Annotated in this window: 205 protein-coding genes, 6 tRNA genes, 4 other RNA genes, 12 pseudogenes and 1 riboswitch (1 of these 228 only partly in view); of the genes and pseudogenes, 119 read left to right on the top strand and 108 right to left on the bottom strand. The window is 60.4% G+C overall.

The window, feature by feature from the left end:
• On the top strand, nucleotides 1-524 hold the final stretch of the coding sequence (locus tag D7I37_RS01145; protein WP_129543178.1) for a cytochrome c. 658 nt of this gene lie to the left of the window's left edge; only the last 524 of its 1182 coding nucleotides appear in the window; the start codon falls outside the window, past its left edge; its stop codon occupies nucleotides 522-524.
• A gap of 48 nt (nucleotides 525-572) precedes the next feature.
• Here the strand turns inward: D7I37_RS01145 and hmpA are convergent, their stop codons facing one another.
• Complete coding sequence (gene hmpA, locus D7I37_RS01140) at nucleotides 573-1763, bottom strand: NO-inducible flavohemoprotein (protein WP_061796457.1); 1191 nt, start codon at nucleotides 1761-1763, stop codon at nucleotides 573-575.
• A gap of 358 nt (nucleotides 1764-2121) precedes the next feature.
• On the opposite strand from hmpA, the gene glyA reads away from it, so the two are divergent.
• Nucleotides 2122-3375: a serine hydroxymethyltransferase gene (glyA, locus tag D7I37_RS01135; RefSeq protein ID WP_061796459.1), complete on the top strand. Its 1254-nt coding sequence runs from the start codon at nucleotides 2122-2124 to the stop codon at nucleotides 3373-3375.
• A gap of 155 nt (nucleotides 3376-3530) precedes the next feature.
• A complete protein-coding gene (locus D7I37_RS01130; protein ID WP_061796460.1) occupies nucleotides 3531-4676 on the top strand; it encodes a 3-phenylpropionate MFS transporter in 1146 nt (381 codons plus the stop codon).
• Here the strand turns inward: D7I37_RS01130 and csiE are convergent.
• Nucleotides 4677-5941: pseudogene (gene csiE, locus D7I37_RS01125) on the bottom strand (stationary phase inducible protein CsiE).
• Between the two features lie 181 nt (nucleotides 5942-6122).
• Between csiE and D7I37_RS01120 the strand changes: the two are divergent.
• The gene (locus tag D7I37_RS01120) at nucleotides 6123-6758 is read left to right on the top strand and encodes a DUF1007 family protein (protein WP_370671111.1); all 636 of its coding nucleotides are present in this window, start codon (nucleotides 6123-6125) and stop codon (nucleotides 6756-6758) included.
• Nucleotides 6749-7770, top strand: a pseudogene (locus tag D7I37_RS01115) (nickel/cobalt transporter). Before D7I37_RS01120 ends, D7I37_RS01115 begins: the two are co-directional and overlap by 10 nt.
• 70 nt (nucleotides 7771-7840) lie before the next feature.
• On the opposite strand, the gene suhB reads toward D7I37_RS01115, so the two are convergent.
• Nucleotides 7841-8644 (bottom strand): inositol-1-monophosphatase, encoded by an 804-nt coding sequence (suhB, locus tag D7I37_RS01110; protein WP_061796468.1) that lies wholly within the window; start codon nucleotides 8642-8644, stop codon nucleotides 7841-7843.
• A 119-nt stretch (nucleotides 8645-8763) separates the two neighbouring features.
• On the opposite strand from suhB, the gene trmJ reads away from it, so the two are divergent.
• The 22 genes from trmJ to D7I37_RS01000 all read left to right on the top strand — a co-directional run bounded on the left by trmJ (nucleotide 8764) and on the right by D7I37_RS01000 (nucleotide 28918).
• The gene (gene trmJ, locus D7I37_RS01105; protein ID WP_061796470.1) at nucleotides 8764-9498 is read left to right on the top strand and encodes a tRNA (cytosine(32)/uridine(32)-2'-O)-methyltransferase TrmJ; all 735 of its coding nucleotides are present in this window, start codon (nucleotides 8764-8766) and stop codon (nucleotides 9496-9498) included.
• Nucleotides 9499-9691: 193 nt separating this feature from the next.
• Entirely contained in the window at nucleotides 9692-10186 is a 495-nt protein-coding gene (gene iscR / locus D7I37_RS01100) for a Fe-S cluster assembly transcriptional regulator IscR (RefSeq protein ID WP_020828166.1), read from the top strand.
• 55 nt (nucleotides 10187-10241) lie between these two features.
• A complete protein-coding gene (iscS, locus tag D7I37_RS01095; protein WP_061796472.1) occupies nucleotides 10242-11456 on the top strand; it encodes a cysteine desulfurase in 1215 nt (404 codons plus the stop codon).
• Between the two features lie 24 nt (nucleotides 11457-11480).
• Nucleotides 11481-11867: a Fe-S cluster assembly scaffold IscU gene (gene iscU / locus D7I37_RS01090; protein ID WP_061796473.1), complete on the top strand. Its 387-nt coding sequence runs from the start codon at nucleotides 11481-11483 to the stop codon at nucleotides 11865-11867.
• Between the two features lie 62 nt (nucleotides 11868-11929).
• A complete protein-coding gene (gene iscA / locus D7I37_RS01085; protein ID WP_061796474.1) occupies nucleotides 11930-12253 on the top strand; it encodes an iron-sulfur cluster assembly protein IscA in 324 nt (107 codons plus the stop codon).
• A gap of 62 nt (nucleotides 12254-12315) precedes the next feature.
• On the top strand, nucleotides 12316-12837 hold the full coding sequence (hscB, locus tag D7I37_RS01080; protein ID WP_061796475.1) for a co-chaperone HscB: 522 nt from the start codon (nucleotides 12316-12318) through the stop codon (nucleotides 12835-12837).
• A gap of 26 nt (nucleotides 12838-12863) precedes the next feature.
• Nucleotides 12864-14714, top strand: coding sequence for a Fe-S protein assembly chaperone HscA (hscA, locus tag D7I37_RS01075; RefSeq protein ID WP_129543177.1), 1851 nt, complete (start codon nucleotides 12864-12866; stop codon nucleotides 14712-14714).
• 2 nt (nucleotides 14715-14716) lie between these two features.
• On the top strand, nucleotides 14717-15052 hold the full coding sequence (gene fdx, locus D7I37_RS01070) for an ISC system 2Fe-2S type ferredoxin (RefSeq protein ID WP_004952086.1): 336 nt from the start codon (nucleotides 14717-14719) through the stop codon (nucleotides 15050-15052).
• Nucleotides 15053-15084: 32 nt separating this feature from the next.
• A complete protein-coding gene (iscX, locus tag D7I37_RS01065) occupies nucleotides 15085-15285 on the top strand; it encodes a Fe-S cluster assembly protein IscX (RefSeq protein ID WP_061796479.1) in 201 nt (66 codons plus the stop codon).
• An 83-nt stretch (nucleotides 15286-15368) separates the two neighbouring features.
• Nucleotides 15369-16664: an aminopeptidase PepB gene (gene pepB, locus D7I37_RS01060; RefSeq protein ID WP_061796480.1), complete on the top strand. Its 1296-nt coding sequence runs from the start codon at nucleotides 15369-15371 to the stop codon at nucleotides 16662-16664.
• Between the two features lie 89 nt (nucleotides 16665-16753).
• On the top strand, nucleotides 16754-17584 hold the full coding sequence (sseB, locus tag D7I37_RS01055; protein WP_061796481.1) for an enhanced serine sensitivity protein SseB: 831 nt from the start codon (nucleotides 16754-16756) through the stop codon (nucleotides 17582-17584).
• Nucleotides 17585-17748: 164 nt separating this feature from the next.
• Nucleotides 17749-18174, top strand: a complete 426-nt coding sequence (ndk, locus tag D7I37_RS01050) for a nucleoside-diphosphate kinase (protein ID WP_004952077.1) — start codon at nucleotides 17749-17751, stop codon at nucleotides 18172-18174.
• 236 nt (nucleotides 18175-18410) lie between these two features.
• The gene (locus D7I37_RS01045) at nucleotides 18411-19607 is read left to right on the top strand and encodes a bifunctional tRNA (adenosine(37)-C2)-methyltransferase TrmG/ribosomal RNA large subunit methyltransferase RlmN (RefSeq protein WP_061796483.1); all 1197 of its coding nucleotides are present in this window, start codon (nucleotides 18411-18413) and stop codon (nucleotides 19605-19607) included.
• Nucleotides 19608-19704: 97 nt separating this feature from the next.
• A complete protein-coding gene (pilW, locus tag D7I37_RS01040; RefSeq protein WP_061796522.1) occupies nucleotides 19705-20454 on the top strand; it encodes a type IV pilus biogenesis/stability protein PilW in 750 nt (249 codons plus the stop codon).
• Nucleotides 20444-21427, top strand: a complete 984-nt coding sequence (rodZ, locus tag D7I37_RS01035) for a cytoskeleton protein RodZ (protein WP_095098834.1) — start codon at nucleotides 20444-20446, stop codon at nucleotides 21425-21427. The genes pilW and rodZ overlap by 11 nt, the downstream gene beginning before the upstream one ends.
• Before the next feature lie 47 nt (nucleotides 21428-21474).
• The gene (ispG, locus tag D7I37_RS01030) at nucleotides 21475-22596 is read left to right on the top strand and encodes a flavodoxin-dependent (E)-4-hydroxy-3-methylbut-2-enyl-diphosphate synthase (RefSeq protein ID WP_061796486.1); all 1122 of its coding nucleotides are present in this window, start codon (nucleotides 21475-21477) and stop codon (nucleotides 22594-22596) included.
• Between the two features lie 139 nt (nucleotides 22597-22735).
• On the top strand, nucleotides 22736-24010 hold the full coding sequence (gene hisS, locus D7I37_RS01025) for a histidine--tRNA ligase (protein ID WP_061796487.1): 1275 nt from the start codon (nucleotides 22736-22738) through the stop codon (nucleotides 24008-24010).
• A gap of 13 nt (nucleotides 24011-24023) precedes the next feature.
• Entirely contained in the window at nucleotides 24024-24644 is a 621-nt protein-coding gene (locus D7I37_RS01020; protein ID WP_095098831.1) for a YfgM family protein, read from the top strand.
• A gap of 11 nt (nucleotides 24645-24655) precedes the next feature.
• A complete protein-coding gene (bamB, locus tag D7I37_RS01015; RefSeq protein WP_061796489.1) occupies nucleotides 24656-25837 on the top strand; it encodes an outer membrane protein assembly factor BamB in 1182 nt (393 codons plus the stop codon).
• 177 nt (nucleotides 25838-26014) lie between these two features.
• Nucleotides 26015-27499, top strand: coding sequence for a ribosome biogenesis GTPase Der (gene der, locus D7I37_RS01010; RefSeq protein ID WP_129543176.1), 1485 nt, complete (start codon nucleotides 26015-26017; stop codon nucleotides 27497-27499).
• Between the two features lie 88 nt (nucleotides 27500-27587).
• Entirely contained in the window at nucleotides 27588-28544 is a 957-nt protein-coding gene (locus D7I37_RS01005) for an AEC family transporter (RefSeq protein WP_061796492.1), read from the top strand.
• A 152-nt stretch (nucleotides 28545-28696) separates the two neighbouring features.
• A complete protein-coding gene (locus tag D7I37_RS01000) occupies nucleotides 28697-28918 on the top strand; it encodes a zinc ribbon domain-containing protein (RefSeq protein ID WP_095098825.1) in 222 nt (73 codons plus the stop codon).
• A gap of 4 nt (nucleotides 28919-28922) precedes the next feature.
• Here D7I37_RS01000 and D7I37_RS00995 read toward each other — a convergent pair whose 3' ends face one another.
• The 3 genes and pseudogenes from D7I37_RS00995 to D7I37_RS00985 all read right to left on the bottom strand — a co-directional run bounded on the left by D7I37_RS00995 (nucleotide 28923) and on the right by D7I37_RS00985 (nucleotide 31434).
• Nucleotides 28923-29264, bottom strand: coding sequence for a protealysin inhibitor emfourin (locus D7I37_RS00995; protein WP_061796523.1), 342 nt, complete (start codon nucleotides 29262-29264; stop codon nucleotides 28923-28925).
• Nucleotides 29264-30288 (bottom strand): annotated as a pseudogene (locus tag D7I37_RS00990) (M4 family metallopeptidase). Before D7I37_RS00990 ends, D7I37_RS00995 begins: the two are co-directional and overlap by 1 nt.
• Before the next feature lie 63 nt (nucleotides 30289-30351).
• Complete coding sequence (locus D7I37_RS00985; protein ID WP_129543175.1) at nucleotides 30352-31434, bottom strand: LacI family DNA-binding transcriptional regulator; 1083 nt, start codon at nucleotides 31432-31434, stop codon at nucleotides 30352-30354.
• 362 nt (nucleotides 31435-31796) lie between these two features.
• Between D7I37_RS00985 and D7I37_RS00980 the strand changes: the two genes are divergently transcribed.
• Nucleotides 31797-33104, top strand: a complete 1308-nt coding sequence (locus D7I37_RS00980) for an MFS transporter (protein ID WP_061796499.1) — start codon at nucleotides 31797-31799, stop codon at nucleotides 33102-33104.
• A gap of 11 nt (nucleotides 33105-33115) precedes the next feature.
• The gene (locus D7I37_RS00975; RefSeq protein WP_129543174.1) at nucleotides 33116-35482 is read left to right on the top strand and encodes a glycoside hydrolase family 31 protein; all 2367 of its coding nucleotides are present in this window, start codon (nucleotides 33116-33118) and stop codon (nucleotides 35480-35482) included.
• Nucleotides 35483-35487: 5 nt separating this feature from the next.
• Here D7I37_RS00975 and xseA read toward each other — a convergent pair whose 3' ends face one another.
• On the bottom strand, nucleotides 35488-36864 hold the full coding sequence (xseA, locus tag D7I37_RS00970; RefSeq protein WP_061796501.1) for an exodeoxyribonuclease VII large subunit: 1377 nt from the start codon (nucleotides 36862-36864) through the stop codon (nucleotides 35488-35490).
• Between the two features lie 170 nt (nucleotides 36865-37034).
• On the opposite strand from xseA, the gene guaB reads away from it, so the two are divergent.
• The 8 genes and pseudogenes from guaB (at nucleotide 37035) to D7I37_RS00925 (ending at nucleotide 50209) form a co-directional block, all read left to right on the top strand.
• Entirely contained in the window at nucleotides 37035-38498 is a 1464-nt protein-coding gene (gene guaB / locus D7I37_RS00960; RefSeq protein WP_061796503.1) for an IMP dehydrogenase, read from the top strand.
• 124 nt (nucleotides 38499-38622) lie between these two features.
• Complete coding sequence (gene guaA, locus D7I37_RS00955) at nucleotides 38623-40200, top strand: glutamine-hydrolyzing GMP synthase (protein WP_129543173.1); 1578 nt, start codon at nucleotides 38623-38625, stop codon at nucleotides 40198-40200.
• 379 nt (nucleotides 40201-40579) lie between these two features.
• The gene (locus D7I37_RS00950; RefSeq protein ID WP_129543172.1) at nucleotides 40580-42658 is read left to right on the top strand and encodes an ATP-dependent endonuclease; all 2079 of its coding nucleotides are present in this window, start codon (nucleotides 40580-40582) and stop codon (nucleotides 42656-42658) included.
• On the top strand, nucleotides 42651-44405 hold the full coding sequence (locus D7I37_RS00945; protein WP_129543171.1) for a UvrD-helicase domain-containing protein: 1755 nt from the start codon (nucleotides 42651-42653) through the stop codon (nucleotides 44403-44405). Before D7I37_RS00950 ends, D7I37_RS00945 begins: the two co-directional genes overlap by 8 nt.
• A gap of 395 nt (nucleotides 44406-44800) precedes the next feature.
• Nucleotides 44801-44878, top strand: a pseudogene (locus D7I37_RS00940) (DUF4102 domain-containing protein); the annotation flags it as partial.
• A 449-nt stretch (nucleotides 44879-45327) separates the two neighbouring features.
• Complete coding sequence (locus tag D7I37_RS00935) at nucleotides 45328-46767, top strand: MFS transporter (protein ID WP_165283128.1); 1440 nt, start codon at nucleotides 45328-45330, stop codon at nucleotides 46765-46767.
• A gap of 66 nt (nucleotides 46768-46833) precedes the next feature.
• Nucleotides 46834-48512, top strand: a pseudogene (locus tag D7I37_RS00930) (glycoside hydrolase family 43 protein).
• A 317-nt stretch (nucleotides 48513-48829) separates the two neighbouring features.
• Nucleotides 48830-50209, top strand: a complete 1380-nt coding sequence (locus D7I37_RS00925; protein WP_129543169.1) for a carbohydrate porin — start codon at nucleotides 48830-48832, stop codon at nucleotides 50207-50209.
• Nucleotides 50210-50504: 295 nt separating this feature from the next.
• Here the strand turns inward: D7I37_RS00925 and D7I37_RS00920 are convergent, their stop codons facing one another.
• Complete coding sequence (locus D7I37_RS00920; protein ID WP_129543168.1) at nucleotides 50505-51404, bottom strand: LysR family transcriptional regulator; 900 nt, start codon at nucleotides 51402-51404, stop codon at nucleotides 50505-50507.
• 126 nt (nucleotides 51405-51530) lie between these two features.
• Here D7I37_RS00920 and D7I37_RS00915 point away from each other — a divergent pair, with 126 nt between their 5' ends.
• Together D7I37_RS00915 and D7I37_RS00910 are read left to right on the top strand one after the other, a co-directional pair.
• A complete protein-coding gene (locus D7I37_RS00915; protein ID WP_129543167.1) occupies nucleotides 51531-52415 on the top strand; it encodes an MBL fold metallo-hydrolase in 885 nt (294 codons plus the stop codon).
• A 13-nt stretch (nucleotides 52416-52428) separates the two neighbouring features.
• On the top strand, nucleotides 52429-53400 hold the full coding sequence (locus D7I37_RS00910) for an alpha/beta hydrolase (protein WP_129543166.1): 972 nt from the start codon (nucleotides 52429-52431) through the stop codon (nucleotides 53398-53400).
• 239 nt (nucleotides 53401-53639) lie between these two features.
• On the opposite strand, the pseudogene D7I37_RS27215 reads toward D7I37_RS00910, so the two are convergent.
• The 4 genes and pseudogenes from D7I37_RS27215 to D7I37_RS00890 form a co-directional block, all read right to left on the bottom strand.
• Nucleotides 53640-53738: pseudogene (locus tag D7I37_RS27215) on the bottom strand (GlxA family transcriptional regulator); the annotation flags it as partial.
• A gap of 115 nt (nucleotides 53739-53853) precedes the next feature.
• Nucleotides 53854-54633, bottom strand: a complete 780-nt coding sequence (locus D7I37_RS00900; RefSeq protein ID WP_129543165.1) for an MBL fold metallo-hydrolase — start codon at nucleotides 54631-54633, stop codon at nucleotides 53854-53856.
• 291 nt (nucleotides 54634-54924) lie between these two features.
• Nucleotides 54925-56706 carry a hybrid sensor histidine kinase/response regulator gene (locus tag D7I37_RS00895; protein ID WP_129543164.1) on the bottom strand — a complete coding sequence of 594 codons (1782 nt, stop codon included), beginning with the start codon at nucleotides 56704-56706 and terminating at the stop codon, nucleotides 54925-54927.
• The gene (locus D7I37_RS00890; protein ID WP_129543163.1) at nucleotides 56703-57335 is read right to left on the bottom strand and encodes a response regulator transcription factor; all 633 of its coding nucleotides are present in this window, start codon (nucleotides 57333-57335) and stop codon (nucleotides 56703-56705) included. The genes D7I37_RS00895 and D7I37_RS00890 overlap by 4 nt, the downstream gene beginning before the upstream one ends.
• Before the next feature lie 178 nt (nucleotides 57336-57513).
• On the opposite strand from D7I37_RS00890, the gene D7I37_RS00885 reads away from it, so the two are divergent.
• Both D7I37_RS00885 and D7I37_RS00880 read left to right on the top strand, forming a co-directional pair.
• Nucleotides 57514-57828: a lipoprotein gene (locus D7I37_RS00885; RefSeq protein WP_061796517.1), complete on the top strand. Its 315-nt coding sequence runs from the start codon at nucleotides 57514-57516 to the stop codon at nucleotides 57826-57828.
• Nucleotides 57829-58044: 216 nt separating this feature from the next.
• Nucleotides 58045-61040 (top strand): annotated as a pseudogene (locus D7I37_RS00880) (autotransporter domain-containing protein).
• 15 nt (nucleotides 61041-61055) lie between these two features.
• On the opposite strand, the gene rluF reads toward D7I37_RS00880, so the two are convergent.
• Nucleotides 61056-61835 carry a 23S rRNA pseudouridine(2604) synthase RluF gene (gene rluF, locus D7I37_RS00875; protein ID WP_129543162.1) on the bottom strand — a complete coding sequence of 260 codons (780 nt, stop codon included), beginning with the start codon at nucleotides 61833-61835 and terminating at the stop codon, nucleotides 61056-61058.
• Between the two features lie 291 nt (nucleotides 61836-62126).
• On the opposite strand from rluF, the gene D7I37_RS00870 reads away from it, so the two are divergent.
• Nucleotides 62127-62570 (top strand): DUF2778 domain-containing protein, encoded by a 444-nt coding sequence (locus D7I37_RS00870; protein WP_231922086.1) that lies wholly within the window; start codon nucleotides 62127-62129, stop codon nucleotides 62568-62570.
• A complete protein-coding gene (locus D7I37_RS27645; protein ID WP_095098782.1) occupies nucleotides 62518-62826 on the top strand; it encodes a DUF1158 family protein in 309 nt (102 codons plus the stop codon). Before D7I37_RS00870 ends, D7I37_RS27645 begins: the two co-directional genes overlap by 53 nt.
• Nucleotides 62827-62872: 46 nt before the next feature.
• Here the strand turns inward: D7I37_RS27645 and D7I37_RS00860 are convergent.
• The 3 genes and pseudogenes from D7I37_RS00860 to D7I37_RS00850 all read right to left on the bottom strand — a co-directional run.
• Nucleotides 62873-62962: pseudogene (locus D7I37_RS00860) on the bottom strand (23S rRNA pseudouridine synthase F); the annotation flags it as partial.
• Nucleotides 62963-63120: 158 nt separating this feature from the next.
• Nucleotides 63121-63435: a CcdB family protein gene (locus tag D7I37_RS00855; RefSeq protein WP_129543161.1), complete on the bottom strand. Its 315-nt coding sequence runs from the start codon at nucleotides 63433-63435 to the stop codon at nucleotides 63121-63123.
• Entirely contained in the window at nucleotides 63435-63680 is a 246-nt protein-coding gene (locus D7I37_RS00850; protein ID WP_061800779.1) for a type II toxin-antitoxin system CcdA family antitoxin, read from the bottom strand. Before D7I37_RS00850 ends, D7I37_RS00855 begins: the two co-directional genes overlap by 1 nt.
• 432 nt (nucleotides 63681-64112) lie before the next feature.
• Between D7I37_RS00850 and D7I37_RS00840 the strand changes: the two genes are divergently transcribed.
• Nucleotides 64113-64646, top strand: a complete 534-nt coding sequence (locus tag D7I37_RS00840; protein WP_129543160.1) for a type IV secretion protein Rhs — start codon at nucleotides 64113-64115, stop codon at nucleotides 64644-64646.
• A gap of 8 nt (nucleotides 64647-64654) precedes the next feature.
• Nucleotides 64655-65041 (top strand): putative T6SS immunity periplasmic lipoprotein, encoded by a 387-nt coding sequence (locus D7I37_RS00835; RefSeq protein ID WP_061796677.1) that lies wholly within the window; start codon nucleotides 64655-64657, stop codon nucleotides 65039-65041.
• A 33-nt stretch (nucleotides 65042-65074) separates the two neighbouring features.
• Here D7I37_RS00835 and D7I37_RS00830 read toward each other — a convergent pair whose 3' ends face one another.
• Nucleotides 65075-65524: a helix-turn-helix domain-containing protein gene (locus D7I37_RS00830; protein WP_061796528.1), complete on the bottom strand. Its 450-nt coding sequence runs from the start codon at nucleotides 65522-65524 to the stop codon at nucleotides 65075-65077.
• 95 nt (nucleotides 65525-65619) lie between these two features.
• On the opposite strand from D7I37_RS00830, the gene D7I37_RS00825 reads away from it, so the two are divergent.
• Nucleotides 65620-66834, top strand: coding sequence for an MFS transporter (locus D7I37_RS00825; protein WP_095098764.1), 1215 nt, complete (start codon nucleotides 65620-65622; stop codon nucleotides 66832-66834).
• A gap of 11 nt (nucleotides 66835-66845) precedes the next feature.
• On the opposite strand, the gene D7I37_RS00820 is transcribed toward D7I37_RS00825, so the two are convergent.
• A complete protein-coding gene (locus D7I37_RS00820; RefSeq protein ID WP_129543159.1) occupies nucleotides 66846-67271 on the bottom strand; it encodes a GNAT family N-acetyltransferase in 426 nt (141 codons plus the stop codon).
• 72 nt (nucleotides 67272-67343) lie between these two features.
• Nucleotides 67344-67435: riboswitch (TPP riboswitch) on the top strand.
• Between the two features lie 35 nt (nucleotides 67436-67470).
• On the opposite strand from D7I37_RS00820, the gene thiM reads away from it, so the two are divergent.
• From thiM to D7I37_RS00805, 3 genes are all read left to right on the top strand, one after another.
• Nucleotides 67471-68265 (top strand): hydroxyethylthiazole kinase, encoded by a 795-nt coding sequence (thiM, locus tag D7I37_RS00815; protein ID WP_095098754.1) that lies wholly within the window; start codon nucleotides 67471-67473, stop codon nucleotides 68263-68265.
• Nucleotides 68262-69062, top strand: a complete 801-nt coding sequence (thiD, locus tag D7I37_RS00810; protein WP_095098751.1) for a bifunctional hydroxymethylpyrimidine kinase/phosphomethylpyrimidine kinase — start codon at nucleotides 68262-68264, stop codon at nucleotides 69060-69062. Before thiM ends, thiD begins: the two co-directional genes overlap by 4 nt.
• Nucleotides 69063-69148: 86 nt before the next feature.
• A complete protein-coding gene (locus D7I37_RS00805) occupies nucleotides 69149-69607 on the top strand; it encodes an inhibitor of vertebrate lysozyme family protein (RefSeq protein WP_061796538.1) in 459 nt (152 codons plus the stop codon).
• Nucleotides 69608-69647: 40 nt separating this feature from the next.
• On the opposite strand, the gene gutQ is transcribed toward D7I37_RS00805, so the two are convergent.
• The 15 genes from gutQ to yegS all read right to left on the bottom strand — a co-directional run bounded on the left by gutQ (nucleotide 69648) and on the right by yegS (nucleotide 84430).
• The gene (gene gutQ, locus D7I37_RS00800; RefSeq protein ID WP_095098745.1) at nucleotides 69648-70619 is read right to left on the bottom strand and encodes an arabinose-5-phosphate isomerase GutQ; all 972 of its coding nucleotides are present in this window, start codon (nucleotides 70617-70619) and stop codon (nucleotides 69648-69650) included.
• The gene (locus tag D7I37_RS00795; protein ID WP_061796540.1) at nucleotides 70612-71385 is read right to left on the bottom strand and encodes a DNA-binding transcriptional repressor; all 774 of its coding nucleotides are present in this window, start codon (nucleotides 71383-71385) and stop codon (nucleotides 70612-70614) included. Before D7I37_RS00795 ends, gutQ begins: the two co-directional genes overlap by 8 nt.
• 83 nt (nucleotides 71386-71468) lie before the next feature.
• Nucleotides 71469-71825 carry a transcriptional regulator GutM gene (gutM, locus tag D7I37_RS00790; RefSeq protein ID WP_129543158.1) on the bottom strand — a complete coding sequence of 119 codons (357 nt, stop codon included), beginning with the start codon at nucleotides 71823-71825 and terminating at the stop codon, nucleotides 71469-71471.
• 46 nt (nucleotides 71826-71871) lie between these two features.
• On the bottom strand, nucleotides 71872-72651 hold the full coding sequence (srlD, locus tag D7I37_RS00785; RefSeq protein ID WP_095098739.1) for a sorbitol-6-phosphate dehydrogenase: 780 nt from the start codon (nucleotides 72649-72651) through the stop codon (nucleotides 71872-71874).
• A 10-nt stretch (nucleotides 72652-72661) separates the two neighbouring features.
• The gene (srlB, locus tag D7I37_RS00780; protein WP_061796544.1) at nucleotides 72662-73024 is read right to left on the bottom strand and encodes a PTS glucitol/sorbitol transporter subunit IIA; all 363 of its coding nucleotides are present in this window, start codon (nucleotides 73022-73024) and stop codon (nucleotides 72662-72664) included.
• A 22-nt stretch (nucleotides 73025-73046) separates the two neighbouring features.
• Nucleotides 73047-74018 (bottom strand): PTS glucitol/sorbitol transporter subunit IIB, encoded by a 972-nt coding sequence (locus tag D7I37_RS00775; RefSeq protein WP_095098736.1) that lies wholly within the window; start codon nucleotides 74016-74018, stop codon nucleotides 73047-73049.
• Between the two features lie 14 nt (nucleotides 74019-74032).
• On the bottom strand, nucleotides 74033-74581 hold the full coding sequence (locus tag D7I37_RS00770; protein ID WP_020828107.1) for a PTS glucitol/sorbitol transporter subunit IIC: 549 nt from the start codon (nucleotides 74579-74581) through the stop codon (nucleotides 74033-74035).
• Between the two features lie 234 nt (nucleotides 74582-74815).
• Nucleotides 74816-75865, bottom strand: coding sequence for a class I fructose-bisphosphate aldolase (gene fbaB, locus D7I37_RS00765; RefSeq protein WP_061796546.1), 1050 nt, complete (start codon nucleotides 75863-75865; stop codon nucleotides 74816-74818).
• Nucleotides 75866-76068: 203 nt separating this feature from the next.
• Nucleotides 76069-76755: a GntR family transcriptional regulator gene (locus D7I37_RS00760; protein WP_061796547.1), complete on the bottom strand. Its 687-nt coding sequence runs from the start codon at nucleotides 76753-76755 to the stop codon at nucleotides 76069-76071.
• A 98-nt stretch (nucleotides 76756-76853) separates the two neighbouring features.
• Complete coding sequence (locus tag D7I37_RS00755; RefSeq protein WP_129543157.1) at nucleotides 76854-78185, bottom strand: MFS transporter; 1332 nt, start codon at nucleotides 78183-78185, stop codon at nucleotides 76854-76856.
• Nucleotides 78186-78199: 14 nt separating this feature from the next.
• Nucleotides 78200-79678, bottom strand: coding sequence for a mannitol dehydrogenase family protein (locus D7I37_RS00750; protein WP_129543156.1), 1479 nt, complete (start codon nucleotides 79676-79678; stop codon nucleotides 78200-78202).
• 54 nt (nucleotides 79679-79732) lie between these two features.
• Nucleotides 79733-81022, bottom strand: a complete 1290-nt coding sequence (locus D7I37_RS00745) for an MFS transporter (protein WP_095098724.1) — start codon at nucleotides 81020-81022, stop codon at nucleotides 79733-79735.
• An 89-nt stretch (nucleotides 81023-81111) separates the two neighbouring features.
• Entirely contained in the window at nucleotides 81112-82128 is a 1017-nt protein-coding gene (locus tag D7I37_RS00740; protein WP_129544731.1) for a Zn-dependent oxidoreductase, read from the bottom strand.
• Nucleotides 82129-82142: 14 nt separating this feature from the next.
• Nucleotides 82143-83357 carry a D-mannonate dehydratase ManD gene (manD, locus tag D7I37_RS00735; protein ID WP_061796552.1) on the bottom strand — a complete coding sequence of 405 codons (1215 nt, stop codon included), beginning with the start codon at nucleotides 83355-83357 and terminating at the stop codon, nucleotides 82143-82145.
• Between the two features lie 173 nt (nucleotides 83358-83530).
• The gene (yegS, locus tag D7I37_RS00730; RefSeq protein WP_061796553.1) at nucleotides 83531-84430 is read right to left on the bottom strand and encodes a lipid kinase YegS; all 900 of its coding nucleotides are present in this window, start codon (nucleotides 84428-84430) and stop codon (nucleotides 83531-83533) included.
• 25 nt (nucleotides 84431-84455) lie between these two features.
• Between yegS and D7I37_RS00725 the strand changes: the two genes are divergently transcribed.
• Complete coding sequence (locus D7I37_RS00725) at nucleotides 84456-84671, top strand: hypothetical protein (protein ID WP_129543155.1); 216 nt, start codon at nucleotides 84456-84458, stop codon at nucleotides 84669-84671.
• Nucleotides 84672-84913: 242 nt separating this feature from the next.
• Here D7I37_RS00725 and yegQ read toward each other — a convergent pair whose 3' ends face one another.
• The 8 genes from yegQ to D7I37_RS00685 all read right to left on the bottom strand — a co-directional run bounded on the left by yegQ (nucleotide 84914) and on the right by D7I37_RS00685 (nucleotide 98001).
• Nucleotides 84914-86266 carry a tRNA 5-hydroxyuridine modification protein YegQ gene (yegQ, locus tag D7I37_RS00720; protein WP_061796554.1) on the bottom strand — a complete coding sequence of 451 codons (1353 nt, stop codon included), beginning with the start codon at nucleotides 86264-86266 and terminating at the stop codon, nucleotides 84914-84916.
• Nucleotides 86267-86444: 178 nt separating this feature from the next.
• The gene (locus D7I37_RS00715) at nucleotides 86445-86783 is read right to left on the bottom strand and encodes a YegP family protein (RefSeq protein WP_061796556.1); all 339 of its coding nucleotides are present in this window, start codon (nucleotides 86781-86783) and stop codon (nucleotides 86445-86447) included.
• Between the two features lie 232 nt (nucleotides 86784-87015).
• Complete coding sequence (baeR, locus tag D7I37_RS00710) at nucleotides 87016-87732, bottom strand: two-component system response regulator BaeR (RefSeq protein ID WP_129544730.1); 717 nt, start codon at nucleotides 87730-87732, stop codon at nucleotides 87016-87018.
• A complete protein-coding gene (baeS, locus tag D7I37_RS00705; protein ID WP_061796593.1) occupies nucleotides 87732-89114 on the bottom strand; it encodes a two-component system sensor histidine kinase BaeS in 1383 nt (460 codons plus the stop codon). Before baeS ends, baeR begins: the two co-directional genes overlap by 1 nt.
• On the bottom strand, nucleotides 89111-90541 hold the full coding sequence (locus tag D7I37_RS00700; RefSeq protein WP_095098718.1) for an MFS transporter: 1431 nt from the start codon (nucleotides 90539-90541) through the stop codon (nucleotides 89111-89113). The genes baeS and D7I37_RS00700 overlap by 4 nt, the downstream gene beginning before the upstream one ends.
• Nucleotides 90542-90551: 10 nt before the next feature.
• Nucleotides 90552-93632 (bottom strand): multidrug efflux RND transporter permease subunit MdtC, encoded by a 3081-nt coding sequence (mdtC, locus tag D7I37_RS00695; protein ID WP_095098715.1) that lies wholly within the window; start codon nucleotides 93630-93632, stop codon nucleotides 90552-90554.
• Nucleotides 93629-96748 carry an MdtB/MuxB family multidrug efflux RND transporter permease subunit gene (locus D7I37_RS00690; protein WP_129543154.1) on the bottom strand — a complete coding sequence of 1040 codons (3120 nt, stop codon included), beginning with the start codon at nucleotides 96746-96748 and terminating at the stop codon, nucleotides 93629-93631. The genes mdtC and D7I37_RS00690 overlap by 4 nt, the downstream gene beginning before the upstream one ends.
• On the bottom strand, nucleotides 96748-98001 hold the full coding sequence (locus D7I37_RS00685) for an MdtA/MuxA family multidrug efflux RND transporter periplasmic adaptor subunit (RefSeq protein WP_129543153.1): 1254 nt from the start codon (nucleotides 97999-98001) through the stop codon (nucleotides 96748-96750). The genes D7I37_RS00690 and D7I37_RS00685 overlap by 1 nt, the downstream gene beginning before the upstream one ends.
• A 268-nt stretch (nucleotides 98002-98269) precedes the next feature.
• Between D7I37_RS00685 and D7I37_RS00680 the strand changes: the two genes are divergently transcribed.
• Complete coding sequence (locus tag D7I37_RS00680) at nucleotides 98270-99223, top strand: aldo/keto reductase (RefSeq protein WP_061796604.1); 954 nt, start codon at nucleotides 98270-98272, stop codon at nucleotides 99221-99223.
• 67 nt (nucleotides 99224-99290) lie between these two features.
• Nucleotides 99291-99908: a pyridoxamine 5'-phosphate oxidase family protein gene (locus D7I37_RS00675; RefSeq protein ID WP_129543152.1), complete on the top strand. Its 618-nt coding sequence runs from the start codon at nucleotides 99291-99293 to the stop codon at nucleotides 99906-99908.
• Nucleotides 99909-99939: 31 nt separating this feature from the next.
• Here the strand turns inward: D7I37_RS00675 and yegD are convergent, their stop codons facing one another.
• Nucleotides 99940-101292: a molecular chaperone gene (gene yegD, locus D7I37_RS00670; RefSeq protein WP_129543151.1), complete on the bottom strand. Its 1353-nt coding sequence runs from the start codon at nucleotides 101290-101292 to the stop codon at nucleotides 99940-99942.
• 210 nt (nucleotides 101293-101502) lie between these two features.
• On the opposite strand from yegD, the gene alkA reads away from it, so the two are divergent.
• Nucleotides 101503-102954 carry a DNA-3-methyladenine glycosylase 2 gene (gene alkA, locus D7I37_RS00665; RefSeq protein WP_129543150.1) on the top strand — a complete coding sequence of 484 codons (1452 nt, stop codon included), beginning with the start codon at nucleotides 101503-101505 and terminating at the stop codon, nucleotides 102952-102954.
• Between the two features lie 4 nt (nucleotides 102955-102958).
• Here the strand turns inward: alkA and mgtE are convergent, their stop codons facing one another.
• The 4 genes from mgtE to ppk1 all read right to left on the bottom strand — a co-directional run bounded on the left by mgtE (nucleotide 102959) and on the right by ppk1 (nucleotide 108484).
• Nucleotides 102959-104392 carry a magnesium transporter gene (gene mgtE / locus D7I37_RS00660; protein ID WP_129543149.1) on the bottom strand — a complete coding sequence of 478 codons (1434 nt, stop codon included), beginning with the start codon at nucleotides 104390-104392 and terminating at the stop codon, nucleotides 102959-102961.
• Nucleotides 104393-104498: 106 nt separating this feature from the next.
• Nucleotides 104499-104678 carry a YfgG family protein gene (locus D7I37_RS00655; RefSeq protein ID WP_061796615.1) on the bottom strand — a complete coding sequence of 60 codons (180 nt, stop codon included), beginning with the start codon at nucleotides 104676-104678 and terminating at the stop codon, nucleotides 104499-104501.
• 181 nt (nucleotides 104679-104859) lie between these two features.
• On the bottom strand, nucleotides 104860-106410 hold the full coding sequence (ppx, locus tag D7I37_RS00650; RefSeq protein WP_061796616.1) for an exopolyphosphatase: 1551 nt from the start codon (nucleotides 106408-106410) through the stop codon (nucleotides 104860-104862).
• A gap of 10 nt (nucleotides 106411-106420) precedes the next feature.
• Nucleotides 106421-108484 (bottom strand): polyphosphate kinase 1, encoded by a 2064-nt coding sequence (ppk1, locus tag D7I37_RS00645; RefSeq protein WP_061796618.1) that lies wholly within the window; start codon nucleotides 108482-108484, stop codon nucleotides 106421-106423.
• Nucleotides 108485-108879: 395 nt separating this feature from the next.
• Between ppk1 and D7I37_RS00640 the strand changes: the two genes are divergently transcribed.
• The 4 genes from D7I37_RS00640 (at nucleotide 108880) to D7I37_RS00625 (ending at nucleotide 114615) form a co-directional block, all read left to right on the top strand.
• The gene (locus D7I37_RS00640; RefSeq protein WP_129543148.1) at nucleotides 108880-111048 is read left to right on the top strand and encodes an ABC transporter permease subunit; all 2169 of its coding nucleotides are present in this window, start codon (nucleotides 108880-108882) and stop codon (nucleotides 111046-111048) included.
• On the top strand, nucleotides 111045-112694 hold the full coding sequence (gene pstA / locus D7I37_RS00635) for a phosphate ABC transporter permease PstA (protein ID WP_061796622.1): 1650 nt from the start codon (nucleotides 111045-111047) through the stop codon (nucleotides 112692-112694). The genes D7I37_RS00640 and pstA overlap by 4 nt, the downstream gene beginning before the upstream one ends.
• 28 nt (nucleotides 112695-112722) lie before the next feature.
• Nucleotides 112723-113535, top strand: a complete 813-nt coding sequence (gene pstB / locus D7I37_RS00630) for a phosphate ABC transporter ATP-binding protein PstB (RefSeq protein ID WP_061796624.1) — start codon at nucleotides 112723-112725, stop codon at nucleotides 113533-113535.
• A 276-nt stretch (nucleotides 113536-113811) separates the two neighbouring features.
• A complete protein-coding gene (locus D7I37_RS00625) occupies nucleotides 113812-114615 on the top strand; it encodes a hypothetical protein (RefSeq protein ID WP_129543147.1) in 804 nt (267 codons plus the stop codon).
• Nucleotides 114616-114645: 30 nt separating this feature from the next.
• Here D7I37_RS00625 and D7I37_RS00620 read toward each other — a convergent pair whose 3' ends face one another.
• From D7I37_RS00620 to purM, 4 genes are all read right to left on the bottom strand, one after another.
• Complete coding sequence (locus D7I37_RS00620) at nucleotides 114646-114861, bottom strand: hypothetical protein (RefSeq protein WP_095098697.1); 216 nt, start codon at nucleotides 114859-114861, stop codon at nucleotides 114646-114648.
• Nucleotides 114862-115060: 199 nt separating this feature from the next.
• Nucleotides 115061-115615, bottom strand: a complete 555-nt coding sequence (speG, locus tag D7I37_RS00615) for a spermidine N1-acetyltransferase (RefSeq protein WP_129543146.1) — start codon at nucleotides 115613-115615, stop codon at nucleotides 115061-115063.
• Between the two features lie 113 nt (nucleotides 115616-115728).
• Nucleotides 115729-116367 carry a phosphoribosylglycinamide formyltransferase gene (gene purN / locus D7I37_RS00610; RefSeq protein ID WP_061796630.1) on the bottom strand — a complete coding sequence of 213 codons (639 nt, stop codon included), beginning with the start codon at nucleotides 116365-116367 and terminating at the stop codon, nucleotides 115729-115731.
• On the bottom strand, nucleotides 116367-117404 hold the full coding sequence (purM, locus tag D7I37_RS00605) for a phosphoribosylformylglycinamidine cyclo-ligase (protein WP_061796631.1): 1038 nt from the start codon (nucleotides 117402-117404) through the stop codon (nucleotides 116367-116369). The genes purN and purM overlap by 1 nt, the downstream gene beginning before the upstream one ends.
• 255 nt (nucleotides 117405-117659) lie before the next feature.
• Here purM and upp point away from each other — a divergent pair, with 255 nt between their 5' ends.
• Both upp and uraA read left to right on the top strand, forming a co-directional pair.
• Nucleotides 117660-118286: a uracil phosphoribosyltransferase gene (gene upp / locus D7I37_RS00600; RefSeq protein WP_006316899.1), complete on the top strand. Its 627-nt coding sequence runs from the start codon at nucleotides 117660-117662 to the stop codon at nucleotides 118284-118286.
• Nucleotides 118287-118417: 131 nt separating this feature from the next.
• Nucleotides 118418-119707, top strand: a complete 1290-nt coding sequence (uraA, locus tag D7I37_RS00595) for a uracil permease (RefSeq protein WP_061796632.1) — start codon at nucleotides 118418-118420, stop codon at nucleotides 119705-119707.
• Nucleotides 119708-119756: 49 nt separating this feature from the next.
• Here uraA and D7I37_RS00590 read toward each other — a convergent pair whose 3' ends face one another.
• The 3 genes from D7I37_RS00590 to D7I37_RS26925 all read right to left on the bottom strand — a co-directional run bounded on the left by D7I37_RS00590 (nucleotide 119757) and on the right by D7I37_RS26925 (nucleotide 120907).
• Nucleotides 119757-120005: a GlsB/YeaQ/YmgE family stress response membrane protein gene (locus D7I37_RS00590; protein ID WP_004951888.1), complete on the bottom strand. Its 249-nt coding sequence runs from the start codon at nucleotides 120003-120005 to the stop codon at nucleotides 119757-119759.
• A 39-nt stretch (nucleotides 120006-120044) separates the two neighbouring features.
• Nucleotides 120045-120560, bottom strand: coding sequence for a hypothetical protein (locus D7I37_RS00585; RefSeq protein ID WP_061796633.1), 516 nt, complete (start codon nucleotides 120558-120560; stop codon nucleotides 120045-120047).
• 155 nt (nucleotides 120561-120715) lie between these two features.
• Nucleotides 120716-120907: a hypothetical protein gene (locus tag D7I37_RS26925; protein ID WP_165283074.1), complete on the bottom strand. Its 192-nt coding sequence runs from the start codon at nucleotides 120905-120907 to the stop codon at nucleotides 120716-120718.
• Here D7I37_RS26925 and hda point away from each other — a divergent pair.
• Nucleotides 120823-121524 carry a DnaA inactivator Hda gene (gene hda / locus D7I37_RS00580; RefSeq protein ID WP_061796634.1) on the top strand — a complete coding sequence of 234 codons (702 nt, stop codon included), beginning with the start codon at nucleotides 120823-120825 and terminating at the stop codon, nucleotides 121522-121524. The genes D7I37_RS26925 and hda overlap by 85 nt on opposite strands.
• Nucleotides 121525-121567: 43 nt before the next feature.
• Here hda and arsC read toward each other — a convergent pair whose 3' ends face one another.
• Both arsC and D7I37_RS00570 read right to left on the bottom strand, forming a co-directional pair.
• Entirely contained in the window at nucleotides 121568-121921 is a 354-nt protein-coding gene (gene arsC / locus D7I37_RS00575) for an arsenate reductase (glutaredoxin) (protein WP_061796684.1), read from the bottom strand.
• 20 nt (nucleotides 121922-121941) lie between these two features.
• Entirely contained in the window at nucleotides 121942-123411 is a 1470-nt protein-coding gene (locus tag D7I37_RS00570) for a M48 family metallopeptidase (RefSeq protein WP_061796636.1), read from the bottom strand.
• Between the two features lie 362 nt (nucleotides 123412-123773).
• Here D7I37_RS00570 and D7I37_RS00560 point away from each other — a divergent pair, with 362 nt between their 5' ends.
• The 3 genes and pseudogenes from D7I37_RS00560 to D7I37_RS00550 all read left to right on the top strand — a co-directional run.
• Nucleotides 123774-124313: an Rrf2 family transcriptional regulator gene (locus tag D7I37_RS00560; protein WP_061796637.1), complete on the top strand. Its 540-nt coding sequence runs from the start codon at nucleotides 123774-123776 to the stop codon at nucleotides 124311-124313.
• Between the two features lie 157 nt (nucleotides 124314-124470).
• The gene (locus D7I37_RS00555) at nucleotides 124471-125679 is read left to right on the top strand and encodes an NAD(P)/FAD-dependent oxidoreductase (protein ID WP_095098685.1); all 1209 of its coding nucleotides are present in this window, start codon (nucleotides 124471-124473) and stop codon (nucleotides 125677-125679) included.
• 23 nt (nucleotides 125680-125702) lie between these two features.
• A pseudogene (locus D7I37_RS00550) lies at nucleotides 125703-125894 on the top strand (LysE family translocator); the annotation flags it as partial.
• A 57-nt stretch (nucleotides 125895-125951) separates the two neighbouring features.
• On the opposite strand, the pseudogene D7I37_RS00545 reads toward D7I37_RS00550, so the two are convergent.
• Together D7I37_RS00545 and D7I37_RS00540 are read right to left on the bottom strand one after the other, a co-directional pair.
• Nucleotides 125952-126104: pseudogene (locus D7I37_RS00545) on the bottom strand (N-acetyltransferase); the annotation flags it as partial.
• 26 nt (nucleotides 126105-126130) lie between these two features.
• Nucleotides 126131-126733: an XRE family transcriptional regulator gene (locus tag D7I37_RS00540; RefSeq protein ID WP_061796639.1), complete on the bottom strand. Its 603-nt coding sequence runs from the start codon at nucleotides 126731-126733 to the stop codon at nucleotides 126131-126133.
• A gap of 43 nt (nucleotides 126734-126776) precedes the next feature.
• Here D7I37_RS00540 and D7I37_RS00535 point away from each other — a divergent pair, with 43 nt between their 5' ends.
• From D7I37_RS00535 to D7I37_RS00525, 3 genes are all read left to right on the top strand, one after another.
• A complete protein-coding gene (locus D7I37_RS00535; RefSeq protein ID WP_095098682.1) occupies nucleotides 126777-127472 on the top strand; it encodes a B3/4 domain-containing protein in 696 nt (231 codons plus the stop codon).
• 215 nt (nucleotides 127473-127687) lie between these two features.
• Nucleotides 127688-128767: a YncE family protein gene (locus D7I37_RS00530; RefSeq protein WP_061796643.1), complete on the top strand. Its 1080-nt coding sequence runs from the start codon at nucleotides 127688-127690 to the stop codon at nucleotides 128765-128767.
• Nucleotides 128768-128827: 60 nt separating this feature from the next.
• Complete coding sequence (locus tag D7I37_RS00525) at nucleotides 128828-131029, top strand: TonB-dependent siderophore receptor (RefSeq protein ID WP_061796645.1); 2202 nt, start codon at nucleotides 128828-128830, stop codon at nucleotides 131027-131029.
• A 279-nt stretch (nucleotides 131030-131308) separates the two neighbouring features.
• Here the strand turns inward: D7I37_RS00525 and D7I37_RS00520 are convergent, their stop codons facing one another.
• Together D7I37_RS00520 and D7I37_RS00515 are read right to left on the bottom strand one after the other, a co-directional pair.
• The gene (locus D7I37_RS00520) at nucleotides 131309-131644 is read right to left on the bottom strand and encodes a DUF1493 family protein (RefSeq protein WP_129543145.1); all 336 of its coding nucleotides are present in this window, start codon (nucleotides 131642-131644) and stop codon (nucleotides 131309-131311) included.
• Entirely contained in the window at nucleotides 131638-132093 is a 456-nt protein-coding gene (locus D7I37_RS00515) for an STM2901 family protein (RefSeq protein WP_129543144.1), read from the bottom strand. The genes D7I37_RS00520 and D7I37_RS00515 overlap by 7 nt, the downstream gene beginning before the upstream one ends.
• A gap of 378 nt (nucleotides 132094-132471) precedes the next feature.
• On the opposite strand from D7I37_RS00515, the gene D7I37_RS00510 reads away from it, so the two are divergent.
• Nucleotides 132472-133545 (top strand): AI-2E family transporter, encoded by a 1074-nt coding sequence (locus tag D7I37_RS00510; RefSeq protein ID WP_061796652.1) that lies wholly within the window; start codon nucleotides 132472-132474, stop codon nucleotides 133543-133545.
• Between the two features lie 46 nt (nucleotides 133546-133591).
• Here the strand turns inward: D7I37_RS00510 and bcp are convergent, their stop codons facing one another.
• Together bcp and D7I37_RS00500 are read right to left on the bottom strand one after the other, a co-directional pair.
• Nucleotides 133592-134056 (bottom strand): thioredoxin-dependent thiol peroxidase, encoded by a 465-nt coding sequence (gene bcp / locus D7I37_RS00505; RefSeq protein ID WP_129543143.1) that lies wholly within the window; start codon nucleotides 134054-134056, stop codon nucleotides 133592-133594.
• Nucleotides 134057-134058: 2 nt separating this feature from the next.
• Complete coding sequence (locus tag D7I37_RS00500) at nucleotides 134059-134664, bottom strand: glycine cleavage system transcriptional repressor (RefSeq protein ID WP_197701101.1); 606 nt, start codon at nucleotides 134662-134664, stop codon at nucleotides 134059-134061.
• A 110-nt stretch (nucleotides 134665-134774) separates the two neighbouring features.
• Between D7I37_RS00500 and dapA the strand changes: the two genes are divergently transcribed.
• From dapA to ypfH, 6 genes are all read left to right on the top strand, one after another.
• Nucleotides 134775-135656: a 4-hydroxy-tetrahydrodipicolinate synthase gene (gene dapA / locus D7I37_RS00495; protein WP_061796655.1), complete on the top strand. Its 882-nt coding sequence runs from the start codon at nucleotides 134775-134777 to the stop codon at nucleotides 135654-135656.
• Nucleotides 135657-135673: 17 nt separating this feature from the next.
• A complete protein-coding gene (gene bamC / locus D7I37_RS00490) occupies nucleotides 135674-136726 on the top strand; it encodes an outer membrane protein assembly factor BamC (RefSeq protein ID WP_061796657.1) in 1053 nt (350 codons plus the stop codon).
• A 189-nt stretch (nucleotides 136727-136915) separates the two neighbouring features.
• Nucleotides 136916-137629 carry a phosphoribosylaminoimidazolesuccinocarboxamide synthase gene (gene purC / locus D7I37_RS00485; protein ID WP_061796658.1) on the top strand — a complete coding sequence of 238 codons (714 nt, stop codon included), beginning with the start codon at nucleotides 136916-136918 and terminating at the stop codon, nucleotides 137627-137629.
• Nucleotides 137630-137789: 160 nt separating this feature from the next.
• Nucleotides 137790-138656, top strand: coding sequence for a neutral zinc metallopeptidase (locus D7I37_RS00480; protein WP_129543142.1), 867 nt, complete (start codon nucleotides 137790-137792; stop codon nucleotides 138654-138656).
• Between the two features lie 52 nt (nucleotides 138657-138708).
• Nucleotides 138709-140721, top strand: coding sequence for a tRNA(Met) cytidine acetyltransferase TmcA (locus D7I37_RS00475; protein WP_061796660.1), 2013 nt, complete (start codon nucleotides 138709-138711; stop codon nucleotides 140719-140721).
• Nucleotides 140722-140839: 118 nt separating this feature from the next.
• Nucleotides 140840-141529 (top strand): esterase, encoded by a 690-nt coding sequence (gene ypfH / locus D7I37_RS00470; protein ID WP_061796662.1) that lies wholly within the window; start codon nucleotides 140840-140842, stop codon nucleotides 141527-141529.
• Nucleotides 141530-141557: 28 nt separating this feature from the next.
• Here ypfH and D7I37_RS00465 read toward each other — a convergent pair whose 3' ends face one another.
• From D7I37_RS00465 to D7I37_RS00450, 4 genes are read right to left on the bottom strand one after another with little or no spacing between them, the layout of a single operon-like run.
• Entirely contained in the window at nucleotides 141558-141743 is a 186-nt protein-coding gene (locus tag D7I37_RS00465) for a YpfN family protein (protein WP_061796664.1), read from the bottom strand.
• Nucleotides 141744-141745: 2 nt separating this feature from the next.
• Nucleotides 141746-142420: a M15 family metallopeptidase gene (locus D7I37_RS00460; protein ID WP_061796666.1), complete on the bottom strand. Its 675-nt coding sequence runs from the start codon at nucleotides 142418-142420 to the stop codon at nucleotides 141746-141748.
• Nucleotides 142417-143544 (bottom strand): succinyl-diaminopimelate desuccinylase, encoded by a 1128-nt coding sequence (dapE, locus tag D7I37_RS00455; protein WP_061796668.1) that lies wholly within the window; start codon nucleotides 143542-143544, stop codon nucleotides 142417-142419. The genes D7I37_RS00460 and dapE overlap by 4 nt, the downstream gene beginning before the upstream one ends.
• Nucleotides 143541-143906 (bottom strand): ArsC family reductase, encoded by a 366-nt coding sequence (locus D7I37_RS00450; RefSeq protein ID WP_061796686.1) that lies wholly within the window; start codon nucleotides 143904-143906, stop codon nucleotides 143541-143543. The genes dapE and D7I37_RS00450 overlap by 4 nt, the downstream gene beginning before the upstream one ends.
• Nucleotides 143907-144129: 223 nt before the next feature.
• Between D7I37_RS00450 and D7I37_RS00445 the strand changes: the two genes are divergently transcribed.
• Complete coding sequence (locus D7I37_RS00445) at nucleotides 144130-144555, top strand: GNAT family N-acetyltransferase (RefSeq protein WP_129543141.1); 426 nt, start codon at nucleotides 144130-144132, stop codon at nucleotides 144553-144555.
• 15 nt (nucleotides 144556-144570) lie between these two features.
• On the opposite strand, the gene D7I37_RS00440 is transcribed toward D7I37_RS00445, so the two are convergent.
• The 3 genes from D7I37_RS00440 to D7I37_RS00430 are packed head-to-tail and all read right to left on the bottom strand — an operon-like array spanning nucleotide 144571 to nucleotide 146145.
• A complete protein-coding gene (locus D7I37_RS00440) occupies nucleotides 144571-145176 on the bottom strand; it encodes a GNAT family N-acetyltransferase (RefSeq protein WP_129543140.1) in 606 nt (201 codons plus the stop codon).
• 48 nt (nucleotides 145177-145224) lie between these two features.
• On the bottom strand, nucleotides 145225-145656 hold the full coding sequence (locus tag D7I37_RS00435) for a GNAT family N-acetyltransferase (RefSeq protein ID WP_061796669.1): 432 nt from the start codon (nucleotides 145654-145656) through the stop codon (nucleotides 145225-145227).
• A gap of 9 nt (nucleotides 145657-145665) precedes the next feature.
• Entirely contained in the window at nucleotides 145666-146145 is a 480-nt protein-coding gene (locus tag D7I37_RS00430; protein WP_095098675.1) for a tetratricopeptide repeat protein, read from the bottom strand.
• Between the two features lie 216 nt (nucleotides 146146-146361).
• Between D7I37_RS00430 and ypfM the strand changes: the two genes are divergently transcribed.
• Nucleotides 146362-146421, top strand: a complete 60-nt coding sequence (ypfM, locus tag D7I37_RS27540; RefSeq protein WP_100396732.1) for a protein YpfM — start codon at nucleotides 146362-146364, stop codon at nucleotides 146419-146421.
• Between the two features lie 121 nt (nucleotides 146422-146542).
• Here the strand turns inward: ypfM and acrD are convergent, their stop codons facing one another.
• Nucleotides 146543-149680: a multidrug efflux RND transporter permease AcrD gene (gene acrD / locus D7I37_RS00420; protein WP_061796673.1), complete on the bottom strand. Its 3138-nt coding sequence runs from the start codon at nucleotides 149678-149680 to the stop codon at nucleotides 146543-146545.
• 289 nt (nucleotides 149681-149969) lie between these two features.
• Between acrD and D7I37_RS00415 the strand changes: the two genes are divergently transcribed.
• On the top strand, nucleotides 149970-150248 hold the full coding sequence (locus D7I37_RS00415) for a helix-turn-helix domain-containing protein (RefSeq protein WP_061796675.1): 279 nt from the start codon (nucleotides 149970-149972) through the stop codon (nucleotides 150246-150248).
• A gap of 26 nt (nucleotides 150249-150274) precedes the next feature.
• On the opposite strand, the gene D7I37_RS00410 is transcribed toward D7I37_RS00415, so the two are convergent.
• Nucleotides 150275-150907, bottom strand: coding sequence for a response regulator (locus D7I37_RS00410; RefSeq protein ID WP_061796676.1), 633 nt, complete (start codon nucleotides 150905-150907; stop codon nucleotides 150275-150277).
• Between the two features lie 163 nt (nucleotides 150908-151070).
• Complete coding sequence (gene narQ, locus D7I37_RS00405; RefSeq protein WP_129543139.1) at nucleotides 151071-152753, bottom strand: nitrate/nitrite two-component system sensor histidine kinase NarQ; 1683 nt, start codon at nucleotides 152751-152753, stop codon at nucleotides 151071-151073.
• 287 nt (nucleotides 152754-153040) lie between these two features.
• Here narQ and nudK point away from each other — a divergent pair, with 287 nt between their 5' ends.
• A complete protein-coding gene (gene nudK, locus D7I37_RS00400; protein ID WP_061796688.1) occupies nucleotides 153041-153616 on the top strand; it encodes a GDP-mannose pyrophosphatase NudK in 576 nt (191 codons plus the stop codon).
• A gap of 320 nt (nucleotides 153617-153936) precedes the next feature.
• Here the strand turns inward: nudK and tkt are convergent, their stop codons facing one another.
• The 3 genes from tkt to rpiB all read right to left on the bottom strand — a co-directional run bounded on the left by tkt (nucleotide 153937) and on the right by rpiB (nucleotide 157552).
• Nucleotides 153937-155931, bottom strand: coding sequence for a transketolase (gene tkt / locus D7I37_RS00395; protein WP_129543138.1), 1995 nt, complete (start codon nucleotides 155929-155931; stop codon nucleotides 153937-153939).
• Nucleotides 155932-155948: 17 nt separating this feature from the next.
• A complete protein-coding gene (tal, locus tag D7I37_RS00390) occupies nucleotides 155949-156899 on the bottom strand; it encodes a transaldolase (protein WP_129543137.1) in 951 nt (316 codons plus the stop codon).
• Nucleotides 156900-157093: 194 nt separating this feature from the next.
• Entirely contained in the window at nucleotides 157094-157552 is a 459-nt protein-coding gene (rpiB, locus tag D7I37_RS00385) for a ribose 5-phosphate isomerase B (RefSeq protein WP_129543136.1), read from the bottom strand.
• Nucleotides 157553-157859: 307 nt separating this feature from the next.
• Between rpiB and D7I37_RS00380 the strand changes: the two genes are divergently transcribed.
• The 7 genes from D7I37_RS00380 to D7I37_RS00350 all read left to right on the top strand — a co-directional run bounded on the left by D7I37_RS00380 (nucleotide 157860) and on the right by D7I37_RS00350 (nucleotide 165298).
• A complete protein-coding gene (locus D7I37_RS00380) occupies nucleotides 157860-158972 on the top strand; it encodes an alcohol dehydrogenase catalytic domain-containing protein (RefSeq protein ID WP_129543135.1) in 1113 nt (370 codons plus the stop codon).
• A gap of 65 nt (nucleotides 158973-159037) precedes the next feature.
• On the top strand, nucleotides 159038-160303 hold the full coding sequence (locus D7I37_RS00375) for an MFS transporter (RefSeq protein WP_061799403.1): 1266 nt from the start codon (nucleotides 159038-159040) through the stop codon (nucleotides 160301-160303).
• A 35-nt stretch (nucleotides 160304-160338) separates the two neighbouring features.
• On the top strand, nucleotides 160339-161109 hold the full coding sequence (locus D7I37_RS00370; protein WP_061799401.1) for an SDR family oxidoreductase: 771 nt from the start codon (nucleotides 160339-160341) through the stop codon (nucleotides 161107-161109).
• A 29-nt stretch (nucleotides 161110-161138) separates the two neighbouring features.
• The gene (locus tag D7I37_RS00365) at nucleotides 161139-162140 is read left to right on the top strand and encodes a dihydroxyacetone kinase subunit DhaK (protein WP_061799399.1); all 1002 of its coding nucleotides are present in this window, start codon (nucleotides 161139-161141) and stop codon (nucleotides 162138-162140) included.
• 3 nt (nucleotides 162141-162143) lie between these two features.
• The gene (gene dhaL / locus D7I37_RS00360) at nucleotides 162144-162800 is read left to right on the top strand and encodes a dihydroxyacetone kinase subunit DhaL (RefSeq protein ID WP_061799397.1); all 657 of its coding nucleotides are present in this window, start codon (nucleotides 162144-162146) and stop codon (nucleotides 162798-162800) included.
• A 100-nt stretch (nucleotides 162801-162900) separates the two neighbouring features.
• Complete coding sequence (locus D7I37_RS00355; protein WP_061799396.1) at nucleotides 162901-163863, top strand: sugar-binding transcriptional regulator; 963 nt, start codon at nucleotides 162901-162903, stop codon at nucleotides 163861-163863.
• Nucleotides 163864-163940: 77 nt separating this feature from the next.
• A protein-coding gene (locus tag D7I37_RS00350) for an IS3 family transposase (protein ID WP_129543134.1) occupies nucleotides 163941-165298 on the top strand; the annotation gives its coding sequence in 2 pieces (ribosomal slippage) (nucleotides 163941-164418 and nucleotides 164418-165298; 1359 coding nt in all).
• Nucleotides 165299-165364: 66 nt separating this feature from the next.
• On the opposite strand, the gene D7I37_RS00345 is transcribed toward D7I37_RS00350, so the two are convergent.
• Nucleotides 165365-165958 carry a lytic polysaccharide monooxygenase gene (locus tag D7I37_RS00345; RefSeq protein WP_061799395.1) on the bottom strand — a complete coding sequence of 198 codons (594 nt, stop codon included), beginning with the start codon at nucleotides 165956-165958 and terminating at the stop codon, nucleotides 165365-165367.
• Between the two features lie 407 nt (nucleotides 165959-166365).
• On the opposite strand from D7I37_RS00345, the gene D7I37_RS00340 reads away from it, so the two are divergent.
• On the top strand, nucleotides 166366-167307 hold the full coding sequence (locus D7I37_RS00340) for a LysR family transcriptional regulator (RefSeq protein WP_061799394.1): 942 nt from the start codon (nucleotides 166366-166368) through the stop codon (nucleotides 167305-167307).
• A gap of 82 nt (nucleotides 167308-167389) precedes the next feature.
• Here the strand turns inward: D7I37_RS00340 and D7I37_RS00335 are convergent, their stop codons facing one another.
• Entirely contained in the window at nucleotides 167390-168889 is a 1500-nt protein-coding gene (locus D7I37_RS00335; protein ID WP_095098654.1) for a glycosyl hydrolase family 18 protein, read from the bottom strand.
• Between the two features lie 292 nt (nucleotides 168890-169181).
• Between D7I37_RS00335 and D7I37_RS00330 the strand changes: the two genes are divergently transcribed.
• The 7 genes from D7I37_RS00330 to D7I37_RS00300 all read left to right on the top strand — a co-directional run bounded on the left by D7I37_RS00330 (nucleotide 169182) and on the right by D7I37_RS00300 (nucleotide 173555).
• Nucleotides 169182-169508: a phage holin, lambda family gene (locus D7I37_RS00330; RefSeq protein ID WP_061799391.1), complete on the top strand. Its 327-nt coding sequence runs from the start codon at nucleotides 169182-169184 to the stop codon at nucleotides 169506-169508.
• Entirely contained in the window at nucleotides 169498-169899 is a 402-nt protein-coding gene (locus tag D7I37_RS00325; RefSeq protein WP_129543133.1) for a M15 family metallopeptidase, read from the top strand. Before D7I37_RS00330 ends, D7I37_RS00325 begins: the two co-directional genes overlap by 11 nt.
• The gene (locus D7I37_RS00320; protein WP_061799384.1) at nucleotides 169896-170276 is read left to right on the top strand and encodes a DUF2570 family protein; all 381 of its coding nucleotides are present in this window, start codon (nucleotides 169896-169898) and stop codon (nucleotides 170274-170276) included. Before D7I37_RS00325 ends, D7I37_RS00320 begins: the two co-directional genes overlap by 4 nt.
• Entirely contained in the window at nucleotides 170257-170430 is a 174-nt protein-coding gene (locus D7I37_RS00315) for a hypothetical protein (protein ID WP_165283073.1), read from the top strand. Before D7I37_RS00320 ends, D7I37_RS00315 begins: the two co-directional genes overlap by 20 nt.
• Nucleotides 170431-170615: 185 nt before the next feature.
• On the top strand, nucleotides 170616-172895 hold the full coding sequence (maeB, locus tag D7I37_RS00310; protein WP_061799382.1) for an NADP-dependent oxaloacetate-decarboxylating malate dehydrogenase: 2280 nt from the start codon (nucleotides 170616-170618) through the stop codon (nucleotides 172893-172895).
• 97 nt (nucleotides 172896-172992) lie between these two features.
• On the top strand, nucleotides 172993-173202 hold the full coding sequence (locus D7I37_RS00305; protein WP_061799380.1) for a type II toxin-antitoxin system Phd/YefM family antitoxin: 210 nt from the start codon (nucleotides 172993-172995) through the stop codon (nucleotides 173200-173202).
• Nucleotides 173199-173555, top strand: a complete 357-nt coding sequence (locus D7I37_RS00300; protein ID WP_061799378.1) for a type II toxin-antitoxin system death-on-curing family toxin — start codon at nucleotides 173199-173201, stop codon at nucleotides 173553-173555. Before D7I37_RS00305 ends, D7I37_RS00300 begins: the two co-directional genes overlap by 4 nt.
• Nucleotides 173556-173560: 5 nt before the next feature.
• Here D7I37_RS00300 and mmuM read toward each other — a convergent pair whose 3' ends face one another.
• Together mmuM and mmuP are read right to left on the bottom strand one after the other, a co-directional pair.
• Nucleotides 173561-174499 carry a homocysteine S-methyltransferase gene (gene mmuM, locus D7I37_RS00295; protein WP_061799377.1) on the bottom strand — a complete coding sequence of 313 codons (939 nt, stop codon included), beginning with the start codon at nucleotides 174497-174499 and terminating at the stop codon, nucleotides 173561-173563.
• The gene (mmuP, locus tag D7I37_RS00290) at nucleotides 174489-175898 is read right to left on the bottom strand and encodes an S-methylmethionine permease (protein WP_095098639.1); all 1410 of its coding nucleotides are present in this window, start codon (nucleotides 175896-175898) and stop codon (nucleotides 174489-174491) included. The genes mmuM and mmuP overlap by 11 nt, the downstream gene beginning before the upstream one ends.
• A gap of 193 nt (nucleotides 175899-176091) precedes the next feature.
• On the opposite strand from mmuP, the gene D7I37_RS00285 reads away from it, so the two are divergent.
• Nucleotides 176092-176931: a ChaN family lipoprotein gene (locus tag D7I37_RS00285; RefSeq protein ID WP_129543131.1), complete on the top strand. Its 840-nt coding sequence runs from the start codon at nucleotides 176092-176094 to the stop codon at nucleotides 176929-176931.
• Nucleotides 176932-176949: 18 nt separating this feature from the next.
• On the opposite strand, the gene D7I37_RS00280 is transcribed toward D7I37_RS00285, so the two are convergent.
• From D7I37_RS00280 to amiA, 3 genes are all read right to left on the bottom strand, one after another.
• Entirely contained in the window at nucleotides 176950-177405 is a 456-nt protein-coding gene (locus tag D7I37_RS00280; RefSeq protein WP_061799412.1) for a YaiI/YqxD family protein, read from the bottom strand.
• Nucleotides 177405-178325 carry an oxygen-dependent coproporphyrinogen oxidase gene (gene hemF / locus D7I37_RS00275; protein WP_129543130.1) on the bottom strand — a complete coding sequence of 307 codons (921 nt, stop codon included), beginning with the start codon at nucleotides 178323-178325 and terminating at the stop codon, nucleotides 177405-177407. The genes D7I37_RS00280 and hemF overlap by 1 nt, the downstream gene beginning before the upstream one ends.
• 69 nt (nucleotides 178326-178394) lie before the next feature.
• Complete coding sequence (gene amiA, locus D7I37_RS00270) at nucleotides 178395-179285, bottom strand: N-acetylmuramoyl-L-alanine amidase AmiA (protein ID WP_061799367.1); 891 nt, start codon at nucleotides 179283-179285, stop codon at nucleotides 178395-178397.
• Between the two features lie 204 nt (nucleotides 179286-179489).
• Between amiA and D7I37_RS00265 the strand changes: the two genes are divergently transcribed.
• Nucleotides 179490-179915 (top strand): GNAT family acetyltransferase, encoded by a 426-nt coding sequence (locus D7I37_RS00265; protein WP_061799365.1) that lies wholly within the window; start codon nucleotides 179490-179492, stop codon nucleotides 179913-179915.
• Between the two features lie 42 nt (nucleotides 179916-179957).
• On the opposite strand, the gene D7I37_RS00260 is transcribed toward D7I37_RS00265, so the two are convergent.
• Nucleotides 179958-180356, bottom strand: coding sequence for a YgiW/YdeI family stress tolerance OB fold protein (locus D7I37_RS00260; RefSeq protein ID WP_061799363.1), 399 nt, complete (start codon nucleotides 180354-180356; stop codon nucleotides 179958-179960).
• Nucleotides 180357-180527: 171 nt separating this feature from the next.
• On the opposite strand from D7I37_RS00260, the gene D7I37_RS00255 reads away from it, so the two are divergent.
• From D7I37_RS00255 to cysM, 8 genes are all read left to right on the top strand, one after another.
• Entirely contained in the window at nucleotides 180528-180992 is a 465-nt protein-coding gene (locus D7I37_RS00255) for a DUF2919 domain-containing protein (RefSeq protein ID WP_061799361.1), read from the top strand.
• Between the two features lie 156 nt (nucleotides 180993-181148).
• Entirely contained in the window at nucleotides 181149-181733 is a 585-nt protein-coding gene (locus D7I37_RS00250; RefSeq protein WP_061799359.1) for an RpoE-regulated lipoprotein, read from the top strand.
• 168 nt (nucleotides 181734-181901) lie between these two features.
• Nucleotides 181902-182801, top strand: coding sequence for a Dyp-type peroxidase (locus D7I37_RS00245; RefSeq protein WP_129543129.1), 900 nt, complete (start codon nucleotides 181902-181904; stop codon nucleotides 182799-182801).
• A 204-nt stretch (nucleotides 182802-183005) separates the two neighbouring features.
• Entirely contained in the window at nucleotides 183006-184028 is a 1023-nt protein-coding gene (locus tag D7I37_RS00240) for a sulfate ABC transporter substrate-binding protein (protein ID WP_061799355.1), read from the top strand.
• Complete coding sequence (gene cysT / locus D7I37_RS00235) at nucleotides 184029-184862, top strand: sulfate/thiosulfate ABC transporter permease CysT (RefSeq protein ID WP_061799354.1); 834 nt, start codon at nucleotides 184029-184031, stop codon at nucleotides 184860-184862.
• A complete protein-coding gene (cysW, locus tag D7I37_RS00230) occupies nucleotides 184862-185737 on the top strand; it encodes a sulfate/thiosulfate ABC transporter permease CysW (RefSeq protein WP_061799353.1) in 876 nt (291 codons plus the stop codon). The genes cysT and cysW overlap by 1 nt, the downstream gene beginning before the upstream one ends.
• Nucleotides 185727-186815, top strand: a complete 1089-nt coding sequence (cysA, locus tag D7I37_RS00225; RefSeq protein ID WP_061799350.1) for a sulfate/thiosulfate ABC transporter ATP-binding protein CysA — start codon at nucleotides 185727-185729, stop codon at nucleotides 186813-186815. Before cysW ends, cysA begins: the two co-directional genes overlap by 11 nt.
• An 84-nt stretch (nucleotides 186816-186899) precedes the next feature.
• On the top strand, nucleotides 186900-187781 hold the full coding sequence (cysM, locus tag D7I37_RS00220; protein WP_095100246.1) for a cysteine synthase CysM: 882 nt from the start codon (nucleotides 186900-186902) through the stop codon (nucleotides 187779-187781).
• Between the two features lie 2 nt (nucleotides 187782-187783).
• Here the strand turns inward: cysM and D7I37_RS00215 are convergent, their stop codons facing one another.
• Both D7I37_RS00215 and D7I37_RS00210 read right to left on the bottom strand, forming a co-directional pair.
• Nucleotides 187784-189733 carry a MacB family efflux pump subunit gene (locus D7I37_RS00215; RefSeq protein ID WP_165283072.1) on the bottom strand — a complete coding sequence of 650 codons (1950 nt, stop codon included), beginning with the start codon at nucleotides 189731-189733 and terminating at the stop codon, nucleotides 187784-187786.
• 2 nt (nucleotides 189734-189735) lie between these two features.
• Complete coding sequence (locus D7I37_RS00210) at nucleotides 189736-190935, bottom strand: efflux RND transporter periplasmic adaptor subunit (protein WP_129543128.1); 1200 nt, start codon at nucleotides 190933-190935, stop codon at nucleotides 189736-189738.
• A gap of 174 nt (nucleotides 190936-191109) precedes the next feature.
• Between D7I37_RS00210 and D7I37_RS00205 the strand changes: the two genes are divergently transcribed.
• Both D7I37_RS00205 and D7I37_RS00200 read left to right on the top strand, forming a co-directional pair.
• Nucleotides 191110-191790 carry a response regulator transcription factor gene (locus D7I37_RS00205; RefSeq protein ID WP_061799345.1) on the top strand — a complete coding sequence of 227 codons (681 nt, stop codon included), beginning with the start codon at nucleotides 191110-191112 and terminating at the stop codon, nucleotides 191788-191790.
• A gap of 5 nt (nucleotides 191791-191795) precedes the next feature.
• Nucleotides 191796-193118 carry an ATP-binding protein gene (locus D7I37_RS00200; RefSeq protein ID WP_061799410.1) on the top strand — a complete coding sequence of 441 codons (1323 nt, stop codon included), beginning with the start codon at nucleotides 191796-191798 and terminating at the stop codon, nucleotides 193116-193118.
• A gap of 298 nt (nucleotides 193119-193416) precedes the next feature.
• Here D7I37_RS00200 and crr read toward each other — a convergent pair whose 3' ends face one another.
• From crr to cysZ, 5 genes are all read right to left on the bottom strand, one after another.
• Nucleotides 193417-193926: a PTS glucose transporter subunit IIA gene (gene crr / locus D7I37_RS00195; protein ID WP_004936467.1), complete on the bottom strand. Its 510-nt coding sequence runs from the start codon at nucleotides 193924-193926 to the stop codon at nucleotides 193417-193419.
• Nucleotides 193927-193975: 49 nt separating this feature from the next.
• Complete coding sequence (ptsI, locus tag D7I37_RS00190; RefSeq protein WP_061799344.1) at nucleotides 193976-195703, bottom strand: phosphoenolpyruvate-protein phosphotransferase PtsI; 1728 nt, start codon at nucleotides 195701-195703, stop codon at nucleotides 193976-193978.
• A 46-nt stretch (nucleotides 195704-195749) separates the two neighbouring features.
• Nucleotides 195750-196007, bottom strand: coding sequence for a phosphocarrier protein Hpr (gene ptsH / locus D7I37_RS00185; protein WP_004936458.1), 258 nt, complete (start codon nucleotides 196005-196007; stop codon nucleotides 195750-195752).
• Between the two features lie 398 nt (nucleotides 196008-196405).
• Nucleotides 196406-197374 (bottom strand): cysteine synthase A, encoded by a 969-nt coding sequence (gene cysK / locus D7I37_RS00180; RefSeq protein WP_061799342.1) that lies wholly within the window; start codon nucleotides 197372-197374, stop codon nucleotides 196406-196408.
• Nucleotides 197375-197557: 183 nt separating this feature from the next.
• Nucleotides 197558-198319 (bottom strand): sulfate transporter CysZ, encoded by a 762-nt coding sequence (cysZ, locus tag D7I37_RS00175; protein WP_061799341.1) that lies wholly within the window; start codon nucleotides 198317-198319, stop codon nucleotides 197558-197560.
• 221 nt (nucleotides 198320-198540) lie between these two features.
• On the opposite strand from cysZ, the gene zipA reads away from it, so the two are divergent.
• The 3 genes from zipA (at nucleotide 198541) to D7I37_RS00160 (ending at nucleotide 201863) form a co-directional block, all read left to right on the top strand.
• Nucleotides 198541-199548, top strand: a complete 1008-nt coding sequence (zipA, locus tag D7I37_RS00170; RefSeq protein ID WP_061799338.1) for a cell division protein ZipA — start codon at nucleotides 198541-198543, stop codon at nucleotides 199546-199548.
• A gap of 78 nt (nucleotides 199549-199626) precedes the next feature.
• The gene (gene ligA / locus D7I37_RS00165; protein WP_061799337.1) at nucleotides 199627-201648 is read left to right on the top strand and encodes an NAD-dependent DNA ligase LigA; all 2022 of its coding nucleotides are present in this window, start codon (nucleotides 199627-199629) and stop codon (nucleotides 201646-201648) included.
• Nucleotides 201648-201863 carry a DUF3820 family protein gene (locus D7I37_RS00160; RefSeq protein ID WP_061799336.1) on the top strand — a complete coding sequence of 72 codons (216 nt, stop codon included), beginning with the start codon at nucleotides 201648-201650 and terminating at the stop codon, nucleotides 201861-201863. The genes ligA and D7I37_RS00160 overlap by 1 nt, the downstream gene beginning before the upstream one ends.
• A gap of 26 nt (nucleotides 201864-201889) precedes the next feature.
• Here the strand turns inward: D7I37_RS00160 and D7I37_RS00155 are convergent, their stop codons facing one another.
• Nucleotides 201890-202882 (bottom strand): bile acid:sodium symporter family protein, encoded by a 993-nt coding sequence (locus tag D7I37_RS00155; RefSeq protein WP_129543127.1) that lies wholly within the window; start codon nucleotides 202880-202882, stop codon nucleotides 201890-201892.
• A 97-nt stretch (nucleotides 202883-202979) separates the two neighbouring features.
• On the opposite strand from D7I37_RS00155, the gene D7I37_RS00150 reads away from it, so the two are divergent.
• Nucleotides 202980-203900, top strand: coding sequence for a LysR family transcriptional regulator (locus D7I37_RS00150; RefSeq protein ID WP_061799331.1), 921 nt, complete (start codon nucleotides 202980-202982; stop codon nucleotides 203898-203900).
• A gap of 94 nt (nucleotides 203901-203994) precedes the next feature.
• On the opposite strand, the gene D7I37_RS00145 is transcribed toward D7I37_RS00150, so the two are convergent.
• Nucleotides 203995-204543, bottom strand: a complete 549-nt coding sequence (locus tag D7I37_RS00145; protein WP_129543126.1) for a nucleotidyltransferase family protein — start codon at nucleotides 204541-204543, stop codon at nucleotides 203995-203997.
• 198 nt (nucleotides 204544-204741) lie between these two features.
• Between D7I37_RS00145 and D7I37_RS00140 the strand changes: the two genes are divergently transcribed.
• Together D7I37_RS00140 and eutC are read left to right on the top strand one after the other, a co-directional pair.
• Entirely contained in the window at nucleotides 204742-206127 is a 1386-nt protein-coding gene (locus tag D7I37_RS00140; RefSeq protein ID WP_061799327.1) for an ethanolamine ammonia-lyase subunit EutB, read from the top strand.
• A complete protein-coding gene (gene eutC, locus D7I37_RS00135) occupies nucleotides 206124-206915 on the top strand; it encodes an ethanolamine ammonia-lyase subunit EutC (protein WP_061799325.1) in 792 nt (263 codons plus the stop codon). The genes D7I37_RS00140 and eutC overlap by 4 nt, the downstream gene beginning before the upstream one ends.
• On the opposite strand, the gene D7I37_RS00130 is transcribed toward eutC, so the two are convergent.
• A complete protein-coding gene (locus D7I37_RS00130) occupies nucleotides 206894-207796 on the bottom strand; it encodes a LysR family transcriptional regulator (RefSeq protein WP_061799324.1) in 903 nt (300 codons plus the stop codon). The genes eutC and D7I37_RS00130 overlap by 22 nt on opposite strands.
• A 452-nt stretch (nucleotides 207797-208248) precedes the next feature.
• On the opposite strand from D7I37_RS00130, the gene budA reads away from it, so the two are divergent.
• The 3 genes from budA (at nucleotide 208249) to D7I37_RS00115 (ending at nucleotide 212480) form a co-directional block, all read left to right on the top strand.
• Entirely contained in the window at nucleotides 208249-209028 is a 780-nt protein-coding gene (gene budA / locus D7I37_RS00125) for an acetolactate decarboxylase (RefSeq protein ID WP_061799322.1), read from the top strand.
• A gap of 33 nt (nucleotides 209029-209061) precedes the next feature.
• Entirely contained in the window at nucleotides 209062-210747 is a 1686-nt protein-coding gene (gene alsS / locus D7I37_RS00120; protein WP_061799321.1) for an acetolactate synthase AlsS, read from the top strand.
• 143 nt (nucleotides 210748-210890) lie between these two features.
• Nucleotides 210891-212480: an ABC transporter substrate-binding protein gene (locus D7I37_RS00115; protein WP_061799320.1), complete on the top strand. Its 1590-nt coding sequence runs from the start codon at nucleotides 210891-210893 to the stop codon at nucleotides 212478-212480.
• A 28-nt stretch (nucleotides 212481-212508) separates the two neighbouring features.
• On the opposite strand, the gene D7I37_RS00110 is transcribed toward D7I37_RS00115, so the two are convergent.
• The 12 genes and pseudogenes from D7I37_RS00110 to D7I37_RS00055 all read right to left on the bottom strand — a co-directional run bounded on the left by D7I37_RS00110 (nucleotide 212509) and on the right by D7I37_RS00055 (nucleotide 218008).
• The gene (locus tag D7I37_RS00110; protein ID WP_129544728.1) at nucleotides 212509-213312 is read right to left on the bottom strand and encodes an ABC transporter ATP-binding protein; all 804 of its coding nucleotides are present in this window, start codon (nucleotides 213310-213312) and stop codon (nucleotides 212509-212511) included.
• A 17-nt stretch (nucleotides 213313-213329) separates the two neighbouring features.
• Nucleotides 213330-214366 (bottom strand): annotated as a pseudogene (fepG, locus tag D7I37_RS00105) (iron-enterobactin ABC transporter permease).
• Nucleotides 214366-215421, bottom strand: a complete 1056-nt coding sequence (fepD, locus tag D7I37_RS00100; RefSeq protein WP_061799316.1) for a Fe(3+)-siderophore ABC transporter permease — start codon at nucleotides 215419-215421, stop codon at nucleotides 214366-214368. Before fepD ends, fepG begins: the two are co-directional and overlap by 1 nt.
• Before the next feature lie 206 nt (nucleotides 215422-215627).
• Nucleotides 215628-216635 (bottom strand): Fe2+-enterobactin ABC transporter substrate-binding protein, encoded by a 1008-nt coding sequence (gene fepB / locus D7I37_RS00095; protein WP_061799315.1) that lies wholly within the window; start codon nucleotides 216633-216635, stop codon nucleotides 215628-215630.
• A gap of 186 nt (nucleotides 216636-216821) precedes the next feature.
• A non-coding RNA gene (locus D7I37_RS00090) (RtT sRNA) lies at nucleotides 216822-216947 on the bottom strand.
• Nucleotides 216948-217020: 73 nt separating this feature from the next.
• A non-coding RNA gene (locus D7I37_RS00085) (RtT sRNA) lies at nucleotides 217021-217146 on the bottom strand.
• A 73-nt stretch (nucleotides 217147-217219) separates the two neighbouring features.
• A non-coding RNA gene (locus D7I37_RS00080) (RtT sRNA) lies at nucleotides 217220-217345 on the bottom strand.
• A gap of 73 nt (nucleotides 217346-217418) precedes the next feature.
• Nucleotides 217419-217544: non-coding RNA, RtT sRNA (locus D7I37_RS00075), on the bottom strand.
• Nucleotides 217545-217617: 73 nt separating this feature from the next.
• Nucleotides 217618-217693, bottom strand: a tRNA-Lys gene (locus D7I37_RS00070).
• A gap of 7 nt (nucleotides 217694-217700) precedes the next feature.
• A tRNA-Val gene (locus tag D7I37_RS00065) sits at nucleotides 217701-217776 on the bottom strand.
• 40 nt (nucleotides 217777-217816) lie between these two features.
• Nucleotides 217817-217892, bottom strand: a tRNA-Val gene (locus tag D7I37_RS00060).
• A 40-nt stretch (nucleotides 217893-217932) separates the two neighbouring features.
• Nucleotides 217933-218008, bottom strand: a tRNA-Val gene (locus D7I37_RS00055).
• Nucleotides 218009-218064: 56 nt separating this feature from the next.
• Between D7I37_RS00055 and D7I37_RS00050 the strand changes: the two genes are divergently transcribed.
• Together D7I37_RS00050 and gltX are read left to right on the top strand one after the other, a co-directional pair.
• Nucleotides 218065-218295 carry a hypothetical protein gene (locus D7I37_RS00050; RefSeq protein WP_129543125.1) on the top strand — a complete coding sequence of 77 codons (231 nt, stop codon included), beginning with the start codon at nucleotides 218065-218067 and terminating at the stop codon, nucleotides 218293-218295.
• A gap of 5 nt (nucleotides 218296-218300) precedes the next feature.
• Nucleotides 218301-219716, top strand: coding sequence for a glutamate--tRNA ligase (gene gltX, locus D7I37_RS00045; protein ID WP_129543124.1), 1416 nt, complete (start codon nucleotides 218301-218303; stop codon nucleotides 219714-219716).
• A gap of 75 nt (nucleotides 219717-219791) precedes the next feature.
• Here gltX and D7I37_RS00040 read toward each other — a convergent pair whose 3' ends face one another.
• The gene (locus D7I37_RS00040; protein WP_061795691.1) at nucleotides 219792-220577 is read right to left on the bottom strand and encodes a formate/nitrite transporter family protein; all 786 of its coding nucleotides are present in this window, start codon (nucleotides 220575-220577) and stop codon (nucleotides 219792-219794) included.
• A 318-nt stretch (nucleotides 220578-220895) separates the two neighbouring features.
• Between D7I37_RS00040 and D7I37_RS00035 the strand changes: the two genes are divergently transcribed.
• Both D7I37_RS00035 and D7I37_RS00030 read left to right on the top strand, forming a co-directional pair.
• A tRNA-Ala gene (locus D7I37_RS00035) sits at nucleotides 220896-220971 on the top strand.
• A gap of 60 nt (nucleotides 220972-221031) precedes the next feature.
• Nucleotides 221032-221107: transfer RNA gene (locus D7I37_RS00030), tRNA-Ala, on the top strand.
• 117 nt (nucleotides 221108-221224) lie between these two features.
• On the opposite strand, the gene D7I37_RS00025 is transcribed toward D7I37_RS00030, so the two are convergent.
• Nucleotides 221225-222412: a NupC/NupG family nucleoside CNT transporter gene (locus D7I37_RS00025; RefSeq protein ID WP_061795692.1), complete on the bottom strand. Its 1188-nt coding sequence runs from the start codon at nucleotides 222410-222412 to the stop codon at nucleotides 221225-221227.
• A gap of 378 nt (nucleotides 222413-222790) precedes the next feature.
• Between D7I37_RS00025 and D7I37_RS00020 the strand changes: the two genes are divergently transcribed.
• A complete protein-coding gene (locus tag D7I37_RS00020; RefSeq protein WP_095098612.1) occupies nucleotides 222791-224026 on the top strand; it encodes an Nramp family divalent metal transporter in 1236 nt (411 codons plus the stop codon).
• A 42-nt stretch (nucleotides 224027-224068) separates the two neighbouring features.
• Here D7I37_RS00020 and D7I37_RS00015 read toward each other — a convergent pair whose 3' ends face one another.
• Both D7I37_RS00015 and mgrA read right to left on the bottom strand, forming a co-directional pair.
• Nucleotides 224069-224491: a DUF2502 domain-containing protein gene (locus tag D7I37_RS00015; protein ID WP_129543123.1), complete on the bottom strand. Its 423-nt coding sequence runs from the start codon at nucleotides 224489-224491 to the stop codon at nucleotides 224069-224071.
• 223 nt (nucleotides 224492-224714) lie between these two features.
• Entirely contained in the window at nucleotides 224715-225704 is a 990-nt protein-coding gene (gene mgrA / locus D7I37_RS00010) for an L-glyceraldehyde 3-phosphate reductase (RefSeq protein ID WP_129543122.1), read from the bottom strand.
• A 224-nt stretch (nucleotides 225705-225928) separates the two neighbouring features.
• Between mgrA and D7I37_RS00005 the strand changes: the two are divergent.
• A pseudogene (locus tag D7I37_RS00005) lies at nucleotides 225929-226318 on the top strand (thiamine pyrophosphate-binding protein); the annotation flags it as partial.
• Nucleotides 226319-226320: the final 2 nt, after the last annotated feature.

Genomic DNA, 226320 nt, shown 5'->3' with positions numbered 1-226320 from the left:
TGCCGCCGAACGAGGTCATGGCGCTGCTGAAAACCGGCCGCAGCCAACACGCGGCGGTGGCCGGGCCGATGGGCGAGGTGGTGACCCACAGCACCCAGTACCTGAGCGATGCGGATCTGCAGGCCATCGGCAATTATCTGCACAGCCTGGCGGCGGAACCGGCTTCGGCGGCGGCCGTCTCGGCGCAGGCCGACAATCAGCGCGGGCGGGCCAGCTACGCGATGTACTGCTCGACCTGTCACGGCAATCAGGGGGAGGGGAGCGACAATACCATTCCGGCGCTGGCGGGCAACGCGACGGTGACGGCGGACAACCCATTGACCGCGCTGCGGGTGGTGCTGGAAGGGGCGCAAACGCCGACCACGCGACACGCCGCGGCGATCGCCATGCCGGGATACGCCTGGACGCTGAACGACCGGCAGGCCGCCGATCTGATGAGCTATTTGCGGGGAAGTTGGGGCAACCGGGCGGCGCCGGTCAGCGAACAGCAGGTGCAGGAGGCGCGCAAGCTGCGGGCTAAATAACGGCGGGGCGCGGCTTTTCCACGCAGGAAAGGAGCGCGCCCCGATCGATTACAGCACCTTATGCGGGCCGAAACATTCGTAGTGGATGCGCTCGGCCTCCACCCCCATCGCCAGCAGCTGTTTACCCACGTGCTGCATGAACGGCACCGGGCCGCAGAAGTAATAGTGCATCTGCGGGTCGCTCAACGCCGCGCTCAGCGCGCCAAGATCCATCAGCCCGCGGCTTTGGTAGTCGCGGCCTGCCACATCCCCGGCGCCCGGCTCGCGGTACCAGACGTGGCGGTTCAGGTTCGGCATGCGCCCGGCGATGTCCGCCACTTCGTCGGCAAAGGCGTGAACGGCGCCGTTTTCCGCCGCGTGCAGCCAGTGAATTTCCGCCTGATGTTGACTGTCGTGCAGGCTGTTCAACATACCGAGCATCGGCGTTTGGCCAACGCCGGCGGAGATCAGCGCCACCGGGGTGTTCGGCTCCGCCTCGAGGAAGAAGTCGCCGTGCGGCGGGGCGATATAAATCACGTCGCCTTCCTGCGCCTGCTGATGCAGATAGTTGGACACTTTGCCCTGATCTTCCCGCTTGACCGCGATGCGGTAGAACTCGCCGTTCGGCGCGGCAGTCAGTGAATATTGGCGAATTTCCTGATGCTCCAGGCTGTCGTGCCTGATGTAGACCGCCAGATACTGCCCCGGCTTGAAGTCGGCCACCCGGCCGCCGTCGACCGGCGCCAGCACGAAGCTGCAGATCACCTCACTCTGCGGCTGCTTTTTGAGGATGCGGAAAGCGCGCAGGTCGCGCCAGCCGCCGTCGTCGGTTTCGCTTTGTTGATAAATCTGCTCTTCACGCTGGATAAACACGTTGGCCAGCACGCCATAGGCTTTGCCCCAGGCGTCCAGCACTGCCTGGCCCGGGCTGAACATTTCGTCCAGCGTCGCCAGCAGGTGGCCGCCGACAATCTGATACTGATCGGGCCGAATGTTGAAGCTGGTGTGTTTCTGCGCAATGCGCTCTACCGCCGGCAACAGCGCCGCCAGGTTCTCGATGTTGGCGGCATAGGCGCAGATGGCGTCGAACAGCGCCTGACGCTGATCGCCGTTGCGCTGGTTGCTCATATTGAAAATATCTTTCAATTCAGGGTTGTGCGCGAACATCCGATCGTAGAAGTGGGCGGTCAACTTCGGCCCGGTAGCGGCCAGCAGCGGGATGGTGGATTTGACGGTGGCGATGGTTTGGCTGTCCAGCATGGAAGCGCTCCTTAGTGGGTTGTTCTTGAGACGATTTCTAATGATGCATTTTAAATGCATCTTATTGGCTTCCGTCGCGCTTGTAAATACCCTTGTTTTTGCTGCGGTGTTGTTGAGCGGACGATCGCGCTCACAGAACATGAAAAAACCGCATCGCCGGCATGAGGAAAAGTCCGTTGCCGAACGGGATGAATTATCGGATCAAAGCCTTGTGGAATCTTATGCCAATCGTTTGCGTAAAAACCTCTGTCAAGACCTATCCTCGGTGGGGGAAAACAGTTTACACTGTGGCCCAGAACCCAAACGGGTAGTTATTTGGTGATTTTTTAGTTAGCCGATTTAAGTCAGGAGATGCCGGATGTTAAAGCGTGAAATGAACATTGCCGATTACGATGCCGAACTGTGGCGTGCAATGGAGCAAGAAGTGGTGCGTCAGGAAGAGCACATCGAGCTGATTGCGTCTGAGAACTACACCAGCCCGCGCGTCATGCAGGCTCAGGGTTCCCAGCTGACCAACAAATACGCTGAAGGCTATCCGGGCAAGCGTTACTACGGCGGCTGCGAATACGTGGATATCGTTGAGCAGCTGGCCATCGACCGCGCCAAAGCGCTGTTCGGCGCAGACTACGCCAACGTGCAGCCGCACTCCGGCTCCCAGGCTAACTTCGCCGTTTACACCGCGCTGCTGCAGCCGGGCGACACCATTCTGGGCATGAACCTGGCGCACGGCGGCCACCTGACCCACGGTTCCCCGGTTAACCTGTCCGGCAAACTCTACAACGTGGTGCCTTACGGCATCGACGAAAAAGGCCAAATCGACTATGACGATCTGGCCAAACAGGCGCAGACCCACAAGCCGAAAATGATCATCGGCGGCTTCTCCGCCTTCTCCGGCATCGTAGACTGGGCAAAAATGCGTGAAATCGCCGACAGCATCGGCGCTTACCTGTTCGTCGACATGGCGCACGTCGCCGGCCTGATCGCCGCAGGCGTTTACCCGAACCCGGTGCCGCACGCGCACATCGTCACCACCACCACCCACAAAACCCTGGCGGGTCCGCGCGGCGGCCTGATCCTGGCGAAGGGCGGCGACGAAGATCTGTACAAGAAGCTGAACTCCGCGGTATTCCCGGGCGGCCAGGGCGGCCCGCTGATGCACGTGATCGCCGGCAAGGCGGTAGCGCTGAAAGAAGCGATGGAGCCAGAGTTCAAGATTTACCAGCAGCAAGTGGCCGACAACGCCAAAGCGATGGTGGAAGTGTTCCTGCAGCGCGGTTATAAAGTGGTCTCCGGCGGCACCCACAACCACCTGTTCCTGCTGGATCTGGTGGACAAGAACCTGACCGGTAAAGAAGCCGACGCCGCCCTGGGCCGCGCCAACATCACCGTGAACAAAAACAGCGTGCCTAACGATCCCAAGAGCCCGTTCGTCACCTCCGGCGTGCGTATCGGCACCCCGGCGGTCACCCGCCGCGGCTTCAAGCAAGCCGAAGTGCGCGAACTGGCCGGCTGGATCTGCGACGTGCTGGACAACATCAACGATGAAGCCACCATCGAACGCACCAAGAAGAAAGTGCTGGATATCTGCGCCCGCCTGCCGGTTTACGCATAATTCCGCTTTCGCTTTGAAAAACCCGCTGCGGCGGGTTTTTTTATCGCTGTTGCAAACAAACTGTGAACTGTCTGGCAGTCTAACCCTTTGAACATGAATGAAGATTGCTAGCCGGTGTGAGCTCTGTCAAAGTATCGCCTCACACCGGAGGGATCATGGTTCTGCAATCAACGCGTTGGCTCGCTCTCAGCTATTTCACCTACTTCTTTTCGTATGGCATTTTCTTACCCTTCTGGGGCGTTTGGTTAAAAGGCGAGGGCATCGCGCCCGAAACCATCGGCATGCTGCTCGGCGCCGGCCTGATTGCCCGTTTTCTCGGTAGCTTGCTGATTGCTCCCCGCGTGAAAGACCCCTCTCATCTGGTGAGTGCCCTGCGCCTGTTGGCGCTGCTGGCGCTGGCCTTCGCCGTCGGTTTTTGCTTCGGCAACGGCTGGGGCTGGCTGATGCTGGTGATCGCCGGCTTCAACCTGTTCTTCTCGCCGCTGGTGCCGCTGACCGATGCGCTGGCCGCCACCTGGCAAAAACAAATCACCATGGATTACGGCCGGGTGCGGCTGTGGGGCTCGCTGGCGTTCGTTATCGGCTCGGCGCTGACCGGGCAACTGGTGGCGGTCTGGGGCCATAACGCCATCCTCTACAGCCTGATCGCCAGCGTGCTGGCGATGCTGCTGGGCATGATGCTGAAGCCGAGCGTGATGCCGCAGGGCGAGGCCCGCGCCCACCGCGAACCCGAGCGTTCGCTGTTTGAGCTGTTGAAAGAGGGGCCGGTGTGGCGCTTTCTGCTGTGCGTCACCCTGTTGCAGGGGGCGCACGCCGGTTATTACAGCTTTGGCTCCATCTATTGGCAGGAGGCCGGTTATTCGGCCTCGACCATCGGCTATCTGTGGTCGCTGGGGGTGGTGGCGGAAGTGATCATCTTCGCCGGCAGCAATGTCCTGTTCCGCCGCTGGAATGCGCGTAGCCTGTTGCTGCTCTCGGCCTGCTGCGGGGTGCTGCGCTGGAGCCTGATGGCCTACAGCACCGAGCTGGGCTGGCTGCTGCTGATCCAGATCCTGCACTGCGGCACCTTTACCGTCTGCCACCTGGCGGCGATGCGTTTTATCGCGGCGCGCAAAGGGCCGGAGGTGATCCGCCTGCAGGCGGTCTATTCGGCGCTGGCGATGGGCGGCGGCATTGCGATCATGACGGTGATCGCCGGCTTCCTGTTCGAGCACCTGCAGGGCGGGGTGTTCTGGGTCATGGCGGCGGTGGCGGTGCCGGCGCTGTTTATTCGCCCGCCGGCGGCTAGCGCAGCCCGCTGATCAAGGCGACTCCAGCAGCGCGCGAATGGCTTTGCGCTGCTGGCGTTCCAGCGGCAGTTCGGTATAAACCAGCGGCGGCTGCGGCGCGCTATGCACCGCGGCGTAGGGGCTGATCACCAGCGTGACGCCCTGCGGCGCGCCGGCGCGCAGATAGTCGCGCAGCGGCAGATACTTGATGTTCAGCGGCAGCAGCGTCAATTCCCGGATCTGATACTCCACTTCTTCCTCCAGCTGCGGGTTGTCCAGCGTCAGCAGCAGCACCTGCTTTTCCTGCAGGGCGTTGTCCTGCATCAGCCAGGCGCCGAAGCTGATGGCCACCAGTCCCGCTTCTTCGCTGGAAAAATGAATGCCGTACTCCTGCTCCAGCGGCGCCAGCGCTTCCTGAGTGGTGCGCATCAGGCGCGGATACTTTCGCACCACCTCCTCCAACAGCATGTTGTCGATGCCGATGGCAAAGCGGCAGCGTTCGACCGCGGGCGCCAGATGGGCAAACAGCTGGCTGACCAGATCGTCCTTGCTGCTGAAGGCCATGCCGGAAATCTGCTGGAAGCGCTCGACCATGCGGTCGATCGCCGCCATCAGCCGTCGTTCTTCCGCGGAATCATTGCTGTGATAGCTGTGGTTTTTCAGCATGGTGAACATCAACGCCAAAAAGTCGCGTTCGTCCGCATGGGGCAACTGATTGAACCACTGGCCGAGGGCGTGATGCAGCAGGGCGGCCGCCCGCTGCTCAGGCTTTTGCCGCAGCCAGTCGCGCTGAACGGCGTCGAATTGCGGATGCCGCAGCCGCCGGCTTTCCCAAACGCAGTAGCGCAGGTAGTGCTGCAGGAACCGGCGATCACGGGCGTCGAAGCTGCGGTTAAGCAGCGTTTCACAGGCGCCGATCTGCTGCTCCAGCTGCGGCGTCAGGCCGGCGTCGGCGCCCAGTGCCTGCAGCAGCAGGGGGGCGTAATAACCTTCGACAAACTGCGGGCTGCAGCGCAACGCCCGCCGCAGCCAGTGGAGCAGGCAGAGGCGTTGATTGAGCGCGCTTCCCCGAATGTGGTAACCGCGGCCAGGATCGACGGCGATCTCCAACTGGTGGAAACGCTGGATTTCGTTGGCGACCTCGGCTATATCTTGCCGGGTAATCGGGGGGCGACGCCGTTGATTTGGCTGATGGTCTCCAGTTGTACTTCGGGCACCGGCGCATACAGCATCAGTAACAGATGACAGCGCCGTTGTTGACCGGAGAGCTCAGGCACGGGAGCGGTGTCCAGGCTCATATCACCTTCTGGCAGGTAGATGTTCAATTATTATGACTAAGCATAGCAAAAGGCATTGTGACGGTGCGGTTAGCGCCGCGGCTTTTACTCCGGCTTACAACTTTCGTCACAAATATCGGCGGCCGGCGCGACGGTTTAGGCGTGGTTTATGTTACTTTATAACAACAACGAGTATCATTCGATGATGAAGTTACGTCGTATTCTGGCCGGCGCCTGTGCCTTGTTCAGCGCCGGCGCTGGCGCTCACCCGCACAGCTTTATTGATATGAACACCACCTTTGTGGCTAAGGATCAACGGCTGGTCGGCATGAAAATGGTTTGGGTAATGGATGAAATCACCTCGGCGGACCTGCTGTACGATGCCGGCAACGCCAAAAGCGATTCGGTGGTGTGGAAAAAGCTGGCGGCAGAAGTGATGGCCAACGTGCTCGGCCAGCACTACTTCACCGACGTTTATCGCGACGGCAAACCGGTGAAATACCTTAATCTGCCGAGCGAGTATCGCCTGTCGCGGCAGGGCAATCAGGCGGTGCTGGAGTTTGTGCTGCCGCTGGCCGAGCCGCAGCCGCTGGCGGGCAAGCCCTTCGAGATAGCCACCTACGATCCCACCTATTTTGTCGACATGACCTATAAAGACCAGGCGGCGCTGCATCTGCCGCCGGAAATGGCGCAGCAGTGCCAGCTCAGCCTGAAGACGCCGAAGCCCGATGCTTCGCTGCAGGCCTATGCGCTGTCGCTCGATAAGAACGACTCGCCCGGCGAAGATATGGCGTTGGGGCAACAGTTCGCGCAACGGGTGACCCTGCAATGTCAATAAATCTCAGCCAACCGGCCGGCCGCAAACGCCACTGGGCTTTCAGCCTGTGGCCGCTGCTGCTGTTCGCGCTGCTGCTGGCGCTGGCGGCTCAGCTGGCCTGGCATTTTTGGCCGCAGCTGCTGATGCAGAGCGTGGTGTGGCAAAAGGGGCTGCACCAGCAGATGGCGGGGCTGCTGCAGCAGGTAAAGGCCGCGCCGCAGCAGGCCGGCCTGGCATTGATGCTGTTCAGCCTGAGCTACGGCGTGTTGCATGCGCTGGGCCCCGGCCACGGCAAGGTGGTGATCGCCACCTATCTGGCTACCCATCCGGCGCGGCTGAAAAGCAGCCTGAAGCTGACCTTCGCCGCGTCGCTGGTGCAGGGGGAGTGGCGATCGCGCTGGTGACGCTGATGCTGGGGGTGTTGCAGCTGTCTTCCCGGCAGCTGCATCAGAGCAGCTTCTGGCTGGAGAAGGGCAGTTTTATCCTGGTGATATTGCTCGGGGCGTTGCTGAGCTGGCGCGCAGTGAAACGCCTGCATGCGGCGGTGAAGGCGATGCGCCCGGCGCCGGCGTTGCGCATCAACAGCCTCAAACCGTTGGCGGCGGATCACGTTCACAGCGCGCACTGCGGCTGCGGGCATCGCCATCTGCCCAACGACAGCGAGCTGCAGGCCGGCGGCGACTGGCGCACCCAGACCGCCATCGTGCTGGCGATGGGCATGCGGCCCTGTTCCGGGGCGATTCTGGTGCTGCTGTTCTCCAAGGTGATCGGCGTATTCGCCTGGGGCGTGATTTCCGCGCTGGCGATGGCGCTCGGCACCTCGCTGACCATTTCCCTGCTGGCGCTGCTGGTGCATTACAGCCGCCGGTTGGCGGTGCGTCTCAGCCGTTCGCGCGCGCCCGCCGCCTGGAGCGCGGTGGCCTGGGGTTCGCTGGCGCTGGCCGGCGGCCTGATACTGCTGTTCGCCGGGCTGTTGTTGTACCTGAGCGCACAGCCGGAATTCGGCGGCGGCATCCGGCCGTTCTCCCGCTAACGGGCATAAAAAAAGCGCTGCAAACGCAGCGCTTCAATAAGCAAAACAGCTTCGGACGTCATAGCCTGAATTAACGCTTCAGCGCTTCGCTCAGTTCTTCACGCATGGTGGACAGCATGGCTTTCACGACGCGCGGGTTGCCGGCGACGATGTTGCCGGAGCTGAAGTGGTTGTGGCCGCCAACGAAGTCGGTCACCAGGCCGCCGGATTCGCGCACCAGCAGTTCGCCCGCGGCGAAGTCCCATGGCTTCAGGCCAATCTCGAAGAAACCGTCCACGCGGCCGGCGGCGACGTAGGCCAGATCCAGCGCGGCGGAGCCGGTGCGGCGGAAGTCCGCGCACTGGGTGAACAGTTTACCGACGACGTTGATGTAAGGGGTAGCGTGCTGTTTGAGCTTGAACGGGAAACCGGTCGCCAGGATGGTGCCATCCAGATCTTTGGCGTTGGTGCCGCGCAGGCGGTAGCCGTTCAGCTGTGCGCCCTGGCCGCGAGTGGCGGTGAACAGTTCGTTGCGCATTGGATCGTAAACCACGGCCACTTCAGTACGGCCTTTGATGCGTACCGCGATGGAAACGGAGAAGTGTGGGAAACGTTTGATAAAGTTTGAGGTGCCATCCAGTGGATCGATCACCCATTGTACATCCTGATCTTCGCCGACCAGCTCACCGCGTTCTTCGGTAATGATAGTGTGTTGCGGATAAGACTTGCGGATCACGTCGATGATCAGATGCTCTGCATCGCGATCGACGTTAGTGACAAAGTCATTGGTCCCTTTCTGGCTCGCTTCGACAGCGTCCGGGGTTTCGTAGTTTTTGGCAATCAGGTTACCGGCCTTGCGCGCAGCGCGCACGGCGATCGTCAGCATCGGATGCATGGGTATCTTCCAACTAGGATGTTAAAGAACAGGAAACGGCGCGGAGTATAGCAGGTGTTCGGCAAATTGCCTACGGCTGTGTTAAGATGCTGTGATTTTCCGCCACGCTCAGAGTTTGTATGCTGCACAATATCCGCATTGTTCTGGTAGAGACCTCCCATACCGGCAACATGGGCTCGACCGCCAGAGCCATGAAAACCATGGGGTTAACCAACCTTTATCTGGTTAACCCGTTGATCAAACCCGATTCTCAGGCGATTGCCCTGGCCGCCGGCGCCAGCGACGTGATCGGCAACGCCACCATCGTCGATACCCTGGATGACGCCATCGCCGGCTGCAGCCTGGTGGTCGGCACCAGCGCGCGTTCGCGCACGCTGCCCTGGCCGATGCTGGAGCCGCGCGAGTGCGGCGTGCGTGCGGTGCACGAAGGCGAGCACGCGCCGGTGGCGCTGGTGTTCGGCCGCGAACGCGTCGGCCTGACCAACGACGAGCTGCAGAAGTGCCACTATCACGTCGCCATTCCGGCCAACCCGGATTACAGCTCGCTGAACCTGGCGATGGCGGTGCAGATCCTGGCGTACGAAGTGCGCGTGGCTTATCTCGATCGCCAGCAGGCGGGCGCGCCGCAGCTGGAAGAAACCCCTTATCCGCTGGTGGACGACCTCGAGCGCTTTTATCAGCACCTGGAGCAGACGCTGCAGCGCACCGGTTTTATTCGCCCGGCGCATCCGGGGCAGGTAATGAGCCGGCTGCGCCGCTTGTTCACCCGCGCGCGGCCGGAAGGGCAGGAGCTGAATATCCTGCGCGGCATGCTGACGTCGATCGAGAAACAGGATAAACATCAAGGTAATTAATTGCCGTGGCGTAACGGCCAACAATAATAGTATTAGTTATCTAAAGGTTATAACATGCATTTTATATGCATTTGCTATGGCTAAGTACAAAACGTGCTAATACTTGAGTAAATTACTAGGTTAAATAGTTGACTGATTTACTCAGGAATGTCAGACTTTCGGCCATGTTTGACCAACAGGTAACCATTGAGCTATGAGACTGACATCCAAAGGCCGTTATGCCGTAACCGCTATGCTTGACGTAGCATTGCACTCCCAGGAAGGGCCCGTACCTCTGGCGGATATTTCCGAACGTCAGGGTATTTCTCTCTCTTATCTGGAACAATTATTCTCCCGTCTGCGCAAGAATGGCCTGGTGGCCAGCGTGCGCGGTCCGGGCGGTGGTTATCTGCTGGGTAAAGACGCGGGTGAGATCGCCGTTGGCGCTGTCATCACTGCCGTCGACGAATCGGTAGATGCAACCCGTTGCCAGGGTAAAGAAGGCTGTCAGGGCGGCGATCGCTGTCTGACCCATACCCTGTGGCGCGATCTGAGCGAGCGCATCAGCGGGTTCCTGAACAACATTACGCTGGCAGAACTGGTCAACAACCAGGAAGTGCTGGTGGTGGCGGATCGTCAAAACAACGATACGCGCCGCACGGCCAACGGCCGTCCGCAAGAAACTATCAACGTTAATCTGCGCGCATAAGCAGCTGGCGGTATTTTTTTTAGTTTTTGGAAGTGATGTACGGAGCATAAGAGCAATGAAATTACCGATTTATCTGGACTACTCAGCGACGACGCCGGTTGACCCGCGCGTTGCTGAGAAGATGATGCAGTGTTTGACCCTGGACGGCACTTTCGGCAACCCGGCTTCCCGTTCCCACCGTTTCGGTTGGCAGGCGGAAGAAGCGGTCGACATCGCCCGTAACCAAATCGCCGAGCTGGTGGGCGCGGATCCGCGCGAAATCGTGTTCACCTCAGGCGCGACCGAATCCGACAACCTGGCGATCAAAGGCGCTGCCAATTTCTATCAGAAAAAAGGCAAGCACGTCATCACCAGCAAAACCGAACACAAAGCCGTGCTGGACACCTGTCGCCAGCTCGAGCGCGAAGGTTTTGAAGTGACCTACCTGGCGCCGCAGAGCAATGGCATCATTGACCTGCAGGCCCTCGAAGCCGCGATGCGCGACGACACCATTCTGGTTTCGATCATGCACGTGAACAACGAAATCGGCGTGGTGCAGGATATCGAAGCGATCGGCGAAATGTGCCGCGCGCGCGGTATCATTTACCACGTTGACGCCACCCAGAGCGTGGGCAAGCTGCCTATCGATCTGAGCAAGCTGAAAGTCGACCTGATGTCGTTCTCCGGCCACAAGATTTACGGCCCGAAAGGCATCGGCGCGCTGTACGTGCGCCGCAAGCCGCGCATCCGCATCGAAGCCCAGATCCACGGCGGCGGCCACGAGCGCGGCATGCGTTCCGGCACCCTGCCGGTGCACCAGATCGTCGGCATGGGCGAAGCCTACCGCATCGCCAAAGAAGAGATGGCGTCGGAAATGGCGCGCCTGCGCACCCTGCGCGATCGTCTGTGGAACGGCGTGAAAGATATGGAAGAAGTGTATCTGAACGGCTCCCTGGAGCATGGCGCTCCGAACATTCTTAACGTCAGCTTCAACTATGTTGAAGGTGAATCGCTGATCATGGCGCTGAAAGACCTGGCCGTGTCCTCCGGCTCCGCCTGTACCTCCGCCAGCCTCGAGCCGTCCTACGTGCTGCGCGCGCTGGGCATGAGTGATGAATTGGCGCACAGCTCGATCCGTTTCTCCCTGGGGCGTTTCACCACGGAAGAAGAGATCGACTACACCATTCAACTGGTGCGCAAGTCCATCGGCCGCCTGCGCGACCTTTCTCCGCTGTGGGAAATGTTCAAGCAGGGCGTGGATATCAACAGCATCGAATGGGCACATCATTAATTCTCAGGATTCAGGAGCAAGGTCATGGCTTACAGCGAAAAAGTAATCGATCATTATGAAAACCCGCGCAACGTGGGTTCTTTCGACAACGAAGATCCCACCGTCGGCAGCGGCATGGTGGGAGCACCGGCCTGTGGCGACGTGATGAAGTTGCAGATCAAGGTCAACAATGAAGGTATCATTGAAGACGCCCGCTTCAAGACTTACGGCTGCGGTTCCGCCATCGCCTCCAGCTCGCTGGTGACCGAATGGATGAAAGGCAAGTCTCTTGATCAGGCCGAAGCGATCAAAAACACCCAGATCGCCGAAGAGCTGGAATTACCGCCGGTTAAAATTCACTGCTCTATCCTGGCCGAAGACGCCATTAAAGCAGCGATCGCCGACTACAAGAGCAAGCATGGCGCCAAGTAGTTTTTCTGAGTCAGTGAACCCGGCCGGCCAGGCTGGGCTTTGATTTGAAGTGTGAGGTTGTGATGTCAATTACCATGAGCGACAGCGCTGCGCAGCGTGTTCAGGCCTTTATGAACAACCGCGGAAAAGGTCTCGGCCTGCGTCTGGGGGTCAGAACCTCCGGCTGCTCCGGGATGGCGTACGTGCTGGAATTTGTTGACGAAATGAACGATGACGACATCGTTTTTGAAGACAAAGGCGTCAGGGTGATCATCGACGGCAAGAGCCTGGTCTACCTTGACGGCACCGAGCTTGATTTCGTTAAGGAAGGCCTGAACGAAGGCTTCAAGTTCAACAACCCGAACGTCTCAAGCGAGTGCGGCTGCGGCGAAAGTTTTAACGTCTGACAGTCCATCGTGCTCCCCCGCGTGCAGCGGGGGAACTTCATCCGCTAACGCCAGAGCACGCTATGGATTACTTTACTTTATTCGGGCTGCCCGTTCGCTATACGCTGGACGGCAGCTTGCTCACATCCCGCTTTCAGGATCTGCAGCGTCAATTCCATCCCGATCGTTTCGCCAATCAGCCGGAGCGCGAACGCCTGATGGCGTTGCAGCAGGCCGCGACCATCAATGAAGCCTACCAGTCGCTGAAGCACCCATTAAAACGCGCGGAGTATATGCTATCTTTGCACGGCTTTGATTTGGGCAACGAGCAGCACACCCTGCGCGATACCGCTTTTCTGATGGAACAGCTGGAGCTGCGCGAGGAGCTCGACGCCATTGAACGTCAGGCGGATGCGGAAAGCCTGCTGGCCGATTTCGGCGCGCGGCTGAGCGGCTCGATCAAACGGCGCAGCGCCCTGATGGTGCAGCAGTTGGACGGCGAACAATGGCCGGACGCCGCCGACACCGTGCGCAAGCTGCGCTTTTTGGACAAACTCCAGCAACAGGTTGAACAACTCGAAGAAAAACTGCTGGGTTTTGAGTAACACATTTCTATTGTGGAAGCTTCAATATGGCCTTATTACAAATTAGTGAGCCTGGCCTCAGCGCCGCGCCGCACCAGCGCCGTTTGGCGGCGGGCATCGATTTAGGCACCACCAATTCGCTGGTCGCCACGGTGCGCAGCGGGCAGGCGGAAACGCTGGCCGACGCACAGGGCCGCCCTCTGCTGCCTTCGGTGGTGCACTATCAGGCCGACGCACAGACGGTCGGCTGGGAGGCGCGCCAACAGGCGGCGCAGGATCCGGCCAACACCGTCAGCTCGGTCAAACGCATGATGGGCCGTTCCCTGGCGGACGTGCAGCAGCGTTACCCGAACCTGCCGTACCAGTTCCAGGCCAGCGACAACGGCTTGCCGATGATCGTCACCGCCGCCGGCCCGGTTAACCCGGTAGGCGTATCCGCCGATATTCTCCGGACCTTGTCCGCCCGCGCTCAGGCGGCGCTGGAAGGGGAGCTGGACGGCGTGGTGATCACCGTTCCCGCTTATTTTGACGACGCGCAGCGCCAGGGCACCAAGGACGCCGCGCGTCTGGCCGGCCTGCACGTGCTGCGTCTGCTGAACGAACCGACCGCCGCGGCGATCGCCTACGGCCTGGACTCCGGTCAGGAAGGGGTGATCGCGGTCTATGATCTGGGCGGCGGCACCTTCGATATTTCCATTCTGCGCCTCAGCCGCGGGGTGTTTGAAGTCTTGGCCACCGGCGGGGATTCCGCGCTGGGCGGCGACGATTTCGACCACCTGTTGGCCGATTGGCTGCGCGAGCAGGCCGGCGTGGCCGACCGCAGCGATCACGGCGTGCAGCGCCAACTGCTGGACGCCGCCATCGCCGCCAAAATCGCGCTGAGCGATACCGACAGCGTGCGCGTCGAGATTGCCGGTTGGCAGGGCGAAGTGACCCGTGCCCAGTTCGACGCGTTGATCGCCCCGCTGGTGAAACGCACGCTGATGGCCTGCCGCCGCGCGCTGAAAGACGCCGGCGTCGGCGCCGAAGAGGTGCTGGAAGCGGTGATGGTCGGCGGTTCCACCCGTGTGCCGCTGGTGCGTGAGCAGGTGGGCGCCTTCTTTGGCCGCACCCCGCTGACCTCTATAGATCCGGATAAAGTCGTCGCCATCGGCGCGGCGATCCAGGCCGACATTCTGGTGGGCAACAAGCCGGACAGCGACATGCTGCTGCTGGACGTGATCCCGCTGTCGCTGGGGCTGGAAACCATGGGCGGCCTGGTCGAGAAGGTGATCCCGCGCAACACCACCATCCCGGTGGCGCGCGCGCAGGAGTTCACCACCTTCAAAGACGGTCAGAGCGCGATGATGATCCACGTGCTGCAGGGTGAACGCGAACTGGTGCAGGACTGCCGCTCGCTGGCGCGCTTCACGCTGCGCGGGCTGCCGCCGCTGCCGGCCGGAGGGGCGCATATCCGCGTCACCTTCCAGGTGGACGCCGACGGCTTGCTGAGCGTCACGGCGATGGAGAAATCCACCGGCGTCGAAGCCTCGATTCAGGTCAAGCCGTCGTACGGCCTGTCCGACAACGAGATTGCCGGCATGATCAAGGATTCGATGGCCAACGCCCAGAGCGACGTCGGCGCGCGCAAGTTGGCGGAACAACGGGTGGAAGCCTCGCGGGTGCTGGAAAGCCTGCAGGGCGCGCTGGCCGGCGACGCCGCGCTGCTGAGCGAAGCGGAAAGCCAGGCGATCGCCGCCGCGTCGCAGGCGCTGCAGCAGGCGGTGCAGGGCGACTCCCCCGCCGCCATCGAAGACGCAATCAAAACATTAGATGCACAAACGCAAGATTTTGCCGCGCGCCGCATGGATGCTTCCATCCGCCGCGCGCTGGCTGGCCATTCTGTGGATGAGGTTTAACCATGCCTAAAATTGTTTTCCTGCCCCATCAAGATTTATGCCCGGAGGGGGCGGTACTGGAAGCCGAACAAGGGGAATCTATCCTCAACGTTGCGCTGCGCAACGGCATTGAAATCGAGCACGCCTGCGAGAAATCCTGCGCCTGCACCACCTGTCACTGCATCGTGCGTGAAGGCTTCGATTCTCTGGAAGAGAGCAGCGAGCTGGAAGACGACATGCTGGACAAGGCCTGGGGCCTGGAGCCGGAAAGCCGCCTGAGCTGTCAGGCGCTGGTCGCCGACGAAGATTTGGTGGTTGAAATGCCGCGTTATACCGTCAACCACGCGCGTGAGCATTAATTGTTAGCCGCGGCGCCAATCAGGAGATCATAATGGGACTGAAGTGGACCGACAGCCGTGAAATCGGCGAAGCCCTGTACGACCAATACCCGGACACCGATCCGAAAACCGTGCGTTTTACCGACATGCACCGGTGGATTTGCGATCTCGAAGAGTTCGACGACGATCCTCAGGCTTCCAACGAAAAAATACTGGAAGCGATCCTGCTGGTCTGGTTAGATGAAGCGGAGTAAATAGCGTAACGGGCTGCCATCGGCGGCCCGTTTATTTTGTATCCGACAAGATTAATAAAAGAATAATCCGGAGTAAGAAGGCTATGACAACAGAATTCATGCAGGTCAGGCTGTCGCAACAGCCTGCCGACGCTCGCTGGGGCGAGAAAGCGCTGCTGAGCACCGACGCGGAAGGGATGACTATTCATCTGATCGGCAACGACAAGCTGGGCGCGGTTCAGCGCGCCGGGCGCAAAATCGACGGTCAGGGCATCAAAAACGTGCAGCTGACCGGCGAAGGTTGGGATCTGGAAAACAGCTGGGCGTTCTGGCAGGGTTACCGCGGGCCGAAGGGCCAACGCAAGGTCGAATGGGCGGAGCTGCCGGCAGCCGAGCGCAAAGAGCTGGATCAGCGCCTGAAGATTATTGACTGGGTGCGCGACACCATCAATATGCCGGCGGAAGAGCTGGGCCCGGAACAGCTGGCGACCCGCGCCGTCGACCTGATGTGCGACGTCGGCTGCGATGCCGTCAGCTATCGCATCACCAAGGGCGAAGATCTGCGCGAGCAGAACTATGCCGGCATCCACACCGTCGGCCGCGGCTCAGACCGTTCGCCGGTGCTGCTGGCGCTGGATTTCAACCCGACCGGCAATCCGGATGCCCCGGTCTTCGCCTGCCTGGTGGGCAAGGGCATCACCTTCGACACCGGCGGCTACAGCCTGAAACAGAGCGCCTTTATGGACTCGATGAAGGCCGACATGGGCGGCGCGGCCACCATCACCGGCGCGCTGGCGCTGGCGGCGGCGCGCGGCCTGCAGCAGCGGGTGAAGCTGTACCTGTGCTGCGCTGACAACATGGTCAGCGGCAACGCCTTCAAGCTGGGCGATATCATTCGCTACCGCAACGGCAAAACCGTCGAGGTGATGAACACCGATGCGGAAGGGCGCCTGGTATTGGCCGACGGCCTGATCGACGCATCCGAGCAGAATCCGCAGCTGATTATCGACTGCGCCACCCTGACCGGCGCGGCGAAGACTGCGGTAGGCAACGACTATCACGCGCTGTTCAGCTTCGACGACGCGCTGGCGCAGGCGCTGCTGAGCAGTGCGGCGGCGGAGCAGGAGCCGTTCTGGCGCCTGCCGCTGGCCGAGTTCCACCGCAGCCAGCTGCCGTCCAACTTCGCCGAGCTGAACAACGTGGCAGGCCCGGCTTACACCGCCGGCGCCAGCACCGCGGCCGCCTTCCTGTCGCACTTTGTGAAGAACTACCAAAAAGGCTGGCTGCACATCGACTGTTCCGCCACCTACCGCAAAGGCGCGGTGGATCAGTGGTCCGCCGGGGCGACCGGCCTGGGCGTGCGCGCCCTGGCGAATCTGCTGCTGAGCAAGGCCAAATAATTGAACGCCCGTTATCGCGGGCGCTAGAATAGGCGTTATCGTCGGGGCCCAGCATGCTGGGCCCCGTTATTTGATCCCTGGAGTTTGCCATGAGTTCCCATCATCAGGATGCCGCCCCCGGCGAGAACGAACTTGAACGCCTGCTGAAGCTGGCGGTAACGGAGCCGGCCCACCGCCCGGCGTTCTTCCGCGAGCTGCTGGAGGCCACGGTATTGATCCTCGGCGACAGCGAACAGGTGCCGCAGGACGGAGACGTCATCCTGAACGCCGATACCCCCATCAATATCCAGCACTGGGAAAAGCAGGACGGCGGCAGCATCATTCCGTTCTTCTCCTCGCTGGAAGCGCTGCAGAAAGCCGTTGAGGACGAACAGCCGTTCATCGCGCTGCCGGCGCGGGTGCTGTTTGAAATCACCCAGGGCGCCGATCTGTTCCTCAACCCGAAGGCGGAGTACGGCAAGGAGTTTTACCCGGAAGAGGTGGCGATGCTGTTGGCCACCGGCGGCGTCGCCAAGCCGGTGGAGCACTATGTCGACAAGGACACGCAGATCCTGCTCGGCCAGCCCGAAGAATACCCTGCGGCGATGGTGGACGCGCTGACCACGCTGTTCAGCCAGCGCAAGCCGGTGCGCCGCGCCTTTCTGGCGCTGATGCACGATCGGGCGGTGGACGAGAAGCCCAATCTGCTGGTCGGCCTGGAGGTGGATGGCGAGCCGGCGGAGATCGACGCCTTGATCAACGAAGCCGGCGGCGTGGCCAGCGAAACGGCGCCCAACGACGAACCGGTGGATTTCTGCCTGGTGTCGGAAAAAGAGCGCGGGGTCAGCCACTATCTGATCACCCATACCCAGCCGTTCTATCAGCGCCGCTGGGGCAGCTGGCTGCGCAACATCATTCCGTCGACCGACAAAACCCAGTAACCCTTGCCGGCGGCGTCGATGATGCCCCATGAAGATCATATTTTTTTAATGAAATGTTGATTTTCCCGTAGGCAAGCGTTAACGGCGCACATATAATCTGCGCCACTTGAGAAGGCCGGCTTTGTTGCAGACCGGCCTGTTTTGGAAGCTATACAGAGGCCATCATGACCGTAGAACGTACCTTTTCCATCATTAAACCAAACGCCGTAGCCAACAACGACATCGGCGCAATCTATGCGCGTTTCGAGCGTGCAGGCTTCAAAATCATCGCATCCAAAATGCTGCGTCTGACCCGCGAACAGGCTGAAGGCTTCTACGCCGAGCACAAAGGTCGCCCATTCTTCGACGGCCTGGTTGAGTTCATGACCTCCGGCCCGATCGTGGTACAGGTTCTGGAAGCGGAAAACGCGGTACAGCGCAACCGTGACATCATGGGCGCAACCAACCCTGACAACGCACTGGCCGGCACCCTGCGCGCCGACTACGCGGACAGCTTCACCGCTAACGCCGTTCACGGTTCCGACGCGGTAGAATCCGCACAGCGCGAAATCGCATACTTCTTCAACGAAAGCGAAATCTGCCCACGTTGATGCTCGGCGTTTCCTGGCAGGAAGCGCGCATTCACCGGCTGAAACAATAAAAATGCCCTGAATGCCTTTCAGACATGGAAACCCGCTACTAAAATTTGTACAATGCCGCGCCCCTGATGAGACGACTCGTCAGGGGCGCGTTTTTAGTGCCGTCCCCGGGGTACCCGGTTTGCACCGCACAACTTACTTTCCATTCTTTAGCGCCATAACGTGTAACAACGAGGCCAGAGATCATTATGTTAGAACCCATCACGTCCGAGCACACCGTGTCTGAAAATAATTCGCTGTCTACTCAATCCGTTAACGCGGAACAACCGGCCGCCGCCAAAATTAACCTGCTGGATCTGAACCGGCAGCAAATGCGCGAATTCTTCGCCAAAATGGGCGAGAAGCCGTTCCGCGCTGATCAGGTGATGAAGTGGATGTACCACTACTGCTGCGACGATTTCGAGCAGATGACCGATATCAACAAGGTCCTGCGTCAAAAATTGCAGCGCGTCGCCGAGATCCGCGCACCGGAAGTGGCCGAAGAACAGCGTTCAGCCGATGGCACCATCAAATGGGCGATCAAAGTGGGCGATCAGCAGGTCGAAACCGTGTATATCCCGGACGGCGACCGCGCTACCCTGTGCGTTTCCTCGCAGGTAGGCTGCGCGCTGGAGTGCAAATTCTGTTCGACCGCGCAGCAGGGCTTTAACCGCAACCTGCGCGTGTCGGAGATCATCGGCCAGGTGTGGCGCGCGGCGAAAATCATCGGCGCGCTGAAAGTCGCCGGCGAACGCCCGATCACCAACGTGGTGATGATGGGCATGGGCGAGCCGCTGCTCAACCTGAACAACGTGGTGCCGGCGATGGAGATCATGCTGGACGACTTCGGCTTCGGCCTGTCCAAACGCCGCGTGACCCTGTCTACCTCCGGCGTGGTGCCGGCGCTGGACAAGCTGGGCGACATGATCGACGTGGCGCTGGCGATCTCGCTGCACGCGCCCAACGATCAGATCCGCGACGAGATCGTGCCGATCAACCGCAAGTACAACATCGAGACCTTCCTGGCCGCGGTGCGCCGCTACCTGGAGAAATCCAACGCCAACCAGGGGCGGGTCACCGTCGAGTACGTGATGCTGGATCACATCAACGACAGCACCGACGACGCGCATCAGCTGGCGGAAGTGCTGAAGGATACGCCGTGCAAGATCAACCTGATCCCATGGAACCCCTTCCCGGGCGCCCCTTACGGCCGCAGCTCCAACAGCCGGGTGGATCGTTTCTCCAAAGTGTTGATGGAATACGGCTTTACGACTATTGTTCGTAAAACCCGCGGTGACGACATCGACGCCGCCTGCGGGCAACTGGCGGGTGAGGTGATCGACCGTACCAAGCGTACCCTGAAAAAGAAAATGGCCGGGGAACCTATCAACGTGCGGGCGGTCTGAATCCTATAGCATTGTTTTTGTTATCTAACAGCCTGTTATGCGAAAAATCACCGCGGCAGGCGAACCGATAACCGCCGATAAGGAAATAAATGCGGGCATGAAGCTGAAACTGTGGGGAGTGTTGCTGGCGGCCGGTTTACTGGCAGGCTGTTCCGGTTCCTCGCCGGAAAAGGACGCGCAGTCTGGCGAAGCGGGCCAGACGCGGCTGCGGCTGGGTCTGGAATATCTGCAGCAGGGCGATATGAACGCCGCGCGGCAGAATCTGGAAAAGGCGCTGGACGCGGCCCCGCAGGATTACCGCAGCCAATTGGGCATGGCGCTCTACGAGCAGCGGATTGGCGAGAACGCCGCTGCCGAACAGCGCTATCGGCAGGCGCTCAAACTTGCGCCGGGCAATGGCACCGTATTGAATAATTACGGTGCGTTTCTTTGCAGTTTAGGGCAGTATGTACCGGCACAACAGCAGTTTAGCGCCGCGGCGCTGGCGCCCGATTACGGTCAGGTCGCCGATAGCCTGGAAAACGCAGGTTACTGTTTTCTCAAGGCCGGACAGAATGACGAAGCGCGCACCTTGTTGACCCGCGCGCTGAAGGTCGATCCGGACAAAGGCACTCCACTGTTGGTGGAGGCAGAAAAGCAATTTGGAGAAGGGAAGCGCATACAGTCGCAACTTTTATTGGATAGTTATCAACATGTTCTGCCGGCCAGCGCCAGCAGCTTATGGTTACAGATTCGTTTCGCCGCGTTAGCCGGGCGTCAGGATAGCGTTCAACGCTATGGCAAGCAGCTAGCGCGAAGTTTTCCACAATCCAAACAGTACCAGCAGTTCTTAGCTAATGAATACTGAAGCCTCCCAAGATAAAACCGAATCGATGACGACGGGCCAACGCCTGCGTCAGGCCCGTGAGCAACTCGGGCTGAGCCAACAGGCGGTAGCAGAGCGCCTGTGCCTCAAAATGTCTACCGTGCGCGACATCGAAGAAGACAGCATTTCCGCCGATCTCGCTTCGACGTTTGTGCGCGGTTATATCCGTTCTTACGCCAAGCTGGTGCATTTGCCGGAAGACGAACTGCTGCCGATCCTGGCCAAGCAGGCTCCGCTGAAAATGGCGAAGGTTGCGCCGATGCAGAGCTTCTCTCTGGGCAAACGCCGCAAAAAACGCGATGGCTGGCTGATGAGCTTCACCTGGCTGATCGTGTTCGTGGTGATCGGCCTGACCGGCGCCTGGTGGTGGCAAAACCACAAGGCGCAGCAGGATGAGATCGCCACCATGGCCGATCAGTCTTCCGCCCAGCTTTCACAAAACAACGAAGGTCAACAGGTTCCGTTGACCGACGGCAACGCCGACGGCGGCACCAGCGTGCCATTGACGGACAACGCCACCACGCCGGTTGATACCGGCGCTGCGCCACAGGCGCCGGCGGCGATCGCTCAGGCGCCTGCCGCCGAAGCGCAGCAGCCCGCCGTGGTGTCGCCAAGCCAGACGACGTTGCCGGAAACGGCGCCGGCGGCACCGTCCGCCCAGGCCCCGTTGCCGACCGCAGACGCGGGCGTGGCGGCGGCCGCAGCCGATCCTAACGCGCTGGTGATGGACTTCTCGGCCGATTGCTGGCTGCAGGTGACCGACGCCAACGGCAAAACCTTGTTCAGCGGCACCCAGAAAAGCGGCGGCAAGCTGAACCTGGCCGGCACCGCGCCGTATAAACTGACCATCGGCGCCCCGGCCGCAGTGCAGATTCAATATCAAGGTAAGCCGGTTGATTTAAGCCGGTTCGTTAAGTCAAACCGTGTTGCTCGCCTGACCGTTGCCGCGCAGTAATTGCGCGGCAGTGGCCGTGATGTCAGAGCAACAATGGAGAGTAAGTAATGCATAACCAAGCGCCCATCAACCGTCGAAAATCAACGCGAATTTACGTCGGCAAGGTGCCTATTGGTGATGGCGCGCCGATTGCCGTACAGTCGATGACCAACACCCGTACCACCGATGTTGAAGCAACGGTTAATCAGATCAAAGCGCTGGAGCGCGTCGGCGTCGATATCGTCCGCGTTTCGGTTCCCACCATGGATGCCGCCGAGGCGTTCAAGCTGATCAAGCAGCAGGTCAACGTGCCGCTGGTCGCCGATATTCATTTCGATTATCGCATCGCGCTGCAGGTCGCCGAATACGGCGTGGATTGCCTGCGCATCAACCCGGGCAACATCGGCAACGAATCGCGCATCCGCTCGGTGGTGGATTGCGCGCGCGACAAGAACATCCCGATCCGCATCGGCGTCAACGGCGGCTCGCTGGAGAAGGACCTGCAGGAAAAGTACGGCGAACCTACGCCGGAAGCGCTGCTCGAGTCCGCCATGCGCCACGTGGATATCCTGGATCGCCTCAACTTTGACCAGTTCAAGGTCAGCGTCAAGGCTTCCGACGTGTTCCTGGCGGTGCAGTCTTACCGCCTGCTGGCGTCGCGCATCGATCAGCCGCTGCACCTCGGCATTACCGAAGCCGGCGGCGCGCGCAGCGGCTCGGTGAAATCGGCTATCGGCCTGGGGCTGCTGCTGTCGGAAGGCATCGGCGATACCCTGCGCATCTCGTTGGCGGCCGATCCGGTGGAAGAAGTGAAGGTCGGTTTCGACATTCTGAAATCGCTGCGCATTCGCGCGCGCGGCATCAACTTCATCGCTTGCCCGACCTGTTCGCGCCAGGAGTTTGACGTGATCGGCACGGTGAACGCGCTGGAGCAGCGTCTGGAAGACATCATCACGCCGATGGACGTATCGATCATCGGCTGCGTGGTCAACGGGCCGGGCGAAGCGCTGGTGTCGACCATGGGCGTCACCGGCGGCCACAACAAGAGCGGCTTCTACGAAGACGGCGTGCGCCAGAAAGAACGTTTCGACAACGAGCAGATGATTGACCAGCTGGAGGCGAAGATCCGCGCCAAGGCTTCGATGATGGATGAAGCCAATCGCATCTCGGTCAACCTGCTGGAAAAATAAGCATCATATCGATATGGCGGGCTGTTTGGCCCGCTGGTTTATGAACCCGCGGGGCAGAAAACCGCATCCGCGTTGAATACGGGGCGGCAAAGTCCCTATAATCGGGTTCATTTTTATAGACAACGGACAGAGAACTCACGTGGCAAAGAACATTCAAGCCATTCGCGGCATGAACGACTACCTGCCGGAAGACACGGCATTATGGCAGCGTATTGAAGGCACCCTCAAGCAGGTGCTTGGCGGCTACGGTTACAGCGAAATCCGGTTGCCGATTGTAGAGCAGACCCCGTTATTCAAACGCGCGATCGGCGAAGTGACCGACGTCGTAGAAAAAGAGATGTATACCTTCGAAGACCGCAACGGCGAAAGCCTGACGCTGCGTCCGGAAGGCACGGCTGGCTGCGTTCGCGCCGGCATCGAACATGGTCTGCTGTACAATCAGGAACAGCGTCTGTGGTACATCGGCCCGATGTTCCGCTATGAGCGTCCGCAAAAAGGCCGCTACCGCCAGTTCAATCAGCTGGGTGTGGAAGTGTTCGGCCTGCAAGGCCCGGACATCGACGCCGAACTGATCCTGCTGACCGCCCGCTGGTGGCGCGCGCTGGGCATCGCCGAGCACGTCAGGCTGGAGCTGAATTCCATCGGCTCGCTGGAGGCCCGCGCCAACTACCGCGATGCGCTGGTGGCCTTCCTCGAGCAGCACGTCGAGGCGCTGGACGAAGACTGCAAACGCCGCATGTACAGCAACCCGCTGCGGGTGCTGGACTCGAAAAACCCGGAGGTGCAGACGCTGTTGAACGACGCGCCGCGCCTGTCCGAGTACCTGGATGAAGAATCCCGCGCTCACTTCGCCGGTCTGTGTGAACTTTTGGCGCAGGCAGGTATCCCATATACCATCAATGAACGCCTGGTGCGCGGTCTGGACTACTACAACCGCACGGTATTCGAGTGGGTGACCACCAGCCTGGGAGCGCAGGGCACGGTGTGCGCGGGCGGCCGTTACGACGGTTTGGTCGAGCAGCTGGGCGGGCGCGCGACGCCTGCCGTAGGCTTTGCGATGGGGTTGGAGCGTCTGGTACTGTTGGTTCAGGCGGTCAACCCGGCGTTCAAGGCGCCGTCCACCATTGATGTATACGTAATTTCTTCCGGCGCCGGCGCTCAGAGCGCGGCGATGCAGCTGGCGGAGCAGGTGCGTGACGCCGCGCCGCAGCTGAAACTGATGACCAACTACGGTGGCGGCAACTTCAAGAAGCAGATCACCCGGGCAGACAAATGGGGCGCGCGCGTCGCATTGATTCTGGGCGAAAACGAAGTTGCGGCACAACAGGTGGTGGTGAAAGACCTGCGCAGTGGTGAACAAGAAACGCTGGCGCAAAGCGAAGTCGCTGAGCGTCTGGCTATGATGTTAGGTTAAGGAGAAGGACACCGTGGAAGTCTATACCACTGAAAACGAACAAGTCGACGCCGTGCGTCGGTTCTTTGCCGAAAACGGCAAAGCGCTGGCGGTGGGCGTGGTGCTCGGAATTGGTGCCCTGGTCGGCTGGCGCTTTTGGCAGAGCAACCAAAACTCCAACATGATGGCAGCGTCGCAATCCTACCAGGAGGCCAGCGATCGCCTGGCGGCCGGTAAGCCGGACGACGTGGCCGCCGCCGAGAAATTCATCCAGGCCAACAGCAACAGCTACGGCGTATTGGCCGCATTGCAGCTGGCCAGGCATTTTGTCGAGCAGAACGATTTCGCCAAGGCGGAACAGCAGTTGGCGCTGGCGCAGGGCCAGACCAAAGACGATAACCTGTTGTCGATGATCAACCTGCGTCTGGCGCGCGTCCAGCTGCAGGAGAAAAAGCTGGATGAAGCGCTGAAAACGCTGGATGGCGTGAAAGGCGAAGGCTGGACGGCGATGACGCAGGATGTGCGCGGCGACGTGTTGCTGGCCAAGGGCGACGCCAAGGGCGCGCGCGAAGCTTACAGCAAAGGCATTGAATCCAACGCTTCTCAGGCGCTGCAGGTACTGCTGCGCATGAAATTGAATAACTTGTCCAGCTAAGGGGAATTCCCATGCAATTGCGTAAAACACTCTTGGTCGGACTGGTTTCCGTTGCCTTGCTGAGTGGTTGCTCGCTGTTTAACAGTGAAGAAGACGTGGTTACCATGTCGCCGCTGCCGAAAGTTGAAAATCAGTTTACGCCGAACAAGGCGTGGAGCACCTCGGTCGGCGACGGCATCGGTGAGTTCTATTCTCACCTGCGCCCGGCCTTCCAGGACAGCACCATTTACGCCGCGGACCGTCACGGCATCGTGAAGGCGCTGGACGCCGACAGCGGCAACGAGAAGTGGAAGGTCGATCTCTCCGAGAAGACCGGCTTCTTCTCCAGCAACCTGCCGGCGCTGCTGTCGGGCGGCATAACGGTTTCAGGCGATAAAGCCTATGTCGGCAGCGAGAAAGCGGTGGTTTACGCGCTGAATACCGCTGACGGCACCGTAGCCTGGCAGACCAAAGTGGCCGGCGAAGCGATTTCTCGCCCGGTGATCAGCGACGGCATGGTGCTGATCCACACCTCCAACGGCCTGCTGCAGGCATTGAACGAGTCTGACGGCGCGGTGAAGTGGACGGTTAACCTGGACATGCCATCGCTGTCGTTGCGCGGCGAGTCCGCGCCGTCCGTCGCCTTCGGCGCAGCCATCGTCGGCGGCGACAACGGCCGCGTCAGCGCCGTGCTGTTGCAGCAGGGCCAGCTGATTTGGCAGCAGCGCATTTCCCAGCCGAGCGGCGCGACCGAGATCGACCGCCTGAACGATGTGGACACCACGCCGGTAATCGTTGAAGGCATCGTCTACGCATTGGGTTACAATGGCAACCTGACGGCGCTGGATCTGCGTTCCGGCCAGATCATCTGGAAACGCGAACTGGGCTCGGTGAACGACTTTATCGTCGACGCGGGCCGCATTTACCTGATCGACCAGAATGACCGGGTGGTGGCGTTGAGCACCGAAGGCGGCGTGACCGTGTGGACGCAGAGCGATCTGCTGCACCGCAACCTGACGCCGCCGGTGATGTATAATGGTTATCTGGTGACCGGCGACGCCGAAGGCTACCTGCACTGGATCAACACCACGGACGGCCGTTTTGTCGCCCAGCAGGAAGTGGACAGCTCCGGCTTCCTGTCTGCGCCGATGGTGGCTGGCGATAAGCTGGTCATCCAGGCCCGCGGCGGGAAAGTTTACGCTTTCACCCGCTAACGCCGGTCGTCGCAACCTTTTCGCTACCCGACAGGCTGCGCGCCGCTGCGGCGCGAAAGATGAAGGGGAAAACGGCTCCTGAGGGTTCAGGGGCCGTTTCGTATTTTATAAGCTGCATTGCCGGTGTCTATCCGGATTGCAGTAACGCATTGATTATTAAGTAATGAGGCTTCAACAATGATACCTGTCGTCGCGCTGGTCGGGCGCCCGAATGTGGGTAAGTCCACCTTGTTTAACCGTTTGACACAGACGCGCGATGCGCTGGTGGCGGATTTCCCCGGGCTAACGCGAGACCGCAAGTATGGTCGTGCTGAAGTTGAGGGCAATGAATTTATCATCGTCGATACCGGCGGTATTGACGGCACCGAAGACGGCGTTGAAACGCGCATGGCCGGCCAATCGCTGTTGGCGATTGAAGAGGCCGATATCGTGCTGTTCATGGTCGACGCCCGCGCCGGCCTGATGCCGGCCGATCAGGGTATCGCCCAGCATCTGCGCAACCGCCAGAAGGCGACCTTCCTGGTGGCCAACAAGACCGACGGCATGGATCCGGACATGGCCACCGCCGATTTCTACTCGCTGGGCCTGGGCGACGTTTATGCCATCGCCGCTTCGCACGGCCGCGGCGTCACTCAGCTGATCGAGCACGTGCTGGTGCCGTTCGTTCCGGCTAAAGAGGAAGAAGCCGAGCTGACCGAAGAAGAGGCCAACGCCGCCTATTGGGCCGAGCAGGAAGGCGAAAACCTCGAAGAGTTTGCAGAGCCGGAAGACGACTTCAACCCGCAGGATCTGCCGATCAAGCTGGCGATCGTCGGCCGCCCGAACGTAGGCAAGTCTACCCTCACTAACCGCATCCTCGGCGAGGAGCGCGTAGTGGTGTACGACATGCCGGGCACCACGCGCGACAGCATTTATATTCCGATGGTGCGCGACGAGCGCGAATACGTGCTGATCGACACCGCCGGGGTGCGCAAACGCGGCAAGGTAACGGAAACCGTAGAGAAATTCTCGGTAATCAAAACCCTGCAGGCGATCGAAGACGCCAACGTGGTGCTGCTGGTGATCGACGCGCGCGAAGGCATTTCCGATCAGGACCTGTCGCTGCTCGGCTTTATCCTCAATAGCGGGCGCTCGCTGGTGATTGCGGTCAACAAGTGGGACGGCATGAGCGAAGAAGATCGCGAACACGTGAAAGAGATGCTCGATCTGCGCCTGGGCTTTGTCGATTTCGCCCGCGTGCACTTCATCTCCGCGCTGCACGGCAGCGGCGTCGGCAACCTGTTCGAATCGGTGCAGGAAGCCTACGAGTGCGCGACCCGCCGCGTGAACACCTCGATGCTGACCAAAATCATGCAGATGGCCACCGACGACCATCAGCCGCCGTTGGTGCGCGGCCGCCGCGTGAAGCTGAAATATGCCCACGCCGGCGGGTACAATCCGCCGATCGTGGTGATCCACGGCAACCAGGTGAGCGATCTGGCCGACTCGTACAAGCGTTACCTGATGAACTACTTCCGCCGCTCGCTGAAGGTGATGGGGACGCCGATCCGCATCCAGTTCAAAGAGGGCGACAACCCGTTCGCCGGCAAGCGCAACCTGCTGACGCCAAACCAGATGCGTAAGCGCAAGCGCTTGATGAGCCACCTGAAGAAAAGCAAATAAATCGATAAAAAGGGGTGTGGCAGTGATGCCGCACCCTTTTTTATTGTTTATTATCTGAAGATTACCGCCGCCAGCCTGAAGGAACCTCATGTCCTGGGAAACCTGGAGTTTTGCATTCAACGTCACCGTACCCAATCTGTTAATGATGTTGCTGGGCATCCTGCTGCGCCACTGGCGCCTGATGGACGATCGCTTTATCGACGGCGCCACCAAGCTGGTGTTCAATCTGGCGCTGCCCTGTCTGCTGTTTTTCAGCATCGCCACCAACCATCCGCAGCTGCTGGGCAACCTGTCGCTGGTGATCTTCGGGGCGATAGGCACCCTCGCGACCTTCCTGCTGCTGGAAGTGGCCGCTGTGTGGCTGGTTAAGGAACCGCGCGAGCGGGGCGTGTTCGTGCAGGGCGGCTTCCGCGCCAATACCGCCATCGTCGGCCTGGCCTACGCCATGACCGCCTACGGCAGCGAAGGGGTGGCGCTCGGCTCGCTGTACCTGACGGTGACGGTGATCTTGTTCAACGTACTGTCGGTGATCACCCTGACGCGCAGCCTGCAGGGTGGGAAGGGCAAACGAATCAGCCGCTTGTCGCTGTTGCGCAGCATCGTCACCAACCCGCTGATCATCGGCCTGCTGTGCGGGCTGGCCTATGCGCAGACCGGCCTGGGCATTCCTCAGGTGGTCCGGCAAACCGGCGGCTATATCTCCGCGCTGTCGCTGCCGCTGGCGCTGCTGTGCACCGGCGCCAGCCTGGATCTGCGCGCCATGTTCCGCTCCTCCAACGTGGCGGCGCTGTCGTCGTCGGCCAAGCTGTTTATCGTGCCGATATTGATGACGCTCGGCGGTTGGCTGTGCGGTTTTCACGGCGCGGCGCTGGGGATCATCTTTCTGTTTTCCGCCACGCCGACCGCCTCGGGCAGCTACGTGATGACGCGCGCCATGGGCGGCAACGCCACGCTGGCGGCCAATATTATCGCCATCACCACCGTCGGTTCGTTCTTTACCACCGCGCTGGGGATATATTTTTTGCGCTCGTGGGGCCTCATCTAAAGTCTGTACACCAGGCTATTTTACTTGCCACTTTGGGATTGGGCAGTGCTCGAACTCCTCACGTACTCTGTGTACGCTGCGGGTTCTGCGCGCTGTCCGCACCCAAATTGGCCGCGACAATAACGCCTGCTGAGCAGGCTTTGGGAGTCAGTATGGAAGCGCACTGTCCGCAATGCGAACAAACGATGGAGTGGGTGAATGGTCACTATCATTGCGCCGCGTGCAACGCAGATTATCAGCAGCTGGCCCACTGCCCGGACTGTGGGCAGCCGCTGCAGGAACTGAAGGCCTGCGGCGCGGTGGATTACCTGTGCCAGAGCGGCCACGGGCTGGTATCCAAAAAGCGCGTGCTATTCAGTTATCAGCCGTTGTAAGCGTTCACTCATCAACCTGACCGGTTTTCCACAGGTCCACCAGCGCCTGCGGCGCGCGGGTCTCCGGGATCAGCAGCACGATTTCGCTGCACAGGTTTTGGCTGGCGTAATTGATTTGCACGCGAAAATAGCGTTGGTCGCCACAGCCGGGGGAGTCTGGCTGGCCCGCTTCCCGCGCATAGGGCAGCGTTTGGTTCAGCAGCTGGTTCAGGCGCTGCCGCTGCGCCGGCGTAATATCGGCCAGCGCGATGCGCCGCAGGCCCGCCAGCTTGGGAATAAAGGCAAAGCCGCCCTCGCGCGCCAGTTCAATGACCGTATCCTGATTGAGCGGCGGCAGCGGTTGCATCATTCCACCCCCACCTGACGCCAGGCCTGCTGCACCTTATCGGCTATCGTCTTATCGAAACGCCGCTGCGCATGCTTCACCGTACTGCGGGCGAAGGTGGCGAAGTCGGCGTCCTGCGGCAGCGCCTTGTCGCACAGCGTGTCGTACCAAACGTAGCCGGCTTTTTCCCAGGCGAAGCCGCCCAGCGCGGTGGCCGCCAGATAAAAGGCGCGGTTGGGAATGCCGGAGTTGAGGTGCACGCCGCCGTTGTCTTCCTTGGTCTGCACGTAGCCCTGCATGTCGGCCGGCTGCGGGTCCTTGCCCAGCAGCGGGTCGTCGTAGGCGGTGCCGGGCGCCGACATCGAACGCAGCCCTTGCCCGTTGATGCCCTTGGCCAGCAGGCCGGCGCCGATCAGCCAGTCGGCCTGGCCGGCGGTTTGCCGCAGATGGAATTGCTTGACCAGCGAGCCGAACACGTCGGACAGCGATTCATTCAGCGCGCCGGCCTGCTGGTAGTAAATCAGCCCGGCTTCGCTTTCGGTCACGCCGTGCGCCAGCTCGTGGCCGACCACATCGATGGCGATGGTAAAGCGGTTGAAGATTTCACCGTCGCCGTCGCCGAACACCATCTGCTGGCCATTCCAGAAGGCGTTCTGGTATTCCTTGCCGTAGTGCACGCTGCCGGTCAGCGGCAGGCCCCGGTTATCCAGCGAATTGCGCTGGAATGCCTGCCAGAAGAAATCGTAGGTGACGCCGAGGTAGTCGTAGGCTTCGTCCACCGCCACGTCGCGGTTGCTGGGCTGGCCCTCTTTGCGCACCTGCTTGCCGGGCAGCTGGGTGCCGTTTTGCGCGTCGTAGATATCGCGGAGCGCCTCCCCGGCGCGGGCGGTCCCGGCGCCGGGGGTGCGCAGCGGCGGGTTGCCGAGCAGGCTCTGGACATGATTCAGGGTGTGCAGGGCGCAATCGCGCTGCGGTGCGCTGCCGTGCTCAACGATGCGTCGCAGCATGTAAGGGGAATGACGGAACGCGCGCTCAGGGTCGGCATAGTGGCTCTCCTTAGGCAAAAAATTTACCCTCATCGAATGAATGCACTGTGCCTAAGTGTAGCCTACTCGTCATACAGCCGATGATCGTGGGTGCTGACCGCCGGCGACGTGCGGTTGGCGCTGACGCGCCTGACCGACGCGCGCACCGCCAGCCGGCCATGCAGCAGCAGATTGCACGGCGGCGCATCGGCGCGCAGCATGCGCCGCTGCAGCAGCAGGATCGCCTCGTAGCCCAGTTCGTCGCGCGGCACCTGCACCGAGGTCAGCGGCACATCGTGAATCTCCGCCAGGTTGAAGCCGTCGGTGCTCATCACCGAAACGTCGCCCGGCACGCTCAGCCGCAGCTTATTGAGCGCCTTGACCGCCCCCACCGCCATGTAATCGCCGCCCGCCAGCACCGCCGTCGGCAGCGGCGCATGCGCGCCAATGGCGTTGATGTAGGTGGTCAGCGCCTGCTCGGCCTCTTCGCTGCCGAAGCCGGAGGTGGCTACCAGGTGGCGGCCGTCGTCGAAGGGAATATGATGCCGGGCGTAGGCCTGCCTGATGCCCGCCAGCCGCAGCTCCATGGTGTGCCGCCGCAGGCACTGCAGGTGGAGAATATGGCTGTGGCCCTGTTGGAATAAATAATTGGCCGAGTACTCGCCGATCAGCTGATGATCGGGCGACACGCTGTCGAGCCGCATCTGCCGGTCGCTGCAGTTAATCAGCACGCAGGGCTTGTGCAGATCGGCGGCCAGGGTGTGGATGTGCTCGTCGTCGATGCCGATAATCAGCGCCGCTTCGGTCTGCGGATCGCTCATTTTTTCCAGAAACAGCGCGCCGTCGCTGTGTTCCTCCTCCAGCCCGCAGTAGCGAATGCGCACCTCATGCTGCGCCAGCGCGGCGGTGATGCCCTGGATCACCTTGTAATAGAAAATATCGGTGCGCACGTCGAAGGCCCGCTGCGGCGCGAACACCATCACGTTGTTCAGCATCAGCCGGCCGCTGGAAATCCCCTGCAGAATGCCGTTTTGCTGCGCGCAGGCCAGCACCTTTTGCCGGGCTTCGGCGCTGGTGTTGGCTTTACCCGCCAGCACGCGGGAAACGGTGCTGATCGACAGCCCGGTTTGCCGGGCGATTTCCCGTATTTTCAGCTTTCCGTTCATTCTGTGATCTCCTTCAAAGTTGGCCGTGAGAATATTTTCATTGTGATTTCTCAGCATGCTGGCGGCATTTCTTGGGCATTATGACCAGCTTTTGACCACCCTGTGATAATTTTTGCAAAAAATGCCGTTTCGCTGGGCCGTTTCGCTGGTTAGTCTGCATTGGTACACCAATTTTATAGATTTATCAGTCCAATTTTTCGGCTGAATTATAAATAAAACGAAAATAATTCATGCGGTTGTGATTTATTGAGGGCTATTTTTGCGAGCGACATCTCAATTTTTCACCCCCCATACCTTCGATACCACAACGTGCCCTACCAAAAGGCGAGCTGTTTCACCGGGCAGCCGCATGGAGAAGACAGATGAGTGTTGAAATCAATCAGACGGTCGTACAGAGCGGGCGGCGCAAATTCAAATCGCTGCGCTGGTGGATGCTGGCGCTGTTCCTGCTGGGCGTCACGGTCAATTACATTACCCGCAACTCATTGGGCATTCTGGCGCCGGAGTTGAAAACCAGCCTGAACATGACCACCGAGCAATATTCCTGGGTGGTGGCGTCGTTCCAGCTGGCCTACACGGTGTTTCAACCGATCTGCGGCTGGCTGATCGACGTGATCGGCCTGAAGATGGGCTTCCTGATCTGCGCCAGCATCTGGGCGGTGGTGTGCATGCTGCACGCCGGGGCGGGCAGTTGGTTGCAGCTGGCGATCCTGCGCTTCTTTATGGGCGGAGCGGAAGCGGCGGCCACGCCGGCCAACGCCAAAGCGATCTCCGACTGGTTCCCGAAAAAGGAGCGGCCGATCGCCGCCGGCTGGGCGGGCGTCGGTTTCTCGATTGGCGCCATGCTGGCGCCGCCGATCATCGTCATCGCCCACGTTTCCTTCGGCTGGCAGGGCGCCTTCCTGTTCTCCGGCGCGCTGGCGCTGATCTGGGTGGCGCTGTGGTGGCGGTTCTACCACTCGCCGCAGCAGCACCCCAATCTCAGCCAGCAGGAGCTGGATCTGATCCGCGAAGACAATGAGCCGCTGCTGCCCAAGCTGCCGTTCTTCAAATCGCTGGCGATCCTGTGCAAAAACAAAAAGTTTTACGGCATCGCCATTCCGGCCTTCCTCGCCGAACCGGCCTGGGCGGTGTTCAGCTTCTGGGTGCCGCTGTATCTGGCCACCGAACGCGGCATGGATCTGAAACACATCGCCATGTTCGCCTGGCTGCCGTTCCTGGCGGCGGATATCGGCAGCGTCGCCAGCGGCTATCTCACCACGCTGTACCGCAAATGGTTCGGCTGCACCCGCGTCAACTCGGTGGTCGCCAGCTCGGTGACCGGCGCCTTCATGATGGTGTCGCTGGCGTTCGTGGCGATCGCTAAGGATCCCTACGTGGCGATCGCGCTGATCTCGATCGGCGGCTTCGGCCACCAGGTGATCTCCTGCATGCTCAGCGCGCTGGTGGTGGAGTCGTTCGATAAAAACCAGATGGCGACGGTCAACGGCATGCGCGGATCCAGCGCCTGGATCGCCAGCTTCCTGTTCACGCTATTGATCGGTGCGGTGTCCGACACCGTCGGCTTCAACCCGTTGTTTATCGCCATGGGCTTCTTCGATCTGATCGGCGCCCTGTTCCTGATTGCCCTGATCGCCGAGCGCGGCGGCAAAAAAACACTTAACAGCTAAGTTGGATGCTTATGAAAACCTTGAAAAACTGGACGCTGGCGGGCCAGCACGCCGATCGCATTGAGCTGCGGGTCGATGAAAGCCACCTGTTTTGCCTGTACGTGCTGGAAGACAATCTGTTCCGGGTGTTGATCAAACAGCGCGGCGAGCTGGCGCTGGATCGCACCTGGAGCATCGCGCCGCAGGCGGATGTGCCCTGGGAGGGGCGCGACCGGCTGAGCGTCGCCGGTTTCAGCCTGCCGGGCTACCGGCTGCAGCAGCAGGACGACCGGCTGGTGGTGAGCACCGCCGCGCTGCGGGTCACCGTTCACCAGCCGCTGTGGCTGGAGTGGGAACACTGCAACAGCGCCGGCGAATGGCGGCCGCTGGCGGCCGACCGGCCGACCGGCGCCTACCTGCTTAACCCGCACGGCGACGGGGTGGCGCATTATCAGCGGCGCTTCGCCGGCGAACGCTATTATGGCCTGGGCGAGAAGGCCGGCGATTTGGAACGCAGCGGCCGCCGCTTCGAGATGCGCAACCTGGACGCCATGGGCTATAACGCCGCCAGCACCGATCCGCTGTACAAGCACATTCCGTTCACCATCACCCGCGGCGCAGAGGCGAGCTTTGGGCTGTTCTACGACAACCTGAGCAGCTGCTGGCTGGATCTGGGCAACGAGATCGACAACTACCACCTGGCCTATCGCCGCTATCAGGCCGAGGCGGGGGATCTGGATTATTATCTGTTCCTCGGGCCGAAGGTGCTGGACGTCACCAAGGCGTTCGTGCGGCTGACCGGCAAAACCCATTTCGGCCCCAAATGGAGCCTGGGCTACAGCGGCTCGACCATGCATTACACCGACGCGCCGGACGCCCAGCGGCAGCTGCAGCAGTTCATCGCCTTATGCCAACGGCACGACATTCCCTGCGACTCTTTCCAGCTGTCGTCGGGTTATACCTCGATCGGCAACAAGCGTTACGTGTTCAACTGGAACTACGACAAGGTGCCGCAGCCTCAGCGGCTGAGCCAGGCGTTCCACGACGCCGGCCTGAAGCTGGCGGCCAACATCAAGCCCTGCCTGCTGCAGGACCATCCGCAGTATCGGCAGGCGGCGGAGCAGGGGTTGTTCATCCGCGATTCGCAGAGCGAGGCGCCGGAGCGCTCCAGCTTCTGGGACGACGAAGGCTCGCACCTCGATTTCACCAACCCGGCGGCGGTGCGCTGGTGGCAGCAGGGCGTTACGCGGCAGCTGCTGGAGATGGGCATCGATTCCACCTGGAACGACAACAACGAATACGAAGTGTGGGACGGCGAAGCGCGCTGCCACGGCTTTGGCCGGCCGCTCGCCATCAAGCATATCCGCCCGGTGATGCCGCTGCTGATGATGCGCGCCTCGATGGAGGCTCAGCAGCGCTTTGCGCCGCAGCTGCGGCCGTATTTGATTTCGCGCTCCGGCTGCGCCGGCATGCAGCGCTATGTGCAGACCTGGAGCGGCGACAACCGCACCAGCTGGCAGACCCTGCGCTACAACATCCGCATGGGGCTGGGCATGAGCCTGTCCGGGCTGTACAACCTGGGGCACGACGTCGGCGGCTTCTCCGGCGACAAACCGGACGCCGAACTGCTGGTGCGCTGGGTGCAAAACGGCGTGATGCACCCGCGCTTCACCATCCATTCGTGGAACGACGACGCCACGGTCAACGAACCCTGGATGTACCCGGCCGTCACCCCGGCGGTGCGCGAGGCGATCAACCTGCGCTACCGGCTGATGCCGTATTTCTACACCCTGCTGTGGCAGGCCAGCGCCGACGACGAGCCGATGCTGCGCCCGACCTTCCTCGATCATGAGCACGACGCGCGCACGCTGGGGGAAACCGACGATTTCCTGATCGGCCGCGATCTGCTGGTGGCCAGCGTGGTGGAGCAGGGGCAGCGCCGGCGCCCGGTATACCTGCCGGACAACGGTGACGGTTGGTACTGTTTCTACAGCGGCCAATGGTTCAGCGGCGGCCAGACGGTGGTGCTGGACGCGCCGCTGGAGCGCTTGCCGCTGCTGGTGCGCGCCGGGGCCGGGTTGCCGCTGTCGCAGCGGCTGGCGCATGTGGACGCTGCCGCCGACGATCGGCGCGAGCTGCGGCTGTACCCGATTAAAGGCTGTGGCAGCGCGTCAGGGCTGTTGTTCGAAGACGACGGGGAAAGTTATGGCTGGCGGCAGGGCAACGCGCTGTGGTTGCGCTGGGAGCTGCGCAGCGACAATCAGCGGCTCATGCTGACCCTCACCCCCGAAGGGCAGTTCCGCCCGGCGTGGCGTACGCTGCAGCTGAGCCTGCCGGCCGGCGAAACGCGCGCGCTGTGGGTTAACGGCGAGCCGGGCGAGAGTTTTACGTTGGAATAGGGCGGTTACTGGGCCGCGCGCTTCTTGCGCGGCTTCCTGGCGACGGTGATGGTTTTCACCTCGCTTTCCACCCAACCATCCTGCAGACGGGTTTTCAGCAGTTCGCCGACCTGCGCCTGTTGGGTGGTTTTCAGCAGCTCGCCGCGCGGGGTTTGCGTCACGCTGTAGCCGCGCGCCAGCGTCGCCAGCGGGCTGACCGCCTCGAGCTGGCTGCAGGCCACGCCAAAGCGTTGGCGGTAGGCGTTGAGCCGGCGCTCCAGCGCCTGCTGCAGGCGGTATTCCTGCTGCTGCACCCGTTGCTGATAGCGGTGGATGCGGCCCTGCGGCTGCATCTGCGCCAGCCGCTGCTGGGCGCGCTCGCTGCGGCGCGACGCCAGGCGCAGCTGGTTTTGCATGCCGTCTTCCAGGCGGCGCTGCAGCCTGAACAGCAGCGTTTGCTGGCGCGCCAGGCGCAGGTGCGGATGCTGCTGCTGCAAACGGTGGTTGATGCGGGTGAACTGCTGCTGCCGCTGGGCCAGATAGTAGTCCATCGCCATTTCCAACCGCTGCTGCTGCGACTGCAGCTGGCGCAGCAGCTCCAGCTGATTGCGGCTGACCAGCTCGGCGGCGGCGGAGGGGGTAGGGGCGCGCAGATCGGCGACAAAGTCGGCGATGGTCACGTCGGTCTCATGGCCGACGGCGCTGACGATCGGAATGCGGCTGGCGAAAATTGCCCGCGCCACCCGCTCGTCGTTGAAGCTCCACAGGTCTTCCAGCGAACCGCCGCCGCGGCCGACGATCAGCACGTCGCATTCGTCACGGCGGTTGGCGGTGTCGATGGCGCGCACGATCTGCAGCGGCGCTTCCGCGCCCTGCACCGAAGTGGGGTAGATGACGATCGGCAGCGAAGGATCGCGCCGCTGCAGCACCTGCAGGATATCGTGCAGCGCCGCGCCGCTGGCGGAGGTGATCACCCCGACGCGCTTGGCCGGGGCGGGCAGCGGCTGCTTGAACTGCTGATCGAACAGCCCTTCGGCGCTCAGACGCTGCTTCAACTGCTCGAACTGCTGCTGCAGCAGGCCGTCGCCGGCGGGCTGCATGCTCTCGGCGATCAGCTGGTAATCGCCGCGCGGTTCGTACAGCGTAATGCTGGCGCGCACCAGCACCTGCTGGCCGTTCTGCGGCCGGAAGGTGGTGCGGCGGTTGCTGTTGCGGAACATCGCACAGCGCACCTGCGCGCGATCGTCTTTCAGGGTGAAATACCAGTGGCCGGAGGCGGGCTGGGAGAAGTTGGAGATCTCGGCGGAGAGCCAAATCTGCCCCATTTCCATTTCCAGCAGCTGTCGAACCGTCTGATTCAGGCGGCTTACGGTAAAAATGGGCGGCGAGGTAGGTAGCGACATGTGACCCAGATCAAATTTCAAAACAATCACTTAATTGGTCGATACTACATGGCTGAAAAAGGTAATCAAGAGTTTTTGTAAGAAAGTGCTGGAGGCAACCGATTACGCTCTGTATAATGCCGCGGCAATATTTTATCTTTTTCACAGCCCACCCTGGTGAGATATTGCCCATGCTACGTATCGCAAAAGAAGCTCTGACGTTTGACGACGTTCTCCTGGTTCCAGCACACTCCACGGTTCTGCCTAACACTGCAGAGCTCGGCACTCAACTGACCAAAAATATCCGCCTGAATATCCCTATGCTGTCCGCAGCCATGGATACCGTGACCGAATCCGGCCTGGCCATCGCGCTGGCGCAGGAAGGCGGCCTGGGCTTCATTCACAAAAACATGTCCATCGAGCGCCAGGCTGAAGAAGTCAGCCGGGTGAAGAAACATGAAAGCGGCGTAGTCACCGACCCGCAGACCGTTACCCCCGCCACCACCCTGAAAGAAGTGAAAGAGCTGACCGCCCGCAACGGCTTCGCCGGCTACCCGGTCGTGACCGAAGAAAACGAACTGGTCGGCATCATCACCGGCCGCGACGTACGCTTCGTGACCGATCTGAACCAACCGGTCACCGCGGTGATGACGCCGAAAGGGCGTCTGGTCACGGTGAAAGAAGGCGAAGCGCGTGAAGTGGTGCTGCAGAGAATGCACGAAAAACGCGTTGAGAAAGCGCTGGTGGTGGACGACAGCTTCCACCTGCTGGGCATGATCACCGTTAAAGACTTCCAGAAAGCGGAACGCAAACCGAACGCCTGTAAAGACGAGCACGGCCGCCTGCGCGTAGGCGCGGCGGTAGGCGCGGGCGCCGGCAACGAAGAGCGCGTTGACGCGCTGGTCGCCGCCGGCGTTGACGTACTGCTGATCGACTCTTCCCACGGCCACTCCGAAGGCGTGTTGCAGCGCATTCGCGAAACCCGCGCCAAATACCCGGAGCTGGAAATCGTCGGCGGCAACGTCGCCACCGCGGCGGGCGCCAAGGCGCTGGCTGAAGCCGGCGTGAGCGCGGTTAAAGTGGGTATCGGCCCTGGCTCCATCTGCACCACCCGCATCGTGACCGGCGTGGGCGTACCGCAGATCACCGCCATCGCCGATGCGGTCGAAGCGCTGGAAGGCACCGGCATCCCGGTTATCGCCGACGGCGGCATCCGCTTCTCCGGCGACATCGCCAAGGCCATCGCGGCCGGCGCGTCCTGCGTAATGGTCGGCTCCATGCTGGCGGGCACCGAAGAATCCCCGGGCGAAATCGAGCTGTATCAGGGCCGTTCGTTCAAGTCTTACCGCGGCATGGGCTCTCTGGGCGCGATGTCCAAAGGCTCTTCCGACCGTTACTTCCAGACCGATAACGCCGCCGACAAGCTGGTGCCGGAAGGCATCGAAGGCCGCGTGGCTTACAAAGGCATGCTGAAAGCCATCGTGCACCAGCAGATGGGCGGCCTGCGCTCCTGCATGGGCCTGACCGGCTGCGCCACCATCGACGAGCTGCGCACCAAGGCGGAGTTCGTGCGCATCAGCGGCGCCGGCATTCAGGAAAGCCACGTGCACGACGTGACCATCACCAAAGAGTCGCCGAACTACCGCATGGGTTGATTTCAGGGGCTGCGGCCGGCGCATTTGTTCGCGCCGTCCGCTGCCCACTGCCTGGCCTCGCCGACTGAAATCGTCCTGACGATTTAGATTTTTCCTTTTTCTCTGTTGCTGGAATTCGCCTCACATGACAAAAAATATCCATAAGCATCGCATCCTTATTCTGGATTTCGGTTCGCAATACACCCAACTGGTCGCGCGCCGCGTGCGTGAGATCGGCGTTTACTGCGAGCTCTGGGCCTGGGACGTTAGCGAAGAGCAGATCCGCGAATTCAACCCGAGCGGCATCATCCTCTCCGGCGGCCCGGAAAGCACCACCGAAGCCAACAGCCCGCGCGCCCCCGAGTACGTGTTCACCGCCGGCGTGCCGGTGCTGGGCGTGTGCTACGGCATGCAGACCATGGCGATGCAGCTGGGTGGCCATGTGCAGGGTTCCAACGAGCGCGAGTTCGGCTACGCGCAGGTGGAAATCGTCAACGAGAGCGCGCTGCTGCGCGACATCGAAGACGCCATCAGCCCGGCGGGCAAACCGCTGCTGGACGTGTGGATGAGCCACGGCGACAAAGTGACCGCCATCCCGTCCGGCTTCGTGACCGTTGCCAGCACCGACACCTGCCCGTTCGCCATTATGGCCAACGAAGAAAAACGCTTCTACGGCGTGCAGTTCCACCCGGAAGTGACCCACACCCGCCAGGGCCAGCGCATGCTGGAGCGTTTCGTGCTGGATATCTGCCAGTGTGAAGCCCTGTGGACCCCGGCCACCATCATCGAAGACGCGGTTGAACGCATCCGCCAGCAGGTGGGCGAAGACCACGTGATCCTCGGCCTGTCCGGCGGCGTGGATTCCTCGGTGACCGCGATGCTGCTGCACCGCGCCATCGGCAAGCGCCTGACCTGCGTATTCGTCGACAACGGCCTGCTGCGCCTGAACGAAGCCGACCAGGTGCTGGAAATGTTCGGCGACCACTTCGGCCTGAACATCGTGCACGTGGCGGCGGAAAACCGCTTCCTGAGCGAGCTGGCCGGCGTTGACGAGCCGGAAGCCAAGCGCAAGATCATCGGCCGCGTGTTCGTTGAAGTGTTCGACGAAGAAGCCTGCAAGCAAGACGAAGTGAAGTGGCTGGCGCAGGGCACCATCTACCCGGACGTGATCGAATCCGCCGCTTCCGCCACCGGCAAGGCGCACGTGATCAAATCGCATCACAACGTGGGCGGCCTGCCGAAAGAGATGAAGCTGGGCCTGGTCGAGCCGCTGAAAGAGCTGTTCAAAGACGAAGTGCGCAAGATTGGCCTGGAGCTGGGCCTGCCGTACGACATGCTGTACCGCCACCCGTTCCCGGGCCCGGGTCTGGGCGTGCGCGTGCTGGGCGAAGTGAAGAAAGAGTACTGCGATCTGCTGCGCCGCGCCGACGCCATCTTCATCGAAGAGCTGCACAAAGCCGACCTGTACAACAAGGTCAGCCAGGCGTTCACCGTGTTCCTGCCGGTGCGTTCGGTCGGCGTGATGGGCGACGGCCGCAAATACGACTGGGTCGTTTCACTGCGCGCAGTGGAAACCATCGACTTTATGACCGCGCACTGGGCGCACCTGCCGTACGATTTCCTCGGCCGCGTCTCCAACCGCATCATCAACGAAGTGAACGGCATTTCCCGCGTGGTGTACGACATCAGCGGCAAGCCGCCCGCGACCATTGAGTGGGAGTGAGATTTTTTATTAATATTTTGATTTTTAAAGATAAAATATGATTCTAGGCTGATGCGCTCTGTATTGTTAATGGTCTTTCGCATGGCTCGAAAAGGCTAAGTCATAAGATCTATCTCGGTACCATGCTTGGTGGAGCGTTCTAGGCATGGTATCGGAGCCAGCTAAGTTCCAGGCAGGAGGTTGTGCTGGGGTTAGTGGCCGACTACTGCCTTTGGTAGCTGGCAGCTAACGGCCAATTCCTGCCATTAGTGAAGGGCCGCTCACCATCCAAACCTGCCGGTCGCATACAGCGGGTGCTTTTAGGGGAATTGTCCCTGTATTGACTACTTCAATTCAGCCATCTACAGTGATGGCCATACGATTTCACGGTAGGGACATCATGCGGATCGAGCGCGTTGAGATTCAAAATTTCAGACTGCTTCAGAACGTCAGTCTTAGCCTAGAAGACGGCACAACACTGATCGTCGGGCGCAACAATTGCGGCAAAACCTCCATAGCTGAGGTGTTCCGCAGGCTCCTTTCAGACCGGACTCCCTCTTTCAGGCTTGAGGATTTCTCCCTGGGGAGTCACGAAGAGTTTTGGACGGCATTCAATGCGTTTCACGGCGGAATAGCTCGCTCCGACGTTGCTGCCATGCTTCCCGTTGTCAGGGTCACATTGGACATCTCCTATGACGTGGATGCCCCAGACCTGGGGCAGCTAAGCGAATGCATAGTAGACCTAGATCCAGATTGCTCTTGCGCGCGCATCGTCCTGACGTATGGACCGCGGGCGACAGCCCTTGAGTCGCTTTTCGCAGAAACGAATGCCCCCGACACTGTGCAGGAGGATCAACGTCCTAGCTTCTTCAGCCTGATAAAGAAGCGTTTGGTAGGGGCCTACGAGCCCCGTTTGGAAGCGGTTGACCCCAATGATCCTACGAACCGCAAGGACCTCGACCTAAAATCACTCACCACGTTGATCCGCGGCGGATTCATCAATGCGCAACGGGGCTTGGATGACGATACACACCGAGAGCGCGATGTCCTTGGGAAGGTGGTGGAGGTGCTGTTCCAATCGGCATTGACTGACCCCGCAGATCCCGAGAAACGAACTACGGCGGAGCAGCTCCATGGAGCGGTGGAGAAAATTCAAAAGGAGCTGCATGACGGTTTCAACGCCGGACTGACTTCGCTGCTCCCTACGTTCGAGCTTTTCGGCTACCCAGGGCTAGAAGACCCCGGCCTCACCACTGTGACGACCTTCGATGTCGAGCGCCTGCTTAAAGACCACACGCAGGTCAGATACAGGGGGGTAAACGGCCTGACACTCCCGGAAAGCTACAACGGACTCGGCGTCCGTAACCTGGTGTACATCCTTCTGCAATTACTGAAATTCTTCAGAGAGTTCCAAGCTACGCCGGCAGCCGCAAGCGTACACCTCATCTTCATTGAAGAGCCTGAAGCCCATTTGCATCCGCAAATGCAGGAGGTCTTCATCCGACAATTGCACATGATCAAGGGTGCATTCGAGCAGCAGCTGAATGGCAGCCGTCCGTGGCCAGTGCAGTTTGTAATTTCCACCCACTCTCCACACATGGCCAACGAAGCGCGCTTCGAAACTATGCGTTACTTTCTCTCTGTGAGCGGTGAAAACGGGATCCGGCAGTCCAAGATCAAAGACCTGAGGCAGGGCATGGGCCAGGCTCCTGCACCGGACAGAGATTTTCTCTATCAGTACCTGACGCTCACTCGATGCGACCTGTTCTTTGCAGATAAAGCCATCTTGATCGAGGGGACTTCAGAGCGATTGCTGCTACCAACCATGATCGCCAAAACTGACGCGGCTGCGGTGGGTGAACCTCAGTTGGCTAGTCAGTACTTGACGGTTATGGAGGTTGGCGGCGCGTATGCACACCGGTTTCATGATCTACTCACCTTCTTGGAACTGCGCACGCTGATCGTTACCGACATCGACTCCGTCAAACCGAATGCAGAAAGAAAGCGGAAAGCTTGTCTCGTTTCAGAGGGGCTGTTTACGAGCAATGCGTGCCTCAAAGACTGGTTTGGGGCCGAAGTCACTCCTGCCCAACTGCTGGCGAAAACGCCAGCAGAGAAGACCATAGGGTTGAGGCGCATCGCTTACCAAATTCCGGAGGGGAACGAACCCGGACCTTCAGGCAGAAGCTTTGAGGACGCGTTCATCCTGGCGAACCGTGATCGATTTCAGCTGGGGCAGGGCGATGTCGCATCCCTAGCTTACGAGTATGCGGCGGACCAGAAAAAATCAGCTTTTGCGTTGAAATACGCGATCGATGATACGAACTGGAACGTGCCTAGATACATTGCTGAAGGATTGCGTTGGCTAGCAGTTGGGGCGCCGGTCGCTGATGCCCAAATGGCTGCTCGGGCCATGGCCGCAGTTGTAGAGGTTGTTGGTGAGGCAGCGACTGCTGAAGGAGAGCAAGGCGATGCCTGACAATCACGAAAGTCCCGCGGACAGAGCAGGGCAAGAAGCACTTGAACGCATGTTCGCTTGTTTGGATGAAGGTCTAAGCTTTCGCCTGGAAGCAGGTGCTGGGGCTGGTAAGACCTATTCGCTGGAGAAGGCGCTCAGTCGATTAATTGAACACCGAGGTCCTGCGTTGATCCGGGAGCGCCAGCAAGTCGCGTGTATCACTTACACCAATGTGGCGAAAGACGAGATCATCTCTCGCTTCCAAGCGCATTCTGCAATCCGAGCCGAGACCGTCCATGGCTTTTGCTGGTCGTTGCTCAGAGATTTTCAAACATCACTGAGAGGATTTCTTGGCGCTGAAGCTTTTTGGCGAGAGCGTTTTGAGCCGGTGGGTGGCGTAGGTAACAGGCGCATCCATTACGAAATGGGTATTCCACGCGTATCAGAGGACGAGGTCTCGATTCGGCACGAAGATGTCCTGACATTGATGGTTCAGGCGCTTACGTCTCCGAAGTTCAGGGCCGTATTGACTTCCCGATACCCGATCCTGTTTGTCGACGAATATCAGGACACGGATGAACATTTTGTCGGTGCACTGAAGTCGTGGTTTCTAGATCGCGGTGAGGGACCGATGATTGGCCTGTTTGGTGACCATTGGCAAAAAATCTACGACGAGGGCTGCGGCCTAGTCGTGCATGACGCCCTTCAGCCGATCGAAAAAAATGCGAATTTCCGTTCAGCATCGCGGATTGTCGATGTGCTGAATGAGATGCGGCCAGGCCTGCACCAGGAAGTGAGCGATCCTGACTTGATCGGTGAAGCCCGAGTATTCCACACCAACCTCTGGCCTGGAAAGCGACGGACAGGAAGCGGGGGAGGACACTGGACTGGCGACACCAGTCCTGAGGCTGCTAGTGCCTACTTCGAATACTTGAAAGCTCAGCTCAGCGTGGAAGGATGGGATTTCTCTCCGAAAACGACCAAAATTCTCATCCTGAATCACAAAGGTATTGCTCGTGAGCAGGGGTATTCCTCGATCCGTGAAATTTATGGGCAATACAATGATCCGTGGCTGAAGAAGGAAGATCCTCACATCAAGTATTTGGCAGATCAGCTTGAGCCAGCGTGTGTCGCATACCAACAGCGCCGATACGGTGCGATGTTCGGGCACCTGGCAAGCGATCGGCCAACGATTCGAAGGCACAGCGATAAAGTCGCTTGGGCTGAGGCAATGGATGCACTCCTCGAACTGAGATTGACCGGTACCATCGGCGAGGTGATTGACTACATCATAGCCGTGCCGCAGATGCAGCTCCCCAATGCTGTGCTACGGAATGAGCAAGGGTTACAGGCCGCCGGTGTTGAACCAGGTGAGGACGAGCCACGCAGGATTACCCAGCTTCGAAAGCTCAGGGCAGTATCTTACACAGAGCTGATCGCGCTAGACCAATTCATTGATGGGCATACGCCGTTTGCCACAAAACACGGGGTCAAGGGAGCCGAATTCGAAAACGTGATTGTTGTGTTGGGGCGCGGCTGGAACCAATATAATTTCGCTGAAATGCTCGAGTGGTTTCAGCCGGGGCCACCGGCGAACAGGTGTGAAAAATTCGAAAGCAATCGGAATCTCTTCTACGTTGCGTGCTCTCGACCCAAGGTCCGTTTGGCTCTGCTTTTCACTCAACTGCTGAGCCAGGCAGCGCTTGATCAGATCACCGCGTGGTTCGGCGCTGAGCATGTATTCGAGTTGCCTGCTAACCCTGGTTGAGAATTCTCGTGCAGCGCTCATTGTGTAGGTTAGTCGGCGCATGTCACATCCGACTAGCTGACTAGGCAGGTGGATAAACCGCGATGGTTGCTAAACGCCTCAGGACTAACACTGAATCGCCTTTGGTCTCCTAGACATTTTCCAAGCGGGACAGGTTCTCAAAGTTGATTTTGATCCTCTATGGTATTTCTCATGGTTTTAAAGTTTTTCGTGCCTTGTCGACTCCGGATTTACTGGTCTATGCGGGGCTATTGATAATTGAGTGGGAATGATCCCGCGTCTGGCAACAGCCTGCACGTAAAAGCAGTAAAACATCGCTAAGCCCGCATCACTGCGGGCTTTTTTGTTTTTGTGTCTGGCATTGCCGCCTTAAGCCGAAGAAACAACGTTATAAAATTAATGACCGCGGTGGTCTTTATGTTGCGGTGACTCCGGCTGGATCGATCCCATTTCGCGACAATTATTCAATAAACGCTTGCATAATGAACTCCATAATCCGCAATGCGTAAAATAAACCAGTGCGACATCATCTTTTATTTTCCCGGCCTGTTGCTCAATTACGTTATTTCATTCTGTGATTAAGAGAATACTCAAATGTGAAGCATATCTCAAAATACGATCATGTATTTAACGCGTTAATAGCCATGCAGGGCGTTCGTTTTTTCTGGGGGATGAGGCGAAATATTAAAAAACACCGGTTTTGCAGGGGATGTCAACCTGCAGCGGATATTGCCAATGAGTCGCCAATCAACAGGTTGGCTATGTGACCTATATGATACCTTTGTCACAAGGGTCACGGAAATAAAAAAACATAATTAATAAATATAAAAACATAATGGATTCCCGACGGGAATCTGTGTCAGAAAGTATTCCGCATTCACGAAAGAGGCCAGGAGATGTGATTAAAATGAGCGGAAACATAATGCAAAGTCGGCACGATGAGTATCATAAATTAACCCGAGGAGAACGTATCGGTTATGGAATGGGTGACTTTGCCCAAAACCTTGTTTTTGGTACAATAGGCGGCTTTCTTGCTCTTCACATGTTGACTGTAAATACAATCAGCACCGCTGCTGCGGGGTTTATATTTCTTTTTGTCAGAATCATCAATGTTTTTTGGGACCCCATGGTTGGGACTTTTGTCGACAAAAGGAGTTCAAAATCCGGGAAGTATCGGCCTTGGCTTTTAAGAGCAGGAATTCCACTCGTTATTCTTTCCGCTTTGCTTTTTGCACCAATTCCTGAAGTCAGAGGTTCAGTTCCCTTTGCCTTTATCGTTTATTTTGCACTGGATTTGGTTTATTCAGTTGTAAATATTCCTTATGGCTCTCTTAATGCTTCATTAACGAGAGATCCTGAATCTATTGATAAACTTACAAGTACGAGAATGATGCTGGCCAATAGCGCCAACCTTCTTGTCTATACCTTATTTCCAATGTTTGTACAAATGGCCGCACCAAAAGATCGAAGCATCAAGGATACCGGATTTTTCGGACTCGAACTCAATCTGGGCAACTATACCGATCCATCGGCTGGTTACGCTTGGTTTGGCGTTTACTCTGTTTATATGATAATAGGGGCTGTTGCACTTTTACTTTGTTATAAATTAACAAAAGAACGTGTTGTAGCTACAGTAGAACAATCTGCCAATGTAAAAGCGACAGATTTATTCCTTGAAATGAAAAATAATAGACCACTTGTTATTCTTGGGATTTTTTTTATGTTGGCATTTACATTCATGTTTTTCATGAACACTGTAAATGGTTTTTTCAATCAGTTTGTTGTCGGTCATTCAGAATGGATGGGGGCTGTTGGTCTTGTAGCCTCAATTCCAGGTATTGTATTGCCAATTTTTTGGTCAAGACTCAAGAAATTTTTTGGTAAAAAAGGTTTTTTCCACCTTTTTCTTGGCATGTTTATTGTCGGTGAATTTCTGACTTACATTTGGTCGCTCGATGGAATGCATGATGCACTCTGGCTTGCTTATATCGCAACATTCATTAAACAATGGGGGTTAACTTCAGCTACCGGCTTCATGTGGGCACTTGTCCCTGAAGTGATTGCTTATGGTGAATTAAGGTCTGGCAAGCGAAATGCCGCAATAATTAATGCTATTATGGGGCTTTTTTTCAAGATTGGTTTTACTATTGGCGGCGCTGTTCCACTTTGGCTGCTGGCCCTTTATGGCTTTAACGAAGCAGGTGTACATCAACATGCAAATGCTATCGCCGGAATAAATATGACAGCGATTTGGATCCCGATATTTTTAGCTTTTGTGTCGATGGTCGTCATTCAACTATATCCAATCTCAGATGAAAATATTGCTGATATCAACCGTCGGCTTGATGAGATACGTGTATAGTTATAAATCATTTTCTTGAAATCATTAATGAATACGTAAAACAGACGTTTAAAAAGGTGAAACACTATGTCACTTATCCAAAACCCTATACTGCCTGGATTCAATGCAGACCCAAGTATTATCCGCGTAGAGGACACTTACTATATCGCAAATTCGACGTTTGAGTGGTTCCCTGGTGTCCGTTTACATGAATCAAAAGACCTGGAACACTGGAATCTTCTTCCTAGTCCATTGTCAACAACGGCGCTTTTAGATATGAAAGGGAATCCTTCCTCAGGCGGGATTTGGGCTCCGGCTCTCTCTTATGCCGATGGCAAATTCTGGCTGGTTTATACGGATGTGAAAATTACAGAAGGTGCCTTTAAAGACATGACAAACTATCTGTCCACCGCAACCGATATTCATGGCCCATGGACGGATCCCATTAAACTTAATGGCGTCGGTTTTGATGCTTCACTTTTCCATGACGAAGATGGTCGTAAATATTTAGTTCAACAAACGTGGGACCATCGCGAATATCATCATCCTTTTAATGGTATCACGTTAACTGAGTTTGATACAAAAACACTGAAATTAAAACCAGAAACGGCGCGTACCATTTATCGAGGCACTGCAGTTGCACTTGTTGAAGGGCCACATCTCTATAAGCTGAACGGATATTATTATCTTTTTGCAGCTCAGGGGGAACAGTATTTACCCACCAGGAAGTTGTTGCTCGTTCAAACACCTTGGACGCCAACAGTTTTGAAACGGCGCCAGGGGAAGTTTTCTTAACTAACGTAGATACTCCAGACAGTTATATCCAAAAACAGGGACATGGCAGTTTGGTTTCAACCCCCGCAGGGGAATGGTATTATGCTTCGCTCTGCGCTCGCCCTTGGAATCATGCCGGCGAGCCTGCCTATGATCCTCGCGGCTGGTCAACGCTTGGCAGAGAAACTTCGCTCCAAAAAGTTTTTTGGGATGAAGCTGGCTGGCCACGAATTGAAGGGGGCCACGGAGGAAAAACGTTTGTCGAAGGTCCAAGCGACGCTATTTATACCCAAAGTGCAAAAGATCACAGTCAGCAAGATGAGTTTAAGACTGCGATGCTCGATCTCAATTGGAATACACTCCGTGTCCCGTTCACAGAAAAAATGGGTACAACAGGCGATGGAAAATTAACTTTAATTGGGCAAGGCTCTTTAGCGAATACTCATGACCTGTCGCTTATTGCCCGGCGTTGGCAAGCTTTTTATTTTGATGCTCAGGTCAAAGTAAAATTTAATCCATTTAATTATCAACAAATGGCAGGGTTAACGAATTACTATAACGATCGTCATTGGAGCTTTGTTTTCATTACTTGGAATGAAATTAACGGAGCAGTTATCGAAATCGGGGAGAATAATCGCGGTAAATATACATCATACCTGAAAGATGAAGCAATCAAGATCCCTGCAGATATCGAATATGTCTGGTTTCGCACAAAGGTGAGAAAAGAAAGTTATACTTATGAATATAGCTTTGATGGAATTGATTTCACTGAAATTCCTGTCAAATTAGATGCCGCGATCCTTTCAGACGATTATGTCCTACAAAGCTATGGCGGGTTCTTCACTGGGGCGTTCATTGGTCTGGCGGCCGTTGACTACTCTGGGTACGCTGCCAGTGCAGAGTTTTTTAATTTCAATTATCAAGAGCTCGGCGATTCGTTAATTGCAAATGACACTTATAGCTGGAAAGCAAGTGAATCACGATTTGATTAGTTGATAAAGCGCGAACTAAGATAATAAACTAAACTCCCGGCCATGATGGTATGGCGGGGGTACCGATAAGCGCTGCTACGTACAGAGTTATATGATGAACGACTTGCTGGCGTGTAAAACAGCAGCCTGGTTCATTCCCATTCAATCAATGTTTAAATGTAATTTATCTGACTACGGGGACGCTCATTACGCTAATTACTTAACTGTACCTCTGCGAAATAAAAATAAAATCAACTTGTTTTGGTAACGCTGTTTATTCCCACGCCAAGGCAGGGTGGTTATTTTCCGAGAATATAATTGATTAATTTGAGATAGCCATGAAAACTGTAGAAAAAATTACTTTAGCTATAGCGGTTATCGCCGCGCTGTGCCCTATTTCCGTACTGGCGCAGGAATTCACGCAGGAACAGATTGACGCCATCGTCGCTAAGGCTGTCGATAAAGCGCTGGCCGAACGGCAAGCGAAAATCACCGCCGCCGCCGATAAAAAGGTCGACGTCATTACCAACCCGCAAACCACTGCGGCATCACCGGATTTAGAGATCCCCTTCGGCCTCAAATTCAGCGGTTACGCCCGTTATGGCGCCCACTTCCAGAGCGGCGATCAGAAATATGTCGGCGTCGACGGATCCTATAACGGCGCCTCGGCGATCGGCCGTCTGGGCAACGAAAGCAACGGCGGCGAATTCCAAATCAGCAAAGCCTTCAAAAGCGCTAAAGGGGCCATCTGGGATATTAACGTCATGTTTGACCACTGGAGCGACGAAGTGAACCTGAAAAAGGCCTACGTTGGCGTCACTAACGTACTCGAATCGAACCCGAATGCCTATATCTGGGCTGGCCGCGACTTCCATCAACGTCCGCAACAGGGGATCAACGATTACTTCTGGATGAACCACGACGGCCAGGGAGCCGGGGTGAAGAACTTTGATATTGGCGGCGTACAGTTTGACGTGGCGACGGTGTCGCAGGTGAAATCCTGTAGCCCGGAGGTGATGGCCGATGAGACGAATCCGTCACGCATCACCTGCACAGGCAGCTCCGATACCGGTGACAACGGCCACTACGCGCTGACCACCAAAACCCACAACATCAAGGCCGGGCCGATCGACGTCGAAGTGTACGCCAACTACGGCTTTGACTCGAAAGCGGTGGATAGCGACGAGCGACTCGATGCCTGGCAGGGCGGATTGGTACTGAGCCACACCAACGACAGTGGGGTGAACAAGGTAATTCTGCGCTACTCCGACAACTCGGATAACAGCGTCTACAACAAAACCGACGATCTGACCACTGTCTACGCCAGCTTCGAGGGCAGCCATAAATTCACCCGACAGGCGCAGATCGAATATTTGCTGGCCTTCCACGACTACGATAACGGCAAGGACAACACCGACAACCGTAAAAACTACGGTGCCATCGTGCGGCCGATGTACTTCTGGAACGACGTGCACTCCACCTGGCTGGAAGCGGGCTATCAGCGCGTGGATTATGATCAGGGCGGGGATAACGAGGGCTGGAAGCTGACGCTGTCGCAGAACATCGCCATTGGCATGGGGCCGGAGTTCCGTCCGATGTTGCGCTTCTACATGACCGGCGGCCAGGTGGATAACAAGCATACCGCCAAAATAGACGGCACCAGCAACGAGCGGCTGGATTCGCTGAATATCGGCGGCATGTTCGAAGCGTGGTTCTAAGTTAGCCTGTCTCACCTCTTAAGGGGGGACGTCGACCCCACGAACAACATCGCCCTCACTTGCGGCCAGAGTGAAGAACCTCCAGAAAAATGACGAGCACGATGAAGTACTGACTGCGCAAGAAACTTCATCGTGCCTTCGCTGACGTGCCGCCACGGGTATTTCCCATCGGTGTTTTCCCCCTGGCTGTCTTCCCGCTTTTGGTCCCTGGAAATCCTTCAGGCAACCTTCGGCCGAGCGATACGCTGCCATTACTCCTCACTAATTTGTCTTTATTGCCGTGGTCGGTACGGGTTTAATTTCCCGCTCTAAACAGGTTTCTGGCCCATTCAATAAAAATGCGGACCTTCGAGGGTAACTGACGATTTTCCGGCCAGGCGATATGTATCGGTATACGCTTGTTGCTCCAGTCAGAAAACAGTTCGACCATTTGTCCGTTTGACAGATATTCTTCAACCAGAAATCGGTATGTAGTCACCACGCCCAGACCATTAAGCGCGGCGGTACGTGCGGCCATTGAATCATTAACCGCAAACTGCCACTGCGCACCAATTCTTTCTACCTGTCCGTCACGATAAAGTTCATTAACCACCATCTGGCCGGTGCGGGGCGAAACAATCTGCACCAGCGTATGCCCCATCGCCAGATCGGCAGGATGCGCCGGCTGCCCGGCGCGATCAATATAGCTGCGGCTGGCGCAGGTGACCTGGGCGAAGTCCCCTAAATAGCGGGCAATCAACGAATCGTTATACAACTCACCAATCCGTATTACACAATCGATATTCTGTTCGATCAGATTGACCGTTCGGTTGCCAACGCTGAGCTCGAGCTGGATATCGGGATAGCATGCCAGAAAATCGGGCAACGCGGGTATCACCAGACAATAGGCCAGGGCATTCGGTAACTCTACGCGTACTTTTCCCCGCGGTTGCATTGCTGACATCTGAACGTTGCTATCCAGAATGTCGAGGTTTTCCAGCAACCCTAACGCCCCCTGATAGTAAATCCGCCCCTGCTCTGTCAGGTTTAGCGTACGCGAAGTGCGATTAAGCAGCTTCACTCCAAGTTCTTGTTCCAGTGCCTGAATATGCCTGGTGACGGTCGATTTCGGTATATCGAGCAGCCCGGCAGCACTGACAAAAGAGCCGGCATCTGCCACTCGGACAAAAGAGCGCATCATTGTAAGCTTATCCAATCTGTGTACCTCAGACTATCGTTCCGAAATGAGCAACCATCCATCCCCTTCGTCTATCTTGTTCTACGGGGACAAACGGGTAAGTATAAAATCTGTTATAGGGTGATCATTAAGGTGAGTAAAGTTATGTCTGTTATTACTACGCATAAAATTGGTCGTGCACGGATAAGCAAAATTCCGGAGTTAGCGTTGGAAAATATACCGGGATCATTTCTCTATCCGCAATGGCAGGACGAGATAGCGCAAGATGCAGCAAAAGCCTTGCCTGCATGCTTTTTTTCCGGCGAGTTTAGCTCTCTGGCACAAAGTACCCATAGCTGGTTATTGCAAATCGACGGTCTTACCTTGCTTATTGATACGGCGTCCGGCAATGGGAAATCACGACCTCACAACCCGCTGTTCCACCAACTGGATGTGCCGTATCTTGCCCGGCTTCGCGAGGCCGGAGTGGAACCGGAGCAGGTAGATTATGTCTTCAATACGCATTTACATGTCGATCACGTTGGCTGGAACACTGTGCTGAGTGACGGTTGCTGGGTACCTACCTTTTCTAACGCACGTTATATCTTTTCTCAGAAAGAGTTTGTTTTTTACGCGGATGCTAAAAACGTACGCCAGCCTAGCGAGTTCGTTTATGAAGATAGCGTCGTCCCTATTGTCACCGCCGGTGTGGATATGCGTATAAGCGGCGACAACGATTTTCCACTGGCAGGTTTTCAGCTCCATTCAACGCCAGGGCACAGCTATGATCACCTGTCGTTGAGTTTTACTTCGGAAGGAGAGACGGCCTTTTTTTGGGGAGATGTAATGCATCATCCATTACAAATACAGCTTCCCCAATGGAATTCGGTTTTTTGTGAATTTTCCGAACAAGCTCGGCATTCGCGCCGCAAAGCGCTGGAATTCGCCATAGAGACGCGCGCAACCGTATTCACAACCCATTTTCCCGGTGCCTCAGCAGGCAAGATAGCAAAGAATGCCGAAGGGAAATTACAATGGTTATCATTATAGGTGAGGAACAAATATGTCTGAGCGGAAAGTTTTTAGAGAAAGTTTTTTGATCCCCTCTGATACCATCGGTATTGAACTGAACGTCATCAGAAAATGTCTGGATAAAAATCAGACCTATGATGAATCAAAAACCGTGTTGATGGTACACGGCGCGACGTATTCGTCCGGCAGCCTTTACGATACGCCAGTGGCGGGGGCCTCTTTTCTGGATCATCTGGCCTACGCCGGATTTGATGTGTACGCCGTAGATGTGCGGGGGTACGGCGGCTCAACGCGCCCACAGGAGATGACACAGCCGACGCATTTCGGGTTACCACTAGGCCGAACAGAGACAGCGGTTCGTGATTTTACCTACGCAGCGAACTTTATTTTGAGCACAAGGCAGCTGAAACAGCTTAATATCTTTGGTATGTCTTGGGGAGGCACTATCGCTGCAGCTTATACGGCGAAAAATAACGAGAAGGTGCGCTGTCTTGGCCTGCTTTCACCACAATGGCTCAGCAATAAGCCGATTCCCATTGATTCTGGGGGAGCGTTGGGCGCTTGGCGTATCGTTAATATGCACGCGGCGAAGCGGCACTGGCTAAGCGCTGCGCCAGCCGACAAACGCGATAGCCTGATCCCCGAAGGAACCTTTGAAGCTTGGGTTGAGAATACCTTACCTGATGAGCCTGACGCCGAACTGCGTGCGCATACCTCGTTTAAATCGGGTAATGGCCCTATTCAGGATATACGGGAGTATTGGACAGCAAATAAGCCTTACTACGCCCCGAAAGATATAGAGGTCCCCGTTATCCTGATTCACGGTGAATGGGATATTGATGTACCTATCGATGTAACACAAAATTGGTTCTTGAGTGCAACCGGCTCATCAGAAAAACGATGGTTTGAAATTGGTGAAGCGACACATATGCTGCTCTTGGAAAAAAATCGCTTATCGGCAATACAGGCCCTAACTGATTTTATTTCTGCCTCCCGCTCGTGAGTGATGAGAAAGTGGGGCTCTGTCAATTCGTTCAAGAGCATGCGGTAATTTTACGGAGGGATCATCCTAAAAAAATCAGAGGCAAGGGTATCGAGGGTGATTGTTTTTTCTATTGGGACAGATGAAGGGCCTTTAATCAACATATGCAACTGATGAACGAGGCTTTCCAATAGTTGTTCCAGCGGGTAGAAATGCAAGTTGATTGTGGGTGGCGTAATGGCGCGAGGGAAGCCTCTTCGAGGCTCCTGCATGGCGGGACCAAACAGGATGCAGGGCACGGAAAAATGAAACGGGCTGCACCCATTCGTCACAAGCACCGCGATCTTCAGCGCAGACATAGTGAACCCCGCAGTGGTTACCGGTTGTGATGACGCGATTTTTGACAGGCCACGTGGATAGCCTGTGGCCCGTTATTGAACGCATTTTACTCCAGAATTGGGGGCGATGGCCGATTTAGAAGACCAGGGTTTCGCCGTCCGCCGGAATAAGCACCTTATCTTCGATACCCTGTTCCAGAGTGTATTCACGTAGTTCTGCGCGAGTCAGCAGACAATGGTTGATGGATTCCATATGTGAAGCCACTATGCTCGCCTCCGGCAGCATCTGTAGAGTGTGCAGTGTATCTTCTTTGCCCATAATGATGGGGCCGTAATCATCGAGAATGGCATTCCCCACATTCAGGAGCACAACGTCCGGTTGGAAACGTTGCAAACTTCTTACATAAGGCTTCACCCACAGGGTATCACCGGCAATATAAAGCGTTTTTTCATCATGGTGTGTAAATACCAGGCCACAGGCATCACCGAGCAAATCAGCCATTACGGCATTGGCATACAGTTCGTTGCTGCCGTGTTGACCATCGGTTTTGAAAATGCTTAACCCATCAACGAAACGGTTTTCATCTTCAAGAACGCGGACGTTGAGAAATCCCTGAGAACGAACTAAAGCGGCATCGTTCGCGTGTTGAGTATAAACCGGCATGTCCTGCGGAATTAACCGTTGCGCAGCTTCATCCCAGTGGTCTGTATGGGTATGGGTGATAATTACCGCATCGACAGCCAGCAATTCTTCAATGGATACGGGCAAGGGCACCATGGGGTTTCGCAGGTGCGCGCGAGCACTGCCAACAAAACCGTCCCAGGCTTCTTTTTCGGCGAGCATCGGGTCAATAAGAAATTTTTTACCGGCGTATTCCAGCACCAGCGTTGCATTGCGAATTTGAGTCAGTTTCATGGTTGCTCCGGTGATTAATTATATTGTCAGGTGTCGCCATCGTTATGGTTTGTGGTCATGGCGGTGACTGCGAGGTGACTACTATAAAAGGGGGAGCGGCGGCCCGTGACATGTTCACGGGACACAAAACGATGGAATAAGGTCAACCTGCAGGGGCTGCCGGCCTGTGCGAGACCGGCATGGACACAGGTATGCCACCATTTCAGTCGTGCTTTATCATCTGCAAATGCTGGCCAAGACAATGGCGGGATTTCGCTGGCGGGCCTGGTTTGTTGATATTTAAATTCATATCTAACCAGACGACCACTGGCTCAGCAGCGCATGCAGCTTCGCCGGTTCCAGCGGCTTTCTCAATACCAGATACCCCTCCTGCTCGGCCTCCTGCAGGACCGGCGAGTTGAACTCGCCGCTGACCATGGCGCCGCTGACGTTCGGCAGGCGCTCAAACAGCCCCTTCAAGATATCGAATCCGCTCTCGCCGGAGCGCAGCCGCTGATCGCACAGCACGGCGAAAGGCGTGAAACCTTCATCGATGATGGCGAATGCCTCTTCGGCGGAGGCGGCGCAGCGCACGCTAATGCCCCAGGTGCTCATCAGGCTTTCCCAGGCGGAGGTCACCAGCGGGTCGTCGTCCACCACCAGGCAGGCGCCGCGCAGCGAGGCGAAGCGGGCGGGGGCGGCCGCGCTGGCGTAGGCGTTAACGCTTTCCGGCAGCGGGTCTTCGCCGGTATAGAGGGCAAAGCGCATCCAGAAACGCGATCCTTTGCCCTCGATGGAGCGCATGCCGTATTTCACCTTCATCAATTTGGCGCAGCGGGCCACCACCGCCAGCCCCAATCCATGGCCGGCGCTGTCGATTTTCCACGCCAGCTCGGGGCGATAATAGGGGGAGAAAATTTTGCCTTTTTCTTCGTCGGCGATGCCGACGCCGGTGTCCCACACTTCGATTGAACACTGCTCCCGGCGCGGGCGGATCGCTATCAGCACGCCGCCTTGTTGCGTGTAACGCAGCGCATTTTGAATCAGGTTGATCAGCGACTGCCTGATGAGCAACTGATCGCCCATCACGCACACCCGCCGATGGGGGCGCCAGGTGCGCAGGGATAACGCCCGGCTGTTGGCCTCTTCGCGAAACAGCGTAATCACCGAATCGAGCAGCGCGCCGATATCCACGCGGGCCGCCGCGGTGCTGAGGTTGCCTGATTCAATCTTGCTGAGGTCGAGCAGCGAATTGAACATCAGGTGCACGGATCGCACGCTTTGCTGCAGATCCAACAGCTGCGGGATCAGCGTGGCGTCGCGATTTTTATGAATGACGGCCTCGATCAGAAAGCCCATGGCGTGCACCGGTTGGCGCAGGTCGTGGCTGGCGGTAGTCAAAAATTGGTTTTTATCCAGCAGCGCCTGCTCCGCCTCCTCTTTGGCCTGGCGGAATTGTTCCGCCAGACGCGAGCTTTTTTCTTCGAGACGGGCTTGCTGAATAAAAAAGGCGTGCGAGGTTAATGCGTGCCGGTAAATGGCGAACCCGTAAAGCAAATTGAGCATCAACACGATCGGCATGATGTCGTCTAATCGCCAGATAATGCCGAGATTCAGCACCCCCCAGGAGGCGAAGAAAAAGCGCGTAAAGGTGCTTATGACCGGCGTCAGATGGGTTGCGTTGGCTGCGACGATAGCCGCGATGCTGATATTTAATAACAGGAAAAAGTCGAAGCTGTTCTTTTCTGGGGTAATTAAATATAAGGATGAAATACCCAACCCGTGCGCGAAGGCGACTTTATTGATACGCGGCAGCCACCGGCTTAACACCACGCCGGCGTTATTTTCCTCGGATTCATGCCGATAGCGGCGGTGCCATAACCTGATGGCCAGTGCGCAGCCAAGATATATCACTATCCAGCTGACAATTGGCGTGAGTTCTTTCCCCAATAAATAGAGCCAGATGGCGAAGGGCATGCCGACAAAGGGGACGGCGGTAAAGCTGAATACCAAGCGCATGAAGGTGTTGTTCAGCAGGCGGATCTGCGCGTGCGGGGAGATCTCATCATTTTGTAATGATTGAAGTAATTTCATTGCGACCGATCCTGCCTGCCATGCAGTAGGGTGATGGCCTCTACCCGGCTGCTGACGCCGATTTTTTTTAGAATGTTGCTGATGTGTTCTTTAACCGTGGGTTCGGAAATAGACAGCTGTGCGGCTATTCTCTTATTGGGGAAACCTCGCATCATCATGATTAATACTTCAATTTGCCGCGGGGTTAAATTAAAATTTTGCAGGTGGCCGTGGGCATTGGCTGCACATTCGGTATTTTCCAGAGGAAACCATTGCCGGTTTTCCATCAGCGTGGCCACGGCCTGAGCGAATAATTCTGGCGGCTCGTTTTTAAGCACGAAACCGTGCCCGCCGGCAGCGCGAACCTTTTTCCCTATTTCGTTATTTTCATCACCGCTGACGACCAGGAAACGAATTTGCGGATAGAGCAGTTTTATCTCCTTGAGCAATTTTAACGCCGTGCCGCTAGACAACCAAAAATCGATCACCATTAAACGCGGAGCGCCATTTTCCAAAATGTGGCGATAACAACTTTCCTCGTTTGTCGCCACGCCGGTATGTTTAAATCGACAATGCGTATTCAGAAAGTTAGCGATGCCGCTCGCCACTAAAGGATGGTCATCAATGACCAGCGCATAATCCTGCCCCAAAGGTCTCTCCTTTCGCTTTACGTATCAGATGGTTTCTGATGACTTTTTATTATCCACCCTCCCTACTTTAGGAGGGTTTTTTTGTTTAGGAAAGGGAAATATATTATGCGAGGATTTTGATAAGAGAAAACATAAAGCCATTCGGTATTCTGAACTGTTTGGTTACAAAGGACAATTTATGAGAAAACCACTTATCGCTTTAAGTATCACACTTCTGGTCGCCGGCTGTTCGACATTGAAAACCGATCAGGCCATTCCGTTGCTGCAGGCTGAAACCGCCAAAATGCTGGGCCTGGGATCATCGGATGAAATTACCGTGACCAATGTTAACGGCGCTCAGCCCGATGCGTTGGGCGGGCAAAAACTTTCTTACCGCGCCACCACCGAGAAAGGCCGCATCTTCGACTGCTCCTCGTTGATGATGCCGGGGATCCTGGGCTCGGCGCCGTCGCTGAGCGCGCCAACCTGCACGCCGGTCGTCACGCATAAATAACCCGCCTCAGGCGCGAGCCGGGGTGGCAGTCAGGGCCGAACCGCAGTTCCGATAATTTTTGGCGTCGGGGCGTTAGCGCTGGGGGGCAATCAGCTAGCGTCTCGATGACAATCAGTCCGCACCCGCGCTTATCGCGCTACGCATCCTTCATGCATTGAGTTTTTCATATAAATAATAACTTTGATGGCACCAAAATAATTGGGCCGGAGATAGAACATGAAAGATCAAACATCGCATAACTTAGCGGTAAGAAGACCGCTTTCCAACATTTACCTCGCACTTTTTTCCGCGCCGTTAATATTTATTGGGCCCGCCGACATGGCGCGCGCCGATGATGCTATTTTTGATGGCGAATCCCGTGTTACCGCACCCCTGAGTTACGCCGGTACGGTTTATGTCGGCCGCAATCAAAGCGGGGATCTGTTGATCGATAATGGCGAAGTTAATGGCTACAACATCAATATCGGTACCCGGCATGACGGTCTGATTTATGAAAGCCTGGTGACGGTCAGGGGCCTAATGCGGTATTGAGCGCCGTCAACGATCAATATGTTCTGCGCGGCGGTTTAAATCTGGGCCTGGGTACGTTGCGGGTTGAAGCAGGGGCGCTGGCCAGCGCGAAAGAGATCGTGGTCGGCGCCAACCGCGGCTACGACAGCCATCTTGTCGCGACGGGCGCCGGTTCCAGAGTCGTCAGCAATTTTCTCAGCGTCGGCACCGATCTGGGGGCCCGCTCTACGCTGTCGATCGAAGACGGCGCGGTGCTGAATACCGCGTTCGATGCGCGCATCGGCAACGGTTCCGGGCCCGGCGAGACCGATAAGCTAAGCCCGAAAGCCACGGTGACGGGGGAGAACTCGCAGTGGCATGTCGGCCGCGCGCTCACGCTGTACGGCGATCTTGACGTGCTGAACGGCGGCGCGGTCAACGTCGGCAGCATCGAGGTGGCGGGCGTCTCAGGCGCGCGTAAAACCGCCGAGCTCTACATCGCCGGCGACGGCTCGCGCGTTACCAGCGGCAGCAGCGTCAACGTCGGCGACTACGGCAACGGCGTACTGTCGGTGGCGGACGGCGGCGTATTTTCCGCCGGCGCCAATGAGCTGCGGCTGGGCGACACCGGCTCCGGCTCGAACCGCGGCGCGCTGATCATCGGCAGCCGCGGCAATATGGATACCGGCACCGGCCTGACCGAGCCTACGCTCGGCGCGGCGGGCGGGGCGGGCAGCATCGACGCCCAAACGGCGATCAATCTGCGGGGCGGGTTGTTCGGCAGCTATGTGTACTTTAACCACACCGCCGGCGACTACGTGTTCGGCAACAAGATGAGCGGCGAAGGCGATGTCATCAACGCCTCAGGGCAGACGACGCTGAACGGCGACCTGTCCCGCCTCAAGGCCAACGTGACCGCCCGCGGCGGCAAAATCATCGTCGCCAGCGATATCAATACGCAGCAAGAAGACAGCCCTTTCGATATTCAAACGCTGAGCGCCGAGAATGGCGGCACGTTGATCCTCAACGCCACCGCCGGTTCTGACGTGAACAACGGGCAGGGCTACAGCAGCGCCGCGTCGATCAAATCCGGCGGCACGCTGGGCGGCAACGGCACCCTGGGCCAGACCGAGATCCAGTCCGGCGGCCATATTTCCCCCGGCGACGGCAATATCGGTACGCTGACGCTGAAACGCTATCTGAACTTTATCGGTGAATCCTTCTACGACGTTGATATCGCCGGCGACGGCGGCAGCGATAAACTGGTCGTTGCGGGTAAAACCACCATCAGCGAGCAGGCCAAGGTGCAGGTCACCGCGCTGGATCCGCAAACCAGCTATAAAACCGGCCAAAGCTACCGCATTTTGACCTCGGACGGCGGAATTGACGGCCAGTTCGCCGAGGCCGTTTCAAAATCTGCCTTCCTGGACGTGGCGCTCAAGCACAGCGCCAACGCCGTGGACCTGACGATCGCGCAAAAAGGCGGCGAGAACCCGGGCGGCGAGAACCCGGGCGGCGAGAATCCGGGCGGCGAGAACCCGGGCGGCGAGAATCCGGGTGGCGAGAATCCGGGCGGCGAGAACCCGGGCGAGGGTAAGCCCGGCATTTTCCAAACGGTGGCGCAAACCGGCAACCAGTGGAATACCGCCGGCGCGCTCTCAACGCTGGCGCAGAGCGGCCCCTCATTGGCGCTGTATAACTCCGTATTGCTGCTGAGCGCGCCGCAAGCGCGCGAGGCGTTCAATCAGCTGTCGGGCGAAGTTTATCCGTCCATACAGTCCAACCTGATCGCCGGCAGCACCCAGCTGTTCAGCGTGCTGAATCAGCGCATGCTGCGCGCCTTCGACAATGATTCACTGCCCGTTCCACCGCTGGCGATGACGCTGGTTCAGCCCGCCCAGGCTGAAAATAATGGCGTCTGGGGGCAGACCTTCGGCTCTTGGGTAAGAAACAGCGGCAACGACAACGTGGGCAAGCTGGACGGCAACACGCGCGGTTTCCTGATTGGGGCGGATCGCAAATTAGCCGACCACAGCGTTCGCGTTGGGGGATATATGGGGTACAGCCGCGGCGACTACGATATCGATAGCCGCAGCTCCAAGTCCGACAGCGATAATTACCACCTTGGCCTGTATGCCGCAGGGCAGCGGGATGCCTTCTCCTTGCGCGGTGCGCTGGGTTACACCTGGCACCGGCTCGAGAATGAGCGCAGCGTTAACTTCAGCAATTTCTCTGACCGGCTCAAGGCGGACTATGACGCCGACTCGCTGCTGGCATTCACCGAAGCGGGCTACCGTTTTGGGCAGCCGGACGCCAACGTTGAACCCTTCGTTAACCTGAGCTACATCCGCCTGCATACCGATAGCTTCCAGGAAAAAGGCGGCGCCGCCGCGCTGAGCGTCCGCAATGAAACGATGAATACCTTCTATTCGACCCTGGGCGTGCGCGGTACGAAAGATCTGCCGAAAAACGTCAGCCTTTACGGCTCGCTGGGCTGGCAGCATGCCTACGGCGATAAGACGACCTCATCGCGCATGGCATTTGCCGGCAGCGACGCCTTCATCACGCAGGGGCAGGCCGTGGATGACAACCTGATGGTGGCGGATGTCGGGGTGAGCGTGAAACTGTCGCGTTCCAGCGCGCTGGATATCGGCTACCAGGGGCAATACGGTTCCGACACTCGCGTTAATTCGATCAACGCCAATATCCGCTGGTCGTTCTGATTGTCTGAGGCGTAGTTATATCGGGATATCGCTGGGCGACAGGCGGTTGGCGCCTGGCGATATCTCTGCTTCCGACGTGGAGTGCTCCAACAGCGTAAATAACGTGATTCGCTCATCATCGGTCAAATCTCGCCACTCGCCCAATGGCAACCCCGCCAGCTCAATATTCATAATGCGCACCCGCTCAAGCCGGGTGACTTCATAGCCAAAGTATTTGCACATGCGGCGGATTTGGCGGTTAAGCCCCTGCACCAGGATGATGCGAAACACCTGCGGGGACGCTTGCTCCACCCGGCATTTCTGGGTCACCTTGCCCAGTATCGGCACGCCCGCGCCCATGCCCTGAATAAATTCATCGGTCAGCGGCTTGTTGACGGTAACCAGATACTCTTTCTCGTGATTATTGCCGGCGCGCAGGATCTTGTTGACCAGTTCGCCGCGGTTGGTCAGGAAAATCAGCCCCTGAGAGGCCTTATCCAGCCGGCCAACGGGGAAAATGCGTTGGCTGTGGTTAACCAGATCGCCGATGTTATCCCGCTCGTGCTTGCCCATGCTGGTGAGGATGCCAACCGGCTTGTTCAGTGCGATCAGCACCAGCTCCTCCGCCGCGCGCGGCGCGATCGGCTGGCCGTTCACTTGCACGATATCCCCGACAAGCACCTGCGCGCCCACGGCGGCCGGCCTGCCGTTGATCAGCACGTTGCCCTGCTTGATGTGGCGATCGGCATGGCGGCGGGAACAGATACCGCTGTCGCTGATGTACTTGTTGAGGCGAATGGATGAGTGAGTCGGCATGGTTTCCCCGTAAAACGCGGACTATACCTGACCCGCAGGGGATTGCGAAGGCTGTTCGAAAGCAAATACTGGCGCTAGAGCATAGATTTTCCCCATCGATATAGATTTGGTCGCTATTATTGTCTTTATTATTACGCCCTGCAATTAATATTCATTAAATCAATGTGATAGATCAAATCCTTTTGGCCGGGTATTATCAAAATTCAACCAAAGGATGGGGATGAAATGCTTAACTGTTTTTTAGTTCATAATGGGAACAAGATAAACACATTGTTGTGCCAGGGGGTCGGTATGTTTTCCGTTTTTTCTGGCAACAAGCACTATACAAACCAGCCTGGTTGCACAGATGTTCCCAATAACGGAGCTATCCCTGCCGGTACCTATTGGATTGTAGATAGGCCCTCCGGTGGCTTAAAGTCGCAGGCGATGACCCTATTTAAGGACCTTGTAACTAACGTGGATCACAATATCTGGTTTGCTTTATACCGTGACGATGGAACAATTAACGATAGAACGTGGATTAACGGCGTTATGCGCGGGCAGTTCAGGTTGCATCCTATCGGTCCTCTGGGGTTATCAGAAGGGTGTATAACCTTCTATTCCCAGAACGAATTCAGTCGATTGCGAGCCGCGCTGTTGAAAGCCAAAACGGTAAAAGTTCCCGGTACCAGACTACGGGCTTATGGCACTATTGAGATTAAAGGTTATGAAAAAATCTGCGCTGTTTCTCGCTAATGTGATGGCCATCGTCATATTGGCCGTCTTGACGATAAAGCTTTTTCCTATTCCATGGTTTACTCCTCGGCAAACTTCATGGCTGATAGACGCCAGTGAATTTTTCCACGTTGGTGATGTGGAATGGTTTGCAACTGTCGTTTTTGGCGGATGTTATCTGTTGCTCGGATGCCTGGAATGGTTCTTAATCCGCTGGGGAAGCCGGCGCTTCATACTCTCCGTTAAGCTTCACCCACCTTCACCACCCGGGTATTGAGCGGGGTGAGGGGTTGCCCGCCGCTGCCGGTCGGCGCCATGCAGCGCTGTTTGATATGACGATCGGCATGGCGGCGGGAACAGATACCGCTGTCGCTGATGTACTTGTTGAGGCGAATGGATGAGTGAGTCGGCATGGTTTTATACCTGACCCGCAGGGGATGGCGAAGCGAACTGGGGATGTTCTTTTCTTGCATTGATAATCAATATTATATCAGGGGCGTTATTAAATTTATCATTTCTATAATTAAGTTAATTCCTTTACCTTCTTCGCATTCAAATTTATCGAGTATATTTAATAGCCATTCATCAAAAAATCGACGGCGCTGCTCAGCAGATAGCGTTGCGCGGTGAGGTCCGCAACCGGTTCACCCAGCTCTTTGTTGTCGATGCCGGCCATCATGTGCGTCATGGCAATGTAGGGTTCACCGGCGATGTCGACGATAGGGCAAATCTTGGCCGGAGGGGGATGGCCGAGGTCGTCGAGTTTTACCAGTGGAGCAACCAATACATGTTTTAAAATGTTGGCCAGCGGGTGCTGCAGATTAATGAGGTAAGGGTAAATTTCATGGCCTGCACCCTTATTTTCATAAGCGTGGAACTGTTCCATCAGAATGCCTTTTGGTAATCCGTGAATGAGCCGTGTTCGTCAGTGAAGGCGTTCACCGCTTCGATAGATGCTTTGTTCTGCTCCTGCCACTCTTCGCGGCTGGTTTGCCGGAGTTTTTCGGTCAGCGCTTCTGTCAGCACTGCAGAAATATTCAAGTTATGTCGCCGCGCCTGCTCTAACAGCTCTTGCGGCAGGGATACATTGACCGATTTTCTTATCGATCCGTCTGGTGTATTAGTGCGCATCTAAACCCCTGTACCAATGCGTGTAATTGGGCTGATTATAAAACGAACAGCGCCAATATGCCATCCGTTAAGCTTCACCCACCTTCACCACCCGGGTATTGAGCGGGGTGAGGGGTTGCCCGCCGCTGCCGGTCGGCGTCATGCAGCGCTGTTTGATATGACGATCGGCATGGGGTGGTAACAGATACCGCTGTCGCTGATGTATTTGTTGAGGCGAATGGATGAGTGAGTCGGCATGGTTTCCCCGTAAAACGCGGACTATACCTGACCCGCAGGGGATGGCGAAAGCTGTGCATAACAAATCGTTGAACTCGAGGGAAGGAGTTGGCTTTAGAAATTATGCGATATTCGTTGTTAAAATCAGACGTGCATACGCTACTTCCACTTAAAAACACTTTAGAATGTCAGGAAATGAGCATCAGGGAATGAGCTATGAGTGCGAAAATAGCAGAAGGGATATTGCGGCGTATGACATTGGGTGAGATTGCCATGGCTCGTAAGGTATATGGTGATTCCATTGTCTATAGTCGCGTTTGGATACATTGCGACAGTTATCTTCCGTTTGGACTGCAAAGCAGAAATTACGCAATGACACCGAACGGCGAATTATGGTTCAGGCAGGAGTTGTACAAGCAGGATTTCTCTGTAAATACGGTTTTGATCGAAGATAAACATCTCTTTATTCATGAGTTAGGCCATGTATGGCAGCACCAACATGGACAATGGGTGCGTACGCGAGGCTTGTTTAGTTGGGCTGCTGATTATTGCTATTCTCTTGATAAGAAAATAATTAATGACTATTCTCTGGAACAGCAGGCCTCGATTTTGGCTGACTACTGGCTGCTGTTGGTTTATGGTCTTGATATGTGGCGTTACTATCAGAAGCCGGGGCGTATGGGAAAATACAGAGGTGCTGATAACTTGCGCAATATTCACCCTCTCTATAAGAAAATCGTTAAGGGATGATTATTTGTATGGGAAAGTATGTGATCTTAACTGCGGTTTTTATATTGACGGGTTGTCCTGGTCCCGGTGATAAAATGGTTTCACGCATACCTACCAGCGTAACAGTTAAGGATAATGGCATTTGTGTACTGTCTCCGATGAAGTCTGGAGAGAAAATTACTGCCGTTCAGATCTACAGTGATGCTGGTGATAAGTTAATTAAAATGCTTGAAGATGAACCCGCATATATCGATAACGGTGAGTGTTTACCGGTATTTGATTATGCCTTTCATTCAGGTCGGCACTATTCGATTGCCTATGATGTGGAAGCGTTGAATCGCGATGACTCGCATTTGATTACCGCAGAGTTTTCAATATCATCCGATAAACAGGGTGATATGAAGATTGGCAACTGAGGTCATTTAATCACGCCTTGCCATTTTTACCCTTTAGTTTTCACCCACCTTCACCACCCGGGTATTGAGCGGGGTGAGGGGCTGCCCGCCGCTGCCGGTCGGCGTCATGCGCGGGATCGGCCGGCCGCCGTCGGTTTCCACCAGCGTTGAATGCGTTTCTCCTTCACTGAACAGATAATCTTCCCCCCACTGGCGCAGGCCGACGATCACCGGGAACAGCGCGCGGCCTTTCGCCGTCAGCGCATATTCCTGGTAGGCGCTGCCATCCGAAGCCGGGACCGTCTCCAGCACCCCGTGCGCCACCAGGGTACGCAGCCGGGTAGAGAGAATGTTCTTGGCCATCCCCAGCCCTTTCTGAAATTCGCTGAAGCGGCGCACGCCGTCGAAGGCGTCGCGCACAATCAGCAGCGACCACCAGTCGCCAATCACATCCAGCGTGCGCGCCACCGGGCACTGCGCGTCTTCCAGGCTTTTACGTTTCATGGCTTTCCACTCCTGCAGCGAGATCTGGTTGCATTATAAAACCTCCGGGCGTAAAGTTCATTAGGTTTAATAATGAAACCAAAATGGAGCGAACGATGAGCGATAAATCGTTGGAGCCCGGCTGTACCGCGTTAAACCGGCTGCCTGCTTCGCTGGTGTTGCTGCTGGCCGGCGCCAGCGCCTTCAGCGTGGCGAACGTCTACTATGCCCAACCGCTGCTGGACGCCATTGCCGAGGATTTCAACATCAGCCTGGCGGCGGTGGGCATGGTGATCGCCGCCACCCAGCTCGGCTGCGCGCTGGCGTTGTTGCTGGTGGTGCCGCTGGGAGATCGGGTTAATCGGCACCGGCTGTTGGCCGCCCAGCAGCTGCTGTTGATTGCCGCCTTGCTGGCGGTGGGTTGGTCGCACGGCAGCGTGCTGCTGCTGGCGGGGATGCTGTTGGTGGGGCTGCTGGGCACCGCGATGACCCAGGGGCTGATCGCCTTTGCCGCCACGCTGGCGGCGCCGCATGAGCGCGGGCGGGTGGTCGGCGCCGCACAGGGCGGCGTGGTGCTGGGGCTGTTGCTGGCGCGCACGCTTTCCGGCGCGCTGGCGGATCTCGGCGGTTGGCGCACGGTGTACTTTTTCTCCGCCGGGGTGACGCTGGTTCTGTTGCCGATCCTGGCGCGCCTGTTGCCCGCGCCGCAGCTGGCACCTTCGACGCTCGGCTATCCGGCCTTGCTGCGCTCGATGCTGACGCTGTTGCTGCGCGATCGCACGCTGCAGATTCGCGGCATGCTGGCGCTGCTGATGTTCGGCACGTTCAGCATTTTCTGGAGCGCGCTGGTGTTGCCGCTCAGCCGGCCGCCGTTTAATTTTTCTCATTCGATGGTGGGCGCGTTCGGGCTGGTGGGGGCGGTAGGGGCGCTGGCGGCGATGCGCGCCGGGCAGCTTGCCGACCGCGGGCTGGGGCAGCTGGCCAGCGGCGTGTGCCTGCTGCTGTTGGCGCTGGCCTGGCTGCCGCTCGGCATGTTGAACCACGGCCTGGCGTGGCTGGTGGCGGGCATCGTACTGTTGGATCTGGCCGGGCAGGCGATCCACGTGCTGAACCAGAGCATGATTTTCAGCGCCCATCCGCAGTCTCACAGCCGGCTGGTGGGGTGTTACATGTTGTTTTACGCCGTCGGCAGCGGGTTGGGCGCCTTCGCCAGCACCCACGTCTACGCCTGGGCCGGCTGGAGCGGCGTGTGCTGGCTGGGGGCCGGCGTCAGCCTGAGCGCGCTGCTGTTCTGGCGGCTGACGCTGCGTTTTATGCCCGGGCGCGCATAACGGGGGCGCCCTTATTTGGCCGGAGAGTGCAGCAGATAGTAGTCTTCGTCGCCGTCGTTGCCGGTCGAGATGATGCGCCAGCCGTGCTTGCGATAGAACGTCAGCGCCTTTTCGTTTTTCACCAGGCATTTCAATGCGCCGGTGGCGGTGAAGGTGCGCTCCGCCGCCTGCAGCAGGGCGCTGCCGACGCCGCGCGGCGGCAAAAGGGGATCGACATACAGGTTATGGATGAAGTTGTCGGCGCGGTAAATCGACACGAACCCCAGCAGCTTGCCGCCCTCCTCAGCCACCCAGATGTCTTCGCCCAGCGTCGCACGATCGAAATCCTCCAGCCGGTAACCGTCGGTATTGCGCCACGGAAACGCCGCCTTGCGCGACGCCAGGTACAGGGTGCGCAGGAACGGGCGATCGGCTTCCCGGTAGGGTCTTGTTTGCATGGCGTCTCCTGGTTGTTTTTTTGCCACTACTATAGCGCGATTGACCTCGTCGGCGGCAAGCCCAATAATGGCGTTCTTGACTCGGGGTGCCCGTTAGGGCTGAGATTTTACCCGTATTACCTGATCTGGATTATGCCAGCGTAGGGAAGTCTCGGTGCCCAACCGGTACCCGCCTTCTTGAACGCCGGTTGGGAGGAATATGCTCGCTCGACCTGATGCTTTACCCGGCGCCCGCGCCGCGGCCTGTCTGACCCAATTCAAACAGCGACCCCCGCTGATCCACTGCCTGACCAACGAGGTGGTGCAATCGCTCACGGCCAACGTCTTGCTGGCGCTCGGCGCTTCGCCGGCGATGGTGGTGGAGCCGAGCGAAGCGGCGCAGTTCAGCGCAGTGGCCGACGCTTTGCTGATCAATATCGGCACCCTCAATGCGCCGCGCGCCGAATCTATGCTGGCGGCGGTGGCGGCCGCCAACCGGGCGGGTACCCCCTGGGCGCTGGATCCGGTGGCGGTCGGCGGGCTGGCCTATCGCACCGCGTTCGCCAAACGGTTGCTGGATGAGAAACCGGCGGCGATCAGGGGCAACGCGTCCGAGATCATGGCGCTCGGCGGCCTGCAGGCCAGTGGCCGCGGGGTGGACAGCGCCGACGATTCGTTGGCCGCATTGCCCGCCGCACGCGAGCTGGCGCGCAGCAGCGGCGCAATAGTGGCGGTGACCGGCGCGGTGGATTATGTTACCGACGGCCGGCGCGAGTGGGCGGTCGCCGGCGGCGATGCGCTGATGACGCGGGTGGTGGGTACCGGCTGCGCGCTGTCGGCGGTGGTTGCCGCCTTTTGCTGCCTGCCGGGCGAGCGGCTGGATAACGTCGCCACCGCCTGCCGGGTGATGGCGCACTGCGGCGGCCTGGCTGCCGCCGCTGCCGCCGGGCCGGGCAGCTTTACCCCGGCGTTTCTTGACGCGCTGTACCGCCTGCGCGCGGAGGAGCTGCAATGAAACGCATCAACGCTTTGACCATCGCCGGCACCGATCCCAGCGGCGGCGCCGGCATTCAGGCCGATCTGAAAACCTTCTCGGCGCTGGGCGCGTACGGCGCCTCGGCGATCACCGCACTGGTGGCGCAAAATACCCGCGGCGTGCAGTCGGTTTACCAGATTGAACCGGCGTTCGTTGCCGCCCAGCTGGATTCGGTGTTCAGCGACCTGCGCATCGACAGCGCCAAAATTGGCATGTTGGCCAACGCGGCGATCGTGCAGGCGGTGGCCGAGCGGCTGCGCCATTATCGGCCGGCGTTTGTGGTGCTGGATACCGTGATGCTGGCGAAAAGCGGCGATCCGCTGCTGGCGCCGGAGGCGGTGGACTCGATCCGTCGCGAGCTGCTGCCGTTGGTGTCGATCATCACGCCGAACCTGCCCGAAGCGGCGGCGTTGCTGGAGTGCGCCCCGGCGGAAAACGAGCGGCAGATGCGCGAGCAGGGGCGGGCGCTGCTGGCGATGGGCTGCCAGGCGGTGCTGATGAAGGGCGGCCACCTGAGCGAAAGCGAAAGCCCGGACTGGCTGTTTGCCGCCGGGCAGGAGCAACGCTTTACCGCGCCGCGCGTCGCCACTCGCCATACGCACGGTACCGGCTGCACGCTGTCGGCGGCGTTGGCCGCGCTGCGCCCGCGTCACGATGACTGGGCGGCGACCGTCGCCGCCGCCAAGGACTATCTGCAAAAGGCGCTGCAGCAGGCGGATACGCTGGAAGTGGGGCACGGCATCGGGCCGGTGCATCATTTCCACGCCTGGTGGTGATCCAACTTTTCGCCGTCGTTGTGGTCTGACTGGATCTAGGCCCGGCGGCCGCCGGGCGTGATCGGACTCAACAAGGGAGAAGGGCCATGACAGGACAACGTGCACTCCGCAGCGCCGTTTTCGGCGCGTTACTCAGCTTCAGCGCGGGCGGCTTCGCCCAGCAGATCGTCACCACCTCGGACGTGATCCAGCAGCCGGGTTATCAAACCAGCTGGCAGAATATGGTGAAGGGGCAGGCCAGGCTGCCGGGTTGGGCGCGCAAGGGCATCGGCACCTCGACGCCGGCGCAGAGCCTGAGCTGGCAGGGGCAGAACTATCTGGTGGGCAACCTGTGCAAGCCGCATGACTGCGCCAACAACTTTTTGATCGTGGCGTTCAAAGAGGACAAATCGCAGGCCTGGGGCGTGCGCGTCGAGGTGGAAAACCGGCCAGAGGCTATCGATCATCCGAAGAAATACGCCCGCTATCAGTGGCTCGGCAAGCCGAACGATGACATCAAGGCGTTGCTGAAGAAACAGTTCGAGGATAATCCCGACTGGAAGTAACCCCGCAGGGGCGCGGTTCGCCGCGCCCCATGCCCGGGAGTCAGCCGATGCCGGCCTGATGCAGATCGTGCAGGTTGATGGCGCCCACCAGCACGCCCTCCAGGTCGACCACCGGCGCGGCGCTGATATGCTGTTCGTGCAGGGCCTCCAGCGCTTCGCCGGCGCGCCACTGTTCCGGCAGCCGGTAGCCGGGGCGGGTGATCGCCGGGCTCAGCGCATCCTGCAGGCTGTTGCCCTTCACCAGCCAGCGGCGCAGGTCGCCGTCGGTAAATACCCCCACCACCTTCCGCTGCGCATCACATACCGCCACCAGCCCCAGCCCGGTGCGGCTCAGTTCCAGCATCGCCTCCATCACGTTGGCGCTTTCGCTGACCTTCGGCAGGCGATCGCCGGTGCGCATCAGGTGATGCACCCGGTTCAGCAGGCGTGCGCCCAGGCTGCCGCCCGGGTGCGAGCGGGCAAAGTCCTCGGCGTTGAAACCGCGTTGGCGCATCAACGCCATCGCCAGCGCGTCGCCCATCATCAGGGTATTCACCGCGCTGGAGGTGGGCGCCAGCCCCATCGGGCAGGCTTCGCGCTCCACGCTGATGTCCAGTACGCAGGCTGCGCCCTGCGCCAGCGGCGACTCTTTGCCGCCGGTGATGGCGATCACCGGAATGCCGTTCTCCGCCAACAGCGGCAGGATCAGATCCAGCTCTTTGGCGCGGCCGGAGTAAGAGATAAACACCACCACATCGTCGGCGCCGATCATGCCGAGATCGCCGTGCAGCGCCTCCGCCGGGTGAACGAAGAACGACGGGGTGCCGGTGCTGGCCAGCGAAGCGGCGATCTTCTTGCCGATGTGGCCGGATTTGCCGATGCCGGAAATCACCGCCTTGCCGCGGCAGTTCAGCAGCAGTTCGCAGGCGCAGACGAAGTTGTCGTCCAGCCGCGCCAGCAGGCGCTGCGCTTCGGTCAGCTCGATTTCCAGCGTTTCGCGGGCGAAGGTGATCAGGGCGTTCGCGTTACTCATCGGGGTCTCCTACCAGAATGATATTGATGCCTTTTGCCTGCAATGCGGCGAGATAGTCCGGATTGATGTCTTTATCGGTGATCAGCGTGTCGACGGCGCCCAAATCGCACACCACGTTCGGGCTTTTGCGGCCGAACTTCGACGAATCCACCAGCAAAACAATGCGCCCGGCGGCCTCGCACATCGCCTTGCTGACGTTGTGCACCTCGTTGAAGGTGGTGACGCCGGCGTTGAGGTCGACGCCGTCCGCGCCGATGAACAGCTTGTCGAAGCTGAACTGCTGGAAGGCCGACTCCGCCAGGCTGCCGTGGAACGACGCCGATTTTTTGCGGTAGGTGCCGCCGGGCATCAGGATAGTCTGATCGTTATCCAGCTCCACCAGCGCATTGACGATGGTCAGGCTGTTGGTCATCACCGTGATGTTATTGAACTGCGCCAGATGCGGCACCATCTGCAGCACCGTGCTGCCGGCGTCGAAGATCAGCGAATCGCCGTCGTCGATCAGTTTGATGGCGGCATAGGCGATCTGGCGTTTCTTTTCGGTATTGATGTGGGTTTTTCGGTCGATCGGCTGGTCGCCGTCGTCGCGGCTGAGCACCACGCCGCCGTAGGTGCGGATCACTTCACCTTCGTCTTCCAGCAGGGTGAGGTCCTTGCGAATGGTGGTGCCGGTGGTGGAGAAATGCTCGGCCAGGGCGTCCACTGCCGTTTTGCCATGCCGCTGCAGATATTCAAGGATAGCGGCCTGCCGCTGCTTTGGTTTCATCGCGATTCCCGTTCACAAGAGTTGAGCATTTCCCCTCAGCGAATAATTCAATATGAAAGGTAATGTCTTTTAATGTGAAAATATCATGATTTGGGTGCAATCGCTAACGATAGTGCAGACCGGCATGCGCGATCCTCGGGGAAGATCACATCCGGGCGCAAATCCCGCTGGTGCAGGCCGTGCAGATGCGTCAGCGGCTGCGGCCGGGCGAAGATGGTCAGGCCGCGCATCAGCATGCTGCCGCATACCCGGCGATCGGCGTCGAAGGCCAGCGCCAGCACCACCCGCGGGCGGAAACGGCCGCCGGAGCGCCCCACGCCGACGGCGCCGAGCCGGCACAGGCGATCGAAGGCGCGGTTGAAGCGCCGCAGCTGCCACCAGCCGAGGGCGATTTGCAGCAGCCAGGCCAGCACCGCGAAGAGAATCAATGCTTGAGTCATAAAGCCTCCGTAGCCCCCCGTTGAGGTGCGGGGGGCGGTGCGGGCGTCAGAACATTATCTGGCCGCCGGTGATGTTGATCGATTGACCGGTGCAATACGACGCCTTGTCGCTGGCGTAGAACAGCAGGGTATTCAGCACGTCCTGGTAGTCGCAGCCGCGCTTCAGCGGCACTTTGTCGGTGTAGTATTTCTCGACCTGGTCCGGCTCGATGCCCAGCTTTTGCGCGTACTGCGGCAGCAGCGACTGGAACATCGGCGACTTCAACAGGTTACCGAGCATCAGCGAATGCACGGTGATGCCGTAATCCGCCAGATCGAGCGCCAGCGACTGCGTCAGCCCCACGCCGCCGAACTTGGCCGCGCTGTAGCCGGCATTGTGCTTGCTGCCCACTTTGCCGGATTTGGAGTTGATTTGAATGATGCGCCCGGCGATGCCGTCGCGGATCATCAGGCGGGAAAACTCGCGGGCGCAGAGGAAATAGCCCACCAGGTTGACCTGCAGCGAGCGGTCGAAGTCGCCCAGCAAAAAGTCGGTGATCGGCGCCGCCTTGGCGATGCCGGCGCTGTACACCAGCAAATGGGTTTGGCCGAACTGCCGGTCGACCGCCGCCGCCAGCGCAATCACGCTCCGTTCATCGGTGGCGTCGGCCTGGAAGCCGCAGGCGCTGCCGGCGCCGTATTCGTCGTTAATCTGCTGCGCCACCCGGTGGGCGTTGTCGGCGTTCAAATCGGCCACCGCCACGCGGTAGCCCGCTTGCGCCAGGCCGTGAGATAAAAATGCGCCTAACGTTTGGCCGCCGCCAATCACTACAGCTACTTCAGACATGCTCTACTCCTTATGCGATAAATGACAGCGTGCTGCCGACCGGAATATCGGCCGGCGTTGGGCCGGATACGTGGATCGAACCCGGAAATTCGGCCTGGCTTTCACCGTCGAAGCGCACGGTGACGTGCCCCAGCTCACGCAGGTTCTGGGTGGCGACGCTGCCGACGGCGGTGATGGCGTAGCGCCGCTGCGCCAGCTCCATCACGCCGCCGGCCTGCAGTTCGCCGGTGGTCGCGCCGTGCCGGTGGATAAAGCAGAACGCTTCGATGTCCGCCGGCGCGCCTTCACGGAAGGTGATCAGCATGTCGTCCTGCAGCGCATCGCGGGCGCAGTCGCCGATCTGCGTGATGGTGGTGTGGAAAATGGTGTGCATGAGGTTCTCCCTGCAAGGCAACTTATTGGTAAATGAAGGCCGAAGCGGCCCAGGCCAGCAGCACCGTCGGCGCGCCGGTCAGAAAGCGCCCGACCAGCACCGAAGGCACGCCGACCCGCACGGTGTCCTGCTTGGCTTCCGCCAGCGACAGACCGACCGGAATGAAGTCGCAGGCCGCCTGCGCGTTGATGGCGAACAGCGCGGGCAGCGCCAGCTGCGGCGGGATATGGCCGAGGCCGATCTGCACCCCGACCAGCACGCCGATCACCTGGGCGATCACCGCGCCGGGGCCGAGGAACGGCGACAGCAGCGGAAATGAACAGATCAGCGCCAGCGTCACCAGCCCGATCGGGCTGTTGGCCAGCGGCGTCAGGCCGTGGGCGATAAAGTCCCCGAGGCCGGAGGCCATGATGATGCCGATCAGGGCCGAGACGAACGCCATAAACGGCAAAATGGTCTTCAGCACCGTATCTATGGTGTCGCGCCCGGCCTGGAAGAACACCGCCACCACCGAGCCCATGCCCATGCCGACCTTGGCCAGCAGGCCGTCGCTCTGTTCGGTGATCTTCTTGCCGGCGTCGTACTCGCGGGCCTTGGGCGCCGCCTGCGCGGCCGCCGCGGGGCCGCTTTCCACCCGGCTGATGTTGTGGTCGCGCACGCCGGAAACGTAAATGTCTTCGAGGATAAACTGCGCCAGCGGGCCGGACTGGCCGGTGGCGTGAATGTTGACCGTCGGAATGCGGCGCTTCGGATACAGGCCGCAGCGCAGGGTGCCGCCGCAGTCGATCACCGCCACGCCGATCTCTTCCGCCGGCGGTTCGCCTTCCTTGAAACCGTCGACGGCGGGCCAGCCGGTCAATTCGCTGAGGCGATCGACGATCGAAGGCCGGGTGCCGGCAGTGATGTACACCACTTTCTTGCCGGGCTCGATCGGCAGCTCTAACGGGCCGCCCCAGCCGCTGGCGCCTTTTTCAATACGGATATAAGCACTCATGCTGCGCTCCACGATTAAAGTTGCACCTGGCGATCCAGGCGGATGCCCATCTTGCGTTCGAACAGGCTGGTGGTGAGGTCGGTGATCCAGCCGCGGAAGAAGTTGGTGAACAGACCCACCAGGAAATAGCTCACCGCCAGCGGGCCGAGCGGCAGGCCGAGGGTGGTGAGGCCGCTGGCGATGCCGAGGTACACGAACAGCTCGCCGGGGTTGATGTGCGGAAACAGACCGTTCATCGAGTGGCAGCTGTAAGAGGCCGCGGCGTAGTAGCTGGGCTTGTATTTCTCCGGCATGAATCGCCCCAGGCTGAGGGTCATCGGGTTGCAGAAGACAAAGGTGCCGATCAGCGGCAGCAGCAGATAGCGCGAGACCGGGTTGCCCGCGCAGCGCTGCGCCAATCGTTCAATACGTTCCTGGCCGACAAATTTGATCAGCGCGTTCATGATAACCAACAGGCTGATCAACAAAGGTAAAATGCCGGTCACCATGCCGACAAACACTTCACCGCCTTTCTGAAACAGGCCGATAAACCATTCGGCGCCGTGGGTGATTAGCTCAATCATTTTTTTCTCCTGTAATGGATGGCATGGCCTGGAGCTAAACGCGGCTCTGTCGCCATGGGCCTTACAGTAGTGGCTTTATGCGGCCATTTGTTTTAAATAGATCACAGTTTGAAAGATAAATATTTTATTTTGAAAGTTTAAATCGAAAGGAAAGGAAGTTTTACCGAGGGGGAAGCGGCGAGCGGGCACAAAAAAGCCCGGCGAACCGGGCTGGGAACCCGCGCGTCGCCAGGCTCAGGCAATGGTGACCTGCTTGTCCAGATAGGCGTCCTGCACCGCATTGATCAGCGCCACGCCCTCTGTCATCGATTTCTTGAACGCTTTGCGCCCCAGGATCAGGCCCATGCCGCCGGCGCGTTTGTTGATGACCGCGGTGCGCACCGATTCCTGCAGGTCGTTTTCACCGGCGGCGCCGCCGGAGTTGATCAGCCCGGCGCGGCCCATGTAGCAGTTGGCCAACTGGTAACGCACCAGATCTATCGGATGATCGCTGGTCAGCTTGCTGTAGACGCGGTCATCGGTATAGCCGAATTTCACCGCGCGGTAGCCGCCGTTGTTTTCCGCCATTTTCTGTTTGACGATATCGGCGCCGATGGTGGCGGCGATATGGTTGGCCTGGCCGGTCAGGTCGGCGCTGGAGTGGTAGTCCACGCCGTCCTTGTTGAACGCCGGGTTGCGCAGGTAGGCCCACAGCACGGTGACCATGCCCAGCTCGTGCGCGCGCTCGAAGGCGGCAGAGATCTCTTCAATCTGGCGGCGCGACTGCTCGGAGCCGAAGTAAATGGTGGCGCCGACCGCCACCGCGCCCATGTCGAACGCCTGCTCGACGCTGGCGTACAGGGTCTGGTCGTACTGGGTCGGGTAGCTCAGGGTTTCGTTGTGGTTCAGCTTGACCAGGAACGGGATCTTGTGGGCATAGCGGCGCGAGACGGACGCCAGTACGCCGTAGGTGGAGGCCACGCAGTTGCAGCCGGCCTCGATCGCCAGCTCAACGATGTTTTTCGGATCGAAATACAGCGGGTTGGCGGCGAACGACGCGCCGGCGGAGTGCTCGATGCCCTGATCGACCGGCAGGATCGACAGGTAGCCGGTGCCGGCCAGGCGGCCGTGGTTGAGCAGGGTTTGCATCGAGCGCAGTACGGTATTGGGGCGGTTGTTATCAATCATGATCCGGTCGACGAAGTCGGCGCCCGGCAGGTACAGGTTTTCGGCGGGGATAGTGGTACAGCGGTGTTGCAACAGGTCTTCCGCTTCCTTTCCTAACAACTGTGCTATATCAGTCATGACTTACTCCTGATTGAGCTTTTCATACACCGGCAGCCCAGGGTCTCTGACCACCGGCGCAGTAAAAGCGGTGATTGAAGCCGTTAAAGCGATACTACTGAACTTGCTGTGACAAGGAGAAACAATAGATGCGATTGAGAGGAAATGCCATTTGCGCGGCCAAATACGCGGGAGCGATCGCTCCCGGCGGGATAACTGACTGATTATTCTGCCTCGAACCACTCGGTGTTCTGCAGGGCGATCGGCGTGATCGAATAGATCATCTCCTGCAGATGCTCGTGGATGGCGCGTTCGGCGGCATCCGCGTCCTGCGCCTTCAGCGCCGCGTAAATGCGGTAATGTTGCTGGATCAGGCTTTCCGGCGGCGAGACCTCGCTCAGGCTGAGGAAGCGCACCCGGTCCATGGTGGCCTTGATGGTTTCGATGGTTTCCCAGGCCAGCGGGCAGTCGGCGAACTGGGTCAGCAGCTGGTGGAACGCATCGTCCAGCGCCAGAAATTCGCGCGTTTGCCGGTTCTGCGCCGCCAGCTCCTGGCGATGCAGATTATGCTCCAGCGTCATCAGCTGTTCGGGCGTGATGCGCTGCGCCACGCGGCGCACGATGGCGCACTCCACCGCCTGGCGGATAAAACGCCCGTCGGCCACCCGCTTGGCGGAGATCTTCATCACGAAGGTGCCGCGCTGCGGCAGGATCTGCACCAGCCCGGCTTCCGCCAGCTTGATAAAGGCCTCGCGCACCGGCTGGCGCGAAACGTTGAAACGGGTGGAGATCTCTTTCTCGGACAGCAGGGTGCCGGGAGGAATGCTGCAGTCGACAATATCCTTGCGCAGGAAACGGTAGATCTGCTGGTTGACCGGGACGGTGTTGGTGAGACTGTACGTTTCAGACATGGCGTCAATCAGGCATCAGGCTGGAATTCGAATGCCACCATACTAGCAGATTATTGTCTGACGGCGGGTGGATAAATCCACCCGCCGAATAGGCCAACTTAATGATGCCAGTCCTGATATTCCTGTTTGCGCCGCTGCGGCGCGGTTTCCGGCATCAGGCTCAGGCCGATGGCCGACACCACCCCCAACACCATCATGTAGCCCGCCAGGCCGTAGTAGTGGCCGCCGGTCACCTGCAGGATTTTCACCGCCACCAGCCCGAGCACACCGCTGCCGATCAGCGATCCTGTCTGCCAGATCAGCGCGATGCCGCTGCAGCGAATGCGGGTCGGGAACAGCTCGGGGAAGTAGGACGCCTGCGGGGCGTAACACATGCTGTGGCCGAGCGTCAGCACCAGGATCATGGCGATCTGGGTCACCCAATAATTGTCGAGGTTGATGGCCATAAAGAACGGCACTATGCAGATCACCTGCAGCAGCGCGCCGGCGATGTAGACCGGTTTGCGGCCCAGCCGGTCGGAAAGGTGGCCCATCAGCGGGATGGCGAAAATTTCCAGCACCACCGCCACGATCATCGCCTCCAGCAGAATGCTTTCATCGAGGTGGTTAGCCTTGCCGTAGGCCAGCACGATCACCGTGAACATGGCGAAGGCGCAGGCTTCGATCAGCTTGGCGCACACCCCTTTGCCGATCAGGCCGGGGTAGGTGCGGGCCACCTCCACCACCGGCCGGCTTTCCACCGCCTTGGTGGCGCGGATCTGGGTGAAGACCGGCGACTCGTCGATCTTCAGGCGAATGAACAGCCCGACAATCACCAGCAGCAGGCTGAGCAGGAACGGAATGCGCCAGCCCCAGTCGAGCATCTGCGCCGGCGACAGCAGGGCGGTCAACAGGGCGAACAGCCCGGACGGCAACAGAAAGCCGGCCGGCGCGCCGATTTGCACCCAGCTGGCGTAGAAGCCGCGGCGCGCCGGCGGCGAGTATTCGGCGGTCATCAGCACCGCGCCGGCCTGCTCGCCGCCGACGCCGAAGCCCTGCAGCACGCGGATGAAAATCAGCGCGACCGGCGCCCAGATGCCTATTTTTTCATAGGTCGGCAACAGGCCGATGCAGAAGGTGCCGAGGCCGACGATCAGAATGGTGATCACCAGCGCTTTCTTGCGCCCGACCTTATCGCCGATGTGGCCGAATACGATACCCCCCAGCGGGCGGGCCAGAAAACCGACCGCATAGGTGGCGAAGGCCGCCAGCGTACTGACCAGCGGATCGGCGTTGGGGAAGAACAGCTGGCCGAAGAACAGCACCGCGGCGGTGCCGTAGGCGAAAAAGTCATAGTATTCGGCCGCCGTGCCTATCGCCGAGGCGCTGGCGACGCGCCGCAGCAGCGGTTGGTTGCCGTCGGTCACGGCGTTATGCGGAGTAGCAGTCATCAGGAATCTCCCGGTTAGCTGGCGTGGGTGGGCAGGGCGGCGACGGCGGCTTTGGCGCCCAGCGCCAGCAGCCGTTGATAGGCTTCGCACACGGCGTTGACGAAGACAGGCGTGTCAGGCAGGTCGCGGCCGAATACCGTTTCCAGCTGCAACAGCGCCAGCACCCGCGGCCGGCCTTCCTCGCTGCCGGCCACCAAATCGGCCAGACGTTCGCGCAGCGGATCGCTGATGGCGATGGCCCGGCCCTGTTCGTCCCGGCCGCTGACGTAGCGCATCCAGCCGGCTACCCCCAACGCCAGGCACGCGAAATTGCCGCCGTGCGCCAGATGCCAGCGAATGGCGTCCAGCAGCCGCTGCGGCAGTTTTTGCGTGCCGTCCATGGCGATCTGCCCGGTGCGGTGTTTCAGCGCGCGGTTGCGGTAGCGTTGCAGCAGCGAGTCGGCGTACTGCGCCAGATCGACGCCCTGCAGCCGCAGGGTCGGCGCCTGTTCCGCCAGCATCAAATGGCGCGCGGCGCGCGCGAAATCCGCATCCTGCATGCAGTCGCTGATATGCTGATAACCGGCCAGATAGCCGAGGTAGGCGAGGAACGAATGGCTGCCGTTCAGCATGCGCAGCTTCATTTCTTCGTACGGCAGCACGTCGCTCACCAGCTCGGCGCCGACCCGTTCCCACGCCGGGCGGCCCTGCGGGAAATTATCTTCGATCACCCACTGGCTGAACGGCTCGCAGGCCACCCCGATCTCGTCGTCGATGCCGCCCAGCAGGCTCTGCAGCTGGCGGCGGGTTTCCGGCGTCACCGCCGGGACGATGCGGTCCACCATGGTGGAGGGGAAGGCCGCTTCGCGCCGTACCCACTCGGCCAGCCCGGCGTCCTGCCGCTGCGCCAGCTGGGTGATCACGGTGCGCGTCACCTGGCCGTTGGCCGGCATGTTGTCGCAGGACATCACCGCGAACGCCGGCAGCCCGCGCTCGCGGCGCAGGCGCAGCGCCGCGAGGATCAACCCGGGCGCCGACCGCGGCTGCAGCGGGTGCGCGATGTCGTGCGCGATGTCCGGATGGTCCGTCATCAGGTCTCCGCCGGCGGGGTGATGGCAATAGCCTTTCTCGCTGACGGTCAGCGAGACGATGGCCACTTCGGGCCGCGTCATGGCCGCCAGCACCGCCGCCAGCCCGTCGGCCTGCAGATGCAGCGCCTGGCGCACCACGCCGATCACCCGGCCCTGCCAGCCGTCGTCGTCCATCTCCGCCACCGAGTACAGCAGCTCTTGCCGCTGCAGGTCGGCGATCTTTTGCTGGCCGTGCTGCAGGCTTATCTCGCAGTAGCCCCAATCGCTGGCGTGCTCGTTGGCCAGTTTTTCGGCATACAGCGCCTGATGGGCGCGGTGAAACGCGCCGAAGCCGAGATGCACGATGCGCGGTTGCAGTCGTTCACGCGGGTAGCCGGGGCGGGCAATGGCCGCCGGCAGCGCGCTGTCGCTGGAAAGTCTCATGCTGAATATCCCTGAAAAGAGGTCTGAAAGGGCCGCGCGCGGCCCCGTGCCGTTTTATGGTTTTAATGTGTGCGCCTGCGCCGCAGGGCGCGGCGCTTTGATCACCAGCAACACCAGCAGCGCGCCGAGCGCCGCCACGCCGCCGGCCAGCATAAAGGCGCTGTCGAACTTGCCGGTGTTTTGCACGATGTAGCCGGTGACGATCGGCCCGACGATGCCGGAAACGCTGCCGACCAGATGAATAAAGCCGCTGGCGCCGCCGACCCGGGATTTATGCACCACGTCCTGAATGATCGCCCAATAAATGGCGCCGGTGATGTAAAGGAAGAAAATGGAAACCGACATCAATATCACCGCCGGCACCACGCTGCTGACGGCGCCCGCCAGCGCCACGCACACCGCCGCCGCCAACAGGCTGGTCACCAGCACTATCTTGCGCGACAGCAGCAGCTTGCCGGTAATGTTGAAAATCTTGTCGGAGATATAGCCGCCGAGCGCCAGCCCGACGAAGCCGACGATCCAGGGGATCACCGTGGTCAGGCTCATCTCTTTGAGATTCAGGTTATGCGCCTGCACCAGGTACGACGGGAACCAACTGAGGAAGAAAAACAGAATATAGTTGTAGCAGAAGAAGGCGAAGGCGGTGACCAGGATGATCGGCTGCTTCAGATAATAGCCCAGCCCGTGGGCGGCGTTGCTCAGCTCTTCTTCCTCGCCGTGGCTTTCCAGCTTTTGCCGGTCGATCAGCGCCAATTCACCGGCGCTGACGCGTTTGCTCTTCGCCGGGTTATCCGCCACCACGAAGAACCACACCAGCATCCAGACGATGCCGATGGAACAGATGATCATGAACGCCGGCCGCCAGCCGAACGCCAGCGCCAGATAGCCGACGATCGGCCCGGCCACCGCGCCGCCCAGCGGCGAGCCGGCGCTGAGCAGGCCCATGGCGGTCGCCGCCTGCTTCTTCGGGAACCAGCCGTTGATCATTTTGTTGGCGGAGGCGCAGATCGGCCCTTCGGCCATGCCGAACAGGATGCGCAGGATCAGCATCGAGTAGAAGCCGGTGGCGACCGCGGTCATGCCGCAGAAAATTGACCACAGGCCGACCGCCACCCCCAGCACCAGGGTGGGGCCGAACTTGTCCACCGCCAGCCCGCCGATAAAGTTGAAAATGGCGTAGCCGAAGAAGAAGCTGCCGAAGATGAAGCCGAACTGCTCGGCGTTCAGCATCAGATCTTTTTCGATCATCGGCACGGTAATCGACAGCGCGACGCGGTCGAGATAGTTGATCATGTAAACCATGAACAGCAGGAATACGATGGTCCAACGCAGGTTTTTAAACATAAAAGCACTCCACTTGGTGTCGTTTTAATCGTGATGCTTTGTAGTCTGCATGGGCGGCCACAGGCCGCCCGTTGCCCCGGTGATGACAATTAATCGAACTGCAATAACACCTTGCAGCAGGTGCGCTGATCCCGTTCGAACATCAGCATCGCCTGCTCAACCCGATCGGCCGGCAGGCAGTGGGTGATCAGCCGCTGCGGATCGATTTTTCCCGCCGCCATCCAGTCGATCACCTGCGGAAAGCGCGCGCTGTTGAGGCGCGAGGAGAAGATCGACAGCTCCTTGCTGGTGATGCTCTGTTGGGTGAGGGTGCAGGCCTCGCCGGAGAAGCCCATGATGCCGATGCGCGCCGCCGGCGAGGCCAGGGCGATCGCCTCCTGCAAAATGGCCGGGTGGCAGGCCGCATCGACGATCAGCGTCGGGCGGATGCCGCGTTCCAGCAGCGCCTGCGGCAGCGAAGCCTCGGCGTTGTTGAATGCCCAGTCGGCGCCGTTCTGCCGCGCCATTTCCAGCCGCTCGACGATGCGATCGGTGACGATCACCTGTTTGACGCCATAGACGCCCTTCAGCGTCTGGATCACCGTCAGCCCCATCGGCCCGGCGCCGTAGACCAGCGCGATATCGTCGGCCCTGGGCTGCAGATGAGCGGTGATGTTGGCGGCGATGGTGAAGGGCTCGACCATCGCGGCGTGGCGATCGCTGATGGCGGCCGGGATCGGGTAGGCGTTGCGCGCCGGGGCGCAGGCGTAGTCGCTGAAGCCGCCGTCGCGGTGCACGCCGATCACCTGCAGTTCGGTGCAGACGTTGGGGCGGCCGACCGAGCAGGGGTAACAATGGCCGCAGCTCACCACCGGATCGACCGAGACGCGTTCGCCGATGCGCTGGGGATCGACGCCGGCGCCCACCGCATCGATCAGGCCGAAGAATTCGTGGCCGATCACCCGCGGGTAGTTGGCGAATGGGTTGTGGCCATGATAGATGTGCACGTCGGAGCCGCAGATGCCGGCAAATTTCACCCTCACCCGCACTTCTCCGGCCGCCGGCTGCGGCAGCGCGCGTTGCTGGATGGCCAACCGGCCGGGCTGTTCAATCACTACGCTGCGCATGCCGCGGCGTTCGCTTACCAGTTCCATAAGGTGCCGTCCTCCAGGCGCGCCACCGGCAGGTAGGCCGGCTCATAGGGGTAGCGGGCCGCCCGCTTTTCATCGAACTCGATGCCCAGCCCCGGCTTGTCGCCCGGGTGCATATAGCCGTCGTTGAAGCTCCAGTTGTGCGGGAACACCTCCAGCATCTGCTCGGAATAGCCCATGTATTCCTGCACGCCGAAGTTCGGCACCCACAGGTCGAAGTGCAGCGCCGCCGCCATGCAGATAGGCGACAGGTCGGACGGGCCGTGCGAGCCGGTGCGCACCTGATACAGCGAAGCGAAGTCGGCGATGCGCCGCATGCCGGTAATGCCGCCCGCGTGGGTCAGGGTGGTGCGGATATAGTCGATCAGCTGTTCTTCGATCAGCTGTTTGCAGTCCCAGATGCTGTTGAACACTTCGCCGACGGCGATCGGCGTGACGGTGTGCTGGCGGATCAGGCGGAAACATTCCTGGTTTTCCGCCGGGGTCGGATCTTCCATCCAGAACAGCCGGTACTGCTCGATGCTTTTGCCGAAGCGCGCCGCTTCGATCGGCGTCAGGCGGTGATGCATGTCGTGCAGCAGGTGCTGGTCGAAGCCGAATTTGTTGCGCACCGCCTCGAACAGCTTAGGGGTGAAGTCGAGGTACTTTTCCGTCGACCACAGCTGCTCTTCCGGCCAGTCGCCCTTGGTGGCCGGTTCGTAGGCCAGGCCTTTGCCCTTGGCCATGCCGTAGGTGGTTTTCATGCCCGGCACGCCGCACTGGGCGCGGATCGCCTTGAACCCCAGCTCTTTATGCCTGGCGTAGTCGTCGAGCACTTCGTCGATAGAGTGGCCGGTGGTGTGGCAATAGACCATCACGCCGGTGCGCGACGCGCCGCCCAACAGCTGATACAGCGGCATATTGGCGGCTTTGCCCTTGATGTCCCACAGCGCCATGTCGACGGCGGAGATGGCCGACATGGTTACCGGGCCGCGCCGCCAGTAGGCGCCCTTGTAGAAGAATTGCCAGATGTCTTCTATCTGATGCGCATCGCGGCCGATCAGCTGCGGGCAGACGTGATCTTTCAGATAGGACGCCACCGGCAGCTCGCGGCCGTTCAGCGTGGCGTCGCCGATGCCGGTGATGCCGTCGTCGGTGGTGATCTTGAGCGTGACAAAATTTCGGCCCGGACAGGTGACGAACACCTCGGCGTTAACAATTTTCATAACCTTCACATCCTGTAGCTGCGGGTAGAGATAATGGCGAAAAATACGCCATGAACTAACTACCATACAAGTATGAAATGACGAATTTGCCGGGAGGGATCACATTTAATCGCTGCGGGGGAAACGGCGGATCGGGAAAGGCAAGGGGCGCAGAGCAGGCTGCGCCCGGTCAGTCAGCCCAGCAGGGCGCAGTTGGGCGGCAGGCGGCACTCGATGGCCTGCGGCAGCACCTCGATGCGAAAGTGCCGGCCCTTCAGCGGCTCGCCGTCGAGGTTAAAGGTCATTTCATGCGGCGCGTCGATCTCCAGCCACGGCAGCGCGGCGCTGATGATGTTCTTGTTCTCTTCGTCGCTGAACAGGGCGGCCACCAGCGCCGGCAGCAGTTCGTCGGCCATCAGCAGCCGCAGCTGCAGCAGGCCGTCGTTGATCAGCGCGTCCGGGCACAGCTGCTGGCCGCCGCCGGCCTGTTTGCCGTTGCCGATGCCGATCACCAGCGCATTGCCCGACCAGTGGAAGTCCGGCCCGCGGATTTCGCAGCGGTCGGCCTGCAGCTGGTCCATGCGCAGCAGCCCATGGACGAAGTAGGAAACGCCGCCCAGCGCCGCCTTGAGCTTTTCCGGCGTTTCGGTGGTGATGCGGGTGCCGAAGCCGCCGGTGGCCATGTTGATGAAATAGCGCCGATCGTTGACCTTCGCCAGGTCGATCGGCACCGCGCGGCCCTTAATCGCCAGCTGCAGCGCCTGTTCCGGCGCCAGCGGAATATTGCAGGCCACGGCGAAATCATTGGCGGTGCCGAGCGGCAGAATGCCCAGCGCGGGCCGGTGCGGGGCCGGCAACTGAACCAGCGCGGCGGCCACTTCATTGATGGTGCCGTCGCCGCCGCCGGCCACGACCGTGCCGGCGCCCAGCCGGACGGCTTCTTCGACGTAGCGCGCGGCGTCGCCGTGTTCCCAGGTGACGCGCACGTGCAGGGTCAGCTGTTCTTCACGCAGCCGTTGCACGGCGAGGCGCAGCTCTTCGTTGCCGGCGCCTTTTCCATTGATGATAAGCAGCGCTGGTGCTGGTTGATGCATTCCCGATATCCCCGGCTGAAAACAGATGATGACCAACGATAAACTACCCGTCGGCGGCAAACCATCGGAATATTCAGTTAATTCTGATGTTGGTTCGTCCGGCAGTGATTATTTCTGTCGGATTGGCTTAATAGGATATTTGCAGTGGCAACGCAGTCGCATTTTATCCGGGCAGGTTATTCATCGTTATAGCGCTGTTTATATATCGATGTTTACCTGTTTGCGTTATTCAAACGAATAAGCTGGATTAAATGAAAATAATACACAGGCCGATTCGCAGGGGGCGGAATGGCCGCCGTGGCAAAGAAAAAGCCAGCCCAAGGGAGATTGGGCTGGCTAAGGAGGTGGTTCCTAGTATTGCTATGCAGATATTTTCGTTATTCGTTTTAAGCAGGCAGATGGTAACCAAGCTGCGCGCACATTGATGTGATCCAATTCTAATATTTGCTAAAAATCGCCACCTCATGATGGCGATTAGAATTTTTACGCCTCGGGGCTATTTCCGTCCGCCAAATTGCGGATCAGCAGCGCGTAATTGAGATCGATATCCTGCGGGATCGGCAAATAAACGATGTGGCCGTTGCCCGGCGCCACCTCAATCGGCTCGTCCTTCTTGTTGCGCATGCTCTCCAGCCTGAACGACACGTTGCCGCCGGGGGTCATCATCTCTACGCTGTCGCCGAGCATGAATTTGTTTTTCACGTCCACCTCGGCCCAGCCGTCGCGCCGCACGCCGGTGAATTCGCCGACGAACTGCTGGCGCTCGGACAGCGACGAACCGTAATCGTAGTTCTGCTGCGCTTCATGCACGTGGCGGCGCAGAAAGCCTTCGGTATAGCCGCGGTGCGCCAGGCCTTCCAGCGTGGTGAGCAGGCTGGGGTCGAAAGGCTTGCCGGCGACGGCGTCGTCGATCGCCCGGCGATAGACCTGCGCGGTGCGTGCGCAGTAGTAGAAGGATTTGGTGCGCCCTTCGATCTTCAGCGAATGCACGCCAAGCTGCGTCAGGCGCTCCACGTGCTGGATGGCGCGCAGATCCTTGGAGTTCATGATGTAGGTGCCGTGCTCATCCTCGAAGGCGCTCATGTACTCGCCCGGTTTTTGCGCTTCGGACAGCATAAACACCTGGTCGGTCGGCGCGCCGATGCCCAGCGTCGGTTCCACGTTCTGCACCGGGATCGGCTCGTGCATGTGCACGATATTGCCGGTGTCGTCTTCCTTGCCTTCCTCGGCCTTGTACTGCCAGCGGCAGGCGTTGGTGCAGGTGCCCTGATTGGGATCGCGCTTGTTGATATAGCCCGACAACAGGCAGCGGCCGGAATAGGCCATGCACAGCGCGCCGTGCACGAAGATCTCCAGCTCCATCTCCGGCACCTGGGCGCGGATTTCGGCGATCTCTTCCAGCGACAGCTCGCGCGACAGGATCACCCGGGTCAGCCCCATCTGCTGCCAGAACTTCACCGTCGCCCAGTTGACCGCATTGGCCTGCACCGACAGGTGGATATCCATCTGCGGGAAGGCTTCGCGCACCATCATGATCAGGCCGGGATCGGACATGATCAGCGCATCCGGGCCCATGTCGATCACCGGCTTCAGATCGCGCAGAAAGGTTTTCAGCTTGGCGTTGTGCGGGGCGATGTTCACCACCACGTAAAACTTCTTGCCGAGCGCATGGGCTTCGTTGATGCCCAGCGCCAGGTTTTCGTGGTTGAACTCGTTGTTGCGTACCCGCAGGCTGTAGCGCGGTTGGCCGGCGTAAACCGCATCGGCGCCATAGGCGAAGGCGTAACGCATGTTTTTCAGCGTTCCGGCCGGAGAGAGAAGTTCCGGTGTAAACATAGTCTGTCTCGGTCTGATTTCAGGTCAGTACTACACCACCCAATGGTGCAGTAAAAGCGGGGAATTGTAGCGGCAGCGCGGCAATAAATCAGCAGTTAACCGGATTTATTCAGGGGAGATTGATCCTGGTCATGAGAAAAACGCGCGATGGGGCCACCGCGCGCGAGGAAAGGCGAAATCAGGCGCTTAAATCACGCACGTCGGTGGCCGGGCCGTTTTTAATGACCGACTGAATGCCGTTTTTGGCCGCGCTTTCGGAGCTGTACATTTCGCTGACGCCGATCACCTGATGGTTCTTGGCTTTCAGCACAAAGTACGGCTGGTTGCTGTTGCTGTGCTTCAATTCATATTGCGCCTCGTGCGGCGAGTTGGTTTGCACCGAGGCGATGCCGTTTTCCGCCGACGCTTTGCTGGCGTACATCTCGCTGGCCAGAATGATCTCGCCGTTACTGGCTTTCAGGTTGAAGTGATACTGTCCGTTCTTTGCTTTTTTCAGCTCATAATGACCGATTGCCATGGTTCTTCTCCTGTTGGTTCCGATAGGTGATGTAAGTGTAGCCAATAGCTTGAAAATCGGCGGCTAATAAACTTCACCAGCGCAAGCATAGACTAAAAAACGCGCGGTTTTTTGCGCCGGCCTTGAGTTTCGCGCAGCGGATGCCGCTGCAGCACGGGAAGCTAACGGAGGAGGGGGGAATAGCGCAAAGTTGCGTGGGGCGCCGAGCGAAGGCTGGGCTCAGCAACCGGGCTTACAGCCCGTTCACCAGCCGGCAGGGCTCGGCCTCCCAGCGGTAACCCACGCCGTATACCGAACGGATAAAGGATTTTTCGCCGTCGATCAGCTCCAGCTTGCGCCGCAGGTTTTTGATGTGGCTGTCGATGGTGCGGTCGGTGACCACCCGGTAATCGTCATAGAGATTGTTCAGCAGCTGCTCGCGTGAAAATACGTTGCCCGGCTGGCTGGCCAGGGTTTTCAACAGGCGGAACTCCGCCGGCGTCAAATCCAGCATCTGCCCCTGATAGCTGGCCTGAAAGCGGGGCTCGTCGATGTGCAGCAGAGAGTCTTCCCGCGCCATCTCCTGCGGCCGGTAGCTGCGGCGCAGAATGGTTTTCACCCGCGCCACCACTTCGCGCGGGCTGTAAGGCTTGCAGATGTAATCGTCGGCGCCGATCTCCAGGCCCAGCAGGCGGTCGATCTCTTCGATCTTCGCCGTCACCATCACGACCGGCACGTCGGTAAAGCGGCGCAGGTCGCGGCATACCGTCAGGCCGTCGCTGCCCGGCAGCATCAGATCCAGCAGGATCAGCGCCGGCGGTTGCTGCTGCACCGCCGGCACCACCTCGCTGCCGTTGGTCAGCCAGTGGGTGGCGTAGCCCGCCGTCTGCAGGTAATCCACCAGCAGTTGGCCCAGCTTGGGCTCGTCTTCGACAATCATGATTTGCAGCGGTTGATTCAGAGATTCCATCATGGCGCCTTATTTTTATTCGGGGTGGCAAATTCTACTGTAATCCGCACGCCGCCCAAAGGCGAGTGCTGCGCGGCGATCTTCCCGTCGTGCGCTTCGACGATATTATGACAGATCGCCAGCCCCAGGCCGGAACCGCCGCTGGCGCGGTTGCGTGAACCTTCGGCGCGGTAGAAGCGTTCGAAAATGCGCACCAGCTGCTGATCGTTGATGCCGGGCGCGCTGTCCTGCCAGTAAATCAGCAGCCGGCCCGGCTGCAGCTCTGCGCCGATCTCCAGCTTGCCGCCGGCGTCGGTGTAACGCAGGCTGTTTTCCAACAGGTTGTTGAACAGCTGATTGAGCCGATCCGGGTCGCCGAACAGCGGCGCCTGAGCCGGCAAACGGGTGACGATCTCCAGCCCTTTGGCGCGGAAGCGTTCGCGGAAGGCGGCGACGGCGATCAGCAGCAGGTGCACGCAGTCGACCGTCGATTTGCGGTAGGCCAGCGCGCCGAGGTCGGAGAGCGAGAGCTGGTGCAGGTCATCCACCAGTTTGGTCAGGGTCGACACCTCGGCCTGCAGCGAGCTGAGCGAGGCGGCGGTCGGCTGGCGCACGCCGTCCTGCAGCGCCTCCAGCTCGCCGCGCAGCACCGCCAGCGGGGTGCGCAGCTCGTGCGACACGTCGGCCATAAAGGCGCGGCGCATCTGTTCGTTTTTTTCCAGCGAGGTGGCCAACTGGTTGAAGTCCTGCGCCAGCCGGCCCAGCTCGTCCTGGCTGCTGACCGCCACGCGGGCGGTAAAATCCCCCGCCGCCAGCCGGTGGGTGCCGGCCACCAGGCGTTTGACCGGCGCCAGCATGCCGCGCGACAGCAGCCAGGTCACCGCCGCCGCCAGCAGGGTGGACAGCGCGACGATAATCCAGCTGGTGCGCCGCTGCTGGCGATCGAAGTTGATGTCGGTATTGCGCGTCAGGCGCTCTACCGGGGTGGTGATCACCCAGCCGACGATCTCGTTGTTGTAGCGGATCGGCAGGCGCGGCCCTTCCTTCGGCACCGGGCCGGAATGGCCCACCAGCCGGTTGAACTGGCTGTCCACCACCCAAAACTGGGTGCGCCAGCCCTTGGGCGGCAGGTTGTGGCTGCTGTCGCTGTTCTGTTCGAACGAGCGCATGATCTGATAAACCACCTGATCGTTGTTGCGCAGGAACACCCAGTTGCCGTGGCGGCCGTATTGCTCTTCCAGCGCTTCGCCCAGCATGCTGATGCGCTGTTCGTTGCTGTGTTTGATGTAATCGATAAAGCCGCGTTCAAAGCTGACGCGCACCCCCCAGTGCATGGTGATCAACACCAGCAGGCAGGTGGCCAAAATGGCCAGGAACAGCTTCCCGGTAATGCCTATCTTCATTGAAGCCTCGTTGAGCCGGTGCCCGGCTCTTTGGTCAGGGTGCGGTTTGGCGCGGTATCGGCCGGCACCCGGGCGAAAGCCAGCGCGGGCAGGGCGATGATGAGCGCCATGCAACAGTAGCTATAAATGAATGCGCTGTGAATGGCCGGGCTGTCGGCCACCACCTGATGATGGGCGAAACTGCCGATCAGAATGCCGGCCACGCTGACGCCCAGGCTCATCGACAGCTGCATCACCATCGACAGCAGGCTGTTGCCGCTGCTGGCCAGCCGGTCCGGCAGATCCTTCAGCGTCAGGGTGTTCATCGCCGAGAAGCGCAGCGAATTGACCATGCCCTGCAAGAACAGCACCAGCGGCAGCAGCCAGACCCCGCCCAGCATCGCCACCAGCGGGAAGCTCAGGCTGAGCAGCGCCAGCATCAGCGTGGCGGCCACCAGTACCTTGCGGTAGCCAAAGCGGTTGACCACCTGCACCACGATGCGTTTCATGCCCATGCTGCCGATGATCATCGGGATCATCATCAGCCCGGCGTGGAACGGGGAGAAGCCCATGCCTACCTGCAGGAACAGCGGCGTCATAAACGGCAGCATGCCGCTGCCGATGCGGCCGAGCAGGCTGGCGATCAGGCCTATTTTATAGGTTGGGGTGCGGAATAAACGCAGCGAGAACAGCGCCCGGCCGTTGCCCTGCGCGTGCCACCAGTAGCCCGCCAGCGCCGCCGCGCCCAGCGCCACCAGCCCGGCGACGGTCAGGCCGGAAAGCCCCATGCCCTTGTGGCCGTCCAGCGCCAGCGTCAGCGTCGCCATGCCGATCGCCAGCATGATGAAGCCGCTGATGTCGAAGCGCCGCGTCTGCATCTGGTAGTTGGGCATCAGCAGCAGGGTGGCGATGGCGCCGGCGATGCCGACCGGGATGTTGATCAGGAAAATCCAGTGCCAGCTGGCGTACTGCACCAAAAAACCGCCCAGCGCCGGCCCCATCAGCGGGCCGATTTGCCCCGGCAGGGTGACGAAGGTCATCGCCGCCATATACTGCTCGCGCGGCACGATTTTCATTACCGTCAGCCGGCCGACCGGCACCATCATCGCGCCGCCGACGCCCTGGATGACCCGCGAGGCGATCAGCTCGTTGAGGGTTTCCGCGCGGGCGCACAGGATAGAGCCGAGGGTGAACAGCACGATGGCGCTGAAAAACACCCGCTGCACGCCGACCCGGTCCGCCAGCCAGCCGCTGGCGGGCAGCATCACAGCCACCGTCAGCACGTAAGAGACGATCACCGACTGCATGCGCAGCGGGTTTTCCCCCAGGCTGACGGCCATCGAGGGCAGGGCGGTGTTGACGATGGTGGTGTCCAGCGTCTGCATAAAGAAGCCGAACGCCACTATCCAGAGTTGCCACTGCACCGTGGCAGTGTGTTTCATCAGCATCGTTCGGCCATTATTGGGGCAACGGATCCAGTTTCTTGCCGCGGCGGAATTTCATCTGCAGCCGGTCAAAGTACAGGTAAACCACCGGCGTAGTATACAGCGTCAGCAGCTGGCTCATCACCAGCCCGCCGGCGATGGTGATGCCGAGCGGCTGGCGCAGCTCGGCGCCGTCGCCGCTGGTCAGCACCAGCGGCAGCGCGCCAAACAGCGCCGCCAGCGTGGTCATCATGATCGGCCGAAAGCGCAGCAGGCTGGCCTGGAAAATCGCCTCGCGGGCGCTGATGCCGCCGTTGCGCTGGGCGTCGAGGGCGAAGTCGACCATCATGATGGCGTTTTTCTTCACGATGCCAATCAGCAGCATGATGCCGATCAGCGCGATCAGGCTGAACGGCGCGCCGAACAGCTCCAGCGCCAGCAGCGCGCCCACCCCGGCCGAGGGCAGGGTGGACAGTATGGTCAGCGGGTGGATGTAGCTTTCATACAGCACGCCGAGCACGATATACACCGTGGCGATCGCCGCGGCGATCAGCAGCAACTGGGATTTCAGCGTCTCCTGGAATACCTGCGCGGTGCCGGCGAAGGCGCCGCGCACGGTGGACGGCACGCCGAGCTGGGTCATGGCGCGTTCAACCGCCGCGGTGGCGTCCGACAGGCTGCCGCCGTCCGGCAGGTTAAACGAGATGGTCGACGCCGCCGACAGCCCCTGGTGGTTCACCGACAGCGGCGCATTGGCCGGCTGCCAGCGGGCGAAATAAGACAGCGGGATCGCCTTGCCGTCGTTGTTGATCACGAACATCTTGTCCAGCGAGCTGATGTCCTGGGTATACGGCGGCGCCACCTCCATCACCACCTTGTACTGATTGAGCGGCTGATAGATGGTCGAGATCTGGCGCTGGCCGAAGGCGTTGTTCAGCAGGTTGTTGGCGTCGGCAACCGAAATGCCCAGCCGCGACATGGTTTCGCGGTCATAGATCAGGTCCATTTCCGAACCTTTGTCCTGCTGATCGGAGTTGACGTCCGCCAGTTCCGGCAGCGCGGCCAGCGCGCTGCGGATCTTCGGTTCCCATTCGCGCAGCGCGGCGAGGTCGTCCGCCAGCAGGCTGTACTGATAGCTGGCGTTGGCCTGGCGCCCGCCGACGCGGATATCCTGCACCGCCATCAGGAACAGGCTGGCGCCCGGCTCTTTCGCCAGCCGGGCGCGCAGCCGGGCGATCACCTTCTGCGCGTCGTCGCTGCGCACCGACAGCGGCTTCAGCGAGATGAACATCGAACCGCTGTTGGTGCGCGAGCCGCCGGTAAAGCCGGTGACGTTTTCCACGTCCGGATCTTCGCGCACGATCTTCATGAAATCTTCCAGCTTAACGCGCATCGCCTGGAACGAAATGCTTTGGTCGGCCTGAATGAAGCCCATCAGCCGGCCGGTATCCTGCTCGGGAAAGAAGGTTTTCGGGATGCTGACGTACAGCCAGACGTTGAGCGCGATGGTGGCGAGGAACACCGCCAGCACCCAGCGCGAGTGGCCGAGCACCCAGTTCAGCGAGCGGCCGTAGCCCTGCTGCAGCGCCAGCAGCAGCTTGCCGAAGCCGCGCATGCGCCGCTGCGAACGCGGCGGCTGGTGGCGCAACAGGTAGGCGCACATCATCGGCGTCAACGTCAGGGAAATAATCAGCGACAGCCCGATCGACACCGACAGGGTGACGGCGAATTCGCGGAACAGGCGGCCGGGCAGCCCCTCCATCAGCAGCAGCGGGATAAACACCGCCACCAGCGACACGCTCATCGACAGCACGGTGAAGCCGACCTCCCGCACCCCCACCAGCGCGGCGTTGACAGGCTTCATGCCGGCCTCGACGTGGCGGGAGATGTTTTCCAGCACCACGATGGCGTCATCGACCACGAAACCGGTGGCGATGGTCAGCGCCATCAGCGACAGGTTATTCAGGCTGAAGCCGCACAGGTACATGGCGGCGAAGGAGCCGATCAGCGACACCGGCACCGCCACCGCCGGGATCAGCGTGGCGCGGCCGGAGCGCAGGAAGATGAATACCACCAGGATCACCAGCCCGATGGCGATCGCCAGCGACTGCTCCACTTCGGCCAGCGAGGCGCGAATGGTCGGCGAGCGATCCTGCGCGACGTTCAGCTGGATTGACGCCGGAATATTCTCCTGCAGCGCGGGCAGCTCGGCGCGAATGCGGTCGACGGTTTCGATGATGTTGGCGTCCGGCGCGCGGCTGATGGCCAGGATGATCGCCGGCTTGGCATCGGTCATCCCGGCGTTGCGCACGTCCTGCACCGAGTCCTTGACGTCGGCCACGTCGCTTAACCGCACCGCCGAGCCGTTGTTGTAGTGAATGATCAGCGGGCGATAAACCTCGGCGGTTTTCAGCTCGTCGTTGGCCTGGATCTGCCAGCGCTGCTGCGGGTTTTCAAGGGAACCCTGCGGCCGGCGCACGTTGGCGTCGCTGATGGCCTGGCGCACCGCGTCCAGCGAGACGCCCTGATTGAACAGCGCGCTGGGGTTCAGCTCCACCCGCACCGCGGGCAGGGAACTGCCGCCGACCGAAACGTCGCCGACGCCTTCGGTCTGGGCTATTTTCTGCGCCAGCCGGGTGGAGGCGAAGTCATAAAGCTGGCCCTGGCTGTAGGTCTCCGAAGTCAGCGTCAGGATCATGATCGGCGCGTCGGACGGGTTGACCTTGCGGTAGCTGGGGCGGCTCGGCATGCCGGTGGGCAACAGGCTCTGCGCGGCGTTGATCGCCGCCTGCACGTCGCGTGCGGCGCCGTTGATGTCGCGGTCGAGGTCGAACTGCAAAATGACGCGGGTGCTGCCGAGCGAGCTCATCGAGGTCATCTCATTGACCCCGGCGATGCGCCCCAGCGCGCGTTCCAACGGCGTCGCCACCGACGACGCCATGGTTTCCGGATCGGCGCCCGGCAGCGAGGCGCTGATCGAGATCACCGGGTAATCGACCTGCGGCAACGGCGACACCGGCAGCAGGCGCAAGCCGATGATGCCGCAGATGGCGATGGCCAGCGTCAGCAGCGTGGTGGCCACCGGCCGGTGGATGAACAGGGCGAAGAATTTCACGGCAGCTCCTGCGTTTCCGGCTGGCGGCGGGTATTGCGCGCCAGTTTGTCAAACAGCAGGTAAATCACCGGCGTGGTGAACAGCGTCAGGATCTGGCTCATCACCAGCCCGCCGACCATGCACACCCCGAGCGGGCGGCGCAGCTCCGCGCCGACGCCGGTGCTGAGCATCAGCGGCAGCGCGCCGAGCAGCGCCGCCAGCGTGGTCATCAGAATCGGCCGGAAGCGCAGCAGGCAGGCCTGATAGATAGCCTCGTACGGCGTCAGCCCCTGCTCGCGCTCGGCGGCCAGCGCGAAGTCGATCATCATGATGGCGTTCTTCTTCACGATGCCGATCAGCAGGATGATGCCGATGATGGCGATCACGTCCAGTTCGCTGCCGGCCAGCATCAGCGCCAGCAAGGCGCCGACCCCGGCGGTCGGCAGGGTGGAGAGAATGGTGACCGGATGAATGAAGCTTTCGTACAGCACGCCCAGCACGATGTACATCGCCACCACCGCCGCCAGGATCAGCCACAGCGTGCTGCCGAGCGCCGCCTGGAACGCCAGGGTCGCGCCCTGGAACCGGGTGGTGATGTCCTTCGGCATGTTGAGGTTTTTCTCCGCCTGGGTAACCGCATCCACCGCTTCGCCGAGCGAATAACCGTCGGTGACGTTAAAGGAAACGGTGGTCGACGGGAACTGGTCGAGGTGGTTGACCGACAGCGGGCCGAAGCGCTCTTCGATTTTGGCGATTGCGCTCAGCGGCACCGTGGCGCCGTTGCTGCTGGTCAGGCGGATATCATTCAGCGCCGCCAGCCCCGGGGTGGTGCTGACGTCGTGCTCCAGCACCACCCGATACTGGTTGGCCTGGGTATAGATGGTGGAGATCAGGCGTTGGCCGAAGGCGTTGTACAGCGCGTTGTCCACGTCGCTCATGCTGATGCCGAGGCGCGAAGCCGAGTCGCGGTCGACGTTCACATAGGCCACCAGCCCCTGATCCTGCCAGTCGCTGGTGACGTCCGCCAGCTGCGGCGTCTGCTTCAGTTCGGCCATCAGCTGCGGCACCCACAGGCTGAGATCGTCCAGCGACATCGCCTGCAGGGTGAACTGATACTGGGTGCGGCTGACCTGGGTATCGATGGTCAGATCCTGCACCGGCTGCAGATACAGCTTCACGCCGGGGAACTGCGCCGTCTGCCGCTGCAGGCGGGTGATGATCGCCGGAATGCGGTCGCTGCGTTCGCTCAACGGCTTCAGGTTGATCTGCAGGCGGCCGCTGTTCAGCGTGGCGTTGCTGCCGTCGACGCCGACGAACGAGGTCAGGCTTTCCACCGCCGGGTCTTTGAGGATCTCCGCCGCCACCTGCTGCTGGCGTTCGGCCATATTGCCGAACGATACGGTTTGCGGCGCCTCCAGCGTGCCCTGAATGATGCCGTTGTCCTGCACCGGGAAGAAGCCTTTCGGGATCAGCAGGTACAGCAGCACCGTCAACGCCAGGGTGCTCAGCGCCACGCCGAGCGTCAGCCACGGGTGGTTGAGCACCGTTTTCAGCCATTTGCCATATTGCGCAATCACCCGATCGAAGAAGCGTTCGGAGGCGGCGGAAAAGCGATTTTGCTTGCGCAGCGATTCGTGGCTCAGCATGCGCGCGCACATCATCGGCGTCAGCGTCAGCGAGACCACGGCGGAGATCAAAATCGCCACCGCCAGCGTGACGGCGAACTCGCGGAACAGCCGGCCGACGATGTCGCCCATAAACAGCAGCGGGATCAGCACCGCCACCAGCGAGAAGGTCAGCGAGATAATGGTGAAGCCGATTTCGCCGGCCCCTTTCAGCGCGGCGTCGAGCGGTTTTTCGCCTTTCTCGATATAGCGCGAGATGTTCTCGATCACCACGATGGCGTCGTCCACCACGAAGCCGGTGGCGATGGTCAGCGCCATCAGCGTCAGGTTGTTGATGGAAAAACCGAGGAAATACATGGCGGCGAAGGTGCCGACCAGCGACAGCGGCACCGCCACGCTGGGGATAACGGTGGCCGGCACGTTGCGCAGGAACACGTAAATCACCATCACCACCAGCGCGATCGCCAGCAGCAGCTCAAACTGCACGTCGCTGACCGAGGCGCGAATGGTGGTGGTGCGATCGGTCAGCACCTTGACGTCGGCCGACCTGGGCAGGCTTTTGATCAGCTGAGGCAGCATCTCGCGGATGCTGTCGGCGGTGGTGATGACGTTAACGCCGGGCTGGCGCTGGATGTTCAGCACGATGGCCTGCTGCCGGTTGGCCCAGGCCGCCAGGCGGGTATTCTCGGCGCCCTGTTCGATGGTGGCGACGTCCTGCAGCCGGATCGCCGCGCCGTTCTGGTAGGCGACGATCAGCTGGCGGTAATCGTCGGCCGACTTCATCTGGTCGTTGGCGGAAAGCGTCACCGAGCGGGTCGGGCCGTCCAGGCTGCCTTTGGCGGAGTTGACGTTGGCGTTGCTGATGGCGGCGCGAATGGTTTCGCTGTCCAGCCCGTAGGCGGCGACCGCGGCGGCGTTCAGCTTCACGCGCACCGCCGGGCGCTGGCCGCCGGACAGGGTCACCAGGCCGACGCCGGTCACCTGGGAAATTTTTTGCGCCACGCGGGTTTCCACCATGTCTTCCACCTGCGTCATCGGCATGGCGGAGGAGGTGACGGCCAGCGTCAGGATCGGCGGATCGGCCGGGTTAACCTTGCTGTAAATCGGCGGATAGGGCAGGTCGCTCGGCAGCAGGTTGGTGGCGGAGTTGATCGCCGCCTGCACTTCCTGCTCGGCGACGTCGAGCGGCAGCTCCAGCTGGAACTGCAGCGTCACCACCGAGGCGCCGCCGGAGCTTTGCGACGACATCTGTTTCAGGCCGGACATCTGGCCGAACTGGCGCTCGAGCGGCGCGGTGATGGCGGAGGTGACCACGTCCGGGCTGGCGCCGGGGTACAGCGTCACCACCTGAATGGTCGGGTAGTCCACTTCCGGCAGGGCGGATACCGGCAGGGCGCGGTAGCCGATGATCCCCGCCAGCAGGATAGCCACCATCAGCAGGGTGGTGGCGACCGGGCGCAGGATAAACAGGCGGGATGGTCCGCCGCCGGGATTGGGGGGCATCACCTGCATCAGGATTTCCCCTGAACGTCGGGTTTGCGCGTGGCTTTGGCCGCCGTCGGCGCTTCTTTCGGCGCCAGCACCTCCACCTGCATGCCTTCGGTCAGGCGGTCGATGCCGTCGGTCACCACCCGATCGCCGGCGTTCAGGCCGGCGCCGATCACCACCTGCCGGCTGTCCTGAATGCCGGTGGTCACCCGGTGCTTGCTGACCTTGTTGTCTTCGCTCAGGGTCCAGACGAAGTTGCCTTCGTTGCCCATCTGCAGTGCGGCTGTCGGGATCACCACCGCGTCATGCAGGGTGTCCACCTTCAGCCGCGCATTGACGAACTGGTTCGGGAACAGCGCGTCGTCCCCGTTGGTGAAACGCGCCTTCAGCTTGATGGTGCCGGTGGCGGTGTCAATCTGGTTATCCAGGCTCAGCAGCGCGCCGGTCGCCAGGCGGTTCTGATTGGTGCGGTCCCAGGCTTCGACGCTGACCGGGCCGGCCTTTTGCGCCTTGATCAGATCGCCGATGTTGCCCTCCGGCAGCGTGAACACCACGTCGATCGGGTGCGTCTGGGTGATCACCACGATGCCGGTGGTGCTGCCGCTGGTGATGTAGTTGCCGACGTCGACCAGCTTCAGGCCGACCCGGCCGTCGATCGGGGCGGTGATGCGGCTGTAGGTGATCTGCAGCTTGGCGCTGTCGACCGCGCCCCGATCGGCCTTGATGGCGCCTTCGGTCTGGCGCACCAATGAAAGCTGGGTATCCAGATCCTGGCGCGACACCAGGTTGGTTTTCGCCAACTGCTGATAGCGCGCCAGATCCTGTCTGGCGTTGGCCAGCGTCGCCTGGTCCTTGGCCAGCTGGCCCTGCGCCTGGGTCAGCTGCACTTCAAACGGCCGCGGGTCGATCTCGACCAGCAGATCGCCGGCCTTGACCTGTTGGCCCTCGGTAAAGTGCACCGCCATCAGTTGGCCGTCGACCCGGCTGGTGACGGTGACGGTATTGGCCGCGGTGGCGGTGCCCAGCCCGGAGAGGTAGCGCGGCACCGTTTGTCGGGTGGCGCTGGCCGCCTGCACCGGCGACATCGCCGCGCCGCGCCGGCCGCCCGCCGCGCGGCCGGCTCCGGCGTTGCCGGAGGCGTTATGCGCCCCTGGCGCGGCCCCGTCGGCCGGTTGGGATGCGCTGAAGTGTCGCCAAATTAATACGGCGGCAATAGCCACGATGACGATCGTCAGCAGGCGCAGCATCAGGGAACGACGTGGGGGTTTTGCATTCATGGTGGCGAAAATTCTCTCCAAAAGGCAGGGGCGCGGGCACTCATTGCCACAAAAGTTACACTCCTTACAGGATACTAGTTTAGCCAGCAAAGACGGCATAAAAATGAAGGAAATATGGAGGAATCGTCAGCATTGTCCTAATAAATGGTTGAATTGAACATGCTATGTTTATAAGGGATTCGTTTCGGCTTATAGCCAATGCGTTTTGGCGTTCCTCCCCATTCAACGCTAATAATCAACCCACGAATTTTTCCCACAGGAGCAGGCAATGAGCAACAGAGAGCTGGGCCGTTCGGGCATTAAGGTGCCGGCATTGACCTTCGGCGGCAACGTGTTTGGCTGGACGGCGGATCGTCAGACGTCTTTCAGCCTGCTGGATGCGCTGGTGGAGAACGGGCTTAATTTCATCGACACCGCCGACGTCTATTCGAGCTGGGTGCCGGGCAACCAGGGTGGCGAATCGGAGACGGTGATTGGCGAATGGCTGCAACACAGCGGCAAGCGCGACCGGGTGATCATCGCCACCAAGGTGGGCAAGCCGATGGGCGAAGGCAGGCAGGGGCTGTCGCCGCGCTATATTCGCCAGGCGGTGGAGGACTCCCTGCGCCGCTTGCAGACCGATTACATCGATCTGTACCAGTCGCACGATGACGATCGCGACACGCCGTTGGCGGACACGCTGGCGGCGTTCGATGAACTGATCAAGGCGGGCAAGGTGCGGGCGATCGGCGCCTCCAACTATCAGGCGGATCGGCTGGAAGAGGCGCTGCAGATCAGCGAACAGCGGGGGCTGGCGCGCTACGAAACCCTGCAGCCGGAGTACAACCTCTATGCGCGCGAAGGGTTCGAAAAAACGCTGGCGGCGGTCACGCAGCGCCACGGCCTGGGGGTGATCAACTTCTTCTCGTTGGCCAGCGGTTTCCTGACCGGCAAATACCGCAGCGCGCAGGACGAGGGCAAAAGCCAGCGCGGCGACCGGATCGTCGCCCAGTACCTGAACCCGCGCGGGTTCGCCATCCTGGCGGCGCTGGATCGGGTGGCGGAAAAGCACGGCACCTCGCCGGCGCAGGTCTCGCTGGCCTGGCTGATCGCGCGGCCGGAGATTACCGCGCCGATCGTCAGCGCCACGTCGTTGCCGCAGCTGGATGAATTGGTCAGCGCCACGCGCCTGCGGCTGGATGCCGAAGATATTCAGATATTGAATCAGGCCAGCGCCTGGTAAAGCCGATTGCCCGACGGCAATTTTGCTCTATCCTGAATGGGTCACTGTGACCCATTCAGGAACTGCAATGCAAAGCGATATTATCAACGATCTTGCGGCGCTGGAGCAGCTGTACGGCCAGCCGGCCGCGCCGTCGGTGTTCAAAGAAGTCAGCTATATTCACCCAATCTATCGACCCTTTATCGAAGCGGCGCCGTTCGCCGCGCTGTCTACCGTCGGGCCGGACGGGATGGACGTTTCGCCGCGCGGCGATCCGGCCGGCTTTATCCATATCGAAGACCAGAAAACCCTGCTGCTGCCGGACCGGCGCGGCAACAACCGCATCGACAGCCTGCGCAATATTCTGCATGACGACCGGGTGGCGCTGCTGCTGCTGATCCCCGGCATCGGCGAGATGCTGCGGATCAACGGCCGGGCGGAGATCCTGGTGGCGCCGGCGGTGCTGCAGCGCTTCGCCCACCGCAATATGCTGCCGCGTTCGGTGCTGCGCATTCGGGTGGAAGCGGTGTTTTTCCAATGCAGTCGGGCGATACTGCGTTCCGGATTGTGGGATGAAGCCAGCCGCCTTGAGCGGTCCGCCTTGCCCAGCACCGGCAGCATTCTGGCTGAGGTGAGCAAAACGCGGTTCGATGGCGAAGAATACGACGGCGCGCTGCCGCAGCGGCTGCGGGATACGCTGTACTAACCGCTGCCCGGCAGGCCGCGCCCCATGGCGATTAGCGGAACAGCATTTGCGCCCAGCGCGCCAACCCGGCGGTCACCGAGCCGAAGTCGTTGCCGCCGACGATCGGAATGCCCGGCAGCTGTTGTTGCAGCGCGGCGCGCAGCAGCGGCGAACGGGCGCTGCCGCCGGTCAGGTAGATCACCTGCGGCGCGCTCTGGCTGCTGGCCAGCGCGGCGTTGACCTGTTCCTGAATGCGCATCAGCGGTTGCGAAATGGCCTCGGCGAGCTGATGCTGGCCGATGGTTTCCGCCAGCTCGGGCTGCACGAAGGCCAGCGGCGCGCTGACGCTCTGCTGGCCGGACAGGGCGATTTTACTCTCCTCGGCCGCGCGCACCAACCGATAGCTCAGGCGCTGCTGGTGCACCTTGAGCAGGCGTTTGACCTTCTCCGGCTCGGCGGCGTCGCGGATCAGGTCGCGCAGCATGCGCCCGTTGGCGGAGCTGTAAAAATCCATCTGCGCCGGCACGTCGTTGGTCGCCACCGCATTCCAGTAGGGCAGCGCCGGCAGGGCGATGCCCTTTTCGGTTTCGCCGCCCATGCCGAACAGCGGCATCAGCTGTTTGAAAGCCAGCATGATATCCAGATCGTTACCGCCGACGCGGCAGCCGCTGTGTCCCAGCAGGCTTTGCTGGCGGTCGGCGCGATCGCGCCACTGCGGGCCCATCAGCAGCACCGAGCAGTCGGTGGTGCCGCCGCCGATATCAACCACCAGCACGGTTTGCTCTTCGCTCAGCGTCGCTTCGAAGTCCAGCCCCGCCGCCACCGGCTCGAACTGGAGTTCGATGTCCTTAAAGCCGGCGCGTTCGGCGGCGCGCTGCAGAATGCCCTGTGCCTGGCGGTTGGCTTCTTCGCCGCCGATGCCCTGGAAGTTGATCGGCCGGCCGATCACCGCCTGATCGATGCCGGTCTGCAGCTCGCTTTCCGCCTGGCGCTTGATGTGGAACATCATGGCGCACACCAGGTCTTCAAACAGCGCGATCTGCTGCGGTTTCAGGCCGTTGGCGCCGAGGAAGGACTTCGGCGAGCGCACGAAATACACGTCTTCCGGATCTTCCACATACTGCGCCAACGCCTGCAGGCCAAACTGCAGGCTGTCGCCGCCGACCGGGATGTCCTCTTCGCGGTTGTAGCTTATCGCCCGGCGCAGCAGCTGCTGGTTTTCTTCGCTGCCGGTCGGTACCTGCCAATGGCGATGCAGGCACTCGCTCACCGCTTCGCGGGACGGTGCGCACAGCATCGACGGCAGATACGGCTCGTTATTTTCCAGCGTCAGCAGCTCGGGGCCGTTGTCGCGCATCACTGCGACGGAACAGTTGGCCGTTCCATAATCGAATCCAATAAACATGTCTTTTCTCAGTCCCCATGCCAATGAAGGGGGGCGACTTTACCCGAGACTGCGCCGCCGGGCAACGTGCCTATGCCCGAGTGTGGAAAAATTTAGCGCCGGGCGCGGCGGCATGCTTAACTTAGGAGCACATCTTGATGTCCGAATTCCGCACGTCAGCGCGCCAGGCGGGCGCCATAATGCACAAAAAAACTGACCCCGAGCGTTGCCATGAATTATTCACAACAGGCGTTCTACGAGGCATTGCGCGCCCGCGACCGCAAGTTTGACGGCCGTTTCTTCGTCGGCGTTTCCTCTACCGGCATTTACTGTCGTCCGGTATGCAGCGCCCGCACGCCGAAGATTGAAAACTGCACCTTCTACCCGAGCGCGGCCGCCGCCGAGCTGGCGGGTTTTCGCCCCTGTCTGAAGTGCCGGCCCGAGCTGGCGCCCGGCCTGGCGCTGATCGATCTGGGCAACCGTTACGCCCAGGTGGCGGTGCAGCTGATCGAGCAAGGCTATCTGTCTGAGTACAGCTGCGAGCAACTGGCGGCGCGATTGGGCATCTCCGATCGCCATCTGCGGCGCATCTTCGCCGAGCAGTTCGGCGCTTCGCCGATCGATTACGCCCAGTCGCACCGTTTGCTGCAGGCCAAACGGCTGCTGGCCGATACCGATCTGCCGCTGAGCGAGGTGGCATTCGCCGCCGGTTTCGGCAGCCTGCGACGCTTCAACGAGCTGTTCAAGGCGCGCTACCGGCTGATCCCCTCGGCGCTGCGCAGCGGCCGCAACGCACGCACCGCCGCCAGCGGGCTGGTGTTTCATTTGGGGTATCGGCCGCCCTATGACTGGCCGCGGATGCTGAACTTCCTGCAGGCGCGTGCGGTGCAGGGCGTGGAGAGGGTGGAGGGGCGGCAGTATCTGCGCTCTATCGCCGTCAGCCTGGGCGGAACGGAATACCGCGGCTGGATCAGCGTGCAGCCGGAGGAGGCGCACAACCGGGTGCGGGTAGAGATAGCGCCGTCGCTGAGCCGGGCCACCACCGAAGTGCTGCGCCGCATCCGCCAGCTGTTTGACCTGGACGCCGCGCCGGACCTGATAGCCCAGGCGTTGGGCGCGCTGGCCGCCGATGCGCCGGGCCTGCGCCTGCCGGGCTGCGTCAACAGCTTTGAACAGGCGGTGCGCGCGGTGTTGGGGCAACTGGTCAGCGTGAAGATGGCGGCGACCTTCGCCGGCCGCATGGCGGAGCGCTGGGGAACGCCATTGGAACAGCCGCAGGACGGCATCACCCACGTGTTCCCAAGCGCCGAACGGGTGGCGCAGCTGCAGCCGGAAGCGCTGCGCCCGCTCGGCGTGCAGCTGAAGCGCGCGGCGGCGCTGATTGAGATCGCCAGAGCGCACGGCGAAGGGCGGCTGCAGCTCGATAACGTGCTGGATATCGAACAGGGCATCAAGGCGCTGACCGCGTTGCCGGGCATCGGCAGCTGGACCGCCAGCTATATCGCCATGCGCGCCTGGTCATGGCCGGACGTGTTCCTGGCGGGTGATTACCTGATCAAACAACGTTTCCCCGGCATGACGCCGCGCCAGATTGAGCGCTATGCCGAGCGTTGGCGCCCGTGGCGTTCCTACGCCACGCTGCACCTGTGGCACAACGACGGCTGGGCGCCGCTGGCGGAATAAGCGGTTAAAGCAGAAATACCGTGGCGAGGCCGAGGAAGATAAAGAAGCCGCCGGTGTCGGTCAGCGCGGTGATCAGCACGCTGGAGCCCACCGCCGGATCGCGGCCCAGCTTGAGCATGGTCATCGGGATCACCACGCCCATCAGCGCCGCCACCAGCAGGTTGAGGATCATCGCCAGCGTCATCACGCCGCCCATCGCCAGATCGCCATACAGCAGCCAGGTGACCACGCCCATGATGCCGCCCCAGACCACGCCGTTGATGATGGCGACCCCCAGCTCTCTGAGCAGCAGGCGCGAGATGTTGCCGACCTCGATCTGGTGCAGCGCCAGCGCGCGGACGATCATGGTGATGGTCTGGTTGCCGGTATTGCCGCCGATGCCGGCGACGATCGGCATCAAGGCCGCCAGCGCCACCAGCTGCGAAATGGTGTGCTCGAACAGGCCGATGACCCGCGAGGCGATAAACGCGGTGCACAGGTTGATGGCCAGCCAGGCCCAACGGGTTTTCACCGCCTTGCTGACCGGCGCGAACACGTCTTCTTCCGGGCTCAGGCCGCCCATGCGGCGCAGGTTGCTGTCGCTTTCCTCGTTGACCGCATCCACGATCTCTTCAATGGTCAGGCGGCCCATCAGCTTGCCTTTGGCATCGACCACCGGCGCGCTGATCAGGTCATAACGTTCGAAGGCGCCGGCCGCTTCGTCGGCCTTTTCTTCGGGCAGGAAACGGGCGGGGTCGCTGTCCATGACCTCCCGCACCGGCGTCTCCGGGTCGTTCAGCAGCACCGCGGTGAGCGGCAGTTCGCCCAGCAGGGTATTCTTGCGATCGGTGACGAACAGTTTGTCGGTGGCGTCCGGAATGGTTTTGCGCATGCGCAGGAAGCGGTGCACCGCGCCGAGGGTGACATCCGGGCGCACCGTCACCAGTTCGAAATCCATCATCCAGCCGACGGTGTCCTTGCCGTAGTGGATCATCTCGCGCACCTGGGCGCGCTGTTCCGGCTCCAGCGAGGTCAACAGGCGGCCCATCAGGTTGCGCGGCAGGTATTGCGCCAGGTAGGCCTGCTCGTCGACGTCCAGCGTTTTGATCGCCTTGAGCAGGTCTTTGTCGCTCATCTCTTCGATCAGGCTGTCCCACACCGGTTCGGCCACTTCCACCAGCGTCTGGCCGCGCTTGGCGTTGCCGACCAGCCGCCACAGCGCCAGGCGTTCGTCCTGCGGCAAGGCTTCCAGCAGGTCCGCCAGGTCGGCGGCGTGCATGTCGTCCAGCAGGCCGGTGATTTCCGCCGTCTGGTTCAGCAGTTCGCTCTTGCCGAGCGCGTTTTCATCCCCCGGGCGGCCGAGAATGCCGTCGACCAGATCCTTGTTGTTTAACAGCAGCGAAAGAATGCGCTGGCGATGTTCAGCGACTTTTTTGACGTTATGCGTAGCGGCAGACATGGTATTCCTTAACGGGCACTCGGGTTCCTTACTGGGGCTCTCTCAAAGATAGAGCATAGCGAGCGCAGGAGTCATTTTTATGAAACGGGCGGGCGCGTTGGGCGCTTCAGGGCGAGCTGTCCGGCTTTTCTCCACTGACTTCGGTGGCGTTTTGATACGGGGCGAGCTTCTTTTCCTGATGATGGGGCACCGCCACCACGGCGGCGTACAGCAGGCGGCCAACCAAAATGATAAAGCTGATAAACAACACGATCTTCGTCATTTGTCCGGTGGTCTTTTTACGCATATATCACCCGGCATGCGGTTTCCTGTGTTGGCTGATGGGGGAAATTGTAACCGGAATTTTAGGGGGCGATGACAAAAATTGTCTATTTATTTCCGGCACGCGGCGCGGCGTATTAGGGTTTCGTTTAGGTTGACGGGACGAGGGCTGAAAGAAAAACCCCCGGCTGGCAGGGGGCGGGGGATCAGGCTGAGCGCTGTGCGTCCTGCGAGCCTTCTTCCTCGATCATCAGCTTCCAGCCGACGACGTCGTTCCAGTAGGCCTGCTCGCGTTCGAAGTCCAGCTGCACCAGGTTGTTTTGCGTCAGATAACCGTTCGGGAAACGCAGCGTCCAGTGATTGTCGTCGGTGCTCAGGCGCAGCGTCTCGGGCGTGGTGGTCGACTGGCGCTGGTTGTTGAGCAGGGTGCTCAGCCGCAGCAGCTGGATCAGCGGCAGGTAATGCTTTTTCTTGAACAGGTTCAGGCGCGGCAGCTCTTCCAGCTTGATGCCCTTGCGGTGGAAGCGCACCAACGCCGCCAGCAGCAGCTGCTGTTCCTGGTTGAAGCCCGGCAGGTTGGAGTTCTGCAGGATGTAGGCCGAATGGCGGTGCATGCCGCTGTGGTTGATGCTCAGCCCCACCTCGTGCAGCATGGCGGCCCACTTCAGCAAGGCTTCCAGCTGCGGATGCACCAGCTTGGTATTCTGCGCCATCCATTGTGAATACAGCAGTTCGGTGGTTTCCAGCACCCGCTTGGCCTGTTCGCGGTCGATATTGTAGTGATCGGCCAGGCTTTTGGCGGTGCGGCTGCGGATGTCCTGATGGCGGAAGCGGCCTTCCATTTCATACAGCACGCCCTCGCGCAGCGCGCCGTCGGACAGGCGCAGATCGCGGATCGCCAGCGCGTCGAATACCCCGCACAGGATGGCCAGCCCCGGCACGAACACCGACTGGCGGTCTTCCGACAGCCCCGGCAGGCTCAATGCGTTGAAGTTTTTGAACTGCAGCACCTGATCGGCGAGCATTTCCAGCCGATCCAGCGTGATCAGGCCGTCTTTTTCGCCCATCGCCACCAGCACTTCGTGCGCGGCCTTGATGGTGCCCGAGGCGCCGAGCGCGTACTGCCAACCCTGAATGCGGTACTGCCAGGCCAGGGTTTCCAGCTTCTGCGCCGCGGCAAGGCGCGCGCGGCGGAAGTTGTTCTTGCTGATTTCCCCGCCCGGGAAGAACATCTGGGCGAAGCTGACGCAGCCCATGCGGCGGCTTTCCGCCAGCAGCGGTTCGAAATCTTCGCCGATCACCAGCTCGGTGGAGCCGCCGCCGATGTCGATCACCAGCTTGCGGCCTTTCTCCGGCTGGGTGTGCTCCACGCCCATGAAGATCAAACGCGCCTCTTCCTGGCCGGCGATGATTTCGATCGGGTAGGGGATGACCTTGGCGGCGCGCTTGAGGAACACCTCGGCATTCACCGCCTGGCGCAGGGTATGGGTGCCGACGATGGTGACGTTATCGGCAGGGAAGCCCTGCAGCCGTTCGGCGAACAGCGCCAGACAGGCCAGGCCGCGTTCTATTGCCTCTTCACTGAGCACATTGTTGCTGTCCAATCCATCGGCGAGGTGCACCCGCTGTTTTAAACGGCCCAACACCTGTAAGGCGCCGTTGACGACGCGGGCTATCACCATGTGGAAGCTGTTCGACCCGAGGTCGATGGCAGCGAATTCCTGCGGTTTGTTCGTTGCGGTGCTTTTTAGCGGCATAGTTGCTGGCCTACTGTCCCGGTTGTTCCAGAGCTTTTAAATACTCGTAAATAGCCACCTGTGAGCGCACCTTGCGGCGGTTGCCGCGCGGCACGTACTGGTTGCTCAGTTCTTTATCTAGATAGCGGGCTTTGACCGTATCGCTGAACAGGATCTCCAGAATGTCCAGAACGCGCTGTTTCAGCGTCGGATCCAGCAGCGATACCGCCACTTCGATGCGGTAATCTATGTTGCGGGTCATCCAGTCCGCGGAGGACAGATACACCCGTTTGTCACCTTTGTTGTCGAAAACGTACACCCGATCGTGTTCCAGATAGCGGTCGACGATGCTGATCACCTGGATATTGTCACTGATCCCCGGCAGGTTGGGAATCAAAGAACACATGCCACGCACCAGCAGGCGTATTTTTACGCCGGCGCCCGATGCGGTATATAACCGATCTACCAGCCCTTTATCCACCAGATTGTTGATTTTCAGCATAATGCCGGCCTGTTCCCCGGCCTGGGCGTTGGCGATTTCGTTGTCGATCAGCTCGTACAGCTTCAGCCGCGAGTTCTGCGGCGACACCATCAGGTTGTCGAAGGTGACCGGGCGATACGGGTTCTCGATAAAGTTGAACACCCGGCGCACTTCGTTGGTAATGCGCGCGTCGGCGGTCAGCAACGAATAGTCGGTGTAAATGCGCGCGGTCTTTTCGTTGAAGTTGCCGGTGCCGATATGAGCATAGCGCACAATTTGGTCGCCTTCACGGCGCGAGATCAGGAACAGCTTGGCGTGAATTTTCAGCCCCGGCGCCGAGAAAATGACGTGCACCCCGGCTTCGGTCAGGCGCTTGGCCCAGTGGATGTTGGCCTCTTCGTCGAAGCGCGCCTGCAGCTCGACCACCACCGTGACCTTTTTGCCGTTGTGCGCCGCGTGGATCATCGATTCGATGATGCGCGAGTCTTTCGCCACGCGGTAGATATTGATTTTGATCGCCAGCACGCTCGGATCGAACGACGCCTGGCGCAGCAGTTCCAGCACGTGCTCGAAGGTGTGGTACGGGTAATACAGCAGCACGTCCTGTTCGCGGATGGCGTCGAAGCCGTTGCGGAAGCGGTCGAACCAGATATGGCGCAGCCGCGGCAGCGGCTTGTTGACCAGGTTGGCCTTGCCGACGTTCGGGAAGCCGATGAAGTCTTTGAAATTATGGTAGCGGCCACCGGCGATCACCGAATCGTAGTTGGAGATGCCGAGCTTGCCGCGCAGCAGCTCCACCATCTCGTTCGGCATGTCGCGCTGATAAACGAAGCGCACCGGCTCGGCGGTGAGACGCTGCTTCAGGCTGGAGGACATCAGTTCCAGCAGGCTGGACTCCATCTCGGTCACCAGATCGTATTCCGCATCGCGGGTCATTTTCATCGAATAGGCGTTGAGCGCGTCGTAGTCGAAGAAGCCCTTGAAGATGTCGTCCAGGCAGTAGCGCAGAATGTTGTCCAGCAGGATCATCGGCTTGCGGCGGCGCGGCGCTTCCGGCGGCAGGTTGACGAAGCGCGGTACCTTGTCGGACGGGATTTCCAGCAGCGCGTAGTCGATGCGCGCGCCGCGGATAATTTCCACCGCCAGATAGGTGTAATCGTCTTTCAGGAACTGCACCAGATTGGTGTCGTGATTGATCAGGATCGGCGTGATGTGCTGACGCAGATGCTGTTTGAAATATTGCCGCAGCCAAATTTGCTGGTTTTCGGACACCTGGCGTTCGTTGATCAGGAAGATTTGATTGCGCGCCATTTCCAGCAGCAGATCGTTATACAGGCTGTCGAATTCTTGATCGGTTTTTAATACCTTGGCCTGGATCTTTTTCAGCAGGTGGCGCGAGGCGCCGGCGGAGCCTTGCTCTTCGCTGATCAGGATACGCCGCTTGAGATCGGCGAAGCGGACCTTATAGAACTCGTCGAGGTTGTTGGAGTAAATGCCCAGAAAACGCATGCGCTCAATCAGGGGATTGCTCTTATCTGCGGCTTCCTGCAACACGCGTTCATTAAAGGATAACCAGCTTAGTTCTTTTTCGATGTAGAGCTTTTCCTGACCCATTGCCACTCCAGTTCAATTTTAGAAAAGGATCCGGGACGCAGCGCCCGGATGCCGCTCTATTGTCCTGCATCATTATTGCGAGAGATTGACAGGAAAGTCCAACATATCCATTGCGTTGGCGCGCGGCATTTTATCGCGCCGAAAAGTTTTCGGCGGCGGGAGGAAGGTGCGGCGCGCCGGAGCGCTACAAAATGATGGCCGTCGCGCTCGTCATGGGGGGAGAGGGTGGGATTGCCATCATTTTTCAGCAATATATTCGCGGCATATTGCCCCCGGGCAGTGGAAAATGCTCAGGGCGAATCGGGCAAGTTTGTCATGCAAACGTCACAAAACTGACATAAGATGCCCGGTTATCTTACGGCGCAAGCCCGGTTCCATCAGCGACAGCGAGAGACATGGCACAGACTACGGTAAATCAACATCCCCGGGATCGCTTGCGCGGGCGCATCGACCGTGGCGTGCAGGCGGCGGTGACCGTCAGCGGGCTGCTGGTGCTGATGACGCTGATGCTGATCTTCGTGTATCTGCTGTTTGCGGTGCTGCCGCTGTTCAAACCGGCGTCGATGGGCCAGGCGCAGCCGCTGCCGATCCAGGCCGCTGCGCCGGCGCTGGCGCTGGGCATGGACGTGCAGCAGCGCATCGGTTATCGCATCGATGCCCGGGGCGACGGCCAGTTCTATCGCCTCGCGCCGCCGCAGGGCAAAACCGCCGAACCCTTGGCTCGGCAGGGGCTGCTGGCCAAACCGACGCTGCTCAGCCAGGCGGCCGGCGAACGCGACCTGTTTGCGCTGGCGCAGGCCGACGGCCGGGTTGTGGTGGCGCAGGCGGATTTCGCCGCGGCGGAAACCGCGCTGCCGCGGTGGGCGTTCCCGCTCGGCCAGCGGCCGCTGCCGCTGGACAAACAGGGGCGAGCGCTGAAGTTGCTGTCGTTGGCGCAGGCGCAGCGCGGCCAGTATTTGCTGGCCGGCGTGACGCAAGACAACCGCCTGGTCTTCGGCCGCTTTAGCCCCGATCGGGCGCCGCAGCTGAGCGCGTTTGCGCTGGAAGGCGGCGCGCAGCAGCTGGTGCTGACGCCGGACGGCCGCCAGCTGTACCTGTTGGCGGGTAACCGGCTGGCGCGCTATCAGATCAGCGGCGCACAGCTGGCGCTGCGCGAAACGCGGGTGCTCGGCGAACACCCGCCCTATCGAATGACGGCGTTGCCCGGCGGCAGCGCGTTGCTGATCGCCGGCGCCGACGGCAAGGTGCGCGAATGGTTCGATGTGGAAAAGGACCGGCGTTGGCAACTGATCCCGGTGCAGCATTTCAATCACCCGGCGATGGCGCAGGAGCTGCTGGTGGCCGAGCCGTACCGGCGGGTGTTCGCCACCCTGCGGCCCGACGGCGGTTTTTCGCTGTTTTCCAGCATTCAATCCCAGCCGCTGCTGAATGCGCGGCTCGGCGGCGAGGCGACGCAGATGGCGTTTGCGCCGCGCGGCGACGGGCTGCTGCTGGAAACCGCCCAGGGCTGGCAACGCTACGCCCTCGATAACCCGTATCCGGATGTCACCTGGCGTTCGCTGTGGGGCAAGGTGTGGTACGAGAACTACCCGCAGCCGGCCTATGTCTGGCAGTCCACCTCCGGCGAAGACAGCTACCAGCCCAAGTTCAGCCTGATGCCGGTGATTTTCGGCACTTTCAAGGCGGCGGGCTATGCGATGCTGTTCGCCATTCCGCTGGCGCTGGCCGGCGCAATGTACACCGCCTACTTTATGACGCCGGCGCTGCGCCGGGTGATCAAACCCGCCATCGAAGTGATGGGCGCGCTGCCGACGGTGGTGATCGGCCTGGTGGCCGGCATTTGGCTGGCGCCGGTGATCGAACACTATTTGCTGGCGGTGCTGGCGCTGCCATTGCTGCTGGCCGCGGCGGTGCTGCTGTGCGGCGGAGCGGCCAACCGCCTGGCGCCGCGCCGCCGGCCGGGCGGCGATCTGGTGATCCTGCTGCCGTTGCTGGCGCTGACCGTCTGGCTGGCGTTCGGCATCGGGCCGTGGCTGGAAGTGGCGCTGTTCGGCGAGCCGCTGCATTTCTGGCTGGGGGACGACTACGATCAGCGCAACGCGCTGGTGGTGGGGGTGGCGATGGGCTTCGCGCTGGTGCCGATCATCTTCTCGCTGGCGGAGGACGCGCTGTTCAGCGTGCCCGCCACCCTGAGCCAGGGATCGCTGGCGTTGGGGGCGACCCAGTGGCAAACCGTGGTGTGGGTGGTGCTGCCTTCGGCCAGCGCCGGCATTTTCTCCGCGCTGATGATCGGCTTTGGCCGCGCGGTGGGGGAAACCATGATAGTGCTGATGGCCACCGGCAATACGCCGATCATCGACGGCAGCCTGTTCCAGGGGCTGCGCGCGCTGGCGGCCAATATTGCGATCGAGATGCCGGAGGCGGTCTCCGGCAGCAGCCATTACCGCGTGCTGTTCCTCACCGCGCTGGTGCTGTTTATCTTCACCTTTGTGTTCAACACGCTGGCGGAGGCGGTGCGCCTGCGGCTGCGCAAACGCTATACCCCCAATCAGGAGGCGCCGTGAGAGCCTGGGTGAGAAGCGGTTCGCCGTGGGTATGGCTGACCGCCGGATCGGTCGCCGTCAGCCTGCTGGCGCTGATCGGCATCATGCTGCTGCTGGCCGGGCAGGGGATGCGCTATTTTTGGCCCAGCCCGGTGTATCAGTTTGAGCTGAACCAGAGCGCCGCCGGGCCGGTGACGGTGATCGGCGAGCTGTATCAGCAGCAGGACATCTCGCGCCGGCAGTTGGCCGAGTCCGGCGTAACGCCGCCGGATGGGGCGCAGAACCTGGTGCGCTATCTGATCAAGGTGGGCAACCGCGAGCGTGAGGGGCAGGATTTCCGCACGCTGCTGGCCAGCGACATTCGCCGCCAGAGCGCGCCGCGCGACCTGCTGGTGCTGGAACGCAACAGCAACGGCACCGCCTATGGTTATCTGGCGGGCCTGCTGGAGGACGGGCAGCCGCTGACCGGCCGCAATCTCGGCCAGGCGCTGCAGCAGCGTCTGCCGCAGATCGCCGCGCTGTCGCGCCAGGCGCACGATATCCAGTTCCGCGACATGGCGCGCATCAATCAGCGGTTCGATACGCTGCGGCTGCGTGAAAAGCGCCTGCGGCAGGACGATAAGCTGGATGCCCGCGCTCAGGCGTCGATCAAGGCCGAAAGGCTGGAGCTGCGGCGCCAGTACCGCGCGCTGGCCGATCGCCTGAGCGGGCTGAATCGCGATCGCCAACGCGATGCGCTGCTGCTGCGCGATATGCACGGCCAGACGCTGACCATTCCGCTCAGCCAGGTGCGCGACGCCTGGTACCCGAACGCCATGAGCGCCACGCAGAAGCTGGTTCACTGGGGCAGTCAGGTGAAGAAATTCCTCAGCGACAGCCCGCGCGAGGCCAATACCGAAGGCGGGGTGTTCCCGGCGATCTTCGGCACCGTGCTGATGGTGATCCTGATGTCGATCGTGGTGATGCCGTTCGGCGTGATCGCCGCCGTGTATCTGCACGAATATGCCGGCAACAACCTGTTGACCCGGCTGATCCGCATCGCGGTGGTCAACCTGGCCGGCGTGCCGTCGATTGTCTACGGCGTGTTTGGCCTCGGCTTTTTTGTTTATATGATTGGCGGCACGCTCGACCAGCTGTTCTATCCTGAATCCTTGCCCAACCCGACCTTCGGCACCCCCGGGGTGCTGTGGGCGGCGCTGACGCTGGCGCTGCTGACGCTGCCGGTGGTGATCGTCGCCACCGAGGAAGGGCTGTCGCGCATTCCCGCCGCGCTGCGTCAGGGCTCGATGGCGCTGGGCGCCAGCCGCGCCGAAACGCTGTGGCGCATCGTGTTGCCGATGGCGGCGCCGGCGATGATGACCGGTTTGATCCTGGCGGTGGCGCGCGCCGCCGGCGAAACCGCGCCGCTGATGCTGGTGGGCGTGGTGAAGTCGGTGCCGGTGCTGCCGGTGGATGATATTTTCCCGTATCTGCATCTGGAGCGGAAGTTTATGCACCTCAGCTTCCAGATCTACGATATGGCGTTCCAGAGCCCCAGCGTGGAGGCGGCGCGGCCGCTGGTGTTCGCCACCGCCTTTCTGCTGGTGACGATCGTGGTGGGCTTGAATCTGGCGGCGATGGGCATCCGCCATTCGTTGAGGGAGAAGTACAGGGCATGGTCGCAGTAACGATGACGCTATTCTTGGGGAGTGCGTAATGGGTTTGATGACGCCAGGCAGTTTGCCCCGGCTGGATGTCCAGCATTTGGATGATGAACAGACCGCGCTGGCGGTCAATGGCCTGAACCTGTTCTATGGTGAAAAACAGGTGCTGCACGACGTTTCGCTGCGCATCCCGAAGCACCGGGTGACGGCCTTGATCGGCCCTTCGGGCTGCGGAAAATCGACGCTGCTGCGCTGCTTCAACCGCATGAACGATCTGGTGGACAACTGCCGCATCGAGGGGGATTTGCAGCTCGACGGCGCGCCGATCTCCGGCACGCAAATCGACGTTGCGGCGCTGCGGCGGCGGGTGGGCATGGTGTTCCAGCGGCCGAACCCCTTCCCGAAGTCAATCTATGAAAACGTGGTGTACGGCCTGCGCCTGCAGGGCGTGCGCGATCGGCGCCTGCTGGACGAGGCGGTGGAACGATCGCTGCGCGCCGCCGCGCTGTGGCACGAAGTGAAGGACCGGCTGCGCGAAAACGCCTTCCGGCTTTCCAGCGGCCAGCAGCAGCGGCTGGTGATCGCCCGGGCTATCGCCATCGAGCCGGAGGTGCTGCTGCTCGACGAGCCGACCTCGGCGCTGGATCCGATCTCCACCCTGACCATCGAAGAGCTGATCTCGGCGCTGAAGCAGCGCTACAGCGTGGTGCTGGTGACGCACAACATGCAGCAGGCGGCGCGCGTTTCCGATTACACCGCCTTTATTCACCAGGGCCGGCTGGTGGAGTACAACGATACCGACGCCATTTTCACTTCGCCGCGCCAGCGCCGCACCGAGGATTATATTACCGGGCGCTACGGTTGAAGGAGGCGGCGAAGACCCGAGGGTTTTCGCCGCGCAGCGGCGATAAAAATCCGGCCGGCATAACGGGCCCTCGGAGGTGAAAGAACGATTATATTGCTTACAGCCTCCGCGTTATTAATGCTATATAGGTAGCGCTCGCCAATAGTTCAGCTTTTGGTGCGGCATTTATTTATATTTGTTTTCTTGTTATTAATCACCTCAATTATTGATTCCTATTATGTTGTTTATTTTTGTGGTCGATGAATGGATGCCTATTTATATAAGGAAGATATAAGCATGAATATTGATGAAAATTATATTAAAGAGTTATCCCTCCTGTTATTGCCTATGCTGATCTCTGCGGCGGCATGGTGGTTTTTACGTTGGTTAAAGGGATATGATTCCCGGCGAAATTGCCGGTTCGATCGCGTCAGCGATGCGAAACGCCTGTCGGCGTTGGCGCGTATTCAGGCGCTGCGCGACCGGCCGCAGAACGATATGACGCTGCTGCAAACCAGGGCGCAGTATGAAAGCATTGGCATTCGCCTGCCGGTATGGGTGGCGCACCAGCTGGTTGATTATCTGGGGCGCGCTTCCACGGCATTGGGTGACCGGGATCTTAACTGCTTCCTGCGCCGCGTTTCGCTTACCCTGACCCAGTACGGCGTGTTCACGCTGGATGCCAATCGGCTGCGGCGCCAGCGCGTTTCGCTGATGCTGTTCCTGATCGTCAGCGCGCTGGCTATCGCCTGCGGTTTCTATATCACCGTGCCTCCGTTGGGGGAAAGCGAAGCGACCGCCAGCAATAAGTTTTGGTTTTTATTCTTCTTTTTTGCCTACCTGATGATGGCGATTTTCGTCGTGGCCTGGTCGGTTAATGAATGGGAGTCCCTGCGTCGCGTCAAGGCTTTCTGGCAGAAATGGCGGCCCCATCTGTGCCAAAACGAAGCGGACTATCAGGCGCGTTGTCGGCACCAACGTGACGCGGCGGCTCAGGAAAGCGCAGCCGATATGGCGCTGGAGCCCATCGTCGACTTGCCGCCCGCCAGAAAGCCGCAGCGTGGATGGCTGATGCGCATGTTGGGCAAGAAAGATAAATAACCCATAAGGGCCATATCAGGCAGATGGCCCTTAACGAGCTTTACCGCTCAGCCGCAACACCAAACCCACCAACAGCAATGTGGCTCCCGAGGCATAGAGCGGGAACCAGCGTGCCCACCAGAGTGTGGAAAACAGCGACGCGCTATTGGGTGCAGCGGTCGTGTAGCCGCTATAGATATTCAGAGCGGCGGCTATGGCGAACATCGCCAGGCCGATAAAAAGAAGCAGGTTTGAGGCTGTAGTCATTTAATTTGTCCTTGGTAGGGGAATGCAGCGGTGAAGTCTTATTATCACCATTAATTTTTTTGATTAATTATCTCGGTTAAATATTATGTTTTCGTTTCTCGGTAAGCCGTTTTCTGGCGAAAATGTCCCCTTGGATACTAGCGAGTTATTCGCCAATAAAAAACCCGCTTGCGCGGGTTTTTCTTTTTCATGTTCACTGTCATTTAACCAGCGGTTTATCGCCGGTCTGCGTTTTGAACTTCGCCAGATACTGCGGCTGGAAGATGCACATGCGCAGCACGGTGCGGTATTCGCCGTTGACGAAGAACTCGTCGATCAGTTCGCCTTCCACGTTGAAGCCCAGCTTGCTGTAGATGTGGATCGCCTTGGGGTTTTCCTTGTCGACGATCAGGTACAGCTTGTACAGGTTCAGCACCGAGAAGCCGTAGTCCATCGCCAGGCGGGCGGCGGTGCTGGCGTAGCCTTTGCCCTGGTGGGCAGGATCGATGATGATCTGGAATTCCGCGCGGCGGTGGATGTGGTCGATCTCCACCAGTTCCACCAGCCCGACCTTGGCGCCTTCGTGCTCGATGATAAAGCGCCGCTCGCTTTGATCGTGAATGTGCTTGTCGTAGAGATCGGAAAGCTCGACAAAGGCTTCGTAGGGTTCTTCAAACCAATAGCGCATGACGCTGGCGTTGTTGTCCATTTGATGGACGAACGCCAGATCGTCCCGTTCCAGTGGGCGCAATCTGACGCTGGCAGTGCTGGACATGTGTGTTCCTCTATGTCGTGAAATTGCGCAAAGTATAACCTCAGGGCCGGCATTGCGGCGAAAAAAAACGGCGCCGTGAGGGGCGCCGTTTAGCGGGGGTTCAGGTTGCGCCGTCAGTCGGCGGCGTGGCCCGGCGCCGGCAGGCGTTCGCCGTCCAGCCAGGCGGCGCCTTCACGCATCATTAGGCGGCCTTCGACGAACCAGTTCACCACCAGCGGGTAGAGAGTGTGCTCCTGGGCCTGCACCCGTTCGATCACCTCATCTTCCTCGTCGCCGGGGAAGATAGGCACCTTGGCCTGCAGGATCACCGGGCCGCCGTCGAGCTGTTCGGTAACGAAGTGCACCGAGGTACCGTGTTCGCCGTCGCCGTTGTCTATGGCCTGCCGATGGGTATGCAACCCGGGGTATTTCGGCAGCAGGGAAGGGTGGATGTTCAGCATGCGCCCGGCATAACGCTGCACGAACTGCGGGCTGAGGATGCGCATGTAGCCGGCCAACACCACCAGGCTGGGCTGGTATTGGTCGATGGCGTCCGCCAGCGCCGCGTCGAACGCCGCGCGATCTTCATAGGCTTTGGGATCCAGCGCGTGGGCGGCAATGCCTGCCGCCGCGGCGCGCTGCAGGCCGTAAGCCTGCGCCTTGTTGCTGAATACCGCCGCGATCTCGGCGGCGATCCGGCCCTGCTGGCAGGCGTCAATCAGCGCCTGGAGATTGCTCCCCTGGCCGGAGACCAACACCACGATCTTTTTCATCAGTTGATGACCACTTGCTGTTCGTCAGAAGAAGCGGTCAGTTTACCGATCTTCCAGGCTTTTTCACCTGCCGCGCTCAGCAGCGCGATGGCCGCCTCCACTTCGCTTTCCGGCAGGGCGATAACCATGCCCACGCCGCAGTTGAAGGTGCGGTACATTTCATGGCGGCTGACGTTGCCGGCCTGCTGCAGCCAGTTGAACACCGCCGGCCACTGCCAGCTTGACTCGTCGATCACCGCCTGCATGCCTTCCGGCAGCACGCGCGGGATGTTCTCCCAGAAGCCGCCGCCGGTCAGGTGGGCGATGGCGTGCACGTCAACTTTCTCGATCAGTTCCAGCACCGATTTCACGTAAATCTTGGTGGGCGCCAGCAGGTGGTCCGCCAGCGGTTTGCCTGCCAGATCGGTGGCGGTCGGGTCGGTGTTGCTGACCTCGAGGATTTTGCGCACCAGCGAATAGCCGTTGGAGTGCGGGCCGGAGGCGCCGAGGGCGATCAGCGCGTCGCCGGACTGCACCTTGCTGCCGTCGATGATTTCCGATTTCTCGACCACGCCGACGCAAAAGCCGGCCACGTCGTAGTCTTCGCCGTGGTACATGCCCGGCATTTCGGCGGTTTCGCCGCCCACCAGCGCGCAGCCGGACTGCTTGCAGCCTTCGGCGATGCCGGTGATGACGCTGGCGGCGGTGTCCACGTCCAGCTTGCCGGTGGCGTAGTAATCGAGGAAGAACAGCGGCTCAGCGCCCTGCACCACCAGATCGTTCACGCACATCGCGACCAGATCGATGCCAATGGTGTCGTGACGTTTCAGGTCCATCGCCAGACGCAGCTTGGTGCCTACGCCGTCGGTACCGGAAACCAGCACCGGCTCGCGGTATTTCTGCGGCAACGCACACAGGGCGCCAAAACCGCCCAGACCACCCATCACTTCCGGGCGGCGGGTCTGTTTAACTACACCTTTGATGCGATCTACCAATGCGTTGCCAGCATCGATATCGACACCTGCGTCTTTATAGCTGAGAGAGGTTTTGTCGGTCACTGCGCGATCCCCACGACGGTTTGCGGTTTGAAAACTGTGCTTCCGATGTTGATTCCGGAAAAAGGCGCGGCAATTCTAACAGCGCAGGCAAACGTTTGCGAGCGGCTTGTGAGGCAGCTCCGCTTTTTCGTCATCTATACTGATATTCAAACTTTTGTTGATCCCGATCGGGCTATTGTGGGTGGCGCGACCAAAAAAAGGAGGTATAATCCCGCGATTTTTTTGGCCGTCAACCGCCTTAATAGGAGAAAAATGATGAAGATCGTTGAGGTGAAACACCCGCTGGTAAAACACAAGCTTGGCCTGATGCGCGAAAATGACATCAGCACCAAACGCTTCCGTGAGCTGGCCTCAGAAGTGGGTAGTTTGCTGACCTATGAAGCGACCGCCGATCTGGAGACGGAGAAAGTCACCATCGAAGGCTGGTGCGGGCCGGTTGAAATCGACCAGATCAAAGGGAAAAAAATTACCGTCGTGCCGATCCTGCGCGCCGGCCTGGGCATGATGGAAGGGGTGCTGGAGCACGTGCCGAGCGCGCGCATCAGCGTGGTCGGCGTTTACCGCGACGAAGAGACCCTGGAACCGGTGCCGTACTTCCAAAAGCTGGTGTCCAACATCGAAGAGCGCCTGGCGTTGGTCGTCGACCCGATGCTGGCCACCGGCGGCTCGATGATCGCCACTATCGATCTGCTGAAGAAAGCCGGCTGCAACAGCATCAAGGTGCTGGTGCTGGTGGCGGCGCCGGAAGGCATCGCCGCGCTGGAGAAGGCGCACCCGGACGTGGAGCTGTACACCGCCTCTATCGATCAGTGCCTCAACGAAAAAGGTTACATCGTGCCGGGCCTGGGTGATGCGGGCGACAAGATATTTGGTACCAAGTAACCCATTAGCCGACTTTAATCAGTCGGCTTTTTTATGCGCTTCGTCTTTCAAGCTACCTGGCCGTAACTTGAAATCCATTGAGCATAGATAACTAAGCTTGCATCACCAATAACGATTAAAGGAAAGCACACATGACCCGTCGCGCCATTGGCGTCAGCGAGCGGCCGCCGCTGCTCCAGACCATACCGCTCAGCTTCCAGCACCTGTTCGCCATGTTCGGCGCCACGGTGCTGGTGCCGATCCTGTTCAAGATCAACCCGGCGACGGTGCTGTTGTTCAACGGCGTCGGCACGCTGCTGTACCTGTTTATCTGCAAGGGCAAGATCCCGGCTTACCTCGGCTCCAGCTTCGCGTTCATTTCGCCGGTGCTGCTGCTGTTGCCGCTGGGCTATGAGGTGGCGCTGGGCGGTTTCATCATGTGCGGCGTGCTGTTCTGCCTGGTGGCGCTGATTGTGAAGAAGGCCGGCACCGGCTGGCTGGACGTGATGTTCCCGCCGGCGGCGATGGGGGCGATAGTCGCCGTTATCGGCCTGGAGCTGGCGGGCGTGGCGGCCAATATGGCGGGCCTGTTGCCGGCGGACGGCGCCAGCGCAGACCCCACCACCATCACCATTTCGCTGGTGACGCTGGGGGTGACGGTATTGGGCTCGGTGCTGTTCCGCGGTTTCCTGGCGATCATTCCCATTCTGATCGGCGTGCTGGTGGGCTACGCGCTGTCGTTCTTTATGGGCGTGGTGGATTTGACCCCGATTCGTGAAGCGCACTGGTTCGCGCTGCCGACCTTCTACACCCCGCGCTTCGAGTGGTTCGCCATCTTCACCATCCTGCCGGCGGCGCTGGTGGTGATCGCCGAACACGTCGGCCACCTGGTGGTGACCGCCAACATCGTCAAAAAAGACCTGATCCGCGATCCGGGCCTGCATCGCTCGATGTTCGCCAACGGCATCTCGACGGTGATTTCCGGCTTCTTTGGTTCGACCCCCAACACCACCTACGGCGAAAACATCGGCGTAATGGCGATCACCAAGGTCTACAGCACCTGGGTAATCGGCGGCGCGGCGATCCTGGCTATCCTGCTGTCCTGCGTCGGCAAGCTGGCGGCGGCGATCCAGGCGGTGCCGGTGCCGGTGATGGGCGGCGTGTCGCTGTTGCTGTACGGGGTGATCGGCGCTTCGGGCATCCGCGTGCTGATCGAATCCAAGGTGGATTACAACAAGGCGCAAAACCTGATCCTGACCTCGGTGATCCTGATCATCGGCGTGAGCGGCGCCAAGGTGCATATCGGCGCGGCGGAGCTGAAGGGCATGGCGCTGGCGACTATCGTCGGCATCGGCCTCAGCCTGTTGTTCAAGGTCATCAGCCTCTATCGCAAGGAAGAGGAGGTGATCGACGCGCCGGACGAGTCGGCGGAGCCGAAGTAAACAAAAGGGCAGCCGATGGCTGCCCTTTTTAATGCGGAATGCGCAGGTATCAGCTGCGGATTTTGCGGTATACGAACAGCACCACGATGGCGCCGATAACCGCGACCACGAAGCTGCCGAAGTTGAAACCGTCAACTTTGCCGTAGCCGAAGAAGGTGCTGATATAGCCGCCGACCACGGCGCCCACGATCCCCAATACGATGGTCAGAATAAAGCCGCCGCCGTCTTTGCCCGGCATAATCCATTTAGCCAAAATACCGGCGATCAGGCCGAAAATAATCCAGGAAATAATTCCCATTTACTGCTCCTCTCTATTGCTGTTGCTACTGAGTGTTGATTACTGCTGGGTGGCCGGCTGCGCGTCGTTGCCGTTCGCGCCGTCGACGTCATTCTTCAACGCTTCCGCTTGGTTTTCAGCGCTGTTTTTGATGGCTTCGGTTTTCGCCTTGGCCCGTTCGGTCAGATCGTTGGCGCCGCTGATGGCATCATTTTTGATGCTCTTGGCCTGGTCGACCAACTGCTGGCTCTGCTTGCCGGCGTCATCCCTGAGGGCGGCGGCCTTGGCCTTGGCGTCGTTGGTGATGGCGTCGGCCTGCTTGGCGGCGTCGTCCTTGATGGCGGACGCCTTGTCTTTCAGCTGATCCGCCTGCGTGGCGGCTTCTTTCTTGATTTCTTCGGCCGTCGCTTTCGCTTTGTCCGTCAGATCGTCCGCTTTTTTCTGAGCGGCGTCTTTCATCTGCTCTGCGCTGTCTTTGGCTTTATCCAGGTTGGCGTCAACCTTGGACGAGTCATCACAGCCGGCAACCAACAACCCAATAATTGAGGCCAAAAGCACTTTATTCCATACTTTCATCGTCTATGTCCTTGAAGAAACCTTGTTGATGGTGATTGCGTTTCGCCCCCCTATACTAGGACAGGTTTGCGTTAAATTACAAATTTCGCCCGCTATGGCAGAGGGTTAGCGGTCGATGTCCGCTGCTTATTTCATCGCTTGGCGGCCGGCAACCTTTAGCCATCGTTCATTATTGCGGCATAAAATCCTGCCGGTTCAACAGCGCCGGTTTTCTGTGTTAAACTGAGCGCGTTTTCCTGCCAGTTTTGGTTGAGGTGCTTTTCTGAATACGCCGGCACAGCTTTCACTGCCACTTTATCTTCCCGATGATGAGACTTTCGCCAGTTTTTATCCGGGCGAGAACCCATCCCTGTTAGCCGCGATCCAGTCTGCCGTCCGTCAGGAACATGGCAGCTATATCTATTTTTGGTCGCGCGAGGGCGGCGGGCGCAGCCATCTGCTGCATGCGGCCTGCGCCGAACTTTCGCAGCGGGGAGAAGCGGTGGGCTACGTGCCGCTGGACAAGCGCGCCTATTTCGTGCCCGAAGTGCTGGACGGCATGGAGCAGCTGGCGCTGGTGTGCATCGACAATATCGAGTGCATCGCCGGCGACGAAGAGTGGGAAATGGCGATCTTCAATCTCTACAACCGCATTCTGGAAACCGGCCGCACGCGGCTGTTCATTACCGGCGATCGCCCGCCGCGCCAGCTGAATCTGCATCTGCCGGATCTGGCGTCGCGTCTGGACTGGGGGCAGATTTACAAGCTGCAGCCGCTGTCGGACGAAGAGAAGCTGCTGGCGCTGCAGCTGCGCGGCAAGCTGCGCGGCTTCGAGCTGCCGGAGGACGTGGGGCGTTTCCTGCTGAAGCGGCTGGATCGCGAGATGCGTACGCTGTTCATGACGCTGGATCAGCTCGATCGCGCGTCGATCACCGCCCAGCGCAAACTGACCATCCCGTTCGTCAAAGAGATCCTGGGGCTGTAAATATATTGGGCGCGATATTTATCTATCGCGCCCAAGAGTAACACTACAGGATTTCCAGCACCTGCTCCGGCGGCCGGCCGAGGCGCGCCTTGCCGCCGTTCACCACGATCGGGCGTTCGATCAGCTTCGGGTTGGCCACCATGGCGGCCAGCAGCTGCGGTTCGCTCAGGCTGGCGTCCGCCAGCTTCAATTCCTTGTACACCTCTTCTTTCTTGCGCATCAGATCGCGTGCGGAGCTGAAGCCCAGCGCGTTCAGCAGCTTTTGCAATTCGTCGGCCGACGGCGGGGTGTCCAGATACAGCACCACCCTGGGGTCAACGCCGTGCTGCTCCAGCAGCGCCAGCGTTTCGCGGCTTTTGGAGCAGCGCGGGTTGTGATAAATAGTGACGTTTTTCATGGCGTTCATTCCTTGTTAAATCAGCTGCGCTGGTACTGGCGGAAGCGTTGTTGCAGCTGGCGCAGCTGGTCGATGCGCGCATCGTAACGCGCCTGTTTCAGGCTGCCGAGCTTTTGCAGCGAGCTGGCGTTGCTGAGCAGGCCGATGGCCTGATCGAGATTGCCGGTCAGCGCCAGGCTCTCGGCGCGGGCGGAGAGCTCTTCATCGCGCAGCCCTTGGGCGGCGCTGGCCTGCGCCAGCAGATCCCAACCGTTCGGATCGTCCGGATGGGCGAAGGTGTAGCGGTTGAGAATTTTCGACGCCTGGGCCGGCTGGTTGCCTTCAACGTAGGCGTTGGCCAGGTTGAGCTGCAGCACGCTGTTGCTGCTCTGGGCGGCGTTGGCGGCCTGCAGGCGGGCGATGGCCTGCGGCGCGCGTTTCTGACCGAGATCGATGTCGGTCATCAGATCGAGCAGCCAGACGTTTTTCGGCTCCTGCGTCAGCAGCGGCTGGATGATATTGCGCGCGTCATCGTACTTTTTCGCCTGATAGAACAGGATGGCGCGGCCGTATTTGGCGGCCATCTGCTCACGCACGTTGCCTTTGCCGTAGGTGGCGAGCAGTTCCTCCGTCAGCCCATAGCCTTCGGAGCTGTACATGCCCAGCGAACGCACCTTGGCCATCAGGTAATCCTGCGAGGACTGCACGATATGCTTCGGCATCTGGTTGGCGCGGTTGCGCGCATCGGAAAGCCGGCTGTCCGGCAAGGGGTGGGTCAGCAGCATTTCCGGCGGCTTGGAGGCGTAGCGCGACTGATCCGCCAGCTTCTGCAGGAAATCGGGCATCGCTTCCGGATCGAAACCGGCGCGCTGCAGCACCTGAATGCCGATGCGGTCCGCTTCCTGCTCGTTCGATTGGGTAAAGCTGATCATGCCCTGCTGGGTGCCGGCCAGGGTGCCGCTCAGCGCCGCCATGCCCATGGTCGGGTTAGCCATCGCCAGCAGAATGGAGCCGAGCGCGCCCACCCAGGTCAGCGGGGCGCTGCGCTGCTGGTCCTCCATCGCGCGCGCCAGGTGGCGCTGGGTGACGTGCGAAATTTCGTGCGCCAATACCGAAGCCAGCTGGCTTTCGTTTTCACTGACGCGGAACAGCGCGGAGTGCAGCACTACGTTGCCGCCGAAGAAGGCGAAGGCGTTGATCTCGTCGTTGCGCACCAGATAAAAGTGGAACGGCGTGCGCACCGAATAGGCGCTCGCCACCAGCCGGTTGCCCAGCTGATTGATGTATTGGGTCAGCAGCGGATCGTTAATCAACGGGGCGCTGGCGCGCAGTTGGCGAACGTAGAAGTCGCCCATCGCCAGCTCCTGACCGATGCTCAGCGTGCCGCCGGCGGAGGTGCCGATATCCGGCAGCTGATCCTGGCTCTCCGCCAGCGCCGGCGCCAACGCGCTGGCGTTGAGGGTGCCGAGCAACAGTACCGCTATCGCTGTTTTGGTCAACCGGATGGTCATAATCGGGCGTTTCCCTTAAATAGTCATCATCTAAGACGTCAGCATCAGGCAAGAGTTCTTCTTCCGTGCCGGGCTCACCGGTGCAATCCGCGCGAAAGTGCGTTGGCTCACAAAAATGTCCGCGTCACGGCGCCGTTTCAACAGATCACATCATAGTCAGCCGCAGGCCACAATGAAACTTTCGCTCGGGGTTAATCAGGCAAAAATGTTTTATTTTTCATTTCGGAATGCGCATCTCCCGGTTGCCGGAGGCGGGACCTCGCAAACAACAAAGACAAACTTTGTCCGCGTTTTATTGACAGCATAAACGGAGACTAATATAGTCTGTGTTATTGAAGACACTCTCACACCGAAGACGGAATATGGCCTTTATCACAACCAGCGTTGAATATGGCATCCACTGTTTGCTCTGGCTGGTCGGCGACAATCAGCGCGCCCTCAGCAGCCGCGAGCTGGCGGAACTGCAGGGAATTTCCCCCAGCTTCCTCGCCAAGATCTTCCCGAAGCTCGAAAAGGCCGGGATCGTCGCGGCCAGCGAAGGGGTGCGCGGCGGCTACCGGCTGGCGCGCCCGGCGGATGAGATCAGCTTCCTCGAAATTATCGACGCCATCGAGGGGCACAAACCGCTGTTCGACTGCCAGGAAGTGCGCGGCCGCTGCGCGGTGTTCGACAATTCGCCGCCGGACTGGGCGCTCTCCGGCAAGTGCGCGATCCACGCGGTGATGCTGCAGGCGGAGAAGGCGATGCGCGACGCCCTGGCGGCGCAAACCCTCGGCGCCGTCGCCACCCGCTTCGGCCGCAAGGCGCCGCCGGAGTTCTTCAGCGAGGTCAACATCTGGATGGATGAACGCATGACGGAGCGCACCACCCGCAGCGGCAAACCGGCGCGCGCCAAGCCTTAACCGCCGCCGCCTTTCCCCATTGATTTTTACCCGCCGGTCCGGAAAAGGCGGGGGTCCTTCTGCACCCGCTTGACCGGGGGCGGAGCGGGATCGTTCGTCCGGAAAATGTCTCGGGCAGCCCCATGGCCCGGTTAATCAGGTATCAAGGAGTTATGCAATGACACAGAAAATAGCGATCGCCGGGTCTGGTTTTGCCGGTTTCTGGGCCGCGGTTTCCGCCATGCGCGCCATCACCCTGGCCGGTAAGGTGGGCGAAATCGACGTGACCATGGTGTCGCCGACGCCGAACGTCACCATCCGACCGCGCCTGTATGAAGCGGTGCTGGACAACATGAGCCCGGATATCTCCGCCCAGCTCGCCGCCGTCGGGGTCGAGCACCTGGCCGGTTTGGTTGAGCATATCGATGCCGAAAACCACACCCTGACGGTGGCGAAGGCGGGCGGCCAAAAGGTCACGCTGGCTTACGATCGCCTGGTGCTGGCGACCGGCAGCCAGCTGTTCGTGCCTGCGGTGCCCGGTTTTGCGGAGTACGGTTTCAACGTCGACACGCTGGAAAACGCGCAGCGGCTGGACGCCCATCTGAAAGCGCTGGCCGATAAGCCGCACAGCGCGGCGCGCAACACCGCCGTGGTGGTTGGCGGCGGCCTGACCGGGCTGGAAAGCGCCGCCGAAATGCCGCAGCGGCTGCGCGACGTTTTTGGCCGCGAGGCCGAGGTGCGCACGGTGATCGTGGATACCGCGCCGGAGGTGGGCGCCGGAATGGGGGCGGAGCCGGCGGCGGTGATCCGGCAGGCGCTGGCGGAATGCGGCGTCGAGACGCGCGCCGGGGTGCGCGTGACCGCCATCGACGCGCAGGGCGTCACGTTATCGAACGGGGAGCGCATCGCCGCCAATACGGTGATATTGGCCGCGGGCATGCGGGCGAATCCGCTGACGGCGCAGATCCCCGGCGAGCGCGACGGCTCCGGGCGCATTATCGGCGACGCCTTCCTGCGCGCGCCGTCGGCGGCGGGCGTGTTCGTCACCGGGGATACGGTGAAGGCGGCGACCGACGATGCGGGCAACCATAACGTCATGTCCTGCCAACATGCGATGAGCCTCGGGCGCGTCGCCGGCCACAACGCCGCGGCGGAGCTGGCCGGGCTGCCGGTGCATCCTTACAGCCAGCCGAAATATGTCACCTGTCTCGATCTCGGTCCCTGGGGGGCGCTTTACACCGAAGGCTGGGATCGTCAGGTGCGGTTCACCCGGCAAGAGGGCAAGAAGATCAAGCGGGAGATCAATACCCAGTGGATTTATCCGCCGGCGGCGGATCGTGACGCGCTGTTCGCCGTCGCCAATCCGGATTTCGTGATCGTGCCTTAAGCGATAAAACGGGAGCGTTTCCGCTCCCGCTGCAGATCCTGGCGTTGGGGATGCTGCATCTGGTCAGCTGCGGGCTGGTTTATTTGCTGGTGGGGTTTGGCTCGCCATCGGTACTGCGGGCGCGCCCGCAGGCCGCGCGGAGGGTCAGCCGCATTTCCGGCGCCGCCATGCCGATCATTGCGATTGGCCTGCTGCTCGAGCAGGCGCTGAAATAAGACGCTATTTCCAGCCGGCTTGCGCCGCAGCCCCGCTCAGCGGCGGTAAATGTCCGGCCGGGCGAAACCGATTTGCCCGTCGCCGTCAAACAGGCCAAAACACAGGCTGTTGGCGATGGAAAGGCGCACGGTATCCCTGTCGATGCCCTCGGCCCAGGAGGAGCGCGTCAGGTAAGCGGCCCGGCGCCAAACCTGCGGAGTCAGTGCCATAATTTCACCTTGTCAGTCATAAAGGATCAGGAATGAAGCTCGGCGACGGTCATGGTGAACACCAGCTTGTCGTCGCCCTCGTTGGCGTAATGGTGCCGGCCATCGGTTTTGGCGACGGCCGAGTTGCCTTTGGCGATGAAAAGTTCGGCATTGTCGACCCCCAGGCTAAGCTCGCCTTGCTCGACATGCAGCAGTTCGAAAGTGCCCTGCGGGTGCCCGCTTGATTCATAGCGTTCGCCCGGAAACATCTCCCAACGCCACATCTCGATCATGTTCGGGCCGCTGGTTCCCGCCAATAAACGGGCGGAGCCGCCGGCATCGCCGGTCCACAGCGTCGGCATATCCTGGCTTGCGATCAGATAGGCCGCCGGCGCGCTGGCGACATTGACAATATCGGCGACCGACAGGCCGAGAGCCGCGGCGAGTTTGCACAAAATGGCGATGCTGGGATTGGCGGCGCCTTTCTCGATTTCGACCAGCATGCCTTTGCTGACCCCGGCGCGCCGGGATAGCTCATCGAGGGAGATTTTCTGGCTTTTCCGGTGCTGCTTGATGCGCCGGGACACCGCTTCGCTGACCGTTTGCACGTCCGCGCCGCAGTCGGTCGGTTTATTGACTTTTTTGGTCATTGGTCGTTAATATGAAATAAATTAGTCATTATAGGATTATCCAATGCTTGCCGTTATTCCGTCAATAGATCCCGCCGTTACGGCTTTGGCCCCCGGGTTTCGCGCCCTGAGCATTACGGTTGAGGCCGCGCCGATCCTTAACCCGGAGGTTGCCGCTCAAGCGTTGGCGAGGGCCTGCCGCGCCGTCGCCTCCGATGAGGCGCCCTGGGCTGAAGCGCACCTGGCCGCCTGGTCCGAAACCTTCAAACAGTTCGGCGCCAAACCCAAGCGCACCCCGTGCTCCGCCGAAGCCCTGCGCAAGCGCGTGCTGCGCGATGGCGCGATGCCCAGCATCGATCCGGTTGTCGATCTCTATAACGCCGTCAGCATTCAGTATGCCGTGCCGGTGGGCGGTGAAAATATCTCAGCCTATGTCGGTGAGCCGAGACTGACCGTCGCCAGCGGCGATGAGCTGTTCGATACCGTTAAAGAGGGGGCGCTGGCCCATGAATCTCCAGAGCCGGGAGAAGTCGTCTGGCGAGATGAACAGGGGGTGACCTGCCGCCGCTGGAACTGGCGCCAGGGCGTTCGAACCCGACTGAGTTCGGACGCCAGCCGGATGTGGTTTATTCTTGAAGGCCTGCCGGCGATGCCGCTGGAGGCGCTGCATGCGGCGGGGGACGAGCTGATCGCAGGGCTGCGGCTCATGATGCCGGGCATGGCGTTCGATACGCGACTCATCGGTTTTGACGGCCGCTGATTGCGCTTGATTGCGTAAACAATAATGAGTATGGTTCTCATTCTCTTTGTTATTCGCGGGCGCGCGAGGGACGAATCTGCCCGCTATAGAGTGAAAAACCATTCACAGGGAAACAATGAGACGCGCGGCGGGGCCCGTTTCTCGTTATGAGAAAGCCAAAAACAATCCGCAAGGGCCACCGCTAAATACGTTTTATATGGTCAAGGATTTCCCTGATGAAGATGAAAATCTCTGCGCTCGCCTTGGTGATGACGCTGGCGCTGAGCGGCTGTGTGGCCCACCCGGCGTCTACCGCCAGCCCCGCAGCTCAACCTGCGGCGGCGACTCAACCCGGCAATATCGTTAAGCGCGAACTGGCGAACGGCCTGTATGAAATGGCGCTGACGCCGGCGGGCGATGCGCTGTACGTCGCCAGTTCCGAAGGCTTCAAGGACGTGCAGGGCGGGGTGGTGTACAAGCTGGACGCCAAAACGCTGAAAACCATTGGCGCCAGCCATACCGACCTGAAAAACTTCGCCGCGCAGATCTCGCCGGACGGCAAGACCCTGTATGTCAGCAACTCTCTGGACGGCGGCATCAGCGCGATCGATGCCGCCGACGGCAAAGTGAAGGGCCGGTTGTTGTTCAGCGAACGCAATGACAAGGGGTTGCCGTATGGCGCACGCGAGATCCTGCTGCACAAGGATACGCTGTACGTGGGCGCGGTGGCCGATCCGGCGGTGATTTGGGTGGTTGACGCCAACACGCTGCAACTCAAAACGCGCATCAAAAACACCGGCAAATGGATGACCGGCCTGCATTACTCCGAACGGACCCAGCGTCTGTACGCCGCTAACGGCAGCGGCGAGATCCTGGTGATCAACCCGCGCACCAACCGCATCGAAAAACGCTGGAAGCCGCTGGGCGACAAGCCTGCGCTGTTGCTGAACATGGCGGAGGATGACCAAACCGGGCGCCTGTTCGTGACCGATAATTCCAAGGCCAAGACGACGCTGGTGTTGGACATTCGCACCGGCAAGCTGTTGAAACAGCTTGAGGTCGGCGATTCGCTGGCGGTTAAATTCAATCCGCAGCGCAATGAGATTTACATCTCGCAGCGCGAGTCCGGCAAGGTGCTGAGCCTGGACGCCACCCGCTACGTCGTGAAACAGAGCTGGGATCTGCCGCCGAATCCCAACAGCCTGCTGTTGTCCGCCGATGGCCAAACGCTGTTCGTTACCGTCAAGCAGCCGTTTAACCGAGATCACTCCACCCCGGGCCCCGACAGCGTGGTCCGCATCGATTTGAATAAATAAGCCTTACCGGCCCGGCAACGGGCCATTTTTGTTCTATTTATCCTCATAAATGAGTGAATTATGCACAACACCAGTTCAACGAATTTTCCGTTACGCAAAACGGTATTGGCGCTGGCCATCGGCGCGCTGAGCCATGGTTTGCCGGCGATGGCGGCGGAGAGCGGCGGCAAGAAAAACCAGGAGGAAACCCTGGTGGTGCAGGCGGCGAAAGGCAGTGATTTTAACGCCGGCGGCGACGAGTTGGTTCCCGCCTACCTCGACGGGCAGATTGCGCACGGCGGTCGCCTGGGCATGCTGGGCGAACAAAGGGCGATGGACGTGCCGTTTAACGTGATCGGCTACACCGCGAAGCTGGTGCAGGATCAGCAGGCGAAAACCATCGCCGACGTCGTCAGCAATGATGCGGGCGTTCAGGCGGTGCAGGGGTACGGCAACTTCGCCGAAACCTACCGCATTCGCGGTTTCTCGCTGGACGGCGACGACATGACGATGGGCGGTTTGCCGGGCGTGGTGCCGCGTCAGGTGGTGGATACCCAGATGCTGGAGCGCGTGGAGGTGTTCAAGGGCGCCAACGCCTTGCTGAATGGCCTGGCCTCCAGCGGCGTGGGCGGCATGATCAACCTCGAGCCGAAACGAGCCGAAGACACCCCCACCACGCAGCTGGGCCTCGATTACACCTCCGATTCGCAGGTGGGCGGCACGCTGGATCTGGGGCGCCGTTTTGGCGACAACAACCAGTTCGGCGCGCGCGTCAACCTGGTGCACCGCGAAGGGGAAACGACGGTCGACGCCGACAAGCGCCGCACCACGCTGGCTTCGCTGGGGCTGGACTACCGCGGCGATCGCTTCCGTTCCTCGCTGGACTTCGGCTATCAGAAAAAGACCTTCCATGGCGGCACCATGGGGCTCAACATCAGCGGGGTCGATTTTATTCCCGCGGTGCCGGATACCCGCAAAAATTACAGCCAGAAATGGGGCTACAGCGATATCGAAAATGAATTCGGCATGGCGAAGGCGGAATACAGTCTGACCCCACGCTGGAAAATCTACGCCGGCGCAGGGGCGCAGCATGGTCATGAAACCGGGCTCTACAGCGCGCCGAAGCTGATTAACGCCGACGGCGACGCCACGGTCGGCCGCCTGGACACCAATCGCATTATCGACGCGTTCAGCGGCATGGCGGGCATCAGCGGCGAGTTCGCTACCTGGGATGTTTCGCATAAGGTCAACGTCGGCTATTCCGCGCAGATCAAACGCGACAAAACGGCGTGGCGCATGTCGGCCAACAATCCGACCACCAACATCTATGACAACCATGATGTCCCGGTGCCGGATAACGCCTACTTTGGCGGCAATTATTCCGATCCGCTGACCACCGCGCGCACCCGCACCCAGGGCTGGCTGTTCAGCGATACGCTCGGCTTCTTCAATGACCGGCTGCTGTTTACCGCCGCGGCGCGCCACCAGAAAGTGGTGGTGCGCAACTACAGCAACGCCACCGGCCTGGAGGACACCTCGTCCCGCTATACCCAAAGCCGCTGGATGCCGACCTTTGGCCTGGTGTACAAGCCGTGGGAGGCGCTGTCGCTGTATGCCAACCATACCGAAGCGCTGCAGCCCGGCGGGAATGCGCCGCAGGGGGCGGAAAACTATGGCCAGAGCACCGGCATCGCGCGCTCCAAACAAAACGAAGTGGGGGCGAAAGTCGATTTCGGGCGGGTGGGCGGCTCGCTGGCGCTGTTCGAGATCACCCAGCCTTCCGCCATGCTCAACAGCAGCAATTACTATGCGCTGGACGGCGAGCAACGCAACCGCGGCGTCGAGCTGAACCTGTTCGGCGAACCGACGCTCGGCCTGCGCCTCAACGGCAGCGCCACCTGGCTGGATCCCAAACTGACCAAAACCGGCGGCGGAGCCAACGACGGCAATAACGCCATCGGCGTGGCGAAGTTCTACCTGGCGATGGGAGCCGAATATGACATCAAGCCGGTTGACGGCCTGACGGCGACCGCCAGGGTTCGGCACACCGGCTCGCAATACGCCGATGCCGCCAATACCAAAAAGCTCGATAGCTACACCACGCTGGATCTCGGCCTGCGTTACCGCATGCGCGTGAATGCGGATCAAAACGGCATGGTATGGCGGGTTGGCGTGGACAACGTCACCAACGAGAAATATTGGGCCAGCGTCGAGAACAACGGCACCTATATCTTCCAGGGGCAATCGCGCACTCTGAAAGCCTCGGTAACCTACGACTTCTGATGCTCGCCGCAGCCGCGCGCGGCCTTGCTCCGGCGAGGCCGCCGTTCTTCGGCATTCGCCGTGTGGTTTAGCACGCCGTTTTCCAAATCGGGGCGGTACCCTCTCACTTTCACTACGGACGATGATAATTGGTTATGTAGATCAGTTACATGATATCGATCGGTGAAAACGATCGACTTGGATGCATTGAGCGAGTTCTGGAACTGGGATCACAGGCAAAAAAACCGGCGCGATGGCCGGAAGCGATGAATCAGGGTACAAAAATGCCAGCCGTTGCCATCAGTACAACCAGCGCCCGGCCCTGGCGGACTCGATAAGCATATTGACGGTAAATGGCGGAGCTTCGGGGAGGTCCTTTTCACGCCTGAACAAATTTTTGAGCAATGTACCCATCGGCGGATCAGGGTAATAGATTTTGATATTGAATCCTGCCTTATCTACTGAGAATGATTCAAAAAACGCATCCATCAGTTCTTCAGCTTCAGACCATTCCATGCCTATGTCAGCATCAATATCAGAAGCTGGCGTTATCTTTGGGGGGCGGCCGGTGATGACCGTACCATAATGCTTTCTGACGAGGGCGATAACCTGCTCCTCAAGCGTCTCGGCTACCATAAGCGGTCCTCTTCACGGGCAATTTTGTTATAGGCGACAACGCTCTCAATGCTGATTCGTGAGACATCATAGGCGAGAATGAACCAGCCGACGACCGGCACTGTCCGGCCAACGAAGGTGCCGATGTTCGAGATCATCTTTCGCCTAACCCCTTCCACGGGGTTACCTATAAATGTTGGTAGCTGTATCCCATAGGGGAATTTGGCGTTACCAAAGATCTTGCGTGAAGCCACGCTGGCGACTGATGTTCCCTTTTTGGCTCCGGCAGGTTTCTGTCTGGTTGGTAAAATAGCCATACCTGAGACAATGGCCGCTACGGCACCAACATCACCGACACCAAGCTGCTGCATGGTTTTATCCACAAAAACCCAGAAGAACAGCTCACCGGCGCTAAGGCGCTCCATTCCAGCATAAAAATATTTTCCACCTAACTCTTCAACAGTATCCATACCAGTTTCCGTAGCTTAAATACGTTCGTAACATAGCCAATGGTAGAGAGGTTTTCAACGTTCAAAGGATGAGCAAAGATGTAAGATCAGGAGGGGGAATGGTTAAGTGTGCCACTTAGTTTGATACAGGCCGCACTATTTTGATTTTATGCGAATCAATTTTTCATTTCACGCGGCTTGCAACCCTGCGTTTGCCACCCGCTCCCGTATGATAATGGGCATGTAATGCCACTGCTGACGACTGGCCGACCACGCCGGTGTTGATGTAAGGTGGAGGTGTTTTAAGCGCTTTGATTTTCGGTGATCCGTTCACCCCATAAAAATACCAACCCCAGGAACCGCAATGCCCGCCAGTCAAACCTCTAGGAGCACTCTCTGATGCTGGAGATGTTATTACAGTGGTACCGCCGCCGCTTCACCGATCCGCAGGCCATCGCGCTGCTGGTGATCCTGCTCGCCGGTTTCCTCATTCTTTATTTTTTGCACGGCATTCTGACCCCGCTGCTGGTGGCCATCGTGCTGGCGTATCTGCTGGAGTGGCCGACCGCGCGCCTGCAGCGCATCGGCTGTTCGCGCAATTGGGCGGCGAGCATGGTGATGATCATGTTCGCCGGCATCGCGATGCTGCTGGTGTTCGTGGTGGCGCCCACCGCCTGGCAGCAGGGCATCAACCTGATGACCGATCTGCCGGGGATGCTCAATCAGTTCTATAACTTCGCCGCGACGCTGCCGAAGCGCTACCCGGCGCTGGTGGACGCCGGCATCATCGACATGATGGCGGAGAACCTGCGCGGCAGGCTGTCCGGCATGGGCGAGTCGGTGGTGAAGTTCTCGCTGGCTTCGCTGGTCGGGCTGCTGACGTTGGCTATCTACCTGATCCTGGTGCCGATGATGATGTTCTTCCTGCTGAAGGACAAAGAGCAGATGCTCAACGCGGTGCGCCGGGTGCTGCCGCGCAACCGCGGGCTGGCGGGGCAGGTGTGGCAGGAAATGAACCAGCAGATCACCAACTATATCCGCGGCAAGGTGCTGGAGATGGTGATCGTCGGGGTGGCGACCTATCTGGTGTTCGTGGTGCTGGATATGCGCTATTCGCTGCTGTTGGCGGTGCTGGTCGGTTTCTCGGTGCTCATCCCCTACATCGGCGCGGTGCTGGTCACCATTCCGGTAGTGGTGGTGGCGATGTTCCAGTGGGGCGTCGGCGCCGATTTTTGGACGCTGATCGTCGCTTATCTGGTGGTGCAGGGGCTGGACGGCAACCTGCTGGTGCCGATCCTGTTCTCGGAGGCGGTCAACCTGCATCCGCTGGTGATCATTTTGTCGGTGATTATTTTCGGCGGGCTGTGGGGCTTCTGGGGCGTATTCTTCGCCATTCCGCTGGCGACGCTGGTGAAGGCGGTGATCCACGCCTGGCCGGATGAACTGCGGGTGGAAGTGGAAGACAACGCCTGACGGACGGAATAACGAAGCGCAGCGGGGCCGCTGCGCTTCGTGAAGATTACTGCTGCAGGTAGCTCAGAACGATGTCGTGATGATTGGTGGTCTTGAAATCATCGAACACTTTCTCAACCTGGCCTTTGCCGTCGATCAGGAAGCTGATGCGGTGAATGCCGTCGTAGGTTTTGCCCATAAAGGTTTTTTCACCCCACACGCCAAACTGCTGCGCCACCTGATGATCTTCGTCAGACAGCAGCGTGAAGTTGAGTAACTCTTTATCGGCAAAACGCGACAGTTTTTCCGGCTTGTCGGTGCTGATCCCCAGCACTTCGACACCGGCCTTTTTCAATTCGTCCATGTTATCCCGCAGGCCGCAGGCCTGCACGGTGCAGCCCGGCGTCATCGCCTTGGGGTAAAAATATACCAACACTCGCTGTCCCTGGAAGTCGGCCAAATTAATTTCCTCACCGTCCTGGTCAGGCAAACTAAATTTCGGCGCTGTGTCACCGGCTTTCAATGGGCTCATCACTACTCTCCATCTTTCTCGTCATGCTGTGGATAGTTCACCACGCTAATACTGCCTTGCGCGTTCAATTCTGTACATAGGCGATGAAAGGCTTGCTCAATATTTGAGGCATCCCGGTCGCCGGAGCTGTGCGCGGTGATCTGGATATACAGCTGCGGCGGCAGGTCGCCGTCCGCCGGCTGGGTGCGCGACACCAGCTCGGCGATGTTCATCTGGCTGGAGTCGAACAGGTCGGTGAAGCGTTCGATGATATGCGGCGAGTCTTTCACCTCGACCTGCACCCACACGGTGGCGGGCATGGGCGGTCGCTCATGCGCGTTGGTGCGCTTCATCACAATCAGCAGCTCCAGCTCGGCGCCCTTTTGCGGCAGGGTGGATTCGATCAGCGTGATGGCGTTCCAACTGCCGGACAGCAGCATGATGAAGGTGAACTCCTCTCCCAGCATGGCCAGACGGCTATCTTCGATATTGCATCCGCAACTGCTGACGTGGCGGGTGATGGTATTGACGATCCCGGTGCGGTCGGCGCCGAGCGCGGTAATCACGAGATAGTGTTCATCTGGCTTAGGCAAAATGGCGCTTCCTGTCGTGCTCAATGGGGTTACCATGGTAAACATAAAAAAAACCGCCTGCCAAGCGCTTACAACGCCGTTGTTCGCTTGCTTTTGGATAGGCAGCAAAAGTACCATGAGTGACTTGTTTGTGGAGGGGACGGCCAATGTTTACGGGAAGTATTGTTGCACTGGTTACGCCGATGGACGACAAAGGTGCTGTCGATCGCGCGAGCCTAAAAAAACTGATTGATTATCATGTAGCCAGTGGAACCGCGGCTATCGTTTCCGTAGGGACTACCGGCGAGTCCGCAACGCTTGCCCATGACGAGCACGTCGACGTGGTATTGCAGACGCTGGAGCTGGCCGACGGCCGCATTCCGGTGATCGCCGGTACCGGCGCCAACGCCACCGCTGAAGCCATTTCGCTCACCAGCCGCTTTGCCGATACCGGCGTAGTGGGTTGCCTGACGGTAACGCCGTACTACAATAAGCCGACCCAGGAAGGGCTGTATCAGCACTTCAAGGCGATCGCCGAAAGCACCGAACTGCCGCAGATCCTGTATAACGTGCCTTCGCGCACCGGCTGCGACATGCTGCCGCCGACCATCGCGCGGCTGGCGAAAATCAAGAATATTGTTGCCGTTAAGGAAGCGACGGGGAACTTAAGTCGCGTAAGTCAGATCCAAGTGCTGGTTGACGATGAAGACTTCATCCTGCTGAGCGGCGACGACGCCAGCGGTCTGGACTTCATGCAACTGGGCGGCAAAGGGGTTATTTCCGTTACGGCCAACGTGGCCGCGCGTGAAATGGCGCAGCTTTGCGCGCTGGCGGCGCAGGGCAACTTCGCCGAGGCACGCCGCTTAAATCAGCGCTTGATGCCGTTGCATCAGGATTTATTTGTAGAAGCAAACCCAATTCCGGTGAAGTGGGCCTGTAAGGCATTGGGATTGATGGCAACCGATACGCTGCGTCTGCCGATGACGCCGTTGACCGACGCTGCGCGTCCGGTCGTGGAACGCGCACTGAAAAGTGTCGGTTTGCTGTAACTCTTAAGGGAAATTTGATGGCTTATTCATTGCAAAAGTCGAGAGTAGCGAAAATCGTTGGCGTCTCGTTGGTTATGATGCTGGCGGCCTGTAGCAGCGATCAGCGCTACAAGCGCCAGGTCAGCGGCGACGAGGCCTATCTCGACGCCTCGCCGCTCAAGGCGCTGAACGCGCCTGCCGGCATGATCCTGCCGGTGCAGAGCGGCAACTATGACGTGCCGGCCACCCAGCTGAAAGGCGGCGTCGGCAAGCAGTTGGACATTCGTCCGCCGGTGCAGCCGCTGGCGCTGCTGAGTGGTTCACGCGCGCAGTACAACGGCGACAGCGGCACGCTGCTGCTGGAAAACAGCCCGCAAAACCAGAACCTGTGGTCGCGCGTGGTCAGCCTGCTGCAGGCGAAGAACATCGCCATCGCTTCACGTCAGGACGCCGGTCAGACCCTGACCACCGACTGGGTGAAATGGAACCGTCTGGACGAAGACAACCAGTACGAAGGCCGCTATCAGATCAGCGTGCAACAGCAGGGTTACCAGCAGGCGCTGGTGGTGAAAAGCGTCGGCCTGCAGCAGCAGGGCAAAACCGACCCGGTTACCGACCCTTCTGAAATTCAGCGTTACAACGGCATGATGATGAACACCCTGGTCGAAGGCCTGGATAAACAAGACAACCTGGCGAGCAGCGAATCGGCGAGCCGTTTCGGCGCGCTCGACGTGCAGAGCGGCGCCGATGATACCGGCCTGCCGATGCTGGTGGTGCGCGGCCCTTACACCGTGGTGTGGGATCGCCTGCCGCCGGCGCTGGAGAAACTGGGGATGAAAGTGGGTGACCGCAGCCGTCCGCAGGGCACCGTCGCCGTGACCTACAAAGCGCCGAGCAGCAGCGATTGGGACGCCCTGGGCGTCAAGGATCCTGAGCTGACCGAAGGGGATTACAAGCTGCAGGTCGGTGACCTGAACAACCGCACCAGCCTGCAATTTATCGATCCCAAGGGCAAGCCGTTGACCCAGTCGCAAAACGACGCGCTGGTGGCGGCATTCCAGTCCGCGTTCAGTAAAACCAGCGTTAAATAACTAAAAAGGGGCCCCGGCCCCTTTTTGTTTGCTCAGCACGGTATCGTTTGCGTCGCAGGTTTGGCACAATATACCCAGGTGTGTTGTTAAATAATTCGTTGTATCAATTTTATACCCCCCCGATTTCAAGCGGCAGCCAACGACGCTGTCGTTCGAAAGCTGAAGGGTATCCTTATTGGAGTATGTAAGATGCAAAAGTTAGCTGAGTTGTATCGCGGAAAGGCGAAAACCGTCTACACCACCGAAAATCCCGATCTGCTGGTGTTGGAATTCCGCAACGATACGTCAGCACTGGATGGTCAGCGCATTGAGCAGTTCGACCGCAAAGGCATGGTGAACAACAAGTTCAACCATTTCATCATGAGCAAACTGGAAGAAGCCGGCATCCCGACCCAAATGGAGCGCCTGCTGTCCGACAACGAAGTGCTGGTGAAGAAGCTCGACATGGTGCCGGTCGAATGCGTGATCCGCAACCGCGCCGCCGGTTCGCTGGTGAAGCGTCTGGGCATCGAAGAAGGCCTGGTGCTGAACCCGCCGCTGTTTGATCTGTTTCTGAAGAACGACGCCATGCACGATCCCATGGTTAACGAATCCTACTGCGAAACCTTCGGCTGGGTGGGCAAAGCGCATCTGGCGCGCATGCGCGAGCTGAGCTACCGCGCCAACGACGTGCTGAGCAAGCTGTTCGACGACGCGGGCCTGATCCTGGTCGACTTCAAGCTGGAATTCGGCCTGTTCAACGGCGAGGTGGTGCTGGGCGATGAGTTTTCGCCGGACGGCAGCCGCCTGTGGGACAAAAACACCCTGGACAAGATGGACAAAGACCGTTTCCGCCAGAGCCTGGGCGGCCTGATCGAAGCCTATGAAGAAGTGGCGCGCCGCATCGGCGTGAAGCTGGACTAAGCGTTTTTTGCCATACGGGGCCGTCCGGCCGGATCGCCCCGTCATTGTTTCCCCCGCATTTCCAGAAAAATTCTACATTTCCTCCGCCTCTGACCCTTTATAATGGTAATCAGTGGGCGAGTTTCCTACGATTACCAAAAACCTAATCTGGAGTTTACTTATGCGTTGGCAAGGGCGTCGGGAAAGTGACAATGTTGAGGATCGTCGCGGGCAGTCTTCAGGTCTGGGGGGCGGCGGCGGCTTTCGGCCGCCGATCGGCGGCAAGGGCGGGATAGTCATTCTGGTGGTGGTGCTGGTGGCCGGTTATTACGGCATCGATCTGTCGCCGCTGCTGAACGGCGGTGACGTGACGACCCAAAGCCAGCAGCAGAGCGCCTCTATCAGTCCGAAGGACGACGAGCTGGCCAAATTCACCTCGGTGGTGCTGGCGTCGACCGAAGATAACTGGAAGGAAGTGTTCCAGCGCATGGGCAAAACTTATCAGCCGCCCAAGTTGGTGATGTACCGCGGCGTAACGCGCACCAGCTGCGGCACCGGCCAGGCGGCGATGGGGCCGTTCTACTGCCCGGGAGACAAAACGGTCTATATCGACCTGTCGTTCTATCAGGACATGAAAACCAAACTGGGCGCGGGCGGCGATTTTGCCCAGGCCTATGTGGTGGCGCACGAGGTCGGCCATCACGTGCAGAACCTGCTGGGCATCGAACCTAAGGTGCGCCAGATGCAGCAGGGCGCCAGCCAGGCGGAAGTTAACCGCCTGTCGGTGAAGATGGAGCTGCAGGCGGACTGCTTCGCCGGCGTGTGGGGCAAATACGCCGAGAAGCAGCAGATGCTGGAAGAAGGGGATTTGCAGGCGGCGCTGAACGCCGCGCAGGCGATCGGCGATGACCGGTTGCAGCAGCAGGGCCAGGGCCGGGTGGTGCCGGACAGCTTTACCCACGGCACCTCGCAACAGCGCTATACCTGGTTCAAGCAGGGCTTCGACAGCGGCGACCCTAATACCTGCAACACCTTCGCATCCCGTTAATACACCCCATGCCGGAGCCTGACTCCGGCATTTTTTTCAGGTCTGGATTCTGATGTTACAGGCAATGCAACAACGTATGCGGCAGCAGGGCATCAGGCGTTTGCTGGTGCTCAGCGGCGAAGCGGAATGGTGCCGACAGCAGGCGCGGCAACTGGCCGCGACGCTGCCGGGCGATTGGCCGTGGGTCGGCGACGCTCCGCCGCCCGAGGTGCCGGCGCTGGCGAGCGGCGCGGTGCGCCAGCTGTTGGGGCAGGAGCGGCTGCATGCGGTGTTTGACGCCACCCAGGGGCTGGATGTCGAGGCGCTGGCGGCGCTGTCGGGCGCGCTGCGCGCCGGCAGCTGGCTGCTGCTGCTGACCCCGCCCTGGCGACGGTGGCACCAGTTGCCGGACGCCGACAGCCTGCGCTGGAGCGATTGCCCGCAGCCGATCACCACCCCGCATTTTATTCAGCACCTGCAGCGCCACCTGGCCGCCGACGGCGAAGTGACGCTCTGGCGCCAGGATGAGGCCCTGTCGCTGGCGCCGCTGCCCGAGCGGGCGCGCTGGAGGCCGCCTTCCGGTTTGCCTACCGTCGAACAGCAGGCGATATTGACGCAGTTGCTGAAGGCCGAGTCCGGCATCTGGGTGTTGACCGCCGCGCGCGGCCGCGGCAAGTCGACGCTGGCGGGCATGCTGGTGGCGAATTCGCCGCTGACCTGTTGGATCACCGGGCCGAGCCGGGCCGCGACCGACGTCGCCGCCGAGTGGGCGCAGGGCCGCGCGCAGTTTTGGGCGCCCGATGCGCTGTTGGCGCATTGCCGCGAGCACCGCGTCAGCCAGGCGGGCTGGCTGCTGGTGGATGAAGCGGCCGCCATTCCCGGCCCGCTGTTGCAGCAGTTGGTCAGCCATTTCCCGCGGGTGCTGTTAACCACCACGGTTCAGGGCTACGAGGGCACCGGACGTGGATTTTTACTGAAGTTTTGCGCCGGCCTGCCGGCGTTTCACCCGCTGAGCCTGCAACAGCCGATGCGCTGGGCGCAGGGCGACGCGCTGGAACGGGTGATAGACCATGCGTTGTTGTTCAATGAGCTGCCGGAATGGCGGCCGGCCGGGCAAGCGGTGAGCTTCTGCCAGGCGGAACAGCGTGAACTGTGCGCGGAGCCGCAGCGGCTGGCGCGTTTTTATGCCCTGTTGAGCAGCGCGCACTACCGCACCTCGCCGCTGGATCTGCGCCGCTTGATGGATGCGCCCGGCATGCATTTTGCGCTGGCGCAGGCGGAGCGGGAGGTGGTTGGCGCGCTGTGGCTGGCGGACGAGGGCGGCCTGAGCGCCGAACTGGCGCACGAGGTTTGGGCCGGACGGCGGCGGCCGCGCGGCAATCTGGTGGCGCAGTCGCTGGCGGCGCATGGCGGCCAGTGGTGGGCGCCGACGCTGCGTTCACGGCGCATTACGCGCATTGCGGTGTTGCCTGCGCTGCGGCGGCAGGGCATCGCCCGCCGTATGATAGAGGAGCAGCGCCGTCGGGCGCAGGGGCTGGACTTTCTCTCGGTCAGCTTCGGCTATACCGAACCGCTGTGGCGCTTCTGGCAATCCTGCGGCTTTGAGCTGGCGCGCATTGGCAGCAAGCCGGAGGCCAGCAGTGGCTGCTACACCGCGATGGCCATTCTGCCGCTGAGCGAGCAGGGCGAGGCGCTGCGGCATGCGGCGCACAAGCGTTTGGCGCGCGACTGGCGCTGGCTGCAGCAGCGCATCGATCTGCAGCCGGAAATTCCCGGCGACGACGGCGACCCGCAGCTGGGGGAGGACGACTGGCGCGAACTGGCCGGTTTCGCCTTCGCCCATCGCCCGCTGGAAGCCAGCCTGGGTGCGCTGCAACGCCTGCTGATGGCCAGCGAGCTGCCGTTGCCGGCGCTGCGCCGGCATTTGCAGCGGCAATGGGCGCCGGCGGCGTGCGCCGCGCAGTTCGGCGTCAGCGGCCAGAAAGCGCTGTTGCGCCTTTGGCGACACGAGGCGGCGCAGGCGCTGGATCAGCTTGACGCGCAGCACTGCCGCTATTGGCGCGGTTGGTCGCAATCGTTGCAATAAATTGAAGAAGTCGCTCAATAAAACCCGATTTTCCTGCGATCTCAACGGCGTATAGTGAAGGGCAGTGGTCCGGGGCGCGGCGCGCCGGGCGGTAACCCATCAACCTGAGGAGTCATCGATGAAACATGAGCATTTTGTTGTACAAAGCCCGGCCGCGCCGGCTGCACAGCTGATCCTGTTGTTTCACGGCGTGGGCGACAATCCGGTGGCGATGGGCGAGATCGGCAGCTACTTCGCCAAAGATTTTCCGCAGGCGCTGGTGGTCAGCATCGGTGGCCCCGTCGCCGTCGATAACGGCGGCGGCCGCCAGTGGTTTTCGGTACAGGGCGTTAGCGAGGATAACCGCGCGGCGCGCATTGCCGAAGTGATGCCGCAGTTTGTCGAGGCGGTGCGCGCCTGGCAGCGGCAGAGCGGCGTGGACTACGCCGCCACGGCGCTGGTCGGTTTTTCCCAGGGGGCGATCATGGCGCTGGAGGCGCTAAAAGCGGAGCCCAAACTGGCCGGCCGGGTGGTGGCGTTCAGCGGGCGATTCGCCAGCCTGCCGGAACAGGCGTTCGGCGACAGCGTGGTGCACCTGATCCACGGTGAAGAGGATGCGACGATCGCGGTGCAGCATGCTCAGGCCGCGGCGGAAAGCCTGCAGGCCAACGGCGTCGATTTTACGTTGGACGTGGAGCAAGGGGTAGGGCACGCGATCAATCAGGGCATGATGACCAGCGCTCTGGAGCGCCTGCATTACTACGTGCCCCAGCGTTACTGGGATGAGGCGCTGCTCGGCAAACGCGGCGATCTGATCGCCTTTAAATAAAACTCAGGGCGCCGGGTGCGCCCTGATGTCATTTCTTTTTCGGCCAGTCGTCTTCGTCGTCCCACTGGGCGTTGTTATCGCGGTGCGGCGGGATCTCGGGTTTGTCGGCCAGATAGCCTTTCACGTCCACGCGCCGCAGCTCTTTAATGCCGCTGATGATCATCCCCACCAGAATCAACAGGATGATCCACCAGTAATCCGCTAACCATTGCATATTCACTCCTTTCCTTCACTGCGTATAAAACGCGAAAATATCGATGGCAAATGGCGTTCAAGCCATTCGGCACCGGCAACCTCCCTGTCTCGCCAGGCCGCCAGCAGCAGCGCCGGCGTCAGCAGATGCTCGGCCTCGCGCGCCAGCGGGCGGTAGCTCAGATGCCACGGCTCCACCGCAACGCCGTCGCCGTCTTCGGTGAAGGGGCGATAAAAGCCAAATTCCGCCATGTGCGCCGTCAGCCATTGGTTGAGCGCGTGGAAGTACCCCCCTTGCTCATATTCCCATGGCTCCAGCTGCAGCTTTTGGCCTTCCGGCAGCAGCGAAGGATCGTACACATCCAGATCGCTGCCCCAGTGGTGGCGGCTGGCGCCCGGCAACGCCGACCAGCGCAGGATCGCTTCGCAGCGCTCGGCGACCGACAGCGTCGCCACGTCGATCGGTTTGCTGTCCTTATCTAATACTGGGCGCTCGCCGCAGAATTTTCCATTCCAAATCGCCAATTGCCGATCGAAATCGCGGAAGGTGCTGGCGGGCTGCAGATCGAATCCCGCGCTTCGCGCCGCCTGCTGCATGGCGAGAAAGGCCGCCACCGCCGCGGGCTGCAGGCGGTGATTGCCGCTCAGCGGCGCCAGGTGCGCGGCGGAGCGCCCGGTAAGCATTTCCTCGGTGATCATGCGACCAATTGCTCCATGATGCGTTGATACATGCGGCTCAGCAGCTGCAGATCGGCGGCGTTCACGCACTCGTTAACCTTGTGGATAGTGGCGTTGACCGGCCCCAGCTCCACCACCTGCGCGCCCATCAGGGCGATAAAGCGGCCGTCCGAGGTGCCGCCGGTGGTCTGCAGCTGCGGGGTGATTTCAGAATAGTGCTCGACGGCGTTGACCACCGCGTCCACCAACGCGCCGCGCGCGGTGAGGAAGGGTTGGCCGGACAGGCGCCATTCGATGCTGTAGTTCAACTGGTGGCGCTCCAGCAGCTCTTCCACCCGCTGTTTGATCATCGCGTCGGTCAGTTCGGTGCTGAAGCGGAAGTTGAACTGCACGAACAGTTCGCCCGGGATCACGTTGTTGCTGCCGGTGCCGGCCTGCACGTTGGCTATCTGCATGCTGGTCGGCGGGAAAAATTCGTTGCCGCGGTCCCATTCGATCGCCACCAGCTCATTCAGCGCCGGCATGGCGCGGTGCACCGGGTTATCCGCCAGGTGCGGGTAGGCGACGTGGCCCTGCACGCCGTGGATGTGCAGGTTGGCGGTGATTGAACCGCGGCGGCCGTTTTTCACCACGTCGCCGACGCGATCGGTGCTGGACGGTTCGCCGACCAGGCAGTAATCCAGCCGTTCGTTGCGCGCCATCAGCGCTTCCACCACCTTGACCGTGCCGTGGGTGGCGCTGGCCTCTTCATCGGAGGTGATCAGAAACGCCAGCCGGCCCTGATGGTGCGGGTTGGCGGCGACAAAGCGTTCCGCCGCCACCACCATCGCCGCCAGCGAGCCTTTCATGTCCGCCGCGCCGCGGCCGTACAGCATGCCGTCGCGGATGGCCGGCTCAAACGGCGGGTTGTCCCAGCGTTTTTCGTCGCCGGTCGGCACCACGTCGGTGTGGCCGGCAAACGCCAGCGTCCGGCCTTCGCCGCGCCAGGCCCAGAAATTCTGGGTGTCCTCGAAGTCCATCGCTTCGACGGTAAAGCCGATGGCCTGCAGCCGGTCGATCATCAGCTGTTGGCAGCCTTCGTCGCGCGGGCTGAGGGAAGGGCGTTTGATCAACTGTTGAGCCAGTTCGATAACCGGGCAAATCATGCTGCGACCTCGGAGATAAATTGCTGATAGCCCTCGGCGCTGAAGCCGAGCAGGGCGTGGCCCTGGCCGTCGTCCAGCAGCGGACGTTTGATGATAGCCGGCTGGGCCAACATCAGGGCGATGGCCGCATCGGCGTTATCGCAGGCGCTGCGCTGCGCGTCATCCAGCTTGCGCCAGGTGGTGCCGCGGGTGTTCAACAGCGGCTCCCAACCCAGTCGCTCGACAAAACCGCGCAGCAGCCGTTCATCCAGCCCGTCGGCGCGGTAGTCGTGAAACTGATAGGCCACGCCCTGTTCTTCCAGCCAGCGGCGCGCTTTTTTGATGGTGTCACAATTTTTGATGCCGTACATGGTCAACGTCATGGAGTCAAAACCTTCTCTGCAACCAAACACCGGCGAAACGCCGGTGGTAAACCGCCGGAGCGGAAAATGAAAACCGGCATCCAGCATGCCGAAAAACCGCCGTGAGTTCCACCGTCCAATGGTCCGAAAGCCGGGGAAAACGCGAAAAAATGCGGCGAGCATTCGCTATGGCGAATTTTTGCTAATCTGTGGTGATATCTAACATCGGCCATATGAGAGCGACATGAATAATTACCCGGTAGAGGTGCTCGACAACGTCAGTACAGAAATCGAAGCGCTCATCGGCGCAGGGCTGGACAGTTATAACGACGAGATCACCGGCAACAACGATCGCCTGCCGCTGGCGGTGGTGGTAAGGGATCCGCACAGCGGCAAGGCGCTGGGCGGCATCATCGGGCGTTCATCGCTGGGGATGCTGTTTCTCGAACTGTTTCACCTGCCCAAGGCGCTGCGCGGTTCCGGGGTCGGCAGCGAGCTGCTGCGCAGGTTCGAAGAAGAAGGACGGCGGCGCGGCTGCCTGTCTGCGGTGCTGTACACCATCAGTTTCCAGGCGCCGAAATTCTATGAGAAGCACGGGTGGACGCGTTTCGGCGAGGTGCCTTGTTTGCCGCCGGGCACCCGGCGGATTTTTATGAGCAAGGCGCTTTAGCCTGCTTTATCGCTTTTACTCTCTGGGTTGGCGTAATTTATAACCTAAGCTTTTTTTCACCATCGGCCACTCATGGTCAATGATCGAGAAAATCACCGTGTCGCGATAGCTGCCATCTGCATTTTTTTGGTGATTTCTCAATACGCCATCTTGCTTGGCGCCGAGTCGGGTTATCGCCGCTCTTGAAATGTGATTGTGCCAGTGAGTACGAAATTCAACGGCAATTACCGCCAGCTCTTCAAAGGCATAACTGAGCAACAGGAGTTTGCACTCTGTATTAGCGGCGGTTTTCTGATGACTTTTTGCATACCAAGTATAGCCGACTTCCACCCGACGGTTTTGCCCATCGGCATTACAAATACGGGTGGTACCGATAATTTTCTGCGTTGCGTTATGCACGATGACGAAGGGTAATGCCCGGCCGGCTGATTGTTCACTCAACGCTTGGCTCACATAATTATCAACGGTGTGTTCAGTCGGAACGGAAGTAAACCACAGTTCCCACAATCTTCCATCCATAGCCGCCTGCGCCAGCTCCGGAGCGTGTTCTTTACGTAAGGGAATAAGGCTGATGGTTTGGCTTTTTAGTTCAGTTTCAATGAGCCATGATTTTTCGGACATAAATTTAGGCCTTCCCGTTTGGTTTTTGGTTTTATCCGCATCTGGACCTCAGCGTACGTAGCCGCTGTCCTGCAGGCGCTGCAGGGCGGCGCCGTCGGCGTACACCATGCCGGTAGTCAGGCTGCGGAAGCCGTATTTCTTATAGAATTCAAGCTTGTCCGGTACCGAATAGATGAACACCTTGCCGAGCGGCGCCAGGTCCCGCATCACCCGGTCCATCAGCCGCCGGCCCAGCCCCTGGCCCTGAAAGCGCGGATCGACGGCCACGTCGGCCAGATAGGCCACCGAGGTCATGTCGCTGATGGCGTGAGCGGTGGCCATCAGCTCACCGTCAATAAATCCCCAATAGCAAAACTGGCTGTGTTGATACACCCGCTGCATCACCTGCGGGTCGCGCTCGCCCAGCCCGGCGTCTGCCAGCAGCCGACTCAGTCGCCGCCAGTCGACGGCGCAGCGCTGCGGATCGGTGATGATTTCCATCGTTCCTCCCTAGCCGATACGGTCGAGATCGGCGGCGTACTGCCGAATGGCGCGTTGGTAACTGCTGATGTCGCTATGCGACGAGGTTTCCGCCAGCAGCAACAGCAGGTCGGCCACCGCCTGTTTGGTTTCCCCCAGGTTGTACAACGTCATGGCGCGGAACAGCGTCAGCTCCTTGGCCTGCGGAAATTCCGCCAGCCCCCGGTCGAAGGCGTCCAGCGAGGGTTGGTACTGCCCGAGCGCCCGGTAGGTGCTGCCGAGGCCCAGCCAGGCCTCCTGCCGCCGGGCGGCCGGCAGGGCGCGCGCCAATGCGGCCAGGTAGCAGGGAATGGCCTGCTGTTCCAGCCCCTGCACGTCGTACAGACAGGCCAGCTGGTAGTGCAACTCGGCGTCTTCCGGCTGCTGCCGCAGCTGATGTTGCGCCAGCTCGGTGGCTTCAGGATAACGGCCCAGCCTTTTCAGTTGTTCGATGGTCAGCGTCGCGGACATGACATAGCCTCAGGTGGGGGATTTTTGTACCTCTGGCACGCTACTACGGAAGAATTGATAGCACAAGGGCATAGAAGAGCCGGTTATTGATAAGATAAATACGAAAATGTGCGCTAACCCCGGTTTCCGCGGGCGGCATCGTTCCCGAATGGCTTCACTTGCTCAAAAAACAGGCGTAGAATCCGCTTCGTCTAATAATTGAGGTTGTAAAGCATTATGGTCGATCGCGAGTTAGGGAACTGGAAAGACTTCATTGATGAGATGTTGGGTAACTGACGCTGCGGTGAAGCGCATGACCAGGCGGATTTATTGGCTATCGCCTGAAGCGCCCTGGGAACGAAGCCTTCGTTCGAGATAAGCAGCATCGGTTGCCCGACGCTGCTTTTTTATTGGCTTGTTACTCGCCGGCGTTTTCCGCCGGCGCCGCGTGAGCCTGCTTGCCGGGGAAGCGACGGCGCACCAGCACGAAGAACAGCGGCACGAAGAAGATAGCCAGCAGGGTGGCGGAGATCATGCCGCCCATCACGCCGGTGCCGACCGCATGCTGGCTGCCCGAGCCGGCGCCGCTGCTGGTGGCCATCGGCAGCACGCCGAAGATAAACGCCAGCGACGTCATCAGGATCGGCCGCAGGCGCATGCGCGAGGCTTCGAGCGTCGCCGACATCAGATCCTGCCCCTTGCTGTTCAGCTCGTTGGCGAATTCGACGATCAGAATGGCGTTTTTCGCCGAGAGCCCGATGATGGTCAGCAGCCCGACCTGGAAGTAAACGTCATTTTCCAACCCGCGCATCCAGGTGGCCGCCACGGCGCCGATCACCCCCAGCGGCACCACCAGCATCACCGAGAACGGGATCGACCAGCTCTCATACAGCGCCGCCAGGCACAGGAACACCACCAGCAGCGAGATGGCGTACAGCGCCGGCGCCTGCGAACCGGACAGGCGTTCCTGATAGGACATCGCCGTCCATTCCAGGCCGAAGCCGGTCGGCAGCTGGCTGACGATTTTCTCCATTTCGGCCATCGCGGTGCCGGTGCTGACGCCCTCGGCCGCTTCGCCGACGATCTCCAGCGCCGAGCTGCCGTTGTAGCGCTCCAGCCGCGGCGAGCCGTACTCCCAATGCGAGGTGGCGAAGGCCGAGAACGGCACCATGCCGCCGGCGCTGTTGCGCACGTACCATTTGTCGATGTCGCCCGGCAGCATGCGGTACGGCGCGGCCGCCTGCACGTAGACCTTCTTCACCCGGCCGCGGTCGACGAAGTCGTTAACGTAGGTCGATCCCCAGGCGGTCGACAGCGTGTTGTTGATGTCGTCGATAGCAACCCCCAGCGTCTGCGCCTTGCGCTGGTCGATGTCTATCTGCAGCTGCGGACTGTCGTCCAGGCCGTTGTGACGCACCCGCGCCAGCAGCGGGTTTTCCCCGGCCAGCTGCAGCAGCTGGTTGCGGGCCGCCATCAGCTTGTCGTGGCCCAGGCCGGCGTGATCTTCCAGTTCCATATCGAAACCGGCGGAGTTGCCCAACCCGGTGATCGCCGGCGGGCTGCTGGCGATCACCCGCGCCTCGTTGATTTTTTCGAACGCCTTGGTGGCGCGCTCGATGATGTCGAACGAGGTATTGGCGCCCGAGGTGCGCAGGTCCCAGTCCTTCAGGCGGATATACAGGCGCGCCACGTTCTGGCCGTTGCCGCCCGGGCCGGCGCCGATGATGGCGAAGGCCGACAGCACGTCCTCTTTTTCCTTGGTCAGGAAGTAGTGCTCCACTTTCTCCACCACTTTGGAGGTCTGCTGCAGGGTCGAGCCCGGCGGCAGCTGCACCTGCACGGTAAAGATGCCGCGGTCTTCCTGCGGCAGGAACGAGGTCGGCAGCTTGATGAACAGCAGCGCCATGCCGCCGAGCAGCAGCAGGTAAATCACCATATAGCGGGTGCTGGCGTGCAGCACGCGCCCCACGCCGCGCTCATAGCGATCGGCGTTGCGGTTGAACATGCGGTTGAACCAGCCGAAGAAGCCGCGCTTGCCGTGGTGATGGCCCTTGGCGATCGGTTTGAGCAGCGTGGCGCACAGGGCGGGGGTCAGGATCATCGCCACCAGCACCGACAGCACCATGGCGGAAACGATGGTGATGGAAAACTGGCGGTAGATGGCGCCGGTGGTGCCGCCGAAGAACGCCATCGGCACGAACACCGCCGACAGCACCAGAGCGATGCCGACCAGCGCGCTCTGGATCTGCCCCATGGATTTTCGCGTGGCCTCGCGCGGCGGCAGGCCTTCTTCGCTCATCACGCGCTCGACGTTTTCCACCACCACGATGGCGTCGTCCACCAGCAGGCCGATCGCCAGCACCATGGCGAACATGGTCAGGGTATTGATGCTGAACCCGCAGGCGGAAAGGATGGCGAAGGTGCCCATCAGCACCACCGGCACGGCGATGGTGGGGATCAGGGTGGCGCGGAAGTTTTGCAGGAACAGGTACATCACCAGGAACACCAGCAAAATGGCTTCCAGCAGGGTTTGCACCACGTCCTTGATCGAGGCTTTGACGAACGGCGTGGTTTCATAGGCCACCTTGGCCTCCAGCCCGTGCGGGAAATACTGCGACAGCTCGGCGATTTTGTCCTTCACCAGCTGGTCGGTTTGCAGCTCGTTGGCGCCGGAGGCCAGCTTGATGTTCATGCCCGCCGCCTGCATGCCGTTATAGCGGCTGAGATAGTTGTAGTTTTCGCCGCCCAGCTCGATGGTGGAGACATCGCCCAGCGTCACCAGCGAACCGTCCTTGTTGACCCGCAGGGTGATTTGGCGGAACTGCTCCGGCGTTTGCAGCTGCGACTGCGCGTTGATGGTGGCGTTGAGCGCCTGCTTATCGACCGACGGCGTGCCGCCGAGCTGGCCGACCGCCACCTGGGCGTTCTGCGACTGAATGGCGCTGACCACGTCCTGGGTCGTGAGCTGATAGCTGTTCAGTTTGTTGGGATCGAGCCAGATGCGCATGGCGTACTGCGAACCGTAAACGTCCATGCTGCCCACGCCGTTAATGCGGCTGAGCGGGTCCTGCAGGTTGGAAACGATGTAATCGGCGATGTCCTGCTTGTCCATGCTGCCGTCGGTGGAAACGAACGCCACCATCATCAGGGTGGTGTCGCCGGATTTCGATACCGTAACCCCCTGGTTTTGCACCGCCTGCGGCAGGCGTTTGATCGCCGCCTGCAGCTGGTTTTGCACCTGCTGCATCGCCTCGTTGGGGTCGGTGCCGGCTTCAAAGGTCAAGGTCACGGTGGCCTGGCCGGTGTTGGTGCTTTGAGACGACATGTACATCATGTTGTCCAGGCCGGTCATGTTCTGTTCGATGATTTGGGTAACGGTGTTTTCCAGCGTCTTCGCCGAGGCGCCGGGGTAGGTGGCGCTGATGCGCACGTTAGGCGGCGCCAGGTTTGGGTATTGCTCAACGGGCAAGGAAAAAATCGCCAAGGCGCCGGTCAGGCAAAGAATAATTGCCAGAACCCAGGCGAAAATCGGGCGATCAATAAAAAAATTGGCCATGCAGCGCGAACCTCGTTATGACTTGTTCTATCTTTAAGACGCATCGGGATTATGCATTTCAGCGGCTGGGAAGGATTCCGGCGCTATTGCACTTTACTCGGGATGGTCGGGTAAAGCGTGGAGAAAAAAAGGAGATAATGTAAATAACGGTAGTAGAAACCTGCGGTGCAGCACCCGTACGGGTTAAAAAATATCATTAAGACATTTTTATTACTATCAACGACCTTGCATATCCTTTGGGCAGGGAACCTAAGCGCAAACGGGAATCATTTCGAGGCAGGAGCTTGGCATGGCAATTAATCCGGTATTCGCCCGACGACTTTACCTGTGCTGGCTGATCGGCCACAGCGAACGGCCAAACGTGCCGCGGCTGATGGCGCTGACCGGCTGGCCGCGCCGCACGCTGCAAGATGTGCTCAAGGCGTTGCCCGGCATGGGCGTGGAGCTGCAGTTCGTGCAGCAGGGCGTGCGCAATAACGACGGTTTTTACCGGCTTGAAAGCTGGGGGCCGCTTAACAAGAGCTGGATCCACCAGCATCACCAGGCGCTGCTCGCCGCGATAGAATAAGGCTCCCCGGCCGGGGAGCGCTGCGGTTATTGGCTTTTATGTTCCAGGTACATCACCGTCGCCGCCACGCGCGAGCGCACGTCCAGCTTGCGCAGCATGTTGCGGATATGCACCTTCACCGTTTCTTCCGAAATATGCAGTTGCGCCGCCACCTGTTTGTTGGACATGCCGCGCGCCACTTCCTGCAGCACATCCAGCTCTCGCTCGGTCAGTTCGGCGAAGGGGTCGCGTTGCTCGCCGCGCGACAGCAGATAATCCGCCACCGCCTCGCTGATGACGTTCTGCCCGGCGGCTGCGGCGCGGATGTGCTCCAGCAGCAGTTCCGGCTCGCTGTCCTTCAGCAGATAACCGTCGGCGCCGGCGTCGATCAGGGCATACAGGTCGCTGCGCGCATCGGACACCGTCAGCACGATGATGCGGGCGTCCACGCCCTCATGGCGCAGCGCTTTCAGCGTATCCAGCCCCGACATGCCCTTCATGTTCAGATCCAGCAGGATGACGTCCGGGGCGTGCTGCTGCGCCAGAGCGATCGCTTCGTCGCCGCTGCCGGCTTCCGCCGCCACGCTAAACAGCGGATCCAGTCCCAGCAGCTGTTTGATGCCGCGCCGCATCAGCGGGTGGTCGTCAACGATCATTACTCGGTAGTGCTTCATCACCATGAAATATGCTCCCTGTAGCAAGTAAAGCCACTCAAACGCGCCCTGAGGGCGTGCTCCACAGTGGGACGGACTCTTTTAAAATAGTGGCAATCGGCGCCACGGACATCCTGAAACGGCCGCCAGCCGGCGCGCAAGCGTAACGCAGGGTGGACAGCCATGCGGGTTATGACGGAAACGTCAGGCAGACCTCGGTGCCGCCCGCGGCCCGCCGTTGGATGCGCAGCGTGCCCGCCAACCGCGCGGCGCGCTCGCTCATGATGGTTAAACCATAATGGCCTTCCGGCTCTTCCAGGCTGGCGATGCCGCAGCCGTCGTCGGCGATGCTGAACGCGTTATCGCCGGCGGCGTTCACTTCGCAGCGAACGACGATCTCGTCGGCCCCGGCGTGTTTGACGGCGTTGAGCACCGCTTCGCGCACAATCTGCAGCGCATGCACCTGCTGCTGGGCGTTGAGCGCCTGTGAGGAGAGCCGACAGTGTAACTGAATCCGCGCGCTGCTCAGAGCCTTTAATGGCTGCAGCAGCTGCTGCAGCGCGCCGTGCAAGTCCGCCTCCTGAATGTTCAGGCGGAAGGTCGCCAGCAGTTCGCGCAGCTGGCGATAGGCATCGGCCAGCGTGCGCTCGACATCGTCGATAATCTCCCGCGCCTGCGCCGGATTATCGTTGACGCTGCGCTTGAGCAGCGTCAGCTGAATGCGCAGGAACGACAGCGCCTGCGCCAGTGAATCGTGCAGCTCGCGGGCGATGGTCGCACGCTCTTCCATCAGCGCCAGCTGCTGATGCTGTTTCTGCGCCCGGTTGAAATAGACCGCGCGGCTCAGCATGTTGGCCAGGCTCTGCATCAGGTGCGGGTGCGGCGGGCACTCGCGCGCCTGCCAGCGCAGCTCCCCCAGGATTTTTCCGTCCTGCAGGATAGGCAACCGCTGCCATGCCCCGGCGGGCGCCGGTTCGCCGCAGCCGAGCCGCCATTGGCTGACGCTGTCCGCCACCTCCAGCCTGATGCTGTGCAGCCGTTCGCTCTGCCGCACGATATCGAGGATTTGTTCAAACGCCTGCTGATCGATCTGACGCACGCTCAGCGCCTGAGAGCAGCGGTACAGCACCTCCAGCGTTTTATTGGCCTGCTGCAGGCGCTGGGTTTTTTCCTGCACCTTGTGCTCCAGCGACAGATACAGCTTGGCCAGGTCGTCGGTCATGGCGGTGAAGGCCTGCGACAATACGCCCAGTTCGTTCGGCAGCCTGACATCCAGCGGCGGGTGGTTGAAATCGCGCCGCTGTACGCGCTGGCTGGCGTCCACCAGGCGTTGCAGCGGCGCCACCACCTGGCGGCGCATAAAGCGGATGCAAAACAGCACCAGGCCGATGATGGCGGCGTAGCCCAGCACGCTGATGGCGGCCACCAGGGTCAGTTTCAGCTCGGAGTAGTGCTGCAGTGCGGAAACAAAGTGGTCAATCTGGTTAACATGGTTAACGACGTTGGCCTGATAGGCGCGGGTCCGGCCGGCGCGGATCTGCTGCGCCAGGCCCTGCCAGGATTGCCGCAGGGTCAGGTATTCATCTCGCACCTCGGCCGGCACGTAGAAACGATCCAGCTTCAGCAGCGCCGGGGCCTGCAGCGATTGTTGATACTGCTGCAAATGCCGCTCCAGTTCGGCGGACCGAGTGTCGAGATCGTACGCCAGCCGATAACTCTGCATGCGCAGCGAGCCGGCGATGTTGATCGCTTCGGCGTCGTTTTGGCTGCCGGCGACGGTGATCAGGGCCAATCCGGTGGAGAGCACCGACAGGATCACCATGCAAAACAGCGCCCTGGCCAGGCTGCCGGTCACGGAACGTTTAACAAGCAATCGCGGATCCTTTTCTGTGCGGGCGACGCGCATCGTCAGTTTCATTCGAAAGCAAAACTATAACTTTTGCAACTAAAATGCGCCGCGATTTGTATCAAGTTGTCAACAAGGCGGAAACAATTGTCGTTGTGTAATCAAATAAATAGCGAGTTCGGCCGGTTACCCCTCAACCATGCGCCGCCGCCGCTCGCCGAATGACCATTGACGGCTTTTGTTGCAAATCGCTTGCCGCAGCGGTGCGCAATCGCGGTATGATTTTCACGTTTCAGCCAACGGAAGAAGAGTTCATGTCATCGAAAATTGAGAATGTGAAGAAAGAGCTGCTGTCGGACAACTGGTATGTACTGCACAAGTACACCTTTGATTTGAAACGCAAGGATGGCGGTTCAGTTCAGCAGATGCGCGAGGTGTACGACCGCGGCAACGGCGCCACCATCTTGCTGTACAACCGCGCCAGGGGCACCGTGGTGCTGACCCATCAGTTCCGCATGCCGACCTACGTCAACGGCAATGACAGCGGCATGCTGCTGGAGGCCTGCGCCGGCCTGCTGGACGCCGACTCGCCGGAGCAGTGCGCGCGCCGCGAGGCGGTGGAGGAGACCGGATTCCAGGTCGGCGAGGTGAAGAAAATATTCGAGGCTTACATGTCGCCGGGCGGCGTGACCGAGATCGTGCACTTCTTCATCGCCGAATACCATGAAGATGAGCGGCGTGCGGCGGGCGGCGGCATCGAGGATGAAGATATCGAAGTGGTCGAACTGCCGTTCAGCGAAGCGGTGGCGATGATCGCCGACGGCCGCATCAAGGACGGCAAAACCATCATGCTGCTGCAGTACCTGCAAATCCACCGCATCATGGAATAGAAAAAGCCCGGCGTTGCCGTAATGCTGAACAGTTAGCGTTTTTCTGACGGTGTTGGTGAAGTTTTCGGTCGATAAAGGTGAGATGCGTCATGAGGCTCACGTGCCTCGACCGAGCAAGGGACCGTGGGCGCGGCCCCTTGCAACCCGCGCCTTCGGCCCCTCCAATTGCCGTACATTGCGGTAGCAGAGAAATGCAGGGTATTTACGGCAATTCCGCCTGCACGGAGCATACAGAAATTGGATAAAAAAATGCCAGTCAGGCTTAACTGACTGGCATTGCGGCGTTGCCGGGCTTTTTATTGGCTAACGCCAGGGGCCGCTTACTTCAGCAGCGCCTGCGCCTTGGCCACCACGTTGTCCACGGTGAAGCCGAACTCCTTGAACAGCTGCTCCGCCGGCGCCGACTCGCCAAAGGTGGTCATGCCCACGATGGCGCCGTTCAGCCCCACGTACTTGTACCAGTAGTCCGCGATACCCGCTTCCACCGCCACGCGCGCGCTCACCGCCGCCGGCAGCACCGATTCGCGGTACGCCGCATCCTGCTTGTCGAACGCGTCGGTAGACGGCATCGACACCACGCGTACCTTACGGCCCGCAGCAGTCAGTTGGTCCGCCGCTTCCACCGTGATACCCACTTCCGAACCGGTGGCAATCAGGATGACCTCCGGCGTGCCGGCGCAGTCTTTCAGCACGTAGCCGCCGCGGTACACGTTCGCCAGCTGCTCCGCGCTGCGCGGCTGCTGGGTCAGGTTCTGACGCGAGAAAATCAGCGTGGTCGGGCCGTCGTTGCGCTCGATGCCGTACTGCCAGGCAATCGCCGATTCCACCTGGTCGCACGGGCGCCAGGTGCTCATGTTCGGGGTCACCCGCAGGCTGGCAATCTGCTCCACCGGCTGGTGGGTCGGGCCGTCTTCGCCCAGACCGATGGAGTCGTGGGTGTAGACGAACACGTTGCGCAGCTTCATCAGCGCCGCCATGCGCACCGCGTTGCGGGCGTATTCCACGAACATCAGGAAGGTCGCCGAGTACGGCAGGAAGCCGCCGTGCAGCGCGATGCCGTTGGTGATGGCGGTCATGCCGAACTCGCGCACGCCGTAGTGGATGTAGTTGCCCGCCGGGTCGACGTTCAGCGCTTTCGAACCGGACCATAGGGTCAGGTTGCTCGGCGCCAGGTCGGCGGAGCCGCCGAGGAACTCGGGCAGTACCTTGCCGAACGCTTCCAGCGCGTTCTGCGACGCCTTGCGGCTGGCGATGTTGGCCGGGTTGGCCTGCAGCTGCTCGACGAATTTCTGCGCGTCGGCTTTCCAGTTCGTCGGCAGTTCGCCGTTCATGCGGCGCTTGAACTCGGCGGCCAGCTCAGGGAAAGCCTGGGCGTAGGCGGCGAACCTGTCGTTCCAGGCCGCTTCTTTGGCCTGGCCGGCTTCTTTGGCGTCCCACTGGGCATAGATGTCCTGCGGGATTTCGAAGGCGGCGTATTTCCAGCCCAGGGCTTCGCGGGTGGCGGCCACTTCGGCGGCGCCCAGCGCGGCGCCGTGCACGTCGTGGGTGCCGGCCTTGTTCGGTGAGCCGAAACCGATGACGGTCTTGCACATCAGCAGGGACGGCTTGTCGGTCACCTTGCGGGCTTCCTCAATCGCCGCCTTGATGGCGTCCGGGTTGTGGCCGTCGACGTGGCGCACCACGTGCCAGCCGTAGGCTTCGAAGCGCTCGGCGGTGTCGTCGGTGAACCAGCCGTCGACGTGGCCGTCGATGGAGATGCCGTTGTCATCGTAGAAGGCGGTCAGCTTGCCGAGCTTGAGGGTGCCGGCCAGCGAACAGACTTCGTGAGAGATGCCTTCCATCATGCAGCCGTCGCCCATAAAGGCGTAGGTGTGGTGGTCGACGACGTCATGGCCCGGGCGGTTGAACTGCGCGGCCAGGGTGCGTTCGGCGATGGCGAAGCCGACGGCGTTGGCGATGCCCTGGCCGAGCGGGCCGGTGGTGGTTTCCACGCCTGGGGTATAGCCGTATTCCGGGTGGCCCGGCGTTTTGGAGTGGAGCTGACGGAAGTTTTCCAGCTCGCTCATCGGCAGGTCATAGCCGGTGAGGTGCAGCAGGCTGTAAATCAACATGGAGCCGTGGCCGTTGGAGAGCACGAAACGGTCGCGGTCAGCCCAGTGCGGGTTGGTCGGGTTGTGGTTCAGGTAGTCACGCCACAGGACTTCGGCGATGTCCGCCATGCCCATAGGTGCGCCCGGGTGGCCGGAATTCGCTTTTTGTACGGCGTCCATGCTGAGTGCGCGGATGGCGTTGGCCAGTTCTTTACGGGAAGACATAACGATACTCCAGGTAATTACAGTTCAGCGGCCAGCATGTCTTCCAGCTTTTGCTGGTCAACGGCGAACAGGCGGATGCCTTCGGCCAGTTTTTCCACCGCCATGGCGTCCTGATTGTGCAGCCAGCGGAATTCGGCTTCGGCAAGCGGGGCGGGTTGGTGGAAGCCTTCGGTCGACGGCGTCAGCTTGCGCTCGACCGGCTGGTCGCCGTTTTTCAGCTGTTCCAGCAGGTTCGGCGCGATAGTCAGCCGATCGCAGCCGGCCAGCGCCAGGATTTGTTCAACCTTGCGGAAGCTGGCGCCCATGATCACCGTCTGATAACGGTGCCGTTTGTAGTATTCATAGATGGTGCGTACCGATTTCACGCCCGGATCCTGCTCGGCGTCGTAGTCGGCGGCGGGCTGTTTGGCCTGATACCAATCGTAGATGCGGCCGACGAACGGTGAAATCAGATAGACGCCGGCTTCGGCGCAGGCGCGGGCCTGGGCGAAGGAGAACAGCAGCGTCAGGTTGGTGTTGATGCCTTCTTTTTCCAGCTCCTCGGCGGCTTTGATGCCTTCCCAGGTAGAGGCCAGCTTGATCAGGATGCGCGATTTGTCGACGCCCTGTTCCTGATACAGGCCGATCAGCTTGCGCGCCTTGGCGACGCACATGCCGCGATCAAACGACAGGCGCGCGTCCACCTCGGTGGAGATGCGGCCCGGCACGCTTTTCAGGATCTCGACGCCGATATTGACCGCCAGCTTGTCGCTGGCGTTGATCAGCTGGGTTTCCTTGCTGCCGCCCTGGCGGCGGGCGTAGTCCAGCGCTTCGGTAATCAGCGGCTGGTACTGCGGCAGCGCGGCGGCTTTCAGGATCAGTGAAGGGTTGGTGGTGGCGTCCTGGGGTTCGAACTGGCGGATGGATTCGATATCGCCGCTGTCGGCTACCACCGTGGTCAGCTGCTTGAGTGCGTCTAACTGATTCATTTGTAAGCTCCTTGACCAAGCTTCAATGTAGGGAAATGAGAACCTTTTTCATCGTAGGGGGAACACACTGCATCATAAGGGTGATAAATAAAATGCGCTTTTTCTGATTGTTGCGATGGATAAGAACAATGAATCCCGAACCAAGCCAGACGGGCCGCGGCTTGCGCGCGGCCACTGCCGACCCTGAGGCGCGATCAGCGCGGATCGGCGGCCTGTTCGTAATAGCCGATCCGGGCGACTTTCGGCGCCGATCCCCCTCCTTCAAACTCTGACTCCAGCCAGGCGGCGACGATGGTTTTCGCCAGTTCGGCGCCGATCACGCGCGCGCCGAGCGTGATGATTTGCGCATCGTTGCTTTTGCGCGCCCGCTGCGCGGAGTAGGTGTCGTGACATTGGGCCGCGCGGATGCCCGGCACTTTATTCGCCACGATGCTCATGCCGATGCCGGTGCCGCACAGCAGGATGCCGCGCTGGTGTTGCTCCGCCTTGATCGCCTGGGCAACCCGGTAGGCGATATCGGGGTAGATCCCGCCGGCGGCGGCGCGATCCTCGGTGTAGTCGGTGACGGGAATGTCCCGCTGTCGCAAATAAGCAACGATCAGATCCTTCAGTTCAATGGCGGCGTCATCGGCGCCGATGGCAATAGGCAGCATAGCGATCTCCAGGTTGAAAGCGGAAAGGCTGACGATCCTCTCGGCGCGTCATGGTGCTTACCATAATCATATGCAATCAAATGTTCAATAGTTGATCTTTTGATTGTTGCTTTTAATAGGGTATTGAGAGGATGATGGTGACTTATATCGCAATTACTTGCCTTAAACGGCTATTTAGGCGGCTTTTTGAGCGAAATCACACTTTGAGAAGTTCATGGTGGGCAAAAACGGCGCTTGGCGTTAGTGTTCATTTGTTCTTATTGTGTATTTATGATCATAAAAATAACCCTACCAGAGGATAGAACTTATGTGTCAGACCTGCGTAACAGCGGCAAAAATGGCAGACGGCATCCCTGAAACCATGAAAGCGGTGGTGGCCTATGCGCCAAAGGATTACCGCCTGGAACAGGTGGCGGTGCCGGACATCGGCCCAAAAGAGATCCTGGTGAAGATCGAAGCCTGCGGCATCTGCGCCGGGGATATCAAGGCGTTCGAAGGGGCGCCCAGCTTTTGGGGCGATGAAAAACAGCCGGCTTATATCAAGGCGCCGATGATCCCCGGGCACGAGTTTATCGGCCATGTGGTCGGCTATGGCGAAGGCGTGGAAGGTTTCAAGCTGGGCGATCGGGTGATCTCCGAACAGATCGTCCCCTGCTGGCAGTGCCGCTTCTGCAACCGCGGTCAGTATTGGATGTGTGAGAAGCACGACCTGTACGGCTTCCAGAAAAACGTCAACGGCGGCATGGCCGAATACATGAAGTTCACCAAAGAGGCGATCAACTACCTGGTGCCGGCCGATCTGCCGATCGAAAAAGCCATTCTTATCGAACCTTACGCCTGTTCATTCCACGCGGTGCAACGCGCCAACATCAAGCTGGGCGATGTGGTGGTGCTGGCCGGCGCCGGCACGCTGGGGCTGGGAATGATCGGCGCCATCAAGAAGTCCGGCCCCGCGAAGCTGGTGGTGCTCGACCTTTCCGACGACCGCCTGGCGCTGGCGAAGCGGTTTGGCGCCGATGTGGTGCTCAATCCGACCCGCGATGATGTGCTGGCGGCGATCAAAGAGATGACCGAAGGGTACGGCTGCGACATCTATATCGAAGCCACCGGCGCGCAAAAATCGGTGGAGCAGGGGCTGACGCTGATCCGCAAGCTCGGCACCTTCGTCGAATTCTCGGTGTTCAAGGATCCGGTCACCGTCGACTGGAGCATTATCAGCGATCGCAAAGAGCTGGACGTGCTCGGCTCGCACCTCGGCCCTTATTGCTACCCGCTGGTGATTGAAGGCATCAGCAACGGCGATCTGCCGACCGAAGGGGTGGTGACCCATACGCTGCCGCTGGAACAGTTTGCCGAAGGCTTTGAATTGATGAAGCGCGGCATAGGTTCGATCAAAGTGGTGCTCAACCCGAATCTTTGAGGCCGCATCATTCGTCGGGTGCGGGCTAGCCTGCGCCTCCACTGTCAAACGTGCTGGGGTGTTCTATGTTGCATGGACTGATTCATCGCATTGGTCTGTCGCCGAAACTGCTGCTCGGCTACGCCGGCGTGCTGGTGTTTATGATGGGCGAAGGGTTGGAGCAGGGATGGCTTTCACCTTATTTAATCGGCAAGGGATTAACCATTCAGGAGTCGGCGCTGCTGTTCAGCGTCTACGGTTTCGCCGCGGCGATCGCCGCGTGGTTCTCCGGCGTGCTGGCGGAGATTTTCACCGCCCGCCGGGTGATGCTGGCCGGCCTGATCCTGTTTCTGATCGGGTCGGTGTGTTTCCTGGCGTTTGGCCTGCCGAGCAACAACCTGTCGATCATGGTGCCGACCTATGCGCTGCGCGGCCTGGGTTACCCGCTGTTCGCCTACGGCTTTCTGGTGTGGGTGGCCTATGAAGCGCCGCCGGAGAGGCTGGGATCGGCGGTGGGCATTTTCTGGTTCGTCTACAGCGGCGGGCTGAGCGTGCTGGGCGTGCTGTACTCCAGCATCATGCTGCCTTACCTCGGCGAGATCCACACCCTGTGGAGCGCGCTGATTTTCGTGGTGCTGGGCGCGATGATCGCCCTGATGCTCAACCGCAACGAAGGCGCGGCGGAACGCGGCAACCGGGAAAAAGCCTCGCTGAGCTACGTATTGAAAGGCATCACCATCGCGTTTGAGAACCCGAAAATCGGCCTGGGCGGCATCGTGCGCACCATCAATACCTCGGCGGCGTACGGCTTTGTGGTGTTTATGCCGATGTACATGATGGATATGGGCTTTACCCGCACCCACTGGCTGCAGATGTACGCCGCGCTGTGGACGGTGAACATCATTTTCAACCTGATTTTCGGCGTGATCAGCGACGGCCTCGGCTGGCGCAACGTGGTGATGTGGTTCGGCTGCGTCGGCTGCGCGCTGACCACGCTGATGTTCTATTACGTGCCGCAGTTCTTCGGCGCCAACTACCTGCTGACCGTCTGCGCCGCCGGGCTGTTCGGCGCCTGCCTGGCGGCGTTCGTGCCGCTGTCGGCCATCATGCCGTCGCTGGCGCCGGAGAATAAGGGCGCGGCGATGTCGATCCTCAACCTCGGCGCCGGCCTCAGCACCTTTGTCGGGCCGGCGGTGGTGGGGCTGTTTATCGGCAGCCTCGGCAGCGTGGGCGTGATCTGGATCTTCACCGGCCTGTACCTGTTCAGCGGCGTACTGATGAAGTTCGTCACCCTGCCGAAGGAAAGCGCGGCGGCGGAAGAGAAGAATCCGAGTTTGGCGAAAATATCCTGACCGCGGGTGAAGTTCACAGTTTTAGGGAGAAACCTATGTTTAATAACCAGAGCGAAGCGCCCGCCGGGCCGACTTTATGCGGCAAAGTGGCGTTGATCACCGGCGGCGCGGCGGGCATCGGCTATGCCATCGCCGAGCGATTTCTGCACGACGGCGCGCGGGTGGTGCTGATGGATCGCGCGCCGCAGGTGGCGGAACAGGCGCGGCAGCTCGGCGGCGATGCGGCGTTGGGCATCCTGACCGACGTGACCGACCCGGCGTCGGTGGAGCGGGCGACGGCGCAGGCCGAAGCGCACTTTGGCCGGCTTGACGTGCTGGTCAACAGCGCCGGCATCGTGGCGCTGCACCCGGCCGAAACGCTGCCGGAAGAGGCCTGGGACGCCACCCTGGCGGTAAATCTGAAAGGGGTGTTTCTTACCTGCCAGGCGGCGGGGCGGCGTTTCATTCGTCAGCGCAGCGGCAGCATCGTCAACCTGGCTTCCCAGGCCGGGGTGGTGGCTTTGCCGAATCACCTGGCCTATTGCGCCAGCAAGGCCGGCGTGATCGGCCTGACCCAGGTTCTGGCGCTGGAGTGGGGGCCGCACAACGTGCGGATCAACGCCATTTCGCCCACCGTGGTGCTGACCGAGCTGGGGCGCAAGGCCTGGTCCGGCGAGGTGGCCGAGCAGATGAAACAGAAAATTCCGCTGCGGCGCTTTGCCGAACCGCAGGACATTGCCGCCGGCGCGCTGTTCCTGGCCGGCGACGCCGCCGCGATGATCACCGGCGCCAACCTGGTGATCGACGGCGGCTACACCATTCAATAATTCACTATTCAGGCGACAGAGAGGCCGCGATGAACAGAATCATTAACGATCCCGATCAGGTAGTGGAAGACGCCATTCAGGGCTACCGGCTGGCGCACCCGGAGTATTACGCCGCCACCGATAACGCGCGGGTGCTGAAGCATCCGACGGCGCCGATCGCCGGCAAGGTCGGCATCGTCACCGGCGGCGGCTCCGGCCATGAGCCGGCGTTTCTCGGCTATGTCGGCAAGAACATGCTGGACGCGGTGGCGATCGGCGAGATCTTTTCCTCCCCGACGGCGGGCGCCTTCCTCGACGCCTTCAAGGCGGCGGACAGCGGCGCCGGGGTAGCCTGCCTGTACGGCAACTACGCCGGCGACAACATGAACGTCAAGATGGCGATCAAGAAGGCCACCGCGGCCGGCATCAGGGTGAAAACCGTGGTGGCGAACGACGATGTGGCCTCGGCGCCGGCCAGCGAAATCGACAAGCGCCGCGGCGTGGCCGGCGAAATCCTGATGTGGAAGATCGGCGCGGCGGCGGCGGCCAGGGGCTACGATCTGGACGGGGTGATCGGCGCGGCGCAGAAGGCGATCGGCAACTGCCGCTCGATCGGCGTCGGCCTGAGCTCCTGCACCATTCCGGCGGTCGGCAAGCCCAACTTCCATATTGAAGACGGCAAAATGGAGATCGGCATCGGCCACCACGGCGAGCCGGGCATCGAGGTGTCGCCTATCCAGCCGGCTTGCGCCATGGCCGGCACCATGCTCGATTTTGTGCTCAACGACATGCCGCTGGACAACGGCCAGGAGGTGGCGCTGCTGATCTCCGGCCTCGGCGCCACGCCGGTGATGGAGCTGTACATCTACTACGCCGAGATCGAACGGCGGCTGACGGCCCGGGGGATCAAGGTGCACCGGCGCTACGTCGGCAACTATTTTACCTCGCTGGAAATGATGGGGGTGACGCTGACGCTGATGAAGCTGGATGACGAACTGAAAACCCTGATTGACATGCCGGCGCAATCCTTAGGCTTAACCCAGGTGGAGTGAACCATGACAGAACATCTTTCTACCCGCTACGGCAATGAGGTCGTCTCCGGCCTGATCGACGTCATCGTCAGCAACCGTGAATACTTGAGCGAGATCGACGGCGCGATCGGCGACGGCGATCACGGCATCAATATGGCGAAGGGGTTTTCCATGTGCGGCGCGGCGATCGCGGGCCGGCAACTGACGCTGGCGCAGGCGTTCGATGCGGTGTCCGATGCGCTGATGGAAGGCATCGGCGGCTCGATGGGGCCGCTGTACGGCAGCCTGTTCATGGGCATGGCCGACAGCGTGCGGGATAAGGAAACGCTGGATCAGCGGGCGTTTCTGGCGATGCTGCGCAACGGGCTGAGCGAACTGCAGGACATCAGCAGCGCCGGAGTGGGCGACAAGTGCCTGATGGATACCCTGATCCCGGCGGTGGCGGCGTTCGAAGGCGCGGTGCAGCGCGGCGACGGCTTCAGCGCGGCGCTGGAGCAGCTGAAGCGGGCCGCCGCGCAGGGGCGGGATTCGACCCGCGACCTGGTGGCGAAAATCGGCCGCGCCAGCCGCCTGGGCGAACGTTCGCGCGGCGTGCTGGACGCGGGCGCGGTCTCCTGCTGCCTGCTGCTCAGCCGGTTGGCCGACGGCGTAGAGCAACGGTTGAATACCGTTACCGCATGAACGCGTTATACTAGCGGGCAATTCAGCGATGGCCGGTGGGGCCGGCTTGCCGCCTCATCCGCCATCGATAACCGGCCTGCCGTGGGGAAACGTCTAACGGATGGAAAAACAAACAGTGTCCCAGGATAACGAACTGCTGACCGAAATCGCCGTCGCTTACTATCAGGATGAGATCACGCAGGAAGAAATCGCCAAAAAGTTCGGCATTTCGCGGATCAAAGTCGGGCGTTTGCTCAAACGCGCCAAGGAAGAGGGCATCGTCGAGATCACCGTGCGTTATCACCCGGTGTTCAGCACCCGGCTGGAGCAGCAGATGATGGAGCGCTTTCCGATCAGCCGCGCGCTGATCGCGCTCGACCATCAGGATGAAGAAGAGCAGCGTCGGCAGGTGGCGGCGCTGGTGTCCAACTATCTGGCGATGTCGCTGAAAGACGATATGGTGCTGGCGGTGGGGCAGGGGCGCAACGTGGCGGCGATCGCCGATCACGTCGGCAGCGTGGCGGAGCGAAACTGCAAGTTTATCTGCGGCATCGGCGGCACCCATCGCCCCGGCGACGCGATCAACGCCGACCACATCAGCCGCCGGCTGGCGAAGAAGTTCGGCGGCAGCAGCGAAACCCTGTACGCCCCGGCCTACGTCGAAAACCGCGCGCTGAAAGACGCCTTTATGCAAAACGGCACCATCAAGGAAACGTTGGATCGGGCGCGCAAGGCCGACGTGGCGCTGGTGGGCATTGGCGATATGAACGAAAACAGCTATATGGTGAAGCTGGGCTGGTTCACGCCGCACGAGATTATCGACGCCAGCCTCAATCAGGGGGTGATCGGCGATATCGCCGGCTACGACTTCTTCAACGCCCAGGGGCAGCACGTGGATACGGTGATGAACGATCGGGTGATCGGCCTGAGCATCGACGAACTGCGTAAAATCCCCTGCGTGATCGCCATTGCTTCGGAAAACACCAAGGCGATGGCGATACTCGGCGCGCTGCGCACCGGCGCCATCGACATTATCGCCACCAGCGCGCTTAACGTGCGCACCCTCCTCAATATGTCGCAGTAGCCGACAAAAAAAGGGTTCAGCCTTGAACTGCACCCCAAATGTTGGATATCCATCTGACATTCGGAGGTGCAGTTTTTATGAAATATTCGCTCCCATTCAAGCTCGAGGCGGTCCGGTACTATCTCGCCGGGTTCGGCAGCCAAAGGCAGACCGCGAAAAAATTTTCCGTTGCTCATGTTCAGCTTCGCCGCTGGATTGCCGCCTATCAGCACCATGGTGAGGCAGGGCTACAATCCGGGCGTCAGCGGCAGTACACGCCCGAATTTAAGCTCGCCGTTGTCGAGTTTGCCCGCGCCAATCCCCTTTCTTTAGCCAGCGTCGCCGCCAAATTCGACATCCCCTCATACACGACGCTGGAACACTGGGTTAAGCTTTATCAGGAGAATGGGGCCGAAGCCCTCAACCTGAATCAGCGTGGTCGCCGAATGTATCAGCATCCCAAAACCCCCCATGCCGGCAAGTCGCCGGATGAACTGACCCCCGAAGAGATGCGGGAGGAAATCGAGTTTTTACGCGCGCAGAATGACTACATAAAAAAGTTGAGAGCCTTGATGCAGGAAAACGATGCCCGGGCACGGCGGAAAGGGCAAAAATAGTCACGGCATTAAGGCAAAAACACCGTTTAGACATGCTGTTGCATGCCGGTGGGCTGGCGCGCAGTACGTATTATTATTGCTGTAAAGTCAGTCGAGTGCCGGATAAATACCGTGAGGCTAAACAACGGATAACCGAGGTCTTTAACATACATAAAGGCCGTTACGGCTATCGTCGCGTAACCTGCGCAATGCGAAAGGAAGGATACGTTTTAAATCATAAAACCGTGCAAAAGCTGATGACAGAGTTGCAGCTGAAGTCACCGGTTCGCCGTAAAAAGTACCGTTCATACAAAGGAAATGCAGGCAAGGTGGCTCCCAATCTCCTGCAGCGTAATTTTACCGCTCAGTGCCCCAATCAAAAGTGGGTGACGGATGTAACGGAGTTCCGGGTTGGTGAGGATAAGCTGTATTTATCACCGGTGCTTGACTTGTACAACGGTGAAATCATCGCTTATGAAGTGGCACGCCGGGCAGAGTTTAGGCTGGTTAAAAAGATGCTGGACAAGGCGGTGTGCAGGATAAAACCGGGTGAGCAGTTACTGTTGCACAGTGACCAGGGTTGGCACTATCAGATGGCGGCTTACCAGCATGCGTTGCGGGTTAACGGGGTAAAGCAGAGCATGTCTCGCAAGGGAAATTGCCTGGACAATGCGGTAATGGAGAACTTCTTCGGTCATCTGAAAGCGGAGCTGTATTACTTGCAGCGCTTTGATAGTGTGGAACACTTGGCGCAGGAGATAGACGCCTACATTGATTACTACAACTACCATCGCATCAGGCAGAAACTGAAAGGCCTGAGTCCGGTGGAATACCGAACTCAGGCCTCGAAGGCTGCGTGAATTTACACCGTCCAACTTCTGGGGGTCAGTTCACCTGCGCTGAACCCTCTCTGCATTTCCCCCGGATTAATGGCTCAGATTGACGTCTATCGCCTGGTAGAAGGCGTTGGCGGTGTCGGCCACATCCCACACGGCGAGGATCACGTGCGAACCGGTGCGGTCTGCGGGTATGTTGCACTGGTGGGTGACCTTGGCGGCCGGGATGGCGCCGCCGTCGTTGTACTGACAGAACGGCGTCAGGTCAAAGGAGGCGCGGGTCAGCGGCTGCGAGGCGTCCCAGTTCGGTTTGGTGATGAAATAACGCCAGCTGGCGGTGCTGTGGCGCGCGGTCAGCGTCCAACTGAAGCTGTTGGCGCCGGTCTTCAGGTTGATCTTGTTCCAGCGGGTCGGCGTTTGTTGGTCCAGCTCGAAGAAGGTGGGCTTGTCGGCGCTGGCGATATGGCCGTCCGCCGGACCGGCCTGCGGGAAGCCTTTCAGCCCTTCAACGCTCTGCGGTTCGTACTGCACGCTGCCGCATTGGGTGTTGAGCTGCAGTTTGCACTGATAGGCGCGGCTGGCCGGCGTTTCGACGTAGCCGTGCGCGTTGGCCTGTTGCGAGGCGCCGAACAGGGCCGCGCTCAGCAGGCCCAGGGACATAAGGGTACGAGAGGTCTGGTTCATAAGTCACTCCTGACTGAAGTTATAATGTGAAAGTCATGTATTTCTCACCGGCCAGATGAGAGGACAGTAACGAAACTAAAATAATCATTCTTGCCGGCTTGTTTTATTTTTATCATTTGCACTCGGCCGTAGAATGGAAAGTTTTATAGGCTATTAACTAAAATTATGATGATGATTATCTTTGTTTGGCTGGTTGAATTTATTTAACTTCTGCTGTCTAAAAGCGCATCGCCATGATGAATTTTATTTGACGGGTTGATGAATAGTCTTTCAGATGGCGCTCTCCGTTATGGAGTATATTGCTTGTTGCTTAAAGAACTCTTGCAGAACTTGATCGATTTTTGCGCGCCGATTGCCTGGGAATTTAGTGTCAATTTTTCTTGTTTTTATGTCAAAGAGGAATTTGTATGACTAGATTATCCCTGGATGCGATTAAAATAATCAGCACCATCAAAAGTACCGGTTCTTTCTCCATGGCTGCGGAGGCGTTGCATAAAACGCCTTCGGCCATCTCGTACCGGGTTTCAAATATTGAAAGCAAGCTCTGCGTGAAACTTTTTCATCGTAATGGACCTATGATTACCCTGACCGATGAAGGGGAATTCCTGCTGCAGGAGGGCAGCTGGATATTAAATGCGGTGCAGGATCTGGAAAGCCGGGTGCGCAACATACCCAAGCTGGAAAATAATATCCGCATCGTGGTCGACAAGTACTTTCCGCTGGAGGCGCTCACCCAGGATATCCGCGACTATATTCAGCACAGCCCGAACGCCAATATCTCGGTGCAGCGTGAGGCGCTGAACGGCACCTGGGATGCGTTGAAGAACAACCGCGCCGACCTGATCATCGCCATCGGCCAGATCCCGGACAGCGTGCAGGCCAAAACCCTGATGCTGGGCAAGCTGGACTTTGTGCTGTGCGTCTCGCCGTCCCACCCCTTTGCGGCGCAGAAAAAGGCGGTGTGCAAGAAGCAACGGCTGAACGACATCGTGGTGGTGATCGCCGACAGCAGCCACGACCTGCCAAAGCGCAACCACGGCACGCTGCCGCTGCAGCGGCAGCTGGTGGTGTGCGACGTGGAAAGCAAACTGGCGCTGCTCAAACGCGGCATCGGCCACGCCTTCCTGCCGCCGGCGCTGATTGAAAAAGAGCTGGCCAGCGGCGAGCTGGTCAGGGTGCCGGTGGAGATGCAAAAAGGGGATGAAATGATCTGGCTGGCCTGGCACCCGGCCAGCAAGGGCGGCGGCTTTAGCTGGTGGCACGAGCGCCTGACGCGCAAAAGCGACGTTTTAAGCCTGCTGGGGCGTGAAGTGGTGCGGGACGGCGGTTACCCTTGGTGCAACAACTGAGGGCGCAAGTCCAAAGGATGCGACATTAAACGGTTAACGCAATAACCCCCCGCAGCGCCAGGCTGCGGGGTTTTTTTATGGCTCAGGCCGCGCGGCCCACCTTCAGCCAGGCGCTGTCGGCGCCCGGCGCCGCCGTAACCGAGCCCCACTTGGTCTGCCAGACATAGCCCTGATAAGACACCAGCGCGCCCTGCGCGTAGGTGGTGCCCGGCGTATAGGCCGGCGCGGCCATGATCGGCAGGTTGCCGGGGCCAACGCCGGTGTAACGCAGGCCGGTGCCCATGTCCAACTGGCTGTCGTCGTAATCCGCCGCGTTGAAGTAGCGATCCAGCGCGGCCAGCAGGTCGCCGTTGCGGTTGTCCTGCCCCAGATGCCAGAACATCACGCCGCCCAACTGCTGCTGCTTGATGTACTTGGCCTTGTACTTGAAGCTTTCCACATCGTCATAGGTGACGAACAGCCCCCGTTCCGCATGGTACAGGTACGGGGTTTTGGTCTTGTCGTTCCACAGGCGCTGGTAGCCGTAGTTGCCGAGCAGCATTTGCTCCAGCTGGCGGTAGGAGGCGATGCGCGGATCCTTGTCGCGCACGCATTCGTCGCAGCCCACCAGCCAGTAGTCGGTGCCCGGGAACGGGTCTTCCCCCGGCGTGGCGTGGCTGCCGTATTGGCCGCCGTTGCCGCCGCCGACGCCTTTGAACGCGCGGCCGTAGAACGGCACGCCCATCACAATCTTGGCGCTCGGCACGCCCTCCATCATCAGGTGCTGCTGGACGGCGGCGTCGACCGTCAGGCTGAACGGGCTGGGGAAGGCGCGGGTCAGCTCTTCCCAGCTCCAGCCCAGGTTGGCTTCACGCAGCGCGTTGTAGAAGGTCGGCCCGGCCGCGTCGCCGAACAGCGCCGCCTGGTGGTTGGTTATCTTCTCCCAGGGGCCGGCCAGATCGTAGGTCATCAGGTTGATGTAGTCGAGCTGGGCGACGATCTGCGGCAGCTTGCTGTAGTAGCGCGACAGGAAAAACGCGCCGCCGGCGCCGGCGATGGTCAACTGGTAGGGCAGCGCCTGACGGCCGTCGGCCTGGGTTTGCCTATCCAGCAGGGTGCGGATCTCCTGCAGCGCGGCGACGAAGCCGTCCACTTCCGCCGCCTGGGGATATTCCCAGTCGATGTCCACTCCGTCGAAACCGTACGCCTTCATGATGCGCACGCAGGACTGGGCGAACTTGCTGCGGGCGGCCGGGGTCTTGACCGCATTGACGTAGTTGGCGTGGGACACCCCCAGATCGTTGGAATAATACCAGCCACCGATGGAGAACATGATGCGCAGGCTGGGGTTGTGCGCCTTCAGTGCGGTCAGGCGGCCGACGACTTCGCGCGCCTTGGCGTCGTTGGTGGCCGGATCCCAGGCGCATTCCAGATCGCCGTTGATATCGAGGAACGAGAAGTTGATGTGGGTCAGCTGCCGGGCCTTGGCCGGCGTAATGTTCGATACCGGGAACGGCACGATCGCGGTATCGGATTCGGTATAGTTATTAATCTGAACGGTCGGGATAAAATAATAGCCAATAACGGCTTTACGTGTAGACATGGCGTTTCTCCAGAGTGAATGGTTTTTATCATGAGAGAATAACTCCCGGAGTCATTAGCCATTATTTATGGAATAAAGAGAAGTCGAAATAAATCACCATAAGCATGAGTTTTTATTAATTGGCCCGCACGGGGCGATATGGGTTGTGTCAGTCGTCAGCGTGAATGAATTTGACCCTAGGCCATGTATTTATTCATTTGCTTTGTTATAGCATCCTTCACTAGATTCAAACTGTCCGATGTCCCAGCGGCCGTGATTGGCATTTGATTAAAAATAAAACCGGAGGAGAGCGATGTCCAGCTTAGAGCCAGACGCTGTCGGCTTAATTATTCAGCGAGCCTGTGAATACCTGCAGCCGGTAATGAACGCCATCCTGGCGGGGGTGATGGCGTTATTGCACGGCGCCTATCGCAACGTGGGCATTCGGCGGCGTTTATTAAATGCCGCCATGTGCGCGCTGTTGGCGTGGACGGTGCGAGATGCCCTGGCATTGATGGGCTGGGAATTAAAGTGGGCCAATTTAGCCAGCGTGTTGATTGGCTTTATGGGGGCGGATTATATCGGCGCCTTGATTAAAAAATTCATTGGCAAAAAAACGGGGTTTAAAAATGTTAAATGAAATTGAGGATATTCGCTTCACCGCCCGCAGCGAAGAAAATCTGGCGGGCGTGCATCCCGAGCTGGTGCGGGTGATCCGCCTGGCGCTGCGTTATTCGCTGGTGCCGTTCTCCGTCAGCGAAGGCTTGCGCAGCATGGCGCGCCAGCGCGAAATGCTGCGCGCCGGCAAAAGCCAAACCTTGCGCAGCCGCCATCTGACCGGCCACGCGGTGGACGTGGTGGCGATGCCGGCGGGCGTGGTGTCCTGGGAGTGGGATTATTACGCGCAGATCGCGGTGGCGGTGCGGCGCGCGGCGCGCGAGTGCGGCGTTGGCGTTGAATGGGGCGGCGAATGGAAAACGCTGAAGGACGGGCCGCATTTCCAGCTTTCGTTCCGGGACTACCCGGCATGAGCGCCTGGCTGCAGCGCTTGGCGCAGGGCGGGATGTTGCTGCTGTTGCTGGCGGCCATTTGCCTCGGCGGCTACAGCTCGCTGCTGTCGCACCGGCTGGAGCTGGCGCGGCAGCAGGCGGCGGAGCAGCAAAAGAGCCTGGCGCAGCAGGCCGGGCTGATCGCCGCCTTGCAAACCCAGGAGGCGCAGAATCGCGCGCTGATGGCGGCGCAGCAGCGGCAGGAACGCCAGCTGCGTCAGCAAGGCGACATTTATCAGAGGAAATACCGTGAAGCGATTAAACATGATCCCTGCGCCGCTCAGCCTATGCCTGGCGCTGTGCTTGAGCTCCTGCGCCAATCCGCCGGCGGCGCGGCCGGTGCCGCTGTTGCCCCCTGAGTCGGTGTTCGTTCCCTGCGAACTGCCGCCCCTGCCGGGCGAGACCTGGGGGGATGCGCTGAGCTACGCCCTGGCGTTACAAACCTCGTTACAAATCTGCGCCGGCCAGGTGGCGGCGCTCAACGCCTGGCGCGCCGCGCTGCCGTCGCATTGACGGCAGTTTTTTTCTTGCCCGTCCTGTGGTACTTCTTTTTTTACTTTTATAAAAGTATTTCGACCAAGGTTATGGCCCGCTTCAAAGTTTGTGACGTTTCTCTCACTATACTGGTCTAGCCTTAAAGCTTTACCGATCTGACAAGCCTTACCTCAACATAAAAGCAAAAAGCAAAGGAATCCATAATGGACGAACAGCTCAAACAGAGTGCCCTTGATTTCCATCAGTTTCCGGTCCCAGGGAAGATCCAGGTATCTCCGACCAAACCGCTGGCCACCCAGCGCGATCTGGCGCTGGCCTATTCGCCGGGCGTCGCCGCGCCCTGTCTGGAAATTGCCGCAGATCCGCTGGCGGCCTATAAATACACCGCGCGCGGCAACCTGGTGGCGGTCATTTCCAACGGCACGGCGGTGCTGGGCCTGGGCAATATCGGCGCGTTGGCCGGTAAGCCGGTGATGGAGGGTAAGGGCGTCCTGTTCAAGAAGTTTTCCGGTATCGACGTGTTCGATATCGAAGTGGACGAGCATAACCCCGACAAGCTAATCGATATTATCGCCGCGCTGGAGCCGACCTTCGGCGGCATCAACCTGGAAGACATCAAGGCGCCGGAGTGTTTCTACATCGAGCAGAAACTGCGCGAGCGCATGAAGATCCCGGTGTTCCACGACGATCAGCACGGCACGGCGATCATCACTACCGCCGCGGTGCTCAACGGCCTGCGGGTGGTGAAAAAGAACATCTCCGACGTGCGGCTGGTGGTGTCCGGCGCCGGCGCGGCGTCGATCGCCTGTCTGAACCTGCTGGTGGCGTTGGGCCTGCGCCAGCAGAACATCACCGTTTGCGATTCCAAAGGGGTGATCTACAAGGGCCGCGAGGCCAACATGGAGCAGACCAAAGCGGCCTACGCGATCGACGATAACGGCCAGCGCACGCTGGCCGACGCCATTCCGGACGCCGACATCTTCCTCGGCTGTTCCGGCCCCGGCGTGCTGACGCAGGACATGGTGAAAACCATGGCGCGCGATCCGCTGATCATGGCGCTGGCCAACCCGGAACCGGAAATTCTGCCGCCGCTGGCCAAAGCGGTGCGCCCGGACGCCATCATCTGCACCGGCCGTTCCGACTACCCGAACCAGGTGAACAACGTATTGTGCTTCCCGTTCATCTTCCGCGGCGCGCTGGACGTGGGCGCTACCACCATCAACGAAGAGATGAAGCTGGCCTGCGTGCACGCCATCGCCGACCTGGCGCTGGCGGAACAGAGCGACGTGGTGGCCTCCGCCTATGACGATCAGGATCTGTCCTTCGGCCCGGACTACATCATTCCCAAGCCTTTCGACCCGCGCCTGATTGTCAAAATCGCGCCGGCGGTGGCCAGGGCGGCGATGGACTCCGGCGTGGCGACGCGCCCGATCGAGGACTTCGACGCCTACGTGGAGAAGCTGGCCGAGTTCGTCTACAAAACCAACCTGTTCATGAAACCGATCTTCTCGCAGGCGCGCAAAGAGGTGAAGCGCGTGGTGCTGGCGGAAGGCGAAGAAGAGCGCGTGCTGCACGCCACTCAGGAGCTGGTGTCGCAGGGCCTGGCCTACCCGATCCTGGTCGGCCGCCCGAGCGTGATCGAGATGCGCCTGAAAAAGCTTGGCCTGCAGCTGACGCCGGGCCAGGATTTCGAGGTGGTGAACAACGAATCCGACCCGCGCTTCAACGAATACTGGGGCGAGTACTACCAGATCATGAAGCGTCGCGGCGTTTCGCAGGAGCAGGCGCGCCGCGCGGTGATCGGCAACCCGACGCTGATCGCCGCCATCATGCTGCACCGCGGCGAAGCGGACGCGATGATCTGCGGCACCATCGGCAGCTACCATGAACACTACGAGGTGGTGAAAAACGTGTTCGGCTTCCGCGAAGGGGCGCACGTCGCCGGCGCGATGAACGCGCTGCTGCTGCCGAGCGGCAACACCTTTATCGCTGATACCTACGTCAACGACGATCCGACGCCGGAACAGCTGGCGGAAATCACCCTGATGGCGGCGGAAACCGTGCGCCGCTTCGGCATCGAGCCGAAGGTGGCGTTGCTGTCCCATTCCAGCTTCGGCTCGTCCGACTGTCCGGCGGCGCGCAAGATGCGCAAGACGTTGGAGCTGGTGAATGAGCTGGCGCCGGAGCTGGAGATCGACGGCGAAATGCACGGCGACGCCGCGCTGGTGGAGAGCATTCGCCACGATCTGATGCCGGACAGCCCGCTGAAAGGCTCGGCCAACCTGCTGATCATGCCGAACATGGAAGCGGCGCGCATCAGCTACAACCTGCTGCGCGTTTCCTGCTCGGAAGGGGTGACCGTCGGGCCGGTGCTGATGGGGGTGTCCAAGCCGGTGCATATCCTGACGCCGATCGCCTCGGTGCGCCGCATCGTCAATATGGTGGCGCTGGCGGTGGTGGAAGCCCAGACCGAACCGCTATAAGCCCGGCGTGATATCGCGCCCCCTGCCGCCGTTGGCGCAGGGGGCTTTTTTATGGTACAAATATCGCTCAAACATGTACATGTACAGGTAATGCCACATGACGACAATCAGCTATACCTCGGCGAGAAATAACTTGGCTGAGGTTTTTCAGGAAGCGCAAAATCAACCGGTCGAAGTCACCCGCCGCGGCCACGACGAGGTCTATATCATCAGCAAGGCAGACTATGAGGTATTGGTTAAAGCCAAAGTGAAAGCGCGTATTCAGCTCAAACATGCAGATACCATTAATGCATTGGCGGATAGATGATTTTTTTGACCGCAGAGGATATTGCGGAATTCAATGCTGAAATTGTGCCTCAAGGGCGCCAGGATGGCAGCAAGGTTGAGGCCGTGGCCAATAGAGTGCTTAATGCCTACCATTATGACAACGTCTCGGATATCTATCATCTCGCCGCTATCTATCTGATAGCTATCAGCCAGGGGCATATCTTCCTCGATGGCAATAAACGAACGGCTTTTCAGAGCATGGCGCTGTTTCTCGGCATCAATGGCATCGCATTACGGGAAGATGCGAAATTGGTCGAGTTAACGGTTGAGGCGGCGAAAGGCCGCCTCAATGCTGTAGAAACTGCAAAGCAGTTGCGCCAGTTAACTGAATAGTTGGTTTATGCCCTGCAGCGCTCGGCGATGGCGCGGATATCCCGCGGGGTAGTGCGGCAGCAGCCGCCAATCAGCCGTGCGCCGAGGGCTTGCCATTCAGCGGCCTGTTCCGTCAGGCTGCCGTGTTCGCCGCCGCAGGCGTGCCAGGTTTTGCTGACCGCGTCGTAATGCTCGCCGGAGTTCGGATAGACCAGCAGCGGTTTATCGGCCAGCCCGGCCAACTGCCGCAGCGCCGGGGCGACCTGATCCAGCGCGATGCAGTTGAGGCCGATGGCCAGCACCTGCGGGTTGCCGCGCAGCGCCGCCAGCACCTCGGCCAGCGGCGTGCCGTCGCTGAGGTGCCGGCTGTCGCGCAGCGTGAAAGCGAACCAGGCGCCGAGCGTCGGGAATTCCCGCAGCAGCGCCAGCAACGCCTGCAGTTCGCCGAACGACGGCAGCGTCTCGCAGGCCAGCAGATCGACGCCGGCGGCGGCCAGCGCGGCGATGCGCGGGCGGTGGAAGGCCATCATCTCTTCCTGCGGCAGCCGGTAGTCGCCGCGGTATTCGGAGCCGTCGGCCAGATAGGCGCCGTAGGGGCCTACCGAACCGGCGACCAGCAGCGGCGCGGCCTGCGGCTGGGCCGCCAGATAATCGCTGCGCGCCTGCTGCGCCAGCTGCACGCTTTTGGCGATCAGCGCCAGCGACTGCGCGTGATCCAGCCCGCGGCGCAGAAAGCCCTGCGGCGTGGCCTGGTAGCTGGCGGTAATGGCGCACTGCGCCCCGGCGTTGAAATAGTCGAGATGCACCTGATAAATCAGCTCGGGATTTTCAATCAGCACCTTGGCGGACCACAGCGGATCGCTGAGATCGCAGCCGCGCGCCTCCAGCTCGGTGGCCAGGGCGCCGTCCAGGATCAGGGTAGGGTGGTCGGCCAACAGTTGGGCGACGGGGTTGTTAACCGGCATGGTTTTCTCCCAAAGCGTTTTTTTGCCCGGCGCGGCGGGTCAGGTAATAGGCGGCGTAACACAGGGCGACAAACGGCAGCCCGCAATACAGGGCGATGCGCTGTTCCGGATCGAACGCCAGCCCGATACAGGCCAGCAGGCACAGCGCGAAGCCGAGGATCGGCGTCAGCGGGTAGCCCGGCGCACGGTACTTCAGCCCGTCGATCGGCTGGCCGCTGCGCAGGTAATGGCGACGGAAGGCATAATGCGCGGCGCAGATGCTCAGCCACACCGCCACCACCGCGAAGCCGGAGATCGCCGACAACGCAACGAACACCGTGTCGGGGGCGATCACGCTGGTCAGCAGCGCCAATACGCCGCCGAGCATGCTGAAGGTCAGCGCGTTGATCGGGATGCCGCGCCGGTTGACGCGGGAAAAATAGGCCGGCAGGGTGCGCTGGTTGGCCAGCGACCACAGCATGCGCCCGGAGGCGTAGAGGCCGGAGTTGGCCGCCGACAGAATGGCGGTCAGGATCACGAAGTTGAAAATATCGGCGGCGTAGGGCACGCCGATGCGCTCGAACACCAGCACGAACGGGCTTTTGACGATCCCGGCCTGATCCATCGGGATCAGCGCCGCCAGAATAAACACCGTGCCGATAAAGAACAGCATCAGGCGGACTACCGTGGTGCGGATCGCCAGCGGCACGACCTTTTCCGGGTTCTCGGTTTCGCCGGCGGCGATGCCGATAAGCTCGGTGCCGGAAAAGGCGAAGTTCACCGCCACCATGGTCATCAGGATGGGCAGGGTGCCGTTCGGCAGCCAGCCGGAGGCGGTCAGGTTGTGCAGGAACGGCGCCGGCGTGCCGTCCTTCATCGGCAGCAGGCCGAACATGGCGGCGCCGCCCAAAATGATGAACGCCAGAATGGTCACCACCTTGATCAGCGAGAACCAGAATTCGCTTTCGGCGAAGAAGCGGGTGGTCACCACGTTAAGCAGGAAAATGGCCGCGCAGAAAATCAGGCACCACAGCCACACCGGCGACTGCGGGAACCAATACTGCATGCAGAAACCGGCGGCGGTCAGGCTGGAGCCCAGCGCCACCGTCCAGGTCAGCCAGTACAGCCAGGCCACGGTATAGCCGGTGGCCGGGCCCAGATAGCGCGAAGCGTAGACGTGAAAGGCGCCGGTTTCCGGCATCGCTACCGACAGCTCCCCCAGGCACAGCATCACCAGATACACCACCAGCGCGCCGATCAGATAGGCCAGCAGGGTGCCGAGGGCGCCGGTGGTGGAAATGATGTAGCCGGTGTTGAAGAACAACCCGGTGCCGATCACGCCGCCCAGCGACAGCATCACCAGATGCCGGGCCTTCATGCTGCGTTTGAATTGCCCTGTGGCGGGAGCGGGTGAGTGCATAATAATTTATCCGTATGGACGTCTAAGCTGCTAAATGGCTATTGGTTATACCCGCAATGTTCGGTGAAATCAATGCGCGGCACGCGGACCGCGGATAAAAAATCGTTAACCGGGCCGCAGGAGCGAAAGCGCTCTATATGCAAATGATAATTATTATCTATAATGGCGCCACTTTTGATAACAGGGCAACAGCATGAGATTTCTGATTTTACTGGCCGCATTGGCGCTTGCCGCCTGTAGCCATAGGCCGCCGACGCCGCCGCAAAACGACGTGCAGCGCCTGGGCAGCATCACCGATTTGCGCAGCGGCGCAACCCTGACGCCCGAGCAGCTGCTCGCCCGGCTGGCGGCGCAGCCGCGGGTGATCGTCGGCGAAAAACACGACAACCCATACCACCATCGGATTGAGCTGTGGCTGGTGCAGCAGCTGCCGCAGCTGCGGCAGCAGGGCAGCGTGCTGATGGAGATGATCAATCCGAATCAGCAGGCCAGGGTGGATAAGGTCAAAAGCTGGCTGCAGGGCAATACGGCGGTGCGCGATACCCGCGTCGCCGAGCTGATTGACTGGCAGCCGGGCTGGAAATGGGCAGGCTATGGCGAAGTGACGATGGCGGCGATGCGCGCGCCGTACCCGCTGTGGTCGGCCAACCTGGATCGCAGCGAGATAGTGGCGTTTTATCAGCGGCCAGAATTCCCGCCGGGCGTGCTGTCGGTGCGGCCGGAGGTGCGGCGGGCGCTGGCGGAGACCATCCGCAATTCGCACGGCGGTGAGAGCGAGGCCGGGCAACTGCGCGCGATGCTGGCGATCCAACAGCAGCGCGACCGGCGCATGGCCGAGCGGTTGCTGGCGGCGCCGACGCCGGCGCTGCTGATCGCCGGCGGTTATCACGCGGCGAAAACGCTGGGGGTGCCGCTGCACGTGCAGGATCTGCAGCCGGCGGCGCTGCCGACGGTGCTGATGCTGGCTGAGCCTGGCGTGCAGGTGGATAAGCAGGTCGCGGACTATCTGTGGATCACACCATCAGTCAAATGAATGTGTTAAAACGGCAAGTCACTGCGCCCGTTTCGCCTGCTGCAGCCACTTGTCCAGTTCGTTGGCGAACTGCTGGCGGTCGCGCTGGTTCAGCGCATTCGGGCCGCCGGTCTGGATGCCGCTGGAGCGCAGGGTATCCATAAAGTCGCGCATGTTGAGGCGTTCGCGGATGGTGTCCGGCGTGTAACGTTCGCCGCGCGGATTCAGCGCGATGGCGCCTTTTTCTATCACCTCCGCCGCCAGCGGGATGTCGGCGGTGATCACCAGATCGCCTTTTGCGCAGCGGCGCACGATCTCGTTATCCGCCACGTCGAAGCCGGCCGCCACCTGCAGGGTACGGATAAACTTCGACGGCGGGGTTTTCAGCGGCTGGTTGGCCACCAGCGTCACCGGCACGGCGGTGCGATCGGCGGCGCGGAACAGCACTTCCTTGATGACGTTCGGACAGGCGTCCGCATCGACCCAAATCTGCATCATCCAGGCTCCTTCAGCCAGTCGCGCACCGGCAGGAAATCGCGGTACAGCGCGGCTTCCGGGCCGTCGGCCGGCGGCTGGTAGTTGTATTCCCAGCGCACCAGCGGCGGCATCGACATCAGGATGGATTCGGTGCGGCCGCCGGTTTGCAGGCCGAACAGCGTGCCGCGGTCCCACACCAGGTTGAACTCCACGTAGCGGCCGCGGCGATACAGCTGGAACTGGCGCTCGCGCTCGCCCCAGGCCCGCGTTTTGCGCTTTTCGACGATCGGCAGGTAGGCGTCGAGGAAGCCTTCCCCCACCGCGCGGGTGAAGGCGAAGCAGTGGTCAAAGTCCGGCGTGTTCAGGTCGTCGAAGAACAGGCCGCCGATGCCGCGCGCCTCGTTGCGGTGCTTGATGAAGAAGTAATCGTCGCACCACTTTTTGTATTTGGGGTAGGCCTCGTCGCCGAAGGGGGCGCACAGCCGTTCGGCGGTGCGGTGCCAGTGCACCGCGTCCTCTTCGAAGCCGTAGAACGGCGTCAGGTCGAAGCCGCCGCCGAACCACCACACCGGCTCTTCACCCGGTTTTTCGGCGATAAAGAAGCGCACGTTGGCATGGCTGGTGGGAATGTACGGGCTGAGCGGGTGCACCACCAGCGAGACGCCCATCGCCTGGAAGCTGCGGCCGGCCAGCTCCGGGCGGTGCGCGGTGGCGGAGGCGGGCAGGGTGGCGCCGGATACGTGGGAAAAGTTTACCCCCGCCTGTTCGAACACCGCGCCGTTGGTCAGCACGCGGCTGCGGCCGCCGCCGCCCTCTTCACGCGTCCATTGGTCTTCGGCGAAAACGGCGCCGCCGTCGGCCTGCGCCAGCTGCGCGCAGATGCGGTCCTGCAGCGCCAGCAGGAAGGATTTTACTTCAGCGATGGTGGGTAAACTCATGCGGGATTATTCACAGCGTCTGACTGAACAAGGTGCAGAGTATACCTTTATTCGCCGCCGTCGGCAGCATCAGCGCGGTTTTCGCTGATGGCTGTCGTAATAGCTGAAGAAATTGATCACCCCGTCGGCGATGGCGCGGGCGATTTTTTCGCGGAAGGCGGTGGTGCCCAGCAGCCGCTCCTCGCCCGGGTTGGTGATGAACGAGGTTTCCACCAGCACCGAGGGAATGGACGGGGATTTCAACACCGCAAACGCCGCCTGCTCGGTGCTGTCGCTGTGCAGATGGTGCACCGGGCGGATTTGGCCGAGCACGTGGCGGCCAAGCGTCAGGCTGTTGTTGATGGTGTCGGTCTGCACCAGATCGAACAGCACCTGCTGCAGGTAGTTGTCCTGATCCTTGTATTTGCCGCCGGCCACGTCATCGGCGGCGTTCTCGCGGTTGGACAGATAGCGCGCCATGGCGCTGCTGGCGCCGCGGTTGGAGAGGGCGAACACCGAGGCGCCCGAGGCCGTCGGGCTGGTGAAGCCGTCGGCGTGGATCGAGATGAACAGGTCGGCCTGGTGCTGGTGCGCGATCTCCACCCGCTGGAACAGCGGAATGAATTCGTCTTCCTCGCGCGTCAGGCGCGCCTCGACGTGATCGTGTTCGTGCAGGAAGCGGCGCACGTGGTTGGCTATCTCCAGCACCACGTGTTTTTCCTGTGAACCTTCATGGCCGACCGCGCCGGAATCGATGCCGCCGTGGCCGGGATCGATCATCACCACCCGCTTGCTGCCGGTCGGTTTTGGCGCCGGTTTGCTGTGCTGCTGGCTGCGCAGCATGCCGCCGGATTCGGCCCTGGCGCTGCGGCTGTTGGCGCCGAGCAGCGCCACGGCCAGGCCGGAGAGCAAAAGTTGACGTCGCGTGGGGGAAACGGAAAGCGGTTTAAAATTGAGGAATTGTTTAACCTGCTTTTTCATTACGCGACGCTCCATCGATAATTTCTATTTTGCGACGTTATATCGTATTGATAATCATTAATCGACCTGATAACTATTTCCATTTATTACGCCGGTTACCGGCAAAACCTGTCAAATAGCGCGGTAAATCGCAGTTTGATATTGCGTATGTGAATAATCACGCGATAATCAGATAAACACCTTAATTAACAGCGGCCAACATCGATGGAAATTCGCGTATTTCGACAAGACGACTTTGAAGAGGTCATTACCCTGTGGGAGCGCTGCGACCTGCTGCGGCCGTGGAACGATCCGGAGATGGATATCGAGCGCAAGCTGAACCACGATCCCGAGCTGTTCCTGGTGGCGGAAGTGGGCGGTGAGGTGGTCGGTTCGGTGATGGGCGGTTACGACGGCCACCGCGGCTCGGCCTATTACCTGGGCGTGCACCCGGATTACCGCGGGCGCGGCATCGCCAATGCGTTGATTAACCGCTTGGAGAAGAAACTGATCGCCCGCGGCTGCCCGAAGATCCAGCTGATGGTGCGCGAAGACAACGACACCGTGGTAGAGATGTACGAAAAGCTCGGCTACGAGATCCAGGGCGTGACCAGCCTGGGCAAGCGGTTGATCGAAGATCAGGAATATTGAGCCGCGCCGGGGCGGCGTCGTTTCTCCGCCCCGGGCCAGCCGTCACGGCAGCTTTTTGAGCGTTTTCACGTCCACTTCCACGCTGCTCCAGTCCTTGTCCACCTTGCCTTCCAGCTGCACTTTGTCCTTCGGCGTGATGGTCTGGCCGTTCCAGCGTTTCTTGTCGATCTCGACCGTCAGGGTGCCGCTGGCGTCGCGGAAGGTATAGGTATCGTCGCCGACGCGCTGCTCGATGTTGCCCTGCAGCATCACCCAGGCGTCGTCGCTCATCGATTTTACCTTGTCGACGGTGGTCAGCGCGGCGCTGGGGCCGGAGAAACCGCCTTGCGGTTGGGTCTGCGTTTGCGCCTGCGGGGCGGAAGGGTCGAGAAACCCGCCCTGTTGAGCCAATACCGGTGCGCTGCACAGCGCGATCAATGCGGCCAGAGTCAGTTTTTTCATTTTTAGCTTCCTTATTTAATTCAAAAATCAGCACCCGGTCATTCGGGATTGCTTACGGGGTGATAATGATTAAAGCACAAGGATCTTAAGAGCTTCTTAAGCCGACGCATTGAAAAGCCCAACCTTGGCGCCCATGTGAAGGAGTCATCACCCTTTTGAAAGGAACGGCAGTTGAAGCAACGGGCATACCGATTTTCCCCTGACGACTACGATCAGCACGGCGCGTTGCGCCTGCCGGCGTGGTTTTGGGGCGTATTGATTTTACAGGCGCGCACCTGGCTGCTGTTTGTGATGGCCGGCGTTTCGCGCGAGCAGGGAAGCGGGCTGCTGACGCTGTTTTATCCGGATACCCAGCGCTTTTGGTACGGCATGCTGCTCGGGTTGCCGGCCGCGCTGGCGTTTCTACTCAGCGGCCGCCGTCATCCATGGCCGCGGCTGTGGCGCGCCTGGCGCTGGGTGCTGATCTGTTCGCTGCTGGCGGCGCTGGGCGGCTCGCTGTTCAGCCTGTGGCAGCAGGACGGCAATTCGCCGGCGCTGGAGCTGATGCTGGTGATGCTGGATGCGCTGGCGCTGGGCTATTTGCTGCTGAACGCGCGGCTGAAAGCCTGCTTCGCGCCGCAGGACGAAGCCGGGTAATTGCGGCGAAGTGCGGCACTTTTCGCATTTTACGCACTCCAAGCTGGCAACCGATGGCGTAGCGCGCACAGTTGTGAGAGGCTGGCACGCAGCAAAACGCCGAGCGCGGCAGGGCGATCCCAGCGCCCCATGCCATTGATGTTAAGGAGCTATGAGATGAATATTCGCCCACTGCTGTTAGGGCTCCCGCTGTTACTGACCGGCTGTTCGACCATGTCCAACTTTTCCTGGTCCAGCCTGTCGCCGTTCAACTGGTTCGGCAGCAGCCTTGAAGTCGGCGCCAGGGGCGTTGGCAATCTTAACGCCGGCACGCCGATGTCGGAAACCGCCATCAACGACGGGCTGGACGGCAACTATCGCCTGCGCGGCGGCATGGCGACCAGCAATGGCCAGATCGTTTCCTACTATCAGGCGCTGTCCGGCGACGAGGTGAAGCTGGTGATCACCGGCGAACCCAAGGGCCACGTGCAGCGGGTGGACGTGATGGACCAAAAAGTGGCGACCGAATGGGGCAACAAGCTCGGCACGCCGTTCGGCGACATGTACAGCAAGGCGTTCGGCGCCTGCAAACCGGCCGAAGGCGAAGACGCCGGCAAGGTGGAGTGCGTGGCGGAGCAGAGCAAATACGTCTCCTACATCTTCAGCGGCAAGTGGGCCGGCCCGCAGGACATCATCCCGCCGGACGACACGCTGAAAAGCTGGACGGTCAGCAAGATTATCTGGCACGCCAAACCGCAGTAACCCTTTCGCCAACGGGCGCCTCGTGCGCGGCGCCCGCATTCCATACCGGGTACCCCCATTTTCTTTGCGCTGATGCAAGGCAATCCCGCGGCCATGCGTTATGATAGCGCGTTCGTAACAGGGACCTCGGGCGGCGACCGCCCCGATTCAGGCATTGAGGAAAACAACATGACACAGGTTCAGAGCGGCATTTTATTGGAACACTGCCGTTTCGCCATTTTTATGGAAGCTACCGTACAGGGTGAATTTGCCGATTTGCGCCAGGGCTGCAAACAGTTTTGCCAGCGGCTGAGCGAGCTGCAGCAGCAGTTCCCGGATGCGCGTCTGGGCGCGGTGATCGCCTTCGGCTATGACGTCTGGCACGATCTGTCCAGCGGCCAGGGCGCCAAAGAGCTGAAACCCTTCACGCCGCTTGGCAAAGGGCTGGCGCCGGCCACCCAGCGCGACATGCTGATTCATATTCAATCCCTGCGTCATGACGTTAACTTCACGCTGGCGCAGGCCGCGCTGGCGGCGTTCGGCAATGCGGTCAAAATCGAAGAGGAAACCCATGGCTTCCGCTGGGTGGAAGAGCGCGATCTGAGCGGCTTCATCGACGGTACCGAAAATCCGCAGGGCGAGCAGCGCCCGGCAGTGGCGACCATCGCCGCAGGCGAAGAAGATGAGGGCGGCAGCTACGTGCTGGTGCAGCGCTACGAGCATAATCTGTGCCAGTGGCAGCGCTTCACCACCGAGCAGCAGGAGCAGATCATCGGCCGCACCAAGCACGACAGCGAAGAGCTGCCGGCGGACCAACGCCCGGAGACCTCGCACGTCAGCCGCGTCGATCTGCAGGAAAACGGCCAGGGCCTGAAGATATTGCGCCAGAGCCTGCCTTACGGCACCGCCAGCGGCAAGCACGGGCTGTACTTCATCGCCTACTGCGCGCGCCTGCACAACATCGAGCGGCAGTTGCTGAGCATGTTCGGCGAGCTGGACGGCAAACGCGACGCGATGCTGCGCTTCAGCCGCGCGGTCACCGGCAGCTACTACTTCGCCCCTTCGCTGACGCGCCTGCTGTCACTTTGACGCCTTCACCGGGGCCGGCGACGCCGGCTTCGGTGCCTGCCTTCCGCCTTGGCGAAACCGCTCCGCCCCTGCCTTATAGCGTTTGATGCTTGAAAATCACTAAACGGTATATAAAAGCGTTACAGCTCCGCACCTAGTTATAAATACACTGGTCATCAATAAGGCGAAAGCCTGAAAGATTGACTCAGTGAACTAAGGTGCAGAATGAAACAAACCCGGGTTAAAAATATCGTGCTGAAAGGATGGCTGGCGGCGGCGCTGCTGGCCGGCGGCACCGCGTCGGCGGCGGAATTGCTGAACAGCTCCTATGACGTTTCCCGTGAATTGTTTACCGCGCTGAACCCCGGCTTCGAACAGCAGTGGAATCAGCAGCACCCGAACGACAAGCTGACCATCAAGCAATCTCACGCCGGCTCCTCCAAACAGGCGCTGGCGATCCTGCAAGGGCTGCGCGCCGACGTGGTGACCTACAACCAGGTCACCGACGTGCAGATCCTGCACGACCGCGGCCAGCTGATCCCGGCCGACTGGCAGTCGCGCCTGCCGAACAACAGCTCGCCGTTCTATTCCACCATGGCGTTCCTGGTGCGCAAGGACAACCCGAAGGGCATCCGCACCTGGAACGACCTGGTGCGCGACGACGTGAAGCTGGTGTTCCCGAACCCGAAAACCTCCGGCAACGGCCGTTACACCTATCTGGCCGCCTGGGGCGCAGCCAGCCAGGCCGACGGCAACGACCAGGCCAAGACCCGCGCCTTTATGACCCGTTTCCTGAAAAACGTGGTGGTCTTCGACACCGGCGGCCGCGGCGCGACCACCACCTTCGTCGAACGTGGCCTGGGCGACGTGCTGATCAGCTTCGAGTCTGAGGTGAACAACATCCGCAAGCAGTACGGCGAAGACAAATATGCAGTGATCGTACCGCCGGTCGATATCCTGGCGGAGTTCCCGGTGGCCTGGGTGGACAAAAACGTCGAGAGAAACGGCACCGCACAGGCGGCCAAGGACTACCTGAACTACCTCTACAGTCCGGCGGCGCAGCAGGTGATCACCAGCTTCTATTACCGCGTCTACGACCAGAAGGCGATGGCGGCGGCCAAAGGGCAGTTCCCGGACACCAGGCTGTTCCGGGTGGAAGATCAATTCGGCGGCTGGCCGCAGGTGATGAAAACCCATTTCGCCACCGGCGGCGAGTTGGACCGGCTGTTAGCGGCAGGGCATAAGTAAATGTTGTCGTTGTCCAGTAAACGGGTTCTGCCCGGATTCGGTCTCAGCCTCGGCAGCAGCCTGTTTTATACCTGCCTGATCCTGCTGCTGCCGCTCAGCGCGCTGGTGATGCAGCTGGCGCAGATGAGCCTGGCGCAGTATTGGGAGGTGATTTCCAATCCGCAGGTGGTGGCGGCCTATAAGGTCACGCTGCTGGCGGCGGGCGTCGCCAGCCTGTTCAACGCGGTGTTCGGCATGCTGATGGCCTGGATCCTGACCCGCTACCGTTTCCCCGGCCGTTCGCTGCTGGATGGCCTGATCGACCTGCCGTTCGCATTGCCGACGGCGGTGGCCGGCCTCACGCTGGCGGGGCTGTTCTCCACCACCGGCTGGTATGGCCAATGGCTGGCGCATTTTGACATCAAGGTCACCTTTACCTGGCTGGGTATCGCGGTGGCGATGGCCTTCACCAGCCTGCCGTTCGTGGTGCGCACCGTGCAACCGGTGCTGGAGGAGCTGGGGCCGGAATACGAAGAGGCGGCCGAAACTCTGGGCGCCACCCGCTGGCAAAGCTTCCGCCGCGTGGTGTTGCCCGAAGTGGCGCCGGCGCTGTTGGCCGGCACGGCGATCTCCTTTACCCGCAGCCTGGGCGAGTTCGGCGCGGTGATTTTCATCGCCGGCAACATCGCCTGGAAGACGGAAGTGACCTCGCTGATGATTTTTGTGCGCCTGCAGGAGTTCGATTATCCGGCGGCCAGCGCCATCGCATCGGTGATCCTGGCGGCGTCGCTGCTGCTGCTGTTCAGCATTAACGTTCTGCAGAGCCGCTTCGGCCGACGCATCGGGGGGCACTGATGGCTGATATTTCCGAGTTCAACGGCGTCGAGCGCCCGCGCGTCAACTGGGCCAAATGGTCGCTGATCGCCGTCGGCGTACTGTTCTCGGTGCTGCTGCTGGTGGTGCCGATGATTTCGATTTTCGCCGAGGCCTTCTCCAAGGGCGTTGGCGCGATGTGGGGCAACCTGCTCGATCCGGACATGCTGCACGCTATCTGGCTGACGGTATTGATCGCCTTGATCACCGTGCCGTTCAACCTGATTTTCGGCACGCTGCTGGCGTGGCTGGTGACGCGGTTCACCTTCCCGGGCCGCCAGCTGCTGCTGACGCTGATCGACATCCCGTTCGCCGTTTCGCCGGTGGTGGCGGGGCTGATTTATCTGCTGTTTTACGGCAGCAACGGCCTGCTGGGCGGCTGGCTGGATGCGCACAACGTCCAGATCATGTTCTCCTGGCCGGGCATGGTATTGGTGACCATCTTCGTCACCTGTCCGTTCGTGGTGCGAGAGCTGGTGCCGATGATGCTCAGCCAGGGCAGCCAGGAAGACGAAGCCGCCATTTTGCTGGGCGCCTCCGGCTGGCAGATGTTCCGCCGCGTGACGCTGCCGAACATTCGCTGGGCGCTGCTGTACGGCGTAGTGCTGACCAACGCGCGCGCCATCGGCGAATTCGGCGCGGTCTCGGTGGTGTCCGGTTCGATTCGCGGCGAAACCTACAGCCTGCCGCTGCAGGTTGAGCTGCTGCAGCAGGATTACAACACCGTCGGCTCCTTTACCGCCGCCGCGCTGCTGACCCTGATGGCGATAGTGACCCTATTTTTGAAAAGCGCTCTGCAATGGCGTCTGGAGCGTCAGAACGCACGGCTCGAGCGGGAGGAAAATCATGAGCATTGAGATTAACGGCATTAACAAGTTCTTCGGCCGCACCAAGGTATTGAACGACATCTCGCTCGATATTTCTTCCGGCGAGATGGTGGCGCTGCTGGGCCCGTCCGGCTCCGGCAAGACCACGCTGCTGCGCATTATCGCCGGGCTGGAAAGCCAGAGCGGCGGCAAGCTGGGCTTCCACGGCACCGACGTCAGCCGCATGCACGCGCGCGATCGGCGGGTGGGCTTCGTGTTCCAGCATTACGCGCTGTTCCGCCACATGACGGTGTTCGACAACATCGCCTTCGGCCTGAGCGTGCTGCCGCGTCGCGAACGCCCGAACGCCGCGGCGATCAAACAGAAAGTCACCCAGCTGCTGGAAATGGTGCAGCTGGGCCACCTGGCCAACCGCTATCCGTCGCAGCTGTCCGGCGGCCAGAAACAGCGCGTGGCGCTGGCGCGCGCGTTGGCGGTGGAACCGCAGATCCTGCTGCTGGATGAGCCTTTCGGCGCGCTGGACGCGCAGGTGCGCAAAGAGCTGCGCCGCTGGCTGCGTCAGCTGCACGAAGAGCTGAAATTCACCAGCGTGTTCGTTACCCACGATCAGGAAGAGGCGATGGAAGTGGCCGATCGCATCGTGGTGATGAGCCAGGGCAATATTGAACAGGTCGGTTCGCCGGTCGACATCATGCGCGAGCCGGCCAGCCGCTTCGTGCTGGAATTTATGGGCGAAGTGAACCGCCTGAACGGTGAAATCCGCGGGTCGCAGCTGTTCGTCGGCGCGCACCAATGGCCGCTGTCGTTCCAGCCGATGCATCAGGGCAGCGTCGATCTGTTCCTGCGCCCGTGGGAAATGGAGATCGCGACCGAGAGCAGCGAGCGTTGCCCGCTGCCGGTGCAGGTGCTGGAAGTCAGCCCGCGCGGGCATTTCTGGCAGCTGACGGTACAGCCGATCGGCTGGCATCAGGAGCCGATCAGCGTGGTGCTGCCGGAAGGCAACGCCACCCCGGTGCGCGGCGGCCGTTACTACGTCGGCAGCCTCAATGCGCGGCTGTACGCCGGCGATCAACTGCTGCAACCTGTTGCGTTAGCCAAAAGCGCCTGATAGTTTTTAGCAGCCAAGATTATTTTAAAGGCAACCCCGGGGTTGCCTTTTTACATTACGCACACCAACACACAGGCCAAAAGAGTGACAACGCTGGAACAATGCATCGGGAATACCCCGCTGGTAAAATTACAACGACTGGCCGCCGCCGCGGGCAGCGAGGTTTGGGTCAAGCTGGAAGGCAATAATCCGGCGGGCTCGGTGAAGGATCGCGCCGCGTTGGCGATGATCCAGCAGGCGGAGCTGCGCGGCGAGATACGACCGGGCGACGTGCTGATAGAAGCCACCAGCGGCAATACCGGCATCGCGCTGGCGATGATCGCCGCGCTGAAAGGCTATCCGTTGAAGCTATTGATGCCGGAAAACATGAGCCAGGAACGCCAGGCGGCGATGCGCGCCTATGGCGCCGAACTGATCCTGGTCAGCCGCGAGCAGGGCATGGAGGGCGCGCGCGATCTGGCGCTGGAGATGCAGCGCCGGGGGCAGGGCAAGGTGCTGGATCAGTTCAATAACCTGGATAATCCTTATGCTCACTTCACCACCACCGGCCCGGAAATCTGGCGCCAGACCGAAGGCCGCATCACGCATTTCGTTTCCAGCATGGGCACGACCGGCACCATCACCGGCGTGGGCGGCTACCTGAAAAGCCAGAACCCGCAGGTGCAGATTATCGGCCTGCAGCCGGCGGAGGGCAGCAGCATTCCCGGCATTCGCCGTTGGGCGCCGGCCTATCTGCCGGGCATTTTCCGCCCGGATCTGGTGGATCAGGTGCTGGACATCGAACAGCGCGACGCCGAGCAGACCATGCGCCGGCTGGCGCAGCGGGAGGGCATCTTCTGCGGCGTCAGCTCCGGCGGCGCGGTGGCCGGCGCCTTGCGCATCGCGGCGGCCAACCCCGGCAGCCTGATCGTGGCGATTATCTGCGATCGCGGCGATCGTTACCTGTCCACCGGGGTCTTCGACTGAGGCTATTCCCGTTCCAGCGCGTGAATAGGATCCATCCCGGCGGCGCGTTTCGCCGGGAAAAAACCGAAGATCACGCCGATCAGCGTCGAGCAGGCGAAAGCGGCGACGATTGATCCGGCGGAATACACCATCGAGAAATTGCCGCTGAACTGGCTGAAGGCCAGGCCTATCGCCAGCGACAGCAGCACCCCCAGCGTTCCGCCCAGCAGGCAAACCAGCACCGCCTCGATCAAAAACTGCTGCATGATGTCGCCGGCGCGCGCGCCGACCGCCATGCGCACGCCGATTTCCCGGGTGCGCTCGGTCACCGACACCAGCATGATGTTCATCACGCCAATGCCGCCGACCACCAGCGAGATCAGCGCAATCATCGACACCAGCAGCGTCAGGGTGGCGGTGGTTTTCTCGATGGTCTGGCGAATGCTGTCGGTGTTCATGACGAAAAAGTCCTTGCTGCCGTGGCGTTGCTGCAGCAGACGGGTGACGCCGTCTTCGGCGCTGCCGAGATCGATATCGTCATTCACCCGTACGGTAATGCTCTTCAGGTAGCTCTGGCCGAGCATGCGCTTCATCGCGGTGGTGTAGGGGATCCAGACGCTCAGCGTTTCATCGCTGCCGAAGCCGCTTTGCTGCTTGGCCGCAATGCCGATGATGCGGCACGGCAGCGAGCCGAGCAGGATCACCTCACCCAGCGGATTGGCGCCGTCGGGGAACAACGCGTTGCGGGTGTTTTCGTCGATCACCGCTTCCTGCATCAGTCCCTCGACGCTGCGGCGATTAAAGGCCATGCCGCCGTCGATGCGGTAGCCGCGCACCACAAAATACTGCTCACCCACGCCGTTGACCGTGCCGCTGACCGACCGATTGCCGTAGCGCAAGGTGACGCTGCCGGCGACGGTGGGCGTCACGCTGTGCACATAGCCCTGCTGCGCCAGCGCGTCGGCGTCGGTGGCGCGCAGCGTCTGGATGGCGGAGGAGCGCATGTCGCCGAAGTCTTTGCCCGGATAGATCTCCAGCGTGCTGGTGCCCATGGCGTTGATATCCGCCAGCACCCGCTGCTGAGACCCCTTGCCCAGCGCGACCACCGAGACCACCGAGGCGATGCCGATGATAATGCCGAGCATGGTCAGCAGGGTGCGCAGCCGCTGCGACGCCATCGCCAGCAGCGCCATTTTGAACGCTTCGCGCAGCCGATCGCGCTGCGAGTGCCACCGGCCTGCGGCGGCGTGCGGCGTCTGCGGCAGGCGGGCGGCTGCCGCGGGCGTTTTCCGCCGATCGGCGACGATCGCGCCGTCGCTGATTTCGATGATCCGTTGGGCGTGTTCGGCTACCTGCATATCGTGGGTGACGATCACCACCGTGTGGCCGCGCGCATTCAGCGCTTTGAGGATCGCCATCACCTCCTGACCGCTGTGGCTGTCCAGCGCGCCGGTCGGTTCGTCCGCCAGGATCACCTGCCCGCCGTTCATCAGCGCCCGGGCGATGCTGACGCGCTGCTGCTGCCCGCCGGAAAGTTGGCTGGGGCGATAGTTCAGCCGTTCCTTCAGCCCCAGCCGCTGCAGCAGGTCCGCGGCCCGCTGCCGCCGCTCGGCGCGCGGGATGCCGGCGTACACCGCCGGCACTTCCACGTTGCCCAGCGCGCTCAGATCGCCCAGCAAATGATAGCGCTGGAAGATAAAGCCGAAGTGTTCCCGGCGCAGTTCGGCCAGGCTATCGCTGTCCAGCAGGGCGGTGCTGCGGCCGGCCACCCGATAATCCCCTGCGCTGGGGCGATCCAGACAGCCGAGGAGGTTCATCAGGGTGGATTTGCCGGAGCCGGAGGCGCCGACGATGGCCACCATTTCGCCCCGGTCGATGCTGAGGTTGATTCCGCTCAGCACTTCGCTGGTCTGTTCGCCGGCCTGAAATCGGCGGCTGACGCCGCGCAGCTGCAGCAAAGGCGGTTGGCTCATGTTCACATCCCCATCGGCGGCGGGCCCATGCGCCGGGCGCCGCTTGACGCGCCGGCGCTGACCCGGCTGACGATGACCTTTTCGCCGGCCAGCAGACCGCTGACAATCTGCGCGTCGACGTTGTTGTTGATGCCGACCTTGACCGGGCGCCGGGCGACGTTGCCCTGTTCGTCGACCACCTCGACCTCGTCGCCGCGCAGCGCGGTGGCCGGGATCACCACCGCGCCTTTCGCCCGGCTCAGCACGATATACACCTGCGCGGTCATCGAAATGCGCAGGGCGCCGTCCGGGTTGGCGACGTCGAACAGCCCGACGTAGTAAATGGCGGTGCTCGACGAGGAAGACGAGCTGCTGGAGCTGGTACTGGTGCTGGATGAGGTGGTGTCGTCATTGATCGAATCCGGCGCCGGTTCGATGGCCCGCAGCCTGGCCCGATAGCGTTTGGCCGGTTCGCCGAGAATGGTGAAATAGACCGGCATGCCGGTTTTCACCTTCACCACGTCGGCCTCGGAGATCTGCGCTTCGATGGTCATGGTGTCCAGCTGCGCCACCTTGACGAGGGTCGGCGCGCTTTGCACGGCGTTCACCGTCTGGCCCGCTTCGACCGGCAACGCCACGATAGTGCCGTCGATGGGCGAGGTGATTTTGGTGTAGCCGAGGTTGACCTGCGCGGTGTTCACCGCGATTTTCGCCTGGACCGTCTGCGCATCCAGCGCTTCGATGTCGGCGCGGGTCGCCTCAAGCGCGGCTCTGGCGGCGTCGTAATCCGCCGGCACGCCGACGCCGCGCGCCACTATGCTTCGCTGGCGCCGATAGCCGAGTTGGTCGTTGCGCAGCGTCGCCAGTTTTGAAGCGCGCTGCGCCCGTATGTTCTTCAATGCCGCTTCCGCGTCCTGCAGGGCGTTTTGCTGGGTTAAATCGTCGATCTCGGCCACCAGTTGCCCCTTGCGCACCCGATCGCCCAGCGCCACGTGCAGCGCTTTTATTTGGCCCGAGACCTGCGCGCCGACGCTGACCTGCTTCTGCGCCGCGATCGTGCCGTCGGCCAGCACCGTTTGCTCCAGATCGCGCGTTTGCGCCACGGCGGTGATATAACGGGGGGCATCGGCGGCGCCCTGCGTTCTGAAGTAGAGAAATAGCGCGATAGCGGCCACAATAACCAGGGGCAGCAGATAGCGTTTTGGGCGTGACGACGAAGACATGAAAAAGAGCTTCCCTGGCATGATGCGCGGCAAAAATCGATACGCACTAATTTAGCGCGCCGCCGTTCGGGCTGCGGTTAAGTGGCGTTCAGGAATGTGTAAGGATTGAGTAAAACCGGCTGCGGACTGAACCAATAGGCGGGAAAATGATGAAAATCAGTGAAGGAGCAAGGCATGAAAATTTTATTGGTCGATGATGACCTGGAACTTGGCACCATGCTGAGTGAATACCTGACCGCCGAAGGCTTTAACGCCACTCTGGTGCTGACCGGCAAGGCCGGGGTAGAGGGCGCGTTATCGGGCGACTACACCGCGATGATCCTCGACATCATGCTGCCGGACATGAGCGGCATCGACGTGCTGCGCGACGTGCGCAAGAAAAGCCGCATGCCGATCATCATGCTGACCGCCAAGGGCGACAACATCGATCGGGTGATCGGCCTGGAGATGGGCGCCGACGACTATATGCCCAAGCCGTGCTATCCGCGCGAGCTGGTGGCGCGCCTGCGTGCGGTGCTGCGGCGGTTTGACGAGCGCCCGGACGAAGTGGACGACGAGATTGCCATCAGCTTCGGCGATTTGACGCTCAACCCTTCGACCCGCAGCAGCGAATGGCGCGGCAAGGCGTTCGACCTGACCGCCTCCGAATTCAATCTGCTGGAGCTGCTGCTGCGCGCGCCGGAGCGGGTGGTTTCCAAGGACGAGCTGTCCGAGAAGGGGTTGGGGCGCCCGCGTGAAGCCTACGACCGCAGCGTGGATGTGCACATCAGCAACATCCGCCAGAAGCTGGGCGCCTTGACCGACAACGCCCTGGGCATTGAAACGGTGCGCAGCATCGGTTATCGAATTCGCTAATGCCGATGCGCGGAAGACTCTTCTGGAAAATCCTGCTCGGCTTCTGGCTGACCTTCATCATCATGACGCAGGCGCTGTGGGTGGCGTTTTCCCTGTATGGCGATCGCTACGAGCCGCCGGAAAACGCCATGGCCCGCCGGGTGATTGGCCTGCAGCTGACCTCGGCGGCCACGCAGCTGCGCAGCGGCGGCATGCCGGCGCTGGAGGCGATGATGAAAGACTGGCCGGACGGCGACCGGCGGCTGTTGTCGATAGCGCCGATGGCGCAACCGCCGGCGCCTGACGCCGACGAGCCGGCTTTCGAAGGCCGCCGAATGCCGAAAACCATCAGCGCCTGGGGGCAGGACAAGGACGGCAAGGGCTACCTGCTGAGCTACGACGTGCGCAGCCTGCGGGAAGAATATCGGCCGAACCGGCGTTCGCACTTCTTCAATATTCCTGCGCCGATGCTGTGGGTCGGCGGGCTTGGCGGCCTGCTGTTCAGCGCGGTGCTGGCCTGGAACCTCACGCGGCCGATGCGCCAGCTGCGCGGCGGTTTGGACCGGGTGGCGCAGGGCGATCTGTCGGTGCGCCTGTTCCCGCAGATGCGCCGTCGGCACGATGAACTGTCCGAGGTGGCGCGCGATTTCGACACCATGGCCGAGCGGCTGCAGCTGCTGGTCAGCGACCGCGAGCAGCTGTTGCACGACGTATCGCACGAGCTGCGCTCGCCGCTGGCGCGCCTGCAGTTGGCTATCGGCCTGGCGCGGCAGAATGCCGGCAACGTCGAGAATTCGCTGCAGCGCATCGAGCATGAGTCGGGCAGGCTGGACAAAATGATCGGCGAACTGCTGGCGCTGTCGCGCGCCGAACACAGCCGGCTGCCGGACGAAGAATATTTCGACCTGTACGGCCTGGTGGATGCGGTGGTGAGCGACGCGCGCTACGAGGCGCAGGTTCCCGGCGTGGAGATCGTGCTGCAGGCCAATTCTGACGTGGAATATACCGTCAAGGGCAACGCCGAGCTGATGCGGCGCGCGGTAGACAACATCGTGCGCAATGCGCTGCGTTTTTCCGGCCAGGGGCAGCGGGTGACGGTGGCGCTGTCGCGCGTCGACCAGCTGTTCCAGATCGAAGTCAGCGATCAGGGGCCCGGAGTGGAGGAGTCGAAGTTGTCGAGCATCTTCGATCCCTTCGTGCGGGTGAAGTCGGCGCAGTCGGGCAAGGGCTACGGCCTGGGGCTGGCGATCACCCGCAAGGTGGTGCTGGCGCACGGCGGGCAGGTCGAGGCGCGCAACGGCGAAAAAGAGGGGTTAATCATTACTCTGCGCATCCCGCGTTGGCAATAATAGACTATCTTACTTGCCATTTTGAACTAGGGCAGTGCTCGCCTTCGTCACGTACTGCGTGTACGCTCCGAAGGCTGTGCGCTGTCCATGTTCAAACTGCCTGCGCCGATAACGTCTATTATCCGCGATATACCCAAAGGATTTCGAATTGCAGCTAGGCGGCAAGCGGGGGAATTCCCGGGAGCTTACTCCGGTAAGTGACCGGGGTGAGCACGTGCGGCCAACAACGCTGCGGTTCGAAAGACGAAGGGGATAAAAAAACGGCGCCGAGGGCGCCGTTTTTCTTGCTCATTCGCGATTACTTCTTGATGCGGATGATCGGGGTCTCGCCTACGGTAACGCTGCCGGACAGTTTGATCAGCTCTTTGATCTCGTCCATGTTGGAGATAACCACCGGCGTCAGGGTCGACTTGGCTTTCTCTTCCAGCAACGGCAGGTTGAACTCGATAACGACGTCGCCTTTCTTGACGCGCTGGCCTTCTTCGGCGATGCGTTTGAAGCCTTCGCCTTTCAGCTCAACGGTATCGATGCCGAAGTGCACGAACAGCTCGATGCCGCTGTCGGATTCGATAGAGAAAGCATGGTTGGTTTCGAAAATTTTGCCGATGGTGCCGTCAACCGGCGCCACCATTTTGTTGCCGGCCGGTTTGATGGCGATACCGTCGCCAACGATCTTTTCAGCGAACACTACGTCCGGCACATCTTCGATGTTGACGATCTCGCCAGAAAGCGGAGCGACGATCTCGATAGTGCCCGTGTCTTTCTTGTCATCAGAAACCAGAGATTTCAGTTTATCGAACAAACCCATGATCTTCTCCTAAGCATTAAATTGGGCGGCGTTCCAGTGTCGTGGAAGTTTAGCAGAGCGTTTTTTCTTCGATGAATTTATTAACGCAATTCATCAGGTCTTGTGCCGTTGGCTGTGCCAAGGCCTGCGCTGCCAACGCCTTCACATCTTCGAAATTCGTGTTACGAATAATTTTCTTGATGCGCGGGATTGAAATCGCACTCATGCTGAACTCATCCAGCCCCATGCCCAATAACAACAGTGTAGCACGCTCATCGCCAGCCAGTTCGCCGCACATGCCGGTCCACTTGCCTTCCGCGTGAGATGCATCGATAACCTGTTTGATCAGGCCAAGCACTGATGGGGACATCGGGTTATAGAGATGAGAAATCAGCTCATTGCCGCGATCTACCGCCAGAGTATACTGGGTTAGATCGTTTGTCCCAATACTAAAGAAGTCGACTTCTTTCGCCAGGTGGTGAGCGATGACCGCCGCAGCCGGCGTTTCCACCATCACGCCCACTTCAATGGTCTCGTCAAACGCCTTGCCTTCTTCGCGCAGCTGCGCCTTCAGCGTTTCGATTTCGCCTTTCAAATCGCGCACTTCTTCCACGGAAATAATCATCGGGAACATGATGCGCAGTTTGCCGAACGCCGAGGCGCGCAGGATGGCGCGCAGCTGGGCGTGCAGAATTTCACGGCGGTCCATCGCGATGCGGATGGCGCGCCAGCCGAGGAACGGGTTCTCTTCCTTCGGCAGGTTCATGTAAGGCAGGTCTTTGTCGCCGCCGATGTCCATGGTACGGACGATCACGGCCTGCGAGCCCATGGCTTCCGCAACGGCTTTGTAAGCCTGGAACTGCTCGTCTTCGGTCGGCAGCGAGTCGCGGTCCATGAACAGGAATTCGGTACGATACAGGCCGACGCCTTCCGCGCCGTTGCGCTCTGCACCCGCGACGTCGCGCACGGTGCCGATGTTGGCGCAGACTTCAACCTGATGGCCGTCCAGCGTAATCGCCGGCAGGTCCTTCAGCTTGGCCAGATCGTTTTTCTCGGTGACGTACTGATTCTGGGCGGCTTTCAGCTGATCGATGACGTCAGCGGTAGGGTTAACGTAAATTTTGTTGTTAACCGCGTCCAGGATCAGGTAATCGTCGTTCTTCACCTGCTTGGTCACGTCGCTGGTGCCTACGATTGCCGGCAGTTCCAGGGAGCGCGCCATGATGGAGGTGTGGGAGGTACGGCCGCCGAGATCGGTGATGAAGCCCAGCACCTTGTCGAGGTTCAGCTGTGCGGTCTCGGACGGGGTCAGATCGGTGGCCACCAGGATCACTTCGTCCTGAATGGAGCTCAGATCGACGATCGGCATGCCCAGAATGTTCTGCAGCAGGCGTTTGCCGATGTCACGCACGTCGGCCGCGCGCTCTTTCAGATATTCGTCGTCCAGCTCTTCCAGCGCTTTCGCCTGGCCTTCGATCACGGTGTAGGCGGCTGCGTCCGCAGAGGCCAGATCGTCTTTGATTAGGGCTATGATTTCCTGCTCAAGCTCTTCGTCTTCCAGCAACATGATGTGGCCTTCGAAGATAGCTTCCTTCTCTTCGCCGAAGGTTTCGCCAGCTTTGGTCTTGATCGCTTCCAGCTGCTCGGACGCCTTAGCGCGGCCCGCCAGAAAACGTGAGACTTCCTGCTCTACTTGATCAGCAGAGATTTTCTTCCGGTTGATGACAATTTCATCTTCTTTCAGTAGGAGAGCCTTACCAAAAGCGATACCCGGTGATACTAAAATGCCTGAAATCATAACCCTACCTTACTCTTGACTGGTGTTAACTAAAAAGACGGGCCGATTACTCAAGCTCTGCCATCAGTTTTACCAAGTGCTCAACGGCTTTCTGCTCGTCTTCACCTTCAGCAGAGATGGTCACTACGGTCCCTTGAGTCAGCCCCAGAGTTTGCAGTTTGAACAGGCTTTTGGCGCTGGCGCTTTTGCCGTTGGAAGTCACGGTGATGTCAGACGTGAAGCCTTTGGCTTCTTTGACGAACTGAGCGGCAGGGCGAGTGTGCAGACCATTCGGAGCGGTAATAGTAACTTCTTGCTGGAACATTGATGTTTCCCCAACTTATTGGATTAATGTTGTGGAGCTAAAGTTTAGCCCACGAGCATCACTTTAGCTTGTCTGGTTAGCGCCTGACTATGGTACAGGGGCGAGCGTTGATGCAACAGAAAACGACGAATTAGGCACTTCAGATCAAAAAAATCTGGCTTCTGACGTCGTTTCAATCAGCTCCCCATTATGCCCGGTTTAACGCCTGCGCGACAAACGAGTAAATCGATTCAGCCTAAACCAGAACGGAGGGTGATTAATTTTGCGCATCGAAATAATGCACCGTTAAATACTAAAGCCCGCGGGCAAAATCAATCTTCGACTGCTATAAACTTTGATCCAGCCCACAAAAAAGCACCCCGGAAGGTGCTTTTTTAGCGTTTTGTGCACTGTTGGCATTACTGCTGCAATTCTTGCTCGGTGAACAGATCGGCGAACAGGGCGGTGCTCAGATAGCGCTCGCCGGAAGACGGCAGGATCACCACGATGGTCTTGTCGGCAAAGTCGGCTTCTTCGGTCAGTTTCACCGCCGCCGCCACCGCCGCGCCGGAGGAAATGCCGGCCAGAATGCCTTCTTCATCCATCAGGCGGCGCGCCATGCTGATGGCTTCGTCGTTGGTGATCTGCTCGACGCGATCCACCAGGTCCAAATCCAGGTTGCCGGGAATAAAACCGGCGCCGATGCCCTGGATTTTGTGCGGGCCGGGCTTCAGCTCTTCGCCGGCCAGCGCCTGGGTGATCACCGGAGAATCGGTCGGCTCGACCGCCACGGTAGTGATGGCTTTGCCTTTGGTGTGCTTGATGTAGCGGCTGACGCCGGTCAGGGTGCCGCCGGTGCCTACGCCGGAGATAAATACGTCGACCGCGCCGTCGGTGTCTTCCCAGATTTCCGGGCCGGTGGTTTTTTCATGGATCGCCGGGTTGGCCGGGTTGCTGAACTGCTGCAGGATGATGTAGCGGTTCGGGTCGGTGGCGACGATTTCTTCCGCCTTGGCGATGGCGCCCTTCATGCCTTTCGCGCCCTCGGTCAGCACCAGGTTGGCGCCCAGCGCCTTGAGCAGCTTGCGGCGCTCGATGCTCATGGTTTCCGGCATGGTCAGCGTCAGCTTGTAGCCGCGCGCCGCGGCCACGAAGGCCAGCGCGATGCCGGTGTTGCCGCTGGTCGGTTCCACCAGCTCTTTACCGGCGGTCAGGATGCCGCGTTGTTCCGCATCCCAGATCATATTGGCACCGATGCGGCATTTGACGCTGAAGCTCGGGTTGCGCGATTCAACCTTGGCCAGAATGCGTCCGTTGCCGATACGGTTCAGACGAACCAGCGGCGTATGGCCGATCGTTAATGAGTTGTCTTCATATATCTTGCTCATAGCCCGTCCTTTAACTCTATGAAAATGTGGGGAACATCGAAAGCATACGCTAACAGTACCGGCAGGGAAGTAAAGAATTGGTATATCTATATGTTATTAGGAAATAAGTTTTAAGCACAATGATAAGGGCGCAAAATGCGCGCCCTGTAGAAGAATCAATCGGAGTTTGCCGCCAAAAACGGCTCAGGAACGGACGAATTGCGGGCGGTAACGGTCCACCCACATGGCGGTGGCGCCGCAAACCGCCACCGGCAGGATCACCAGATTGAGGATCGGGATCATGGTGAACAGGCTGACCAGCGCGCCGAACTGCAGGTTGTCGGTTTTGTGCCGGCGCAGCGCGCGGCGCATGTCGGCGAAGCTGACCTTATGGTTGTCGAACGGGTAATCGCAATATTGAATCGCCAGCATCCAGGCGCTGAACAGGAACCACAGCACCGGCGCCACCGTCTGGCCGATGCCCGGTATGAAGTACAGGATCAATAGCAGCAGCGCGCGCGGCAGGTAATACGCCAGCTTGCGCCATTCGCGCGCCATGATGCGCGGCAAGTCTTTCACGATGCCGAAGATGCCGGTGTCCGGCAGCGGCTTGCCGGTCAGGCTGCCCTCCAGCTGTTCCGCCAGCAGCCCGCAGAACGGCGCGGCGATCAGGTTGGTGATGGTGCTGAACAGATAGCTGAACACCAGCAGCACCGACACGACCGCCAGCGGCCACAGCAGGTAGCTCAGCCATTGCAGCCAATGGGGGACGTGGCTCATCATCGCCGGGATCCAGTCGCCGAGCTGGCTGAACAGCCACCAAAAGGCGGAGCCCATCAGCAGCACGTTGACCAGCAACGGCAAGACCACATAGCGTTTAATCCCCGGGCGCGAAATCAGGCGCCAGCCTTCGGCGAAATAGTGAAAGCCGCTGGTGGATTTTGAAGGGGGCTGCGTATAGGACATATCTTAAGTTATCTCGTTGTCTGAACAGGCATCATTATCATATAGGGATGATTTTCTACTGGCTAGGGTAGGGTTGGCTGAAAAAACAGCAAAAAAAGGCAGTATAATCATCTTTATTGGCATAAAGTTCAGCACGGACTTGCACTTGTGTGCGCGGGCAAATAGAGTTAAAGAGTGAATGTTTGCCGCGGTGGCAATGTATTGGAACAACAGAGATAGCAATGATGCAGGATTTGCGTCTGATATTAATCGTTGTTGGCGCGATCGCCATAATAGCGTTGTTATTGCACGGTCTTTGGACCAGTCGTAAAGAACGCTCATCGCTTTTCCGCGATCGCCCAGCCAAACGTTCCAAAAAGGAACGTGAACAAACCCCGATCGACGATCTCGATGAAGGCGTGGGGGAGGTGCGTGTACGCGCCGCTCACCCGCAGGACGAGCCGACGTTTGGTCATCTTGATGCCGCACGCGAAGAACCCGTGGTTGCGCCCAAGCCCGCTCCGGCGGCTGAGCCTGCGCCACGTGCCGTTCAGCCGGCTGCTCATCAGACTCCGCCTCCGCTTTCGCAGCGGCCGGATTATGACGACATCCTGCTGGACAACTACGCGCAGGACGAAGACGACGAGCCGCAGCAACAGCCTGCGCCGCGCCGCGAGCCGCGCGTTGACGATCTGCCGCCTCCGGCGCCGCATGCCGCAGAACCGGCGTTCCACGCCGAACCTGCGCATCAGCCGCAGCCGGAAGTGAAACCGACGTCGGCCGCGCCCGAAGCGCAACCGGCTCCGGCGGCGCCGATTCCGGCCAAGCTGAAAGAAACCGTACTGGTGCTGCACGTCGCGGCCCATCAGGGCGGCGTGATCGGCGGCGAAGTATTGCTGCAGAGCGTGCTGCAGGCGGGCTTCCAGTTCGGCGAAATGGGCATTTTCCATCGCCATATCAGCCCGGCCGGCAGCGGCCCGGTGCTGTTCAGCCTGGCGAACATGGTCAAGCCGGGATCTTTCGATCCTGACATGATGTCCGATTTCTCCACGCCGGGCGTGTCGATGTTCATGATGGTGCCGTCTTACGGCGACGCCAATCAGAACTTCAAGCTGATGCTGCAGTCGGCGCAGCGCATCGCCGACGACGTGGGCGGCGTGGTGCTCGACGACGAACGCCGCATGATGACGCCGCAGAAGCTGGAAACCTACAAAGCGCGCATCCGTGAAGTGTTGGACAACAACGCCTGATCGGCTGCCACGCGCACTGAACGTCTATAATCCTAAAGCCCCCGCTAGTCGGGGGTTTTTTATCTTCGATGGTGAGCCATGGAATCGATAATCCAAAAAATCAATCAACTACGAGCCTCATTGCGCCATCACGAATACCAGTATCACGTGCTCGACGCGCCGGAAGTGCCGGATGCGGAATACGACCGCCTGATGCGCGAACTGCGCGAGCTGGAAAACGCCCATCCGGCGCTGATCACCGCCGATTCGCCGACCCAGCGGGTGGGCGCGGCGCCGCTGGCGGCCTTTGATCAGGTGCGCCATGAGGTACCGATGCTGTCGCTGGACAACGTGTTCGATGAAGAAAGCTTCCTGGCGTTCTACAAGCGCGTGCAGGATCGGCTGAAAAGCAGCGAGCCGCTGACTTTCTGCTGCGAGCTGAAGCTGGACGGCCTGGCGGTCAGCCTGTTGTACGAAGACGGCGAACTGGTGCGCGCGGCTACCCGCGGCGACGGCACCACCGGCGAGAATATTACCTCCAACGTGCGCACCATCCGCGCCATCCCGCTGCGGCTGAGCGGCGACAACATTCCGCGTCGGCTGGAAGTGCGCGGCGAAGTGTTCATGCCGCAGGCCGGCTTTGAGCAGATGAACGAAGAGGCGCGGCGCAAGGACGGCAAGATTTTCGCCAACCCGCGCAACGCCGCCGCCGGCTCGCTGCGCCAGCTCGATCCGCGCATCACCGCCAAGCGCCCGCTGACCTTCTTCTGCTACGGCGTCGGCCTGCTGGAAGGCGGCGAGCTGCCGCGCAGCCACTTCGCGCGGCTGATGCAGTTCCGGGCCTGGGGATTGCCGGTCAGCGATCGCGCGCAATGCTGCACCGGCAGCGATGAGGTGCTGGCGTTTTACCGCCAGGTGGAGCAGGACCGTGCGCAGCTCGGTTTCGACATCGACGGCGTGGTGGTGAAAATCGACGATATCGATCTGCAGGAAACCCTCGGTTTCGTGGCGCGCGCGCCGCGCTGGGCGACGGCATTCAAATTCCCGGCGCAGGAACAGATTACGCTGGTGCGCGAAGTCGAATTTCAGGTGGGGCGCACCGGCGCCATCACCCCGGTGGCGCGGCTGGAGCCGGTGTTGGTGGCCGGCGTCACCGTCAGCAACGCCACCTTGCACAACGCCGATGAGATTGAACGCCTGGGCCTGCGCATTGGCGATACGGTGATCGTGCGCCGCGCCGGCGACGTGATCCCGCAGGTGGTGGGGGTGCTGGAAGACCGCCGCCCGCAGGACGCGCGCGAAGTGGTGTTCCCGCAGCACTGCCCGGTGTGCGGCTCCGACGTCGAACGGGTGGAGGGCGAAGCGGTGGCGCGCTGCACCGGCGGGCTGATCTGCGCCGCGCAGCGTAAAGAAGCGCTGAAGCATTTCGTTTCCCGCCGGGCGCTGGACGTCGAAGGCATGGGCGACAAAATCATCGAACAGCTGGTGGAAAAAGAATACGTCAAGAACCCGGCCGATCTGTTCCGCCTGTCCGCCGGCATTCTGACCGGGCTGGATCGCATGGGGCCGAAATCGGCGCAGAATCTGGTCAACGCGCTGGAGAAATCCAAGCAGACCACCTTCGCGCGTTTCCTGTATGCGCTGGGCATTCGCGAGGTCGGCGAATCGACCGCCGCCAACCTGGCTGCGCACTTCGGCTCGCTGGAGAAGCTGTTCGCCGCCGATATCGAGGCGCTGAAAGAAGTGCCGGACGTCGGTGAAGTGGTGGCGAAGCACACGCGTCATTTCCTCGACGAAGCGCTTAATCAAAAGGTTATCGATGAGCTGGTGGGCGCCGAAATCGGCATCAGCTGGCCGGCGCCGGTGGCGGTGGCGGCGGAAGAGATCGACAGCCCGTTCGCCGGCAAAACCGTGGTGCTGACCGGTTCGCTCAGCCAGCTGTCGCGCGACGAAGCCAAGGATCGCCTGACGGCGCTGGGCGCCAAGGTCAGCGGCAGCGTGTCGAAGAAGACCGATCTGGTGATCGCCGGCGAAGCGGCCGGTTCCAAATTGGCTAAGGCGCAGGAGCTGGGCATCGAAGTGATCGACGAAGCGGAAATGATCCGCCTGTTGGGGGCCTGATGGAAAAGGAAAACCTGCTGGAAATCGCCAACACCCCGATGCCGTTCGGCAAGTATCAGGGGCGGGTGCTGATCGACCTGCCCGAGGAGTACCTGCTGTGGTTCGCCCGCAAGGGCGAATTCCCCCAGGGCAAGCTCGGCATGCTGATGGAAATGACGCTGGCGATTAAAATCGAAGGGCTTGACCACCTGGTCAAGCCGCTGAAAAAGAGCTGAATGGACGGGCGCCAGCCCGTCTTTTTTTACCCGCGTGAAGCCTGCGCGTTCAACGCCGCCTGCTTATCCTGCTGTTTGCGCTGGTACCTTTTGGCCAGCACCGCACAGGTCATCAGCTGCACCTGATGGAACACCATCAGCGGCAGCACCATAATGCCCACCGTCGCCGCCGGGAACAGGATGTTGGCCATCGGAATGCCGTTGGCCAGGCTTTTCTTCGAACCGCAGAACACGATGGTGATCTCATCCGCCTTGCTGAAACCCAGCCAGCGCGCCATGTAGGTGTTCACCAACAGCACGAGGGTCAGCAGCAGGATGCTGCCGCCGACGATGAAAGCCAGCGAGCCGATGCCCACCTGGTGCCAGATGCCGTGCGTCACCGCCTCGCTGAAGGCCGAATAGACCACCAGCAGAATGGAGGTCTGATCGGTTTTGCCGATAAGCTTGCGGTTGCGCTCGATCCATTTGCCGATCAGCGGCCGCGACAGGTGGCCGGCGACAAACGGCACCAGCAGCTGCAGCACGATGGAGCCCACCTGCTGCAGGCTGCCGGTTTCGCCGTGCACGTTCATCAGCAGGCCGACCAGCAGCGGCGACACGAAGATCCCCAACAGGCTGGAAGCGGAGGCGCTGCACACCGCCGCCGCCACGTTGCCGCCCGCCAGCGAAGTGAAGGCGATGGCGGATTGCACGGTGGCGGGCAGGATGCACAGATAGATAAAGCCGGAATACAGCTCGGGGCTGACGTCGATCGGCGACCACCATTTAAACAGCACCCCCAACGCCGGGAAGATGATGAAGGTGCTGAACATCACCCACAGATGCAGCCGCCAGTTGTTGCTGCCGGCCAAAATGGCCTCGCGCGACAGTTTGGCGCCGTGCATGAAGAACAGCAGGGCGATGGCGGCGATGGTCAGGGTATTCAGCCAGCCGACAAACTCGCCGCGCGCCGGCAGGAACGAAGCCAGCAGCACGGTGGCGATCAGCGTTAAGGTAAAGCGGTCGGGCAGAAATCTCATGGCGGCGTACTCGCAGCAGAAAATCGATAGGCGTATTCTCCCGCGGCGGGATATAATAATTAAATTGATTTATTTAATTAATTTATGAAAAAAACACATGAATTATTCACTCAAGCAGCTAAAGGTCTTCGTCGCCATCGCCCGGCACGGCAGTTTCAGCCGCGCCGGCGAAGCGATAGGCCTGACTCAGTCGGCGGTCAGCCACAGCGTGAAGGAACTGGAAGCGGAGGTCGGCGTGCGCCTGCTGGACCGCACCACCCGCGAAGTGGTGCTGACCGACGCCGGCCGGCGGCTGGCCAACCGGGTCGAACGGCTGCTGGACGAGCTGCAGGCGTCGTTGCTGGATGCGCGCAGCTTCGGCGTGCAGCGCAGCGGCACGGTGCGGGTGGCGTCGAGCCAGACCATCTCCGCGCACCTGATGCCGCAGTGCATCGCCGCCGGCGAGCGGCAGTATCCGGAGATCCGCATCATGCTGCGCGATCAGGCGCAGCAGCAGGTGCTGCACAGCATCCGCAACGCCGAGGTGGATTTCGGCATCGTGGTCGATCCGGTGCAGGCGGTGGATCTGGATTGCGAGCCGGTGTTGCACGAACCTTTCCTGCTGCTGTGTCGTAACGATCATCCGTTCGCCGCGCAGCCTGAGGTGCATTGGTCGGCGCTGAACGGCTGCCGCCTGGTGCTGCAGGATTACGCCTCCGGCAGCCGGCCGCTGATCGACAGCGCGCTGCGTCAGCAGGGCGTCGAGGCGCCGGTGGTGCAGGAAATCGGCCACCCGGCGACGTTGTTCCCGATGGTGGCGGCGGGCATCGGCATCAGCATTTTCCCGGCGCTGGCGTTGCCGCTGCCGGAAGGCGGGCAGCTGAAGGTGCGGCGGCTGGTGCCGGAAATCAATCGCGCGCTGATGCTGGTGCGGCGCAAGAACCGCTCGCTGACGCCGGCGGCGGAGGCCATCTGGCAGGTGGTGCGCCAGCAGGCGGCGCTGCTGCAGCAGCAGCGCCAACAACAGGCGGATTACTGAGTCAGATATAGACATCCACGGCGTTGAGCGCGGTCGGGCGATTGACGCTCTCCCTGAGCCCTGACATCGCTGCTCGGGGTATCGGCAGCGGCGGCTAAAACTTTACCTGCCGCAGGCGCGGCCAACGCGCGAACCAGCCTTTTTCGGCCACCCGCCGTTGATAGGCGCTCAGATCGCCGTTTTTGGCGTTGAAGGTGATGCTGTCATTGAACAGCGCATCGAGGCCGAAGGGCGCCACCAGCGTGAGACTGTCGTCGGCGTTCAGCCGCACGCCGATCGCCGTTTCCACCTCGGTCCAGAAGCTGATGGCGTCCTCGCTGTCGCGGTACGGCGCCCGGCCGCCGCGCAGGTGCATGCGCGCCTGATTCTTCACCGACCAGGGCTGCGGCAGCCACTGCTGCAGGCGCGCTTCCAGCATGCGATCGCGTTCGGCCTCCGGCCGCTGCGGGTCGAAATGAATCACGTCGATATCGTTGAGCGGCGTGGCGTCGGCATAGCCGTGCCGCCGATCCCACACCAGATTGCGCACGAACCCGGCGCCCAGACACCAGTCGTTCAGGCCGAGCCGGCGCGCGGTGCGCAATGCGATCATTCTTTGGTTATCTTGCTGTAACCACAGGATAATTTGTTGTTGCCTATCCATTATCTCTCCTTTGCTGCGGCTACTGTACTCCGCCGCGCCCGCCGGCGGAAGCGCATGCATGATTTCAGTGCAGCCCGGCTGGCGCTGCCCTTGGGTTAACGGGCTGATTTTATGCGGAAAACAAAAAACGCCGCCGACTGACTACACTTGGTACAGGGTTTGCGACATAACACCCTCAACCAGGCAACAGGGGACGCTATGTATCAGGCAACGCTTGGCCGACGCGGCTACCGTTTTAGCGACTTGCGCCAACTGATGGCCAAGGCTTCGCCGGCGCGTTCCGGCGACTATCTGGCGGAAGTGGCGGCGGAAAGCGCCGAAGAGCGGATGGCGGCGCGCATCGCGCTGGCGGATCTGCCGCTGAAGGTTTTTCTGCAGCAGCCGCTGGTACCTTACGAGCAGGATGAGGTGACGCGTCTGATCGTCGACGGCCATGACGCCGCGGCCTTTGAACCGATTTCCCACCTGACGGTCGGCGACTTCCGCGACTGGCTGCTGAGCGAGCAGGCGGACAGCGCCATGCTGGCGCAGGTGGCCGCCGGCATTACCCCGGAGATGGCGGCGGCGGTGAGTAAAATCATGCGCAATCAGGACCTGATCCTGGTGGCGAAGAAGTGCCGGGTGGTGACGCGCTTTCGCAACACCCTCGGCCTGCCGGGCCACCTCAGCGTCAGGCTGCAGCCCAATCACCCGACCGACAGCCTGCAGGGCATCGCCGCCAGCATGCTCGACGGGCTGCTGTACGGCAGCGGCGACGCGGTGGTCGGCATCAATCCCGCCAGCGACAGCCTGCCGCTGCTGGAAAAACTCAACTACATGCTGGACGAGGTGATCCAGCGCTTCGCCATTCCCACCCAGTCCTGCGTGCTGACCCACGTCACCAACACGCTGCGAATGATTGAACGCGGCGCGCCGGTGGATCTGGTGTTTCAGTCGATCGCCGGCACCGAGGCGGCCAACCGCGGCTTCGGCATCAGCCTGGCGTTGCTGGCCGAGGCGCAGCAGGCGGCGCTGAGCCTCAACCGCGGCACGCTCGGTAATAACGTCATGTATTTCGAAACCGGGCAGGGCAGCTGCCTGTCGGCCAATGCGCATCACGGCGTCGATCAGCAAACCTGCGAAGCGCGCGCCTATGCGGTGGCGCGCCATTTCTCTCCGCTGCTGATCAACACCGTGGTGGGGTTTATCGGCCCGGAATACCTGTATGACGGCAAACAGATCATTCGCGCCGGGCTGGAAGATCACTTCTGCGGCAAGCTGCTCGGCCTGCCGTTGGGCTGCGACGTGTGCTATACCAACCACGCCGAGGCCGATCAGGACGACATGGATACCCTGCTGACGCTGCTGGGCACCGCCGGCCTGACCTTCCTGATCGGCGTGCCGGGGGCGGACGACATCATGCTCAATTACCAGAGCACCTCGTTCCACGACGCGCTCTACATTCGCGAGCTGCTGGGGCTGAAACATGCGCCGGAGTTCGCCGTGTGGCTGGCGAAAATGAACATCATCGACGATCGCGGGCGGCTGCGCGACACCGCCGCCAATCATCCGCTGTTGCTGGCGCTGCAGGGAGAAAGGCCATGAAAAAACCGGTACACCTCAACGGCTGGGACGCGCTGCGCGCCTTTACCGACGCGCGCATCGCCCTGGGGCGCACCGGCGCCAGCCTGCCGACCGACGCGCTGCTGCGTTTCGGGCTGGCGCATGCGCAGGCGCGCGACGCCGTTCATCAGCCTTTCGACAGCGATCGCCTGGCGCAGGCGTTGCAGGACGACGGCTGGTCAACGTTGACCGTGCACAGCCAGGCGGAAGATCGCGCCGCCTACCTGCGCCGGCCGGATCGGGGGCGCCGGCTGGCGCCGGACAGCCGCAAACTGTTGCTCGGCCTGCCGCAGCAGGGGGCCGACCTGCTGCTGGTGGTGGCGGACGGCCTGTCTTCCACGGCGGTGCATCGCCAGGCGCTGCCGCTGCTGCGGGCGCTGCGGCCTTATCTTGACGCGTTGGGCGTTTCCTTGGCGCCGCTGGTGCTGGCGCATCAGTCGCGGGTGGCGCTGGGGGACGACATTGGCGAGTGCCTGCGGGCAAAGGCGGTGGCTATCCTGATTGGCGAGCGGCCGGGCCTGTCGTCACCCGACAGCCTGGGCATTTACCTGACCTGGGGGCCGAATACCCAAAGAAGGGAGTCCGAACGCAATTGCATCTCCAACGTGCGCCCGGAAGGGCTGGGCTATCCGCAGGCGGCGTTCAAGCTGGCATGGTTGCTGGAGCAGGCCTTGCAGCGGCGGCTGACCGGCATTGAATTGAAGGACGAAAGCGACAACCCGGCGCTGTATGGGCGGGTGACGCCGCTTCACTCCCAGCTGGGCGGCTGACCGATGCCCTGCTGCAGCAGGGTGATGAAGGCCGCCAGCCGGGCGGAGACTTTCGCTACCGGCCGCAGCAGGTAGATGCCCTGTTGTTCGTCGCGCGGGTCTTCGAGCAGCCGCAGCAGCCGCCCGTTTTGAATGTCCGGCCCCACCACCCAGTTAGGCAGAAAAGCGATGCCCACGCCGAGCAGCGCCGCCTGGCGTTGGGCGGTAAAGTCGTCGCAGCGCAGCACCATGCTGCAGCGGCTCATCAGCGGTACGCTGAGGATCTGCGCCCAGCAGGCCGGCTGCTGTTTGTGGTAGCGGGCGATCAGCCGGTGATGCGGCAGGGCCTCCAGACTGGCCGGCCGGCCATAGCGGGCGACATAACCGGGGCTGGCGCACATCGCCCAGCGTTGGGTGGCGATGCGGCTGGCGTACAGCCCGCTGTCTTTCTGTTCGCCGATGCGGATGGCGGCGTCCAGCAGTTCCTGGGTCGGATCGGTGTGGCGTTCGGTCAGATCCAGATCGACAAACAGCCGCGGGCAGCGTTCGGTCAGCGTCGGCAGCAGCGGCAGAATATAGGTTTTGCCGAAGGTCGGCAGGCAGCTGATGCGCAGCGTGCCCTGCGGCGTATCGCCCAGCGCGCTCAGCTCGGCGTGGATGCCGGTAATATTCGCCAGCAGCGACGCGGCGCGCGTCAGCAGCAGTTCGCCGGCGTCGGTCAGCATCAGGCCGCGGGTGGAGCGGATAAACAGCCTGGCGCCAAGCGCGGCCTCCAGCGCGTCGATATGGCGCACCAGAGAAGAGGGCACCATGCCCAGTTTGCGCGCGGCGGCGGAGAAGCTGCCCAATCGGGCCACGTCGAGAAAAATCGGCAGATGTTCAACATAACGGGCATCATTCATTTTTGCATTATATGCAAAAGCGTTTCTTATGAATACCCGCTTCTCAGTTATCTGCCGCGAGGCTACTCTTCTCCTGTGCTTACGGACGGCAGCAGCGCCGTCGCACTTGGGTCGCATAGAGAAAAAATGCATAAACCTCGCGGCTTTTAGCACAAAACATGAAACATTTTCCCCAGGTTTGCCTAGCGGCCTGCGGGATTGATTGCCGCTTCAACACCAGATAAACCGTTCAATTTGGCGTCCGGCTCAGCAGTAATGATTAGTAAGTCTTCATATTCTCTAATCCCTCGTTGAACCCGTACGCCAGCCGGCCCGCCGTGCCGGTTTTTTTGTCGCCTCAGGCTGAATCGTTCCAACTCTGGAACGCGCCGGTGGCGGCATCTTTGCTCACCGCCGGTGGGCATTTTTGAACGCGCGGGGCATTTTGCTTCGCGCCGGTGGAGGAGTAGGTCATGAACGAAAACCGCGGTTGTTCCTGTGCGCACCATTTGGTGCAGGGTTTTGCCAGGCAGTCGGTAAGCGCCGGGGAGGGCGAAATCTATCAAATCTCGCTGATGAGCGCGTTAATCGGCGGCGTGTACGAAGGCGAAGTCACCATCGCCGAATTGCTGAAGCACGGCAACTTTGGCCTCGGCACCTTCAATCATCTGGACGGCGAGCTGATCGCCTTCGACCACGAAATACACCAGCTGCGCGCCGACGGCAGCGCCCGGCCGGCCGGCCTGCAACAGAAAACCCCCTTTGCCGTCGTCACCTTTTTCCGGCCCAGCGTCAGCCAGCAGTTCGACCGGCCGATCACCAAGGCCCAGCTGCACCAGTGCATCGACGAACAGGTCGCTTCGCCGAACCTGTTCTGCGCGGTGCGTGTCGACGGCGAATTCAGCCACGTGGAAACCCGCACCGTGCCGCGCCAGGAGCGGCCGTATCGCCCGATGCTGGAGGCGATCGAGGAACAGCCGACCTTTTCCTTCCATCAGCGCCAGGGCACCCTGGTCGGCTTCCGTTCGCCGGACTATATGCAGGGCATCGGCGTGGCCGGCTACCACGAACATTTCGTGACCGACGATCGCAGCGGCGGCGGCCACGTGCTGGATTACCAGCTCGATCACGGCCGCCTGCAGTTTGGCGTCATCACCCGTCTCAATCTTCAGTTGCCGCATGATGCGGATTTCTTGCGCGCCGACCTCTGCCCAGAGGATTTGGACCGCGCGATTCGTTCCGCCGAGGGTTAATGCCCCGGCGACCGTTTTTTAGGAGGTGGAACCATGGCACAGGTAAAAACAGACAATAACTGGCAATGCGGCGCAGATTTGGTGGTGAAAAATCTGCAGGCGCAGGGCGTGAAGCACGTATTCGGCATTCCGGGCGCCAAGATTGACCGGGTGTTCGATTCGCTGGAGGATGCGCCGTCGATCGAAACGGTGGTGGTGCGCCACGAGGCCAACGCCGCCTTTATGGCGGCGGCGGTGGGCCGTTTGACCGGCAAGGCCGGGGTGGCGCTGGTCACCTCCGGGCCGGGCAGCTCCAACCTGATCACCGGGCTGGCGACCGCCACCTCGGAAGGGGATGCGGTGGTGGCCTTCGGCGGGGCGGTGAAGCGCGCCGACAACCTGAAGCAGACGCACCAAAGCATGGACACCGTCAGCATGTTCCGCCCGGTGACCAAATACTGCGCCGAGGTGCACGCCGGCTCGGCGATCTCCGAGGTGATCGCCAACGCCTTCCGCCACGCCGAGTTCGGCCGGCCCGGCGCCTCGTTCGTCAGCCTGCCGATGGACATCGTCAATGAGCCGGTCAGCGCGCCGGTGTTGGCCGGCTGCCGTTTGCCGCGCATGGGCGCCGCGGCGGCGGACGACATCCAGGCGGCGGTGAAGTTGATCCAACAGGCGAAATGCCCGGTGCTGCTGCTGGGCCTGCAGGCCAGCCGGCCGGAAAACAGCGAAGCGGTGCGCCAGCTGCTGTATCGCACCCATATGCCGGTGGTCGGCACCTATCAGGCGGCCGGGGTGATCGACGTCAATCACTTCGCCCGCTTTGCCGGCCGGGTCGGGCTGTTCAACAACCAGCCCGCCGACCAGCTGTTGCAGAAGGCCGACCTGGTGGTCAGCGTCGGCTATGGCCCGATCGAATACGATCCCTGCATGTGGAACAGCCAGGGCCGCCTGAAGCTGGTGCACATCGACGTGCTGCCGGCGGACATCGACACCTGCTATCGCCCGGATATTGAGCTGGTGGGCAATATCAGCGCTACCCTCGACATGCTGACCGAAGCCTTCAGCGGGGCGGTGAGCGTGCCGGCCGAGGTGGAACTGATCCTCACCGATCTGGGCCGCCAGCGCAGCGAGCTGGCGGAGCGCGCGGCGCGGCGCGGCGGCATGCCGATCCACCCGCTGCGCATCGTGAAAGAGCTGCAGGACATCGTCAGCGACGACGTGACGCTGTGCGTCGACATGGGCAGCTTCCATATCTGGATCGCCCGCTACCTCTATAGCTTCCGCGCCCGTCAGCTGCTGATCTCCAACGGCCAGCAGACCATGGGGGTGGCGCTGCCATGGGCGATCGGCGCGGCGCTGGTGCGCCCCGGCGACAAGGTGGTGTCGATATCCGGCGACGGCGGTTTTATGCAGTCGAGCATGGAGCTGGAAACCGCAGTGCGGCTGAAAAACAACATCGTTCACGTGATCTGGGTGGATAACGCCTACAACATGGTGGAAATGCAGGAGGTAAACAAATACCAGCGCAAATCCGGCGTGGAGTTCGGGCCGATCGACTTTAAAGCCTATGCGGAATCCTGCGGCGCGGTCGGTTTTGCCGTGCGGTCGGTAGAGGATCTGCGGCCGATGCTGCGCAAGGCGATGGAGATTCGGGGGCCGGTGGTGGTGGCGATCCCGGTCGACTACGCCGACAACTACAAGCTGATGGCGCAGATGAACTTCAGCCAGATGATTTAAATTCATGATCTCGTGCGAACCACGGGGAAGGCCAGCTGCGCGCCTCCCCGTTTTTTTATGCTCACAATTTGTGCTTTACATCGCTAACTGCATGATTTATTGGTATCGGTCGGGTCTGTTTTCTTACCACTGGGGATGGCACGATGAATAAAAAAGCGATAACGATAGGGCTGTTGGCGTTGGCGGTCACCGGCGGGGCGCAGGCCAGCACGCTGGTCTATTGTTCGGAAGGTTCACCGGAAGGCTTCAACCCGCAGCTGTTTACCTCCGGCACCACGGTGGACGCCAGCTCGGCGGCGATTTATAACCGGCTGGTGGATTTCAAAACCGGCACCGTCGAACTGCAGCCCAGCCTGGCGGAGCGCTGGGAGGTGAGCGAAGACGGCAAAACTTACACCTTCCACCTGCGCAAAGGGGTGAAATTCCAGAGCAACAAATATTTTACCCCCACCCGCGATTTCAACGCCGACGACGTCATTTTCTCCTTCATGCGCCAGAAGGACGCCAATAACCCCTACCACAAGGTGTCCAACGGCGCCTACACCAACTTTGAATCGATGGAGTTCGGCAGCCTGATCGAGCGCATCGTCAAGCTGGACGACAACACCCTGCGCTTCGAGCTTTCCCGCGCCGAAGCGCCGTTCGTCGCCGACCTGGGCATGTACTTCGCCACCATTCTCTCGGCGGAATACGCCGAGGCGATGCTGAAGGCCGGCACCCCGGAGCGCGTGGACAACGATCCGATCGGCACCGGGCCGTTCCAACTGGTGCAGTACCAGAAGGACGCCAAAATTCTTTACAAGGCGTTCGACAACTATTGGGAAGGCAGGCCGAAAATCGATCGGCTGGTATTCTCGATCACGCCGGACGCCGCGGTGCGCTACGCCAAGTTGCAAAAGAACGAGTGTCAGGTGATGCCGTTCCCCAATCCGGCGGATCTGGCGCGCATGCGGCAGGACAAAAATATTCGGGTGCTGGAAAAGTCCGGGCTGAATATCGGCTTCCTGGCGTTCAACACCCAGAAGAAACCGTTGGATAACGTCAAGGTGCGGCAGGCGCTGGCGCTGGCGGTCAACAAGCCGGCGATTATCGAGGCGGTGTTCCACGGCGCCGGCCAGCCGGCTAAAAACCTGCTGCCGCCGACCCAATGGGGCAGCAACGACAAGATAGAAGACTACCCGTACGCGCCGGATAAGGCTAAACGGCTGCTGCAGGAGGCGGGGTTGGGGCAAGGGTTCGACATCGACCTGTGGGCGATGCCGGTGCAGCGGCCCTATAACCCCAACGCCAAACGCATGGCCGAGATGATCCAGTCCGACTGGGCCAACATCGGCGTACGGGCAAAAATCGTCACCTTCGAGTGGGGCGAATACCTGCAGCGGATTAAAAACGGCGAGCACCAGACGGCGTTAGTGGGCTGGACCACCGCCAACGGCGACCCGGATAACTTCTTCGGCCCGCTGTTCACCTGCGTGTCGGCCGACGGCGGTTCCAACTCCGCCAAGTGGTGCTACAAGCCGTTCGACCAACTGATCCTGCAGGCGCGCGAAGAGAACGACCACGCCAAGCGGGTGGCGATGTATGAGCAGGCGCAGGTGATGATGCATGAGCAAATGCCGGCGCTGATGATTGCCCATTCGACCATCTTCGAGCCGGTGCGCAAGGAAGTGAAGGGCTACGAAATCGATCCGTTCGGCAAACACATTTTTAAGCAGGTCTCGCTGGAGAAATAGAGAAAAGGCCGGGAAACCGGCCTTTTCCTTACTGCGCGGGATCGCAGTGGAAGCGGCCGCGCGGGATCACCAGCGGGGTATGCGACAGCGGATCGTCGATGATCATGCAGGGCATGCCGAACACCTGCTCTACCAGCTCGGCGGTAATGATCTCGGCCGGTTTCCCCTGCGCCACAATCTTGCCGTCGCGCATGGCGATGATATGGTCGGCATAGCGGCAGGCGTGGTTCAGATCGTGCAGTACGGCGATCATGGTTTGGCCGCGCTCCTGATTCAGCTGGCGGAACAGATCCAGCAGCTCAATTTGGTGGGCGATGTCCAGGTAGGTGGTCGGCTCATCCAGCAGCAGCAGCGGGGTCTGCTGCGCCAGCACCATCGCCACCCACACGCGCTGACGTTGGCCGCCGGACAGCTCGTCGACGCTGCGCTCGGCCAACTGGCTGACGTTGGTGGCCGCCATGGCTTCCTCTACCGCCTGCCGGTCGGCGTGGGTCCACTGCTTCAGCAGGCTTTGGTGCGGATAACGCCCGCGCGAAACCAGGTCCGCCACGGTAATGCTGTCCGGCGCGATTGAGGTCTGCGGCAGCAGCCCCAGCTCGCGCGCCAGCGCCTTGGTGGCGAAGCTGCCGATGCTCTTGCCGTCCAGCATCACTTCGCCGGCGCTGGGTTTCAGCAGGCGGCACAGCGCGCGCAGCAGGGTGGATTTTCCGCAGGCGTTCGGCCCGACAATCACCGTGAAAGCGCCGTCGGGAATGGCCACGCTCAGGTCGTTGGCGATGATTTTACTGTCGTAGCCCAGCGTCAGGTGCGAGGCGTGCAGGCGGTGGCTCATGGCATTCTTACTCTTCATTATCTGCGGGACTCACGGATTAACAGCCAGATCAGATACAGGCCGCCGATGCTGACGGTCACTACGCCCACCGGCAGCTGGGTCGGCGCGAACAGATGCTGGGAAGCCACGTCGGCCCCCAGCAGCAAAGTGGCCCCCATCAGCGCCGACGACGTCAGGGTAACCGACGATTGGCCGGTCAGCCGGCGGGCGATCTGCGGGGCGGCCAGCGCGATAAACGAGATCGGCCCGGCGGTGGCGGTAACGGCGGCGGTCAGGGTCACGCCGAACAGCATCAGCCACAGCCGGCTGCTTTCGGCATTGACCCCCAGCGCGCGCGCCGCGTCGTCGCCCATTTCCAGCAGCTGCAGCCGTTTGCCCATCAGCAGCGCGGCGGCGGCGGCCAGGCTGATAAACGCCATGGCCGGCCGCGATTTCTGCCAGGTCATGCCGTTCAACGAGCCGGCCTGCCACATGGCGGCATCCATGGCGCGCTCCAGCGAAGCGGTGATGATCAGCCAGGTATTGGTGGAGACCAGCACCGCGCTGATGGCGATGCCGACGATGATCAACCGGAAGCCGACCACCCCCGCCGCCAGGCGAGCAGGTAGATCAGCAGAGCGGAGAGGATGCCGCCGGCCAGCGCGCCGCCGGCGATGGTGTAATAGCCGCCGCTGAACAGCGTAATGGCGATCAGCGCGCCGGTGTAGGCGCCCATGTTGAAGCCGATCACGTCCGGGCTGCCCAGCGGGTTACGGATGATCGACTGGAAGATGGCGCCGCTCATGCCGAGCGCGCCGCCCAACAGCAACGCCATGCTGATGCGCGGCAGGCGCCACTGGGTGACCACGGTCACCAGGTTCTTCGGCGCCTGGCCGCCGAGCGCCGAGAACACCTGCTCCAGCGACAGCTGCAGCGTACCGTAGCACAGCGCCGCCATGGCCAACAGCAGGCACAGCGCCAGCAGCGATAAATTAACCACCAGCACGCGCAGCGGCATGCGCCAACTGATCATGCCGTCCGGGCGGCCGATCAGCAGGGTGCGAGGCATCGACATTACAGGCCCCCCAGCGTTTTCTTGCGACGCACCAGCCAGATCAGGACCGGCGCGCCGATAAAGGCGGTGACGATGGAGACCCGCAGCTCGCCGGGCACCAGCAAACGGCCGATGATGTCGGCGCACAGCAGCAGCACCGGCGCCATCAGCATTGAGTAGGGCAGTATCCAGCGCTGGTCGGGGCCGACCCACCAGCGGGCGATGTGCGGCACCATCAGGCCGACAAAGGCGATCGGGCCGACGGTGGCGGTCGCCGCGCCGCACAGCAGCGTGATGGCGACAACCGAAACGATTTGGGTCAGCACCACCCGCGCGCCGAGCGCAATGGCCAGGTCTTCCCCCATGCTGATGGTGTTCAGCGGCCGGGCGATGGCCAGCGTCAGCAGGGCGCCGATCAGGATGGCGGGCGCGGTGACGGCCAGGCTGGCCAGGGTGCGGATATCCAGCGTACCGGCCTGCCAGAAACGCAGTTGGTCGAAGGTTTGCGGATCGAGCAGCGACAGCCCGGTGGTGATGCCGCTCAACACCGCGCCTATCGCCACGCCGGCCAGCGTCAGCCGCACCGGGTTGATGCGCCCCCCCGCCAGGGTGCCGATCAGGTAGACCAGCAGGGTGGTGATGGCCGCGCCGGCAAAGGCCCAGCTCATATAGCCTTCGGTGGATGCGGCGCCAAAAAACATAATGCCCAGCACCACGGCGAAGCTGGCGCCGGCGTTGATGCCGAGCACGCCGGGATCGGCCAGCGGGTTGCGCGTCAGCGCCTGGATCAGCGCGCCGGCGCCGCCCAGCGCCACGCCGGCCAGCATGCCCGCCAGGGTGCGGGGCAGGCGGGCATCGAGAATAATGGTGCTGTCCGCGCCGCTGAACTGGCCCTGCAGGCTAAGCCAAACGGTATGAAAGGGAATGGATTTGGATCCCAGCATCAGGCTGGCCATTACGCACAGCAGCAGCAGCGCCAGGCAAAAACCCAGCCCGGAAACGCGCTTCAGGCCGCTGGCGTAGGCTGTGCGAGTCGTGGACGAAGGCGTCCGCGTAGTCGGAGTGGGTAAGCTCACACCGTTAACTCCTTTATAATTTTGATTCTCATTATTATTAGCGTTCTTGAAGACCGGCTTATAGTAGCATGAGTTTACGCCGCAATGCATCCGTCGGATAAGGGGAGTCAGTGATTCGCGATGTTAATGATTCTTTATATTTCAATAGATTGAATGTAATCATTGCGCCGTGAAACGCGGCAGGCGCCGGGCCTGCCGGGGGGACGTCAGGATTTCTTGAACTGCCGTTCGATGCTGTTCAGCATGTTGGTCGCGCTGTAATAATCGAGGCGGAAAGTATCGGTGCCGACGGCATAGACATGATGTTGTTCAACCGGCTCCAGGTGCCGGAGGAACGGGTTGGCCAACAGCTCCCCGACCTTGCGTTGATCGGCGGAGAATAGCATCAGCGTCTTGCCGTTCAGGCCTTCCGCCATCTTTTCGCCCGACAGCTGAATGATGTCCTGGCGTTTGCCCATGCTGGTATTGCCCTTGGCGCTTTCCGGCGGCGTGGCCAGCCGGAAGCCGAGCTGGGTCAGCAATTTCCCCTGGGCGGAGTCCGGCGTCCACAGCTTGGCCTCACGCCCGTTGTCGTCATAGACCAGCGGAGAAGTGGGCTGCGGCGGCAGGGCGATGGACTGTTTTACCTGTTCCACCCGCTGTTCAAAGCGCGCTTCGGCCTGTTTGGCCCCCTGTTCGTGGCCGGTGATTTCGCCCAGTTGGGTGGCTAACTGCTGCCAGCTTTTATCGCCGTAGTTGAGCACCAGGGTGGGCGCGACGGTCGACAGCTGATCGTACAGCTTCAGCGCCGAATCGCCGCCGGTGGAGGAGATGACGATCAGATCGGGGTTGGCGGCGGCGACCGCTTCGGCATTGGGCTCAACCTGATACAGCGGTTTGACGTTGCGCCGTTTCGCCACTTCGCCCCACTGGGTGAAGAAACCCTGGTCGTCAGACACCGACGAGTTGGCGCTGGTGGCGCCGCTGGCGATCACCGGTGCGTCGATCGCCAGCAGGGTGCCGGTGAGGGTGACGCTGGTGGAGACGATGCGCAGCGGCGGTTTTTCCAGCGTAAACGGGCCCTTGGCGCTGTTGATGGTGCGCGGCCAGCCGCCGTTTGCGGCGTCGGAGGCCGGCGTTTGCGCCCCGGCTTGGTCGTCCGGGCCGCAGCCGCTGAGCAGCAGGCCGGAAGCGGCGATCAGTGAAATAAACAGGTGGCGTAAGGATAGGGTCATGAGCGGGCTCTTTCTTTCCTTGAACTAAGACGTGTCTTGGCTGGGTTAGGCATACCCGCTAATTTACCACTCAATATTTTAAAATGATAACCATTCGTATCCCAGGTGGCGGGGCGGTGATTTTGGCAGGGGCGAATCGGGCGGGGCAGAAACGAAAAAAGCGCCTGAAGGCGCTTTTCTCTGAATTGGTGGGTCGTGCAGGATTGATTCGGCCTTTGGCCTCACCCTGCGGGCAACGCTGCGCGTTGTCGTCTCGCTTCGCTCAGCTCGAACCTGAACGCAGGTTCTTATCCAACACGACGTCGTGCACCATGCGATAAAAGGGTTGGGGCGAATTAGGTGGAATAGAAACGAAAAAAGCGCCTAAAGGCGCTTTTTTCTGAATTGGTGGGTCGTGCAGGATTGATTCGGCTTTTGGCCTCACCCTGCGGGCAACGCTGCGCGTTGTCGTCTCGCTTCGCTCGGCTCGAACCTGAACGCAGGTTCTTATCCAACACGACATCGTGCGCTATGCAATAAAGAGGTTGGGGCGGATGAGGTGGAGCTGAAACGAAAAAAGCGCCTGAAGGCGCTTTTCTCTGAATTGGTGGGTCGTGCAGGATTGATTCGGCCTTTGGCCTCACCCTGCGGGCAACGCTGCGCGTTGTCGTCTCGCTTCGCTCGGCTCGAACCTGAACGCAGGTTCTTATCCAACACGACATCGTGCGCTATGCAATAAAGAGGTTGGGGCGGATGAGGTGGAGCTGAAACGAAAAAAGCGCCTGAAGGCGCTTTTCTCTGAATTGGTGGGTCGTGCAGGATTGATTCGGCCTTTGGCCTCACCCTGCGGGCAACGCTGCGCGTTGTCGTCTCGCTTCGCTCGGCTCGAACCTGAACGCAGGTTCTTATCCAACACGACATCGTGCGCTATGCAATAAAGAGGTTGGGGCGGATGAGGTGGAGCTGAAACGAAAAAAGCGCCTGAAGGCGCTTTTCTCTGAATTGGTGGGTCGTGCAGGATTCGAACCTGCGACCAATTGATTAAAAGTCAACTGCTCTACCAACTGAGCTAACGACCCGCAGAAGTGGTGGGTGATGACGGGCTCGAACCGCCGACCCCCTCCGTGTAAAGGAGATGCTCTACCAACTGAGCTAATCACCCACTTCAGGACTTCCAGGTTACTGCTAAACGAGAGAATGAGTGGTGGGTGATGACGGGCTCGAACCGCCGACCCCCTCCGTGTAAAGGAGATGCTCTACCAACTGAGCTAATCACCCTCATTTTTCTCATTTCTTACTGCTTTACCGCTCAACAAGATGGTGGGCGATGACGGGCTCGAACCGCCGACCCCCTCCGTGTAAAGGAGATGCTCTACCAACTGAGCTAATCGCCCCGTCTTGTTGGAGTCGCATTATAGGGATAGTTCAAAGTGAGTCAACGGTTTTTAAAATGATTTCAATCGTTCGCCGCAAATTTAAACAGGATGCGATAATTATCGCCAGCGCCGTCGATTCTTTGCCCGTTGTTATGCGCAATGGGCCGCAGAAAGAGCGAAATCCGCCGCCGCAATATCGTGTCAGCGTTGAGGAATTAGCGCGTGGTGGTACAATGTTGCCCACTTTTTTCAATTCCGAGCAATCGTCGGCAATCGCCGACACGCGTTGCGTAATAAGGCCGTGAACCCAATGAAAATCAAAACCCGTTTTGCCCCTAGCCCAACCGGCTATCTGCACGTCGGTGGCGCCCGTACTGCGTTGTATTCCTGGCTGTTCAGCCGCCATGCCGGCGGCGAGTTCGTTCTGCGCATCGAAGACACCGATCTGGAACGCTCCACCCAGGAGGCTATCGACGCAATTATGGATGGCATGAACTGGTTGAATCTGGATTGGGACGAAGGCCCGTATTTCCAGACCAAACGTTTCGATCGTTACAACGCGGTCATCGACGACATGCTGGTGCAGGGCACTGCCTATAAATGCTATTGCTCCAAAGAGCGTCTGGAAGCGCTGCGCGAAAAGCAGATGGAAAACGGCGAGAAGCCGCGTTACGACGGCCACTGCCGCGACAGCCAATGCAGCCATACCGACGACGAACCGCACGTGGTGCGCTTCCGCAACCCGCAGGAAGGCTCGGTGATCTTCGACGACAAGATCCGCGGCCCGATCGAATTCAGCAACCAGGAGCTGGACGATCTGATCATTCGCCGCACCGACGGCTCGCCGACCTATAACTTCTGCGTGGTGGTGGACGACTGGGATATGGAAATCAGCCACGTGATCCGCGGCGAAGACCACATCAACAACACCCCGCGCCAGATCAACATCCTGAAAGCGCTGGGCGCGCCGGTACCGGAATACGCGCACGTTTCCATGATCCTCGGCGACGACGGCAAGAAACTGTCCAAGCGCCACGGTGCGGTGGGCGTGATGCAGTACCGCGACGACGGCTATCTGCCGCAGGCGCTGCTGAACTACCTGGTGCGTCTGGGCTGGTCCCACGGCGATCAGGAAATCTTCTCCATCGACGAGATGAAAGAGTTCTTCACCCTGGAAGCGATCAACAAATCCGCCAGCGCCTTCAACACCGAAAAGCTGCAGTGGCTGAACCATCACTACATCAACCATATGCCGGCGGAAGAAGTGGCGGTGCATCTGGCGTGGCACGTTGAGCAACTGGGCATCGAAACCCGCAACGGCCCTGAGCTGAAGGATATCGTCAAGCTGCTGGGCGAGCGCTGCAAAACCCTGAAGGAAATGGCCGCATCCTGCCGCTACTTCTACGAAGACTTCAGCGAGTTCGACGCCGACGCCGCCAAGAAACACCTGCGTCCGGTGGCTCGCCAACCGCTGGAGGCGGTGCGCGCCAAGCTGGCCGCCATCAGCGCCTGGACGCCGGAAAACGTGCACGACGCCATCCAGGGCACCGCGGATGAGCTGGGCGTCGGCATGGGCAAGGTCGGCATGCCGCTGCGCGTAGCGGTAACCGGCGCCGGCCAGTCGCCGGCCATGGACGTGACCGTGCACGCCATTGGCCAGGCGCGTTCGCTGCAGCGTATCGATATGGCGCTGGCCTATATTGCCGGGCGCGAAGCGCAGGGCTGATTGTCGCCAGACGCGATAGGCTATAAATGAAAAAGCCCCGTGGATCGCTCCACGGGGCTTTTTTATGGCTGCCTGTCAGGCCTGCTCGCTGGCCGGCGAGGCGGGGCGGTAGGCGAGAAAATACATCAGGCCGACAAAGCCGGCGCCGCCCAGCGCATTGCCGAGGAATACCGCGACAAAGTTGGGCAGGTACTGATCCCAGCTCATGCCGCCGGCAAAAATGGCGGCCGGGATAATAAACATGTTGGCCACCACGTGCTGAAAACCGATGGCGACGAAGGCCATGACCGGGAACCACATGCCGATCACCTTGCCCGGCACGTCCCTGCTGGCGAAGGCCAGCCAGACCGCCAGACAGACCAGCCAGTTGCAGCCCACGCCGGAAATAAAGGCGTGCAGGAAGTCGGCGTCCACCTTGGCCTGCGCGATGGCCAGGGTTTTATGCAGGAATGCGCCCTCGGTCAATCCGAGCAGGTGGCCAAAGAAATAGGCCACGGCCACGCTGCCGGCCAGGTTGGCCAGGGTGACCCAGAACCAGTTGCGCAGAATGGCCAGGGCTGGAATTTCCCGGGCGAACCAGGCCATCGGCAGGGTCATCATGTTGCCGGTCAGCAGTTCGCCGCCAGCCAAAATCGTCAGGATCAGCCCGACAGGAAATACCGCCGCGCCCAGTAAGGCGCCAAAGGAGCCCCATTCGGCCGGCAGGGTGCCGATAACGTGGATATCCAGCAGGAAGCCGGTAGCGATAAAGGCGCCGGCGAGAAAGCCCAGGATCAGCAGGTTGGCGAGGGTGGCGCGGCTTTTATTCACCCCGGCCTGAACGGCGAGGGCGGCGATTTCTTTTGGTGAATGCAAAGACATAACGGACTCGGTTTATCTCGGTTTATAGTAATTGAGTTTATGGCGCGGGCAGTCTATGCCTGTCGTGGAAGGGACTCAAGCGCATTTCGCTAACATTTCATTAATTAAAAATCAACGCAATTTATAAGGGTTATCTGTTTTCTGTGAGCCGGCTCGCACAGCGCTTGATTTATACCCACATTGTCGGTTTTTTAGCGTTAAACGTGCTGATTTGGCGGCTTTTTCAGCGCTTGATCGAGGAATTCAATTTAGCCGTTGACAGTGTTTCCGCGGTTTCATATTATGCGCCCCGTTCACAGCACAAAGTGATTGTGGAACGGGGCTATAGCTCAGCTGGGAGAGCGCTTGCATGGCATGCAAGAGGTCGACGGTTCGATCCCGTCTAGCTCCACCAACCTTTATCTCAGAAGGGTTGGGGAATACCGTAACGCCGGTCAATGCGTACCACTTTTGTGGGGCTATAGCTCAGCTGGGAGAGCGCTTGCATGGCATGCAAGAGGTCGACGGTTCGATCCCGTCTAGCTCCACCACCATTTGAAAAGCCGACCCTTGGGTCGGCTTTTTGCTTTGCGCGGTTTATCCGCACCGAATTTCAGGCAACAAAAAAGGCCGCCGCAGCGACCTTTTTACCCTTGCCGCAGTGCGGCTTAGCCCAGCACCAGCCCGGCGATAGAGGCGGACAGGATGCTGACCAGCGTTGACCCATACACCAGCTTCAGGCCAAAGCGCGACACCACGTTGCCCTGATGTTCGTTCAGCCCTTTGATCGCACCGGCCACGATGCCGATGGAAGAGAAGTTGGCGAAGGACACCAGGAACACCGACAGGATGCCCATGCTGCGCGGCGACAGCTCGGCAGAGACTTTCTGCAGTTCCATCATCGCCACGAATTCGTTGGACACCAGCTTGGTCGCCATAATGCTGCCGACCTGCAGGGCTTCGTGCTTGGGAATGCCCATGATCCAGGCGAACGGGTAGAAGAAGTAACCGAGGATTTCCTGGAAGCTCAGGCCGAAGATGGCGCTGAACAGGCCGTTGAGCGCGGCGATCAGGGCGATAAAGCCGATCAGCATCGCAGCAACGATAATCGCTACTTTGAAACCAGCCAGGATGTATTCACCCAGCATTTCAAAGAAGCTTTGGCCTTCGTGCAGGTTACCCAGGTGCAGCTCTTCTTCTTTATTGGTGTCATACGGGTTAACCAGGGACAGCACGATAAAGGTGCTGAACATGTTAAGCACCAGCGCCGCCACCACGAACTTGGCGTCCAGCATGGTCATGTAGGCGCCGACGATGGACATGGAAACCGTAGACATCGCGGTCGCCGCCATGGTGTACATGCGCTTTTCCGACATCTTGCCCAGAATATCTTTGTAGGCGATGAAGTTTTCAGACTGGCCGAGGATCAGCGAACTGACGGCGTTGAACGATTCCAGCTTGCCCATGCCATTCACCTTGGACAGCACGGTACCGATAATGCGGATCACAAACGGCAGCACTTTGATGTATTGCAGAATACCGATCAGCGCAGAGATGAAGACGATAGGGCACAGCACCTTCAGGAAGAAGAACGCCAGGCCTTTGTCACCCATGCCGCCGAATACAAAATCAGTCCCTTGCCCAGCAAACCCGAGCAGCTTGTCGAACAGCGCCGCAAATCCTTTTACAAAGCCCAAGCCCGCTTCCGAATGCAGGAAAAAATAGGCCAGCAGTACTTCAATAACCAACAATTGAATAACATAGCGAATGCGGATGCTTTTGCGATCGCGGCACACCAACAGGGCCAGGATCGCCACCACCACCAACGCTAACGCAAAGTGCGCAATATGGGACATGTTTGCTCCAAATTTGAGGCAGGCTGAATTTCGGCTGTCATTCTATGTAACGCCACGTTTAAAAACGAGACTTCGATTGCAAATATGGAAAGTCATTGTGGGAATTCTCCTAAACTATTGCGCAAAAGCATAAAAAATCAAGATGTTAATGAGGCCATATGAAATTCGTATTCTTGTGCTAACCTGCCTTTCAGCGGCATTGCGCGCCGAATAGACTGAAATAAAGCACGGAAAGCGGCGCGCCTGGCGCTGAACCCTTCGATAAAACCTAAATTCCCGCCTATCGCAGAGATAAGTATTACCGCCTCAAATGCGTTTGATAATTATTATCATCTATATAGACTGTTGATAAACGCATTATCCATAAGGGTTCACCCTATGCTGAACGGCCGCGTGGTTGAAACCACCCGCAATGGCTCGTCGAGAAAGCTCAAGCTTTCCCTGATGGGGCCCGCCTTTATCGCCGCCATCGGCTATATCGATCCCGGCAACTTCGCCACCAATATCCAGGCCGGCGCCGCTTTCGGCTACAGCCTGCTGTGGGTGGTGGTATGGGCCAACCTGATGGCGATGCTGATCCAGCTGCTGTCGGCCAAGCTGGGCATCGCTACCGGTAAAAATTTGGCGGAGCATATCCGCGATCGCTTCCCGCGCCCGGCGGTGTGGGCCTATTGGGTGCAGGCGGAGATCATCGCCATGGCCACCGATCTGGCCGAGTTCATCGGCGCGGCGATCGGTTTCAAGCTGTTGCTCGGCGTCTCGTTGCTGCAGGGGGCGATTCTGACCGGCATCGCCACCCTCCTGATCCTCGCGCTGCAAAAACGCGGGCAGAAGCCGCTCGAGCGGGTGATTGGCGGGCTGCTGCTGTTCGTCGCCGCCGCTTATATCGTTGAACTGGCGTTTTCTCAACCGCAGATCGGCCCGTTGCTGAAAGGCATGGCGCTGCCGGATCTGCCCAACGGCGATGCGGTGTTCCTGGCGGCGGGGGTGCTCGGCGCCACCATCATGCCGCACGTGATCTATCTGCACTCTTCATTAACCCAGCGCGGCGATGCCGACAGCCGCGCAGTGCGCTATGCCGCCACCAAGGTGGATGTCGCCATCGCCATGACCATCGCCGGCTTCGTCAATCTGGCGATGATGGCCACCGCCGCGGCGGCGTTCCACTTTAGCGGCCACAGCGGCATTGCCGATCTCGATCGCGCCTATCTGACGCTGCAGCCGCTGCTGGGGCAGGCCGCCGCCACCGTGTTCGGCCTGAGCCTGGTGGCGGCGGGGCTGTCTTCCACCGTGGTGGGCACGCTGGCGGGGCAGGTGGTGATGCAGGGATTCATCCGTTTTCGTATCCCGCTGTGGCTGCGCCGCCTGGTCACCATGGCGCCGTCGTTTATCGTCATCTGGATGGGCATGGACGCCACGCGCATTCTGTTGCTGAGCCAGGTGTTGTTGAGCTTCGGCATTGCGCTGGCGCTGGTGCCGCTGCTGTCTTTCACCGGCAATCGGCAGCTGATGGGGGATATGGTCAACGGCCGCGGGGTGCAAAGCCTCGGCAGGCTGATCGTGCTGGTGGTGGTGGGGTTGAATGGCTACCTGCTGTTCGGCGGCCTGCTGTAGGCGAGGCAATGAAAAGGCCGGCGCGATGCCGGCCTGCCGCTGTCAGTCGTCGTCATGATGGCCGCGGCGCCAGTGGTCGCGATCGTCGTCGTGGTGTTTCTTCTTCCAGTGGTGCTTATCGTGATGCTTGTAGTAGTGCTTGTAGTAGTGCTTGTCGAACTTGCGATAGCGGCCGTCACGGTAATAGTAATTCTTGCGCCAGTAGTCGTTGTCGCGCCAGCGATAGCCGTCCCAGTAATATCCCCGACGGCTGCGATCGCCCAGATAGCGTCCCTGATGGCCCTGCCACCAATCGCGGTCGCGCCAGTCGTAGCCGTCCCAGTAGCGGCCGCGGTTATCTTGTTCGCCGATGCGCAACGACACGCCCGGCAGCAGATCGATGCTGAGGCCATCGGCATGCGCTTGCTGCGTCACCGGCAAGGTGGTCGCCACCAGTACGGCGGCCAATAACAGAGGTTTAAACATGGCTTCTCCTTTCCGCCGCGGCGGGTTGGCCGGTTTGCGCGGTTAATGCAGCGCGTGCACGCGGCCTTATCATTATTTGTTCTGCAATATCGGCATATTAGCCTCGGCGAATGGGGTTGAATCTTAGAGGAACTCTGAAAAGCGGGCGGGGCGGCGGGATTTAAGATTTGTCTGGAGGGCGGGAGAAGCCGCCGGCCGTCGGGCCGGCGTTTTTTGTAAGCGATTACATCAAGATTTCTTCGATCAGGGCGATCTCGTCGGCGCTGAAGCTGCGATTAGCCAGCATGCCGACGGCGTCGTCGATCTGGCCGGTCTTGCTGGCGCCGATCAGCACCGAGGTGACGCGATCGCCGCGCAATACCCAGGCCAGCGCCATCTGCGACAGCTTCTGCCCGCGCTGCTGTGCCAGCGCGTTGAGCCGGCGCACTTTGTCCAGCCGTGCGTCGGTCAGCTGTTCCGCCTGCAGGAACCGGCTGCCGCTGGCGGCGCGGGAATCCGGCGGGATGCCCTGCAGATAGCGGTCGGTCAGCAGGCCGCCTGCCAGCGGCGAGAAGGCGATGGAACCGACGCCGTGTTCCTCCAGCGTATCCAGCAGTTCGGCTTCCGCCCAACGTTCGAACAGGGAATATTTGGGCTGGTGGATCACGCACGGCGTGCCGAGCCGCTGCAGGATGGCGAACGCCTGGCGGGCGCGATCGGCGGGGTAATTGGACAAGCCGACATACAGCGCCTTGCCCTGGCGCACCAGCAGATCCAACGCCGCCATGGTTTCCTCCAGCGGCGTGTCCGGGTCCGGGCGGTGATGGTAGAAAATGTCGACGTACTCCAATCCCATGCGTTTCAGGCTCTGATCGAGGCTGGCGACCAGATACTTTTTCGACCCCCAGTCACCGTAGGGACCGGGCCACATGGTATAGCCGGCTTTGGAAGCGACGATCAGCTCGTCGCGCCAGCTTTTCAGATCGTCCCTGAGAATGCGGCCAAAATTTTCCTCGGCGGCGCCGGGCGGCGGGCCGTAGTTATTGGCCAGGTCGAAGTGGGTGATGCCTTGGTCGAAGGCGCAATGGATCAGCTTGCGCGCGTTGTCGTACAGCGTGGTGTCGCCAAAGTTGTGCCACAGCCCGAGGGAAATCGCCGGCAGCTTCAGCCCGCTGCGGCCGCAGCGCCGGTATTCCATGTTCTGATAACGCGAAGAGTCAGCTTGGTACGGCATACAGATCCTTATCGGCGGAGAGGGAGTCGCCTTTGAGTGTATGCGTTTTCACAGCGCGCCGCCGCGCTGGCGATCACGCCAATACGATTAAAATTGCCGTTCAGGCTGCGCTGGGGGCGGGTGTAACGCAGAGTTGCCGGGGTTTTTTAAACGCAAAGCTCGAAATTCGTACGGCAGCTTCAATACTTGATAGTGATGTTCCCTTCCTCAGGCAGGTGATGATCATGAGCAAAAACTATAGGGTCGCCGATTATCTTCTCGATCGTTTAGCCCAGATTGGCATTCGCCATTTCTTCGGCGTACCGGGCGATTACAACCTGCAGTTTCTCGATCACGTGATAGCCCACCGGCAAATCACCTGGGTGGGCTGCGCCAACGAGCTGAATGCCGCCTACGCCGCAGACGGCTACGCGCGCTGCAAGCCGGCGGCGGCGCTGCTGACCACCTTCGGGGTGGGAGAACTGAGCGCGGTGAACGGCATCGCCGGCAGCTATGCCGAATATCTGCCGGTGATCCACGTGGTCGGCACGCCGGCGCTGCGCGCCCAGCGAGCCGGTGATTTGCTGCACCATTCGTTGGGCGATGGCGATTTCGGGCATTTTGCCCGCATGGCGCG

This window comes from Serratia sp. 1D1416 (assembly GCF_003641105.1).
In the GTDB taxonomy this organism is placed as follows: Bacteria; Pseudomonadota; Gammaproteobacteria; order Enterobacterales; family Enterobacteriaceae; genus Serratia; species Serratia ficaria.
This window is presented reverse-complemented; position numbering and strand designations above follow the sequence as displayed.

Excerpts from the sequence above, each read along its gene's own strand:
- D7I37_RS00740 (WP_129544731.1), bottom strand. The coding sequence starts at position 82,128 with ATGCGCAGCGTAGTGATTGAACAGCCCGGCCGGTTGGCCATCCAGCAA.
- D7I37_RS00250 (WP_061799359.1), top strand. The coding sequence starts at position 181,149 with ATGAATATTCGCCCACTGCTGTTAGGGCTCCCGCTGTTACTGACCGGC.
- D7I37_RS00380 (WP_129543135.1), top strand. The coding sequence starts at position 157,860 with ATGTGTCAGACCTGCGTAACAGCGGCAAAAATGGCAGACGGCATCCCT.
- D7I37_RS00755 (WP_129543157.1), bottom strand. The coding sequence starts at position 78,185 with ATGACTGCTACTCCGCATAACGCCGTGACCGACGGCAACCAACCGCTG.
- sseB (WP_061796481.1), top strand. The coding sequence starts at position 16,754 with ATGAGTTCCCATCATCAGGATGCCGCCCCCGGCGAGAACGAACTTGAA.
- D7I37_RS00520 (WP_129543145.1), bottom strand. The coding sequence starts at position 131,644 with ATGGTAGCCGAGACGCTTGAGGAGCAGGTTATCGCCCTCGTCAGAAAG.
- D7I37_RS01005 (WP_061796492.1), top strand. The coding sequence starts at position 27,588 with ATGTCCTGGGAAACCTGGAGTTTTGCATTCAACGTCACCGTACCCAAT.
- D7I37_RS00840 (WP_129543160.1), top strand. The coding sequence starts at position 64,113 with ATGAGTGCGAAAATAGCAGAAGGGATATTGCGGCGTATGACATTGGGT.
- D7I37_RS00570 (WP_061796636.1), bottom strand. The coding sequence starts at position 123,411 with ATGACCATCCGGTTGACCAAAACAGCGATAGCGGTACTGTTGCTCGGC.
- speG (WP_129543146.1), bottom strand. The coding sequence starts at position 115,615 with ATGTCCAGCACTGCCAGCGTCAGATTGCGCCCACTGGAACGGGACGAT.
- D7I37_RS00625 (WP_129543147.1), top strand. The coding sequence starts at position 113,812 with ATGAATATTGATGAAAATTATATTAAAGAGTTATCCCTCCTGTTATTG.
- cysZ (WP_061799341.1), bottom strand. The coding sequence starts at position 198,319 with ATGTCCTATACGCAGCCCCCTTCAAAATCCACCAGCGGCTTTCACTAT.
- fbaB (WP_061796546.1), bottom strand. The coding sequence starts at position 75,865 with ATGACTGATATAGCACAGTTGTTAGGAAAGGAAGCGGAAGACCTGTTG.
- uraA (WP_061796632.1), top strand. The coding sequence starts at position 118,418 with ATGACCCGTCGCGCCATTGGCGTCAGCGAGCGGCCGCCGCTGCTCCAG.
- D7I37_RS00620 (WP_095098697.1), bottom strand. The coding sequence starts at position 114,861 with ATGACTACAGCCTCAAACCTGCTTCTTTTTATCGGCCTGGCGATGTTC.
- gutQ (WP_095098745.1), bottom strand. The coding sequence starts at position 70,619 with ATGAGTAACGCGAACGCCCTGATCACCTTCGCCCGCGAAACGCTGGAA.
- D7I37_RS00690 (WP_129543154.1), bottom strand. The coding sequence starts at position 96,748 with ATGCAGGTGATGCCCCCCAATCCCGGCGGCGGACCATCCCGCCTGTTT.
- D7I37_RS00140 (WP_061799327.1), top strand. The coding sequence starts at position 204,742 with ATGTATCAGGCAACGCTTGGCCGACGCGGCTACCGTTTTAGCGACTTG.
- D7I37_RS00935 (WP_165283128.1), top strand. The coding sequence starts at position 45,328 with ATGCAAAGTCGGCACGATGAGTATCATAAATTAACCCGAGGAGAACGT.
- pilW (WP_061796522.1), top strand. The coding sequence starts at position 19,705 with ATGAAGCTGAAACTGTGGGGAGTGTTGCTGGCGGCCGGTTTACTGGCA.
- D7I37_RS00215 (WP_165283072.1), bottom strand. The coding sequence starts at position 189,733 with ATGAGCCAACCGCCTTTGCTGCAGCTGCGCGGCGTCAGCCGCCGATTT.
- xseA (WP_061796501.1), bottom strand. The coding sequence starts at position 36,864 with ATGTCGCTACCTACCTCGCCGCCCATTTTTACCGTAAGCCGCCTGAAT.
- crr (WP_004936467.1), bottom strand. The coding sequence starts at position 193,926 with ATGGGTTTGTTCGATAAACTGAAATCTCTGGTTTCTGATGACAAGAAA.
- purC (WP_061796658.1), top strand. The coding sequence starts at position 136,916 with ATGCAAAAGTTAGCTGAGTTGTATCGCGGAAAGGCGAAAACCGTCTAC.
- D7I37_RS00435 (WP_061796669.1), bottom strand. The coding sequence starts at position 145,656 with ATGGAAATCATCACCGATCCGCAGCGCTGCGCCGTCGACTGGCGGCGA.
- baeS (WP_061796593.1), bottom strand. The coding sequence starts at position 89,114 with ATGAAGATAGGCATTACCGGGAAGCTGTTCCTGGCCATTTTGGCCACC.
- gltX (WP_129543124.1), top strand. The coding sequence starts at position 218,301 with ATGAAAATCAAAACCCGTTTTGCCCCTAGCCCAACCGGCTATCTGCAC.
- fdx (WP_004952086.1), top strand. The coding sequence starts at position 14,717 with ATGCCTAAAATTGTTTTCCTGCCCCATCAAGATTTATGCCCGGAGGGG.
- D7I37_RS00510 (WP_061796652.1), top strand. The coding sequence starts at position 132,472 with ATGCTGGAGATGTTATTACAGTGGTACCGCCGCCGCTTCACCGATCCG.
- D7I37_RS00900 (WP_129543165.1), bottom strand. The coding sequence starts at position 54,633 with ATGAAACTGACTCAAATTCGCAATGCAACGCTGGTGCTGGAATACGCC.
- bamC (WP_061796657.1), top strand. The coding sequence starts at position 135,674 with ATGGCTTATTCATTGCAAAAGTCGAGAGTAGCGAAAATCGTTGGCGTC.
- cysA (WP_061799350.1), top strand. The coding sequence starts at position 185,727 with ATGAGCATTGAGATTAACGGCATTAACAAGTTCTTCGGCCGCACCAAG.
- D7I37_RS00375 (WP_061799403.1), top strand. The coding sequence starts at position 159,038 with ATGTTGCATGGACTGATTCATCGCATTGGTCTGTCGCCGAAACTGCTG.
- D7I37_RS00895 (WP_129543164.1), bottom strand. The coding sequence starts at position 56,706 with ATGAAATTACTTCAATCATTACAAAATGATGAGATCTCCCCGCACGCG.
- mmuM (WP_061799377.1), bottom strand. The coding sequence starts at position 174,499 with ATGCCGGTTAACAACCCCGTCGCCCAACTGTTGGCCGACCACCCTACC.
- purN (WP_061796630.1), bottom strand. The coding sequence starts at position 116,367 with ATGAAAAAGATCGTGGTGTTGGTCTCCGGCCAGGGGAGCAATCTCCAG.
- cysK (WP_061799342.1), bottom strand. The coding sequence starts at position 197,374 with ATGAGCAAGATATATGAAGACAACTCATTAACGATCGGCCATACGCCG.
- D7I37_RS00440 (WP_129543140.1), bottom strand. The coding sequence starts at position 145,176 with ATGTCCGAAAAATCATGGCTCATTGAAACTGAACTAAAAAGCCAAACC.
- pstB (WP_061796624.1), top strand. The coding sequence starts at position 112,723 with ATGGGTTTGATGACGCCAGGCAGTTTGCCCCGGCTGGATGTCCAGCAT.
- D7I37_RS00015 (WP_129543123.1), bottom strand. The coding sequence starts at position 224,491 with ATGTTTAAACCTCTGTTATTGGCCGCCGTACTGGTGGCGACCACCTTG.
- baeR (WP_129544730.1), bottom strand. The coding sequence starts at position 87,732 with ATGGAATCTCTGAATCAACCGCTGCAAATCATGATTGTCGAAGACGAG.
- eutC (WP_061799325.1), top strand. The coding sequence starts at position 206,124 with ATGAAAAAACCGGTACACCTCAACGGCTGGGACGCGCTGCGCGCCTTT.
- D7I37_RS00885 (WP_061796517.1), top strand. The coding sequence starts at position 57,514 with ATGAGAAAACCACTTATCGCTTTAAGTATCACACTTCTGGTCGCCGGC.
- thiD (WP_095098751.1), top strand. The coding sequence starts at position 68,262 with ATGAAACGCATCAACGCTTTGACCATCGCCGGCACCGATCCCAGCGGC.
- D7I37_RS00475 (WP_061796660.1), top strand. The coding sequence starts at position 138,709 with ATGTTACAGGCAATGCAACAACGTATGCGGCAGCAGGGCATCAGGCGT.
- D7I37_RS00480 (WP_129543142.1), top strand. The coding sequence starts at position 137,790 with ATGCGTTGGCAAGGGCGTCGGGAAAGTGACAATGTTGAGGATCGTCGC.
- D7I37_RS00830 (WP_061796528.1), bottom strand. The coding sequence starts at position 65,524 with ATGAAACGTAAAAGCCTGGAAGACGCGCAGTGCCCGGTGGCGCGCACG.
- iscR (WP_020828166.1), top strand. The coding sequence starts at position 9,692 with ATGAGACTGACATCCAAAGGCCGTTATGCCGTAACCGCTATGCTTGAC.
- fepB (WP_061799315.1), bottom strand. The coding sequence starts at position 216,635 with ATGACCCTATCCTTACGCCACCTGTTTATTTCACTGATCGCCGCTTCC.
- D7I37_RS00355 (WP_061799396.1), top strand. The coding sequence starts at position 162,901 with ATGGAAAAACAAACAGTGTCCCAGGATAACGAACTGCTGACCGAAATC.
- yegQ (WP_061796554.1), bottom strand. The coding sequence starts at position 86,266 with ATGTTTACACCGGAACTTCTCTCTCCGGCCGGAACGCTGAAAAACATG.
- D7I37_RS00555 (WP_095098685.1), top strand. The coding sequence starts at position 124,471 with ATGACACAGAAAATAGCGATCGCCGGGTCTGGTTTTGCCGGTTTCTGG.
- dapE (WP_061796668.1), bottom strand. The coding sequence starts at position 143,544 with ATGATTTGCCCGGTTATCGAACTGGCTCAACAGTTGATCAAACGCCCT.
- srlD (WP_095098739.1), bottom strand. The coding sequence starts at position 72,651 with ATGTCTGAAGTAGCTGTAGTGATTGGCGGCGGCCAAACGTTAGGCGCA.
- iscA (WP_061796474.1), top strand. The coding sequence starts at position 11,930 with ATGTCAATTACCATGAGCGACAGCGCTGCGCAGCGTGTTCAGGCCTTT.
- D7I37_RS00515 (WP_129543144.1), bottom strand. The coding sequence starts at position 132,093 with ATGGATACTGTTGAAGAGTTAGGTGGAAAATATTTTTATGCTGGAATG.
- D7I37_RS00245 (WP_129543129.1), top strand. The coding sequence starts at position 181,902 with ATGACACAGGTTCAGAGCGGCATTTTATTGGAACACTGCCGTTTCGCC.
- D7I37_RS00415 (WP_061796675.1), top strand. The coding sequence starts at position 149,970 with ATGGCAATTAATCCGGTATTCGCCCGACGACTTTACCTGTGCTGGCTG.
- D7I37_RS00445 (WP_129543141.1), top strand. The coding sequence starts at position 144,130 with ATGAATAATTACCCGGTAGAGGTGCTCGACAACGTCAGTACAGAAATC.
- D7I37_RS00110 (WP_129544728.1), bottom strand. The coding sequence starts at position 213,312 with ATGAGCCACCGCCTGCACGCCTCGCACCTGACGCTGGGCTACGACAGT.
- dhaL (WP_061799397.1), top strand. The coding sequence starts at position 162,144 with ATGACAGAACATCTTTCTACCCGCTACGGCAATGAGGTCGTCTCCGGC.
- D7I37_RS00305 (WP_061799380.1), top strand. The coding sequence starts at position 172,993 with ATGACGACAATCAGCTATACCTCGGCGAGAAATAACTTGGCTGAGGTT.
- iscX (WP_061796479.1), top strand. The coding sequence starts at position 15,085 with ATGGGACTGAAGTGGACCGACAGCCGTGAAATCGGCGAAGCCCTGTAC.
- D7I37_RS00460 (WP_061796666.1), bottom strand. The coding sequence starts at position 142,420 with ATGATCACCGAGGAAATGCTTACCGGGCGCTCCGCCGCGCACCTGGCG.
- D7I37_RS00265 (WP_061799365.1), top strand. The coding sequence starts at position 179,490 with ATGGAAATTCGCGTATTTCGACAAGACGACTTTGAAGAGGTCATTACC.
- acrD (WP_061796673.1), bottom strand. The coding sequence starts at position 149,680 with ATGGCCAATTTTTTTATTGATCGCCCGATTTTCGCCTGGGTTCTGGCA.
- D7I37_RS00240 (WP_061799355.1), top strand. The coding sequence starts at position 183,006 with ATGAAACAAACCCGGGTTAAAAATATCGTGCTGAAAGGATGGCTGGCG.
- D7I37_RS00975 (WP_129543174.1), top strand. The coding sequence starts at position 33,116 with ATGAAAACCTTGAAAAACTGGACGCTGGCGGGCCAGCACGCCGATCGC.
- cysT (WP_061799354.1), top strand. The coding sequence starts at position 184,029 with ATGTTGTCGTTGTCCAGTAAACGGGTTCTGCCCGGATTCGGTCTCAGC.
- D7I37_RS00870 (WP_231922086.1), top strand. The coding sequence starts at position 62,127 with ATGTTTTCCGTTTTTTCTGGCAACAAGCACTATACAAACCAGCCTGGT.
- D7I37_RS00130 (WP_061799324.1), bottom strand. The coding sequence starts at position 207,796 with ATGAATGATGCCCGTTATGTTGAACATCTGCCGATTTTTCTCGACGTG.
- D7I37_RS26925 (WP_165283074.1), bottom strand. The coding sequence starts at position 120,907 with ATGGGTTCTCGCCCGGATAAAAACTGGCGAAAGTCTCATCATCGGGAA.
- budA (WP_061799322.1), top strand. The coding sequence starts at position 208,249 with ATGAACGAAAACCGCGGTTGTTCCTGTGCGCACCATTTGGTGCAGGGT.
- D7I37_RS00745 (WP_095098724.1), bottom strand. The coding sequence starts at position 81,022 with ATGTTTAAAAACCTGCGTTGGACCATCGTATTCCTGCTGTTCATGGTT.
- arsC (WP_061796684.1), bottom strand. The coding sequence starts at position 121,921 with ATGAAAAACGTCACTATTTATCACAACCCGCGCTGCTCCAAAAGCCGC.
- D7I37_RS00560 (WP_061796637.1), top strand. The coding sequence starts at position 123,774 with ATGGCCTTTATCACAACCAGCGTTGAATATGGCATCCACTGTTTGCTC.
- manD (WP_061796552.1), bottom strand. The coding sequence starts at position 83,357 with ATGAAAATTGTTAACGCCGAGGTGTTCGTCACCTGTCCGGGCCGAAAT.
- dapA (WP_061796655.1), top strand. The coding sequence starts at position 134,775 with ATGTTTACGGGAAGTATTGTTGCACTGGTTACGCCGATGGACGACAAA.
- D7I37_RS00200 (WP_061799410.1), top strand. The coding sequence starts at position 191,796 with ATGCGCGGAAGACTCTTCTGGAAAATCCTGCTCGGCTTCTGGCTGACC.
- bamB (WP_061796489.1), top strand. The coding sequence starts at position 24,656 with ATGCAATTGCGTAAAACACTCTTGGTCGGACTGGTTTCCGTTGCCTTG.
- hscB (WP_061796475.1), top strand. The coding sequence starts at position 12,316 with ATGGATTACTTTACTTTATTCGGGCTGCCCGTTCGCTATACGCTGGAC.
- iscS (WP_061796472.1), top strand. The coding sequence starts at position 10,242 with ATGAAATTACCGATTTATCTGGACTACTCAGCGACGACGCCGGTTGAC.
- D7I37_RS00160 (WP_061799336.1), top strand. The coding sequence starts at position 201,648 with ATGGAAAAGGAAAACCTGCTGGAAATCGCCAACACCCCGATGCCGTTC.
- D7I37_RS00760 (WP_061796547.1), bottom strand. The coding sequence starts at position 76,755 with ATGTCTGAAACGTACAGTCTCACCAACACCGTCCCGGTCAACCAGCAG.
- D7I37_RS00750 (WP_129543156.1), bottom strand. The coding sequence starts at position 79,678 with ATGAGACTTTCCAGCGACAGCGCGCTGCCGGCGGCCATTGCCCGCCCC.
- D7I37_RS01045 (WP_061796483.1), top strand. The coding sequence starts at position 18,411 with ATGTTAGAACCCATCACGTCCGAGCACACCGTGTCTGAAAATAATTCG.
- trmJ (WP_061796470.1), top strand. The coding sequence starts at position 8,764 with ATGCTGCACAATATCCGCATTGTTCTGGTAGAGACCTCCCATACCGGC.
- D7I37_RS00335 (WP_095098654.1), bottom strand. The coding sequence starts at position 168,889 with ATGTCTACACGTAAAGCCGTTATTGGCTATTATTTTATCCCGACCGTT.
- D7I37_RS00205 (WP_061799345.1), top strand. The coding sequence starts at position 191,110 with ATGAAAATTTTATTGGTCGATGATGACCTGGAACTTGGCACCATGCTG.
- D7I37_RS00910 (WP_129543166.1), top strand. The coding sequence starts at position 52,429 with ATGTCTGAGCGGAAAGTTTTTAGAGAAAGTTTTTTGATCCCCTCTGAT.
- ppx (WP_061796616.1), bottom strand. The coding sequence starts at position 106,410 with ATGCCGCTAAAAAGCACCGCAACGAACAAACCGCAGGAATTCGCTGCC.
- D7I37_RS00500 (WP_197701101.1), bottom strand. The coding sequence starts at position 134,664 with ATGGTAACCCCATTGAGCACGACAGGAAGCGCCATTTTGCCTAAGCCA.
- D7I37_RS00330 (WP_061799391.1), top strand. The coding sequence starts at position 169,182 with ATGTCCAGCTTAGAGCCAGACGCTGTCGGCTTAATTATTCAGCGAGCC.
- ypfH (WP_061796662.1), top strand. The coding sequence starts at position 140,840 with ATGAAACATGAGCATTTTGTTGTACAAAGCCCGGCCGCGCCGGCTGCA.
- D7I37_RS00285 (WP_129543131.1), top strand. The coding sequence starts at position 176,092 with ATGAGATTTCTGATTTTACTGGCCGCATTGGCGCTTGCCGCCTGTAGC.
- ispG (WP_061796486.1), top strand. The coding sequence starts at position 21,475 with ATGCATAACCAAGCGCCCATCAACCGTCGAAAATCAACGCGAATTTAC.
- nudK (WP_061796688.1), top strand. The coding sequence starts at position 153,041 with ATGTCATCGAAAATTGAGAATGTGAAGAAAGAGCTGCTGTCGGACAAC.
- D7I37_RS00655 (WP_061796615.1), bottom strand. The coding sequence starts at position 104,678 with ATGCGTAAAAAGACCACCGGACAAATGACGAAGATCGTGTTGTTTATC.
- rluF (WP_129543162.1), bottom strand. The coding sequence starts at position 61,835 with ATGCCGACTCACTCATCCATTCGCCTCAACAAGTACATCAGCGACAGC.
- D7I37_RS00365 (WP_061799399.1), top strand. The coding sequence starts at position 161,139 with ATGAACAGAATCATTAACGATCCCGATCAGGTAGTGGAAGACGCCATT.
- alkA (WP_129543150.1), top strand. The coding sequence starts at position 101,503 with ATGAATTATTCACAACAGGCGTTCTACGAGGCATTGCGCGCCCGCGAC.
- D7I37_RS00855 (WP_129543161.1), bottom strand. The coding sequence starts at position 63,435 with ATGGAACAGTTCCACGCTTATGAAAATAAGGGTGCAGGCCATGAAATT.
- D7I37_RS00770 (WP_020828107.1), bottom strand. The coding sequence starts at position 74,581 with ATGATTGAGCTAATCACCCACGGCGCCGAATGGTTTATCGGCCTGTTT.
- D7I37_RS00915 (WP_129543167.1), top strand. The coding sequence starts at position 51,531 with ATGTCTGTTATTACTACGCATAAAATTGGTCGTGCACGGATAAGCAAA.
- D7I37_RS00260 (WP_061799363.1), bottom strand. The coding sequence starts at position 180,356 with ATGAAAAAACTGACTCTGGCCGCATTGATCGCGCTGTGCAGCGCACCG.
- D7I37_RS00945 (WP_129543171.1), top strand. The coding sequence starts at position 42,651 with ATGCCTGACAATCACGAAAGTCCCGCGGACAGAGCAGGGCAAGAAGCA.
- D7I37_RS00345 (WP_061799395.1), bottom strand. The coding sequence starts at position 165,958 with ATGAACCAGACCTCTCGTACCCTTATGTCCCTGGGCCTGCTGAGCGCG.
- D7I37_RS00300 (WP_061799378.1), top strand. The coding sequence starts at position 173,199 with ATGATTTTTTTGACCGCAGAGGATATTGCGGAATTCAATGCTGAAATT.
- D7I37_RS00820 (WP_129543159.1), bottom strand. The coding sequence starts at position 67,271 with ATGCAAACAAGACCCTACCGGGAAGCCGATCGCCCGTTCCTGCGCACC.
- tal (WP_129543137.1), bottom strand. The coding sequence starts at position 156,899 with ATGAATCAGTTAGACGCACTCAAGCAGCTGACCACGGTGGTAGCCGAC.
- D7I37_RS00340 (WP_061799394.1), top strand. The coding sequence starts at position 166,366 with ATGACTAGATTATCCCTGGATGCGATTAAAATAATCAGCACCATCAAA.
- suhB (WP_061796468.1), bottom strand. The coding sequence starts at position 8,644 with ATGCATCCGATGCTGACGATCGCCGTGCGCGCTGCGCGCAAGGCCGGT.
- amiA (WP_061799367.1), bottom strand. The coding sequence starts at position 179,285 with ATGAAAAAGCAGGTTAAACAATTCCTCAATTTTAAACCGCTTTCCGTT.
- ppk1 (WP_061796618.1), bottom strand. The coding sequence starts at position 108,484 with ATGGGTCAGGAAAAGCTCTACATCGAAAAAGAACTAAGCTGGTTATCC.
- D7I37_RS00465 (WP_061796664.1), bottom strand. The coding sequence starts at position 141,743 with ATGCAATGGTTAGCGGATTACTGGTGGATCATCCTGTTGATTCTGGTG.
- D7I37_RS00535 (WP_095098682.1), top strand. The coding sequence starts at position 126,777 with ATGCTTGCCGTTATTCCGTCAATAGATCCCGCCGTTACGGCTTTGGCC.
- rodZ (WP_095098834.1), top strand. The coding sequence starts at position 20,444 with ATGAATACTGAAGCCTCCCAAGATAAAACCGAATCGATGACGACGGGC.
- D7I37_RS00825 (WP_095098764.1), top strand. The coding sequence starts at position 65,620 with ATGAGCGATAAATCGTTGGAGCCCGGCTGTACCGCGTTAAACCGGCTG.
- guaA (WP_129543173.1), top strand. The coding sequence starts at position 38,623 with ATGACAAAAAATATCCATAAGCATCGCATCCTTATTCTGGATTTCGGT.
- D7I37_RS00725 (WP_129543155.1), top strand. The coding sequence starts at position 84,456 with ATGATGACCAACGATAAACTACCCGTCGGCGGCAAACCATCGGAATAT.
- D7I37_RS00715 (WP_061796556.1), bottom strand. The coding sequence starts at position 86,783 with ATGGCAATCGGTCATTATGAGCTGAAAAAAGCAAAGAACGGACAGTAT.
- D7I37_RS00525 (WP_061796645.1), top strand. The coding sequence starts at position 128,828 with ATGCACAACACCAGTTCAACGAATTTTCCGTTACGCAAAACGGTATTG.
- D7I37_RS00115 (WP_061799320.1), top strand. The coding sequence starts at position 210,891 with ATGAATAAAAAAGCGATAACGATAGGGCTGTTGGCGTTGGCGGTCACC.
- D7I37_RS00795 (WP_061796540.1), bottom strand. The coding sequence starts at position 71,385 with ATGAAACCAAAGCAGCGGCAGGCCGCTATCCTTGAATATCTGCAGCGG.
- yegS (WP_061796553.1), bottom strand. The coding sequence starts at position 84,430 with ATGCATCAACCAGCACCAGCGCTGCTTATCATCAATGGAAAAGGCGCC.
- D7I37_RS00700 (WP_095098718.1), bottom strand. The coding sequence starts at position 90,541 with ATGCTGATGAAACACACTGCCACGGTGCAGTGGCAACTCTGGATAGTG.
- D7I37_RS00530 (WP_061796643.1), top strand. The coding sequence starts at position 127,688 with ATGAAGATGAAAATCTCTGCGCTCGCCTTGGTGATGACGCTGGCGCTG.
- maeB (WP_061799382.1), top strand. The coding sequence starts at position 170,616 with ATGGACGAACAGCTCAAACAGAGTGCCCTTGATTTCCATCAGTTTCCG.
- cysW (WP_061799353.1), top strand. The coding sequence starts at position 184,862 with ATGGCTGATATTTCCGAGTTCAACGGCGTCGAGCGCCCGCGCGTCAAC.
- mgrA (WP_129543122.1), bottom strand. The coding sequence starts at position 225,704 with ATGCCGTACCAAGCTGACTCTTCGCGTTATCAGAACATGGAATACCGG.
- gutM (WP_129543158.1), bottom strand. The coding sequence starts at position 71,825 with ATGACTCAAGCATTGATTCTCTTCGCGGTGCTGGCCTGGCTGCTGCAA.
- D7I37_RS00020 (WP_095098612.1), top strand. The coding sequence starts at position 222,791 with ATGCTGAACGGCCGCGTGGTTGAAACCACCCGCAATGGCTCGTCGAGA.
- D7I37_RS00320 (WP_061799384.1), top strand. The coding sequence starts at position 169,896 with ATGAGCGCCTGGCTGCAGCGCTTGGCGCAGGGCGGGATGTTGCTGCTG.
- ptsH (WP_004936458.1), bottom strand. The coding sequence starts at position 196,007 with ATGTTCCAGCAAGAAGTTACTATTACCGCTCCGAATGGTCTGCACACT.
- D7I37_RS00775 (WP_095098736.1), bottom strand. The coding sequence starts at position 74,018 with ATGAGTGCTTATATCCGTATTGAAAAAGGCGCCAGCGGCTGGGGCGGC.
- D7I37_RS01120 (WP_370671111.1), top strand. The coding sequence starts at position 6,123 with ATGATGAAGTTACGTCGTATTCTGGCCGGCGCCTGTGCCTTGTTCAGC.
- D7I37_RS00985 (WP_129543175.1), bottom strand. The coding sequence starts at position 31,434 with ATGAACGGAAAGCTGAAAATACGGGAAATCGCCCGGCAAACCGGGCTG.
- alsS (WP_061799321.1), top strand. The coding sequence starts at position 209,062 with ATGGCACAGGTAAAAACAGACAATAACTGGCAATGCGGCGCAGATTTG.
- D7I37_RS00155 (WP_129543127.1), bottom strand. The coding sequence starts at position 202,882 with ATGAGATTTCTGCCCGACCGCTTTACCTTAACGCTGATCGCCACCGTG.
- guaB (WP_061796503.1), top strand. The coding sequence starts at position 37,035 with ATGCTACGTATCGCAAAAGAAGCTCTGACGTTTGACGACGTTCTCCTG.
- D7I37_RS27645 (WP_095098782.1), top strand. The coding sequence starts at position 62,518 with ATGGCACTATTGAGATTAAAGGTTATGAAAAAATCTGCGCTGTTTCTC.
- D7I37_RS00585 (WP_061796633.1), bottom strand. The coding sequence starts at position 120,560 with ATGAAAGTATGGAATAAAGTGCTTTTGGCCTCAATTATTGGGTTGTTG.
- D7I37_RS00805 (WP_061796538.1), top strand. The coding sequence starts at position 69,149 with ATGACAGGACAACGTGCACTCCGCAGCGCCGTTTTCGGCGCGTTACTC.
- hemF (WP_129543130.1), bottom strand. The coding sequence starts at position 178,325 with ATGAGTTTACCCACCATCGCTGAAGTAAAATCCTTCCTGCTGGCGCTG.
- D7I37_RS00450 (WP_061796686.1), bottom strand. The coding sequence starts at position 143,906 with ATGACGTTGACCATGTACGGCATCAAAAATTGTGACACCATCAAAAAA.
- D7I37_RS00835 (WP_061796677.1), top strand. The coding sequence starts at position 64,655 with ATGGGAAAGTATGTGATCTTAACTGCGGTTTTTATATTGACGGGTTGT.
- ndk (WP_004952077.1), top strand. The coding sequence starts at position 17,749 with ATGACCGTAGAACGTACCTTTTCCATCATTAAACCAAACGCCGTAGCC.
- D7I37_RS00280 (WP_061799412.1), bottom strand. The coding sequence starts at position 177,405 with ATGCAGATTTGGGTCGATGCGGACGCCTGTCCGAACGTCATCAAGGAA.
- D7I37_RS01130 (WP_061796460.1), top strand. The coding sequence starts at position 3,531 with ATGGTTCTGCAATCAACGCGTTGGCTCGCTCTCAGCTATTTCACCTAC.
- der (WP_129543176.1), top strand. The coding sequence starts at position 26,015 with ATGATACCTGTCGTCGCGCTGGTCGGGCGCCCGAATGTGGGTAAGTCC.
- D7I37_RS00980 (WP_061796499.1), top strand. The coding sequence starts at position 31,797 with ATGAGTGTTGAAATCAATCAGACGGTCGTACAGAGCGGGCGGCGCAAA.
- D7I37_RS00145 (WP_129543126.1), bottom strand. The coding sequence starts at position 204,543 with ATGGATAGGCAACAACAAATTATCCTGTGGTTACAGCAAGATAACCAA.
- D7I37_RS00675 (WP_129543152.1), top strand. The coding sequence starts at position 99,291 with ATGCAAAGCGATATTATCAACGATCTTGCGGCGCTGGAGCAGCTGTAC.
- hscA (WP_129543177.1), top strand. The coding sequence starts at position 12,864 with ATGGCCTTATTACAAATTAGTGAGCCTGGCCTCAGCGCCGCGCCGCAC.
- D7I37_RS00850 (WP_061800779.1), bottom strand. The coding sequence starts at position 63,680 with ATGCGCACTAATACACCAGACGGATCGATAAGAAAATCGGTCAATGTA.
- hmpA (WP_061796457.1), bottom strand. The coding sequence starts at position 1,763 with ATGCTGGACAGCCAAACCATCGCCACCGTCAAATCCACCATCCCGCTG.
- mmuP (WP_095098639.1), bottom strand. The coding sequence starts at position 175,898 with ATGCACTCACCCGCTCCCGCCACAGGGCAATTCAAACGCAGCATGAAG.
- D7I37_RS00325 (WP_129543133.1), top strand. The coding sequence starts at position 169,498 with ATGTTAAATGAAATTGAGGATATTCGCTTCACCGCCCGCAGCGAAGAA.
- D7I37_RS01000 (WP_095098825.1), top strand. The coding sequence starts at position 28,697 with ATGGAAGCGCACTGTCCGCAATGCGAACAAACGATGGAGTGGGTGAAT.
- iscU (WP_061796473.1), top strand. The coding sequence starts at position 11,481 with ATGGCTTACAGCGAAAAAGTAATCGATCATTATGAAAACCCGCGCAAC.
- upp (WP_006316899.1), top strand. The coding sequence starts at position 117,660 with ATGAAGATCGTTGAGGTGAAACACCCGCTGGTAAAACACAAGCTTGGC.
- rpiB (WP_129543136.1), bottom strand. The coding sequence starts at position 157,552 with ATGCTGCCTATTGCCATCGGCGCCGATGACGCCGCCATTGAACTGAAG.
- yegD (WP_129543151.1), bottom strand. The coding sequence starts at position 101,292 with ATGTTTATTGGATTCGATTATGGAACGGCCAACTGTTCCGTCGCAGTG.
- D7I37_RS00025 (WP_061795692.1), bottom strand. The coding sequence starts at position 222,412 with ATGTCCCATATTGCGCACTTTGCGTTAGCGTTGGTGGTGGTGGCGATC.
- ligA (WP_061799337.1), top strand. The coding sequence starts at position 199,627 with ATGGAATCGATAATCCAAAAAATCAATCAACTACGAGCCTCATTGCGC.
- D7I37_RS00950 (WP_129543172.1), top strand. The coding sequence starts at position 40,580 with ATGCGGATCGAGCGCGTTGAGATTCAAAATTTCAGACTGCTTCAGAAC.
- bcp (WP_129543143.1), bottom strand. The coding sequence starts at position 134,056 with ATGAGCCCATTGAAAGCCGGTGACACAGCGCCGAAATTTAGTTTGCCT.
- D7I37_RS00050 (WP_129543125.1), top strand. The coding sequence starts at position 218,065 with ATGATTTCAATCGTTCGCCGCAAATTTAAACAGGATGCGATAATTATC.
- glyA (WP_061796459.1), top strand. The coding sequence starts at position 2,122 with ATGTTAAAGCGTGAAATGAACATTGCCGATTACGATGCCGAACTGTGG.
- mgtE (WP_129543149.1), bottom strand. The coding sequence starts at position 104,392 with ATGTCTGCCGCTACGCATAACGTCAAAAAAGTCGCTGAACATCGCCAG.
- srlB (WP_061796544.1), bottom strand. The coding sequence starts at position 73,024 with ATGCACACCATTTTCCACACCACCATCACGCAGATCGGCGACTGCGCC.
- pepB (WP_061796480.1), top strand. The coding sequence starts at position 15,369 with ATGACAACAGAATTCATGCAGGTCAGGCTGTCGCAACAGCCTGCCGAC.
- D7I37_RS00370 (WP_061799401.1), top strand. The coding sequence starts at position 160,339 with ATGTTTAATAACCAGAGCGAAGCGCCCGCCGGGCCGACTTTATGCGGC.
- D7I37_RS00150 (WP_061799331.1), top strand. The coding sequence starts at position 202,980 with ATGAATTATTCACTCAAGCAGCTAAAGGTCTTCGTCGCCATCGCCCGG.
- D7I37_RS00210 (WP_129543128.1), bottom strand. The coding sequence starts at position 190,935 with ATGTCTTCGTCGTCACGCCCAAAACGCTATCTGCTGCCCCTGGTTATT.
- D7I37_RS00925 (WP_129543169.1), top strand. The coding sequence starts at position 48,830 with ATGAAAACTGTAGAAAAAATTACTTTAGCTATAGCGGTTATCGCCGCG.
- tkt (WP_129543138.1), bottom strand. The coding sequence starts at position 155,931 with ATGTCTTCCCGTAAAGAACTGGCCAACGCCATCCGCGCACTCAGCATG.
- D7I37_RS00680 (WP_061796604.1), top strand. The coding sequence starts at position 98,270 with ATGAGCAACAGAGAGCTGGGCCGTTCGGGCATTAAGGTGCCGGCATTG.
- D7I37_RS00540 (WP_061796639.1), bottom strand. The coding sequence starts at position 126,733 with ATGACCAAAAAAGTCAATAAACCGACCGACTGCGGCGCGGACGTGCAA.
- thiM (WP_095098754.1), top strand. The coding sequence starts at position 67,471 with ATGCTCGCTCGACCTGATGCTTTACCCGGCGCCCGCGCCGCGGCCTGT.
- D7I37_RS00410 (WP_061796676.1), bottom strand. The coding sequence starts at position 150,907 with ATGGTGATGAAGCACTACCGAGTAATGATCGTTGACGACCACCCGCTG.
- ptsI (WP_061799344.1), bottom strand. The coding sequence starts at position 195,703 with ATGATTTCAGGCATTTTAGTATCACCGGGTATCGCTTTTGGTAAGGCT.
- D7I37_RS00040 (WP_061795691.1), bottom strand. The coding sequence starts at position 220,577 with ATGTCTTTGCATTCACCAAAAGAAATCGCCGCCCTCGCCGTTCAGGCC.
- D7I37_RS00685 (WP_129543153.1), bottom strand. The coding sequence starts at position 98,001 with ATGAATGCAAAACCCCCACGTCGTTCCCTGATGCTGCGCCTGCTGACG.
- D7I37_RS00640 (WP_129543148.1), top strand. The coding sequence starts at position 108,880 with ATGGCACAGACTACGGTAAATCAACATCCCCGGGATCGCTTGCGCGGG.
- zipA (WP_061799338.1), top strand. The coding sequence starts at position 198,541 with ATGATGCAGGATTTGCGTCTGATATTAATCGTTGTTGGCGCGATCGCC.
- D7I37_RS00590 (WP_004951888.1), bottom strand. The coding sequence starts at position 120,005 with ATGGGAATTATTTCCTGGATTATTTTCGGCCTGATCGCCGGTATTTTG.
- D7I37_RS00430 (WP_095098675.1), bottom strand. The coding sequence starts at position 146,145 with ATGTCCGCGACGCTGACCATCGAACAACTGAAAAGGCTGGGCCGTTAT.
- D7I37_RS00995 (WP_061796523.1), bottom strand. The coding sequence starts at position 29,264 with ATGCAACCGCTGCCGCCGCTCAATCAGGATACGGTCATTGAACTGGCG.